Annotated in this window: 195 protein-coding genes, 2 pseudogenes and 2 riboswitches (2 of these 199 only partly in view); of the genes and pseudogenes, 122 read left to right on the top strand and 75 right to left on the bottom strand. The window is 67.4% G+C overall.

Translation table 11 applies throughout. The features are described 5' to 3' along the window. Positions 1-543, top strand: partial view of a YncE family protein gene (locus E5790_RS07515; protein ID WP_111206140.1) — the 3' portion only. 603 nt of this gene lie to the left of the window's left edge; only the last 543 of its 1146 coding nucleotides appear in the window; its start codon lies beyond the left edge, outside the window; the stop codon is at positions 541-543. A 143-nt stretch (positions 544-686) separates the two neighbouring features. Beyond that, a complete protein-coding gene (locus tag E5790_RS07510; RefSeq protein WP_049441469.1) occupies positions 687-1259 on the top strand; it encodes a hypothetical protein in 573 nt (190 codons plus the stop codon). A 41-nt stretch (positions 1260-1300) separates the two neighbouring features. Here the strand turns inward: E5790_RS07510 and E5790_RS07505 are convergent, their stop codons facing one another. Together E5790_RS07505 and E5790_RS07500 are read right to left on the bottom strand one after the other, a co-directional pair. Beyond that, complete coding sequence (locus tag E5790_RS07505; protein ID WP_049470202.1) at positions 1301-1717, bottom strand: XVIPCD domain-containing protein; 417 nt, start codon at positions 1715-1717, stop codon at positions 1301-1303. A gap of 75 nt (positions 1718-1792) precedes the next feature. After that, on the bottom strand, positions 1793-2272 hold the full coding sequence (locus tag E5790_RS07500; protein WP_014645749.1) for a nuclear transport factor 2 family protein: 480 nt from the start codon (positions 2270-2272) through the stop codon (positions 1793-1795). 221 nt (positions 2273-2493) lie between these two features. Here E5790_RS07500 and E5790_RS07495 point away from each other — a divergent pair, with 221 nt between their 5' ends. Both E5790_RS07495 and E5790_RS21905 read left to right on the top strand, forming a co-directional pair. Further along, positions 2494-3306, top strand: a complete 813-nt coding sequence (locus E5790_RS07495; protein ID WP_111206141.1) for an alpha/beta hydrolase — start codon at positions 2494-2496, stop codon at positions 3304-3306. 9 nt (positions 3307-3315) lie between these two features. Next, complete coding sequence (locus E5790_RS21905; RefSeq protein WP_005415066.1) at positions 3316-3489, top strand: hypothetical protein; 174 nt, start codon at positions 3316-3318, stop codon at positions 3487-3489. A gap of 110 nt (positions 3490-3599) precedes the next feature. Here the strand turns inward: E5790_RS21905 and E5790_RS07490 are convergent, their stop codons facing one another. Next, a complete protein-coding gene (locus E5790_RS07490) occupies positions 3600-4280 on the bottom strand; it encodes a hypothetical protein (RefSeq protein WP_111206144.1) in 681 nt (226 codons plus the stop codon). A 138-nt stretch (positions 4281-4418) separates the two neighbouring features. On the opposite strand from E5790_RS07490, the gene E5790_RS07485 reads away from it, so the two are divergent. After that, positions 4419-5063: a hypothetical protein gene (locus tag E5790_RS07485; RefSeq protein WP_014645753.1), complete on the top strand. Its 645-nt coding sequence runs from the start codon at positions 4419-4421 to the stop codon at positions 5061-5063. A gap of 64 nt (positions 5064-5127) precedes the next feature. Then, the gene (locus E5790_RS07480) at positions 5128-6096 is read left to right on the top strand and encodes a polysaccharide deacetylase family protein (protein ID WP_111206142.1); all 969 of its coding nucleotides are present in this window, start codon (positions 5128-5130) and stop codon (positions 6094-6096) included. Positions 6097-6099: 3 nt separating this feature from the next. Here E5790_RS07480 and E5790_RS07475 read toward each other — a convergent pair whose 3' ends face one another. Continuing rightward, entirely contained in the window at positions 6100-6942 is an 843-nt protein-coding gene (locus tag E5790_RS07475) for an MnmC family methyltransferase (RefSeq protein WP_111206143.1), read from the bottom strand. A gap of 143 nt (positions 6943-7085) precedes the next feature. Beyond that, positions 7086-7502 (bottom strand): hypothetical protein, encoded by a 417-nt coding sequence (locus tag E5790_RS07470; RefSeq protein WP_075076834.1) that lies wholly within the window; start codon positions 7500-7502, stop codon positions 7086-7088. A 90-nt stretch (positions 7503-7592) separates the two neighbouring features. On the opposite strand from E5790_RS07470, the gene E5790_RS07465 reads away from it, so the two are divergent. After that, positions 7593-7877, top strand: a complete 285-nt coding sequence (locus tag E5790_RS07465) for a hypothetical protein (RefSeq protein ID WP_032961769.1) — start codon at positions 7593-7595, stop codon at positions 7875-7877. 85 nt (positions 7878-7962) lie between these two features. Here the strand turns inward: E5790_RS07465 and dmeF are convergent, their stop codons facing one another. Continuing rightward, entirely contained in the window at positions 7963-8922 is a 960-nt protein-coding gene (gene dmeF, locus E5790_RS07460) for a CDF family Co(II)/Ni(II) efflux transporter DmeF (RefSeq protein WP_032961767.1), read from the bottom strand. Positions 8923-8970: 48 nt separating this feature from the next. Between dmeF and E5790_RS07455 the strand changes: the two genes are divergently transcribed. After that, on the top strand, positions 8971-9255 hold the full coding sequence (locus E5790_RS07455) for a metal-sensing transcriptional repressor (RefSeq protein WP_041863029.1): 285 nt from the start codon (positions 8971-8973) through the stop codon (positions 9253-9255). Between the two features lie 76 nt (positions 9256-9331). On the opposite strand, the gene E5790_RS07450 is transcribed toward E5790_RS07455, so the two are convergent. Beyond that, positions 9332-9703 (bottom strand): MerC domain-containing protein, encoded by a 372-nt coding sequence (locus E5790_RS07450; protein WP_014645760.1) that lies wholly within the window; start codon positions 9701-9703, stop codon positions 9332-9334. Between the two features lie 69 nt (positions 9704-9772). Between E5790_RS07450 and E5790_RS07445 the strand changes: the two genes are divergently transcribed. Next, on the top strand, positions 9773-11098 hold the full coding sequence (locus tag E5790_RS07445; protein WP_111207066.1) for a GTP-binding protein: 1326 nt from the start codon (positions 9773-9775) through the stop codon (positions 11096-11098). A 186-nt stretch (positions 11099-11284) separates the two neighbouring features. Here E5790_RS07445 and E5790_RS07440 read toward each other — a convergent pair whose 3' ends face one another. Further along, the gene (locus E5790_RS07440; protein ID WP_111207065.1) at positions 11285-12892 is read right to left on the bottom strand and encodes an ATP-binding cassette domain-containing protein; all 1608 of its coding nucleotides are present in this window, start codon (positions 12890-12892) and stop codon (positions 11285-11287) included. Between the two features lie 210 nt (positions 12893-13102). Next, positions 13103-14002: a LysR family transcriptional regulator gene (locus E5790_RS07435; RefSeq protein ID WP_014645763.1), complete on the bottom strand. Its 900-nt coding sequence runs from the start codon at positions 14000-14002 to the stop codon at positions 13103-13105. Positions 14003-14233: 231 nt separating this feature from the next. On the opposite strand from E5790_RS07435, the gene E5790_RS07430 reads away from it, so the two are divergent. After that, on the top strand, positions 14234-15412 hold the full coding sequence (locus tag E5790_RS07430; protein ID WP_111207064.1) for a serine hydrolase domain-containing protein: 1179 nt from the start codon (positions 14234-14236) through the stop codon (positions 15410-15412). After that, complete coding sequence (locus E5790_RS07425) at positions 15409-16593, top strand: MFS transporter (RefSeq protein ID WP_111207063.1); 1185 nt, start codon at positions 15409-15411, stop codon at positions 16591-16593. Before E5790_RS07430 ends, E5790_RS07425 begins: the two co-directional genes overlap by 4 nt. 217 nt (positions 16594-16810) lie before the next feature. On the opposite strand, the gene E5790_RS07420 is transcribed toward E5790_RS07425, so the two are convergent. Beyond that, complete coding sequence (locus E5790_RS07420) at positions 16811-18427, bottom strand: EAL domain-containing protein (RefSeq protein ID WP_049406911.1); 1617 nt, start codon at positions 18425-18427, stop codon at positions 16811-16813. Between the two features lie 230 nt (positions 18428-18657). Here E5790_RS07420 and cycA point away from each other — a divergent pair, with 230 nt between their 5' ends. Continuing rightward, positions 18658-20031 carry a D-serine/D-alanine/glycine transporter gene (gene cycA / locus E5790_RS07415; protein WP_032962245.1) on the top strand — a complete coding sequence of 458 codons (1374 nt, stop codon included), beginning with the start codon at positions 18658-18660 and terminating at the stop codon, positions 20029-20031. A gap of 203 nt (positions 20032-20234) precedes the next feature. Further along, complete coding sequence (locus E5790_RS07410; RefSeq protein WP_111206132.1) at positions 20235-21011, top strand: lytic transglycosylase domain-containing protein; 777 nt, start codon at positions 20235-20237, stop codon at positions 21009-21011. A 97-nt stretch (positions 21012-21108) separates the two neighbouring features. Here E5790_RS07410 and E5790_RS07405 read toward each other — a convergent pair whose 3' ends face one another. Further along, positions 21109-22629, bottom strand: a complete 1521-nt coding sequence (locus E5790_RS07405; protein ID WP_111206133.1) for a hypothetical protein — start codon at positions 22627-22629, stop codon at positions 21109-21111. 165 nt (positions 22630-22794) lie between these two features. Here E5790_RS07405 and E5790_RS07400 point away from each other — a divergent pair, with 165 nt between their 5' ends. Then, entirely contained in the window at positions 22795-24876 is a 2082-nt protein-coding gene (locus tag E5790_RS07400; protein ID WP_126411675.1) for an NHL repeat-containing protein, read from the top strand. On the opposite strand, the gene E5790_RS07395 is transcribed toward E5790_RS07400, so the two are convergent. Further along, the gene (locus E5790_RS07395; protein ID WP_012479004.1) at positions 24854-25261 is read right to left on the bottom strand and encodes a YciI family protein; all 408 of its coding nucleotides are present in this window, start codon (positions 25259-25261) and stop codon (positions 24854-24856) included. The two genes, E5790_RS07400 and E5790_RS07395, sit on opposite strands and share 23 nt — an antisense overlap. Before the next feature lie 737 nt (positions 25262-25998). Between E5790_RS07395 and E5790_RS07390 the strand changes: the two genes are divergently transcribed. The 13 genes from E5790_RS07390 (at position 25999) to E5790_RS07330 (ending at position 38347) form a co-directional block, all read left to right on the top strand. Continuing rightward, complete coding sequence (locus E5790_RS07390) at positions 25999-26412, top strand: YciI family protein (protein WP_014645771.1); 414 nt, start codon at positions 25999-26001, stop codon at positions 26410-26412. A 67-nt stretch (positions 26413-26479) separates the two neighbouring features. After that, complete coding sequence (locus tag E5790_RS07385; RefSeq protein ID WP_111205909.1) at positions 26480-26902, top strand: VOC family protein; 423 nt, start codon at positions 26480-26482, stop codon at positions 26900-26902. A 36-nt stretch (positions 26903-26938) separates the two neighbouring features. Next, positions 26939-27349 carry a VOC family protein gene (locus E5790_RS07380; protein WP_014645773.1) on the top strand — a complete coding sequence of 137 codons (411 nt, stop codon included), beginning with the start codon at positions 26939-26941 and terminating at the stop codon, positions 27347-27349. A gap of 23 nt (positions 27350-27372) precedes the next feature. Next, positions 27373-27729 carry a DUF1428 domain-containing protein gene (locus tag E5790_RS07375; RefSeq protein ID WP_111205908.1) on the top strand — a complete coding sequence of 119 codons (357 nt, stop codon included), beginning with the start codon at positions 27373-27375 and terminating at the stop codon, positions 27727-27729. Positions 27730-27774: 45 nt separating this feature from the next. After that, on the top strand, positions 27775-29037 hold the full coding sequence (locus tag E5790_RS07370; RefSeq protein WP_111205907.1) for a sigma-70 family RNA polymerase sigma factor: 1263 nt from the start codon (positions 27775-27777) through the stop codon (positions 29035-29037). Positions 29038-29143: 106 nt separating this feature from the next. Then, the gene (locus tag E5790_RS07365; protein ID WP_111205906.1) at positions 29144-30340 is read left to right on the top strand and encodes a hypothetical protein; all 1197 of its coding nucleotides are present in this window, start codon (positions 29144-29146) and stop codon (positions 30338-30340) included. Next, complete coding sequence (locus tag E5790_RS07360; RefSeq protein WP_014645777.1) at positions 30331-31431, top strand: hypothetical protein; 1101 nt, start codon at positions 30331-30333, stop codon at positions 31429-31431. Before E5790_RS07365 ends, E5790_RS07360 begins: the two co-directional genes overlap by 10 nt. A gap of 98 nt (positions 31432-31529) precedes the next feature. Continuing rightward, positions 31530-32216 (top strand): hypothetical protein, encoded by a 687-nt coding sequence (locus E5790_RS07355; protein ID WP_049408541.1) that lies wholly within the window; start codon positions 31530-31532, stop codon positions 32214-32216. Between the two features lie 16 nt (positions 32217-32232). Beyond that, positions 32233-33882 (top strand): CsgG/HfaB family protein, encoded by a 1650-nt coding sequence (locus tag E5790_RS07350; RefSeq protein WP_111205905.1) that lies wholly within the window; start codon positions 32233-32235, stop codon positions 33880-33882. Positions 33883-34125: 243 nt separating this feature from the next. Then, positions 34126-35775: a M28 family metallopeptidase gene (locus tag E5790_RS07345; RefSeq protein WP_049441368.1), complete on the top strand. Its 1650-nt coding sequence runs from the start codon at positions 34126-34128 to the stop codon at positions 35773-35775. A 174-nt stretch (positions 35776-35949) separates the two neighbouring features. After that, positions 35950-37209 carry a histidine kinase gene (locus tag E5790_RS07340; RefSeq protein WP_049441365.1) on the top strand — a complete coding sequence of 420 codons (1260 nt, stop codon included), beginning with the start codon at positions 35950-35952 and terminating at the stop codon, positions 37207-37209. After that, positions 37199-37969: a LytTR family DNA-binding domain-containing protein gene (locus tag E5790_RS07335; protein ID WP_049441363.1), complete on the top strand. Its 771-nt coding sequence runs from the start codon at positions 37199-37201 to the stop codon at positions 37967-37969. The genes E5790_RS07340 and E5790_RS07335 overlap by 11 nt, the downstream gene beginning before the upstream one ends. Positions 37970-38002: 33 nt before the next feature. Further along, complete coding sequence (locus E5790_RS07330; protein ID WP_111205904.1) at positions 38003-38347, top strand: hypothetical protein; 345 nt, start codon at positions 38003-38005, stop codon at positions 38345-38347. A gap of 39 nt (positions 38348-38386) precedes the next feature. Here the strand turns inward: E5790_RS07330 and E5790_RS07325 are convergent, their stop codons facing one another. Further along, complete coding sequence (locus E5790_RS07325) at positions 38387-39001, bottom strand: hypothetical protein (protein ID WP_014645784.1); 615 nt, start codon at positions 38999-39001, stop codon at positions 38387-38389. Positions 39002-39310: 309 nt separating this feature from the next. Between E5790_RS07325 and E5790_RS07320 the strand changes: the two genes are divergently transcribed. Then, a complete protein-coding gene (locus E5790_RS07320; protein WP_111205903.1) occupies positions 39311-40240 on the top strand; it encodes an oxygenase MpaB family protein in 930 nt (309 codons plus the stop codon). Positions 40241-40317: 77 nt separating this feature from the next. On the opposite strand, the gene E5790_RS07315 is transcribed toward E5790_RS07320, so the two are convergent. After that, a complete protein-coding gene (locus E5790_RS07315) occupies positions 40318-40905 on the bottom strand; it encodes a TetR family transcriptional regulator (RefSeq protein ID WP_111205902.1) in 588 nt (195 codons plus the stop codon). Positions 40906-41038: 133 nt separating this feature from the next. Between E5790_RS07315 and E5790_RS07310 the strand changes: the two genes are divergently transcribed. After that, a complete protein-coding gene (locus E5790_RS07310) occupies positions 41039-42253 on the top strand; it encodes an MFS transporter (RefSeq protein ID WP_111205911.1) in 1215 nt (404 codons plus the stop codon). Then, positions 42250-43422, top strand: coding sequence for an MFS transporter (locus E5790_RS07305; RefSeq protein ID WP_111205901.1), 1173 nt, complete (start codon positions 42250-42252; stop codon positions 43420-43422). The genes E5790_RS07310 and E5790_RS07305 overlap by 4 nt, the downstream gene beginning before the upstream one ends. Before the next feature lie 132 nt (positions 43423-43554). Here E5790_RS07305 and E5790_RS07300 read toward each other — a convergent pair whose 3' ends face one another. Continuing rightward, the gene (locus E5790_RS07300; RefSeq protein WP_032959257.1) at positions 43555-45666 is read right to left on the bottom strand and encodes a M13 family metallopeptidase; all 2112 of its coding nucleotides are present in this window, start codon (positions 45664-45666) and stop codon (positions 43555-43557) included. 176 nt (positions 45667-45842) lie between these two features. Here E5790_RS07300 and E5790_RS07295 point away from each other — a divergent pair, with 176 nt between their 5' ends. Then, positions 45843-48905: an EAL domain-containing protein gene (locus E5790_RS07295; RefSeq protein WP_046428611.1), complete on the top strand. Its 3063-nt coding sequence runs from the start codon at positions 45843-45845 to the stop codon at positions 48903-48905. A gap of 160 nt (positions 48906-49065) precedes the next feature. Here E5790_RS07295 and E5790_RS07290 read toward each other — a convergent pair whose 3' ends face one another. Beyond that, positions 49066-49947, bottom strand: a complete 882-nt coding sequence (locus E5790_RS07290) for a LysR family transcriptional regulator (protein WP_049408296.1) — start codon at positions 49945-49947, stop codon at positions 49066-49068. A 96-nt stretch (positions 49948-50043) separates the two neighbouring features. Here E5790_RS07290 and E5790_RS07285 point away from each other — a divergent pair, with 96 nt between their 5' ends. From E5790_RS07285 to E5790_RS07275, 3 genes are all read left to right on the top strand, one after another. After that, positions 50044-50454 carry a DoxX family protein gene (locus tag E5790_RS07285; RefSeq protein ID WP_046428617.1) on the top strand — a complete coding sequence of 137 codons (411 nt, stop codon included), beginning with the start codon at positions 50044-50046 and terminating at the stop codon, positions 50452-50454. Between the two features lie 31 nt (positions 50455-50485). Further along, on the top strand, positions 50486-51274 hold the full coding sequence (locus E5790_RS07280) for a class III extradiol ring-cleavage dioxygenase (RefSeq protein WP_111205900.1): 789 nt from the start codon (positions 50486-50488) through the stop codon (positions 51272-51274). A gap of 117 nt (positions 51275-51391) precedes the next feature. Continuing rightward, on the top strand, positions 51392-53041 hold the full coding sequence (locus E5790_RS07275; protein ID WP_014645794.1) for a Na+/H+ antiporter: 1650 nt from the start codon (positions 51392-51394) through the stop codon (positions 53039-53041). 148 nt (positions 53042-53189) lie between these two features. Here the strand turns inward: E5790_RS07275 and E5790_RS07270 are convergent, their stop codons facing one another. Then, on the bottom strand, positions 53190-53438 hold the full coding sequence (locus tag E5790_RS07270; protein WP_005415112.1) for a DUF3297 family protein: 249 nt from the start codon (positions 53436-53438) through the stop codon (positions 53190-53192). A gap of 90 nt (positions 53439-53528) precedes the next feature. On the opposite strand from E5790_RS07270, the gene E5790_RS07265 reads away from it, so the two are divergent. Beyond that, complete coding sequence (locus E5790_RS07265) at positions 53529-54071, top strand: hypothetical protein (protein ID WP_032959249.1); 543 nt, start codon at positions 53529-53531, stop codon at positions 54069-54071. A 55-nt stretch (positions 54072-54126) separates the two neighbouring features. On the opposite strand, the gene E5790_RS07260 is transcribed toward E5790_RS07265, so the two are convergent. The 5 genes from E5790_RS07260 to msrB (E5790_RS07240) form a co-directional block, all read right to left on the bottom strand. Further along, a complete protein-coding gene (locus E5790_RS07260) occupies positions 54127-54402 on the bottom strand; it encodes a DUF4031 domain-containing protein (RefSeq protein WP_046428626.1) in 276 nt (91 codons plus the stop codon). 13 nt (positions 54403-54415) lie between these two features. Then, complete coding sequence (locus E5790_RS07255) at positions 54416-54904, bottom strand: hypothetical protein (protein ID WP_111205898.1); 489 nt, start codon at positions 54902-54904, stop codon at positions 54416-54418. Between the two features lie 97 nt (positions 54905-55001). Then, positions 55002-55952: a flagellar motor protein MotB gene (gene motB, locus E5790_RS07250; RefSeq protein WP_046428632.1), complete on the bottom strand. Its 951-nt coding sequence runs from the start codon at positions 55950-55952 to the stop codon at positions 55002-55004. 3 nt (positions 55953-55955) lie between these two features. After that, on the bottom strand, positions 55956-56810 hold the full coding sequence (motA, locus tag E5790_RS07245) for a flagellar motor stator protein MotA (protein ID WP_014645799.1): 855 nt from the start codon (positions 56808-56810) through the stop codon (positions 55956-55958). A gap of 91 nt (positions 56811-56901) precedes the next feature. After that, the gene (msrB, locus tag E5790_RS07240; protein ID WP_005415117.1) at positions 56902-57369 is read right to left on the bottom strand and encodes a peptide-methionine (R)-S-oxide reductase MsrB; all 468 of its coding nucleotides are present in this window, start codon (positions 57367-57369) and stop codon (positions 56902-56904) included. A 140-nt stretch (positions 57370-57509) separates the two neighbouring features. Between msrB (E5790_RS07240) and E5790_RS07235 the strand changes: the two genes are divergently transcribed. Together E5790_RS07235 and E5790_RS07230 are read left to right on the top strand one after the other, a co-directional pair. After that, positions 57510-57884, top strand: a complete 375-nt coding sequence (locus E5790_RS07235) for a hypothetical protein (RefSeq protein ID WP_014645801.1) — start codon at positions 57510-57512, stop codon at positions 57882-57884. 144 nt (positions 57885-58028) lie between these two features. Then, positions 58029-58205: a hypothetical protein gene (locus E5790_RS07230; protein WP_049441350.1), complete on the top strand. Its 177-nt coding sequence runs from the start codon at positions 58029-58031 to the stop codon at positions 58203-58205. 110 nt (positions 58206-58315) lie between these two features. Here E5790_RS07230 and E5790_RS07225 read toward each other — a convergent pair whose 3' ends face one another. After that, the gene (locus tag E5790_RS07225; protein WP_004140558.1) at positions 58316-58795 is read right to left on the bottom strand and encodes an Lrp/AsnC ligand binding domain-containing protein; all 480 of its coding nucleotides are present in this window, start codon (positions 58793-58795) and stop codon (positions 58316-58318) included. A gap of 149 nt (positions 58796-58944) precedes the next feature. Between E5790_RS07225 and E5790_RS07220 the strand changes: the two genes are divergently transcribed. After that, positions 58945-60249, top strand: coding sequence for a D-amino acid dehydrogenase (locus E5790_RS07220; protein WP_014035841.1), 1305 nt, complete (start codon positions 58945-58947; stop codon positions 60247-60249). Continuing rightward, positions 60228-61295, top strand: a complete 1068-nt coding sequence (alr, locus tag E5790_RS07215) for an alanine racemase (protein ID WP_014645804.1) — start codon at positions 60228-60230, stop codon at positions 61293-61295. Before E5790_RS07220 ends, alr begins: the two co-directional genes overlap by 22 nt. A gap of 103 nt (positions 61296-61398) precedes the next feature. Here the strand turns inward: alr and E5790_RS07210 are convergent, their stop codons facing one another. Next, positions 61399-61965 (bottom strand): DUF3016 domain-containing protein, encoded by a 567-nt coding sequence (locus E5790_RS07210; RefSeq protein ID WP_111205897.1) that lies wholly within the window; start codon positions 61963-61965, stop codon positions 61399-61401. A gap of 244 nt (positions 61966-62209) precedes the next feature. Here E5790_RS07210 and E5790_RS07205 point away from each other — a divergent pair, with 244 nt between their 5' ends. Together E5790_RS07205 and E5790_RS07200 are read left to right on the top strand one after the other, a co-directional pair. Beyond that, positions 62210-64198, top strand: coding sequence for an ATP-binding protein (locus E5790_RS07205; protein WP_136191717.1), 1989 nt, complete (start codon positions 62210-62212; stop codon positions 64196-64198). A gap of 43 nt (positions 64199-64241) precedes the next feature. After that, entirely contained in the window at positions 64242-64535 is a 294-nt protein-coding gene (locus tag E5790_RS07200) for a DUF3247 family protein (protein ID WP_032959238.1), read from the top strand. A gap of 65 nt (positions 64536-64600) precedes the next feature. Here the strand turns inward: E5790_RS07200 and E5790_RS07195 are convergent, their stop codons facing one another. After that, positions 64601-64864 (bottom strand): hypothetical protein, encoded by a 264-nt coding sequence (locus tag E5790_RS07195; protein ID WP_005407925.1) that lies wholly within the window; start codon positions 64862-64864, stop codon positions 64601-64603. A gap of 157 nt (positions 64865-65021) precedes the next feature. On the opposite strand from E5790_RS07195, the gene E5790_RS07190 reads away from it, so the two are divergent. The 3 genes from E5790_RS07190 to E5790_RS07180 are packed head-to-tail and all read left to right on the top strand — an operon-like array spanning position 65022 to position 67464. Further along, positions 65022-66086, top strand: coding sequence for a class I SAM-dependent methyltransferase (locus E5790_RS07190; protein ID WP_111205896.1), 1065 nt, complete (start codon positions 65022-65024; stop codon positions 66084-66086). Continuing rightward, positions 66083-66784 (top strand): pseudouridine synthase, encoded by a 702-nt coding sequence (locus E5790_RS07185; protein ID WP_014645809.1) that lies wholly within the window; start codon positions 66083-66085, stop codon positions 66782-66784. Before E5790_RS07190 ends, E5790_RS07185 begins: the two co-directional genes overlap by 4 nt. Then, positions 66781-67464, top strand: coding sequence for an HAD family phosphatase (locus E5790_RS07180; RefSeq protein ID WP_046428651.1), 684 nt, complete (start codon positions 66781-66783; stop codon positions 67462-67464). Before E5790_RS07185 ends, E5790_RS07180 begins: the two co-directional genes overlap by 4 nt. 95 nt (positions 67465-67559) lie before the next feature. On the opposite strand, the gene fabB is transcribed toward E5790_RS07180, so the two are convergent. Together fabB and fabA are read right to left on the bottom strand one after the other, a co-directional pair. Then, on the bottom strand, positions 67560-68768 hold the full coding sequence (gene fabB / locus E5790_RS07175) for a beta-ketoacyl-ACP synthase I (RefSeq protein WP_014645811.1): 1209 nt from the start codon (positions 68766-68768) through the stop codon (positions 67560-67562). Continuing rightward, positions 68768-69283, bottom strand: a complete 516-nt coding sequence (fabA, locus tag E5790_RS07170; RefSeq protein ID WP_111205894.1) for a 3-hydroxyacyl-[acyl-carrier-protein] dehydratase FabA — start codon at positions 69281-69283, stop codon at positions 68768-68770. Before fabA ends, fabB begins: the two co-directional genes overlap by 1 nt. A 190-nt stretch (positions 69284-69473) precedes the next feature. On the opposite strand from fabA, the gene dinB reads away from it, so the two are divergent. Further along, positions 69474-70568, top strand: a complete 1095-nt coding sequence (gene dinB / locus E5790_RS07165; RefSeq protein ID WP_111205910.1) for a DNA polymerase IV — start codon at positions 69474-69476, stop codon at positions 70566-70568. Positions 70569-70813: 245 nt separating this feature from the next. Here the strand turns inward: dinB and E5790_RS07160 are convergent, their stop codons facing one another. Further along, positions 70814-71725, bottom strand: coding sequence for an MBL fold metallo-hydrolase (locus tag E5790_RS07160; RefSeq protein ID WP_111205893.1), 912 nt, complete (start codon positions 71723-71725; stop codon positions 70814-70816). Between the two features lie 91 nt (positions 71726-71816). Further along, positions 71817-72455 carry an NAD(P)H-binding protein gene (locus tag E5790_RS07155; protein ID WP_032959230.1) on the bottom strand — a complete coding sequence of 213 codons (639 nt, stop codon included), beginning with the start codon at positions 72453-72455 and terminating at the stop codon, positions 71817-71819. 108 nt (positions 72456-72563) lie between these two features. Here E5790_RS07155 and E5790_RS07150 point away from each other — a divergent pair, with 108 nt between their 5' ends. The 3 genes from E5790_RS07150 to gph all read left to right on the top strand — a co-directional run bounded on the left by E5790_RS07150 (position 72564) and on the right by gph (position 75014). Continuing rightward, positions 72564-73493: a LysR family transcriptional regulator gene (locus tag E5790_RS07150; protein WP_111205892.1), complete on the top strand. Its 930-nt coding sequence runs from the start codon at positions 72564-72566 to the stop codon at positions 73491-73493. Further along, a complete protein-coding gene (locus E5790_RS07145) occupies positions 73490-74281 on the top strand; it encodes a class I SAM-dependent methyltransferase (protein WP_014645816.1) in 792 nt (263 codons plus the stop codon). The genes E5790_RS07150 and E5790_RS07145 overlap by 4 nt, the downstream gene beginning before the upstream one ends. A gap of 64 nt (positions 74282-74345) precedes the next feature. Next, positions 74346-75014 carry a phosphoglycolate phosphatase gene (gph, locus tag E5790_RS07140; RefSeq protein ID WP_049441337.1) on the top strand — a complete coding sequence of 223 codons (669 nt, stop codon included), beginning with the start codon at positions 74346-74348 and terminating at the stop codon, positions 75012-75014. Between the two features lie 93 nt (positions 75015-75107). Here gph and btuB read toward each other — a convergent pair whose 3' ends face one another. Beyond that, on the bottom strand, positions 75108-76949 hold the full coding sequence (gene btuB, locus E5790_RS07135; protein WP_111205891.1) for a TonB-dependent vitamin B12 receptor: 1842 nt from the start codon (positions 76947-76949) through the stop codon (positions 75108-75110). A gap of 114 nt (positions 76950-77063) precedes the next feature. Then, a riboswitch (cobalamin riboswitch) is annotated at positions 77064-77287 on the bottom strand. A 142-nt stretch (positions 77288-77429) separates the two neighbouring features. Here btuB and E5790_RS07130 point away from each other — a divergent pair. After that, positions 77430-78008, top strand: a complete 579-nt coding sequence (locus E5790_RS07130; RefSeq protein ID WP_049408270.1) for a histidine phosphatase family protein — start codon at positions 77430-77432, stop codon at positions 78006-78008. 91 nt (positions 78009-78099) lie between these two features. On the opposite strand, the gene E5790_RS07125 is transcribed toward E5790_RS07130, so the two are convergent. Further along, positions 78100-78462: a TfoX/Sxy family protein gene (locus E5790_RS07125; protein ID WP_014645820.1), complete on the bottom strand. Its 363-nt coding sequence runs from the start codon at positions 78460-78462 to the stop codon at positions 78100-78102. Further along, complete coding sequence (locus E5790_RS07120; protein ID WP_014645821.1) at positions 78459-78941, bottom strand: GAF domain-containing protein; 483 nt, start codon at positions 78939-78941, stop codon at positions 78459-78461. The genes E5790_RS07125 and E5790_RS07120 overlap by 4 nt, the downstream gene beginning before the upstream one ends. Positions 78942-79009: 68 nt before the next feature. Here E5790_RS07120 and bioD point away from each other — a divergent pair, with 68 nt between their 5' ends. Next, on the top strand, positions 79010-79693 hold the full coding sequence (gene bioD, locus E5790_RS07115) for a dethiobiotin synthase (RefSeq protein ID WP_111205890.1): 684 nt from the start codon (positions 79010-79012) through the stop codon (positions 79691-79693). Between the two features lie 75 nt (positions 79694-79768). Here bioD and E5790_RS07110 read toward each other — a convergent pair whose 3' ends face one another. From E5790_RS07110 to msrB (E5790_RS07095), 4 genes are all read right to left on the bottom strand, one after another. After that, positions 79769-81217, bottom strand: coding sequence for a PLP-dependent aminotransferase family protein (locus E5790_RS07110; protein ID WP_014645822.1), 1449 nt, complete (start codon positions 81215-81217; stop codon positions 79769-79771). A gap of 241 nt (positions 81218-81458) precedes the next feature. After that, positions 81459-82196 carry a peptide-methionine (S)-S-oxide reductase MsrA gene (msrA, locus tag E5790_RS07105; protein WP_111205401.1) on the bottom strand — a complete coding sequence of 246 codons (738 nt, stop codon included), beginning with the start codon at positions 82194-82196 and terminating at the stop codon, positions 81459-81461. A gap of 14 nt (positions 82197-82210) precedes the next feature. After that, positions 82211-83977: a cytochrome c biogenesis protein CcdA gene (locus E5790_RS07100; protein ID WP_111205399.1), complete on the bottom strand. Its 1767-nt coding sequence runs from the start codon at positions 83975-83977 to the stop codon at positions 82211-82213. A gap of 2 nt (positions 83978-83979) precedes the next feature. After that, positions 83980-84552, bottom strand: coding sequence for a peptide-methionine (R)-S-oxide reductase MsrB (gene msrB, locus E5790_RS07095; protein WP_032959218.1), 573 nt, complete (start codon positions 84550-84552; stop codon positions 83980-83982). Between the two features lie 144 nt (positions 84553-84696). Here msrB (E5790_RS07095) and E5790_RS07090 point away from each other — a divergent pair, with 144 nt between their 5' ends. After that, positions 84697-85416 (top strand): response regulator transcription factor, encoded by a 720-nt coding sequence (locus E5790_RS07090; protein WP_014645826.1) that lies wholly within the window; start codon positions 84697-84699, stop codon positions 85414-85416. After that, positions 85413-86882, top strand: coding sequence for a HAMP domain-containing sensor histidine kinase (locus E5790_RS07085; RefSeq protein ID WP_032959213.1), 1470 nt, complete (start codon positions 85413-85415; stop codon positions 86880-86882). Before E5790_RS07090 ends, E5790_RS07085 begins: the two co-directional genes overlap by 4 nt. Here the strand turns inward: E5790_RS07085 and E5790_RS07080 are convergent. Beyond that, positions 86879-88225, bottom strand: a complete 1347-nt coding sequence (locus tag E5790_RS07080; protein WP_032959211.1) for an ATP-binding protein — start codon at positions 88223-88225, stop codon at positions 86879-86881. The genes E5790_RS07085 and E5790_RS07080 overlap by 4 nt on opposite strands. Next, entirely contained in the window at positions 88222-88911 is a 690-nt protein-coding gene (locus E5790_RS07075; protein WP_014645829.1) for a winged helix-turn-helix domain-containing protein, read from the bottom strand. The genes E5790_RS07080 and E5790_RS07075 overlap by 4 nt, the downstream gene beginning before the upstream one ends. A gap of 349 nt (positions 88912-89260) precedes the next feature. On the opposite strand from E5790_RS07075, the gene asnB reads away from it, so the two are divergent. Continuing rightward, positions 89261-91162 carry an asparagine synthase (glutamine-hydrolyzing) gene (gene asnB / locus E5790_RS07070; RefSeq protein ID WP_111205400.1) on the top strand — a complete coding sequence of 634 codons (1902 nt, stop codon included), beginning with the start codon at positions 89261-89263 and terminating at the stop codon, positions 91160-91162. A gap of 1016 nt (positions 91163-92178) precedes the next feature. On the opposite strand, the gene E5790_RS07065 is transcribed toward asnB, so the two are convergent. After that, the gene (locus E5790_RS07065) at positions 92179-92526 is read right to left on the bottom strand and encodes a phasin family protein (RefSeq protein WP_014035870.1); all 348 of its coding nucleotides are present in this window, start codon (positions 92524-92526) and stop codon (positions 92179-92181) included. A 118-nt stretch (positions 92527-92644) separates the two neighbouring features. Then, the gene (queD, locus tag E5790_RS07060; RefSeq protein ID WP_014645831.1) at positions 92645-93007 is read right to left on the bottom strand and encodes a 6-carboxytetrahydropterin synthase QueD; all 363 of its coding nucleotides are present in this window, start codon (positions 93005-93007) and stop codon (positions 92645-92647) included. A 192-nt stretch (positions 93008-93199) separates the two neighbouring features. On the opposite strand from queD, the gene E5790_RS07055 reads away from it, so the two are divergent. Both E5790_RS07055 and E5790_RS07050 read left to right on the top strand, forming a co-directional pair. Then, positions 93200-95839 (top strand): TonB-dependent receptor, encoded by a 2640-nt coding sequence (locus E5790_RS07055; RefSeq protein WP_111206778.1) that lies wholly within the window; start codon positions 93200-93202, stop codon positions 95837-95839. 74 nt (positions 95840-95913) lie between these two features. Continuing rightward, entirely contained in the window at positions 95914-98508 is a 2595-nt protein-coding gene (locus E5790_RS07050) for a M14 family zinc carboxypeptidase (protein WP_111206779.1), read from the top strand. Positions 98509-99056: 548 nt separating this feature from the next. On the opposite strand, the gene E5790_RS07045 is transcribed toward E5790_RS07050, so the two are convergent. After that, positions 99057-100472: a DEAD/DEAH box helicase gene (locus E5790_RS07045; RefSeq protein ID WP_111206780.1), complete on the bottom strand. Its 1416-nt coding sequence runs from the start codon at positions 100470-100472 to the stop codon at positions 99057-99059. 910 nt (positions 100473-101382) lie between these two features. Here E5790_RS07045 and E5790_RS07035 point away from each other — a divergent pair. Beyond that, positions 101383-102372 (top strand): fumarylacetoacetate hydrolase family protein, encoded by a 990-nt coding sequence (locus E5790_RS07035; protein WP_111205552.1) that lies wholly within the window; start codon positions 101383-101385, stop codon positions 102370-102372. 14 nt (positions 102373-102386) lie between these two features. Next, a complete protein-coding gene (maiA, locus tag E5790_RS07030) occupies positions 102387-103055 on the top strand; it encodes a maleylacetoacetate isomerase (protein WP_032957926.1) in 669 nt (222 codons plus the stop codon). Between the two features lie 44 nt (positions 103056-103099). On the opposite strand, the gene E5790_RS07025 is transcribed toward maiA, so the two are convergent. The 3 genes from E5790_RS07025 to E5790_RS07015 all read right to left on the bottom strand — a co-directional run bounded on the left by E5790_RS07025 (position 103100) and on the right by E5790_RS07015 (position 107083). Beyond that, positions 103100-104560, bottom strand: coding sequence for a UdgX family uracil-DNA binding protein (locus E5790_RS07025; protein WP_111205551.1), 1461 nt, complete (start codon positions 104558-104560; stop codon positions 103100-103102). After that, positions 104541-105824: a putative DNA modification/repair radical SAM protein gene (locus E5790_RS07020; protein ID WP_111205550.1), complete on the bottom strand. Its 1284-nt coding sequence runs from the start codon at positions 105822-105824 to the stop codon at positions 104541-104543. The genes E5790_RS07025 and E5790_RS07020 overlap by 20 nt, the downstream gene beginning before the upstream one ends. Before the next feature lie 131 nt (positions 105825-105955). Continuing rightward, entirely contained in the window at positions 105956-107083 is a 1128-nt protein-coding gene (locus E5790_RS07015) for a PilT/PilU family type 4a pilus ATPase (protein ID WP_014645840.1), read from the bottom strand. A 121-nt stretch (positions 107084-107204) separates the two neighbouring features. Here E5790_RS07015 and E5790_RS07010 point away from each other — a divergent pair, with 121 nt between their 5' ends. The 12 genes from E5790_RS07010 (at position 107205) to E5790_RS06955 (ending at position 122479) form a co-directional block, all read left to right on the top strand. Beyond that, positions 107205-107570, top strand: coding sequence for a DUF4398 domain-containing protein (locus tag E5790_RS07010; protein WP_005415160.1), 366 nt, complete (start codon positions 107205-107207; stop codon positions 107568-107570). Next, positions 107567-108451, top strand: coding sequence for an OmpA family protein (locus tag E5790_RS07005; protein WP_080281838.1), 885 nt, complete (start codon positions 107567-107569; stop codon positions 108449-108451). The genes E5790_RS07010 and E5790_RS07005 overlap by 4 nt, the downstream gene beginning before the upstream one ends. A 324-nt stretch (positions 108452-108775) precedes the next feature. Beyond that, a complete protein-coding gene (locus tag E5790_RS07000) occupies positions 108776-109012 on the top strand; it encodes a YdcH family protein (protein ID WP_005407964.1) in 237 nt (78 codons plus the stop codon). A 301-nt stretch (positions 109013-109313) separates the two neighbouring features. Beyond that, positions 109314-110684: a pyridoxal-phosphate dependent enzyme gene (locus tag E5790_RS06995; protein WP_014645842.1), complete on the top strand. Its 1371-nt coding sequence runs from the start codon at positions 109314-109316 to the stop codon at positions 110682-110684. A 123-nt stretch (positions 110685-110807) separates the two neighbouring features. Next, positions 110808-111980 carry a cystathionine gamma-synthase gene (locus E5790_RS06990; RefSeq protein ID WP_136191716.1) on the top strand — a complete coding sequence of 391 codons (1173 nt, stop codon included), beginning with the start codon at positions 110808-110810 and terminating at the stop codon, positions 111978-111980. 28 nt (positions 111981-112008) lie between these two features. Further along, complete coding sequence (locus tag E5790_RS06985; RefSeq protein WP_053494789.1) at positions 112009-112791, top strand: ABC transporter permease; 783 nt, start codon at positions 112009-112011, stop codon at positions 112789-112791. A gap of 15 nt (positions 112792-112806) precedes the next feature. Further along, positions 112807-113412, top strand: coding sequence for a DapH/DapD/GlmU-related protein (locus tag E5790_RS22180; protein WP_069118025.1), 606 nt, complete (start codon positions 112807-112809; stop codon positions 113410-113412). Beyond that, on the top strand, positions 113396-114643 hold the full coding sequence (locus tag E5790_RS06975; protein ID WP_053494791.1) for a glycosyltransferase: 1248 nt from the start codon (positions 113396-113398) through the stop codon (positions 114641-114643). The genes E5790_RS22180 and E5790_RS06975 overlap by 17 nt, the downstream gene beginning before the upstream one ends. Continuing rightward, positions 114643-115935 carry an ABC transporter ATP-binding protein gene (locus E5790_RS06970; protein WP_053494792.1) on the top strand — a complete coding sequence of 431 codons (1293 nt, stop codon included), beginning with the start codon at positions 114643-114645 and terminating at the stop codon, positions 115933-115935. The genes E5790_RS06975 and E5790_RS06970 overlap by 1 nt, the downstream gene beginning before the upstream one ends. Continuing rightward, positions 115932-119489, top strand: a complete 3558-nt coding sequence (locus E5790_RS06965) for a polysaccharide pyruvyl transferase family protein (RefSeq protein WP_111205549.1) — start codon at positions 115932-115934, stop codon at positions 119487-119489. Before E5790_RS06970 ends, E5790_RS06965 begins: the two co-directional genes overlap by 4 nt. Next, on the top strand, positions 119486-120751 hold the full coding sequence (locus E5790_RS06960; protein ID WP_136191715.1) for a glycosyltransferase: 1266 nt from the start codon (positions 119486-119488) through the stop codon (positions 120749-120751). The genes E5790_RS06965 and E5790_RS06960 overlap by 4 nt, the downstream gene beginning before the upstream one ends. A 366-nt stretch (positions 120752-121117) precedes the next feature. Further along, complete coding sequence (locus tag E5790_RS06955) at positions 121118-122479, top strand: glucosyltransferase domain-containing protein (RefSeq protein WP_136191714.1); 1362 nt, start codon at positions 121118-121120, stop codon at positions 122477-122479. 193 nt (positions 122480-122672) lie between these two features. Here the strand turns inward: E5790_RS06955 and E5790_RS06950 are convergent, their stop codons facing one another. The 6 genes from E5790_RS06950 to E5790_RS06925 all read right to left on the bottom strand — a co-directional run bounded on the left by E5790_RS06950 (position 122673) and on the right by E5790_RS06925 (position 130080). Beyond that, entirely contained in the window at positions 122673-123644 is a 972-nt protein-coding gene (locus tag E5790_RS06950; RefSeq protein WP_069118022.1) for an NAD(P)-dependent oxidoreductase, read from the bottom strand. Between the two features lie 3 nt (positions 123645-123647). Beyond that, complete coding sequence (locus E5790_RS06945) at positions 123648-124025, bottom strand: SMR family transporter (RefSeq protein WP_053494798.1); 378 nt, start codon at positions 124023-124025, stop codon at positions 123648-123650. Between the two features lie 29 nt (positions 124026-124054). Next, positions 124055-125461 (bottom strand): UbiA family prenyltransferase, encoded by a 1407-nt coding sequence (locus E5790_RS06940; protein ID WP_053494813.1) that lies wholly within the window; start codon positions 125459-125461, stop codon positions 124055-124057. Between the two features lie 106 nt (positions 125462-125567). Continuing rightward, positions 125568-128249, bottom strand: coding sequence for a sulfatase-like hydrolase/transferase (locus E5790_RS06935; protein ID WP_111205546.1), 2682 nt, complete (start codon positions 128247-128249; stop codon positions 125568-125570). 146 nt (positions 128250-128395) lie between these two features. Further along, the gene (locus tag E5790_RS06930; RefSeq protein ID WP_014645853.1) at positions 128396-129334 is read right to left on the bottom strand and encodes an electron transfer flavoprotein subunit alpha/FixB family protein; all 939 of its coding nucleotides are present in this window, start codon (positions 129332-129334) and stop codon (positions 128396-128398) included. After that, positions 129334-130080, bottom strand: coding sequence for an electron transfer flavoprotein subunit beta/FixA family protein (locus E5790_RS06925; RefSeq protein WP_014035896.1), 747 nt, complete (start codon positions 130078-130080; stop codon positions 129334-129336). The genes E5790_RS06930 and E5790_RS06925 overlap by 1 nt, the downstream gene beginning before the upstream one ends. Positions 130081-130327: 247 nt before the next feature. Here E5790_RS06925 and E5790_RS06920 point away from each other — a divergent pair, with 247 nt between their 5' ends. The 5 genes from E5790_RS06920 (at position 130328) to rfbD (ending at position 135015) form a co-directional block, all read left to right on the top strand. Further along, on the top strand, positions 130328-131545 hold the full coding sequence (locus tag E5790_RS06920) for a hypothetical protein (RefSeq protein WP_111205544.1): 1218 nt from the start codon (positions 130328-130330) through the stop codon (positions 131543-131545). A 68-nt stretch (positions 131546-131613) separates the two neighbouring features. Further along, entirely contained in the window at positions 131614-132669 is a 1056-nt protein-coding gene (rfbB, locus tag E5790_RS06915) for a dTDP-glucose 4,6-dehydratase (RefSeq protein ID WP_111205543.1), read from the top strand. Between the two features lie 14 nt (positions 132670-132683). Then, positions 132684-133571, top strand: a complete 888-nt coding sequence (gene rfbA, locus E5790_RS06910; RefSeq protein ID WP_053494803.1) for a glucose-1-phosphate thymidylyltransferase RfbA — start codon at positions 132684-132686, stop codon at positions 133569-133571. Then, positions 133568-134125: a dTDP-4-dehydrorhamnose 3,5-epimerase gene (rfbC, locus tag E5790_RS06905; RefSeq protein ID WP_053494804.1), complete on the top strand. Its 558-nt coding sequence runs from the start codon at positions 133568-133570 to the stop codon at positions 134123-134125. Before rfbA ends, rfbC begins: the two co-directional genes overlap by 4 nt. Then, positions 134122-135015 carry a dTDP-4-dehydrorhamnose reductase gene (rfbD, locus tag E5790_RS06900; protein ID WP_111205542.1) on the top strand — a complete coding sequence of 298 codons (894 nt, stop codon included), beginning with the start codon at positions 134122-134124 and terminating at the stop codon, positions 135013-135015. Before rfbC ends, rfbD begins: the two co-directional genes overlap by 4 nt. A gap of 103 nt (positions 135016-135118) precedes the next feature. On the opposite strand, the gene E5790_RS06895 is transcribed toward rfbD, so the two are convergent. Both E5790_RS06895 and E5790_RS06890 read right to left on the bottom strand, forming a co-directional pair. Further along, on the bottom strand, positions 135119-136522 hold the full coding sequence (locus tag E5790_RS06895; RefSeq protein ID WP_053494806.1) for a mannose-1-phosphate guanylyltransferase/mannose-6-phosphate isomerase: 1404 nt from the start codon (positions 136520-136522) through the stop codon (positions 135119-135121). Positions 136523-136535: 13 nt separating this feature from the next. Further along, a complete protein-coding gene (locus E5790_RS06890) occupies positions 136536-137882 on the bottom strand; it encodes a phosphomannomutase/phosphoglucomutase (protein ID WP_053494807.1) in 1347 nt (448 codons plus the stop codon). Between the two features lie 657 nt (positions 137883-138539). Between E5790_RS06890 and E5790_RS06885 the strand changes: the two genes are divergently transcribed. Continuing rightward, complete coding sequence (locus E5790_RS06885; RefSeq protein WP_053494809.1) at positions 138540-139271, top strand: CoA transferase subunit A; 732 nt, start codon at positions 138540-138542, stop codon at positions 139269-139271. A gap of 1 nt (position 139272) precedes the next feature. Then, a complete protein-coding gene (locus tag E5790_RS06880; protein WP_111205541.1) occupies positions 139273-139902 on the top strand; it encodes a CoA transferase subunit B in 630 nt (209 codons plus the stop codon). A 30-nt stretch (positions 139903-139932) separates the two neighbouring features. Here E5790_RS06880 and E5790_RS06875 read toward each other — a convergent pair whose 3' ends face one another. Next, a complete protein-coding gene (locus E5790_RS06875) occupies positions 139933-141825 on the bottom strand; it encodes a glycoside hydrolase family 99-like domain-containing protein (protein WP_111205540.1) in 1893 nt (630 codons plus the stop codon). A 118-nt stretch (positions 141826-141943) separates the two neighbouring features. Here E5790_RS06875 and E5790_RS06870 point away from each other — a divergent pair, with 118 nt between their 5' ends. Further along, complete coding sequence (locus E5790_RS06870) at positions 141944-142531, top strand: alpha-ketoglutarate-dependent dioxygenase AlkB (RefSeq protein WP_014645863.1); 588 nt, start codon at positions 141944-141946, stop codon at positions 142529-142531. Between the two features lie 75 nt (positions 142532-142606). Here E5790_RS06870 and E5790_RS06865 read toward each other — a convergent pair whose 3' ends face one another. Genes E5790_RS06865 through E5790_RS06850 form a run of 4 tightly spaced genes read right to left on the bottom strand, consistent with a single transcriptional unit; the run spans position 142607 to position 146125 of the window. Further along, positions 142607-143248, bottom strand: a complete 642-nt coding sequence (locus E5790_RS06865) for an ABC-type transport auxiliary lipoprotein family protein (protein ID WP_014645864.1) — start codon at positions 143246-143248, stop codon at positions 142607-142609. Next, complete coding sequence (locus tag E5790_RS06860) at positions 143245-144171, bottom strand: MlaD family protein (protein WP_014645865.1); 927 nt, start codon at positions 144169-144171, stop codon at positions 143245-143247. Before E5790_RS06860 ends, E5790_RS06865 begins: the two co-directional genes overlap by 4 nt. A 3-nt stretch (positions 144172-144174) precedes the next feature. Beyond that, positions 144175-145002 (bottom strand): ABC transporter ATP-binding protein, encoded by an 828-nt coding sequence (locus E5790_RS06855; protein ID WP_014645866.1) that lies wholly within the window; start codon positions 145000-145002, stop codon positions 144175-144177. A gap of 1 nt (position 145003) precedes the next feature. After that, positions 145004-146125: an ABC transporter permease gene (locus tag E5790_RS06850; protein ID WP_111205539.1), complete on the bottom strand. Its 1122-nt coding sequence runs from the start codon at positions 146123-146125 to the stop codon at positions 145004-145006. Between the two features lie 92 nt (positions 146126-146217). Between E5790_RS06850 and E5790_RS06845 the strand changes: the two genes are divergently transcribed. Next, positions 146218-147477, top strand: coding sequence for a threonine/serine exporter family protein (locus E5790_RS06845; protein ID WP_046428410.1), 1260 nt, complete (start codon positions 146218-146220; stop codon positions 147475-147477). A gap of 92 nt (positions 147478-147569) precedes the next feature. Here the strand turns inward: E5790_RS06845 and E5790_RS06840 are convergent, their stop codons facing one another. The 3 genes from E5790_RS06840 to E5790_RS06830 all read right to left on the bottom strand — a co-directional run bounded on the left by E5790_RS06840 (position 147570) and on the right by E5790_RS06830 (position 150726). Then, positions 147570-147953: an H-NS histone family protein gene (locus tag E5790_RS06840; protein WP_010480700.1), complete on the bottom strand. Its 384-nt coding sequence runs from the start codon at positions 147951-147953 to the stop codon at positions 147570-147572. A 220-nt stretch (positions 147954-148173) separates the two neighbouring features. Then, positions 148174-149877, bottom strand: a complete 1704-nt coding sequence (locus E5790_RS06835; RefSeq protein WP_136191713.1) for a proline--tRNA ligase — start codon at positions 149875-149877, stop codon at positions 148174-148176. Positions 149878-150348: 471 nt separating this feature from the next. Next, positions 150349-150726: a DUF4124 domain-containing protein gene (locus E5790_RS06830; protein ID WP_014645871.1), complete on the bottom strand. Its 378-nt coding sequence runs from the start codon at positions 150724-150726 to the stop codon at positions 150349-150351. A gap of 80 nt (positions 150727-150806) precedes the next feature. Here E5790_RS06830 and pssA point away from each other — a divergent pair, with 80 nt between their 5' ends. Genes pssA through rimI form a run of 3 tightly spaced genes read left to right on the top strand, consistent with a single transcriptional unit; the run spans position 150807 to position 152577 of the window. After that, entirely contained in the window at positions 150807-151583 is a 777-nt protein-coding gene (gene pssA / locus E5790_RS06825; RefSeq protein WP_005415206.1) for a CDP-diacylglycerol--serine O-phosphatidyltransferase, read from the top strand. Further along, positions 151580-152083 carry a hypothetical protein gene (locus E5790_RS06820; RefSeq protein ID WP_111206577.1) on the top strand — a complete coding sequence of 168 codons (504 nt, stop codon included), beginning with the start codon at positions 151580-151582 and terminating at the stop codon, positions 152081-152083. The genes pssA and E5790_RS06820 overlap by 4 nt, the downstream gene beginning before the upstream one ends. Beyond that, entirely contained in the window at positions 152080-152577 is a 498-nt protein-coding gene (gene rimI, locus E5790_RS06815; RefSeq protein WP_014645873.1) for a ribosomal protein S18-alanine N-acetyltransferase, read from the top strand. Before E5790_RS06820 ends, rimI begins: the two co-directional genes overlap by 4 nt. 45 nt (positions 152578-152622) lie before the next feature. Here rimI and E5790_RS06810 read toward each other — a convergent pair whose 3' ends face one another. The 5 genes from E5790_RS06810 to E5790_RS06790 form a co-directional block, all read right to left on the bottom strand. After that, the gene (locus tag E5790_RS06810) at positions 152623-153444 is read right to left on the bottom strand and encodes an EamA family transporter (protein WP_049442156.1); all 822 of its coding nucleotides are present in this window, start codon (positions 153442-153444) and stop codon (positions 152623-152625) included. Between the two features lie 182 nt (positions 153445-153626). Continuing rightward, positions 153627-156455: a valine--tRNA ligase gene (locus tag E5790_RS06805; protein ID WP_046428421.1), complete on the bottom strand. Its 2829-nt coding sequence runs from the start codon at positions 156453-156455 to the stop codon at positions 153627-153629. 33 nt (positions 156456-156488) lie between these two features. Continuing rightward, positions 156489-156680: a YqaE/Pmp3 family membrane protein gene (locus E5790_RS06800; protein ID WP_014035920.1), complete on the bottom strand. Its 192-nt coding sequence runs from the start codon at positions 156678-156680 to the stop codon at positions 156489-156491. A 19-nt stretch (positions 156681-156699) separates the two neighbouring features. Then, the gene (locus E5790_RS06795; protein ID WP_111206579.1) at positions 156700-157125 is read right to left on the bottom strand and encodes a DNA polymerase III subunit chi; all 426 of its coding nucleotides are present in this window, start codon (positions 157123-157125) and stop codon (positions 156700-156702) included. An 82-nt stretch (positions 157126-157207) separates the two neighbouring features. Beyond that, positions 157208-158686 carry a leucyl aminopeptidase gene (locus E5790_RS06790; RefSeq protein ID WP_075076732.1) on the bottom strand — a complete coding sequence of 493 codons (1479 nt, stop codon included), beginning with the start codon at positions 158684-158686 and terminating at the stop codon, positions 157208-157210. Between the two features lie 104 nt (positions 158687-158790). Between E5790_RS06790 and lptF the strand changes: the two genes are divergently transcribed. Together lptF and lptG are read left to right on the top strand one after the other, a co-directional pair. Then, complete coding sequence (gene lptF / locus E5790_RS06785) at positions 158791-159873, top strand: LPS export ABC transporter permease LptF (RefSeq protein WP_032962260.1); 1083 nt, start codon at positions 158791-158793, stop codon at positions 159871-159873. Then, complete coding sequence (gene lptG, locus E5790_RS06780; protein WP_032962258.1) at positions 159870-160976, top strand: LPS export ABC transporter permease LptG; 1107 nt, start codon at positions 159870-159872, stop codon at positions 160974-160976. Before lptF ends, lptG begins: the two co-directional genes overlap by 4 nt. A gap of 179 nt (positions 160977-161155) precedes the next feature. Here the strand turns inward: lptG and E5790_RS06775 are convergent, their stop codons facing one another. Beyond that, on the bottom strand, positions 161156-161647 hold the full coding sequence (locus tag E5790_RS06775) for an RDD family protein (protein ID WP_111206585.1): 492 nt from the start codon (positions 161645-161647) through the stop codon (positions 161156-161158). 56 nt (positions 161648-161703) lie between these two features. Here E5790_RS06775 and xerD point away from each other — a divergent pair, with 56 nt between their 5' ends. Both xerD and E5790_RS06765 read left to right on the top strand, forming a co-directional pair. Continuing rightward, the gene (gene xerD / locus E5790_RS06770; RefSeq protein ID WP_046428433.1) at positions 161704-162681 is read left to right on the top strand and encodes a site-specific tyrosine recombinase XerD; all 978 of its coding nucleotides are present in this window, start codon (positions 161704-161706) and stop codon (positions 162679-162681) included. 100 nt (positions 162682-162781) lie between these two features. Next, positions 162782-163567, top strand: coding sequence for a thioredoxin fold domain-containing protein (locus E5790_RS06765; RefSeq protein ID WP_111206581.1), 786 nt, complete (start codon positions 162782-162784; stop codon positions 163565-163567). 121 nt (positions 163568-163688) lie between these two features. Here the strand turns inward: E5790_RS06765 and E5790_RS06760 are convergent, their stop codons facing one another. Continuing rightward, positions 163689-165788 carry a glycosyl hydrolase family 18 protein gene (locus E5790_RS06760; RefSeq protein WP_014645883.1) on the bottom strand — a complete coding sequence of 700 codons (2100 nt, stop codon included), beginning with the start codon at positions 165786-165788 and terminating at the stop codon, positions 163689-163691. Between the two features lie 821 nt (positions 165789-166609). Between E5790_RS06760 and purL the strand changes: the two genes are divergently transcribed. From purL to pncB, 17 genes are all read left to right on the top strand, one after another. Further along, positions 166610-170494, top strand: coding sequence for a phosphoribosylformylglycinamidine synthase (gene purL, locus E5790_RS06755; RefSeq protein WP_111205448.1), 3885 nt, complete (start codon positions 166610-166612; stop codon positions 170492-170494). 439 nt (positions 170495-170933) lie between these two features. After that, positions 170934-178115, top strand: coding sequence for an ESPR-type extended signal peptide-containing protein (locus tag E5790_RS06745; RefSeq protein WP_111205447.1), 7182 nt, complete (start codon positions 170934-170936; stop codon positions 178113-178115). A 157-nt stretch (positions 178116-178272) separates the two neighbouring features. Beyond that, complete coding sequence (locus E5790_RS06740) at positions 178273-180126, top strand: S8 family peptidase (protein ID WP_014645887.1); 1854 nt, start codon at positions 178273-178275, stop codon at positions 180124-180126. Positions 180127-180262: 136 nt separating this feature from the next. Beyond that, positions 180263-181984, top strand: a complete 1722-nt coding sequence (gene gspE, locus E5790_RS06735; RefSeq protein ID WP_032956506.1) for a type II secretion system ATPase GspE — start codon at positions 180263-180265, stop codon at positions 181982-181984. 24 nt (positions 181985-182008) lie between these two features. Continuing rightward, the gene (locus E5790_RS06730) at positions 182009-183229 is read left to right on the top strand and encodes a type II secretion system F family protein (protein WP_032956504.1); all 1221 of its coding nucleotides are present in this window, start codon (positions 182009-182011) and stop codon (positions 183227-183229) included. 49 nt (positions 183230-183278) lie between these two features. Next, positions 183279-183722, top strand: a complete 444-nt coding sequence (gene gspG, locus E5790_RS06725) for a type II secretion system major pseudopilin GspG (RefSeq protein WP_014645890.1) — start codon at positions 183279-183281, stop codon at positions 183720-183722. Between the two features lie 6 nt (positions 183723-183728). Further along, entirely contained in the window at positions 183729-184223 is a 495-nt protein-coding gene (locus tag E5790_RS06720; RefSeq protein WP_111205446.1) for a GspH/FimT family pseudopilin, read from the top strand. Further along, on the top strand, positions 184220-184639 hold the full coding sequence (locus E5790_RS06715; protein ID WP_111205445.1) for a prepilin-type N-terminal cleavage/methylation domain-containing protein: 420 nt from the start codon (positions 184220-184222) through the stop codon (positions 184637-184639). The genes E5790_RS06720 and E5790_RS06715 overlap by 4 nt, the downstream gene beginning before the upstream one ends. Further along, positions 184636-185268, top strand: coding sequence for a type II secretion system protein J (locus tag E5790_RS06710; protein ID WP_111205444.1), 633 nt, complete (start codon positions 184636-184638; stop codon positions 185266-185268). Before E5790_RS06715 ends, E5790_RS06710 begins: the two co-directional genes overlap by 4 nt. Then, positions 185265-186128: a general secretion pathway protein GspK gene (locus E5790_RS06705; protein WP_046428741.1), complete on the top strand. Its 864-nt coding sequence runs from the start codon at positions 185265-185267 to the stop codon at positions 186126-186128. Before E5790_RS06710 ends, E5790_RS06705 begins: the two co-directional genes overlap by 4 nt. Next, positions 186125-187270 (top strand): PilN domain-containing protein, encoded by a 1146-nt coding sequence (locus E5790_RS06700; protein ID WP_111205443.1) that lies wholly within the window; start codon positions 186125-186127, stop codon positions 187268-187270. The genes E5790_RS06705 and E5790_RS06700 overlap by 4 nt, the downstream gene beginning before the upstream one ends. Continuing rightward, complete coding sequence (gene gspM, locus E5790_RS06695; protein ID WP_229653769.1) at positions 187251-187958, top strand: type II secretion system protein GspM; 708 nt, start codon at positions 187251-187253, stop codon at positions 187956-187958. The genes E5790_RS06700 and gspM overlap by 20 nt, the downstream gene beginning before the upstream one ends. Beyond that, on the top strand, positions 187948-188736 hold the full coding sequence (locus E5790_RS06690) for a hypothetical protein (RefSeq protein WP_014645897.1): 789 nt from the start codon (positions 187948-187950) through the stop codon (positions 188734-188736). Before gspM ends, E5790_RS06690 begins: the two co-directional genes overlap by 11 nt. 9 nt (positions 188737-188745) lie before the next feature. Beyond that, a complete protein-coding gene (gspD, locus tag E5790_RS06685) occupies positions 188746-190953 on the top strand; it encodes a type II secretion system secretin GspD (RefSeq protein WP_014645898.1) in 2208 nt (735 codons plus the stop codon). Positions 190954-191571: 618 nt separating this feature from the next. Beyond that, positions 191572-192423: a glycosyltransferase gene (locus tag E5790_RS06680; protein ID WP_111206803.1), complete on the top strand. Its 852-nt coding sequence runs from the start codon at positions 191572-191574 to the stop codon at positions 192421-192423. Beyond that, entirely contained in the window at positions 192420-193259 is an 840-nt protein-coding gene (locus tag E5790_RS06675; RefSeq protein ID WP_032962463.1) for a glycosyltransferase family 2 protein, read from the top strand. Before E5790_RS06680 ends, E5790_RS06675 begins: the two co-directional genes overlap by 4 nt. 101 nt (positions 193260-193360) lie before the next feature. Then, positions 193361-194542, top strand: a complete 1182-nt coding sequence (pncB, locus tag E5790_RS06670) for a nicotinate phosphoribosyltransferase (RefSeq protein ID WP_111206804.1) — start codon at positions 193361-193363, stop codon at positions 194540-194542. Between the two features lie 16 nt (positions 194543-194558). On the opposite strand, the gene E5790_RS06665 is transcribed toward pncB, so the two are convergent. Further along, complete coding sequence (locus E5790_RS06665) at positions 194559-194924, bottom strand: hypothetical protein (RefSeq protein WP_014645902.1); 366 nt, start codon at positions 194922-194924, stop codon at positions 194559-194561. A gap of 459 nt (positions 194925-195383) precedes the next feature. Here E5790_RS06665 and E5790_RS06660 point away from each other — a divergent pair, with 459 nt between their 5' ends. The 8 genes and pseudogenes from E5790_RS06660 (at position 195384) to E5790_RS06625 (ending at position 209056) form a co-directional block, all read left to right on the top strand. Beyond that, on the top strand, positions 195384-195923 hold the full coding sequence (locus E5790_RS06660; protein ID WP_014645903.1) for a fimbrial protein: 540 nt from the start codon (positions 195384-195386) through the stop codon (positions 195921-195923). A gap of 85 nt (positions 195924-196008) precedes the next feature. Next, complete coding sequence (locus E5790_RS06655; protein WP_014645904.1) at positions 196009-196737, top strand: molecular chaperone; 729 nt, start codon at positions 196009-196011, stop codon at positions 196735-196737. A 92-nt stretch (positions 196738-196829) separates the two neighbouring features. Then, positions 196830-199394 (top strand): fimbria/pilus outer membrane usher protein, encoded by a 2565-nt coding sequence (locus tag E5790_RS06650; protein ID WP_111206805.1) that lies wholly within the window; start codon positions 196830-196832, stop codon positions 199392-199394. Further along, the gene (locus tag E5790_RS06645; protein WP_049442171.1) at positions 199385-200422 is read left to right on the top strand and encodes a fimbrial protein; all 1038 of its coding nucleotides are present in this window, start codon (positions 199385-199387) and stop codon (positions 200420-200422) included. Before E5790_RS06650 ends, E5790_RS06645 begins: the two co-directional genes overlap by 10 nt. Positions 200423-200688: 266 nt before the next feature. Beyond that, positions 200689-201872: pseudogene (gene wecB, locus E5790_RS06640) on the top strand (UDP-N-acetylglucosamine 2-epimerase (non-hydrolyzing)). Then, entirely contained in the window at positions 201869-204070 is a 2202-nt protein-coding gene (locus tag E5790_RS06635; RefSeq protein ID WP_111206806.1) for a hypothetical protein, read from the top strand. The pseudogene wecB and the gene E5790_RS06635 overlap by 4 nt, the downstream one beginning before the upstream one ends. A gap of 6 nt (positions 204071-204076) precedes the next feature. Continuing rightward, a pseudogene (locus tag E5790_RS06630) lies at positions 204077-206215 on the top strand (glycosyl transferase family protein); the annotation flags it as partial. Between the two features lie 6 nt (positions 206216-206221). Continuing rightward, entirely contained in the window at positions 206222-209056 is a 2835-nt protein-coding gene (locus E5790_RS06625) for a hypothetical protein (protein ID WP_111206808.1), read from the top strand. On the opposite strand, the gene E5790_RS06620 is transcribed toward E5790_RS06625, so the two are convergent. The 3 genes from E5790_RS06620 to ettA form a co-directional block, all read right to left on the bottom strand. Continuing rightward, on the bottom strand, positions 209050-210054 hold the full coding sequence (locus E5790_RS06620) for a DUF4434 domain-containing protein (RefSeq protein ID WP_229653737.1): 1005 nt from the start codon (positions 210052-210054) through the stop codon (positions 209050-209052). The two genes, E5790_RS06625 and E5790_RS06620, sit on opposite strands and share 7 nt — an antisense overlap. A 139-nt stretch (positions 210055-210193) precedes the next feature. Beyond that, positions 210194-211510: an NCS2 family permease gene (locus E5790_RS06615; protein ID WP_032962452.1), complete on the bottom strand. Its 1317-nt coding sequence runs from the start codon at positions 211508-211510 to the stop codon at positions 210194-210196. Positions 211511-211602: 92 nt separating this feature from the next. Next, positions 211603-213267: an energy-dependent translational throttle protein EttA gene (ettA, locus tag E5790_RS06610; protein WP_005415249.1), complete on the bottom strand. Its 1665-nt coding sequence runs from the start codon at positions 213265-213267 to the stop codon at positions 211603-211605. Between the two features lie 254 nt (positions 213268-213521). Between ettA and E5790_RS06605 the strand changes: the two genes are divergently transcribed. The 7 genes from E5790_RS06605 to ribD all read left to right on the top strand — a co-directional run bounded on the left by E5790_RS06605 (position 213522) and on the right by ribD (position 218816). Next, positions 213522-213992 (top strand): RcnB family protein, encoded by a 471-nt coding sequence (locus E5790_RS06605; protein WP_049408719.1) that lies wholly within the window; start codon positions 213522-213524, stop codon positions 213990-213992. 188 nt (positions 213993-214180) lie between these two features. Next, positions 214181-215434 carry a serine hydroxymethyltransferase gene (glyA, locus tag E5790_RS06600; protein ID WP_014645914.1) on the top strand — a complete coding sequence of 418 codons (1254 nt, stop codon included), beginning with the start codon at positions 214181-214183 and terminating at the stop codon, positions 215432-215434. 125 nt (positions 215435-215559) lie between these two features. After that, positions 215560-216033, top strand: a complete 474-nt coding sequence (locus E5790_RS06595) for a hypothetical protein (RefSeq protein ID WP_049442180.1) — start codon at positions 215560-215562, stop codon at positions 216031-216033. 6 nt (positions 216034-216039) lie between these two features. Then, positions 216040-216459 (top strand): hypothetical protein, encoded by a 420-nt coding sequence (locus E5790_RS06590; RefSeq protein ID WP_049442181.1) that lies wholly within the window; start codon positions 216040-216042, stop codon positions 216457-216459. A 27-nt stretch (positions 216460-216486) separates the two neighbouring features. Continuing rightward, complete coding sequence (locus E5790_RS06585; protein WP_032962449.1) at positions 216487-216936, top strand: hypothetical protein; 450 nt, start codon at positions 216487-216489, stop codon at positions 216934-216936. Positions 216937-217088: 152 nt separating this feature from the next. Next, a complete protein-coding gene (gene nrdR / locus E5790_RS06580; RefSeq protein ID WP_010481984.1) occupies positions 217089-217610 on the top strand; it encodes a transcriptional regulator NrdR in 522 nt (173 codons plus the stop codon). Between the two features lie 120 nt (positions 217611-217730). After that, positions 217731-218816 carry a bifunctional diaminohydroxyphosphoribosylaminopyrimidine deaminase/5-amino-6-(5-phosphoribosylamino)uracil reductase RibD gene (ribD, locus tag E5790_RS06575; protein ID WP_049442182.1) on the top strand — a complete coding sequence of 362 codons (1086 nt, stop codon included), beginning with the start codon at positions 217731-217733 and terminating at the stop codon, positions 218814-218816. Positions 218817-218852: 36 nt separating this feature from the next. Here ribD and E5790_RS06570 read toward each other — a convergent pair whose 3' ends face one another. The 3 genes from E5790_RS06570 to E5790_RS06560 all read right to left on the bottom strand — a co-directional run bounded on the left by E5790_RS06570 (position 218853) and on the right by E5790_RS06560 (position 221035). Beyond that, on the bottom strand, positions 218853-219230 hold the full coding sequence (locus tag E5790_RS06570) for a hypothetical protein (protein WP_014645918.1): 378 nt from the start codon (positions 219228-219230) through the stop codon (positions 218853-218855). A gap of 146 nt (positions 219231-219376) precedes the next feature. Next, a complete protein-coding gene (locus tag E5790_RS06565) occupies positions 219377-220261 on the bottom strand; it encodes a hypothetical protein (protein ID WP_111206810.1) in 885 nt (294 codons plus the stop codon). A gap of 153 nt (positions 220262-220414) precedes the next feature. Then, positions 220415-221035, bottom strand: coding sequence for a hypothetical protein (locus E5790_RS06560; RefSeq protein WP_014645920.1), 621 nt, complete (start codon positions 221033-221035; stop codon positions 220415-220417). A 624-nt stretch (positions 221036-221659) separates the two neighbouring features. Continuing rightward, positions 221660-221805, top strand: a riboswitch (FMN riboswitch). Between the two features lie 77 nt (positions 221806-221882). Here E5790_RS06560 and E5790_RS06555 point away from each other — a divergent pair. The 5 genes from E5790_RS06555 to thiL all read left to right on the top strand — a co-directional run bounded on the left by E5790_RS06555 (position 221883) and on the right by thiL (position 225798). Then, positions 221883-222509, top strand: coding sequence for a riboflavin synthase (locus E5790_RS06555; RefSeq protein WP_014645921.1), 627 nt, complete (start codon positions 221883-221885; stop codon positions 222507-222509). Then, on the top strand, positions 222506-223606 hold the full coding sequence (ribB, locus tag E5790_RS06550) for a 3,4-dihydroxy-2-butanone-4-phosphate synthase (protein WP_111206811.1): 1101 nt from the start codon (positions 222506-222508) through the stop codon (positions 223604-223606). Before E5790_RS06555 ends, ribB begins: the two co-directional genes overlap by 4 nt. Before the next feature lie 160 nt (positions 223607-223766). Then, positions 223767-224234 (top strand): 6,7-dimethyl-8-ribityllumazine synthase, encoded by a 468-nt coding sequence (gene ribH / locus E5790_RS06545; RefSeq protein ID WP_005415267.1) that lies wholly within the window; start codon positions 223767-223769, stop codon positions 224232-224234. Next, positions 224231-224710: a transcription antitermination factor NusB gene (gene nusB / locus E5790_RS06540; RefSeq protein ID WP_005408062.1), complete on the top strand. Its 480-nt coding sequence runs from the start codon at positions 224231-224233 to the stop codon at positions 224708-224710. The genes ribH and nusB overlap by 4 nt, the downstream gene beginning before the upstream one ends. Positions 224711-224835: 125 nt before the next feature. After that, positions 224836-225798, top strand: coding sequence for a thiamine-phosphate kinase (gene thiL / locus E5790_RS06535; protein WP_049442185.1), 963 nt, complete (start codon positions 224836-224838; stop codon positions 225796-225798). Between the two features lie 748 nt (positions 225799-226546). Here thiL and E5790_RS06530 read toward each other — a convergent pair. Next, on the bottom strand, positions 226547-226809 hold the 3' portion of the coding sequence (locus E5790_RS06530) for a DUF805 domain-containing protein (protein WP_111205753.1). The gene runs 109 nt beyond the window's last position; 263 of the gene's 372 nt are visible here — the last part of the coding sequence; the start codon falls outside the window, past its right edge — the gene reads right to left on this strand; it ends in the stop codon at positions 226547-226549.

Here is a 226809-nt window from a genome sequence, read left to right as displayed (position 1 = left end):
CCGGGCCTGGCGCTGGATGCCGCCAACAAGCGCGTCTACACCAGCAACCTGTTGGCCGAGCTGGTGGTGGTGGGCACCGATTCGAACAAGGTGGTGGCGCAGCACAGGATCGCTGCCGAGCAGCCGATGAACATCGCGCTGGACCCGGCCGGCAAGCGCCTGTTCGTGACCGACCAGGGCTCGGAATTCCTGCGTGGCTACCAGGCCAAGAGCAGCGGCTTGGTCAGCAAGCATCCGGGCCAGCGCGTGCTGGTGCTGGACCGCAGTACCGGCAGGGAACTGGCCAGCATCCCGACCGATGCCGGCCCGCTGGGCATCCTGCTGGATGCACCGCGCAAGCGCCTGTACGTGACCAACCGCGAAGCCGGTACGGTTACCGCGTACAACAGTGACAGCTACCAGAAGGTGGCGACCTACAAGGTGCCGACCCACCCGAACAGCCTGGCGCTGGATGCGAAGAACAACGTGCTGTTCGTGAGCATCAAGAACGGCGAGAAGGATGACAAGGGCGCTGACGAGAGCGTGGCGCGCATCCAGCTGTAAGGCGCTGACGCAAGGCCCCGCGCCGTCGCGCGTCGCATGAGGAAGGCAGGGCGCAGGCTCTGCCTTCTTCTTTGCCCGGTTGCAGTGCAATAGGCTGCCCGCTAGGGTTGAAGCCCATGGCAGGGAGCCAAAGGATCTGAATCATGCTGGGTATCCACCGCTGGCTGCGCGCCGGCCTGATCTTCACGCTGGTGGGTGCACTCGGCGCCTGCAGCCGCATACCGGATGCACCGGAGCCGCTGGATCTGGTCAAGCCGATCAACCTTGCCGAGCCAGGCCAGACGGTGCGGTTCGAGTTCGAGACGAATCCCCGCAGTTTCTATCCGGGTCGACCCTACGTGCTGGATCTTGAGGTGCAGCGACATGGCCCCGGGCCTGACAGTGGGCCTGACATGGACAATGTTCATGTTCCCTTCCAGCTGTCCCTGCAGCGCTGGGTCGCAGGTGCCTGGCAGGACGTTGCAACGTCTGATGTCCATCAGGCAAGGGCGCGCAGTCTGGGTCAGCCGCTACCCGAATGGCATGAGTCGGCAGACTGGCGCTACGCGCATCAGGTATCGATGGACGCCAGCCGATACAGGTTGAGCATCGTCACCCTGCCGATGGAAACCGATGCCCGCTACCGCCTCGATGTGCGCACGGTGCAGCCCACCCTCTTGCTCCAGCATTACCCGGCACAGCTGCGGGTCCACGCGGACCCTCTGTCGGGAAAATGATCAGAGACTTGCGCCGCTCCGCCAACAACGCTGGAGGCGGCTCAGCCCAGACGGTGTGCCGGGTTCTGCTGCTGCTCCTGCTCACGGGCCTGCTGTTCGGGCACTAACCCCACGGCCGGCTGCTGCGGGGCCAACCCCAACTTCTGCATCGACTGCTCCACCGGCGTCTGCGCCGCTACGGCCGTCGGCATCATCGCGCGCAGGTGCGCCGGGTTGGCCGGGTCGCCCTGCACCACGAAGATGTTGTGCCCGGCCGGGTGCTGGGCCGTGGCGTTGCTGACCAGCACGTGGTCGACCTGCTGCAGGCCCTGCTCGCGGGCGAGTACGGTCAGGCTGGCGGTCAGGCGCTCGCTGGTCTGGTCGAACGCACGGCCATGCTGGGCATCCAGAGCGGACACGCCCTGGCGGACCTGCTGATGGAGGCCATAGTCGGGGTGGTTGGGGGTGAGTTCTGCCATGGCGATCGAACGGTAGCGGTGGGTCGGGGTGAACTGCGCCAGTATAGATCCGGCCGGTGAAGGACGCCGGAAAGGTCAGTCCGCCGGCCGGTGGTCATAGCTGATCACCCGTTCGGCCAGCCAGTGCCCGTCCACGCGGCGCCAGACCTGGATGAAACGGGCCTGGCCGACCCAGTGCTCCACGCCGTCCTTGCCGCGCTCGTGGAAGCGGTGGTCGCCGATTTCCAGCGCCCGCTCGTCGTGCAGCGGGAATACCTGCAGCGAGGAGTCCACCAGCTCGCGCCGCAGGCGCCAGCCGTCCTTGCGCGCGTTGTCGCACAGGTTGGCCACGCTGCGGCGGAAATCCTCGCGGTTGCTGGCCGACTTGCCGTCCTTGTCATGGAAGAACTCCATGTCTTCGGTGGTCATCGCGGCGGCCTTGTCGGCGTCGCAGGCCTCGAAGGCGACGGCGAACAACTGGCTGTCGGCCTGGCGGATCTGTTCGCGCAGGTCATCGACGGGCGACGGTGCGGCGGCGAGGCCGGCGGCCAGCAAGGGCAGGGTGAGCAGCAGCATGGCAAGACTCCCGGGGATGGTCTGCGCAGGCTGACATGCCGGTGACCACGGCGGTACGGCGCTGCGACGAAACCGCCTGGGCGCGGTGCGAAGGCCGGCCAGGCCGGTGCGGCTTCGCGTGGCGGCATGTGCAGGCGATGTCATGAGGGGGCGTGATTCCCTCACGGCTGCCACAGGGCGCGGCCGCTAGCCTGCACTCCTTCCCTTCCACAGGAGCGCCCATGCCTGCTTCCCGCATCCGCCTGCATGTTGAAGATACCGGTGGCGACGGCCGCCCGGTGATCCTGATCCACGGCTGGCCGTTGTCCGCCGATGCCTGGAAGACCCAGGTGGCGATCCTGCGCGATGCCCAGTATCGGGTCATCAGTTACGACCGGCGCGGCTTTGGCCGCTCCGACAAACCGGCCGAGGGCTATGACTACGACACCCTGGCGGCGGATCTGGCGGGGTTGATCGAGGAACGTGACCTGCGCGATGTCACCCTGGTCGGTTTCTCGATGGGCGGTGGCGAGGTGGCGCGCTACGTGGCCAACCACGGCCAGGATCGCCTGCACAGTGTGGTGTTCGCTGCGGCGGTGCCGCCGTTCCTGCTGCGCAGTGACGACAACCCGGAGGGGCCGCTGACCCAGGACAAGGCCGATGAAATGCGCAGCGGATTGGAGAAGGACCGCGAAGCCTTCTTCGATGGCTTCACCCGCGACTTCTTCAGCGCCAATGGCCAGCTGATGGTGACCGAAGAGACGCGCCAGGCGGCGATCGCGCTGTGCCATCAATCCGACCAGACGGCGGCACTGGGCTGCATGCACGCGTTTGCCACCACTGATTTCCGGGATGACCTGAAGAAGATCACGGTGCCGACGCTGATCCTGCACGGTGACAGCGATGCCATCGTGCCGTTCGAGGGCTCCGGCCAGCGTACCCACAAGGCCATCAAAGGCAGCGAGGTGGTGATCCTGGAAGGCGCGCCACATGGCTGCAACACCAGCCACGCCGACCGCTTCAATCTGGCCCTGCTGAACTTCCTGAAGCGCTAAGCTGCGGCCATGCGCCAGACCAGAACACCCCCGTGGAAGAAGCCCAACCCCAAGGGGCAGACGTCGCAACCGCTATCGGATGCGCAGAAGGCGGCGGCACGGCAACGTGCCGAGGAGAACGGGCGGCGCTATCCCAACCTGGTCGACAACATGTGGGCGGCGAAGCTGCCGCGTGGGTCGTGATTCAAAGGCTGGCTGTGGGCCTGGTGTAGCGCCGAGCCGATGCTCGGCTGGCGCGCGGGGCGCGTGCCAGCCGGAGAAGGGGCAAAGGGCAGCGGAGCATGGGCTCGGCGCTAAGGGCCGGGCAGTGGCTGCCAGCCCGACTCCCTCCATGGCGCAACCTCGCGTTGCTGTACGTCAATGGCCTCGATTGGCAACCCGGCCAGCCGTGCCAGTTCCGCACGCAGCATTTCGGTGTCCAACGGCAGCGCGATGGCCACCTGCAGGCGGTCGCCCTGCTGCCGGACCTGCACGGGCACGACCGCATGGGCTTCATGCTCACCGCCGGTGCGACCGATCGGGTAGCGCATCGCCGTGGGCCGCCCCAGCTGTGCGAGCGCGGGTTGCCATGCCTGCAGCACGACGGGCTGTGCGGCCACGGGAACCTGCGCCTCGACGACGGTTCCCGCATAACCGGTGAGATTGTCCACCATCACCTGGAAGCGTGCGCCATCGGGGATGACCAGCACGGTGGCGATCAGCGCCATCAGCGAGAGGATGGCCGCGGCGACGTGCCAGCTGCGGGGTGCGGTGGCGGCGCGGGTTGCCGTGCGCAGGCCCGGCTTGCGCCGCAGCTCGCGCGCGTAGATGCGTCGATCCTTCCTGCGGGGGCTGCTGCTGTGCTCCGGCAGGTTCAACGGGACGCGTGGCATCCGGGCGACGCGCGCATTGATCAGGCGCGAGAGCAGCCACCATGCGAGCACGAACGCCAGCAGTGGCAGCAGCGTTCGTACCACCAGATACAGCATCACCATCGGGAACATCCTGCTTGGCACACACGGATTCAATCAACCTCGTCATCGTAACGGCGCTGCGTGGTGCGTGTCGCATCCGCCAGCCGACACGTGCGAAGCGCTTGGTTAGGATGGCTCTTTGCTGTCATGGATGAACCGATGAGCGCCGCCACTTCCCGAATCCGCCGCATCTGTGGGCAGGGGCCGATCCTGTTGATGCTCCAGTGGGTCGCGCTGCTTTCTGTGGTGCTGGCTGCCGGCTTCTTCCATTACCGCGTGGAGCTGTTGCTGGAGCCGGTGACGGTGGCCTGTGGGGGCCCGGACGCGCAGGCGCGATTGCAGGTTGCCGAACAGGTGATGGCGCGTGCGGGCGCACTGGATGACTGGCAACCCCTGGGCTGGATTCCATGGGTAGGCCTGGTGCTGGCCTTGCTGGGGGCCATGGCGGTATGCGCAAGCCGTGCGCTGTGGCTGCGCGATCGGCTGCGCACGGCGAACGTGGCGCTTATGGTGCTGCACGGTGGCGCACTGGCTTTGGCCGGATGGGTACTGCACCTGTACGAGGATGCGTGGAGTAATGTGGCGCGGCTGTCACCCACGGCGTGCCTGGTGGAGCTGGTGTCGGAGGGCGATGTACCGCTGGAGCAGGCGCAGCGCGTGGTGTTCCACATCCTGACGCGGGTGAACGCGCCACTGCTGCGTAATCCGGATGATCTGGCGCTGGTGTTGACGGTGCTGTTGTTGGCCGCGATGGCCGGCGGCGTTGCCCTGTGGCGTGCGATCGCGCGGGCCCGGGCGGGCTGAGCACGCTCGGCGGCGCGCGGCAATCGCGCTACAGTCGACGCCTCGCCACTCCAGGGAAGACCCGATGCGCTTGTTGCTGCGTGCGTTGCCGTTGTTGCTGTTGTCGCTGGCGGTGCATGCCGCCGAGGTGGACCGCCGTATCGCGGTGACCATCGATGACCTGCCATGGGCACGGCTTGACCAGATCGTGCCGCCGGATCTGCAGGCGCGGCATGAAGCGTTGATGGCCCAGCTGCGCGAGGCTGGCGTGCCGGTGGTCGGCTTCGTCAACGAGAACAAGCTTGAGGTGGATGGACAGGTGCAGCCGGCGCGGGTGCAGATGCTGCGCGACTGGCGTGATGCGGGCTATGTGCTGGGCAACCACACCTACTCGCACATGGATCTGAATGCGAAGGGCCTGGCGGCGTTCCAGCAGGACTTCCTGCGCGGCGAGACGGTGCTGGGGCCGCTGCTGGCCGAGAAGGGGCAGGCGCCGCAGTGGATGCGCCACCCTTACCTGCGTGCCGGGCGCACCGCGGATGAGCGCGTGCAGATGGATGCGTTCTTCAAACAGCATGGCTACCGCGTGGCACCGGTGACGGTGGACAACGGTGAGTGGGTGTGGGCGTTCGCCTATGCCAACGTGATGAACGAGCAGGCGGACTCGCCCGCGCGCGCGGCGACGCTGGCGCAGCTGCGCAAGGGCTACGTGCCGTACATGCTGAACAAGCTGGACTATTACGAGAAACAATCGCAGGCGCTGCTGGGGTACGCGCTGCCGCAGGTGTGGCTGATGCACGCCAATGAGCTCAACGCGGCCACCTTCGCCGAACTGGTGGCGGCCACGAAGCGCCGCGGCTATCGCTTCATCTCGCTGGACGAGGCGATGCGTGACCCCGCGTATGCGCGGGGTGCTGAAGGCTACAACGGCCGCTATGGCCCTAGCTGGCTGCACCGCTGGGCGATGGCGGAGAACAAGCCGAAGGACTTCTACGCCGGCGAGCCCGAGGTGCCGGCGTGGGTGATGAAGCTGGCCAAGGTCGATTCGGAGTAAGGCTCAGCGCTTGACGGCCAGCACGCCGTCCAGCGCCAGTTCGGCCTTGAAACCAGCCTTTTCCAGGCGCTTGGCCACTTCACGCGGCACGTCGCGGCCGCTGGTCAGCTTGTTCGGCGCACCTGTGTAGTGGAACAGGCGGCCGCCCTTGCGGATCACGCGGGCGAGGTGGTCGTAGAACACCTGTGAGTACAGCTCGCCGGCGATGCCGAAGCGCGGCGGGTCGTGCAGGATCGCGTCGACACTGGTGCTGGCCACCTGTTCGATCTGCTGCGAGACGTCACCGTGGCTGAACTGCAGGCGGCCACCGGCGGCAGCCGAGTCCGGATCCGGCGACCACGGGTTGAGCGTGCGCAGCCACATCACATCGGTGTTCTTCTCGAACGAGCGGATCTGGCCGACACCGGCTTCCAGCGCACAGGCGGCGAAGTAGCCGAGGCCACCGCAGGTATCGAGGATGACCTTGCCGGCCGGGGCGACCAGCTCCACCTTGCGGCGTGCATCCTCGAACGGCGACAGCTTCGAGGTCGGCAGCATCTTGATGCCGTCGATCTCGAAGGTCGGTGCGCCCCATTCGGTCGGCACCAGCTTGATCAGCGAGCCGCTGTAGCGCGAGATCGGCGCGAAGTCCTCGCCATCCCAGTAGTACAGCGTGCGGTCCTTCAGCTTGCCCGGCCAGGGATAGGGCTGGCCCCGGAAGTGGAAGCCGTCCGCATCGAGCGCCACGCTGTCCTGGCTGCGCCCGAGGTCGAGCGAGCCCTGCCAGTCGGCGGCGCCTTTTTCATGGGCACGGCGCAGGGTATCGGCGCTGTCGCGGGTCAGCAGGGGGCCGGTGTAATGGGGCACGGCGGGTACCGGGGCGGTTCGGGGGAGGGCATGGTACCGCAGCTGTTGTAGAGCCGAGCCCGCCCTAGGCTCCACCATGCCTGCATCCACGCATGGCGTGGATCTACTGCAAACGTAGCCGAGCGTGGGCTCGGCTCTACAGTTCAATCGCACTTCACCGCATACACCGGCCCAGCCCCGATCAGCATCAGCGCCATGTAGTCGCTGTCGCTGGCCTTGCCCTTCAGCGTCGCGCCCTTGTTGAAGTGGAAGATGCCGAAGCCGCCGGACATGCGGATCAGGGCATTGTCGATCTGGTCGGCGTCGTCGCGGAAGTAGCGGCTGATCTCGCTGGACGTGGCCTTGTGCAGGGCGTTCGGTTCGCGCTGCCACTGCTCGCCACGGCTGAAGGAAACGAAGTACTGGCCGCCTTCCTTGTCGATGCGGAAGTCGGCGGGCTTGCGCGCGCCGGTGGCGAAGCAGCCCTGCAATGGGTCGGCGGAGAAGGGAAGCCGCGCATCGTCGCCGCAGGCAGTGAGCAGCAGGAGGGCACCGGGCAGCAGCAGGCGGAGCGTGCGCATGGGATGTCCCTACAGGGCAGGTGCGGCTAGTGTAGGCAGCACGCGGGCGTGGCCCGTACAGAAATTCGGCAAGGACACAGGGGTTTTCGGATGGCGCAGGGCAAGGCACCGTGGTGCGGCGTGGCCAGTTGGCTGGGGATTGCTGTGGGGTGGGGGGCAGGCACCGTGGCGGCGCAGGCGGCAGTCGCTGCCGGTGGCAATGGCATGGCCGCTGGGCTGGGCGTGGGCGTGCTGGGCGCGGCCTTGGTGGGCGGCGGCCTGGCAGTGGCCGCGCGCGTGCGTGGCGAGCGCTGGCCATGGATCGGCATCAGCGGTGCGGTGCTGAGCGCGCTGCCGCTGCTGATGTACCTGCTGCGGATGATGCTGAAGCTCTGACTGTAGAGCCGAGCCGTGCTCGGCTGATGGCCTGCGGCAGCCGAGCATGGCTCGGCTCTACAAGTGCGACGGCAGTCGGACAAAATCAGCTGCGGTGGATCTCCACCGTTACATGCACCAGTTCTTCGTGGATGGCCAGCGCGTTGCGCACGGTATCGGCATCCAGCGTGGCGTCACTGGTGACCACGCTGGCGCTGACCGCGTACTTGCCGCGACCCACCTGCCAGACGTGCAGGTCGGCCAGGCGTGCCGGCCACGGGCCCTGTTCGATCACCTCGCGTACTTCGGCCACCACCGGCGCGTCCATCTGCGCGTCGAGCAGGATGCGGCCGCTGTCGCGCAGCAGGCCGACCGCCCACACCGTGACCAGTACGGCGCCGACCAGGCCCATCACCGGGTCCAGCCAGGTGAGGCCGAGCAGCTTGCCGCCGAGCAGGGCGACGATGGCCAGCACCGAGGTGGCGGCGTCGGCCAGCACGTGCACGTAGGCCGAGCGCAGGTTGAGGTCGTGACCGTGCGCATGGCCGTGGTCGTGGTGTTCGTGGCCATGCCCGTGGTCATGGCCATGGTGATGATGCGCGTGGCCCGGGCTGTCGTGCAGCCACCAGGCACACAGCAGGTTCACGCCCAGCCCGACCGCCGCGATGGCGATGGCTTCGTTGTAGTGGATCGGTGCTGGTACCCACAGCCGCTCCAGCGACTGCACGGCCATCAGCGCGGCCACGCCGAGCAGGGCGATGGCGCTGGTATAGCCGGCCAGGATCTCGATCTTCCAGGTGCCGAAGGCGAAGCGCGGGTCGTGCGCGTAGCGGCGTGCGCAGCGGTACGCAAACACCGAGAGCCCGAGCGCCAGCGCATGCGAACTCATGTGCCAGCCGTCGGCGAGCACGGCCATGGAGTTGAACCACCAGCCGCCGACGATCTCCACGACCATCATGCTGACGGTGAGCCACAGGGCGCGGCGGGTATTGCGTTCGGCCAGCGGGTTGCCGTCGTCGAAGCGGTGTTCGTGGCGACGGGCGGCGGCAAGGGCGTCCAGGTGCATGGGGGCCAGCGGTGGAGTGGATACCCCCATAGGGTATATGATTCCGGCATGGCTCATGTACACAAGCATCGAAAGCAGTTGCTGACCCGGGTGCGCCGCATCGGCGGACAGGTGGCGGCGTTGGAGCAGGCGCTGGACAGGCCGGAGGGTGAGGCCGGCGACTGTGCGGACGTGCTGGTGCAGGTTGCCGCCGTGCGCGGTGCCGCCCACAGCCTGCTGATGGAGCTGCTGCACGAGCACCTGCAGGAACACGTGGTGGGCGCCGAAGACCCGCAGCAGCGGGCGGCCGAGGCCCAGGTGCTGGTCGAGCTGCTGCGCCGCTACGGCAAATGACCAGGTAGTGCCGGCCGCTGGCCGGCGACTGCAGGTTGTCTTCCCCGTTCATGAGGTTGCCGGCCAGCGGCCGGCACTACCCGTGGCGGTGTCGCGCGTTCCAGATATGCGTGGCGGCCAGCAGCAGGCTGCCGGTGACCGTCATCGGTGTTTCCCAGTCGTGCGAGGGCAGCGCCAACGCGCCGGCCAGCAGCAGGCCGAGCCCGGCGCCGGCGGTGGCCCAGGCCAGCACGGGCAGCGGGTGACGGCGTTCTGCCCGCCACAGCGCGTAGCCGGTCAGCGGCAAGGCGATGGCCACGAACAGCAGATGCACCCATTCCGCTTCGGCCCACGTGCCGAACAGCGGCAGCGCGGCGGCAAGCAGGGGCAGCGCCAGGCAGTGCAGCAGGCACAGGCTGGACAGGGCGACCGCGCCGGCATCAAGCAGGGCGGCAGAAGGCGACTTCATGGGGGGAGGTTCCTTGCGCAGTAATTGTTATACAGTAACATTTCCGTTCCGCAGCCAACCCGCTCCGACATGAACACTGTTTCCCGCGCCGACCGTCGCCTTCCGGTCACCGTGCTGTCCGGCTTCCTCGGGGCCGGCAAGACCACCCTGCTCAACCAGATCCTGCGCAACCGCGAGGGCTTGCGTGTGGCGGTCATCGTCAACGACATGAGCGAGGTCAACATCGATGCGCAGCTGGTACGCGAGGGCGGCGCCGAACTGCGCCGCACCGAAGAGACGCTGGTGGAGTTCAGCAATGGCTGCATCTGCTGCACGCTGCGCGATGACCTGCTGCAGGAAGTGCGGCGCCTGGCCGATGCGGGGCGCTATGACTATCTGCTGATCGAGTCGACGGGCATCGGTGAGCCGATGCCGGTGGCGGCCACCTTCGCGGTACGCGACGAGCAGGGCTTCAGCCTGAGTGACATTGCGCGCCTGGACACGATGGTGACGGTGGTGGATGGCAGCGCGTTCCTCGCCGACTTCGGCTCGACGCTGCGCCTGGCCGAGCGTGGCCAGCAGGCTGGGCCGGATGACGATCGCGGCGTGGTCGACCTGCTGTGCGAACAGGTCGAGTTCGCCGACGTGATCGTGGTCAGCAAGGTCGATCAGACCGATGACGAAGTGCTGCAGGACACGCTGGCCGTGCTGCGTGGCCTGAACCGCGACGCGAAGCTGCTGCTGTCCAGCTTCGGTGACGTGCCGCTGCCCGAGCTGCTGGACACCGGTCGCTTCGACTTCGAGCGTGCGCAACGTGCGCCGGGCTGGGTAAAGGAGCTGCGTGGCGAGCACACGCCGGAAACCGAGGAGTACGGCATCGCCAGTTTCGTCTACCGCTCGCGGCGACCGTTCCATCCCGCGCGTTTCGCCCGCGCGTTGCAGTCGGGCATGCCGGGCGTGATCCGCAGCAAGGGCTGGTTCTGGCTGGCCAACCGCATGGACTGGGTGGGCGAGCTGAACACCGTGGGTGCCGCGACGCGGACGCAGGCGGCGGGATTCTGGTACGCCGCACGCGATCGCGTGCGTGCTGGGCTGGAGGACACGCCGCCGTTGCTGCCGCCCACGCCGCTGCCGTACAGCGACCTGGGCTGGGCGCGGCAGCAGGCCGATTGCTGGAGCGCACCGTTGCCGGGGCCGGAAGACTTCCCGGATGCGTCCGCGCACTCGGCGATGCAACGCCTGTGGCACCCGTTGTGGGGGGATCGCCGCCAGGAGCTGGTGGTGATCGGCGTGCACATGGATGAGCGTGCGGTACGTGCGGAACTGGATGCCTGCCTGCTCAACGACCAGGAGCTGCGTGCGGGACCGCTGCTGTGGCATCAGTTGCCGCAGGCGTTCCCGGTGTGGAAGCGGTGACGGTGCACTGAGGATCGATGGGTTGCCGGCCAGCGGCCGGCACTACCCCTGGTCGATATGCCATGCGTGGATGGATGCATGGCGGAGTCGAGCATGGCTCGACTCTACAATGTGATCCGTCGCGGCCAATCCTGTAGAGCCGAGCCCATGCTCGGCTGCTGCAGTAGATCCAGGCATGGCGTGGATCTACAAGGCGTCACGCCACTGCCAACCCTCGGCGCTCACCTGCAACACCTGCGTCGGCTGCAACGCCTGCAGCAGGTGCCGGTCGTGGCTGACCATCACCAGCGCGCCCGGCCATGCCACCAGCAGTTCTTCCAACGCCTGCAGGGCACCCAGATCGAGCGCATTGCCGGGCTCGTCCAGCAGCAGCATCTGCGGTGCGGGATCGGCATACAGCACGCTGGCCAGCGCGCCTTTCACCCGTTCGCCATCGCTGAGGTGATGGGCTGCACGCTGGATGCGCTGCGCGTCCAGCCCGAGCAGGGCCAGCCGTGTGCGCAGTTCACCGGTATCGGCCGCCGGGTTGGCAGCCTGCACGGTGTCGAGAATGCTGCGCTCGCCGGAGAGCCCCAGCAACTGCTGGTCGAGCAGCGCCAGTGGTGCATGCCGTTGTACGTTGCCACTGCGTGCAGGCAACTGGCCGGCCAACACGCGCAACAGCGTGGACTTGCCACTGCCGTTGTCACCAACCACGGCGATGCGCTGGCCGCGGCGGATGTCCAGCTGCAACGGCGCGCGGCAGCCATGCGGCAGCACCAGCGACTCGGCCTGCAGCAGGCGTGCGCTGCCGCGTTCCCCCTCGCCGGCAAACAGTGCGAGCTCCGGTGTGGCGTGAACCGCCGAGGCTGCAGCGCGCAGCTGGTCTGCGCTGGCCTGCAGGCGCTCGGCCTGTACCTGCTGTGCGCGGCCGTGGCTGCCCTCTGCACGTTGTTTCTGTCGGCCGAGCAGGATCGGCGCCTGGTTGGCCTGCTTTGCATCGCGATTGCCACGTGCCTGGCGTTGCTGCTGGCGTTCGTGCTGTTCGCGCGCACTGCGCTGCTGCTGCCGGTGCTGGGCGCGGGCGTGGTCGAGCTGTGCCGCGGCCGCTTCGCGTTCGGCGGCACGCGCGTCGGCGTAGTGCTGCCACGGCCCGCCATAGCGATGCAGCCCGCGCGCGTCGAGCTCGACGATCTGCTGCATGTGCGCCAGCAGTTCGCGATCATGGCTGATCACCAGCAGGCCGCCGCGCCACTGCTGCAACCGTTCGTACAACTGCTGGCGATGGCGGGCATCGAGGTGGTTGCTGGGTTCGTCCAGGATCAGCCAATCAGCGCCGCTGGCCCAGGCGCCGGACAGCGCCACCTGCATGGCCTGGCCGCCACTGAGGCGCCCGGCGGGTTGGGCCGGATCGAGGTCGTCGGGCAGCCGTAGCGCCTGCCATTGCTGCTGCAGGCGCTCGCGCAGGTCCCAACGGTCGCCGACGCAGGCGAAGTCGGCCTCGTCCACGCTGCCGGCTTCGATGCGTTGCAGCGCGGCCAGTTCAGCGCCAACGCCGGCCAGTTCACCGACCGTGCCAGCGGGTGGATAGCCGGGCGTCGGCAACAGGAACACGCGGCCGCTGCCGCGTACCTGCCCGTTCTCTGGCTGCACCCGGCCGGCGAGCAGGCGTGCGAGCACGCTCTTGCCAGCGCCATTCGCACCGACCAGGCCGGTGGCGACCGGATCGAAGGAAAACGTCAGATCGGAAAACAGCGGGCGGCCGTCGGCCAGTCGATACGACACGCGATCGAGCGTGAGGGAATGCGGGGTCATGCGACCTCCATGGATGCCGGGTTCTCCCCTGCGCGCAGGGGCGGGAAGAGTCAGGCCGTCTGATGGGAAGACGGCGGCATCAATGGCGCATTGGTCGCGAGCCTCTTGGAGGAATGAGGGGCCAGTATAGCGGGACTGGCTGAATGGCTGCGTGCAGCGGTAGAGCCGAGCCATGCTCGGCTGACCTTAAGCACCACGCATGGCGTGGATCTACGGCACGGTACCCAGGCGGGCGCCGACGAAGTCGATGAACACCCGCAGCTTCGGCAGTACGTGTCGGCCCGAAGGCCACAACAAGTGGAAGGTGCCGCAGGAGTGCACATGATCCTCCAGCACGGTGACCAGGCGGCCGTCGGCCAGCGCATCGCGCACCGAGTGCACCGGCACGAAGGCCAGGCCGACATCACGCAGTGCCAGCGCCACCCGCGCTTCGATGGTGTTGGCCACCATGTGCACCGGAAGTTCCTGCGGTGCTTCGTCATCGGGCCAGTGGATCGGCCACGGCTCCAGCTTGCCGGTGCTGGGGAAGCGATAGTGCAGCAGCGTGTGCTGCATCAGTTCCGCCGGCGTGCGCGGAACCCCGCGGCGCTGCAGGTAGCCCGGCGAGGCGATTACACGGCGCGGGAACACCCCCAGCCGGCGTGCGTTCATCCGCGAGTCGCTGGGTTCACCGACGCGCAGCACCGCATCGAAGCCTTCCTCGATGACATCGACCAGGCGGTCGCTGAAATCCAGGTCGAGGCGGATGTCCGGATACGCCGCCATGAACTCGGCCATCAACGGCAGGGTGAGATCGCCGACCAGCGGCAGGCTGATGCGCAGCGTGCCGCTGGGCGTGGCGTGCGGTTGTGCCAGCTCGGTGCGTGCGGCATCGCGCTCGTCGAGGATGCGCCGGCAGCGCGCCAGGAACAGCTGGCCCTCGGCGGTGAGCGTGATGCTGCGCGTGCTGCGGTGGAACAGGCGCACGCCCAGTGCATGCTCCAGCCGGGCAACGCACTTGCCGGCGGCCGATGCGGAGATGCCCTGCAGGCGCCCGGTCTCGACGAAGCTGCGCGTGTCGGCGGCGTGCACGAAAGTCTGCAGGTTGGCGAGATTGTCCAGGACTGACATCGGCGTAGGGGCAATGAAAGCGGCAGGGTAGGGGCGGCGTGATCACGGCGGGCGGCGCCGCTACCGCAACACTGTGGTGCAGGGTGGGGGGCGCCTGCTGTTGCGGCCTTGCAGTTCCGGCCATCATGCCGATTGCGGACTCCACGGTCCATGATGCCCGGAGCCGCAACCGGCTTTTTGCACCGCGCCGTGCTGCCTAACGTGGCGGGCCTCTCCCCACGGATCACCGCGATGAATGCCGCTCTTTCCCTCGAACCTGCACCGATGCTGCCTTCGGTGCAGCGGCTGCTGCAGCAGGTCCACCCGACGCGCCTGGTCGGTGCGGTGGTGCTGGTGTGCGAGCACGGCGTGCTGCGCCATGCCAGCGCGACCGGGCAGGCCGATCGCGAGTCGGCCCTGCCGATGCAGCGCGACCAGCTGTTCCGGCTGGCATCGGTCAGCAAGCCGCTGTTGAGCACGGTGATCCTGCGCCTGGTGGCCGAGGGCGTGCTCGACCTCGATGCGCCGGTGCGGCGCTGGCTGCCGGACTTCCGGCCGGCGCTGGCCGATGGCCGCAGGCCGCCGATCAGCCTGCGCCAGTTGCTCAGCCACAGCAGCGGGCTGGGCTACCGTTTCCTGGAAGCCGATGCGCACGGACCGTACGCCCGGGCCGGCGTCAGCGATGGCATGGACGCCAACCCGGTGTCCCTGGCCGAGAACGTGCGCCGTATCGCACAGGCGCCGCTGTTGTTCGAACCGGGCAGCCAATGGCTGTACTCGTTGGGCGTGGACGTGGCCGGTGCAGTGGCCGAAGCGGCGACCGGTGAAACGCTGCAGGTGCTGTTCGAGCGTTTGCTGGCTGCCCCCCTGGGCCTGCGCGATACCGCGTTCGCCACACGCGATGCCGCACGGCTGGCCACGCCCTACGTGAGCGGCACGCCGCAGCCGCATCGCCTGCAGGAAGGGGAGGTGGTCGCGCCGTTCGAGGGAACGGTGGGCATCGAGTACAGCCTTGCGCGTGCCCTCGATGCCCGCCGTTTCGCTTCGGCCGGCGCCGGCCTGGTGGGTACTGCCGATGACGTGATGTCGGTGCTGGAGGCGCTGCGTGACGTGCAGCGCTCCGGCCTGCTGCCGCCCGCGCTGGCGGCAGAGATGGCCAGCCCGCAGGTGGGCGAGCAGGGGCCGCCGGAACCGGCCGGCTGGGGCTTCGGGCTGGGCTTTGCACTACTGCGCGAGGCCGCTGCCAGCGGCACGCCGCAGCGCGAAGGCACCTGGCGCTGGGGCGGCGCTTATGGGCACAGCTGGTTCGTTGATCCGGCGCGTGGGCTGAGCGTGGTGGCGCTGACCAACACCCTGTACGAAGGCATGGATGGCGCCTTTGTCGATGACCTGCGCGATGCGGTCTATGCAGACTTGGAGGCTGCGCGATGAGCGGCCACGCCATCGATGCGGCCAGCCCGGCCGGTGAGGCCACGCGCTTGCCGTGGGCGGGCCTGCTGGCGCTGGCAGGCGGCGGCTTCATCACCCTGTTGACCGAGACCCTGCCGGCCGGCGTGCTGCGACCGATGGGCGACAGCCTGGGCGTGAGTGATGCGGCGGTGGGCCAGCTGGTGAGCGTGTATGCGCTGGGCTCGGTGATGGCGGCACTGCCGATGACAGCGTTGACCCAGCGCCTGCCGCGGCGTCCGCTGTTGCTGGCGGCCATCGCCGGCTTCGTGGTGGTCAACACGTTGACGGCGCTGAGCAGCAGCTATGCGCTGATCCTTGCTGCGCGTTTCCTGGCAGGCGTGAGCGGTGGCCTGCTGTGGTCACTGGTGGCTGGCTATGCCGCACGCATGGTGGTGCCGTCGCTGCAGGGGCGCGCGATCGCGGTGGCGATGGTGGGGTCGCCGTTGGCGCTGTCACTGGGCGTGCCGGCCGGTACGTTGCTGGGCCAGCAGGTCGGCTGGCGCTGGGCGTTCGCGCTGATGAGCGTGCTGGGCGTGGGCCTGCTGGCGTACGCGCGCTGGGCACTGCCGGCGCTGCCTGCGGCCGGTGCCGGTCAACGTGCGTCGCTGGCCAAGGTCTGGCGCATGCCGGGCGTGCGCAGCGCGCTGCTGGTGATGGTGCTGTACGTGCTGGCGCACAACGTGCTCTACACCTACATCGAACCGTTGGCGGTGGAGGCGGGTGCCGGCCCGTGGCTGGACCGGCTGCTGCTCGCCTTCGGCGTGGCGGCGATTGCCGGCATCGGGATTGCTGGTTGGGGCGTGGATCGCCACCTGCGTGCGCTGGTGTGGGCGGCGGTGATCGGCTTCATCGTACCGGTGCTGGCCTTGTTGGCATGGCCCGGCGTGGCCAGCACGCTGCTGCTGGCGACGATCCTGTGGGGCGTGGCGTTCGGCGCGGTGCCGACCCTGTTCCAGACCGCCTTGGCACGACGCGCCGGGGCCGCTGCGGACCTGGCGCAGTCGATGCTGGTGACCGGCTGGAACCTGGCCATTGCGGCCGGCGGCGTGGCGGGCGGCGTGCTGCTGCAGGCCAGCGGCCCGAGCCAGCTGGGATGGTTGCCGCTGCTGTTGCTGGCGGTGACCGTCGCGTGGTTGCTGGCACGGCCGAAGGCGTGGGCGTAGGCGGCGCTCAACGATGATGCGGTGCCGGCCAGCGGCCGGCACTACCGTGGGCCGCGCCATCCTCGCATGGCGTGGATCTACCGAGCGCAGCGACTCGCGTTTGCTTCTTCTGTTGATTCCGTAGTGGGACCGCCGCCAGAACCTGTCAGAGACCGTCCCGGCCAACGCCGGGATAGCTGTACGCGACCCACCACCAGGGGCTCTGCCGTTGGCCGTCCTACTCGATCCCTTCACGCTCGATCGGCACGCTGCGCGGGTTCTGCATGTGCTCGCGTGCAGCGCCGTACTGCTGCTGCCGCTTGTGGTGGAAGGCGACGAACTCATCACGCGGCAGCGGCCGCGAGAACAGCCAGCCCTGGCCGAATTCCACATGCCGGCTGTGCAGGTAGGCCAGCTGCGCTTCGGTTTCCACGCCCTCGGCCACCACCCACAGGCCCAGCTCCTTGGCCATGTCGATGATGTGCGGCGTGACCGGGCTGGTGGCGCTTTCGGTGCCGATCGCATCGATGAACGACTTGTCGATCTTCAGCGCATCCAGTGGCAGCTGCTGCAGGTACTGCAGGCTGGAGAAGCCGACGCCGAAATCGTCGATCGCCACGCTGTGGCCGGCGCGGCGGGCGGCGGCAAGCATGGTGCGCGCGCGGTCCAGGTCGAGGAAGCCACGTTCGGTGGCCTCCATCCAGATCTGCTGCGGCAGGATGCCGCTGCCGGCCATGTGCCGGGAAATCATCTTCAGGGCGCGGCCGCTGCTGATGTCTTCGGCGGCGAGGTTGATCGCGATGTGCGCGCTGCGGTCGGCCACCAGCAGCTCGCGCATGTCGCGCACCACGTTCTCGATCACCAGGTCGGTGACGTCGGCGATCATGCCGGCCTCTTCGGCCAGCGGAATGAACAGGTCCGGCCGCACCTGGGTGCCATCCGGGCGTTGCCAGCGCACCAGCGCCTCGGCGCCGACGCAGATGCCGGTGTCCAGTTCGATGATCGGCTGGTAATGCAGGTACAGCTCGCGGCGGCGGATGGCGGTGGCCAGCTCACCGCGCAGCGACAGGCGGCGCCGCGACAGCCAGATCACCAGGCCGGCCCCGGCGGCGGCCAGCAGCAGGCCGACCGGCACGTACAGCCATGCCTGCTGGCGGAAGGCGGCGGCCAGCGCGGTGCGCGGCGTGGTGGCGATGGCCAGCCATTCCTCGTTGCGCGCGGTGGCGAACAGCGTGGCGTGATCCAGGCCTTCGCCGGGGTCGCGCAGCAGTGCCTCCAGCAGGTCCGGATCCAGGCCGGGCTGTTTGGCCAGCAGGCGTCCATCGGGGCTGGCCAGCGCCAGCCGCACGTTCGGGTCGGCAATGACATCGACGAAGCGGCGCGGGTCCACCAGTGCGTCGTAGGACCCATACAGGACCGCCAGCACCTGGCGGCGGCCGCTGATTTCCGGGCGCACATCCACTGCAATGCCTGCGCCATCGCTGGTGACGTGGTCCGGCGTGGGTTGATCCACATCGGACAGGAACGGACCCCACGAGGTGCAGCGCAGCTTGCCACCTTCGAAGTAGCCCATCTGGTCGATCGATGGGGTGGTCATCACCAGGGTCTGCATGCGCCGGATGTGTTCGGGGCTGCAGGGTACGTAGGCGCCGGCCTCGGCCGATTTCAGTGCCGCCAGCGCTTCCTGGTAGGACAGGTCGGAGCGGCGCAGGGTGCGATCGGCGATGTCGCGCAGGCGCTGCTGTTCGACGCTGATCGCGCGGTCCCAGGTGGCGTAGGCCATGACCGCGATCGGCAGCGCAGCGGCCAGCAGGGCCAGGGCGGTGCCGCCGATGATGACGCGCAGCCGGCTCATGGCCGGGGCTCCAGCGGGGCGGGCGGGGCAGGGCGCATGGTGGGCCGGTCCTTGGGCAGGTGCGGCTATCTGAGCATGGCGCCGGGCCGGGCGGAATGGGATCAATACGGTATTCGGTCACATTGTGGTGAAAGCGGCCCGCTTTGACGCAATGGGTCCGTCTGGCGCTGGCGCTCGGCGCCGCGGAGGACTACCGTCGAATGCTTCGCCCGCCCCTTTTGCCCGCGCCCATGACCGAGCCCGCAACGCCCCCCGAGCACCTGCGCCGCAGCCTGTCCAACCGCCACCTGCAACTGATCGCCATCGGCGGTGCCATCGGCACCGGCCTGTTCATGGGATCGGGCAAGACCATCAGCCTGGCCGGCCCCTCCATCGTCTTCGTCTACCTGATCATCGGCGCGATGCTGTTCTTCGTGATGCGCGCGATGGGCGAACTGCTGCTGTCCAACCTGCAGTACAAATCCTTCATCGATTTCTCCACCGACCTGCTCGGCCCGTGGGCCGGGTTCTTCTGTGGATGGACCTACTGGTTCTGCTGGATCGTCACCGCCATCGCCGATGTGATCGCCATTGCCGCCTACGCGCAGTTCTGGTTCCCCGGGCTTGAAGCCTGGAAACCGGCGCTGGCCTGCGTGATGCTGCTGCTGGCATTGAACCTGGTGACGGTGAAGCTGTTCGGCGAAATGGAATTCTGGTTCGCGCTGATCAAGATCGTGGCGATCTGCGCGCTGATCATCACTGGCGCCGGGCTGGTGGCATGGGGCTTCACCTCACCCAGCGGCCACACCGCGTCGCTGTCGAACCTGTGGAATGACGGTGGCATGTTCCCGATGGGGCTGGTCGGCTTCTTCGCCGGCTTCCAGATTGCGGTGTTCGCCTTCGTCGGCATCGAGCTGGTCGGCACCACCGCCGCCGAAACCGCCGACCCCGAGCGCAACCTGCCCAAGGCGATCAACTCGATCCCGGTGCGCATCATCATCTTCTACGTGCTGGCGCTGATCGCGATCATGGCGGTCACCCCGTGGCGCCAGGTGGTGCCGGACAAGAGCCCGTTCGTGCAGCTGTTCGTGCTGGCCGGCATTCCCGCCGCCGCCAGCCTGATCAACTTCGTGGTGCTGACTTCGGCCACGTCCTCGGCCAACAGCGGCATCTTCTCCACCAGCCGCATGCTGTACGGCCTGGCCGAAGAGGGCCACGCCCCGCGCGGGCTGTCGAAACTGTCGCGCGCCGCAGTGCCGGCCCGTGGCCTGCTGTTCTCGTGCCTGTGCCTGCTGGGCGGCACGCTGCTGATCTACCTGATTCCCAACCTGGTGACCGCCTTCACCCTGGTGACGACACTGGCGACGGTGCTGTTCATCTTCGTCTGGTCGCTGATCCTGGTGGCCTACATGGCCTATCGCCGTCGCTATCCGGAGCGCCATGCTGCATCGATCTTCAAGATGCCCGGCGGCGTCGCGATGTGCTGGGCCTGCCTGGTGTTCTTCGCCGCCGTGCTGGTGCTGCTGAGCCTGCAGGGCGACACCCGCCAGGCGCTGATCGCCAGCCCGGCGTGGTTCGTGCTGCTGGGCGTGGGCTATTGGGTGCGTCGGAGGACCGCGAAGTGATCCGAAGTGGGGTCAGGTCCCGTTGCTCAGCAACGGGATGTGACCCCGGCAGGTCGCGGGACCCACCCCGCCTCCTCGCGGGAAAACGGCTGTTGCTGTTGAGGTTGCCGGCCAGCGGCCGGCACTACCACGGGTGCAGGACGCCGCCCTGCCGGCCCCCATTCACCCAACATTAGCGGGCACGGCCGGATCATCCGGCCGCCATGTCCCCTCGCCCCCTCCTGCTCGCGCTGTTGCTGCTGCCCAGCCTGTGGCCCGGGCTGGCCGCCGCGCGCACCGTCTACCGCTGCGTGCAGGGCAACACCGTCAGCCTGGCCACCGCGCCGGAGCCGGGATCGCGGTGCACGCCGAAGGAGATCGACGACAACGCCGTCCAGACCCCGAACCTGTGGGGCAACATGGGCGTGTTCAGCGGCGTGCTGTACGAGCGCGAACAGGACGGGGCGCTGGTCTACTCCACGCGCAACCTGCCCGGCTCGCGGGTGTTCCTGAAGTTCACCGTGGCCACGCCGCCAGGCGAGCCGGCGCACGAGGGCCTGGGCAAGGTCGGCACGCCGCAGCTGGCGCAGCACGCCCGGCAGTTCAAGGCCGCGTCCAGGGCCACCGGCGTCGATGATGCCTGGCTGCGTGCCATCGCCCACGCCGAAAGCAATTTCGACGCGCTGGCGGTATCCAGCAAGGGCGCACAGGGCGTGATGCAGCTGATGCCCGAAACCGCGCAGGAATACGGGGTGAGCGATCCGTTCTCGCCGCAGCAGTCGATCGAGGGTGGCGCGCGCTACATGCGCGCGCTGCTGCGCCGCTACAACGGCGACCGCCCGTTGGCGGCGGCCGCCTACAACGCGGGCATCGGTGCGGTCACCCGCTACAAGGGCGTGCCGCCCTACGCCGAAACCCTGGCCTACGTGGACAAGGTGATGGCGCTGTACGCACGCTACCGCGAAGCGATGGGCATCCGCACCGAAGTGCCGGCGCGCTAGCGGACGGTGCCGCCTGCACGTGGCGTTGTAGAGCCGAGCCGATGCTCGGCTGCGCCAATTGCAGCCGAGCATCGGCTCGGCTCTACACAAAAGCCGCTCAGCGCGAGGTGGAGGTGCTGACCAGGTCGTAGCGCTCGATGCGGCCGACGCGTGCCACCTCGGCCTGCACGTCGGCACGCTGCTTGAGTGCACGCCACGCGGCATCGATGCGCACATCACCCGGCAATGACGGATACGTGCGCATGTCCTGCAGGCTGGCCAGGGTTTCACCGCGTTCGATGGGCGAGCGCAGCTGTTCGATCAGCACGGCGGCGGCACCGTCCAGGTTGCCTTCCTCCAGCAGCATTTCGCGATGGAACAGGCGGGCATCCTCGCGCTGGGCCAGGATCACCGCGCGTGCCGCTTCGCGCGCTTTGGCATCACCACGCTCGCGGGCGGCGGCGAACTGCAGCAGCGCCTGCGCGGCCTTGCCGTAGCCGGCGAGGCCCGGCATGTCATTCACTGCCTGCGCAGCGTCCTGCATGCGCCCCAGCGAACTGAAGACGAAGCCGACATTCATCTGGTGCTCGACACCATCCGGGCCGAGTGCGCCGATGCGTTGGGCCTGTTGCGCCGTGGCCAGTGCCTCATCGGTGCGGCCCAGCCGGCGCAGTGCGGTGAGCCGGCTGTTGAGCAGCCAGGCCACCCATTCCGCTTCGGCGGCGGCAGGTGATTCGCCGTTGCTCGCGGCACCGGCCATGCCTTCGGTCAACGACAGCACTTCCTCGTTGCGGTCCAGCATGAGCAGGGTGGTGCTGAACTCGGCCATGCGCGCGTCCAGTGCACGGTCGAGCAGGCCGGAGACGCGCAGTTCATCGAGGTGGCGCTGCGCCGCCTGCACCGGATCGAAACGCGCATCGCCGCGATCGACATAACGGTCGAAGCGCTTGTCGCTGCGCAGGCGGATGATCTCGGCCGGGCTGTCGATGCGGGCCAGCGTGGCTGGAATGCCGTCGCCACGGCCATTGTCGGCCTGCAGCGTGGCCAGCGTCAGCCACAGCCCGGTGGGTTCCAGGCCGGCACTTTTCCAGCCGTTGTCAAACAGCGCCTGCAGCAGGTCCATGCGCTTCATCGGCTGGTCACGCAGGCGGTACTGCAGGTAGTTGATGGCGTGGTGATCGACCGGCAGCGGCGCGTCGGCATGCTGCAGTGCCTTCACCAGGAAGGTGGTGGCTGCGGCCGGCTGGTTGTCCGACAGTTCCACCGACACCTGGGTAAGCAGGATCTGTGCATCCTCCGGCAGGGCCTCCTGCGCCCGCTGCAGGTAGCGGCGGGCCAGGGCCGGCTTCTTCTGCATCAGTGCGGTCCAGCCAGCGACCTGCGAGGCGCGGCCACGATGCTCGGCATCGAAGTCGTCCAGCAGGGGATCCTCCATCAGCCGTTCCATGCTGATCAGCGCGCCCAGCGTGTTGCCACTGCGTGACTGCTGGATGGCCTCATCCCAGCGCGTGGCATAGGCCTGGTGCATCGCATCGGCGGTGATTGACGGCTTCTGCGGCGCCACCGTGATCGAAGCAGTGGCGGATGTGCTGGCCAATGCGGCCAGCAGCAGGGCGGTGAGCGGGAGAACGCGGGGCATGGAGAATCTCCATCCGTGGGAACCGCATTGAACCTGCTGCAGCCAGCGAGGACAAGCACGACGAAGCGAATTCTGGCGTTCAGCCGCACAATCGGCCGTGGCGGATCGCACGCGCAGCGTCTATTGTCGGTGCCTCTTCAGACAGCAGGCAGGCAGCGCAGCACGATGGCACGGTGGCAATGGATGGCGGCAGGCGTAGCGTTGGCGACGGTAGTGGCATTGGCTGCGACCTGGTGGGAGACACCGCTGCATACGCTGGCTGAACCGGCGGGTCCGGCTCCGACGCCGTTGGCGTGGACCGCGCAGATTGAACCGCTGGCCGGCGATGGCCACCCGGGTGACCGTGATGGCGCGTCCGCGGAGGCACGCTTCGCCGATCCGTACGCGTTGCTGCGCAGTGCCGATGGCAGCGTCTATTTCACCGATGCCGGCGACAACAACCGGATCCGTCGCCGCCTTCCCGATGGCCGCGTTGAAACGGTGGCCGGGCAGGGCGAGGGACGTGTCGATGGCCCTGCACTGCAGGCCAGTTTCAACACGCCTTCGGGCATTGCCGCCGACGCGCAGGGCAACCTGTATGTGGCCGACACCGGCAACCATGCGATCCGCCGCATCAGCACCGATGGCCAGGTGACCACGCTGGCCGGTGGCGAACAGGGCCACGCCGACGGCCCTGCCGCGCAGGCCCGCTTCGATGCGCCGATGGGCATCGCCGTGGATGCGCAGGGCCAGGTTTACGTGGCCGATACGTTCAACGATCGCATCCGGGTGATCGGTACGGATGGCAGCGTGCGCACCCTGGCCGGTGGTGATCGGCCGGGCCTTGCCGATGGCGTGGGCGCCGCTGCGCGCTTCGATACGCCGGTGGCGCTGGCCTTCGACGCGCAGGGCGCGTTGCTGGTGGCCGACCTGTTCAACAACGCCGTGCGCCGGGTGGGTGCCGATGGTACGGTCAGCACCGTGGTCGCCGCCGGTGGCGTGATCAATGGGCCGCTGTCGTTGGCCACCACCCATGACGGCGTGCTGTACGTGGGTGATCTCGATGGCCGCATCGTGCAGGTGACGCCGCAGGGCCATCAGATCGCGCTGGTCGGCAATGGCCGCCTGCCGCGCCTGGCCCGCCCCAGCGGATTGGCGCTGGATGCCGATGGCAGCGTGCTGGTGGCCGACGCCGCCAGCTACCGCCTGCATCGCCTGCGCCCGCTGCCGGTGGGCGACCTGCCGGCACCGGCACTGGTCGGGCCGGCTGCCGATGCCGCGCTGCCGAAGACCGGGGGCCGTTGGCCGCTGGCACCGCAGGACGGCTGGCACGAAGTGGTCGGCACCCTGGGCGAGGTGCGCGGCAACTTCACCGGTGAGAGCCGCCACCACCTGCATGGCGGCTTCGACGTGCGCGGTGATGTGGGCCAGACCGTGCTGGCGATCGCCGAAGGCAAGATCAGCAGCCCGGTGGCCGCCTGGAACCTGGGTGAGCAGGCCGAGGGCCTGGTCGTGGATCGCCTCAAGTACATCCACATGCGGGTCGGCCGCACCCCGCGCGACGAACCCTACGATGCGCGCTGGCAGGCGCTGTACGACGAGCAGGGCAGGCTGGAGCGGATGCGCGTGCGCCGCGGCATGCGCATCCACGTCGGTGACCGCCTGGGTAGCATCAACAACCAGGCGCACGTGCACCTGGCGGTGGGTACCGGCGGCTTCGAGACCAACGCGGTGGCGCTGGGCTTCCAGGGCTACGCCGACCACTTCGCGCCGCGCATCACCGATGTGGCCCTGCTGGACGACAACGACCAGCCGATGGCCGCCGGCAGCGATGGCGTGGTGATGGTGGCGCGCCAGGGCCGCGGCGTGCAGATCGTGGTCGAGGCCTGGGACCAGGTCGACAACAACCTGCCGCGCCGCCGCCTGGGCATGTACCAGGTCGGTTACCAGATCCTCGATGCCGCTGGGCAGCCGCTGCAGGGTTACGAGCAGCCGCGCTGGAACATCGTGTTCAACCGCATGCCGCCGCAGAAGGAAGCGGTGCGCGTGGCCTACGCACCGGACAGCGGCATCACCGTGCATGGCAGCGCGGTCACCCGTTTCCGCTACCTGGCCACCAACACCGTGCGCGACGGCCTGATGGAAACCGGGCGCTGGCAGCCGGCGGCGCTGCCGCCGGGCGAGTACATCGTGCGCGCCAGCGTGCGCGACTACAGCGGCAACGAAGGCGTCGGCCCGCGCGAGATCAGGGTACGGCTGCTGCCATAGCCGCAGCCGGGGCGCCGCAACGTTCGCGCTCGGCGTCCATGTCTTCCAGCGGCCGCACTTCGATGCTGCCGAAGCGCGCCCACGGGAAGTCGCGGGCGATGCGCATGGCTTCGTCGCGGTCGCGGGCGACGATCAGGTTGAAGCCGGCCAGCAGTTCGCGGGTTTCGGCGAACGGGCCATCGAGAACACGGCTGTTGCCATCACGCACGCGCAGGGTCTGTGCAGTGTCGACCGGCTGCAGTTTCTGCGCGGCCAGCAGCGTGCCTTCGGCCTGCAGCTTGTCGGCGTGGGCCAGGCAGTCGCGCATCAGCGCGTTGAATTCTTCGATGGGCAGGGCCTGCAGCAGGGCAGGCTCGATATAGATCAGAAGCAGGTACTGCTGCATGGGACGGTCCTGGCGGGGGCGGGGTATCCATGATGGCGCAGGTTTGCCCGCCGGCATGCTGCAGCGCGAAAAGCCGCCTGCGGCGGGCGATCGGCGAACGGCGGAGCCCCTCCGTGGTGGGGTGGGTGGGTCGCTGAAAGCGGGTTTCCTGAGGGTGGGCCGGGCGGGCGGGATTGGCGGGGACGCCGTGAATCCGTCCCTGGAGGCTTAGCCGCGCCATCCACGGCGCGGATACCCCGCCAACCCCACCCGCCCGGCCCCAGACAGATTCCGGCGGCCGATCCACCACGGGAAATCAACAAGCAAGAGCAAAAGCGGGTCGCTTCGCTCGCAAAGCCGAGCCCGCCAGCCAACCGCCTTTGCTTTTGCTGTTGCTTTTGCTGTTGCTGTTGCCTTTTCTCTTGATCTTCCCGTGGTGGGTACCGGAGGCAGGAAACTGTCCAGGGCCGGGTGGGTAGGCGGGGCGGGGGTGTCCGCGGCATGGATGCCGCGGCCAAGCCCCCATGGATGGGTTTACGGCGTCCCCCGACCCGCCTACCCACCCGGCCAAACCCATGAACCCGCGCTTTCAGCGACCCACCCAACCCACCACGGAGGGGCTCCGCCGTTCGCCGACTCCCGCCGAAGGCGTGCCTTCCACGCAGAAAAAAAATTTCCGGAAACGTGTCGATTCCGATGACCCTGGTTCGTTGTACCCAATGAAGGGCACGCACCACGCGTCCCCACGGGAGACCGCAATGAAAGTGATGGTGATCGTGAAGGCCAACGCCGACTCCGAAGCCGGCCGCATGCCCAGCGAACAGGAACTGTCCGAAATGGGCGCCTTCAACGAACAACTGGTGGCCGCCGGCATCATGCTGGCCGGTGAAGGCCTGCACGCCACCCAGCGCGGCCGTCGCATTCACTTCGGCGGCGGGGCACCCCAGGTCGAGGCCGGTCCGTTCGGTCCTGCCAGTGAACAGATCGCCGGCTTCTGGCTGTGGGAGGTGCGGTCGCTGGACGAAGCGGTTGAATGGGCCAGCCGCGCGCCGTTCGGCAGTGGCGGCACGCTCGAACTGCGTCCCTTGATCTCCGCTGAAGACTTCGGTGAAGCCTTCACCCCCGAATTACAGCAGCAGGAACAGCGTCTGCGTGCACAGCTGGAAGGTTGACCCGATTCATCTCCACGCCGGGCACGACCCGGCGCTACCGCCCTGAACCACATCACGGAGTATTGCCATGAGACTGATTCCCTTCCTCGGCTTCAGCGGCCAGGCCCACGAGGCGATGGCGTTCTACGCCAAGGCACTGGGTGGCCAGGTCACTTCGGAAATGAAATACCGCGACATGCCGCCGTCCGATGGCATGCCCGGCTGCAATGAAATGCCGGCGCAGACGCTGGACCACGTCGCCCACAGCCAGCTGGAGATCGGCAACGCCATCGTGATGGCGGCCGACGGCCCCGGCGGCGGCGAGGGTGGCTCGACCACCATCAATGTTGATGTCGACAGCATCGAAGAAGCCGAACGCGTGTTTGCCGCGCTGGCCGAGGGGGGGCAGGTGCAGATGCCGATCGCCGAAACGTTCTGGGCGCACCGCTGGGGCATGCTGGTCGACCGCTATGGCAAGCCGTGGATGGTCAACTGCATGAAGCAGCCCTGATTCCTCTCTTTCTTTCATCCACAAGGAGCTTCACCGATGAGTGCACCGCAACCGCAGATGATCTTCGTCAACCTGCCCGTGCAGGATCTGAACGCGTCCAAGACCTTTTTCGCAGCGCTGGGCTACAGCTTCAACCCGACCTTCACCAATGACGATGCCGCCTGCATGGTGATCAGCGAGAGCATCTTCGTGATGCTGCTGACCCAGCCGTTCTTCAAGCAGTTCACCACCAAGCCGATCGCCGATGCACGCAGCCAGACCGAGGTGATCACCTGCCTGTCGGCGGACAGCCGCAAGGCGGTGGACGTGATGGTGGACAAGGCACTGGCGGCCGGCGCCAGCGAACCGCAGCCCGCGCGCGACTACGGTTTCATGTACCAGCGTGGCTTCCAGGACCTGGATGGCCATCTCTGGGAAATCGCACACATGGACGGCGAGCCGGGCTGACGGCCGCCGCAGGGAGAACCCGCATGGCTTACGTGGATGCTTACGTGCTGCCGTGCCCGCAGGACAAGGTGGCGGCCTACCGCCGCCTTGCCCGCAAGGCCGGCGCGGTGTGGAAGGACCATGGCGCGCTGCAGTACATGGAATGCGTGGCCGACGATGTGGAGCCGGGCAAGAGCACCTCGTTCCCGCGCGCTGTCAAGGCGAAACCGGGCGAGACGGTGATCGTCGCCTTCGTGGTGTTCCGCTCGCGCGCGGCACGCGACCGCATCAACGCAAAGGTGTTGGCCGACCCGCGGCTGGCGTCGCTGGGCCCGAAGGACATGCCGTTCGATACCCGGCGCATGTTCTGGGGTGGCTTCAAGCCGATTGTTGAAGCGTGAGCTGCGGCGCTTGTGCGGGCCGGGCGTGCGTGCTGTGATCGGCGCATGCTCGAGCACGCACTGACGCAGCGTCTGGAAACCCTCTGGCGGATGGAGTCGCCAGTGCTGATCGCGCGCCTGGCGCGGCTGCTCGGTGGCGATGTCGGCCGTGCCGAGGAGCTGGCCCAGGACACCTGGCTGGCCGCGCTGGAGCGTTGGCCGGAGCAGGGTATCCCGGACAACCCCGGAGCCTGGCTGATGACCACCGCGCGCAACCGTGCCATCGATGTGCTGCGCCAGCACCAGCGGGTGGCGCAGCAGCATGCGCAGTGGGGCGAGGAACTGCATCCGGCGGCACTGCCGGCGCCGGATGACAGCCAGGCCCTGGAGGACGACCTGGGCGATGACCTGCTGCGGCTGATGTTCGTGGCCTGCCATCCCGTGCTGCCGGCCGATGCGCGGGTGGCACTGACCCTGCGCCTGCTCGGTGGCCTGACCACCATCGAGATCGCGCGTGCGTTCCTGCAGCCGGAGCCGACCATCGCCCAGCGCATCGTGCGCGCCAAGCGCACCCTGGCGCAGAAGCAGGTGCCCTATGAAGTGCCGCGCGCGGAGGCGATGCCGGAGCGCCTGGCCTCGGTGCTGGAGGCGATCTATCTGGTGTTCAACGAAGGCTATGCGGCCAGTGCCGGTGATGACTGGATGCGCCCGGCGCTGTGCGAGGAAGCGCTGCGGCTGGCCCGCATCCTGGCGCATCGGTTGCCGGTGCCGCCGGTACTGGGCCTGCTGGCGCTGATGGAACTGCAGGCCTCGCGTGCAGCGGCACGGGTGGACGCGCAGGGGGTGCCGGTGCTGCTGGACCAGCAGAACCGCGCGCGCTGGGATTGGCTGCAGATCGAACGTGGGCAGCAGGTGCTGGCGCGCGCATTGGCCATCGGTGGCGACCAGGATCCCTACGTGCTGCAGGCGCGCATCGCGGCCTGCCATGCGGCTGCGCGGCATGCTGACGCCACTGATTGGCCGCGTATTGCTGCGCTTTATACACAGCTGCTGCAGGTGCAACCTTCGCCGGTGGTGGCATTGAACCGGGTGGTGGCGATCCTGCGCAGCGACGGTGCCTTCGCCGCGTGGGCACAACTGCAGCCACTGCTGGTCGATCCGCGCCTGCGCGACTACGCGCCGCTGCAGGTGGTGCGCGGCGAGCTGCTGCAGGCACTGGGGCGTGAGCAGGACGCACGTGACGCTTTTGGCCAGGCCGCTCGGCTCAGCCAGAACCAGGCCGAGCGCGGACTGCTGCGGCAACGCGCGGGCCTGCCCCCCACGGACTGAGCCGACAAAGGCAGCACTTGTCGCCGGCCGCCTGAGCGGCTATGTTTCGCGCCCAGCGGGCGCATCAGCGTCCGCGATCCGTGCGTATTGACCGAGGAGCGGTTGGATGTATTCAAGGACGAAGAGCGCATCGCGCGCTTTTGCGCGCCTGCTTGCCTGTGCCCTGTGCCTGGCCGTATGGCCGATGGCCGTGCAGGCTGCGGACAAATCACAGCAGGCCTATTGGGCCGGTTTTGCCTATACCGCTGACGCCGCCGCCGTGCAGGCGACCACCCCGCATGCGCACGCGGTGCTGGAACGGCGTGGGCTGGTCCCGCTGAACCAGACGCTGGCACAGTCGCTCAAGCGCCGCGCACCGGCCCACCTGGAGCTGATCGACCAGCCGGTGGCGATGCTCGACGGCACCACCAGTGCCACCGTGCTGGCCGCTGCGCTGGATCGCGAGCTGGTCTCGGTCGAACCGATCGGCGACCAGTACAAGGTGCTGGTGGAAGTGGCGCTGCAGGCGTTGTTCTTCGACTTCCGCGAGCGCCAGGTGATCGCCTCCTATCCGCTCACCCTGCAGCGCATCGACGTGCAGGACTACCGTCCGGACAACGACGATATCGACGCGATCGTCGCCGATCTGCTGTACGGCGGTGCCGATACCAGCCTGTCGCAGGTACTGGCGGCCAGCCTGGCGCAGGCCCGGTTGCCCGATGCCGCCGTGCGTCGCCTGCAGGTGGGCGGGGTGACCCTGTCCGACGCGGCACGCGCCAAGCTGCCCGATCCGAAGTGGGAAGCACCGCTGCGTGCCACGCTTGCGCACGAACTGTCCAAGACGCTGTCGTCCAACACTGGCGTTGGCCTGCTGCCGCCGGCCTCGGGCCAGGCGATCGGCGGTGCGATGGCCGCCCGCTTTGCCGACGGCAAGGTCTACCAGCTGAAGATTCCCGAACCCGACTACGTCATCCAGCTGCAGGTCGATGCACTGAAGAACGGCGTGATCGAGGAAACCCCGGCGATGAAGACGATGCTGTTCGGCGCCTTCTTCACCGCCAAGGTGAGCGAGCCGTTCTCGGGCAAGGTCTATTTCGAACAGCCGCTGCGCAAGGGGGCCACCAAGGTGGTGCCGGTCACGCAGTGGCAGGTCGACCAGTGGTCGGCCAGCTACGAAACCCTGCTGGCCGGCTTCGACGCCTTCGCCGGCGCCGCCGCCAAGCGTGCCGATTCGCGCGCCTGGCTGGACGAACAGAAGCCGGGCGGCCGCCCGTTGCAGCAGCAGACCCAAGCCCTCCAGGAGTTGATCAAGTCATGTCGTTGATGCGTACCATCCTGCTCATCCTCATCGCGCTGGCGGTGGCCTCGCCGGTCGCTGCGCAGACCGCGAGTTCGCGCGGTACCGGCTCGGCCAGCTACGGCCTGCGCCTGAGCGCCGATACCCGTGCCCAGGCCCTGAACAAGGCCAAGGTCAATGCCCTGGAGGCGTACATCGCCGAAACCGGTGCGGCCAAGCTGCGCCTGTTCGAGGCGCGCCGCGCCGAGTTCATCGGCGAGATCGACCGCTACGTGCTCAGCGCCGTGCAGCTGTCGGACACCGAAGACAAGAAGGCCAAGACCTACAGCGTCACCGTCCGCGCCGAGATCAACACCACCCTGCTGCAGACCAAGCTGGATGCGGGTTCGGCCGTGGCCGGCGCCACCGCTGCGCAGCGCTCGCTGCTGACGTTCCTGTTCATGGCGCGCTCGCAGGACACCGTGCAGTCGTTCCAGGACAAGGAATACCGCCGCGTCGACGCCAGCAGCAGCTACAGCGAGAACACCCGTGAAGGCGACAGCTTCCGCGGCAATTCGGTCAGCACCAACGGCAGCATCAACCAGAACGGTTCGGTGTCGGTCACCAGCGGCGGCAGCACCACCGCGCGCGCCGACAACATCACCTGGAAGGTGGCCAACGCCGCCGAAGTCAACACCGCGATGACCGGTGCCTTCAGCGCCGCCGGCTACGAGGTGGTTGAAGCCGAGTACGTGGAAGGCGAGTCGCGCGGCCTGCTCAGCATCGAGCGCATCCGCAAGGACTTCAGCACCGGCAACGACCTGGCCCCGGCCACCCTGCGCGACACCGCCAATGGCATCCGTGCGGCCAACATCCCGTACATCGCCGTCGGCACCCTCGACGTCGGCATGCGTGACCGCGATCCGGCCAGCGGCAACACCCGCGTGTTCGTCACTGTCACCGGCAAGGTGCTGGACGTGACCGGTCGTTTCCCGCGCACCGTGTCGTCGGTCGGCCCGGTGCAGTTCTCCGGCACCGGCCCGAATGAAACCGTGGCCCGTACCAATGCCCTGCAGCTGGCTGCCGAAAAGGCCGCCCAGCAGATGATCAACGAACTGAACGTCAAGGCGGTCCGCTGATCCGCCGCCCCGTTGGGTGCCGAGCTCGCTCGGCATCGCCCCTGGGTTACCGATTCCCCACGTGCCGCACGCGGCCGTTTCTTCCAAAGGACTCTCACATGATCCGCAATACCGCTCTTGCCCTGGCCATCGCGGCCGCCACCCTGTCGATGCCGGCCCATGCCGGCCTGGGCAAGCTGAAGGACCTGGCCGGTGGCTCCACCGGCTCCTCCAGCAGCACCTCCAGCGCTGCTGCCCCGGACGAAGCCGCGCAGGAAGCGCTGGTGCGTCGTTTCGTCAGCTCGCAGTCGCACTCGCTGCAGGCCCAGACCTCGTTCGCCCGTGCCTTCGGCCTGGCCGAGCAGGTGCAGCTGCTGGAAGCCGAGCGCCAGGCGCTGTCGTCGGGTTCGGTCAGCGTCGATGCGATGAAGAAGTCGGTGTCGGTCAGCGAAGCCGCCCAGGCCGCGATCGACGAGCGCCAGGCCGCGCAGCCGGAGCTGAACGCTGAATCCAAGCAGCACTACGCCGAAGGCCTGGTCTCGCTGCTGTCCTCGGCTGCCGAAGCGCAGAAGCTGGGTGGCGAAGCCAGCAACTTCACCGCCGGCATGAAGAACCTGGGCGCCACCCAGATGGCTACCGTCGGCCGCAAGCTGGCCGCTGGTGCATGGGTGGCCAAGGAATCGCCGGGCTTCATCCAGGGCCTGTACGGTTCGACCAAGTCGGCTGTGACCTTCGCCAAGAAGAGCAAGGTCAAGGTGCCGTCCAACGCCGACTCGATGCTGGGCCAGCTGGACAAGATGAACTGATCCGAGGCGAATCCCCATGCGTACGACCTCCCGTTTGATCGGCCTGGGCCTGGCTGCCGCGCTGCTTGCAGCCTGTGGCAAGCAGGACACCCCGGCCGAAGCGCCCGCACCTGCCAAGGACAAGGCAACCAGTGCACTGGCCAGCAATGCGCCAGTGGAAGCAGCGCCCCTGCGTGGCACGCCGGATTTCGGCGGCACCACCCAGGTCGCGCGCGAGGCCGACGGCATCGGCAGCACCCCGGAACTGGCGGTGCTGGCGGCGTTGCAGTCGGCGGTGGCGCAGGTCAACGGCGTACGCGTGGCCAGCCAGATGCAGAGCCTGCGTGCAGGCCTGCATGTGGATGTGGATGACGAACACGTCGGCGATATCCGCGCCGACGCGTTCACCCAGCAGATGATCGCCGGCTCGCAGGGCGCGGTGCTGGGCTATGAAATCCTGTCGCAGGACGAAGTGCGGCAGCTGGATGAAGAAACCATCGCGCGCGTGCGCGCCAGCGACGAAGGCTGGAGCTTCAAGGGTTCGGCCTCTGCCAGCGCGTCCGGCGAGGCCACGGCCAAGGGCGGCGGAGCCTCGGCCAGCGTCAAGGAGAGCTACGACGAGAAGGTCAGCGTCGATGCCAAGCGTGGCGCAAGCTCGTTCGATTCGGATGTGACCCACCGCAGCATGCGCAGCTACTGGAAGGTGCGCGTGCGTGCACAGATTGCCCAGTACCGCGCACCGGACGAGCAGGGCAAGCCGAAGATCGTGGTCGCGCTGCCGCGCACCAAGGCCGGCAGCTATGCCGTGGGCGATGGCCGCGTGAGTGCCGATGAAGTGGCCGACGCGATCCGCGCGCGCCTGTCCGACACGCTGACCCAGACCCAGCGCTTCATCGTGCTGGATCGCGAGTTCGGCGACGAACTGCAGGCCGAGATCGACCATATCAACAGCGGCAACGTACGCCTGCAGGACACCGCACGCGTCGGCCAGCAGCTGGCGACCGACCTGATCCTGATCCCGACCATCGAACGCTTCGAGTACCCGCGCAGCGTGCGCAACCTGCGCATGTCCGACCGCCAGGTGACCTCGTACTCCGGTGGCGGCCGCATCACCCTGCGCCTGATCAACGCCACCACCGGCCAGGTGGTGATGTCCGACAGCTTCGACCACCAGCTGGCCTCGACCGGCCCGAGCACCCTGCCCCGCGTGGTCAACGGCCGCAACATGGCCGCGGCGATGATGGAATCGCTGTCGGGCCAGATCGGTACCACCATCGTCACCACGCTGTTCCCGGTGTCGGTGGTTTCTGTGGACGGTGACCAGGTGGTGCTGAGCCAGGGTGGCGAAACCCTGCAGGCCGGCCAGCGCTGGCAGGCCGTGCGCCTGGGCGAGGAACTGAAGGACCCGCAGACCGGCCGCTCGCTGGGCCGCAGTGAACACCCGTGCTGCACCATCCGCATCGACCGCGTGGCCGCACAGACCTCGTACGGCACCATCGAAGACGGCGTCGACGCGATGCGCGGCGGTTTCCGCCCGGGCCAGATCGAACTGCGCCAGAAGCTGGGCAGCAAGCCGGCCGCCGCCGCAGGTGCGACTGTCTCGGCCGCTCCCGCCGCCGCCGCACGCCCGGCGGCCAAGCCGAAGCCCAAGCCCGCTGCCGCCCCGGCCGAAGACCCGAACTGGTAACACGCCCAAGCAACACACCGATGGGGTCAGAGCCCTTTTCCGGCGGGAAAAGGATCTGACCCCTTCGTGTTTCCGTGCGTGTCGACCAAGGTCGACACCCACCAACAGCAGTGGGACCCCGCCTACCCTCAGGAAACCAGCTTTTGCTGTTGCTTCGGCTGTTGCCGTTGTTTCGGCAGGTGCAGGGCGCAGCCCTGGCGAATCCCATTACACTCCAGAAGGATTTCCCTGCTGGAGAGAGCAATGAAACGAGTGGTACTGGGCGTGCTGGCCCTGTCGGTGTCGAGCGCACTGATGGCGGCCACCCCGAAATTCGATGGCGCGCGGATCTCCGCCGACGTCAAGGAACTGGCCTCCGACGCCTACGAAGGCCGCTCGCCGGCCACCGCCGGCGAAGAAAAGACCATCGCCTACCTCAGCAAGCAGTTTGCCGACGCCGGCCTGCAGCCGGGCGGCGACCTCAAGGACGGCAAGCGCCTGTGGACCCAGGCCGTGCCGCTGCGCAAGGGCGACATCGTCGGCGCACCGCAGCTGGCGCTGCACCAGGGCGGCAAGACCCTGCCGCTGGAGCAGGGCAAGCAGATCGCCGTGCGCGCCGCCATGAACGGCGCCAGCAGCGTCGACATCAGCAAGGCCCCGCTGGTGTTTCTCGGCTACGGCGTGAAGGCACCGGAGCGCAACTGGGACGACTTCAAGGGCGTGGACCTGAAGGGCAAGATCGCCGTGGTGCTGATCAACGACCCGGACTTCGAAACCGGCCAGGGTGATTTCGACGGCAAGGGCATGACCTATTACGGCCGTTGGACCTACAAGTACGAGGAAGGCGCCCGTCAGGGTGCGCTGGGCGTGCTGATCGTGCACGAGACCGCACCGGCGTCGTATGGCTGGGCCACCGTGGCCGGCTCCAACACCAACACCATGTTCGACGTGGTGCGTGACAACCCGGCAGAAAGCCACCCGCTGCTGGAAGGCTGGATCCAGCGCGACCTTGCCGTGGAGCTGTTCCGCTCGGCCGGGCAGGATTTCGAGGCACTGAAGAAGAAGGCGCAGCAGCGCGACTTCACCCCGGTGCCGCTGACCGGCGCCAGCCTGGACGCGAAGTACGCGGTGAAGACCGAAGTGATCACCTCTCACAACGTGGCCGCGCGCCTGGAAGGCAGCCGCCATCCGGACGAGACCATCATCTACAGCGCGCACTGGGACCACATCGGCGTGGGCGAGCCGGACGCGCGCGGTGACCGCATCTTCAACGGCGCGCTGGACAACGCCAGCGGCACCGCCTCGCTGGTCGAGCTGGCCCGTGGCTTCGCCAAGGAGAAGCGCCCGCAGCGCTCGCTGCTGTTCCTGGCGGTCACCGCCGAGGAAAAGGGCCTGCTGGGTTCTGAGTACTACGCCACCCATCCGCTGTATCCGCTGGAAAAGACCGTGGCCGTGATCAACATGGACGGCATGGCGCCGTTCGGCCCGTCGCGTGACTTCGGTATCTACGGTGCCGCGCGCTTCGAGCTGCTGGACCAGCTGAAGGACGTGGCCAAGGGCTGGGATATCCGCTACACGCCGGACCCGAAGCCGGAAGCGGGCCTGTTCTTCCGCTCCGACCACTTCCCGTTCGCCAAGCGTGGCGTGCCGGCGCTGTCCTGGTCGGCCGGCCAGGACTGGGTGGACGGTGGCGTGGCCGCAGGCAGGAAGGCCTCCGAGGACTACACCGCCAAGCGCTATCACCAGCAGGGCGACGAGTGGCAGCCGGACTGGGTGTTTGCCGGTGCCGCGCGCGACCTGGAAGTGCTGTACACGCTGGGCAACCAGCTGGCCAATTCCCGCGATTGGCCAAACTGGAGCAAGGACGAGGCGTTCCGCGCCGTGCGTGACGCCAGCGCCGACCAGCGCAAATAACGGCGTCCGGTAGTGCCGGCCGCTGGCCGGCATTGCCGCCCCCGGAAACGCCGGGCCGTGCCCGGCGTTTCCATAACGGCTTCCATCCCAACTTTCCCGGCCTTCGTCGCAGCCTGCTTGCTTGCCCGGCGGGCCGCCCTATGCTCGGCTCACCCCCTTCCTCAAGGCGCCGCCGTGTTCGCCAGCCTCTCTCTCCTGATCCGCCACCTGCTGGCCTGGGCTGCCGCGCTGGTTGTCGCCGGCATGGTCTGGAGCGGCATCTTCAGTGGCATGAACGATGGCCCGGGCTGGATCTTCGGGCTGCTGGCGATGTTCCTGATCATTTCCGCGCTGGGCAGTGCCATCACCCACATCCGCCGGGTCTGGCTGGTGGCCGGTCGCCTGGATGCCACCACCCTGTCCGGCCGCCAGCGCCGCCAGATCGAACTGCCGATGGACGCGGGCCACGCCTTCTCGGTGGTGGAGGCGGCGATTTCCGAACTACCGCGCGTCGAAGACGTGGAAAGCTCGGCCGGCAGCCTGCAGGTACGCGCCTATGTGCGCCGGGTCGACCTCTGGAACGGCCGCCAGCCCTCGCGCTGGAACCTGCCGGCGCGGCTGGCGATCAAGCGCAACAGCGTGCTGGCCACGGTCACGCCGGGGCAGGGCACCAGCACCGTCACCCTGCTGTTCGAACCCGATGCCGGCTGGTGGGCCGACCTGCTGGCGCTGGACGAAGGCAGCAACTACGAGAACGCCGAAGCAGTCACCCGTGCGATCAGCCGCCGCGTCGCCGACCAGCGCCGCGACGAACAGGCTGCGGCCGAACAGACCCAGGTGGAAAAGGAACTGTCGGTGGCACGCTTGAACCTGTTGCATGCGCAGGTGGAACCGCACTTCCTCTACAACACGCTGGCCAACGCGCAGGTACTGACCCGCACCGATCCGGCGCGTGCCGAACAGATGCTCGGCCACCTCATTCAATACCTGCGCAGCTCGTTGCCGCAGGTGGACGAATCGGTATCCACGCTGGGCGTGGAGCTGGACCGCACCCGCGCGTACCTGGAAATCCTGCGCATCCGCATGGGCGCACGGCTGGCGGTGGAAATGCAGGTACCGAACGAACTGCACGGCGTGCACCTGCCGGCGATGGCACTGCAGACGCTGGTGGAGAACGCGATCAAGCACGGCCTGGAACCCAAGCCCGGCGGTGGCACGATCTGGATACTGGCGCGCGGCTTCGATGACCACGTGACCGTGACCGTGGCCGACGATGGGCTTGGCTTCGGCCAGGGCACCAGCGGTACCGGCATCGGCCTGAAGAATCTGCGCGAGCGCCTGCGCCTGACCTGCGGCGAGCAGGCCGGCGTGGCGATCGTTGCCAACTTCCCCAGCGGCGTGGCCGCGACCATGACCCTGCCGCAGTCGCACAAGGAGCGCAGCCATGCCGCTTGAAGCCCTGATCGCCGAAGACGAAGAACTGCTGCGGCAGTCACTGGTGGAACAGCTGGGCCGGCTGTGGCCGGAGCTGAAGCTGGTGGCCGAGTGCGAGGACGGTGCCAGCGCGCTGGAGCAGCTGGCCGAGACGCGGCCGGACATCGCGTTCCTCGACATCCGCATGCCCGGCATCAGCGGCATCGAGGTCGCGCGCTCGCTGTCCGAGCTGAGCCCGCGCACCCAGGTGGTATTCGTCACCGCCTACGACCAGTACGCCATCGATGCGTTCGAGCAGGGCGCGATGGACTACCTGTTGAAGCCGGTCAGCGACGAGCGCCTGCTGGCCACCCGCGAGCGCATCCTGTCGCGGCTGCCATCAACGCGACAGGACGATGCCGTGCTGGAGCGCCTGCTGCAGCGGCTGGGCCCGTCGCAGGGCGCAGCGGAGCGCCCGCCACTGGCCTGGATCACCGCCAGCAACGGCCGCGAGACGCAGCTGATCATGCTGGAAGATGTGGCCTACTTCCGCGCCGACAACAAGTACACCACCGTGGTCACCGCTGCCGGCGAAAGCCTGCTGCGCACACCGTTACGTGAACTGCTTGAAGTGCTCGACCCGCAGCACTTCCGCCAGATCCACCGCTCCACCATCGTCAACATGAAGGCGGTGGCAGCGGTGAGCCGCGACGACACCGGGCGCGGCGTGCTGCGCCTGCGCGGGCGCACGGAGACGCTGGTGGTCAGCCAACCGTTCATGAGCCTGTTCCGCGGCATGTAGCCGCGCCGCAGTCTCCGCCGCCATGAGCATTGCATGCGTTTTTTCCTGCTTGTCGGCCTCGCCGCATTGGCGCTTGCCGGTTGCCGGAAGTCCACTGAAACCGCGATCACCCGCACCACTGCCAATAGCGTGGACACGCTGTACAGCAAGCGCACGGTAGTGGACGGCGTGGCGCGTTTCGAGTGCATGGCCAGCCGCAGCGGCCAGTGCCATTACCTGGTGCTGGACCCGGCCTGTCGTCCTGATGCCGCCTGTGCGAAAGCGCCGATACGGTCGTTCGCGTTGGCGGCCGGCACGACCCGGGAGTTCAGGGGCCTGCCGAAGGGCTTCGCCCAGTGCGTCAGCGAGGATCGGAAAGAACAATGCCACCGTGAGTGATCACGGTGGCATTGTGGCTCCCCCCGCTTCCCTGAAGGGTCAGTAGGCAGGCTGTAGTGTCAGGTCGTGGTGGTGCTCGTTCTCGCCCACGTGGTTGAGGCGGCCGACCAGTTCGGAGTGCTGCTTCATGCGCCCGATCTCGGTCATGATGCGGATGTCCTCGTGGCGCAGCTCGCGCTTGGCGGTGACCGCCTGCTTGTAATCGAGCACTTCCGGGTAATGCTCGGCCAGGTCCAGTGCCTCGGCCACGTGCTCGACGCTGTCGGCCTTGGAGCTGATGCGTGCGCGACTGTTGAACGCCTTCATCCAGCGCTCGAAACCGGCCTGCTGATCGAACATGTTGGCCATGAACCAGATCACGAACAGGATCGACACCCACGAGCCGAACACGACTACCACGCGGGTGAACGTGATATGGAAGTCGTCGCGCCAGAGGTAGTTGGCGATCAGGCCAAGAATCAGCAGCGAGGCTGCCTGCCAGCCGACGATCGAGGCGATCAGCCATTGGCACTTGGCCTGGGCCAGCACCGCGACTTCATCGCGGATCTGCTGCTCGCTGAGATTGCGCCAATGCGCGACCTGTTTATCGAACGGGCTGCTGTAGAGCTCGTTGTCGCGAAGCAGAATTCCCAAACCCTTGAACAAAGCAATCATGGCTGGCTCCTTGTGGAACGTGCGTCGATCAGCATTGGACGGTGTGGCGGTTCCAGTTCTAGCACTTCCAGCGAGCCGTGCAATGGGCGCAATGCCAAGCTGCGCAAGGGCTTTGCCTGAATCGGTGAATGTTGTTGCATCGCAGCATCGAGGGCGCTGCCTGCGACAGGATGTCGCAGGGTGAAATGTGCTGCGGCCGCACATGAAACCGTGGCTGAGTACGAAGACTCGCCGCCGCGGTCGTGATCGCCGAGAATCGGAGCCAACCGCGCAAGATGCGACTGTTCTTCCGTCTTTCTTGGACCTGTGATGCCGGCTCTGCTGCAGCGACTCTCCCGCCCCGTCACCGCGCCGATCCGGCGCTGGGTGCTGGAGGCCTTCCCCCGTGGCCAGAGCGGCATCGATTACGACCAGCCGCTGGGTGACCCGGGTTGGTTTGGACCCGACAGCGTGACCTGGCGCCTGCACGCCGAGTTCCCCTCGATGCTGGCCGGTGGCCTGTGCGCGCTGATGCTGCAGACCCTGCATCCGCGCGCGCTGGCCGGGGTCTACGATCACTCCAATTTCCGCCAGGACCTGGTGGGTCGCCTGCGTCGCACCACCGCGTTCGTTGCCGGTACCAGCTATGCGCCCACCGGCGAGGTGGAGGCGCTGGTGGCCAAGGTGCGCCGCATCCATGCACGGATCCGCGGCCAGACCGCACAGGGCGAACCCTACGCCGCCGACGATCCGCAACTGCTGACCTGGGTGCATGTGACCGAGGCGTTCGGGTTCCTTCAGGGCTTCCGCCGGTACGGACGGGAGGTGCCGGCACACATCGCCGACCGTTACTACGATGAGTACCGCGGCGTGGCCGAGGCACTGGGTGCGGTGGACGTGCCGCGCAGCGAAGCGGAAGTGGCGGCGTACTTCTGTGCGCGGCAGCCGGAGCTGCGCGTCGACGAGCGCTCGCGCGAGGTGCTGGAGGTGCTGTCCGACGTGCGCCTGCCGGTACCGGTGCCGGGGCTGTCGCGCGAAGTGTTCCTGGGTGCAGGCGCGGCACTGCTGCCGGACTGGGCCGAAGGCATGCTTGAACGCAGTGGCCGTCAGCGCGCGCAGGCCGCCGCGTCGGCGAAGCTGGTGCAGGGCATGGCGCCGCTGTTCCGCCGTGCGTTGCCCGATGGCCTGGCCAGCCGCGCCTGTGCGCGCATGGGCGTGCCGGTGTCGGTGCTGCGCGAGTGGCCCACCGTTCCCCGGTAGGTGCCAACCTTGGTTGGCACGCGTTGCGCGCGGTGCCGCAGGAGCCGCAGTAGATCCACACCATGCGTGGATGGGCCTTACCCCGCCGACTTCAACCCGCGCAACAGCATCTCCAGCGCCGCCGTCGCCTGCCGCAGGCGCACGTCGCCATCCTCGCCCTCGGCGATCCAGAACGCGGCCTCGGCCAGGCTGCCATAGATCAGCGACGCCAGCGCCTGCGCATTCACCGGCGCCACCACGCCCTGGGCAACCAGATGTTCGATCAGGTGCTGCATCGAATGCACGCAGTGGCGCTGCGATTCCGGTGAGGCGCCACCGAGCACCGCGCGCGCGTCGCGCAGCACGATGCGCTGGATCTCCGGTTCCAGCGCCATCTCCAGGTACGCGCGGCAACGCTGCGCGAAGCCCTCCCAGGCATCGTCGGCGGCATCACTGATCGCCTGCAGGCGCTGGTCGGTCTCGGCATCGAGCTGGGCGACGACAGCCGCCAGCAGACCCTTCTTGTCGCCGAAGTGGTGGTACAGCGCGCCGCGGGTCAGCCCGGCCTGGGCGGTCAGGTCGTCCATCGAGGTGGCGGCATAGCCATGCTCGCTGAACACCCGGCGGGCGGTGGCCAGGAGGGTGGCGCGGGTTTCTTCCATCTCGGCGCGGGTGCGGCGAACCATTCAGAGCTCCTTACATACGCAGTGCATGATTATTTACATACGACGCGTATGAATGTAGCCTCTTATTCATACGCCCTGTATGTATTGTCATGGCGCCCCGTGCGCCAGGCAAGTCGCTGCCTTGGAGAACCTGATGGCCACCCCCTATCGCGACCTGTTCGCGACCCCCGGCACCGCCGGCCTCGCCCTGGCCGGGCTGCTGGCACGCCTGCCGCTGCCGATGACCGGTATCGGCATCATCACCTTGCTGTCCCAGCTGCGCGGCAGCTATGCACTGGCCGGTGCGGTGTCGGCCACCTTCGTGCTGACCTATGCGTTGCTGTCGCCGCAGGTGTCGCGCTGGGTCGACCGGCGCGGGCAGGGCAGGGTACTGCCATGGGCCACTGCGGCCAGTGCGGCCGGTCTGCTGTTGCTGCTCGCGTGCACGCTGCTGGCCGCGCCGGACTGGACGCTGTTCGTTGCGGCGATGCTGGCCGGCTGCATGCCCAGCGTGTCGGCGATGGTGCGAGCGCGCTGGACCGCGACCCATCGCGGACGACCACAGCTGCAGACCGCGTATTCGCTGGAGACCGTGTTCGACGAGGTGACCTTCATCGCCGGGCCACCGTTGTCCGTCGGATTGTCGGTGGCGGTATGGCCACAGGCTGGCGTACTGGCGGCCGCCCTGCTGCTGGTGGCCGGCGTCGCCGCACTGGTGCTGCAGCAGGGCACCGAGCCGCCGATACAGCACTACGAAGGTGCAACATCCTCGCACTCGCTGCTGCGGCAACCGGAGATCCGCCTGCTGGCGTTGCTGATGCTGGCGATGGGCGTGATCGTCGGCACCGTCGACATCACCAGCGTGGCATTGGCCGAGCTGCGCGGACAGCCACTAGCTGCCAGCTGGGTGCTGTCGGCCTACGCGCTGGGCAGCTGCGCGGCGGGGCTGCTGTTTGGTGCCCTGAAGCTGCCGATGCCGCTGCCGCGCCTGTTGCTGGCCGGAGCAGCGGCCACCGCATTGACCACGTTGCCGCTGCTGTGGGTCGGCAGTCTGCCGGCACTGGCCGCTGCGGTACTGCTGGCCGGGGTGTTCTTCGCGCCGACGATGATCGTGGCGATGTCGCTGGTTGAACAACGCGTGCCCGAAGCACGCCTGACCGAAGGCATGACGTGGCTGCTGGCCGGCCTCAACATCGGCGTGGCGCTGGGCGCGGCGCTGTCCGGACAGAGCGTCGATGCGGCGGGCGTGCGCAGTGGTTTTGTGGTTGCGCTGGCGGCAGGCGGTGGCGTGCTGCTGTTCGCCTTGCTCGTGCAACGTGCGCTGCGCCCGTCTGCCGCGTCCACATCTCCTGAAGGAATCATTCCGTGAGCGCTTCATCGCCTGCGCATGCCGCGTCTGTGCCCCGCCATCCGTGGTGGGCGGTCTCCGCCGTCGGCCTCGCCACGTTCTCGGTGGTCACCACCGAAATGCTGCCGGTCGGCCTGCTGACTCCCATCGCCGAAGATCTCGGCGCGTCCACCGGCACCGCCGGTCTGATGATCTCACTGCCCGCCCTGCTGGCGGCAGTGTTCGCCCCGCTTGCGGTGATCGCAGCCGGTGGCATCGATCGTCGCCGCATCCTGTGTGTGCTGTTGGGCCTGCTGCTGGTCGCCAACCTTGCGTCGGCGCTGGCACCTGGCATCGGCTGGCTGTTGGCCGCGCGTGTGCTGGTGGGGTTCTGCATGGGCGGCATCTGGACCATTGCCGGTGGGCTGGCAGCGCGCCTGGTACCTGCGCAGCGCATCGGTCTGGCCACCTCGATCATCTTCGGAGGCGTGGCCGCAGCTTCGGTGCTCGGCGTTCCGTTGGGCGCGCTGATCGGGGATGCATTGGGCTGGCGCAGCGCGTTCGCGGCGATGACGTTGTTCAGTGCGGCGGTGATGCTGCTGCATCTGCGGGTGGTTCCCGCGTTGCCGGTCAGCACATCGGTGCGGCCGCGTCAGTTCGTGCAGCAGCTTGGCCAGCGCAACCTGCGGCGTGGCCTGTGGCTGACCGGGCTGCTGGTGTCCGGGCACTTCATCGCCTTCACGTACGTGCGGCCGCTGCTGACGTCCGTATCGGGCGTGGATGCGTCGTGGATAGGTGCACTGCTGTTTGGGTACGGCCTGGCTGGCATCGCCGGCAACTTCATCGCCGGGCCGCTGGCTGCGCGCCATCCACGGGGCATGCTGCTGGCGATAGCCTCGGGCCTGCTGCTGACGCCTCTGCTGTTCCTGTGGGTGGGAAATACGCCCTCCGCAGGTATTGCAGTGCTGCTGCTGTGGGGTCTGGCCTATGGCGGTGTATCGGTGGGCCTGATGAGCTGGATGATGAAGGCGGTGCCGCAGGCCGTGGAGATCGCCACCGCGTTGTATGTGGCGGTATTCAACATCGGCATCGCAATGGGTGCGTGGGGTGGTGGCCGCCTGCTGGATGGCGTGGGCCTGCATGCGAATCTGTGGGCTGCGGCGGTGTTGGCTGGGAGTGCCCTGCTGATGGCTGCCATCACCCGCAGGTAGATCCACGCCATGCGTGGATTCCTACCCCGTGCCGACCAGGGTCGGCACCCACCAGAGCGGAGTATGTGCCGACGAAGGTTGGCCGCTACCCGGAAATGAAACGGGCGCCTTGCGGCGCCCGTTCCGGTTACATCACCACACCTTGACCCGCTTGTCCGGGGCCAGGTACAGCTTCTGGCCTTCCTTCACTTCGAACGCCGGGTACCAGGCGTCGATGTTGCGCACGGTCAGCGCGCGGAACTGGCCCGGGGCATGCACATCGGTCAGCAGCGAATTGCGCAGCGCCTGCTCGCGGCTCTTGCTGCGCCACGCCTGGGCGAAGCCGAGGAAGAAGCGCTGGTCCGGGCTGAAGCCTTCCAGGGTCTGGCCCGGCTTGCCCTGCAGCGACAGCTGGTAGGCATCGTAGGCGGTACCCAGGCCAGCCACGTCGGCGATGTTCTCGCCCAGGGTCAGCTTGCCGTTCACGTGCACGCCGGGGAACGGCTCGTAGCTGCTGAACTGCGCGGCCAGCGCATCACCGGCGGCGTTGAACTGCTTCAGGTCCTCGGCGGTCCACCAGTTGTGCAGCTTGCCGGTCTCATCGAACAGCGCGCCGGCGTTGTCGAAGCCGTGGCTGATCTCGTGGCCGATCACCGCACCGATCGCACCGTAGTTCACCGCGTCATCGGCAGCGCCGTCGAAGAACGGCGGCTGCAGGATCGCGGCCGGGAACACCAGGCGGTTCTCCAGCGGCACGTTCATCGCATTGATGGTCTGCGGCAGCATCGCCCACTCGCTGTGGTCGACCGGCTTGCCCAGCTTGGCGATGTTGCGCTGGTACTCGAACAGCTCGGCGCGCTGTGCATTGCCCAGCGGGTCATCACGGCGGATCTCCAGGCCGGTGTAGTCGCGCCACTTCTCCGGATAGCCCATGCCCACGGTCAGGCCCGTGACCTTGGCCTTGGCATGCGCCTTGGTCTGCGGCGACATCCACGACAGCGCGTCGATGCGCTTGGCAAAAGCGGCGATGATGTTCTTCGCCATCTCGTCCGCACGCTCCTTGGTCCTGGCGTCGAAGTGCTTTTCGACGTAGCGCTTGCCGATCGCTTCGCCGACGGCATGGTTGGCATCGTCCACCGCGCGCTTCCAGCGGTCGCTCTGCTGCGGAGTGCCGCTCAGCGCGGTGCCATGGAAGGCGAAGCGGGCATCGGCGAACTTCTTCGGCAGGTAGGCGGCGGCACGGTCCAGCGCGTGGAACGCCAGGTAGTCCTTCCAGGCGTCCAGCGGCTCGGTGGCGACCAGCCTGGACAGGCCGGCCACGGCCTTGGGCTGCCACACGATGAAGTCCTGCTGGTTGCCCAGCGCGGCCGCATCGAGGAAGGCGTTCCAGTCCAGGCCCGGCGCCTTCGCATTGAAGTCGGCCTGGGTCCAGGGGTTGGCGCCCTTGGTCACGTCGTTGGTTTCTTCCTGGGTGGCATGCGCCTGCGCGATCTTCGTTTCCAGCGCGAGGATGCGCTGCGCCTTGCCGGCCGGGTCGGCGACGCCGGCCAGCTGCAGCATCTGTGCGATGTAGGCCTGGTACTGCTTGCGCAGTTCGGCCATGCGGCCATCGCCCAGGTAGAAATCGCGGTCGGGCATGCCCAGGCCGCCCTGCACCAGGTACGGCGCGGTGCGATCCGGCTGCAGCATGTCCACCGACACCCACAGGCCGAACAGGCGGTCGGTGTAGAAGTTGGTGGCGTTGAGCAGGTCGACGTCGGCGCGCAGGTCGCCGCCGAGTGCGCGGGCCAGCCCGGCCTTGTCGGCGATCGCATCGATGGCCTTCAGCTGCGGCTGCACCGGCGCCAGACCGTGCTGCTCGATGCCGGCTTCGTCCATGTAGGCGGCGTAGTAGTCGCCGATCAGCTTGTCGTCGCCGCTGGCCTGGGTGTTGCCGGCGGCCCCTTCCAGGATGGCGCGGGTGTCGGCCAGGGTCTTCTCGGCAATGACATTGAAGCTGCCGAAGCGCGAGCGGTCGGCCGGAATCTCGGTGTTCTTCACCCAGGTGCCGTTGGCGAAGCCGAAGAAGTCGTCGCCGGCGGCGATGCTGCGGTCCATGCCGCTGGCATCGAAGCCGAAACTGCCCAGCATCGGCTTGGCCGCAGCGGGGGCGGCATCGGCCGGCGCGGTGGCACCGACGGCCGGGTCGGCCGGGCGGTCACAGGCGGCCAGGGACAGGCTGGCAACAATGGCCAGCGCCAGGGTGGGACGGCGCAGCTTGGACATGGACTTCTCTTGCAGCGGAAAACCCCAAGTCTAATCCGCTCCGGCGCCACTGGCCGCCCCCCTGCGGGGCCCGCCCTGTGCAGGATCTGGCTGAACGTGCGGATGCGATCTTCACGCCGTCACCGGGGTGGTGCATGCTGGACCCTCGAGCCCTGCGCGGACACGGGGAGGTGGCCATGCAGGACGGGGTCAGGCGTCAAGAATGGCGTCCGCCGGCCGTTGAGGTCGGGGACGTGGAGGATTCGTTCGCGCATGAAGCCAGCCGACTGCACAAGGAACATCAACCGATGCCCGCGCTGAAACGGGCGTTGGCCCGGCCGCTGCGCGCCATCACCTGGGGCGGTGTGCTGCTGGGCGTACTGCTGGTGACCGGTCTGGCCCTCATGCTGGTCAACGACCACCACCGCCGCCTGGAAGCGGCGCAGCGGCAGAGCCGCGCGCTGGCGGTGGGCAGCGAGCGCCTGCTGGCGCTGGAGCTGCGCAACCTGGAGCGGGCCATGACCGGCATCGCCGCCGACGCCGCGGAACTGTTCCGCAGCGTGCCGGCACAGGCGCCGGCCTTGCTGGATGCCTCCATCGGCGGCGTGCTGGGCCGGCACGCCGAACTGCACAGCATCGTGGTGCTCGACAGCTATGGCCGCGCATTGACGGCCGGCAAGGGCGACCTGCAGTTGCCGTTGTGGACCGATCCGCAACGGCGCGGCTCGGGCAGCGCGCTGTACATCGGCCCGCCGCAGCGTGCCAGCGACGGGGGCTGGGTGGTCCCGCTGGCGCTGCCGATGGCCGATGGGCGCTGGCTGCTGGCACGGCTGCGCTGTGGCGAACTGCAGCGCATCGTCGGCGGCCTGGATGTCGGTCCCAACGGATTGGTCTCGATCAGCGATGCCCAGGGCTACATGCTGGCCCGCGTACCCGATCCGCATGGCACGGTGGGCCGCCGCTACGACCTGCCGCGCCGGGACCTGCTCGGCACGCAGGCAGTGGTCGAGCTGGGCAGCATGCCCGGCGTCGTCGACGGCGTGCCGCGCATCCTCACCATCAGCACGCTCGAACGCAGCCCGCTGGCGGTGCAGGTCGGCCTGGCCGACGAAGATGTACTCGCACCGTGGTGGCCGTACCTGAAGGCGTCGGTGGCGATCGTACTGGCCTACATCGCGGTGTTGCTGGTACTGCTGTACGCCGTGCGCCGCAGCACCCGCAGCCAGCAGGCGATGGCCGAGGAACTGAAGACGGGCCACGCCGAGCTGCGCCTGGCGCACCAGGTCGGGCGTGTCTGCACCTGGTACGTGGATGAGGACGCCGCGCTGCTGCGCTGGTCGCCGCTGGCCCGCGAGATCTTTGGGGTACAGACCGACGCCTTGCCGGTCGCGGATTTCTTCGCGCGCGTGCATCGCGATGATGCCGCGCGCCTGCAGCAGGCCTTTGACCAGGCCTTCGCCGGCAGCGCTGTGCTCGACCAGGTGTTCCGCCTGGTGCTGCCCGGGGGCGAGGTGCGCTGGGTCGGCGCGCGCGGGCAGCGGGTGGAAGTGGCCGACAGCGAACGGCGCATGATCGGTGCGCTGACCGACCTGAGCGAACGCTATCAGGCGCGCGAGCAGATGAGCGAAGTGGAACGCCGGTTCCGCCTGCTGTTCGACCGCAATCCTGCACCGTTCTGGGTGTTCGACCCGGATACGCTGCGCTTCATCGAGGTCAACGACGCTGCAGTGCGCCAGTATGGCTACAGCCGCGACGAGTTCCTGGCGATGAGCATCCTCGACATCCGCCCGCGCGAAGGCTGGGACGAAGTGCGTGGTGCCATCCAGCGGGCGCAGGTGGGCGATCCCCCCGACGCGACCGTGCGCCTGCACCGGCGCAAGGACGGCAGTGTGTTCGAGGTGCGCGCACACCTGTCCAAGCTCGACTTCGACGGACAGCCCGCGTGCCTGGTGCTGGCCGAGGATGTCAGCGAGCGGCTGGCCTACGAGCGCGACCTGGCCTACCAGGCACGGCACAACCCGGCCACCGGCCTGCTCAATGTGCGCGCCCTGACCGAACAGCTGGACGAGCAGGAGGAGGGCTACACCATCGCCTTCGTGCAGCTGCGCGGGCTGCAGCTGGTGGCCGATACGCTGGGCCGCGAGATCGGCGATGCGGTGCTGCAGTCGATGGCGACCCGGCTCGGGGGCCTGGGCGCACGCTGTGGCACGCTGGCGTTCCAGCCGGCCGAGGATTTCGTCTTCGCCATCGGTGCCGAGCACGATACCCAGCGCGTGCTGGACGACCTGCTGCAGATCGTGTCGGCGCCGATGCGCGGCAAGGACTCGCTGCACCAGTTCGAGCCGCGCATCGGCGTGGCCGTGCACATCGCTGGTGACGGGCACACGGCCGAGCAGGTGATCGGCATGGCCGCGCAGGCCGCGCATGCGGCGCGCGCCGAGGGCAACGTGGTGGTCTGGTTCGACGCGGCCGTGACCACGCGCCTGGCCGACCGCCTGCGCCTGGCCGGGCGCATCCATGCCGCCATCGACAACGAATTCCAGCTGTATTTCCAGCCGATCCGGCATGCCGGCGATGGCAGCCCGGCAGCGCTGGAGGCACTGCTGCGCTGGCCGCAGGCCGATGGCAGCTTCATCCCGCCCAACGAGTTCATCCAGCTGTGCGAGGACACCGGGTTGATCCTGGCACTGGGCCGCTGGGTGATCCGCGCGGCGGCGAAGGCGCAGCGCCGTCTGGTCGAGGCCGGGTGGGGTGAGTTGCCGATCGCGGTCAACGTGTCGGCGGTTCAGTTCTTCAACAGCGACCTGGTGGCCGAATTCACCCGTGCCCAGCAGGATTTCGGCCTGGCCCGTGGCGCGCTGCACGTGGAGCTGACCGAGAGCAGCCTGATGCGCAAGCCGGCACAGGCGATGCAGACCATGCAGCGCCTGCACGAGCAGGGCATCCGCGTGTCGCTGGATGATTTCGGCACCGGCTATTCCAGCATGTCCTACCTGCAGCACCTGCCGCTGGACATCCTGAAGATCGACCGCAGCTTCGTCGCCGACGTGGAAACCAATCCACGCAATGCCTCGATCTGCCGCGCGCTGCTGTCGCTGGGCCACAGCATGGGCCTGACCATCATCGCTGAAGGCGTGGAGACGCCGGGGCAGCTGGACTGGCTGGCTGCGCATGGCTGTGACCAGGTGCAGGGCTACCTGTTGGGGCGGCCGGCGCCGCTGGAACAGATCATCGACGCGCTGGATGAGGTTCCCGCCTGATCGGGTTTCGTATGTGCCGGCCAGCGGCCGGCACTACCCGACCGAAGCACGACGGGGTTTCGTATGTGCCGGCCAGCGGCCGGCACTACCCGACCGAAGCATGACGGGGTTTCGTATGTGCCGGCCGGCGGCCGGCACTACCGGCAAGCGCCAGACTCGGCTACACCCCGGTATCCACCAGATGGTCGATGAAACTGCGCACCTTCGGTGCCAGGTGGCTGCGGCTGGTATAGACCGCGAAGATGCCGATCGGCGAGGCCTCCCATTCCGGCAGTACGCGCACCAGGCGGCCATCGGCCAGCGCGTCTTCCAGCAGGAAGTCGGGCTGCAGGATGACGCCCATGCCGGCGATCGCCGCTTCACGCAGCACGTCGCCGTTGTTGGCGTGCAGCAGGCTGTTCACCGCTACTTTCACTTCGCCGCCCGGCCCCTGCAGCGGCCAGTGGTCACCGGCGGCCCAGTAGCTGTAGCCCAGGCACGCGTGCGCCTGCAGGTCCTGCGGGGTCTGCGGGGCGCCGCGTGCGGCCAGGTAGGCCGGCGCGGCGCACAGGCTCACCCGCGATTCGCCCAGGCGGCGGGCGATCAGGGTGGGGCCCGGCTCGCGGGTGATGCGGATGGCCACGTCGTAGCCTTCCTCGACCATGTCCACCAGGCGGTCGGACAGGGCCAGGTCCAGTTCCACCTGCGGAAAGCGTTCGCGGTAACTGGCCAGCAGTGGACCGAGGCGGGCGATGCCCCAACTGACCGGTGCATTGATGCGCAGCATGCCGGAGGGCTCCAGCGCCTGCGCGCCGATGCTGGCCTCCAGCGCGTCGAACTCGGCCAGCAGGCGCACGCATTGGGCGTAGTAGGCGGCGCCGGTGCTGGTGGGGCTGACCCGCCGCGTGGTGCGATGGAGCAGGCGGGTGGACAGGCGCTTTTCCAGTGCGGCGACCTGGCGGGTAACGCCGGCGGTGGACATGTCCAGGGCCTGGGCGGCGGCGCTGAAGCCGTTGCGCTCGACCACCGCCACGAACACGCGCATCGCCTCAAGGGTGTCCATTGTTGCGCCTTCTGAAATAAATACGGTCAATCGATCGTATTTATCGGCCTGTGAAGGCGCAATAACCTGAGCCCACTCCCTTCAAGGTGCTTTCCGATGCACGCCACGACCGCTCCTGTTTCGCCGCTGGCCCCGTATGGCGCCACCCTGCTGCGCCTGGCACTGGGCGTGCTGTTCCTGGTCCATGCGCTGACCAAGCTGCTGGTATTCACCCCGGCCGGCACGGCAGCATTCTTCGAGTCGCTGGGCCTGCCCGGCGTGCTCGGCTACCTCACCCTCGGCGTCGAGCTGGTGATCACTGTCGCGCTCCTGCTGGGCATCTATGCGCGCTGGGTGGGCCTGGTCGGCGTGCCGCTGCTGCTGGGCACCATCGTCACCGTGCACGGCGCCAACGGCTTCGGTTTCGCCAATGCCGGCGGCGGCTGGGAATACCCGGCGTTCTGGGCGCTGGCGCTGGTGGTGCTGTTCCTGGTCGGCGATGGCAAGTGGACCCTGCGTTCGCGCTGATCGCCGCCTGATCCTGCAACTGGAGAATTCCATGTCCCGCCTGCCTTCGCTGTACATCTCCCATGGTTCGCCGATGACCGCCCTGCATCCGGGCCAGGTCGGTGTGCGCCTGGCCGAGCTGGCGCGCGACCTGCCGCCGCCGCGCGCCATCGTGATGGCCTCGGCGCACTGGCTGGGCCGGCAGCCGCTGGTCGGCGCACATCCGCAGCCGCCGACGATCCACGACTTTGGTGGCTTCCCGCGCGCGCTGTTCGAACTGCAATACCCGGCGCCGGGTGATCCGGCACTGGCCGAAGAAGTGGCCGGCCGCATCGCCGCCGCAGGCCTGCCAGTGGCCATCGACCCGCAGCGTGGGCTCGACCACGGCGCGTGGGTACCGCTGCGGCTGTTGCGCCCGCAGGCCGACATCCCGGTCGTGCCGGTGTCGATCCAGCCGCTGCTCGGCCCCGAGCATCAGTTTGCGCTGGGCCGCGCGCTTGCACCACTGCGCGAACAAGGCGTGCTGCTGGTCGGCTCGGGCAGCATCACCCACAACCTGCACGACTGGGGCGACTACCAGGACGGCAAGGAAGCGCCATACGTGCGGCCCTTCATCGAGTGGGTGGAGCAGCGGCTGGCCGCTGATGACCGCCAGGCGCTGTTCGATTACCGCCGGCAGGCCCCGTTCGCCGAGCGTGCGCACCCGATCGACGAGCACCTGCTGCCGCTGTTCTTCGCGATGGGAGCGGCCGGCGAGGGCGGTTTCGGCGCACGCCGCATCGACGCCGGCATCGATGCCGGCTTCCTGGCCATGGATCTATACCGGTTCGACGGGGCATGAGCCGGGGCTGACGCGCGGCGGCCCCGGCCGTCGCGGTCAGGGCCGCATGTGGTAGTTTTTTCCGGGTTTCCGGCGCTGGCCCTCGTGCCTCCCCACGCGCCGCTTCCTGGAAGAAGCATGCATACCATTGAAGTCGTCCTGGCGATGCTGGTGGCCGTTGTCGCCAGCGGCTACCTGGTTCGCGTCCTCCCGTTCTCGCTGCCGTTGCCGCTGGTGCAGATCGGCCTGGGCGCGGTGATCGCCGGCGTGTTCAACCGCGGCCATGCGCTGGAGCCGGAAGTGTTCTTCCTGCTGTTCCTGCCGCCGCTGCTGTTCCTGGATGGCTGGCGCATTCCCAAGCAGGGCCTGTTCCGCGACAAGGGCGCGATCCTCGAACTGGCGTTCGGCCTGGTGGTGTTCACCGTGATCGGCGCCGGCCTGCTGATCCACTGGATGATTCCGGTGATGCCGCTGGCGGTGTGCTTCGCGCTGGCGGCCATCGTCTCGCCGACCGACCCGGTGGCGGTCGGGGCGATCGCCTCCAAGGCACCGATCCCGAAGCGCCTGATGCACATCCTGGAAGGCGAGTCGCTGCTCAACGATGCGTCCGGCCTGGTCTGCTTCCGTTTCGCGGTGGCCGCGGTGATGACCGGCTCCTTCTCGCTGGCCACGGCCTCGCTGACCTTCCTGTGGGTGGCGGTGGCCGGCCTTGCCGTGGGCGTGGCGGTCACCCTCGGCGTGTCCACCTTCCAGCGCTGGTTGTGGCGCCGCTTCGGCGAAGAGCCGGGTGCGGCGATGCTGGTCAACCTGCTGATTCCGTTCGCGGCCTACCTGCTCGCCGAAGAAATCCATGCCTCGGGCATCCTCGCTGCGGTCGCCGCCGGTATCGCGATGAGCTACGTCGAGCTGACCGGCCGTGTCTCCGGCAGCATGCGCGTGCAGCGCGCGGGCGTCTGGAACATGCTGCAGTTCAGCTTCAACGGCATCATGTTCGTGTTGCTGGGCGAGCAGCTGCCGGGCATCGTCGAGCGCGCCACCACCACCATGAACGAGTCCGGCCACCAGAGTGCATGGTGGCTGCTGGTATACGTGGTGGTGATCAACCTGGCGCTGATCCTGCTGCGCCTGCTGTGGGTATGGCTGTCGCTGCGCTGGAACCTGCTGCGCGCGCGCCGCCGTGGCCTGGAGCGGGGCGAGGCGCCGAACTGGCGCATCGTGGTGGCGACCTCGGTGGCTGGTGTGCGCGGCGCGATCACCCTGGCCGGTGTGTTGACCCTGCCGCTGTTCCTGCCCGATGGCAGTGCGTTCCCGGCGCGCGACCTGGTGATCTTTCTGGCCGCGGCGGTGATCCTGTTCTCGCTGATCGGCGCCAGCGTGGCGCTGCCGCAGCTGCTGAAGGGCCTGCAGCTGCCAGCCGATTCGGGCGAGCGCAAGGAAGAGGACCTGGCACGCAAGCTGTCCTCCAAGGCCGCGCTGGCCGGGGTCGAACGCATGCGCCAGCAGCTGGTGATGAACCAGAACACCGAGAACGTGCAGCTGTACAACGATGCTGCCTCGCGGGTGAGCCTGCTGTACCAGCGGCACTTGGAGAAAGACAACGACGGCCCCGACGTGGACCCGGAGAAGGTGCGGCGCATGGAGCTGGGCTACCGCCAGCTGCGCAGCGCGGGCCTCAATGCCGAGCGCGAGGAACTGTTCCGGTTGACCCGGCGCGGGGTGATCTCCGATGAGATCTCGCGGCGCCTGATCCGCAACCTGGACCTGCTGGAATCGCGCAAGCGCGAATGACGCCTGGGACCGGGCGTTGCTGACGCTGACGCCTATTCCGCCCTGCCATGTAGAGCCGAGCCCGTGCTCGGCTGCGCTTGCTTCAGGCGTCATGAACCCGGAACGAAAAGCAGCCGAGCACGGGCTCGGCTCTACATGCCGGTGCCGGTTATTCCGGCTTCTGGTCCAGGAAATACACCTCGACCTTGCCCTTGACCTTGATGGTCATCGGATTGCCGCGGCGGTCGCGGGCCTTGCCGGCCTGCACGCGGATCCAGCCTTCGCTGACCGAGTATTCCTCGACGTTGTCGCGCTCGACGTCGTTGAAACGCACGCCAACGCCGCGCTCCAGCGCCTGTGCATCATGGAAGGGGCTGGCCGGGTTGATCGCCAGGTGGTCGGGAGGGGTATCGCTCATCGCTTCATTCACAGTGACGGCCACCAAGGCCGGCTTCAGCGGCACAGGATAAACCGTAGAATGCGGGCCTGCCCCAGAGGACGTTCCGCCATGCCCGACAACAGCGACTATTTCGACTTCGAGGAAGACATCCACGACTTCGACGAGGAGGGCTTCGAGGCGCGGGTCTGGAACCTGCTGGTGCTGATCAACCCGGGCGACGAAGAGCTGGCCCTGCAGCAGTTCAACCGCTGGCGCGAGCACCTGTCCGAGGACGGGCAGCCGCTGGAAGCGGACAGCGACTGGCTGCCGGCCCTGTTCACGGCCATCGCCTGGCAGTCCGGTTTCGATGTGGAGCGCGATGACCTGGAATCGCTGCAGTCGGCGGTGAACGAGCTGTCGGCGCGCTTCAACCTGCAACTCGACTGGGGCGGCGACCTGGACGACGAGGACTTCGCCGAGGGCCTGGACGGCGTGCAGCTGATGTCCACCGCCTTCGACCGCCTGCGCGAGCACAACTACACGCTGTGGAGCGTGGATGCCGGCAGCGACGGCTTCACCGGCGTGATGGCGCTGACCCGCGACGACGACGCGATGCTGGCGCTGTGCTCGCTGCTGAACGTGGAAATCCGGCTGGGCAGCGACCCGTTCTGAGCGATGGGCCGATCCGCCGGGCACGACCCGGCGGGGACGATCTGCTGGGCGCGGCCTACGGCCGGTACTGCGCCCTGGCGTTGGCAATCACCGCTTTGACCAGCTCGCGGTCGGTGTGCCGGGAAATCGCCCGCGCACCGAGCGCTATTGCCTGTGCGCGCAGCTCGGCAGTGACGTCGTAGTGAGCACCGCTGGCCTTGTTCTGGAAGGCCCGCGGGGGAATGCCGAGCTGCGCCGCCATCGCGTGCAGCTCGGCCAGGGTGTCGGCCATCAGGTGCGCCCAGCGCTGTCCGCGCCAGGGATGCACCGCGTCATCGACGTAGACCGTCACCGCCGCGGCCGGTTCAGGCCTGCGGCTTGCTGTCGCTGTCAGCGGCCGGGGCGGCCTCGGCAGCGGCTTCTTCGGCCGCGTCGCCTTCGACGGCTTCGCCTTCTTCGCCCTCAGCGGCGTCGACGCCTTCGAATTCGGCAACCAGCTTGTCCAGGTATTCGTCAGCGGTCTGCTCGGATTCGGCAGCCAGGGTGTCCAGCAGCTTCTGCAGCAGTTCCGAGTACTTCAGGTTGACCTTGCGGCCTTCCTTTTCCTGCACGTTGGACAGGTGCTTGAGCATGGCCAGCATCGGCACCGGGTTTTCGGCGTTGCCCATGGTCTGGCCGCCGATGGCCAGCAGCCACTCACGGCCCTGCAGGCCGATGGCCGCTACCACCTGGCCGTCTTCGTTGGTCAGCACGGCATGGTTCTGCACCTGCTGCTGGGCATTCAGGCGGAGGAACGGGCGCTTGGCCTGCTGCTTCTTGCGCTTGTCGCGCTTGGCCTTGGAGTTCTGGGACATGGGGTGGGGTCACCTGGAAACGGAAAGACCGCCATTGTACCGGCCGCACACAGGCGGGGTCAGATCCCTTTCCATGGGAAAGGGATCTGACCCCGGTTCAATGTGCCACGGGCGCGGCCTCACCTTGCGCGGCCTGCACGTCCGGGTCGGCGGTCGGCGCCGACAGTCCCACCTGCGGGCCGGCACCGGCCAGGGCGGCCGCTTCGGCGGCCTGGGTCATCACCACGATGCTGATGCGGCGGTTGATCGGGTTCTGCGGGTCGGCCTTGTCGAACAGCACCGACGAAGACAGGCCGACCACGCGGGTGATCTTGCTGTCCTCCAGGCCACCGTCCACCAGCGCACGCCGTGCGGCGTTGGCACGATCGGCGCTCAGCTCCCAGTTGCCGTAGCCGCGCTCGGCCGAATAGGCGGTGATGTCGGTGTGGCCGGTCAGGCTGATCCGGTTCGGCACGTGGTTCAGGTAGTTGGCCAGCTCGTGCAGGATCTGCTGCGTATACGGCTTCAGCGTAGCGCTGCCGAGGTCGAACATCGGCCGGTTCTGCTTGTCCACGATCTGGATGCGCAGGCCTTCCGGGGTCAGGTCCAGCAGCAGCTGGTCCTTGAACGGCTCCAGTGCCTGGCTCCTGCTGATCGCTTCCTGCAGTTCCTTCATCAGCGCTTCCAGCTGCTGCTTGTCGCGCTGCTGCTGGTCCACCGGCTGCGGCACCGCTTCCTTCTGGTTCTGGAAGGGATCGTTGCTGCTGCCGCGCGAGATGTCGGTGGCACCACCCAGCTTGATCATCGAGGTGCTTGCGCCGCCCGGGCCGGCCATGCCGGGCGCCGGCGTGGCGTTCTGCCCGCTCAGCGGGCTGGGGTTGCGGAAGTACTCGGAAATGGCCGCACGGTCGTTCTTGTTGGTGGTGGCCATCAGCCACAGCACCAGGAAGAACGCCATCATCGCGGTCACGAAGTCAGCATAGGCCACCTTCCACGAACCGCCATGATGGGCGGCGTGGCCGGCCTTCTTGACCCGGCGGACGATGACAGTGGGCTTGGTCTCGGCCATGGTTTACTTGACCGTCTTCAGGTGCTGCTCGAAATCGGAGAAGGCCGGGCGCACGTTCGACGGCAGCGTCTTGCGGGCGAATTCCAGCGCGATCTTCGGGTTGTAGCCGCGCAGGCAGGCCAGCAGGGCGGTCTTGACCGATTCGTAGATGCGGCTGTCCTGCTCGGCGCGTGCCTCCATTGCTGCCGCCATCGGGCCGACGAAGCCGTAGCCCAGCAGGATGCCCAGGAAGGTACCGACCAGCGCGCCGGCCACGTGGCCACCGACCTCGACGATGTCACCGCCGATCGAGCCCATGGTGATGACGATGCCGAGCACCGCCGCGACGATGCCGAAACCGGGCAGTCCGTCGGCGACCTTGGTCAGCACCTGCGACGGCGCCATGGCCTCGGCGTGGTGCTTCTCCAGTTCCAGCTCCAGCAGCGGCTCCAGCTCATGCGGCTCGATGTTGCTGCCGATCATCAGGCGCAGGCAGTCGGTGATGAAGTCGATCAGGTGGTGGTCGGCCTGCACCTTGGGGTAGTTGGCGAACAGGGCGCTCTCGGCCGGCCGCTCGACATGGTCTTCCAGGGCCATGAAGCCTTCGCGGCGGGCCTTGTTGAGCAGTTCATAGAGCAGGCTGAGGACATCGATGTAGTCCTGCTGCTTGTAGCGCGGGCCCTTGAACACGCCGACCATGGCCTGCAGGGTCTGCTTGACCGTCTTGGCCGGGGTGCCGACCAGGAACGCACCCAGTGCGGCACCGCCGATGATGACCAGCTCGTAGGGCTGCCAGAGGGCACCCAGGCGGCCGTGGGCACCGAGGTAGCCCCCGATCACGCTGATGATGACGACCAGGAATCCAACGATGATGAGCATGGGGCGACGCAAGGAGAGGGGATATCTCCTTGTCGGCCCGTCACCCGGTTTTCTGAAGAGGGAATTCTGTGAAATCGGTCAGCGGGGTGTTTCAGCCCGCCACACCGCTTTCCGCGCCGCCACGCTGCAACGGGTCGGGCCAGGGCTCGCCATTGCCGGTGAACGAAAGTGAGACGGAGTTCAGGCAGTGGCGCTCGTAGGTGGGCGGCGGACCATCCGGGAACACGTGGCCGAGGTGGCTGCCGCAGCGCGCGCAGGTGATCTCGGTGCGCACCATGCCATGGCTGGTATCGCGGATCTCGCGCACGTGCGCCGGGTCGAACGGGGCGAAGAAGCTGGGCCAGCCGGTGCCGGAATCGAACTTGGTGCTGGAGCGGAACAGCGGCAGCGCGCACAGCCGGCAGCAGTAGACGCCCTCGCGCTTGTTGTCCAGGAACACGCCGCAGAACGGCGCTTCGGTACCGTGCTGCAGCAGCACGCGGCGCTCTTCGCTGCTGAGGCCGGCGATCAGCGCCTCGGTCTGGGTGGCAGTGGGGGGCGTCAGGTCGAAGGCAGTCATGCCGGCTCTCCGTGGGGTCGATGGCCTGGGGATGCCGGAAAACGTGGGGGTGCCGGCGCGCGCTTGCAAGTGTGACGGCCGTTCATGGGCGGCACACAGGCGCAGGCGCAAGGTAAATGCGATCCACGCCGGAGCGTGCCATGAAACCGACCCTTCCCCTGCTGCTGATGGCCCTGTTGCCCACGTTGGCGCTGGCCCAGGTGCCTGCTGCCGACCCGACGGTCACCCGCAGCGCGACCACCGTGGCTCCGGCGCCGGTGGTACCGCCGCCGCAGGCCGCACGCCCGCAGCCGCAGGTGCTGCCGTCGCCGCAGCCGGCGCAGCCGATCAGGTCCACGGGTCCTGCCCGGATTGCGCCCACCCCGGCGCCGAGGCCGGCCGACAAGGTCTATGACCGCAATGGCCGCATCGTGCCTGGCGTGCGCCCGGCTGGCCCGAACCGGGTGTTCGATTCGCGTACCGGCCGCTATTACGACAGCGTGCCGGCCGGCGATGGGCAGCAGATCAAGCGCTGACCTCGGATGCCAGGCAAGGGTGGCAGCTTCCACACACTGCACGGCCTGAACGCACGAAAACAACATCCTGCCGATCACTGCTTTTTCGCCTGCGATTAACCGTGCCGGGACCACCGTGGCCCTGCGCCGGCATTCCGCCGCCGCATGTCCTTTGTCCACTGGATCGCGATCATGAAAAACCAGCAGAACCGTCATCCCGGCAAGGAACCGCAGGGCCGCAACCCGCAGCAACAGCAGCAACAACAGATGGAACCGCAGCAGCCGCACAAGGGTGGCAAGCAGCAGGAACAGCGCTCGCAGAAGCATCCGCAGCAGCGCTGACTGGCGACATGACCGGGGTCAGAGCCCGCTGCGCGGGATCTGACCCCTTGCCTGACCCCGACCGGGGCCGGATCCCGCAACGCGGGCTCTGACCCCAACCTGCGACCGCCTCAATCCGGAATCGGCAGGCTCAGCGTTTCCTTCACTTCTTCCATCACGATGTAGCTTTTGGATTCACGCACATGCGGCAGTGTCAGCAAGGTGCTGCCGAGCAGCTTGCGGTAGGAGGCCATCTCACTGATCCGTGCCTTCAGCAGGTAATCGAAGTCGCCCGAGACCAGATGGCACTCGAGCACATTGGGCAGCTTCAGGGCGGCGCGCCGGAACTCTTCGAAGATGTCACCGGACTTGTAGGCCAGGCTGATCTCTACGAATACCAGCAGGCTGGCCTTCACCGCCGCCGGGTCCAGGTGGGCGTGGTAGCCGGTGATCACCGCTTCGCGCTCGAGCCGGCGCACGCGCTCGGTGCACGGGGTGGTCGACAGGCCGACCCGCTCACCCAGTTCGGTGAAGGAAATACGGCCCTCCGCCTGCAGGATGCGCAGGATCTTGCGGTCGATCTTGTCCAGTTCGCGGGTACGGGTGGCCATGGCCGTCAACCTTGGGGAATGAATTGCAGGAGAACATCCTGCCGATTGATTTCAAATCAGGCAAATCAACTGGGATTGGCTGTCTATACTTCCCCAATTATGGTCCCGGCACGCTCCAGTGCAGGGAATGATCGGGTTGGAGAAGTCCCATGCGAGTCCTAGTTCTCGGCAGCGGCGTGATCGGCACCACCAGTGCCTGGTACCTGCGACAGGCCGGGTTTGAAGTCACGGTCATCGACCGCCAACCCGGCCCGGCGCTGGAAACCAGCTTCGCCAATGCCGGCCAGCTGTCGTTCGGCTACACCTCGCCGTGGGCCGCCCCGGGCGTGCCGAAGAAGGCCATCGGCTGGCTGTTCGAGAAGCATGCGCCGCTGGCGATCAAGCCGGGCATGGACCTGGCCCAGTACCGCTGGCTGTGGCAGATGCTGCGCAACTGCACCCACGAGCGCTACGCGATCAACAAGGCGCGCATGGTGCGCATGTCCGAGTACAGCCGCGACTGCCTGAACGAGCTGCGCGCGCAGATCGGCATCGAGTTCGAAGGCCGCGACCTGGGCACCACGCAGCTGTTCCGCACCCAGCAGCAGCTGGATGCCTCTGCGCAGGACATCGAGATCCTGGCCCAGTACGGCGTGCCGTACGAGGTGCTGGACCGCGCCGGCATCATCCAGGCCGAACCGGCCCTGGCCCATGTCGACGGCCTGGTCGGCGCGCTGCGCCTGCCGCGTGACCAGACCGGCGACTGCCAGCTGTTCACCCGCCGCCTGGCGCAGATGTGCGTGGATGCCGGTGTCGAGTTCCGCTTCGACCAGGACATCACCGGCCTCGAGTTCGATGGCGACCGCATCACCGGCGTGCGCATCGACGGCAAGCTGGAAACCGCCGACCGCTTCGTGGTCGCGCTCGGCAGCTATTCGCCGGCGCTGGTCGCACCGCTGGGCATGCGCCTGCCGGTGTACCCGCTGAAGGGCTATTCGTTGACCCTGCCGATCACCGACCCGGCGATGGCGCCGACCTCGACCATCCTCGACGAGAGCTACAAGGTGGCGGTGACCCGCTTCGACGACCGCATCCGCGTCGGCGGCATGGCCGAAGTGGCCGGTTTCGACCTGTCGCTGTCGCAGCGTCGTCGCGAGACCCTGGAGCTGGTGGTCAGCGACCTCTACCCGAAGGGCGGCGACCTGTCGCGCGCACAGTTCTGGACAGGCCTGCGTCCGGCCACGCCGGACGGCACGCCGGTGATCGGCGCCACGCCGTTCCGCAACCTGTACCTCAACACCGGCCACGGCACCCTGGGCTGGACCATGGCCTGCGGCTCGGGCCGTTACCTGGCCGACCTGATGAGCGCGCGCCAGCCGCAGATCAGCACCGAAGGCCTGGATATTTTCCGCTACGGCCAGTACGGTCACGCCCCGCAACATGAGAACCGCACATGCGTCCTGCCCGCGCGCTGATCGATCTGGGCGCCCTGCGCAGCAATTACCGGCTTGCCCGTGAACTGGGCGGTGGCAAGGCCCTGGCGATCATCAAGGCCGATGCCTATGGCCATGGCGCGGTGCGCTGTGCACAGGCGCTGGAAGGCGAGGCTGATGGTTTCGGCGTGGCCACCATCGAAGAGGCGCTGGAACTGCGCCAGGCCGGGATCCGTGCGCCGATCCTGCTGCTGGAAGGCATCTTCGAACCCAGTGACATGGCGCTGGTGGCCGAGCACGATTTCTGGTTCGCGGTGGGCTCGCCGTGGCAGCTGGAAGCGCTGGTCGCATTCGACAGCCCGCGCCCGCTGACCGTGTGGCTGAAGCTGGACAGCGGCATGCATCGCCTCGGCCTGGACGTGGACAGCTTCCGCGCCGCGCATGCACGCCTGTCGGCGCTGCCGCAGGTCGAGCGCATCGTGCTGATGACCCACCTGGCGCGTGCCGACGAGCTGGACAGCGAACGCACCCATGAACAGGCGGCGACCTTCGCGCGCGCCATCGACGGCCTGGACGGCGAGACCAGCGTGTGCAATTCGCCGGCACTGCTGGGCTGGCCGGATGTACGCAGCGACTGGGTGCGCCCGGGCCTGATGCTGTACGGCGCCAATCCGCTGCCGGACAACACCGCGCTGACCGAGCGCCTGCGCCCGGTGATGACGATGCAGTCGAAGGTGATTGCCGAGCGCTGGATCGAGGCCGGTGAGCCGGTGGGCTATGGCGCACGCTTCGTGGCCAAGGCGCGCACCCGCGTGGGCGTGGTCGCGCTTGGCTATGCCGACGGTTATCCGCAGTTCGCCCCCAACGGCACGCCGGTACTGATCGATGGCCAGCCCGGCGTACTGATCGGGCGCGTGTCGATGGACATGCTGACGGTGGACCTGACCGCGCATGCGCAGGCCGGCATCGGCAGTGTGGTGGAACTGTGGGGTTCTGCGCCGACGCTGTCGGAACTGGCGCCGCGCTGCGGCGTGAGTGCCTACCAGCTGCCGTGCGCGGTCAAGCGCGTGGCGAAAGTCTACGTGTAGAGCCGAGCCCGCGCTCGGCTCTGGTAGCAGCCGACCTTGGTCGGCACCGTGCAATGCGTGTCGACCAAGGTCGACACCTGCCGGCAGGTAGAGCTGCCCGGAATCATCGTGCAGCAGTAGCCCGCGTGCTCAGCTCGCGCTTCACCCAGTCGTCGATCAGGCGCTTCTCGTAGCGCAGCGGATCGCTGTCGCTCTTCAGCCCCAGGTTGTGCAGGTAGCCGGTGTCGCTGAGCTTGGCTTCTCCCTCATCGACGATGCGACCACTGGCGTCCTTCAGCGTGTACTGCAGGGTGATCCGCGGCGGATAGATGTCGCGCATGATCCGGATGTCGCTGCCGCGCGGGCCGTGCCAGGGCTCGTAGTCGCCGGCGCGCTTGATGTCGACCAGGGTCACGTCCAGGGTCTGCCCGGGCTGCAGCGGCTTGGCCGCCGTGGTCTGCACGTAGCTGGCCAGCTGCTGCACCCAGTTGCCGCGTTCGGCCTCGAAGCGGTTGGTGCTCTGGCGGATTTCGGTGAATCCGGCTGGATCGTCCCACTTCACGCTGACCGGGCCATTGGCCTGCAGCGCGCGGGGCGCATCCGGATCGGTGACGGCGCGCGGCGCGGCGTTCGTGCTGCCCGCCATGAGGGCGCCTGCCAGCAGCAGGGCAGTGGCCAACGAGCGGTTCATGACGGTCTCCTGCGTCCCATCGACGGGGACGATGCGATTTATAGATCGAGTGTGATCCCGCTTTCCAGCCACCGCAACGGCCGATTGCGACACCGACAAGAGCGGTTGCCGCCAATTCATCGTCGTCAACCATGACTGACGGCGCTTGACGCTGTGAATACGCGCTTTGGAAGATGCTGTGCTTCCAATCCGGCCCGTCCAGACGCCCTTGTCCACACTGCCGCCCCTCGTGGAGCGCCCACCGATGATGGTGCAGGCGCCCGAACCCGACCTGCATCATGGCGTGCTTGAGCGCATCAACGCTGGTTTCTGCGTGATCCAGGTGCTGTTCGAGGGCGATCGTGCGGTCGACTATCGTTTCCTCGAGGTCAACGATGCCTTCGAGCGCCACACCGGGCTGAAGGATGCGCGTGGACAGCGCATGACCGAGCTGGAACCCAACCATGAGCAGGACTGGTTCCGTATCTACGGCGAGGTCGCACGCAGCGGCCGTCCCGCCCAGTTCGAGATGGAAGCGCGTGCGCTGGGTCGTTCGTTCGCGGTCGACGCGGTGCGCGTGGGCCGGCCAGGCGAGGACAAGGTCGGCATCCTGTTCTTCGACATCACCGCACGCAAGCAGATGGAAGTGGAGCTGGGCGAGAGCGAAGCGCGCTTCAGCGCGCTGGCCGACGGCCTGCCGATGCCGGTGTGGGTGCTCGATGAGCGCGGCCATGCCCGCTTCGTCAACAGCGCCTTCAGCGAGTTCTTCGGTGGCGACGAGACGCGTGTGCCGGAAGATGTCTGGCGCGGCCTGGTGCATCCGGACGATGCGTCGGTATTCGAATACGAACTGCAGGAAGCGCTGAAGGCGCAGCGTTCGATGCACGCGCTGGTGCGTGCGCGGCGCGCCGATGGCCAGTGGCGTTGGCTGGAGATGAACGCACGCCCGCGTTTCTCGCGGATGGGCCGCTTCATCGGCCTGGCCGGCAGCAGCCCGGACGTGACCGAACGCCGCGAGATCGAACTGGCCCGCGAGGAACTGCTGCAGTCCGAGCGCGCCGCGCGCAGCGCTGCGGAGAACATGGCGCGGCTGAAGGACGAGTTCCTGGCCACGCTGTCGCATGAACTGCGTACGCCGCTGACCACCATCCTCGGCTGGAGTGAGCTGCTGCTGCAGCGTGTGGACAACACCAGCCCTCTGTACAAGGGCCTGAACGTGATCGCCAACAGCGCCGGCGCGCAGAAGCGGCTGATCTCGGACATGCTGGACCTCAGCAGCATGCTGCTGGGCAAGGTGCAGCTGGAGGTGGAAGTGCTGGACCTGCGCACGGTGCTGGGCGAGGCCATCGGCGCGCAGGAACTGGTTGCCGAAGGCAAGGCACTGGACGTGCACCTGCAGCTGCCCGAACAGCCGAGCCTGGTGCTGGGCGATGCCACGCGCCTGCAGCAGGTGTTCTGGAACCTGCTCTCGAACGCGATCAAGTTCACCCCGGCTGAAGGCCGCATCGACCTGCAGCTGCGGGCCGACGGCAACTACTGGGAAATCACCGTGCGCGACACCGGTGATGGCATCGCACCCGAATTCCTCAATCACCTGTTCAGCCGCTTCCGCCAGGCCGATGGCACCACCACCCGGCGCCATGGTGGACTGGGACTGGGCCTGGCGATCGTGCAGCAGCTGGTCGAACTGCATGGCGGCACGGTCGCCGCGGCCAGCGAGGGGCACGGCCATGGCGCTACGTTCACCGTGCGCCTGCCGCAGCACCTTCCCGATGCCGAGCGGCGCCCGCTGCGCGAAGTGATCAGCGGGCCGATCCTGGAACCGGTGATCGTCGAGCCGTATCCGCTGCGCGGCATGCACGTGCTGGCGGTGGAAGACCAGCCGGAAGTGCTGGAGTACCTGCGGCGCATGCTGGAAGAGCAGGGCGCCAGCGTGTCGGCGGCCAGTTCGGCCGGTGAGGCGCTGGCGTTGCTGGCCGACACCGGCCATCTGCAGTACCACGTGATGCTGACCGACATCGGCATGCCGGGCATGGATGGTTATGGCCTGGTGCGCACGCTGCGCGAGGACATGGGCGTGGATGCCACGACCCTGCCCGCGGTCGCCGTCACCGCGCTGGCGCGTGCCGATGACCGCCGCCGTGCGCTGGCGTCGGGTTTCCAGGAACACGTGGCCAAGCCGTACTCGGTGGCGCAGCTGGTGGCTGCGGTACGCAAGGTGCAGGTACCCCGCGCCGACAGCGCGCTGCACTGAGCATTCACGGCCGATCGGCGACCCTGCATGCAGGAGGTCGCCGATGTCCCGCATAGCTCCCCGTATCCATACCGATCCGGCGCAGATCGCGCGCCTGGAAGCCCTGCTGCCGCAGCTGGAAGGCGAAACGCAGGTGGAACTGATTCTGCACGATGGCCGCCGCCTGCTCGGCACGGTGGCCGTGAGGCCAACCGTGCAGCAGTACCGCAACGTCGCTGGTGATGAAGGCAGCAACGGCCAGTTGCGCCTGGATGACTACGACACGCCGGTGCAGCAGCACCATGTGTGGCTGGACGAGATTGCCAGCATCAACCGCCTGCCACCCAAGGCGCCTTGATCCGATGTAGAGCCGGGCCCACGCTCGGCTGGCGCCCGAGCATCTGCTCGGGCGCTACGGATGTGTCAATGCTCGAACAAGGTCGGCGTCGCTTCGAACCGGCGCGCGTAGGCGCGTTCTTCCGCCACCCGGGCCACCTCGTCATCGGCCAGGTCCGGTGCGCCATATACCGCATAGGCCACGCTGCCATCGGCGCCATGGCCGACCTGGTGCAGCCGGTAACGCGAGTGCCCGCCGCCGGTGTCCTCGGGGTAGTGCACGGGCGGATGGCTGCCTTCCAGGTCCATTTCACTGTTGTCGACGACGCCACCGACGAACAAGGCTCGCATGCAGGTTCTCCTGGGTTTCCGGGGGAGCCTCTACCCTGAACGTTTCAATGTTTCTGGCAGATCAAGGCCCCGTTCGGGTTTCGCAAAGCGGCCTGCCGGGGCCGGCCCGGCCAAGCCGGTACAATGGACGGCCCTCACGCTTGAAGTACCCGCGCCGATGGCCTCCAGCGACGACGCCCCCCTGCAGACCCTGCTCCTGCCGTTCTCCCAAGGCGCCCTGCGCTGGCCGGAGGGCCCGGTGGCTTTCCTGCGTGCCCGCGATGGCTGGCCGCTGCGCGAAGCGGCCGGCAACCGCGAGCTGCACTGCGAACAGAGCTTTGCCCCGTTCGCGCAGCCGCTGCAGCAGGCCACCGGCTGGACCGTCAGCGGCCAGCTGGACGATGTGGCCGGCAAGGGCCGTTGCCCGCTGGTGCTGGTGCTGCCACCGCGCCAGCGTGAAGAAGCCCGTGCGCTGTTCGCCCGCGCGTTGGCGCTGGTCGCCGAGGGCGGCCGCATCGTTGCCTGCCAGGCCAACAACGAAGGCGCGCGCTCCGGTGAAGGCGACCTCAAGCAGCTGGCCGGTCTCGGCGGCTGCCTGACCAAGAACCACTGCCGCGTGTACTGGACCGCCCCGCTGCAGGGCCAGCACGACGCCGACCTGGCCAAGCGCTGGTCGGCGCTGGATGCGGTGCGCCCGATCATGGGCGGACGCTTCCTCAGCCGCCCGGGCGTGTTCGCCTGGGACCGCATCGATCCGGCATCGGCGCTGCTGGCCGAGCACCTGCCGGCCGACCTGGCCGGCCGCGCCGCCGACCTTGGCGCAGGCTACGGCTATCTCTCGCGCGAGCTGCTGGAACGCTGCCCGAAGATCACCGCGCTGGACCTGTACGAGGCCGAGCAGCGTGCGCTGGCCCTGGCCGAACTGAACCTGGCGCCGCCGCCGCGCGCGCTGCCGCTGCGCTTCCTGTGGCGCGACGTCACCGCCGGCATCGAGCCGGGCTACGACGTCATCATCAGCAACCCGCCGTTCCACACGCCGTCGCGTGCCGACCGCCCGGACATCGGCCAGCGCTTCATCGCCGTGGCCGCGCAGGCGCTGCGCCCGGGCGGGCGCCTGTACGTGGTGGCCAACCGCCATCTGCCGTACGAGCACACCCTCAACGACAGCTTCGGTGCGGTGCGCGTGGTCGCCGAGCGCGACGGTTTCAAGCTGGTTGAAGCAGTGAAGGGGAAGGGCAAGTGAAGCTGGTCAAGCTGATCGCCAACCTGGGCTATGGCAGCCGCAAGCAGGTGCAGTGGATGTTCCGCGAAGGCCGCGTCACCGACGCCGACGGTGAGGTGCTGTACGCCGATGACCAGGTGCCGCACGAGGCGATCCGCGTCGATGGCGAGCCGCTGGACCCGCCGGTGGGGCTGTCGATCGCGCTGCACAAGCCCGCCGGCTACACCTGTTCGACCAAGGACACCGGCCGCCTGATCTACGACCTGCTGCCGCCGCGCTTCCGCGACCGTGATCCGGTGCTGTCCACGGTGGGCCGCCTCGACCGCGAGACCAGTGGCCTGCTGCTGCTGACCGACGATGGCGGCCTGCTGCACCGGATCATCTCGCCGAAGTCGAAGCTGCCGAAGGTCTACGAAGTCGAGTTGAGCGAGGACCTGCGCGGCGACGAAGTGGCGTTGTTCGCCAGCGGCACGCTGATGCTGGAGTCCGAGAAGACGCCCCTGCTGCCGGCTGAACTCGAAGTGCTGGAGGCGCGTCGCGCACGCCTGGTGCTGCATGAAGGCCGCTACCATCAGGTACGCCGCATGTTCGCCGCCACCGGCAATCACGTGCAGGCCCTGCACCGCAGCCGCGTCGGCGGGCTGGACCTGCAGGGGCTGGACGAAGGGCAATGGCGGCAGCTCACTTCCACCGACCTGGATACGTTGTTCGCTCCATGACCCCCTTCGCTGCGCTGCCGTTCCTGCCCGACGCCGTCATCTTCGACATGGACGGTTTGATGATCGACAGCGAGCGGGTCTCGCTGGCCTGCTGGAGCGAGGCCGCCGACGAATTCGGGCTGGGCCTGGAGGAAGCGGTGTTCCTGCGCATGGTCGGCCTCGGCGACCACGATACGCATGCGTTGCTGCGCGCGCAGGGCATCGAGGACAGCCTGATCGACGCGGTGGCGGCACGTTGCCATGAGCTGTACGAAGCACGCACGCAGACCGGGCTGCCGCTGCGGCCGGGCATCCTGGAGCTGCTGGAGCTGCTGAAGGCGCACGCGGTACCGCGTGCGGTGGCGACCACCACGCGGCAGCCGCGCGCCAACCGCAAGTTGGCGGCCGCAGGCCTGCTGCCGTACTTCGATGCCGTGATCACCAGTGGTGATGTGGCGCGGCCGAAGCCGGCGCCGGATATCTACCTGCTGGCCGCGCAGCGGCTGGGCCAGGCGCCCGAACGTTGCCTGGCGCTGGAAGATTCACCGGCCGGCACGCGGGCCGCACTGGCCGCCGGCATGACCGTGATCCAGGTGCCGGACCTGGTGCATCCGGATGAAGAGCTGCGCGCACTGGGCCACCGCATCGTCGGCTCGCTGGTGGACGCGCACGCCCTGCTGCTGCCGCTGCTGCCGAAGTAGCGGTGGGTGCCGACCTTGGTTGGCACTGAGCCGGGCATGGGCTCGGCTCCACATCTTCTGGTGGGTGCCGACCGTTGGTCGGCACACCTGTTCAATCACACCCGCCCGAACACCAGCGCAGCGTTGGTGCCACCGAAGCCGAAGCTGTTGGACATCACCGTGTCCAGCTTCTGCTCGCGGCTTTCGCGCAGGATCGGGAAGCTCTCCACCTTCGGGTCCAGCTCGCCGATGTTGGCCGAACCGGCGACGAAGCCATCGCGCATCATCAGCAGGCAGTAGATCGCCTCGTGCACGCTGGCCGCGCCCAGTGAATGGCCGGACAGCGCCTTGGTCGAGGACAGCGGTGGTACCGCATCGCCGAACACTTCACGGATCGCGTTGAGCTCGGTGACATCGCCCAGCGGGGTCGAGGTGCCGTGGGTGTTGAGGTAGTCCAGCGGGCGATCGACGCCCTGCAGTGCCATCTTCATGCAGCGCACCGCGCCCTCGCCGGACGGCGCGACCATGTCGGCGCCATCGGAGGTCACGCCGTAGCCGATCAGCTCGGCATGGATGTGCGCGCCACGCGCAACGGCGTGGTCGTAGTCCTCCAGCACCAGCATGCCGCCGCCACCGGCGATGACGAAGCCGTCGCGGTCCTTGTCGTACGGACGCGAGGCGCTGGCCGGGGTCTCGTTGAAGCTGGTCGACAGCGCGCCCATCGCATCGAACATCACGCTCATCGACCAGTGCAGGTCTTCACCGCCACCGGCGAACATGATGTCCTGCGCACCGTGGCGGATCATGTCCGCGGCAGCGCCGATGCAGTGCGCCGAGGTCGCGCAGGCGGCCGACAGCGAGTAGCTGACGCCCTTGATCTGGTAGGCCGTGGCCAGGCAGGCCGAGACCGTCGAGCACATTGTGCGCGGCACCATGTACGGGCCGACCTTGCGCACGCCACGTTCGCGCAGCAGGTCGACCGCGCCGATCTGCCATTCGCTGGAGCCGCCGCCGGAACCGGCGATCAGGCCGGTGCGCAGGTTGCTGACCTGCTCGGGGCTGAGCCCGGCATCGGCGATGGCATCGCGCATGGACAGGTAAGCGAAGGCCGCCGCGTCGCTCATGAAGCGCTTCTGCTTGCGGTCGATCAGCGCCTCCAGATCGAGGTCGACGCGACCGCCGACCTGGCTGCGCAGGCCTGCTTCGGCATGGTCGGCCAAGGCGGTGATGCCCGAGCGCCCTTCGCGCAGCGCGGCCGAAACGGTATCCAGATCATTGCCGAGGCAGGACGTGATGCCCATGCCGGTGATGACGACGCGACGCATCAGAAGCTCCCGGTTTCAGTGAACAGGCCGACGCGCAGGTCGCGCGCGCTGTAGATTTCGCGGTCATCCACGTACATGCGGGCGTCCGACTGGGCCATCACCAGCTTGCGGTTGATGACACGGCTGATGTCGATCTCGTAGCGCACGAGCTTGGCGTCCGGCAGTACCTGGCCGGTGAACTTCACCTCGCCGCAGCCGAGTGCGCGGCCCTTGCCGGGGGCACCCAGCCAGGTCAGGAAGAAGCCGGTCAGCTGCCACATGGCGTCCAGGCCCAGGCAGCCGGGCATGACCGGGTCGCCGATGAAGTGGCAGCCGAAGAACCACAGGTCCGGGCAGATATCCAGCTCGGCGCGTACCATGCCCTTGCCGTGCGGTCCGCCGTCCTCGTGGATGTCGGTGATGCGGTCGAACATCAGCATCGGATCGTTGGGCAAACGGCCGGCGGCGGTGCCGAACAGTTCACCGCGTGCGCTGGCCAGCAGCTGTTCGCGGTTGAACGCGTGGAGACGGGTCATGAAGCACAATCCTGGAAGCGGGAAACAGGGAAACAAGCGTTCGAGGATGCCCGTGGAAACTGCGCCGATCAAACATTTCAACCGTACGCAACCGTAGTGTTTTCAATGGAATACGCGCATCCTGTTGATGTGCAACGACCATACTTCGGCGTGTGGCCCGTTCGGCACGCCCCCGCCCTTTCCGCCTGACATGACCCGACTGCGCAAGATCATCCACGTCGACATGGACGCGTTCTACGCGTCGGTGGAGCAGCGCGACGATCCGTCACTGCGGGGCAAGCCGGTGGTTGTGGCATGGCGCGGCGCGCGCTCGGTGGTGTGTGCGGCGTCCTACGAGGCACGCGTGTTCGGCGTGCGTTCGGCGATGCCGGCGCTGTGCGCCGAACGCCTGTGTCCGGACGCGATCTTCGTGCCGCCGGACTTTGCACGTTACAAGGCGGTATCACGCCAGGTACGCGAGATCTTCCTGCGCCACACCGACCTGGTCGAGCCGTTGTCGCTGGACGAGGCCTACCTGGACGTGACCGAGCCGAAGAGCGGCATCGAACTGGCCACCGACATCGCCCGCACCATCCGTGCGCAGATCCGCGAGGAGACGAACCTGACCGCTTCAGCCGGGATCGCGCCGAACAAGTTCCTGGCCAAGATCGCTTCGGACTGGCGCAAGCCCGATGGCCAGTTCGTGATTCCACCGCAGCGGGTGGACGCCTTCCTGCTGCCGCTGCCGGTGAACCGGGTGCCCGGCGTCGGCAAGGTGATGGAAGGCAAACTTGCCGCGCGTGGCATCGTCACCTGCGGCGACCTGCGGCAGTGGTCCCTGGTCGACCTGGAAGAGGCGTTCGGCAGTTTCGGCCGCAGCCTGTACAACCGTGCACGCGGCATCGACGAGCGGCCGGTGGAACCGGACCAGCAGGTGCAGTCGATCTCCTCGGAGGACACCTTTGCCGAGGACCTGTTGCTGGAAGACCTGGGCGAGGCGATCGTGCAGCTGGCGGAGAAGACCTGGAATGCCACGCGCAAGACCGAACGCGTCGGCCACACCGTGGTGCTGAAGCTGAAGACCGCGCAGTTCCGCATCCTCACCCGCAGCTTCACCCCGGAGCGCCCGCCGGAATCGATGGAAGAACTGCGCGACATCGCACTGGCCCTGCGCGCCCGCGTCGACCTGCCGGCGGAGACGCGTTACCGCCTGGTCGGCGTCGGGCTGGGTGGGTTCCGCGAAAAGGAGGCCGTGGTGCAGGGGGAATTGTTCGAGCACGGACCGAACGATTCCACATCCCTCTGATCGGCAAAGGCGGGGTCAGAGCCCGTTGCGCAGCAACGGGATCCGACCCCAGCAGATTGCCGAGATCTGTCGAAGGCGGGGTGGGCCCGATGGCAGGGGTGTGAGCGGCATGGATGCCGCGACCAAGCCCCCATGGACGGGTTCACGGCGTCCCCTGCCATCGGACCCACCCCGCCAACCCACAGATATCCAGCTGTTGCCGTTGCGCAGGTGCAGGGCGCAGCCCTGCAAAACAACCCTTTACCTTAAGGCCACTGCATCTCGCCCTTGGCCACCTTCGCGCTCAGCTCCAGCGATGCCACGCCATCCAGCTTCGGGTAGCGCGACTGCATTGCTTTCACCAGCGCCGCACTGTCCCTGGCCTTTGCCGTCTCGGCATCGAACGCGCGGATGTAGTCCGCGGTGAAGCGCAACGCACTGGCATCCAGCGCCGCACCCGGCGCGTAATGCCCCGGCACCACCACCTTCGGCTTCAGTGCCTGCAACCGCTGCAGGGTCTGCAGCCAGTCGGTGTGCGACTTCGGCGTCTGCGTGTCGGCCATCCACACGTGCTCGCCGGCTACCACCGGAATGCCACCGACGATCGCGCGCAGCGACGGCACCCACAGCACCGTGCGGTCCGGGGTCGGGCCATCCAGGCCGATCAGCGGCAGGCGCTGGCCTTCCAGCTGCAGGGCATCGCCATCCAGCACCTGCGGCAGCACGATGCGCGCGGGCACGTCGGCACCCATCTTCGGTCCCCAGTAGGCCAGCTTGCCGGCCTGGGTCTGCTGGATGTGGGCGACGGTCTGCGCGGTGGCGACGATGCGTGCCTGCGGGAAGGCGTCCTGCAGGGTGGCCAGGCCGAAGTAGTAGTCCGGATCGCCGTGGCTGATGTAGATCGTGGTCAGCTGCTTGCCGCTGGCGCGGATCAGCTCGACCAGCTTGCGCGCATCGCTGACACCAAACTGCGCATTGACCAGGATCGCGTCGTGGCGGCCTTCGATCAGCACCGAGGACACCGAGAACATTGCCTGCGGGCCGGGATGGAAGGTCTGCAGGTGCAGCTGGGATTTCGTCGCCGCCGCCGGCGCCGTGGTGGCCGGTGCGGCCAGCAGCGGCGCACTGGTGAAGCTGGCGGCCAGGGCAAGGGGAAGCAGCAGGGCAGCGGTACGCATGGGAATTCCTTGTGTAGAGCCGGGCCAATGCCCGGCTGCATGTTCGCGTAGAGCCGAGCGCGGGCTTGGCTCTACATGGGACGTGCGTGGATCAATACGCTGCGGTGATGATCTGCTTCGGATACGCGTGCGCTTCCAGTTCGGCGACGAACGCCGCGCCATAGTCGGCGTAGCTGATGCGGCTGTGGCCGCTGGTATCGGCCAGGAACGCCTTGGGCTGCACGCGGTACTGGCCGCGCTCTTCACCCGGGCCGATTTCGGCGGCCGGCGAGAAGAAGGTCCAGTCCAGGTCGTCCACTGCCTGCAGGCGGTTGAACGCCTCGCGGTGGGCCAGCGCGTACGGCTTGTAGGCCTCCGGGAAGGTGGGGGTGTCGACCAGCTGCACGCCGGGTGCGACTTCCAGGCTGCCGGCACCGCCAACCACCACCAGGCGCGGCACGCCGGCCTTGCGCGCGGCAGCCGCCAGCTGCGCGGCGACCTCGCCGACGCGGCCGATGTCATCGCCCGGGCGCGGGCCGTAGGCACTGGCGAGCACGTCGTGGCCGGCGATGGCGGCAACCAGCGCGTCCTGGTCATCCAGCGAGGCGATCACCGGATGGGCACCGGCCAGCTCGGCCGGGAGGTCCTGCGCGCTGCGCACGATGACGGTGAGTTCGTGGCCGCGGGCCAGCGCGTGGCGGGCGATCTGGCGGCCGATGTTGCCGGTGGAACCAACGAGGGCGATCTTCATGGCAGGACTCCGTGGGGCGCTGTGGGGTGGGAATGGCGCCACTCTAGGCCGCTGCAGTCGCTCGAAAAACAGCGTATAACGCGCTTGTTTGTTGCATGGATCGAGCATATGGACCGATTGACCGCCATGACCGTGTTCGTCGAGGTGGCCGAGCGCGGCAGCCTGACCGCGGCGGCAGAGGTGCTGGACATGTCGCGGGCGATGGTCAGCCGCTACCTGGCTGAGGTCGAGGGCTGGCTGGGCGCACGCCTGCTGCACCGGACCACGCGCCGGGTCAGCCTGACCGGCCCGGGCGAGGCGGCACTGGCGCGCTTCCGGCAGATGCTGGCGATCGGCGAGGAACTGCAGGGCGAGCTGGCCAGCGATGATCCCGAGCCGCATGGCACGCTGCGGGTGACTGCCAGCGTGTCGTTCGGGCAGAGCCACCTGGCGCGGGCGGTGGCCGGCTTTGTTGCGCGCCATCCGGCGGCACGCATCGAGCTGCTGCTGGTCGACCGCACGGTGAACCTGGTGGAGGAGCGGGTGGACCTGGCCGTGCGCATCGCGCGCCATATCGATCCCAGCCTGATCGCGCGGCGGCTGGCCACCTGCCGCTCGGTGCTGTGCGCGACGCCGTCCTACCTGCAGGCACGCGGCACGCCGACTGCTCCCGAGCATCTGGCCGCGCACAACTGCCTGACCCACCACTACGTCGGCAAGAGCCTGTGGCAGCTGCACCGAGACGGCCGTTCGCTGTCGGTGGCGGTGGGCGGCAACATCAGCGCCAACGAGGCCTCGCTGCTGCTGGAGGCGGTGCGGGCCGGTGCCGGTATCGCCATGCTGCCGACCTACCAGGTGGCGCCGCTGCTGCGTACCGGCGAGCTGATCGAACTGCTGCCCGAATTCAGCCTGGACGAACTCGGCATTCATGCCGTGTACGCGTCACGGCGACAGCAGCCCGCTATCATGCGGCGATTCCTGGACTACCTGGCCGAGTGTTTCGCCAGCCCGGCCTTCCAGGATCTGGATTGGCGCCCACCGGGCAAGGAGAACACATGAACCATGGACAGGCCTTGATCGACCACAACCGTGCTGCCTGGGACCGCCAGGCCAGCGAAGTGCGCGAATGGTCGCGCCCGGTGGAAAGTTCAACCATTGCCGCCGCGCGCGAAGGCCGCTGGCAGGTGCATCTGACCCCACGCGCGCTGCCATTGGACTGGCTGGGCGATGTGCGTGGCCGCCGCATCCTGTGCCTGGCCTCGGGCGGGGGCCAGCAGGCACCGGTGCTGGCCGCTGCGGGCGCCGACGTCACCGTGTTCGATCTCTCCGACGGGCAGCTGGAACAGGACCGCAGCGTGGCGGCGCGCGATGGCCTGCAGCTGCGCACGGTGCAGGGCGACATGCGCGACCTGCACGTATTCGCCAACGACAGCTTCGACGTGGTGTTCCATCCGATCTCCAACCTGTACGTACCCGACGTGCGCCCGGTGTGGACCGAATGCCGCCGCGTGCTGGCGCGCGATGGCATGTTGATGGCCAGCTTCTACAACCCGGTGCTGTTCGTCGGCGCGCGCGATCCGCAGCTCGATGCGCAGGGCCTGATCCGGCCGCAGTACGCCATTCCCTATTCGGACCTGGAAGACCTGCCCGCCGCAGAACGTGAGGCGAAACTCGGCCGCGGCGATGCGCTGACCTTTGGCCACAGCCTGACCGAACTGATCGGCGGGCAGCTGGATGCGGGGTTCGTCATCGATCGCTTCATGGAAGACTGGCAGCCGCAGCCGCGCTTCCTGATCGACCGCTACCTGCCCACGTTCCTGGCCACCCGCGCACGCCGGATCGGTTGAGGCGGATCGGCGCAGAAACCAGCGGCGTACAATGGGCGGCCCCACGTCGTGCAGGTGCCGTCCCTTGTCGTATCCCTATCCGCTGGTCGTGTTCGACCTTGATGGCACGCTGGTCGACAGCGCAGCTGATATCGCCGAAGCACTGAACCGCACGCTGGAAGACATCGGCATGGCACGCGTGCCGGAAGCCACGGTTCTGGGCTGGATCGGCGACGGTGTGCGCCGCCTGGTCGAGCAGGCCGTGCATGCCGCGGGTCGTGAGGTCGACCTGGCCGAAGTGATGCCGGTGTTCATGGTGCACTACCGTGAGTGCCTGCTGCGCAGCCCGCGCCTGTTCGATGGCGTGGCCGAAGCGCTGATGCAGCTGCGTGCACGCGGTGTTCCGCTGGCGATCTGCACCAACAAGCCCGAAGCGCTGGTGCCGCCACTGCTGCAACACCTGGGCATTGGTGATGCGTTCGCGCTGGTACTGGGCGGCGATTCGCTGCCGCAGCGCAAGCCCAGCGGTGAGCCGCTGCGGCACATCGCTGCGCACTTCGGGCTGGCGGTGGATGCCTGCCTGATGGTGGGTGATTCGTTGACCGACTACCGCGCCGCCGAAGAGGCAGGCATGCCGATCGCACTGGTGCGTTACGGTTATCCGCGTGGCCTGGACCTGGCCACCGCACAGGCGGTGGCGGTGATTGACGACCTGCGTGAGTTGCCGGGGTTGGCCGCGGGCGTTCGGGTGTAGAGCCGAGCCCACGCTCGGCTGCTTCATTGCGTGAGCCGAGCATGGGCTCGGCTCTACAGTAGATCGGCGCCGGGCGATGCCCGGCGCGCGCCTTCATTTCGGCTGGTAACGCACGCTCAGCTGGTACTCGCGGCCGGGCTGGTTGAACCACGCCACCGTCTCGTAGCGGCGGTCGAACACGTTGGCGGCACGTGCCAGCAGCGACCACGCCGGCGTCAGCGCGTACTCGGCGCGCAGGTCCAGCGTGCCGTAGCCACCGACCTTCACCGCGTTGGCGGCATCGTCATAGCGCTTGCCTGCACCCTGCACGGTCAGGCCGGCGCGGAAATCGCCGAAGCGGCGGTCGACGTCCAGGCGCGCGGTCTGCTGTGCACGGCGCGGCAGCCAGTTGTCGAACTGGGTGCTGCCATGGGTGCGGTTGCGCGGGTCGGTGTAGCTCAGCTGCGCGTTGAGGTCGAAGCCGGCCAGCAGCACGCCACCGGTCAGTTCGGCGCCACGGATGCGCGCCTTCTCCACCTGCTGCATTTTCATCGTGGACGCATCGTAGGTGATCAGGTCATCGATGCGGGTCTCGTACACGTCCAGGCCCCAATGCCAGCCCTGGCCCTGCTGCGAAACACCGAGGTTGGCGCTCTTGGACTTCTCCGGCTTCAACGTCGGCACGCCGCTCCACGGGTCGTACAGGTCGCTGAAGGTCGGTGCCTTGAAGGCGGTGCCGTAGCTGGCATTGACGCGCAGGCCGTGGTCCAGCTGCATTGCCCAGCCGAGACTGCCGGTGGCGTGGTTGCCGAACTGCTGGTTGTCGTCGTTGCGTGCGCTGGCCTGCAGCTGATGGCGGCCGAAGCGGCCCTGGTACTGCACGAACACGCCGGTGTTGCGACGGCTGTCGACGAGGTAGCCCGCGCTGCTGCCGTCCAGGTTGTCTTCGCTCCAGTCCACGCCGGTGCTCAGCAGCTGGCTTCCGGTCAAGGTGAAGTCACCCTGCAGCGAGGCGCTGTCGCGGTGGGTCTGCGCGCTGCCGCGTGCGCCGAAGTCGCCGAAGTTGTCCGATTCGTTGTCGCTGCGGCCGACGTTGGCGGTGAACGCCAGGCGCCCGGACGGGGTGTAGCGCACCTTGCCGGCCAGCACCTGCTGGCGGGTTTCCGAGTAGTTGTAATAGCCGTCGTAGTGGTTCCTGCCGTCGGCGCGCAGCGCACTGCCTTCCACATTCCACTGGTCGTTGAAGGTGTAGCCGCCACGCAGGCTCTTGGACAGGTTGCGGTAGCCGTCGCGGTCGGGTTCGTCAGCGAAGCAGCCGGTGAACAGCGTCGCCGAGCCACGGCAGGCATCGACGCCATCGGAATGCTGGTAGGCGATGTCGGCGCCGAACCAGCCGCGTTCGGTGCCACCACCGATGCCGCCGCTGGCTTCGCGCAGGCCGTTGCTGCCACCACCGAGCTGGAAGTGCGGAGCGAAATCGCCCTGGTTGCGGCGGGTGAAGATCTGGATCACGCCACCGATGGCGTCGGCGCCGTACAGGCTGGACTGCGGGCCGCGCACGATTTCCACGCGTTCGATCTGCGCCAGCGGCAGGTCCTGGTACATGGCCAGGCCGAGGTCGGCACTGTTGATGCGCACGCCATCGACCAGCACCACGGTATGGCCCGAGTTGGTGCCGCGCAGGAACAGCGAGCTCTGCTTGCCGAGCCCGCCGGCATTGGTCAGGTTGATGCCGGCGCGGCCGCGCAGCAGTTCCTGCAACGAGGTGGCCTGGCTGGATTCGATCTGCGCGCGGTCGATCACCTGGGCTGGTGCGATGCTGTCCTGCAGGGCGATCGGGGTGCGGGTGGCGGTGACCAGGATCTGGTCGAGCGCGGTGGTGTCATCGGCGGCCTGGGCCAGCGCGGGCAGGGCGGCCAGCACGGCCAGGGACAGCATTCGGGACTGCAGCTTCATGGGGGACTCCAGGTGCCACGCACGCCCGCGTGGCGAAGGGGAGGAGCCGCGAAGGCAGGCATGCGCCGACGCCGCAGCGCAGGCTGCGGTCATCCAGCGCCATGCCCACCGCACCGCGACCTGAGGCTTCCGGGCCGGTCTCCGGGCTTGCCGCCGGGTGGCGCGAGGCCACCGTCCAGGCGCCTTCCCATGCCTGCGGCACAGTGGCGTTGTTGCCTGGAACTGACGTGCTTACCGTTGCGGGGGCAGCGCCGGCCTGGCGTGGATTCACGCGTCACCGGCTTCCCGTTTCAACCTGCCGGCCGTGGCCGCAGGTCACCTGGAAGTGCGCGCAGTCTACGGCATCGCAGGCGGCCCGTAGCGTCGAGCGTACCCGACTGCCTTTGCTGTGCCCTTAGAATGGTCCCTCGATCCCGTGGTGCCGTTGCCGATGTCCGCCCGTTTTCCGCTGTTCCCGCGTTGCCTGTACAGGACGCACGCATGATCCTCGACCTGGTCCGCCATGCCGGCAACGGTCGCGATGAGTTCCTCGATGGCCGCAGCGATCCACCGCAGCTGGCCCGCCTGCCGCAGGAACTGGTCGACGCCTACGCTGCGCAGCCCTGGGAACGGGTGATCAGTTCGCCGCGGCTGCGCTCGCTGCACACGGCGATGGCCCTGGCCACCCCGCGCGGGCTGGACGTGGAAGCGGAGGAGGAATGGGAAGAGCTGGATTTCGGCGATTGGGACGGGCAGTCGCTGTTCGACCTGCCGGAGGATGCACTGGCGGCCTTCCATGCCGATCCGCATGCATTCCCACCGCCCAACGGTGAAAGCTGGGGCCACTTCGAGCGGCGTATCGCGCGCGCGCTGGATCGACTGCTCGATGATGACGACCCGGTGCCAACGCTGGTGGTCAGCCATGGCGGCCCGCTGCGCATGGTGCTGTCGCAGGTCTGCGGCCTGCCGATGTCGCTGTGCTGGGCACTGCGCATCGACCACGGCACGCGCCTGCGGGTACGGCTGGAACGTGGCGAAGCCGGGCTGGCAGGCGAGCTGCTGGAACTGCAGCAGCCGTAACCCATCGGTAGTGCCGGCCGCTGGCCGGCAGTCTCAGGAATGTTGAAAAGACCACGCAGTTGCCGGCCAGCGGCCGGCACTACCGGTGCGGTCAATCCTCGTCCGCATCCTCGGTCACGCTGTCTTCCGCGTCATCGTCGGCATCGAAGCGCTGCTCATGCACCGGACCCGACGCCGGGCCGGCCGCCTTCAGCGGATGCGCGGCGATGCGTGCTTCGTAATCCTGCACCAGCGCCTCACGCTGCGGCTCGCTCAGTTCCTGCCAGTGGCAGTCCAGCAGCGCGCCTTCCAGCGAGTACAGCAGGTTCAGGCTGGGCTTGAAGCCGGCGCGCTTGACCTTGACGAAGGCGCCGACTGCGCCGGTCGCAACCAGGTCCTCGCGGCTGCGCAGGCCGACCTGGCGCAGCCACGCTGCACTCTTGGGGCCGATGTTGCGCAGCTTCGGTGCGCTCATCCCAGCGCCTCGACGAACACGCGGGCGATGGCTTCCAGGCCGGCCTGGTCATCGGCATCGAAGCGGCCGATCTTCGGGCTGTCGATGTCGAACACGCCGATCAGTTCATCGCCGCGCAGCAGCGGCACCACCAGTTCCGAACGCGAGGCCGAATCGCAGGCGATATGGCCGGGGAAGGCATCGACGTCGTCCACGCGCTGGGTCACGCGCTGGCTGGCGGCGGCACCGCACACGCCCTTGTCCAGCGGGATGCGCACGCAGGCCGGCAGGCCCTGGAACGGGCCGACCACCAGCTCCGTGCCGTCGTACAGGTAGAAACCCACCCAGTTCAGGTCGGGCAGGGCGTGGTAGACCAGTGCGGAGAGGTTGGCCGCGTTGGCGATGCGGTCGGACTCGGCGTAGACCAGGCCACGGGCCTGTTCCAGCAGCTGGGCGTATTGTTCCGGCTTGCTGCCGGTAAGCGAGGCATTGGCGAACATGCCCGCAGTCTAGCAAGCGCGCCGGGCCGGCGATAATGCACGCTCTGTTGCCCTGTTGGAGCCCATCGATGCCGTTGCCCGCTACGCTGCCGCCCGCCCTGTTCATTACCGGCACCGATACGGAGATCGGCAAGACCGCGGCCAGCACCGCGCTGCTGCATGCGCTGCGCCGGCGCGGCCTGCGCGCGGTGGGCATGAAACCGGTGGCCAGCGGCAGCGAAGACCTGGGGCAGGGCCTGCGCAACGCAGACGCGCTGGCGCTGCAGGCGGCCAGCTGGCCGGTGCCGGACTATGCCGATCTGAACCCGTATGCGCTGCGGCAGCCGCTGGCACCGGAGCTGGCCGCTGCCGAGGACGGCGTGCAGGTGGAACTGGCGCCGATCGTGGCTGCGTTCGCGCGACTGCGCGCGCAGGCCGACATCGTGGTGGTGGAAGGCGTCGGTGGGTGGCTGGCGCCGGTCTCGGCCACGCTGGACCAGCTGGACCTGGTGCGAGCACTGCAGTTGCCGGTGCTGCTGGTGGTGGGCATGCGGCTGGGCTGCGTCAACCATGCGCGGCTGACTGCGCAGTCGCTGCAGGCCAGCGGCGTGCAGTGCCTGGGCTGGATCGGCAACCACATCGACCCGGCGATGCAGCGCCAGGATGAGAACATCGCCACGTTGCAGCAGCGCCTGCCGATGCCGTGCTGGGGACGGCTGCCGCATCTGCCGGGTGCGGATGGCGAAGCGCTGAGTGCGCACCTGCTCGAGTGATCCTAGGTAGTGCCGGCCGCTGGCCGGCAACCGCATCCACCCGGTGATCCCGATGTTGCCGGCCAGCGGCCGGCACTACCGTGCTGCGGCCGCCAGCTCCCGCGCGATCGCGCCCAGTCGTTCCACCGCGCCAATGAAGCGCGCATCCAGGGTCTGGCAGCACGACAGCCGCAGGCAGTGGCGGTATCGCGCGCCACGTGAATAGACCTGGCCGGGCATGAACACGATGTCCTCCTGCAGCGCTCGCTCGAACAGCTCGCGCGTATCCACGCCCGGCAGTTCCAGCCACAGCAGGAATCCGCCCTGCGGTTCGGTGGCGCGGGTGCCGGCCGGGAAGTGCTCGGCCACCAGCTGGCGCAGCCGTCCCACCTGTTCGCGGTACAGCCGGCGCATGCGATGCAGGTGGTGCTCGTAGCTGCCCGCTTCCAGATACGCCGCGACCGCGTCACCGAGCAGCTGCGGCTCGCCGCCGGTGGACTGGAATTTCAGCAGCGCGATGCGCTCGGCGAAGCGGCCGCCATCCAGCCAGCCGATGCGGTAATCCGGCGCCAGTGTCTTGGAGAAACCTCCGACCACCATCACCCAGCCGTCGCGATCGAAGGCCTTCAGCAGGGGCGCCGGCGGTTCGCAGAACTGCAGCTCGGCGTACACCGCGTCCTCGATCAGCGGCAGCTGCCGTGCGTTGACCAGCTCGGCCAGGCGCTGCTTGGCGGCGGTCGGCATGGTGCAGCCGAGCGGGTTGTGCACGGTCGGCATCACCACCAGTGCGGCCAGCGGTGTGTGCTGCAGCAGCGCGTCCAGCGCATCCACATCCAGTCCGTGCTGCGGATGGGTGGGCAGCTCGATGGCCTGCAGGCCGAGGTTGGCCAGCAACGGATACAGGTTGAAGTAGGACGGTGCCTCGATGCCGACCGCATCACCGGGCTGGGTGACCGCGCGCAGCGCCAGCTGCAGGCCCTCCATCGCACCATGGGTCAGCAGCAGGCGTTCGCTGTGGGTGTGCAGCCCCATGCGCGGGCCACGCCGCACGATCTGCGCCAGCAGCCGTGGCGAGCCGTTGGGGCGCGCGTAGGTCTCCACCGTCTGCTGGCCGTGGCGCAGCACCTGTGCGGTATGCCGGGCCAGCTGCGCGCCCGGATAGAACTGGCGCCCGCGCGGACCGGCAAAGGCCAGGTCGATCACACCGGGGCGGCGCTGTGCTTCCAGCACGCGGGCCATCAGCACCTGCTGCAGTGGTGCGGTGGGTGCGGACGGGGTATCACGCAGCGAACGCTCTGGCACCGACAAGCGCGGCGCCACCTCGAAGCCGGCTTTGGGCCGCGGAATGACCAGGCCGGCGTCCTCCAGCTGGCGATAGGCGGCAATCACCGTGTTCAGGCTGAGCCTGCGCTGCAGGGCCATCTGCCGCAGCGAAGGCAGGCGGCTGCCAACCGGAAGGCGTCCGCCGTGGATGGCCTCGGCCAGCTCGTCGGACAGCCGTTGGTAGCGGGGTGGGATCATCGCGCTCTGGTCATCTGTATCCATCGAATTTCCCACCATCTGGTGCTGTACCCATGATGATGGCGAGCCTAGCATGTCGTTGTCGGCCGGGCCTGATCGGGGCACGGCCGATACTTCCCAAACGCACGGCTGGATGGCCGTGCGTCTTTTCTGTGTGTAGAGCCGAGCCCATGCTCGGCTGCACTTCCGCCAACAGCAGCCGAGCGTGGGCTCGGCTCTACAGAGAGCACCGCCGAGCGTCGGTCAGCCCAAGGGGGAATGCCGGCTACCGCATCGGCACCAGCACCGCCTCGCGCCGGTACAGCGCCGGGAACTGCCTGCCCAGCGCGGCCAGCTTCGGTGCGTCGTAGTAGCGGATGTAGGCCGCCTGCGGGTAGTTGGTCATGTAGTTCTGGTGGTAGCTCTCGGCCGGGTAGAAGCGCTGGCCGCTGACCAGCTGGGTGACGATCGGCGCGCGGTAGCTGCCGGCCTGGCCGAGCTGGGCGATGTAGGCGCGGCTGGCAGCCTGCTGGCGTGCGTCGTCACTGAAGATCGCCGAGCGGTATTGGCTGCCGTGGTCCGGCCCCTGCCGATTGAGCTGGGTCGGGTCGTGCACCACCGAGAAGAACACCTGCATCAGCTGCCCGTAGCTGACCTGGCGCGGGTCGTAGTCGATCTTCACTGCTTCGGCATGCCCGGTCTGGCCACCGCTGACGCGCTCATAACGCGCATTGGCCGCACTGCCACCGATGTAGCCGGACACGGCATTGCTCACGCCCTTGACGTGCTGGAACACGCCCTGCACGCCCCAGAAGCAACCACCGGCGAACACCACGCTGGCGTGGGGGGCGTCATCGCGGAACGCCGCATCGCCGGTGGGGGCCGGCAGTGCCTGGATCTGCGCGCTGGCTTCGATCGGCGCCGCAATCGCGCCGTGGTCAACCAGCAGCACACCGGCAATCAAGGCCGTGGCCACCAGGCCGGCCACACCGGCGGCGATGCCCTGTTCAAAGGAGAGTTTCATCATGTCCTCCCGGTTCAACCGAAGGTGAAGGCATAGGCCTGCACGCCCGCATCGAGGAACTCGATCTCGAAGCGATGCGGGCCGACTGCGCCGCGCTGGCGGATCAGCTGGTACAGGCGGTGCTCGTCGACCACGCCACTGCCATCGGCACCAACATCACTGCCGGCATCGGTGGCGGGCAGCGCTTTGCCGTCCAGCCAGACGCGGAAGCGCACCGGCCTGCCGTCCTCGCTCGGTGCCAGCACCAGGTGCAGGTCGCGCGCATGGAACTGGAAGGCGATGCGGCCGCCGGCCTGCTGCAGCTGTGCGGCCTCATCGGTGACGGTCCAGCGCCCGGACAGCCCCCACTGGTTCAACGCCAGGGTGGCCGGCAGCGTGTAGTCGAACGCGGCGTCGCTGTGCTGCCCGCCGGGCGAGGCGAACTGCTCGGCGCGGGCGTGGCCCAGGTAGGTTTCCGGCGAACGCAGGTTGCCCATGTCGGCCTGCACGGCCACGCCCTTCAGGCCGGCGGCAGCGGGATCGGCCGGTGGCGGCAGATTGGTCTGCCCGGCTTCGGTCAGCAGGCGACGGATCATCTGTTCCGAGCGCGCATAGTTGCCCTCGCCGAACTGGTGGCCGCGGATGTTGCCCTGCGCGTCGACGAAGTACTGCGCCGGCCAGTAGCGGTTGTTGAAGGCGCGCCAGATCGTGTACTGGTTGTCGAGCGCCACCGGGTACTCGACCTTCAGCTGCTGCACCGCTTTCATCACGTTGCGTGGGTCACGCTCGAAGGCGAATTCCGGCGTGTGCACGCCGACCACCACCAGGCCGTGGTCGCGGTAGCGTCGCTCCCATTCGTGCACGAACGGCATCGCGCGCAGGCAGTTGATGCAGGAATAGGTCCAGAAATCGACCAGAACCACCTTGCCGCGCAGCTGCTGTGCACTCAGCGGCGGGCTGTTGAGCCAGCCAGTGGCACCGTCCAGCGCGGGCAGCGTGCCCTCCACCGGCAGCGCTGCATCGGCACCGGCATTGGCGCCGGCCATCATCATCGGCGGTGCCGCCGGCTGCGCGCCGGGCACTGCATCCAGCAGGCGTTGCTCGATACGCGCGGTGCTGACCGTGGACAAGCGGGTCAGCAGGCCGGTATCCCAGCCGAGGCCGATCGCCACGACGGCCAGCAGCGCGGCCACACCCAGCACCTTGCGAAGTACATCGCCGAGGCCGAGCCGCGCCTGCATCGCGCGGAACACCCGGCCGCCGATCCACACCGCCAGCGCCAATGCGGTGATCGCACCCAGTGCGTAGGCCAGCAGCAGCGCAGTGGTACCGACGCTGGCGCCATGCAGGGCGGCGCCGGTCAGCACCAGGCCGAGGATCGGCCCGGCACACGGTGCCCACAGCAGGCCAGTGGCGATGCCGATCAGCAGCGAGGTCCACGCGCCGCCGTGCCCCGCGGCATCCGCCGCATCGGCGCGCGCACTCAGGCGGGCACCCACGCGCTGGAACGGCGCCAGCAGGTGGTCGGCCAGTCGTGGCCAGAGCAGGGCGACCGCGAACAACGCCATCAGCAGCAGGGCGACCCAGCGTCCGACCTGGTTGGCCTGCGCCACCCATTGGCTGCCCACCGCGGCCAGGCTGGCGACCACGGTGAAGGTGAGCGCCATGCCCAGCAGCAGCGGCAGCGTGCTGCGCAGGAACGGGCGATCGGCACGCGCGAACACGAACGGCAGCACCGGCAGGATGCAGGGACTGAGCAGGGTCAGCGCGCCCCCCAGATAGGCAAGCAGCAACAGCAGCATCGTCAGGCTCCGGAAGCAGGGGAAGAACCGACCGGCACCCGCCAGCCGTCGGCAGTGCCATCCGTGGCGCCGGGAGCGAACACCATCGCCGCACCGTTCATGCAGTAGCGCAGCCCGGTGGGGCGTGGCCCATCGTTGAACACATGGCCGAGATGGCCGCCGCAGCGGCGGCAATGCACCTCCACCCGCAGCATCCCGAAGGTGACGTCGCGGTCTTCGCCGATGGCGTTGTGCAGCGGCGCCCAGAAGCTGGGCCAGCCGGTACCGCTCTCGAACTTGGTGGACGAGGAGAACAGCGGCAGTGCGCACCCGGCGCAGGCGAAGGTGCCCTGCCGGTGTTCCTTGTTGAGCGGGCTGCTCCAGGGGCGCTCGGTGGCCTGCTGGCGCAGCACCGCGTACTGCGCCGGCGTCAGTCGCTGGCGCCACTCGGCATCGCTGTGCATGACCTCGAACTGTCGCGACGGGCGCGCTTCGGCGGCGGCCGGGGCGGCGCGGCTGCAGGCCCCCAGGCCGAACAGGCCGGCGGCGGTGGCGACACCGCCCAGGCCCAGCAGATGGCGGCGGGAGAGGGACATGGCGGACTCCGGGAAGGGGCGACGGGGCCATGCTGCGCCCGCCCGGGTCAACGAATCCTCACGCAGGATTCAATTTTTCGTGAGGTATCGGCGGCCGTCCCGCGCCACAATGCAGCCAGCCTCCCCACTGGCCCCGAGCTGCCGATGTCGACCAAACGCGTGCTGATCGTTGAAGACGATGCCCACATCGCCGACCTGCTGCGCATGCACCTGGGCGATGAGGGCTACGACGTCGCCCATGCCGCCAGCGGCGATGCCGGCCTGCGCCTGCTCGAGCAGGACGGCCCGTGGGATGCGCTGGTGCTGGACGTGATGCTGCCCGGCGTGGACGGGCTGCAGGTGTGCCAGCGCGCGCGCGCGATGGCGCGGTATGTCCCGATCATCATCATCAGCGCGCGCGGCAGTGAAACGCAGCGCATCGTCGGCCTGGAACTGGGCGCGGACGATTACCTGGCAAAACCCTTTTCGATGCCGGAACTGGTGGCACGGGTACGTGCGCTGCTGCGCCGCGCCGAGGCGATGGCGCAGAGCGCGCGCATCGATGCCGGCGCGATCGAGCTGGGTGGGCTGCAGCTCGATCCGGTCGCGCGCACCGCTTCGGTGGATGGCAACACGCTGGAACTGACCCCGCGCGAGTTCGACCTGCTGCTGTTCTTCGCCCGTCATCCGGACCAGGTGTTCGCACGCATGGAACTGCTCAACCAGGTCTGGGGCTACCAGCACGATGGCTATGAGCACACGGTCAACACCCACATCAACCGCCTGCGCAGCAAGATCGAACCCGACCCGGCCAACCCACGGCGGTTGCTGACGGTGTGGGGCCGCGGCTACAAGCTGGTCGACCCGGCCGGGGCGGCGGCATGATCAAGCCGAACCTGTGGCAGAAGCTGGCGGTGGTGACCGCCGCGCTGATGCTGATGTGCTGCATGGCGCTGCTGGCACTGCAGATGCGTGCCAACACCCGCCACGAGCAGGAAGTCGTGCAGCGGCTGTCGCTGGGCCTGGCCGAACATATCGCCCAGCGCAGCGAGCTGATGGACACCAGCGGCATGCGCGATGCCGCGGTGCGCGCGCTGTTCGGCCAGCTGATGGCGGTCAACCCCAGCGTCGAGGTCTACCTGCTGGACGACCAGGGCCGCATCCTCGGTCACGATGCACCCAGTGGACATCTGGTGCGCAACCGGGTGGATGTGGCGCCGTTGCGTCGCCTGCTGGCCGGTGCACCGTTGCCGATCCTCGGCGATGACCCGCGCAGCGCCGATGGCCGCAAGGTGTTCAGCGCTGCACCATTGATCGTGCAGGGCCGGCCGGCCGGCTATGTGTACGTGGTGCTGGTCGGCGAGCATCGGCAGATGCTCGCCGACGATCTTGCCGCCGGCAGCCAGTGGAACACCACGCTGTGGTCGGTGGTGCTGGTCGGCAGCCTCGGCCTGTTGGCCGGGCTGGTCGCGTTCTACTGGGTGACGCGTCCGTTGCGGCGGCTGACCCGGCGGATCCAGGCCTTTGACATCGATGCGCCGACGCCGCTGCCGCCGCCGGAGCCGCTGCGCGCTGGTGAGCGCGACGAACTGGTGATCCTGGAACATGCGCACGCGCAGATGGCGCAGCGGCTGGGCGAGCAGTGGCAGCAGCTGCGCCAGCAGGATCTGCAGCGCCGTGAACTGGTCGCCAACATCTCGCACGACCTGCGCACGCCGTTGTCGTCGCTGCACGGCTACCTGGAAACGCTGGCGTTGAAGGACGCCACGCTGTCACCGGATGAGCGCCGCCGCTATCTCGGCATTGCGCTGGCACAGAGCGCCAAGGTCGGCCGGCTGGCGCGCGCGCTGTTCGAACTGGCGCGGCTGGAGCACGGCGAAGTGCGGCTGGAGTGGGAAGTGTTCGCGCTGCCGGAGCTGCTGCAGGACGTGCTGCAGAAGTTCGAACTGGCGGCACAGGCGCGTGGCCAGCAGCTGCACGCGGCGTTTCCGCCCGGCCTGCCGCTGGTCCGTGCGGACCTGGGCCTGGTCGAGCGGGTGCTGACCAACCTGCTCGACAACGCGCTGCGCCATGCACCCGAGGGTGGCCAGATCGAGGTGCGCCTGCGCGCGACCGCCGACAGCGTGGAGGTCTGCGTCGCCGATGATGGCCCCGGGGTAGCCCCGGCGCTGCGTACCCAGCTGTTCCAGGCACCGGCCGCGCTCGGCGCGCGGCGTGGCGACAACGGCGGATTGGGCCTGTTGATCGTGCAGCGCATCGTGCAGTTGCATGGCCGCCGCATCGAACTGCGCGACAGCGAACGGGGCGCGCTGTTCGTGTTTGCCTTGCCGCGCGCGGAAACGGCGGTCTAGCAGGCTGCCTCGGCCTCCACGACACCGCCGGTTTCCAGCGGCAGGTGCAGGCGGATGCAGGCGCCGCCCAGCGCCGAATCGGTCACCTCGACCTGGCCGCCATGCTTGTCGGCCACCACCTGCACCAGCGCCAGCCCGAGGCCGAAGCCGGGGCTGCCCGGGTCCAGCCGCACATAGGGTTGCAGCACCTGGCCGCGCAGTTCCGGTGCGATGCCGGGGCCGTCGTCCTCCACCTGCAGGCACAGCCAGCCGTCATTGACCGTGCTGGCGATGCGGATCTGCCGACGCGCGTAACGCAGCGCATTGCCGAGCAGGTTGCGCAGCGCCAGTTCCAGCATGTGCCGGTTGACGTTGACCAGGCCCACCGGCGACAACGCCTGCTGCACCGGCATCGGCAACGGTGCGAACTGGGCCACCACGCCGCGCACCAGCGCCGCCAGCTGCAGGCGCTGGCGGGTCAGCTGATGGCAGCGGCCCAGTGCGGCGTATTCGACGCCGGCATCGGTGAGGTGCTGCAGCCGATCGACGTCGGTGCGCAGCCCGCCCAGCGCATCGCGCTGCACATCGTCGAGCGCAGTGTCTTCCAGGTCGGCCAGGCCGAAACGCATCCGTGCCAACGGCGTGCGCACCTCGTGCGCGACCGCCTGGGCCAGCACGCGCTGGCTTTCCAGCAGCTGCTGCAGCTGCTCGGCCATGTGGTTGAAGGCGTTGGCCAGCGGCCGCACCAGCGCGGTGCCGGCGCGCGGCGCACGCGTGTCCAGCTGGCCGTCGCGCATGCGGCGGGCCGCCTGGGCCAACTGCGAGACGTCGCGCCACAGCCGGTACACCATCACGTACATCGGCAGTGCCACCGCCACCATCAGGATCAGCAGCAGGATCGCCACACCGGATACTTCGCTGTCCTGCCAGCCTTCGTCCGGCAGCGCCTCGTCCAACGGGCCCAGCATCACGGCGTAGTCGCTGTCGCCGATCCGCTGCAGGCTGCGCATGTGCTCCAGATCGATCTGTACGCGGCCGTTGTTGAACGGCGGGCGCTGGCTGGCCGGCAGCGCCTTCACCGCCTCGGCCAGCGGCACCATGCGCAGCGCGTAGGCGAAATCGGCGTCGAGTTCGCGCGCCAGTGCCGGCCACTGCTCGCGCGGGGTTTCGGCGAAGCGATGCTGCAGCAGCGCGTGCGTGCCGCGCATCTCGGCCTGCAGGCCGGCTTCGGTGCGGTCTTCCAGCAGGGCGTCCCAGGCCCACAGGCCCAGCACGATCAACAACAGGTGGGCGACCAGGAAACCGATGCCGTAGCGCAGGAAATGGAAGGCGTGGCCGCGCATCGCCGACGGTGTGCGTTTCATCCCCATGCCGAGCGGCTGAACAGGTAGCCGCGGCCACGGACGGTCTTGATCCGTTCCGGCTGCTCCGGGTTGTCGCCCAGCTTGCGGCGCAGGCGCGAGATGCGGGCATCGATTGAGCGGTCCAGGCCATCGAAGGCGATGCCACGCAGGCCGCGCAGCAGCGCGTCGCGGTCCAGGATCTGGCCGGCATTGCTGGCCAGCAGGAACAGCAGGTCGAACTCGGCGGTGGTCAGCTCCAGCAGGCTGCCCTGCAGGTGCACGTTGCGGGTGGACGGGTCGATGCTCAGCTCGCCGAAGCGCAGGCTGCCGTCACGCGGTTCGACCCGGCGGTGGCGGCGCAGGTGGGCGCGCAGGCGGGCCAGCAGCACCCGCGGTTCGATGGGTTTGCCGATGTAATCGTCGGCCCCCAGTTCCAGGCCCAGCACCTGGTCGATGTTGTCGGTACGGGCGGTCAGCACGCAGATGATGCCGTCATAGTGGGGCCGGATCTGCCGACACACTTCGAAACCATCCTGGTCGGGCAGGCCCACATCGAGCAGCACCAGGGCCGGCTTCTCCGCCAGGATCCGGGCCACGGCGCGCTCGCCGCTGCGCTCGTGGGCCACCTGGTAGCCATGCCGTTGCAGGTAGTCGCTGACCATCGTTCCCAGGCGGGCATCGTCTTCGACCAGTACGATATCCAGCATTTCCAAGGCCTCCGTGGGCGCAAACGTACCGCCACGGCACGAGCGCGGCGATGCTATCCCAGCCTTCGGGCCGCCCGGGTCCCGGGGGCGGGCGCCATTCAGCCGGGGTTGCTGGCGCGCGGGCCGGGTCTCAGTCCCGGCAACAACTTGGCGGCCAGCATAGCCTGTTGCTGTTACAAAACGTTACCTTCGTGATACGGCTGGTGATGATCGCTGACAGCAAAGCGACTGACGCCGCGCGCCCCCGCGCCGAGCATGGAGTCTCCTCCGCTCCGCGTGCCGTCCCCATGTCGCCCGCCGCCCCCTGCCTGCCGAACCTGTCCCGCCGCTGCCAGTGCGGAGGCTTCCGATGAGCGGCGTGGTCGGGGCCTGGCTGCCGCCCGCCGAGGATGAGCAGCTGCTGCAGCAGCTGGCCCCGATGCTGCGCGCGCTGCAGCAGCGTGGGCGTGGCCGCATCGGCTACTGGACCGACGCCGAGGCCGGCCTCGCGCTGGGCCATTGCCGGGCGCCGACCGATACGCCGTTGCAGCCGCTGAGCTCGGACTGCGGTCGCTACGTGCTGTGCCTGGACGGCCGCCTGTACAACCGCGGCGACCTGCAGGCGCAGCTGCGCGATCTGCCCCGCAGTTGCAGCGATGCGCGGCTGCTGCTGCAGGCGATCGTCGAATGGGGCGTGCAGCGGGCGCTGTCGCGCATCGAAGGCGCCTTCGGTTTCAGCGTCTGGGACCGGGAGTCGCGCGTGCTGTGGCTGGCCCGTGATCCGGTGGGCGAGCGGCCGCTGTATTACGGCTGGTACCAGGGCCAGTTCCTGTTCGCCTCGGAGTTGAAGGCGCTGCAGGCCTTCGCCGGCTTCGCGCCGAGCATCGACCAGGATGCCCTGAGCCTGCTGCTGCGCCACGACTATGTGCCGGCGCCGCACACCATCTACCGTGGCATCCACAAACTGGTGGCGGGCGCGATGCTGCGTATCGATCTCAGCGACCATGCCGCGGGTTGCTCCAGCCAGGCCGCGCAGGGCGGCGCGCGTTACTGGTGCGCACGCGACGCGATGCAGAGTGCACTGCAGGAGCCGCTGCAGCCGGCGCCGAGCCTGGAACAGGCCACCGACCAGCTTGAAGCGGTACTGCAGAAGGCCATCGCCTCACGCATGCACTCGCCCCTGGCGTGCGGCGCGTTCCTGTCCGGCGGTACCGACTCCTCGCTGGTGACGGCGATGATGCAGGCACAATCGACCCTGCCGATCGAAGCGTGGACGGTCGGCTTCGACGATCCGGGGCATGACGAGAGCGACTGGGCGTCGCAGGTCGCGCGCCATCTGGGCGTGCAACACCACCTGCATCGCATGGACGCGCGCCAGGGCCTGGACCTGCTGCAGCGCCTGCCGCAGGTCTGGTGCGAGCCCTTCGCCGACGCCTCGCAGCTGCCGACGCTGCTGGCCAGTGAACTGCTGGGGGCGCGCAAGCCGGTGGCACTGACCGGTGACGGTGGCGATGAACTGTTCTTCGGGCATCCCAGCTATGGCCGCGCGCTGCGCAATGCGCGCCTGTGTGGTGGCCTGCCGGACTGGGTACGCGACCTGGCGCGGCGCAGCGGCAACCGCATGAACGTCGAGCGCGGCCGCCTCGGTGGTTGGCGCGCCCTGGTGGCCGAGGTGGCTGCCAATGATGTGGAAGGTCACTACCTGCAGCGCGTGACCCGCTGGCGGCAGCCGGCGCAGGTGGTGCTGGGTGCGCGTGAGCCGGTGACGATCTTCCAGCAGCAGGACACGGCGCTGCCGGCCGAGGCGCGCATCCAGCTGCTGGATTTCCGCATGGACCTGGCCGAGGGCATCCTGGCCAAGGTTGATCGTGCGGGCATGGCGGCGGGCGTTGAAACCCGTGCGCCGCTGCTGGACATGGAGGTGGTGCGCCTGGCCTGGCGGCTGCCGCAGCACCTGAAGTACCACGATGGCGAGCACAAGCTGATCCTCAAGCACCTGCTGGCGCGCTACCTGCCGGATCCGCTGGTGTATCGCCCCAAGCGCGGCTTCGGCCCGCCGATGGCGCGCTGGCTGGCCGGTCCGTTGCGCGACTGGGCGGAGGCGCTGCTGGATCCGCAGCTGCTGCGCAACCAGGGCTGCTTCGATGTGGCACGCGTGCGTGGTATCTGGGAGGCGTTCCTGCGGGGCGAGCGCAAGTGGCACACGCACCTGTGGAACGTGCTGATGTTCCAGGCGTGGCACCAGCACTGGCATGGTGGTCGCGGGCGCTGAGCCCTTCCTGCATCGCGTGCGGCGGGTTCATTCTGCGTGGCGCCGGGCCGATGCCCCTGCGTACGAATGTCCTCCGGCGCCGGCCGTTGGCCGTCACCTCCCCCTTTACTTCGTACGCAAGGGCATCCGCCCTGCGTTCGGAGTTCGTCGGCGCCTCATTGAAGGCAGATTGTTCGCAGCCTTACCCACCGCAAGCCGAGCCTCGTCGGGGCGGGCAGGGGGTTGGGCAAAGTAAAGGAGGAGGGGACGGCCAACGGCCGGCGCCGGGGGACATTTGCCCAGGCCCCTGCCTGTCTCGGCGGGGCCCGTCAGTTCGCGGGGAATCGGGACGAAGACATGCGTGCGGCGGGTTCATTCTGCGTGGCGCCGGGCGGAGGCCCTTGCGTACGAATGTCCTCCGGCGCCGGCCGTTGGCCGTGACCTCCCCCTTTACTTCGTACGCAAGGGCCTCCGCCCGGCGTTCGGAGTTCGCCGGCGCCTCCTTGAAAGGCGGCCGCGAGCGCTGTGATCTCCTCGCCGGAAGCCGAGCCTCGTCGGGGCGGGCAGGGCCCATCGGTTCGCGGCGGATCAGGACGAAGACATGTGTGTGGCGGATGCATTCTGCGCGGCGCAGGGCGGAGACCCTTGCGTACGAATGTCCCCCGGCGCCGGCCGTTGGCCGTCACCTCCTCCTTTACTTCGTACGCAAGGGCATCCGCCCTGCGTTGGGAGTTCGTCGGCGCTTCCTTGAAAGGCGGCCGCGCGTGCTGCGCTCTCCTCACCGCACGCCGAGCCTCGTCGGGGCGGGCAGGGGTCTGGGCAAAGTAAAGGAGGAGGTGACGGCCAACGGCCGGCGCCGGGGGACATTTGCCCAGACCCCTGCCCGCCCCGGCGGGGCCCTTCAGCCTGCAGAGACGTCGCACGAAGACGCGCTTCGGTATCGAAACGACAAGCAAAAAAAGACCCGGCAGAGGGAGGGATCTGCCGGGTCCGGATTGCGTGGGGGGAGGGACCCACGCAATGAGTGTTGCGTCGCGTCAGTGGTTGTTCGCGTCCGCCGTTGATTCGTTGTAGCCCTGCACCAGCTCGGACCAAGCCTTGCTGGCCTGCAGGCCGAGACCGACCACGTCCTGCTGGGCCTGGCCCAGCCGCTGCAGGTTGTCCTGCCAGAGCTGCGCGCCCTTGGAGAGCGTCCCGGCCGCATCCTCGCCGCGGGCCAGTTCACCCAGCCAGCCGCCGGTCGCAGTCAGGTTGCGCTCCATCACCTTCAGCTGCACGCCGAACATGCTTTCCGCGTTCTCCAACGCCAACCGGTTCGCACGCGTTGCCGCGGCGGCGAGCTGGCGGGTGGCATCACTGAAGCGATCGCTGAAGGCGGCGGCCATGGGGGGCGTCAGGGAGTGGCTTGATGCATTGCAGCATACGCCCTTGATGCGGCAATGCAACAAAAATAACAAAGGCGCTCGGGGCGCCTTTGAAACACCTTTCAGATCAATGGGTTGATCAGGCAGTGGGGCCGCGGTAACGGCACCCCGACGTGCAGGTTTCGTGCACGGTGATCTCGCTCAGCGCCGGCAGGCCGGGCTTGAGCTCGTTCCAGATCCACACCGCCAGGTTCTCGCTGGTCGGGTTCTCCAGACCGGGGATGTCGTTGAGGTAGTGATGGTCCAGGCGATCGTAGATCGGCTGGAAGGCCGCCTTCACGTCACCGAAATCCATGATCCAGCCGGTCTGCGCACCCGGCTCGCCCTCGACCTTCAGTTCCACCCGGAACGAGTGGCCGTGCAGGCGCGCGCACTTGTGCCCCGGCGGTACGTTGGGGAGGCGGTGCGCCGCCTCGAGCATGAAGACTTTGAAGATTTCCATGGCGCAATTGTACGCCGCAGGTGGCCGGCCATCCTGAGCGGATGCCGGGCTTTCGTGAAGTAACTCTTTCCATCCGGATGAAGAGATGATAGTTTCTCTTATATCCGTATGAAGAGATGTTATTGGCCGGACCCGGGCCAGGCATGGACTACTGCGGAACTTCATCGCCCTTACCACCTCCCCCACATCGTCATGCCCAAGCACACCCTGCTCGTGGCGGCCCTGGCCGTCGCTCTGGCCGCGCCTTTGTCTGCCGCCGCCGAAACCTCCGCCGACGCCAGTGGCGAAGCCAGCACCCTGGCCGCTGTGCGTGTCACCGGTTCCAACATCAAGCGCACCGATACCGAGGCCTCCAACCCGGTGCAGGTGATCGGCCGCCAGCAGCTGGAACAGACCGGCAAGGCCACCGTGGCCGATGTGCTGCGTTCGATCTCGGCCAACACCGGCAACGCCAGCAACGAAACCACCAACAACGGCTGGGCCTCCGGCTCGGCCGGCATCGGCCTGCGCGGCCTGTCGCAGAAGAACACGCTGGTGCTGCTCAACGGCCGCCGCCTGGCCAACTATGGTTTCCCGGCCGGTGGCCTGTCTGACACCTTCGTCGATCTCAACGCGCTGCCGCTGGTCGCGGTCGAGCGCATCGAAGTGCTCAAGGACGGCGCCTCGGCGGTGTACGGTTCCGACGCCGTGGCCGGCGTGGTCAACATCATCACCCGGCAAAACTTCGAAGGCGCCGAGATCGGCGGCAGCTTCGGCGGTGCCGACCAGGGCGGCCTGCACGAGCAGAACCTGAAGTTCGTCGGCGGCCTTGGTGATCTCGACACCGATGGCTACAACATCCTCTTCAGCCTGCAGGGTTACAACCGCGAACGTCTGGACCAGGACGAACGCAACCTGACCAGGAGCGGCATCTACACCGACAAGCCCGGTGGCCGCTGGAACGGCTGGTCGGCCAAGGGCGCGCGCTACTTGGTCAACGGCGTGTCGGTGCCGATGCTCGACGCCAACGGCAACTGCCCGGTCGGTACCACCCGCGTCGCCAGCGCGCCGATCGACGGCCTGGCCGGCGACACCTGCGGCTTCAACCAGGCCCCGTTCACCACGCTGATCCCCTCGACCAAGCGCTACCAGGCCTATGCCAACGGTACCTTCCGCCTGAACGACAACGTCGAAGCCTTCGGCGAAGTGCTGTACAGCCAGATCAAGAGTGCCGCATGGTTCGGCAGCAGCCCGTTCTTCACCCTGGAGAGCGGCCGCTTCGCATTGAACGCCAACAGTGGCCTGGCCGAACCGGTGTCGTCGCTGCTGCCGGCCAACAATCCGTACAACCCGTACGGCCGTGCGATCCCGATCGAATACACCTTCTTCGACCTCGGCGGCACGATCAAGACCAACCGTTCCACCGCCTATCGCGGCGTGTTCGGCTTGCGTGGCACCACTGCGAACTGGGACTGGGAAGTGGCTGCATTCGGCGCACGCAGCAGCGAGCGTGAGAGCGTGTCCGGCGGCTTCGCCAATCGCTGGGCGCTGGCCGATGCGCTGGCCACCGGCAGCTACAACCTGCTGAATCCGGCGGCCACGCCGCAGTCGGTACGTGATTCGATCAACATCGCCACGCTGCGTCCGGCCGAGTCCAAGCTGCAGGGCGTCGACGCCAAGATTTCCGGCAGCCTGGGCCACACCTGGGCTGGCGAGATCGGCTTCGCCGCCGGTGCCGAGTGGCGCCGCGAGAAGCTCGATTCCAACAACCCGTGGCAGATCGATGCCGGCCTGCAGGTGCGCCCGGCCATCGCCGAAGTACATGGCCAGCGCCAGGTCAGTGCCGCCTACGCCGAAGTGAACGTGCCGCTGGCCTCGACCCTGGAACTGTCCGCCGCCGCGCGTGCCGATCACTACGATGATTTCGGCGATGCGTTCTCGCCGAAGATCGGCCTGCGCTGGCAGCCGCTCGATTTCCTGCTGGTGCGTGCCTCGGCGTCGAAGGGCTTCCGTGCACCGTCGCTGTCGGAGAACTCCAACAGCACCAGCATCGCCTACGGCAGCGTGGCCGACCCGCGTGATCCGGACGTGCCGGGCTCGCGCCAGAATCCGACCTTCTTCACCGTTGGCAACAACGCACTGAAGCCCGAGCGCACCAAGAGCGTGAACTTCGGCGTGGTGCTGTCGCCATGGGCCAACACCAACCTCAGCGTGGACTACTACCGCATCCAGCTGGACAACCTGGTCGGCACCAACAACACCCAGACCCTGGTCAACGACAACGTGGCCGGCGCCGTGCAGCGCGACGAGCGCGGCAAGCTGCAGGCCGTCTACAACCGCTACCAGAACCTGAGCGAGCTGAAGACCTCGGGCATCGACGTCGAGCTGCGCCAGCGCATCCCGACCGCTGCGCTCGGCGACTTCACCGTGTCCTCCGCCTACACCCACGTGCGCGACTACCGTCGCCCGACCGTGGTCGGCGGCCCGCTGGTCGACTACGCCGGCAGCAACCTCGGCGCGACCCTGCCCAAGGACAAGGCCACCACCACCCTGGACTGGAAATACGGCGACTTCAACGCCGCGGTGACCTGGTACTACACCAGCAGCTACCGCCAGGAGGCCAGCACCGCCGCCAAGGCCGTGCAGCAGCGCGTCGGCAGCTACAGCCAGTACGACCTGTACCTGGGCTACACCGGCATCGACAAGCTGACGGTGTACGCCAAGGTGCAGAACCTGGCCGACAAGACGCCGCCGTACGATGCCTCGTTCCCGGGCATCCGCGCGCCGTACGACTTCAGCCAGTACGACCTGCGCGGCCGCTACTTCACGCTGGGCTTCGACTACCGCTTCTGATCCACCCGCTGCGACCGGTCTCCCCAAGGGACCGGTCGCGCGACCGCCTGCCGTTGTGTTCCAGGGGAGTCACTGTGTCCTTGCATCGTCGTGCCGTTCTTCCGTTGCTGCTTGCCGCCGCCACCGCACTGTTCCAGCCGCAGCCGGTACAGGCACAGAGCACCTACTTCTTTCCGCAGGCTGCCGATGCAGCGGCGTTCGATACCGCCGTGCCCACGCCGGAGCAGTTCCTCGGCTATCCGATCGGCAGCCGTTACACCCGGCACGACCAGCTGGTGGCGTACTTCCAGGAACTGGCCCGGCGCTCGGACAGGATCAGCGTGCGCGAGATCGGCCGCAGCTATGAGGGCCGCCCGCTGTTGATCGCCACTGTCACTGCCGCAGGCAACCACGCGCGGTTGGAACAGATCCGCCAGCAGCACGCGACCCTGGCCGATCCGGCGCAGCCGCGCAGTGCGGCGGGCGACAGCCCGGTGGTGGTGTGGCTGGGATACAGCGTGCATGGCAACGAGACCTCCAGTGCCGAGGCGGCGATGCTGACGGCTTACTACCTGGTTGCCAACCGCAGCGCCGAAACCCAGCAGTGGCTGCAGCAGGCGGTGGTGCTGTTCGACCCGGCGCAGAATCCGGACGGTCGCGATCGTGCCGCCAACTGGCACAACGCGTGGGCCTCCGATCCGGCCTCGGCCGACCCGGCCGACAAGGAGCACGTCGAACCGTTCCCGCAAGGGCGCACCAACCACTACTTCACCGATCTCAACCGCGACTGGCTGGCCCTGACCCAGCAGGACTCGCGGCCGAAGGTGGAGGTGTTCCACCAGTGGTACCCGAACGTGCAGATCGACTTCCACGAAATGGGCAAGGACAGCACCTACTACTTCGAGCCCTCGCCGAAGAGCATGCACAGTCCGCTGATTCCCGCGGCGTCGTACGAATTCAACAAGACCCTGGCCAGGTACCACGCGCAGGCGCTGGATGCACTGGGCTCGCTGTACTACACCGGCGAGAACTTCGACAACTTCTCGCCGGTATACGGCTCGACCTACCCGGACTTCCATGGTGCCGTCGGCGTGACCGTCGAACAGGCCAGCTCACGCGGCCGCGTGCAGGAATCGGTGAATGGCCTGCTGACGTTCCCGTTCACCATCCGCAACCAGGTCGCCACCGGGCTGGGCACCGTGCGCGGCGCAGTGACCGAGCGCAGCGGCCTGTTCGACCTGCAGAAGCAGTTCTTCCAGAGCGCGCTGAAGCAGGCCGCACAGCAGCCGGTGAAGAGCTTCGTGTTCGGTGATGCGCATGACCCGGCACTGACCCGCCGCCTGCTGGAACTGTTGCTGCTGCATCGCGTCGAGGTGCGCGCGCTGGATCGTGCCGTCACTGTCGATGGCCAGCGCTTCGATGCCGGCAGCGCCTACGTTGTGCCGGTCCAACAGGCGCAGTTCCGCCTGGTGCATTCGATCTTTGCCGAGACGCCGCCGATCAAGGGTGATGTGTTCTACGGCAGCACCAGCTATGCAATCGCACCGGCCTACGGCGTGGCCTTCGCCGGTAGCCGCAGCCGTATCGAAGGCGGTGCACGCGTGACCGCGCTGCCGGCGGCGCAGGGTGCGGTGCTGGGCAGCCAGGCCGGATTTGCCTACGCGATCGACTGGCGCGACTACAACGCCGGGCGCGCGCTGGCTGCACTGCAGGGCAAGGGCGTGAGCGCACGTGCGGCATTCCAGCCGTTCACCACCGCGACCGCGCAGGGCGAGGTCAGCTTCGCCGCCGGCAGCCTGGTGATTCCGGTGGCCGGGCAATCGCTGCAGGGCGCAGCGCTGCTTGAGGCAGTGACGTCGGCCGCGCGCGAGGCGGGTGTGCAGGTGCACGCATTGCCCAGCGGCCGCAGCCGCGAAGGCATCGACCTCGGCAGTGACGGCGTCAAGGCGCTGCGCAAGCCCACGGTCGCGCTGGTGATGGGCGAGGGCGTGGCCGCCACCGAGATCGGTTCGGCGTGGTTCCTGCTCGACCAGCAGCTGCACCTGCCTGCCAGCAAGCTGGACCCGCAGCAGCTGGGCAAGGTGCCGCTGGACCGCTACACCACGATCGTGCTGTCCGGCGGCACCTACACCGGCATCGATGCCACGGCGGTGGCCGCACTGAAGCGCTGGGTGCAGGCCGGAGGTTCACTGGTGACCTACGGCAGCGCCTCGAAGTGGGCGATCGAACAGAAGCTGGCCGACGGCGAGAAGCTCGGTAAGGAAGAAGAGACTGCCGACGAGAGCCGCCGTGCGTTCGGCGACCAGCGCGACATCGCTGCGATCGAGCGGGTCAGCGGCAACATCCTCAGTGCCGACGTGGATACCAGCCATCCGTTGGCGTTCGGCGTGCCGCGCCGGCAACTGGCGATCAACAAGGAAAACACGGTGACGCTGCAGCCGAGTGCGAACCCGTTCTCGACGGTGGTACGCATCGACGCGCCGCCGCGGGTGAACGGTTACTTGTCCGAGCGCAACCGCACGCGGGTGGCGGGCAGCGCGTGGCTGCTGGTGTCGGCGCAGGGGCAGGGTAACGTGGTGCTGTTCGCCGATGATCCGGCGCATCGCAAGTACTGGCATGGCACGGACCGGCTGCTGATCAACGCGATCTTCTTCGGGAATCTGGTAAATCCGGCGAAAGCGCGGGGTTGAGGTGTTTGGCGCCGAGTTTCTGTTGTGCTTGGGAGGCAGGGGGCCTCAGCCAGGACACGCCGTAAACCCATCCATGGGGGCTCGATGGCGCCATCCTTGGCGCCAACGGTCCTGGCTGAGGCCCCCTGCCTCCCATGACAGTTTCCTGCGGGCGCGGACGCAGACCCCAAGGCGGGAGCAAGGGCAAATACAAAAGCAAAAGCAAAGCCAGGAATTGCGACTTCGGCTTTTGCCTTTGAATTTGAATTTGAACTTGAATTTGATCTTTCTTCTCCCGGCTACCCGGCGGGACAAGAAGGCGCAGGCAATGCTTGAAGCGGATGGGCATGGGGGCAGCGCAGAACCGTTGGCGCCATGGATGGCGCCATCGAGCTTACATGGACGTATTTACAGCGTGTTCTGCGCTGCCCCCATGTCCATCCGCCCTCGGTACTGCCACCGCGTGCTTTGTCACCCGGTAGCCAGCAACAAAAAAGGACGGCGCGTCAGCGCCGTCCCTCGGTAAGAAGCCCCCGCGCAGCGGGAAGCACCCTCCCTGTCAGCTGGGATCAGCCGGCGCGACCGCCGCCGTTGCCACCCTGGCCGCGACCACGGCCGCCACCATTGCCGCCACCGCCACGGCGCTGGCCCTGACCCGCGCCCGCACGCTGCTGGCCGTTGCCGCCGCCCTCGCGACGGCCACCACCGGCCTTCTTCGGGCCGGCATGCGCATGGCGCGGCGCATCGCCGTGCGGACGGCGTGCGTGGCTCTTGCGCGGCGCGCGCTCACCGGTATCGTGCTCCGCCTTGCCCGGCGCACTGTTGCCCCAGCGGATCGGCGTCTGCAGCTCGAAGCCCGGCACATCGCGGATGTCCATGTCGCGGCCCAGCAGGCGCACGATCGCGCGCAGCAGCTTCACTTCATCCTGCGCCACCAGCGAAATCGCCTGGCCGGTCGCGCCGTTGCGGCCGGTGCGGCCGATGCGGTGCACGTAGTCCTCGGCCACCATCGGCAGGTCGAAGTTGATCACCTTCGGCAGCTCGTTGATGTCGATGCCGCGCGCGGCGATGTCGGTGGCCACCAGCACGGTCACGCGGCCGGCCTTGAAGTCACCCAGCGCACGCAGGCGCTGGCCCTGGCTCTTGTTGCCGTGGATCGCCGCGGTCTTGATGCCCGACTTTTCCAGGAAGGTGGCCAGCTTGTCGCTGCCATGCTTGGTGCGGGCGAACACCAGGGTCTGCTCGCGGCTGTCCTGCGCCAGCAGGTGCAGCAGCAGGTCGCGCTTGCGGCCGGCGTCGACCGGATGCACGCGGTGGGTGATGGTTTCGGCCACGGTGTTCTTCGGCGTCACCTGGATCTGTTCCGGGTTGCGCATGAACTCCAGCGCCAACTGGCGGATGTTGTCCTCGAAGGTGGCCGAGAACAGCAGGGTCTGGCGGTTCTGCTTCGGCAGCTTGGCCAGGATGCGCTTGATCGACGGCAGGAAGCCCATGTCGAGCATGCGGTCGGCTTCGTCCAGGATCAGCACTTCAATGCCGGACAGGTCGACGCTGCGACGCTCAACGTGGTCGATCAGGCGGCCCGGGCAGGCCACCAGCAGGTCCACGCCACGGCGCAGGATGTCCAGCTGGTTGCCCATGCCGACGCCGCCGTAGATGCAGGCGCTGGGGATGCGCAGGTACTTGCTGTAGCCACGCAGGCTGTCATGCACCTGGGTGGCCAGCTCGCGGGTCGGGGCCAGGATCAGCGCGCGCGGCTTGCGCGGGCCGGCACGTACCTCCTGCGAGGCGGTGCCCAGGTGCTGCAGCAGCGGCAGGCCGAACGCGGCGGTCTTGCCGGTGCCGGTCTGTGCGCCGGCCAGCAGGTCGCGACCGGCCAGCGCCAGCGGGATCGCCTGCTGCTGGATCGGGGTCGGGTTTTCGTAGCCCTGCTCGGCGAGCGCGCGCAGCAGGAAGGGCGCCAGGCCCAGCGATTCAAAAGACATTGAGTTTGCTCCAAGTACAAGAAACGCCTGTCCGAGCGGACAGACGGGGGCAGATCAAACTGATCGGCTGACTCGGAGCGTTCCCGTGAACCGCGCTGCGAGAATTGGGTGCAGCCGGCACGAAGCGCAGGCTGGAATGCGTGACGAACGGCGTCGGAGTGGGGGCGGGCGAAGAGGGCGGACCCTGGTCGCCGGCGATCCCGGAGGGAAACGGACGGCCGCTGCAGACCCTGCAAGTCTAAACGATGTTCGAGACTTCGCGCAAAAAGGCCTGTTCAGGTAGGGGGTGTCTGCAGGGCTTGCAGCCCTGCACCCGCGGAGGCCAGAGCCACGTCAACGTCAAAAGCTGGCTTCCTGAGGGTTGGCGGGGTGGGTCCGGTTGAGGGGGGCGCCGTAAACCCATCCATGGGGGCTTGGTCGCGGCATCCATGCCGCTCACACCCCCTCAACCGGACCCACCCCGCCTTCGACAGTTTGCTGCGGTCTGTCGGAAATGCTCTTGGGGCCAGATCCGTTTTCCGGAGGAAAACGGATCTGGCCCCGGAATTTCATTCGATATCTGACAGATGTGCCGACCAACGGTCGGCACCCACCAACAGCCGCCGCGGGGATCTGTCGGGGGTAGGGCGGTGTGGGTGGGCAGGACCGTTGGCGCCATGGATGGCGCCATCGAGCCCCCATGGACGGGTTTACGGCGTGTCCTGCCGGCCCACACCGCCCCGCCCAACCAGCAGAAAGCCAGAGCCGCTTTTGACGTTGCCGTTGCTGTTGCATTGAGCAGGTGCAGGGCTGCAAGCCCTGCCGAACCCCCCACTACGGTAGGGTGGGCCGATGCCGCGCTGCAGCTTGGCGTCGCCGCAGATTTGATTACACTTGAAACTTGTTTGCCCACGACCCCGGACACCCACCCATGAAGCTTGGTTCTTTGAAGGAAGGCGGCCGCGACGGCACCCTGATCGTCGTCTCGCGTGACCTGCGCCGCGGCGTGCGCGCCACCGGCATTGCCGCCACCCTGCAGCAGGCCCTGGAGGACTGGAGCCACATGGCACCGCGCCTGAACGCCCTGTACGAATCGCTCAATGCCGGCGATGCCGATGGCGTGTTCGACCTCGACCCGCAGGCACTGGCCGCGCCGATGCCGCGCGCCTATGAGTTCGTCGATGGCAGCGCCTACCTGCCGCACGTCGAGCGCGTGCGCCGTGCCCGTGGCGCCGAGGTGCCGGAGAGCTTCTACACCGATCCACTGATGTACCAGGCCACCAGCGCCGGCTTCTACGGCCCGCGCGATGCGGTCAAGGTGGTCAGCGAGGACTACGGCATCGACCTGGAAGCGGAGATCGTGGTGATCACCGACGACGTGCCGATGGCGGCGACCCCGGAACAGGCAGCCGGTCATATCCAGTTGGTCGGCCTGGTCAACGATGTCTCGCTGCGCAACCTGATCCCGGGCGAGCTGGCCAAGGGTTTCGGCTTCCTGCAGTCCAAGCCGCGCTCGGCGCTGTCGCCGGTGTTCGTCACCCCTGACGAGCTGGGTGCCGCGTGGCAGGACAGCAAGGTGCACCTGCCGCTGCTGACCCACATCAACGGCCAGTGGTTCGGTGCGCCGGAAGCGGGCGTGGACATGCAGTTCAATTTCGCCCAGCTGGTTTCGCATGCGGCCAAGACCCGTCCGCTGGTCGCCGGCACCATCGTCGGCTCGGGCACCATCGCCAATGAAGACACCAGCAAGGGTGCGTCGTGCTTCGCCGAGCAGCGCGTGGTCGAAACCCTGCGCGATGGCAAGCCGAGCACGCCGTTCATGTCGTTCGGCGACGTGGTCCGCATCGAGATGCTCGATGCCGCCGGTAACAGCATCTTCGGTGCGATCGAGCAGCGCATCGAACAGGCGGCCAGGCCCTGAGCATGGAGGCGGCCATGGAGATCCCGGTCGACGACGGCATCGTGCTGTACACCTACTGGCGATCCAGCGCCGCCTACCGCGTGCGCATCGGTCTGGAGCTGAAGGGCCTGGCCTGGGAGGCCCGGCCGGTGCATCTGGTGCGCGACGGTGGCGAGCAGCACCGGGATGCCTATCGGGCGCTCAACCCGCAGCAGCAGGTGCCGACCCTGCTGCATGAGGGGCATGTGCTGACCCAGTCGCTGGCGATCCTCGAATACCTGGACGAGCGCTTTCCGCAGGTACCGCTGCTGCCGGCCGACGCCGCCGGCCGCGCGCGGGTGCGGGCGCTGGCCCAGCTGGTGGCCTGCGACATCCACCCGATCAACAACCTGCGGGTGATGCAGTACCTGGAGCGCGATCTGCAGGTGCCGGCCGATGCGCGCACGCAGTGGACCCTGCACTGGATCGCCGAGGGCTTCGCGGCGATGGAAGCCCTGCTGGTCAACAGTCGTGACACCGGCGCCTTCTGCCATGGTGACCGTCCCGGCCTGGCCGATATCTGCCTGCTGCCGCAGCTGTACAACGCCCACCGCTTCGGCCTGGACCTGGCACCGTACCCGACCCTGCGCCGCATCGAAGCGGCCTGCCAGGCAGTGGATGCCTTCGACCGCGCACGCCCGGAAAACCAGCCCGACGCCGCCTGAAAAAAAGGGGACGGAGGGGATTAAGTCGTATATGCACTTACGACTTAATCCCCTCCGTCCCCTTTCTGCCGCAAACGGGCCAGGTCATCGCGGAACACCCGGTAGGCTTCCTCGCGGCGCGCATCGTCGGTCTGCCGCAACACCCATGCCGGGTGCACCGTGGCGTAGCCGCGCGTGCCGTCCTCGAGGGTGTGCCAGCGTCCGCGGTCGCGTGCGAGGTCGAAACCACGACCGAATACCGAGGCTGCGGCTGTCGCGCCGAGGCATACGATCACCTGGGGCCGCACGCGTGCGATCTCACCCATCAGCCAGGGGCGGCAGGCCTGGATGTGGCGGCTTTCCGGCCGCTTGTGCAGCCGCACCTTGCCGCGCCGCTCATGGTGGAAGTGCTTCACCGCGTTGGTGAGGTACAGCTGGGCGCGATCGATTCCCAGTTCCGCCAGTGCGCGGTCCAGCACCTGGCCGGCAGGTCCTGCGAACGGCTGCCCGCGCAGATCCTCGGTATCACCGGGCTGCTCGCCGATCACCATCACCCGCGCATCGGCAGGCCCCTGCCCGAACACGGTCTGCGTGGCCTGCTCCCATAGCGGGCACTGGCGGCAGGCAATGGCCTGTCCGCGCAGATTGTCCAGGCTGCTGGCATCGGCTGCCGGCGCCGCAGCGTTCGCACGCGGGGGAATCCTGCGTTGCGGTGCCTGTGCCGGCCGGTCATGCATTTCCTGCACGCGGTCGGCCGCGTCGCGCACCAGGCGTGGCAGCAACTGTGCTTCAGGCAGGTGGCGCCAGTACTTGGCCGGCATCTCCTGCATCATCATCCGTGTGTTGAGTCGCGCCGGATTGAAGATGCTGGCGTAGTAGGTCTGCCACAGCGACTCCCGTGCATCCTCCGCCGGGGCATCTTCGCGCCGTGCACCGGGGCCGAAGGCAAGCGCCTGCCCATCCCAGGCGACGCTGCGCGAAGGGGTCAGGATCGCCCAGCGCATGCCGGTGAAGCGGCGCGCGAAGAACGGCGCGACCCGGTCGACGATGTGGTGTTGCGGCTCGAACCAGGCGATGAACGCATCGGGCTGGCCAGGTACCTCGCGGAAGCGCACGAATGCCTTCATCTTGTGCGTGTCACGGCGGACGGCCTGGGCGAGGGCTGTCGCGCGCAGGACATCGGCGTCGGCGGGGTTGCCCAGCACTGATCGCTCGCCATGGGCGATGCGCCACAGCAGGCGATACAGCACGGCCAGGCGCTGGGGATCGCGATGGCACAGGCAGGTGGCCGCCAGCTCCAGGAAGTCACGTGGAACGTTGGGTGCACCGGCATCGGCAAGCATCGGCGCCTGCTGCACGGCCGGCGCATCCAGCAGCGACGTGTCACTCCCTTCCAGCCAGTCCAGCTGCGGCGGGGCAACGCCGCGCAGCAACGCTTCGCGCGCAGCATCGCGCCAGGCCTGCAGCGACCATGGCGGATCCACCCGCAGCGACCACCGCTGCGCGTCAGGACGCAGACGGGGCATCGAAAAGCGAACCCTGGCGCGGCGGCGGGGCCAGCTGCGCGCGCAGCGCCGCCGGATCATCCAGTGCTTTGCGCGGGTGATGGTCGGCCAGCAGCACGAACGGCAGCAGCTTGCTCATCGGTGCCTTCAGGCGCGCGATGTCGGCCACGCGCAGCCGCCCGTGGCGGCGTGCCATCAGCACGCGCTTGACGTTGCGCACGCCAAGGCCGGGCACGCGCAGCAGCATTTCCTTCGGTGCCCGGTTCAGATCGACCGGAAAGCGCTCGGGATGGCGGATCGCCCAGGCCATCTTGGGGTCGATATCCAGGTCGAGCATGCCGTCCTGGGTGGTGTCGGTAATCTCCTCCACACCGTAACCGTAGAAGCGCAGCAGCCAGTCTGCCTGGTAAAGGCGATGTTCGCGCTGCAGCGGTGGCGGCTGCAGTGGCAGCTGCCGGCTGGCGTCCGGAATCGGGCTGAATGCGGAGTAGTAGACCCGGCGCATGCGGTAGTTGCCGTACAGACTGTCGGCGCTGGCCAGGATCTGCTGGTCGTTTGCCCCGTCCGCGCCGACGATCATCTGGGTGCTCTGCCCGGCCGGTGCGAAACGGGGAGGGCGCGGGCGAGCGCTGCGGCTGGCCGTCGGCGCCACCGCTGCGGGGGCCTTGCGAGCTTCCTTGGCTTCCTCGATGCGCCAGCGCAGTTCGCCCATCGCGCCACGGATCGAATGCACCGTCTTCTCCGGTGCCAAGGCGCTCAGGCCGGCTTCGGTCGGCAGTTCCACGTTGATGGACAGGCGGTCCGCATAGCGCCCGGCACTGGCCAGCAGTTCCGGCGAGGCCTCGGGAATGGTCTTGAGGTGGATGTAGCCGGCGTAGCGGTGTTCTTCGCGCAGCTGCCGGGCCACTTCCACCATCTGCTCCATGGTGTAGTCCGCATTGCGGATGATGCCGCTGGACAGGAACAGGCCCTCGATGTAGTTGCGCTTGTAGAAGTCCAGGGTGAGCGTGACCACCTCGTCCACGCTGAAACGCGCGCGGGCCACGTTGCTGGAGACCCGGTTCACGCAATAGGCGCAGTCGTAAATGCAGAAGTTGGTCAGCAGGATCTTCAGCAATGAAACGCAGCGGCCGTCGGGCGTGTAGCTGTGGCAGATGCCCATGCCCTCGGTACTGCCGATACCGCCACTGGCGCGCGAATCGCGTTTGCCCGAGCCGCTGGAGGCGCAGGACGCGTCGTATTTGGCGGCGTCGGCCAGAATGGCCAGCTTGCGGATGGTTTCCATTGGGGAAACCTACGGATGAGGGGTCTCATTGGATGAGACCGCCCATGAACGCTTCAGAAAAAAGGGGACGGAGGGGATTAAGTCGCAAATGCACTTACGACTTAATCCCCTCCGTCCCCTTTTTCGTGGGGTCAGAAGCCGTGGGTGATGCTGGGTGCGCCGGCCGAGAAATCGGCGTACGGGTCGTGCTCGCCGCTGCTGCCTTCGGACAAACGGAACTTCAGGGCCAGGCCATCGCGCGAGTCGGCCGCGCGCAGCGCTTCCTCCTGCTCGATGATGCCCGCCTTGGCCAGCCGGAACAGGCACTGGTCGAAGCTCTCCATGCCTTCTTCCAGCGAGCCTTCCATCGCCGCCTTGATCTCGTGCACCTGGCCGCGACGCAACAGGTCGCGGATCATCGGCGTATTGATCAGCACCTCGGTGGCCGGCAGGCGACGGCCCTCCTTGTTCTTCACCAGGCGCTGGCTGATCACCGCACGCAGGTTCAGCGCCAGGTTCATCAGCACGTTCTTGTGCGCGCTTTCCGGGAAGAAGTTGAGGATGCGCTCGATGGTCTGGTCGGCGTTGTTGGAGTGCAGGGTGGCCAGGCACAGGTGCCCGGTCTCGGCGAAGGCGATCGCCGCCTCCATCGTTTCCGCATCCAGGATTTCGCCGATCAGGATCACGTCCGGCGCTTCACGCATCGCGTTCTTCAGCGCGTTGTGGAAGGCGTGGGTGTCCAGGCCGACCTCGCGCTGGTTGACGATCGACATCTTGTGCTTGTGCAGGTACTCGATCGGATCCTCGATGGTGAGGATGTGACCGGTGGTGGTGCTGTTGCGGTGGTCGATCATCGACGCCAGCGAGGTGGACTTGCCGGAACCGGTGGACCCCACCACCAGCACCAGCCCGCGCGGGGTCATGATGACGTCCTTCAGCACCTGCGGCAGGTTCAGCTCCTCGATGCTAGGGATGCGGCTGCGGATGGCGCGGATGACCATCCCGACCTCGCCCCGCTGCTTGAACACGTTGACGCGGAAGCGCCCGGCGTCGGGCAGGGCGATGGCCATGTTGAGCTCGAGCTCGCGCTCGAACTGCGGCACCTGGCCTTCGTCCATCAGCGAGTAGGCGATTTTCTTGACCATGCCCGGCGGCAGGCCGGTGTTGCCCAGCGGATAGAGCTTCCCCTCGATCTTGATGTAGACCGGTGCCCCGGTGGTCAGAAACATGTCCGAAGCGTTCTTTTCGGTCATCAGCTTCAGGAAGTAGCCGATATCCATTGCGAATTTTCCCCAACGAAACGGCCGACGCCCGTTGCCAGCACGGTGTCGGCTTGACGACAATGGCCGTGAACCGACAACCGGTACGGCCTCCCCAATGAAACGACTTAGCTTCGCACGAATGCGCCATGGCCTGTATGTGATGGCGTTTGCATTCGCACTGTCTGCCCCCGCCTGGGCGCAGGACGCCGCCTTGGAACTGGCGCAGGCCCGGCAGGCGGTCGACAAGGCCACCCAGGCCGACGCCGACCAGTACGCCCCGGACCTGATCGGTCTGGCCCGGCAGGGGCTGGAGCAGGCCCAGCGCGCCGCCGGCGACCGCCGCGAACGGAAGAACGCCCCGGCGATGGCCCTGCGCGCCGCCGCCGATGCCGACCTGGCACGCGTCCGCAGCGAGGAAGCCACCGTCACCGCGCAGCTGCAGCTGCGCCGCAACGAGGTCAACCAGCTGCAACGCCAGCTGTCGACCGGGGAGGACCGCCGGTGAAGCCGATGACCGCCGCAACCCTGGCCGCGCTGCTGGCGCTGCCGACCCTGGCCGTGGCCGCCGACAACCCGATGGTGGCGCAGCTGAGCCAGCGCCTGATGGCCATCCAGGCCAACCCGGATACCGCTGAGCTGGGCGCCTTCGAGCGCATGCAGGCCCAGCAGGCCATCGCGACCCTGGACAAGGCCAAGCGCCGTGACCAGGAGCTGGCCACCTACTTGGCCGAGCGCCGGGTGGAGATTGCCGAGACCGCGGTGCGCACGGCGATGGCCGCGCGCGAGGTCGACCGCCTGGAGCGCACCCGCAGCGACCTGCTGATCGAGGCCAGCCGCCGCGACGCTGCCCGCGCCCGTCAGGAAGCCGAGCAGCTGCGCATGCAGGCGCAGATGCAGGCCGAGGAGGCCGAACGCCTGCGCCAGGCCGCCGAGGCCGAAACCCTGGCCCGCCAGGACGCCGAAAACGCCCTGACCAGCGTGGCCGGCAAGCAGCAGCAGCGGCTCAGCGCTGCCCAGCAGAACGCCGCCAAGCTGGCCCGTGAGGAGGCCGAGCTGGTCTCCGGGCAGAAACTGCCGGGTTCGAAGTTCGATGGGCGAGGCGAAGTCTTCACCTTCAATGGCGACGCGTTCGCTGCAGGTGCCTCCAGCCTGTCCGGTGGGGCCCGCAACCAGGCCAAGGCGCTGGCCGAGTACCTGAACATCGGCAAGAAGGGCCGCCTGCGCATCGAGGCCTACGACAATGCCAACGGCGTGGGTCAGAAGCGGGCCGAAGCGCTGCGCGACGCCCTGGTCGCGGCTGGTGTCGCCAGCAACCGGATCCAGGTCAGCGGCAAGAAGGCAGCCTCCACCCGGGCCCGTTCGGCCGAGGTCATCATCGCGCCGTAATGCATTGATATTGTTTGTTTTTCGTTGCAATGAGCATTCAGCCTGAACCCCGCCCCGGCGGGGTTCGGTCTTTTTGTCGCAGGGGTCTTGTACCCCGCCCTGAGCAGGCGTAGGGTCAATTGTCCGGGACGCAATGCCGCGGACCGGACGATGGGAGGGCCGGGCCGATGCAAGCAGGGCGCGAACCGCAGCAGATCGACGTGCGCAGGCCAGTGCCGCAGGTCGTTGCAGGCGTCCAGGTGGCCATCGGGCGGCGCTCCTCCATGAACAACGCCCCGTGCCTTGTGGCCGGGGCGTTCGTGTATCTGTCGAAGGAGGTCCATCATGTTTGAAGATCAGCCCCAGAGCGAGATCGACGCCCGTCGCGCGCGTGATCCGGAGTTCAGGGCACTCCATGACCAGCACCGCAAGTTGAACAAGAAGTGCATGGACGCGGAGTTGGGTGTACTCCCGATCGATGATGTCACCCTGGGTCGCATGAAGCGTGAGAAGCTGCTGGCCAAGCAACGCCTTCTGCGAATGTACGAAACACCGCTCCCAACGACGTCCCCCACGCTTTGACGCACCCCGTCGCGCCCGGAACGGCGTGACCCGGCCATCGATGGCCCCGCCGGGCGACCCCGCCCCGGCATCGCGGCACCGCCGATGAGGCGGCCGCGCCAAGGCACCACAGGCGGTGGTGCCTTGGTCTCCAGGCACCACTCACCGATGCGGGCGGTACCGGTCTCCTCGTCGATCCGGGGCCGCCCGCATCCCTTCATGGGGCATGCGGGCGGCATGCCTGCACCGACCTGACATTCAGCGCCATCCGTCGGATAATCATCGGTCCGGCCCTGCGTGGCGCGAATCGAAAGTCCTCCGAATGCCCATCCATTCTTCCGTCCTCGAACTCATCGGCCAGACCCCGATCGTCAAGGCCCAGCGCCTGGACACCGGCGTCTGCGAGCTCTACCTGAAGCTGGAGAGCGCCAACCCGGGCGGATCGATCAAGGATCGCATCGGCCTGTCGATGATCGAGGCGGCGGAGCAGCGGGGTGACCTGAAGCCGGGCGCGACCCTGGTTGAAGGTACCGCCGGCAACACCGGCCTGGGCCTGGCGCTGGTGGCACAGCAGAAGGGCTACAAGCTGATCCTCGTCGTTCCCGACAAGATGAGCCGCGAGAAGATCTTCAACCTGAAGGCGATGGGCGCTGAAGTGCGCCTGACCCGTTCAGACGTCGCCAAGGGCCATCCCGAGTACTACCAGGACCTGGCCAAGACCATCGCCGAGCAGACCCCGGGCGCCTACTTCATCAACCAGTTCGGCAACCCGGACAACCCGGCCGCGCATGAGTTCGGCACCGGCCCGGAAATCCTCGAGCAGATGGGCGGTGACCTCGACGCCATCGTGTTCGGCTGCGGCAGCTCCGGCACCATGACCGGCCTGTCGCGCGCGTTCGCCAAGCTGTCGCCGAAGACCGAGCTGGTGCTGGCCGATCCGGTCGGCTCGATCCTGGCCGAATACATCAACGACGGCGTGCTCAACGACAAGTCGGGCAGCTGGCTGGTGGAAGGCATCGGCGAGGACTTCCTGCCCTCGATCTCCGACTTCAGCCGCGTCAAGAAGGCTTATGCGATCAGCGATGCCGAGAGCTTCCACACCGCGCGCGAGCTGCTGGGCAAGGAAGGCATCCTGGGCGGTTCGTCCACCGGCACCCTGCTGGCGGCGGCGCTGAAGTACTGCAAGGAGCAGACCACGCCGAAGAGGGTGCTGGTGCTGGTCTGCGATACCGGCAACAAGTACCTGTCGAAGATGTACAACGACTACTGGATGCTGGACAACGGCTTCCTGCAGCGCCCGCAGCACGGCGACCTGCGCGACCTGATCCTGCGCCCGTACGGCCAGCGCGACACCGTGGTGATCGGCCCGAACGACCTGCTGACCACCGCCTACCAGCGCATGAAGCTGTACGACGTCTCGCAGTTGCCGGTGATGGACGGCGAGAAGCTGGTCGGCATCGTCGACGAAAGCGACGTGCTGCTGCATGTCTATGGCGACGAGGCGCGCTTCCGCGACACCGTGGCCACCGCGATGGTCAGCAAGCTGGACCGGCTGGACGTGAAGTCGCCGATCGAGGCCCTGCTGCCGGTGTTCGACCGCGGCCAGGTGGCGATCGTGATGGACGGCGACGCCTTCCTCGGCCTGATCACCCGCATCGACCTGCTGAATTATCTGCGTCGGCGCGTTCAGTAAGGCGTTTATCGCCGCAGATCGCTGCTGAATCCCGGTTTATCCGCGTCAAAGCTCGTTAAGGCCGCGCTGATAGACTCCCGCTCCTTCGACGGCGCCGGTCATCGGCGCCAATCAGGAAACGACATGTCCAACGCTTCTTCCCCGGACCGCGCGCTGGCCCTGGCCACGCTGGCCATCCACGGCGGCCAGTCGCCCGACCCCAGCACCGGCGCGGTGATGCCACCGATCTACGCCACTTCGACCTATGCCCAGTCCAGCCCGGGCGAGCATCAGGGCTTCGAGTACTCGCGTACCCACAACCCGACCCGGTTCACCTATGAGCGCTGCGTGGCCTCGCTGGAAGGCGGTACCCGCGGCTTTGCCTTCGCTTCGGGCATGGCGGCCAGCTCGACCGTGATCGAGCTGCTCGACGCTGGCAGCCACGTGGTGGCGATGGACGACATCTACGGCGGCAGCTTCCGTCTGTTCGAGCGCGTGCGTCGCCGCACCGCCGGGCTGGACTTCAGCTTCGTCGACCTCACCGATCTGGCGGCATTCGAAGCCTCCATCACGTCGAAGACGAAGATGGTCTGGATCGAGACCCCGACCAACCCGATGCTGAAGATCGTCGACATCGCCGCGGTCGCCGCCATCGCCAAGCGCCATGGCCTGATCGTAGTGGTCGACAACACCTTCGCCTCGCCGATGCTGCAGCGTCCGCTGGAACTGGGTGCGGACCTGGTCCTGCATTCGGCCACCAAGTATCTCAATGGCCACTCGGACATGGTCGGTGGCATGGTCGTGGTCGGCGACAACGCCGAACTGGCCGAGCAGATGGCCTTCCTGCAGAACTCGGTGGGGGGCGTGCAGGGCCCCTTCGACAGCTTCCTGGCCCTGCGCGGCCTGAAGACCCTGCCGCTGCGCATGAAGGCACACTGCGCCAACGCGCTGGCGCTGGCCCAATGGCTGGAAAAGCACCCGGCGGTGGAGAAGGTGATCTACCCGGGCCTGGCCTCGCACCCGCAGCATGAACTGGCCGGCAAGCAGATGGCCGGCTACGGCGGCATCGTCTCGATCGTGCTCAAGGGCGGGTTCGAGGCGGCCAAGCGCTTCTGCGAGAAGACCGAACTGTTCACCCTGGCCGAGTCGCTGGGCGGTGTTGAAAGCCTGGTCAACCATCCGGCGGTGATGACCCATGCCTCGATTCCGGTCGCGCGCCGCGAACAGCTGGGCATCAGCGATGCGCTGGTGCGGCTGAGCGTGGGCGTGGAGGAGCTGGGGGATCTGCAGGTGGATCTGGAGAGGGCACTTCAGTGACCGTCGGATTGTCCATGGTGTCTGACGCATGAGTGCCTCGAATCTGGCTGGTCTCATCTTCCAGCTCACCCGGCGTGAAGTCAGTGGCCGCTACAAGGGCTCAGTGCTCGGCTTGTTCTGGTCCTTCGTCAATCCGCTGTTGATGCTCAGCGTATACACGTTGTTCTTCTCGGTGATCCTGAAAGTTCGCTGGGGCGATCAGCCACAGCGTCAGGCGGATTTTGCGATCCTGTTGTTCGTCGGCCTGATCCTCCATGGATTCATCGCCGAATGCATCAACCGCGCGCCGGGATTGATCACGGGAAACGTCAACTACGTCAAGAAGGTCGTGTTCCCGATCGGCATTCTGCCGATCGTTTCCTGTTCATCGGCGCTGTTCCATTGGTTCATCAGTCTGAGCGTTCTGGCGCTTGCACTGGTGTTCGTCGGGAACGGTGTTCCGGTCACTTTTCCGTTGATTCTGGTAGTGATGGTCCCCCTGGTGCTGTATGCGCTGGGCATCAGCTGGATACTGGCGTCTGTGGGCGTTTACCTGAGGGACGTCAACCAAGTGGTGGGTGTTTTCTCGCAGATCCTGCTGTTCATTTCGCCAGTGTTCTTCCCGGTCACCAAGATTCCCGAGTACATCCGCCCGCTCTTCCTGGCCAATCCGCTTACGACGATCATCGAGCAGGCCCGTGCCGTCGCGGTGTTCGGTCAGCTGCCGGACTGGTGGCAGCTTGCGGGGCAGTTTGCTGCCGCGTCTGTGGTCTGCCTGCTGGGAATGGTCTGGTTCCGTCGCACCAAGTGTGGATTCGCTGATGTCCTTTAAGAAGGAGCTTGCACGATGAGTCGCCTGAAGCAATGGCTTCTTCGCCAGCGTTTCTTCTATGTGCTTATGGGGCTGAAGTACTACCTCGGCAACAATGTCGTTGCCCGCTTTCCGATCGAATGTGTTCGCCGGTTCTATCTGACCCGCGTGCTCAAGGTGGCGATCGGCAAGGACACGCACGTCAGCATGCGCTGGTTCGTCACTGGTTATCCGGTGCGCGCGCACGTCAGCATCGGTGACAACTGCGTGATCAACCGGGAGGTGTATCTGGATGGCCGGGTAGGCGTGGTTGTTGGAAACAACGTCAATGTTTCCTTCCAGACCTGCATCCTCAGCCTGCACCATGACCACAACGCACCGACCTTTCCCGCGATTGGCGGCGTGGTCACCATCCAGGACCATGCCTGGATCGGTGCCCGCGCCACCTTGTTGCCGGGCGTGACCATCGGCGAAGGTGCCGTGGTTGCGGCGGGTGCGGTCGTGGCACGCGACGTGGCACCGTATGAGGTGGTGGGTGGCGTACCCGCCCGAAAGATCGGTGAACGCAACCGGGATATCCAGTACCTCACCAGGTTCTCACCGTATTTTGATTCGGATATCTTCGATGAAACCGCAGGTTAAGAAACAAGTCCTCGTGTTCATGCTGGCGCCTTCGCTGCCGGCGGTGACGGGGGGCGACATCTATGCGGTGAACGCAGTTCTGCCGTTCGCCGAGGAGATCGACTACCACCTGTTCTGCTACGTCGGCGGCGACGCCGACCGACGCAAAGTCGAGCAGCATCGCGCGCTCTACGACAAAGTGTTCCGGTCGGTCCATCTCGAGCCTCGTCCGAAGATGCCGTTCGAGCTGCCCAAGGTGCAGCGAGCCCTGTCGATGGCGCGGCAGGCACTGCAGGGTCTGCCTTTCATCGATGCCAGCTACTACAGCCGCAGTGCCGTTGCGGCTGCACGTCGCATCGTCCGGGAACAGGGCATCGATGCGATCGAGGTCAACTCGACCCATCTGGCGTTCTTCCGTCGATTCTTGCCACAGGTGCCGGGCATCCTGCTGAGCCACAACATCGAAGCTGACATTTTTCCGTTCTGGATGCCGGCAGGCCTGACCGGATGGAAGCTGCGTTTCATGGAATGGGTTGCCAGCCGAAGCCGGCGAGCCGCGAAGGCTGTCGAGATCGACAATGCCTTCGGGTTCTCGGCGATGACCTTCATCTCTCGCCATGACATGTCGCGGGTTACCGACAAGGTCCCGCGCTACCTCATGCCGCTGCACTTTCCGTTGGGTACCACGCGTTTTGAAGACAAGCCGGATGATGTCTTCCACGTACTGTGGATGGGAGGCTTTGGCTGGTACCCGAATGCGGAGGCGGTGACCTGGTTTGCCGAGAAGATCCATCCGCTGCTGGCAGGCCAGTTGCAGGAGCGGAAGATTGTTCTGCACTTCTGCGGCGGCAATCCTCCGGAGGCGCTGCAGGCATTGCATGACGGCCGCAACGTTCTCGTGCATGGCTTCGTCGACGACCTGCAATCGCTGCTGGACAAAGCGCATCTGCTGATGGTGCCACTGCTGTCCGGCGGCGGCATCCGCGTCAAGATCGTCGAGGCGATGTCTGCCGGCATCCCGGTACTCAGCACCAGCAAGGGGTGCGAGGGCATCGGCGCGACCGACGGCGTGGACATCCTGGTGCGTGATGACGCAGAAGGGTTTGCCCGTACATTGCTGGAATGCGCGCAGGACCGAGCGCGACTGGCAGCTCTGTCGGCGGCAGGGCAGGATCTCATGGCGCGCGAGTATTCACAGCAGGCAAGCCTGGACGCCAAGCGAGCCGCCTATCGGCATGCGGGGGTGATGTGATGCAGGCAGCAGATACGCCGTTGACGGCTGCGCCGGTGGTTTCGGTACGTGGTGTCGGCAAGGTCTTCCGCATTTTCGACCGTCCGGCGCAGCGCCTGTTGCAGCCGGCAGCAAACCGGCTCCGGCGCCTGGTGGGCATGCAGCCGCAGCCGGCGCGCGTGTTCCATGCGTTGGACGACATCAACTTCGACATCGCGCCGGGCGAAACTGTTGGAATCATCGGCCGCAATGGCAGCGGCAAGTCGACGCTGCTGCAGATCCTGGTCGGTACGTTGCAGGCCAATACCGGCAGCGTGACCGTCAACGGGCGGGTATCGGCGCTGCTGGAACTGGGCGCTGGTTTCAACCCGGAATTCAGCGGGCGCGACAACGTCTACCTGGCAGGTGCCATCATCGGCCTGGGTTCGGCGGACATGACCCGCCTCATGCCTGAAATTGAAAAATTCGCCGATATCGGTGAATTCATCGACCAGCCTGTCAAGACCTACTCTTCGGGCATGTTCGTACGGCTCGCGTTCGCCGTGGCGATCCACGTGTCACCCGATATCCTGGTTGTGGATGAAGCGTTGGCAGTGGGCGACACCGCCTTCCAGACCAAGTGCCTTACCCGCATTCGCAAGATGCAGTCTGAAGGCGTCAGCATCATCCTGGTTACCCACTCCACCAATACCCTGCTGGAATACTGCGACCGGGGCATCTACCTGCGTCGCGGACGGGTCGTGCTGGACGGACCGTGCCGCGAGGTTGTCAAGAAGTATGCCGACGACCTGGTGGACGAAGAAGGCGGAGCCGTGATCTATGCGGACGAGGCCCTTGCCAGCTTGCAGGACGATGGCCTGCCTGCAGACGCTGCGGCATTGCCGGCAAGCGAAATCACCGGCGTGGAGATTCTCGACCTGCAGGGGCAGCCAAGGACGACGTTCGGCCATGGCGAACAAGTACTGGTGAAGGTCGCCATCCATGTACGCCGGCGTATCGAGCAGCCCTGCTATGGAATTCAGTTGAAGAGCGTGGATGACATCGCCCTGTGGGCTGGCACCACCCAGAACATGAGCCTTTCGCCGCTGCCGACGGAACCGGGCGATTATGTTTTCGACTGGCAGTTGACGTTGAATGTCACCGGCAACCGCTATGTGCTGGCACTGGGCATCGGTGACCTCGACACGGGCGAGTACCACCGTCACTCACGCGTGCCCTACGCGGGCCATGTGGATGTACTGCCTCAGCCCCATTCCGGTCATGGCTGGCTTGCTCCCGCCCCTCGCTTCACCGCACCAGTGAGAACTGCATGATGACGCACTCCAAGCCAGTATTCAGGGCCCTGGTCGTGGGTTTCTATGGGGCACCCAACGTGGGCGACGAGGTGCTGCTGGACCTGCTGGTCCGTCGCATCCGCGAACTGGGCGGCGAGCCGGTGGTTGCCAGCATCGATCCCTCGTTGACCCGTCGCATGCATGGTGTGGATGCCGTGCAGTTTGCCAATGTCGGGGACATCGCTCGTGCATTGATGCATTGCGACGTACTGGTGATGGGGGGCGGCGGCATCTTCCAGGACCATCATCCCTTCAACCTCGATGCGGTGTACCTCCCTTATGCGAACGACATTTCCGGCTATGCACGGCCGATGCTGCTCGCGCGGCAACTGGGAGTGCCGACAATCGTATGGGGGCAGGGGGTTGGGCCGCTGAGTTCAGAGGGCGCACGCACCCTGGTGCGCGAGTTGTTCCAGCATGCGGCCGCCGTATCCGTGCGGGATGAATCATCCAAGGCACTGCTGCGCCAGATCGGCGTGGATCGGGATATCCTCGTTGCCGCCGATCCGGGATGGTTGTTCCGCCGCTATCACCCATTGCCGGCGCAACAGGCCGCGCACGATGCAGGCCAGCCGCAGAACAAGGTACTGGCGGTGGTGGTGCGTGAATGGGACAAGGGGCAGTGGAAAACGTCCCTGGTGGAGGCGTTGCGCACTGCAGTTCCTGCAGGATGGCAGATCCAATGGGTGGCGTTCCAGGCCCATACCGAAGGCAGTGGTGCGACGTCCGACCTGCCCTTGATCGAATCGCTGCGCCAGCAGCTACCCGGGCGCAGCAATGATGAACTGATCGCACCGGCAACAACGGATGCGACCTGGCAGACAATCGCCAGCGCTGACGCGGTGCTGTCCATGCGCCTGCATGCCAGTATCCTTGCCCTGCTGGCGGGGAAGCCCACCGCAGGCCTTGAGTACGACGACAAGCTGTCGCATGCCCATGCGATGGCTGGAATGCCGTCGATTCTGAGGCTGTCGACCGACGATGGCCCGGAGCGCTTCGTGCAGGCGATCGAATCGCTGGTCACCGAAGCCTGGCGGCCGGATCCGCAGGTGGTGGACAGCCTGGAAGTGTCCGCCAGCGCGCACCTGCAGCTGCTCGACGGCTGCTCCTCCCTGCCGCCTGTGCCCCTTCGCTTCGACGCAACCTCCACAGACTGGTTGTCACTGTGGTTGCAACAGGCACTGGTCGAGCTTGAACAGACCCGGCAGCAGAGCCAACGCGCCCACGATCTACTGCTGTTCCGGGACCATCAGCTTGCCGAGCAGACGACGCAGAACACAAACCTGACGCAGCAACTTGTCGAGAAGCAAAAGAAGATGAATGAAGACATGGTCCGCCTGGATGCGGCTCAAGGCCAGCTGCAGGAGAATGCGCAGGCATTGCAGCAGATCAGGCAGGAAAGTGCGCAGGCACTGGAGCAGATCAAGGAGGAAAGTGCGCAGGCACTGCAGCAGGTCAAGGAGGAAAGTGCGCAGATGCTGCAGCAGATCCAGCAGCAGTTGGCAGGCAAGCAGGCCTATATTGATGACAAGGAGGTCTACATTGCGATCCTGCTGCAGCAAATCGAACAGGTGCAGGCCGAGCTGGCGCGCAGCCGTCAGGAGACCGCAGATGCGCTGAATCTCTGGCGTCGCCTGCGTAGGTTCCTGCAGTTGCTTCGCCGCGACCTGGTGCGCCTGCTGGCCGCCCCCTTCAAGTTGGCTTCGGTCTGGAGGCGGCACGGGTTGAAGGTCGCACTGCAACAGATCCCGCGACGCATGAAGACGCTGGGTGTTCCTCAGACCGCTGCCACGCAACAGATGGCGGAACCGCCACCGCCGATGGTGCGACCGGTTCGCCGCGAACGCCTGCTGGTGATCGCCAACACGTTGACCACCGACGGCTGGCCCAACCGGGCGATGCACTTCGCGAAGGCGGGCGATCGTGCCGGCTTCTTCGTGCGCATCACCGCGGTGGATGGAAGTGCCTGGCCGGACGACGGCAGCGGCCTGCCGGCGCGTCTCGCTGTCGATGCGCACGCCTGGCTGCAGGAAGTGCGTGCCGAGGGTACTCGCGTTCTGCTTGCCGATGCATCGCCGGAGGCGCTGGGCCTGGCCCGGTCGGCACGTGAACGCGGTGCCGAAGTGATCGTCGACCTCGCTGCACTCGGTGCGGATTCTCTCTCCGCGGAACTGCGCGTCCTTACTGATCGCGTTGTCACCGGAACCCCGGAGCAGAAGGTCGATGGCCTGCCGTCGCGCTTCCTGGGCGCGGCTGGAGACAATGAAATCTTCGACTCCTACCGCAGTCATGGGCTGCCGCAGGCATATGAGGACGGGCGACAACATGTCCTGTTCGTTGTCCTCGGCGGAGACGGCGACGCCTGGCTTGATGCCGCGCTGAAGGCGTCCCCCGATCTCGTTTTCCATGTCACGGGAATGAACGTGGATGGCCGCGACAGCCGCCAGGTACGTCCCCTCGATTGGTCGTGGCAGCCGCAGCAGATGGCTCCGCTGATCGCCGGCGCGCATGCGGTTGTCATCGTCGGCGGGGCCGGGGACCGCACGCGCCTTGCCGACCTGTCAATGGCGGCGCTGCTGCTGGAGAAGCCGGTGTTTGTCGATGCGCTGCCGTCATTCGCACCGTCGCCCAACCTGCATCGGGTGGATGCCGCGCAGCTGTCCGCACAGCTGGCCGGCGCCACTGCATCGGAAGACTACGCATTCATCGCCCGCCACGCCTGGCTGGGCCATGTCGAGCAGTTGATGCAACCGGAGTATCCGCTGTCGGTAAGCGTAGTTGTGCTGATCCACAACAACCGCCGCATCATTGAGCGCTGCGTGAGCACGTTGCTGGAGCACGCCGGGGAATGGCTGCAGGAAATCGTGGTTGTCGATAACCAGTCCAGCGATGGCGGCGCCGAACTGGTTGAATCGCTGTACGCAGGGCATGCCAAGGTGAAGCTTGTGCGCAACAGTGAGAATGGATGCTCCTCGGGTCGCAACCTGGGCGTCAAGCATTCCACCGGCCGTTATATTGCGTTCTTCGACTCCGACCAGTGGTTGACCTCTCCGTCCTGCTTCAGTGAAGCCGTGAACATCCTGGCGGCCAACCCCGGTGTCGGCACCATCGGCTGGAATGCAGGATGGTTCGACGCCACGCGTGATGACCTGGGTGGACCCATCTCCGATTACCTTCCCAATCGCGGCATGAACAACGAGGCCCGCATCAAGGGATACCGCGATGACGTGGGTTTCCTGGGGACCAGCTGCATGTTCATTGCCCGTGACCTGTTCGAGCGTCTGGAAGGCTTCGATGTGTTCTACGACCCTACGTGCTTCGAAGACACGGACATCTGCTTCCAGGTGAAGAAGGCTGGTTATTCGGTGGCGTTCCGTGACCTGGCCGGTGTCCGTCACCAGCCGCACCAGACTACCGGCGCCAGCGAGGGCAGCGAGCGCTACAAGCAGCTGTTCAACCGCAACGCAGCCTACTTCCGCGACAAGTGGAAGGGGTATCCGGAGTTCTTCGTGGACCTCAAGTCCTGGCATTGAGCGAGGCACAGACGGCAATGGGGTGGGGCAAGGTCAAGCGACGGCTGCTGGAAGCCATGCTGATGTTCGGCCCTGGGTTGTACAGTCGCTGGTCGATGCAACGGTCCACAGGAACACCCGCGGAGGTTCCGTCGACGGAACGCCCGCGTGTGCTCCTCGTGGACCATGATTTTCCCGAGATTGACCGTGACGCGGGATCGCGCGCGATCTCATGCTTCGCTGACCTGTTGGTCGATGCCGGCATGGAGGTCGTCTTCTGGTCGGCAACGATTGAGCCCTCCGCAGCTGGGAGAGCTGCCCTTGAAGGGAGAGGCATCACCCCATTGAGTCGACGGGAAACGGGGGCACTGGACGGATGGTTGGCGACGTTCGGAGGAAGTTTCATCGGGTCGGTGTCAAGCCGCCCACTGATCGCGGCTATGTATCTACCGGTCCTGCGCGCGGCGATTGCCGGTACTCATCTCTATTACGGGCACGACATCCACTATGTGCGGTTGCAGTTGATGCGTGCTACGTCCAAGGCCACCCTTGCCGATCATTGGCAGTGTCTGTTGATGAGAGTGGTGGAACAGCGAGCGTGGAGAAATGCCGACGTAGTTCTGTATCCCTCTAAAGATGAGGCTGAAACAGTGAACCGTTACCTTGCTGATCGCGGCTTGGCTGGGAACGGCGAGATGTTTCCGCTGTGGACCGTGGATGCAGGATCCATGCAGCACACGCCCGGCCCGGGCAAAAGATCGGGATTGCTGTTCGTTGGCAGCATGGCGCATGCACCAAACGCAGATGGTCTGGACTGGTTTCTGCACAAGGTGCTGCCCTTGCTTCAGCGGGGGGGACAGGCGCCGGTCCTCACCGTGGTGGGCTCCGGTATGGAGAACTACCGTGTGCCCCAGCATGCCTCTGACACGGTGCGTATTCTCGGTCGCATCGATGATGCTGCATTGGAGCGCTGTTACGCGTCTACGCGCCTGGTCATCGCGCCGTTGCGTTTCGGCGGCGGGGTCAAGGGGAAGGTGATCGAGGCAATAGGGCAGGGTGTTCCAATCATCTTGACCGGTGCGGCCGCGCAGGGCCTGGCTGGAGTCGAGGATATACTGCCGACTACCGATGACCCGTCGAAGTTTGCTGCTGCCATCCAGGCGCTGGATCAAGACGACCAGGCTTGGTCAGCCGCGTCTACCAAGGCGCGCCTGTTCCTGGCGGAACACTATGACCATCGTCAATTCGTGCAAAGGCTCAGGCACCTGCTGCTGCATTCCTGATCGGGAGTGAAGTCCTGTGATGCACGAGACTGTCCATGGGGCAATGTTCCCTATCGCTCGCTGGATCGGCTGCAGGTAGCCGCGCGGGCCTGCCCAACCATGCCGTTGGCTCACAAAGGATTGGCTTGGCCATCATCCAGTCGAGTAGCATTCCGCACGGGATACGACGTCTTCAGGGCAGTCAAAGAGCCGATTGGGCCCGTTCACGGCCATCGGTACCTCGGCCTGGATGATGCTAGGCCGGTCAAATTCAGTTGGGCGAATCTGGAGTTAGGGGAAGATATGGATTGGAGTAACTTGGCTGGGCGGGCGCGGTCGCAGCTGCACTCGATGTGCACTGATGCCCCGAGCCATGGCGGATTCAAGATGGTGGCTGCGCTTCTGTCCATGCTGCTCGTGGCATCCGCTTATAGCCAACTATCGAATCTGCATGTGTTCGGTCACGATGAAGTTCACTATAACCACTATTTCCAGCTGAAGCTGTTGCAGGATGGCCGGTGGCTGAACTACATCTTCAAGGATGTGCTTGTCAGTATTGACGCGTCGGCTTGGTTCGCCGCGTATATCGCCGCACATCTTTTGCTGGTCTATCGCATTGCGCGCCGCGCAGGCCTGTCGGTTGCACTGGCACTGATCATTTCGGCCGTCGTTTCGATCTCTCCGCCAGTCGTGGAACAAAGCATGTGGCCGGCCACTGCGTTCTCGGCAGTTGCAGTCCTGATCCTGGCCGAGGTGGTCACGCGGCGAGTGGCGATAGCACCGGTTGCGGTCTATGCGGCGCTCGGGATCCTTCTGTTCGGGACGATGCAGAGCTACTACTTCCTGGTCCCGCTCCTGTTCATCGGCGAATTCGCGTCCGAACAGCGGAGTGCTCGGGATCGATGGAGGTTGTGGTTGCAACACACGCTCAGCTGGGTGGGAGGGGCGGTACTCGGCGCTTTGGTCATGTCGATGATGCTGCTGCTGCTGGCAGGGCATTTCGGTCCGCAGGTGGATGACTGGCGATCGCCACATCCGGCCAAGGATCTTCCCTCTTTATGGCAGAACATAAGCTACGTCATTGGATCATTCGGGAAGTGTGTAGCTTCCATTGGCAAGGCCTCGAACCTGGATGGTTGGTTGCTGTTGGCAACCGTGCTGCTGCTCGTTCCATTCGCCGTTCGCCGGAAGGGTTCAGTCCAGATCCTGTTGACGCTCGCAATGGTCGCTGCGGCGTTCCACGCATTCTCTATTCCGTTGGCACCAGTAATTACCACGCGCAGCCTGATCGCGCTGGTACTTGGACTGGCGCTGTTTTTCGGCCTTCTTGGAGGCGGGAATCGTATCTCACGGGCGGTCGTATTCCTCCTCCTGCTGGCGGGCGGTATTGGATTCCAGGCACAGGCCCGTACGTTCCTCCAGACCCAGGTGGAAACGACCTCCTTCCTGTTTGAGAAGATCCACACGCTATTGCCATTGCCGGCAGACCGGTATTCAGTACTGGCGGTTTCCGGCCGCATGCCGGGTGGCAAAGAGCCAGCTGCCACTTTCAACAACGAATACTTGATGAATTCGGTGGTGGTGGCTACCGGGGCCAGGAGTTTTGTTGATTGCCGGACGCACGAGGCAGAAGTGTGCGCGATGGCGGTGGAAGGTGACGCCGTGAATGAAACCGGGCTGGGTGAAGGGCGACTGAGGCTCTTCCAGGATGCAAAGGGTGGCGCGGTCATCGTCTATAGCGATGACTGATCAGGCGCCGCCAGTGCGTCCGGCCCGACGTAGATCGCAGCGGCTCCCGTGCAAGGAGGTCATCGCCATTTCCTTGCTGTGGCAGCATCGTGGTGGTTTGCCGCGCTGATCTCTATCCCGCCTCGCCGGACTTTTCTCCGGCGAGGCCAGTGATACGGAGGCGACCCCATCCAGGTCCCTCCATGCAGATCATTCAGATCTGCTTCCGGTAATGTGCGTACGCTGCAACGAGCATGTCCTCGTCATTGCGTGTGGGATGCCAATCCAGAACTTCCTGCGTAGGTGCAATGTCGACCACGTAGTTGATGTCGGCGATCTGATACTGCTCCCGATGCAGCAGCGGTTTGCCCAGCTTTTCCAGAAGCGACAGGGTCATCTTCAACGGCTTGGCGGGTACCGGCACTACAATCGAGCGCGAGCCGATGCGCTTGATCGTATTGCGCAGCAACTGGCGAACTGGTGGTGCATCGCCCGATCCCAAGCTCAGTGCGACGGCGGGGAATCCCTTCTCGACCGCAGCAAGAATTGCGCTGACGACATCCTCCACGGCGATCATCTGGTAGCGGTTCCGACCGCTGCCGATGGTTGGCACGGGAAGGCCAAGGTCCATCAGCCGGAACAGCTTGATCAGGATGCCAAAGCGTCCGGGGCCCACAATCATGCGTGGACGCAGGACGGTAATCAGGTAGCCCTCGGTTCGTGCTTGTTCGCACAGCTGTTCCGACGCCGCCTTGCTGCGTCCATACGGACCCAGCGGGTTGCGTCGGTGCGTTGGAGGTACAGGCAGCGATTCCGGCAGCCCGTACACCATGTCCGTGCTGGTATAGATCAAGCGTGGCTGGCGCAGTTTACGCATCCACTTCAGTACATTGGCTGTACCGGTAACGTTGACCTCGGCGAACCAGGCGTCCTGCTCTTTTGCCGGCACGGCGTTATGGAATTGCCTTGCCGCAAGATGGTGGACGACATCACCTTCATCCAATGGCACGCGCGACAGCGCCGCAGTATCCAGAATATCCAGCTGGTGATGGACGACCCTGCCGGAGAATTCTGCAGGCAGAGGCAGCAGGTCAACGGTCTGAACCTGCTGGCCCTGTGCAAGGAGGGTCCGGACGAGATGCGATCCGGTGAAACCTGAGCCACCAATGACAATATGCTTGGTCACGGCTCAGCCCCCACGCGCGACGAGAACGACGCCAGCACAGATCAGCGCGATTCCAGCCAGCTTCATTACGCTGACCGGTTCACGGAAGAACAGATATGCAGCACCAACGACAATCACGTATCCCACGCTCAGGAAGGGATAAGCGAAACTCACCTGGACCTTGGAGAGGACGTACATCCAAAGCACGATGCTGATCGCATAGCACGACAGTCCGCTGAAGACCCACGGATTGAGGACAACGCGGATGGCGCCCTGTGCGAGCTCAAGCACGCCCTGGTTGGTCACCAGCGAAACATTCGGCATGCCTTTGCGAAGGAAAAGCTGCGCACTCGCATTGAGGGCTACGGAGAACAGAATGAGTGGGATGAATTTGAGATACATGCGATCAACTTTGGAATGATGAGGAGGCATTACCAGTGGCGTGTCGCCGCCATTACGATGATCAGCCCGGCGAGGCCGACGCCCTGGCTGACGCGGTCGCGCGCTGCGAACACGATGGGGTCATCATGCATGTCGCCCCGGTGGGCGACAAACCAGGCACGGCTGATCCAGTACAGCAGCACAGGACAGAGCAGCCAGAGCACTTGGGGCGTGGCGTACAGTCTGAGGCTGTCAGGGCTGTTGATGTAGAGGGCGAAGACCAGAACGCCGATATAGCCCGCAGCTGTCCCGAATGACTGCACCAGCGGCAGATCGGCCACGGAGTATCCGCGACCGGAGGCTTTCTGCTTTCCCTGCGTTGCAGCCGCGGTTAGTTCGGTATAGCGCTTGAGAAGGGCAAGGCTGAGGAAAATGAACATCGAGAACGCGAGCAGCCAGAATGACCGTGGCGAATCGATTGCAAAAGCGCCGCCGATGATCCGCACGGTGTAAAGCGCCGCCAACACCACGACATCGATCATCACGATGCGCTTGAGCGTGAACGAATAGGCCAGGGTCGTGATGAAGTAGATCAGCAGGACCAGTGCAAACGCAGGACTTGTCCACAGCGCCAGTGCGAAACCGGCCAGTGTCAACAAGGGGGTGGCGACCAGGCCATGAAACAGGGGCAAGGTCCCGGCCGCGAATGGTCGCTTCCGCTTCCGTGGATGCTGCCGGTCTGGCGCCAGATCCAGCAGGTCGTTCAGCAGGTAAACGCCGGATGCGCACAGGCCGAAGGCAAGGAAGGCGAGCGCCGCGTTTACTACGGCTTCTGGTTCGAACAGGCGGTGCGCGGTAAGCAGTGGAACCAGTACCAGAAGGTTCTTCAGCCACTGGTACAGCCGCAGGGCCTTGATCCAGGTGCGGAGCCCTCCGGGCTGTCCAGGCAGGTGGTCGATCAACCGGGTTTGCGCGCGGGCCTGGTTTGCCAGCGATCCGGTGGCGTTGACGACGACAGCACCTGCGGCGTGCTTCCAGACCGGCAGGTCAACGCGATGGTTGCCAAGATAGTCGAACCCCCGTTCCCCATAGCGCTCGACAAGGGCTTCAGCCTTGGCGTGCCCGGCCAGATTGCGGGCCCCATCGCTGGCGATGACCTCGTCAAAAACGCCGAGATGATCGGCGATCGGCTGGACCAACAGCCGGTCCGAGGCGGTGCACAGGACACGCGGACGCTGCGGTGTCGCGCGCAGCATGGCCACGACACGCTCATCGTATGGCAGGGTTTCAACCTGCAAGGCCACCCGGGAAGCGAGCTGGCGCTTAACATAGGCCTTGCCGCGCAGCAGCCAGAACGGTACCAGCAAAGCAAACAGCGGGTTGCGCGCCAGCAGGGCCAGCAGTGATTCGTACAGCAGGTCGCTACGCAGCAGCGTCCCGTCCAGATCGACGCACAGGGCTGCTCCCGGCGTCAACTCACCGGATCCAGCCGGTACATCATTGTGATGCGACATATGCCGCAGTTCCCCTCATCCAATAGTGCGGGGAGTATACGAGGGGGAGTTACATTGCGACAGATTCAGGTACCAGCGCGGGGGCGTGAAGGCAGCGCATCCCGGGACAGGCTGGAGCAGCCGGTTGAGCCGTCGCAGCCGGGGCCAAGTGCAGACGGTGCAGGGTAATCAGCTCGCAGTCCTCCGTAGCGCAGGTCGTTTGTCCAGGCACCAGCGTCAAGGTGAGCTGCCCGCCGGCGGCGCTGGACAGGCCTGCCAGGTCGATGGGGTATTCACGCGTCCCTGCTTCGATCTGAAGCAAGCCGAGCGGGGCGTCGTTGGCCAGCACCGTGAGCTCGCGAGGTGACTGCGCCGACAGTGAAAGGACTGCCTCCAGCCGGGCGGGCTCGGATGGCAGGCGCAGTCGTAGCGAGGCGGCCGCGCCACGAACGCTGCGCCCTTGGGGAGAGGGACCGTGCCAGCCACAGGAAATGAAACGATTGCTGGCATCGGCGCTGAAATCCACCGACGATCCCACAGGCAGTGCCTCGTAGGCAGGCAGCAGGGTATAGCCATCCAGTCGCACCGCAGCGTCTGGCGATACGCCGACACGGACTTCAGCCAGGGGCAGGTCTTCAGGGAATACATACCTGGCTTCCAGCATCGTCCCGTCACGTCCATCGGCCGTGTCCAGCAGCGCATGGCGGTCGTAGGTCTGTGCCCCGTAACTGGCAACGACGTCGGCCCAGGCACCGTTGGCGGGGTGGGCCACGCCCTGCAGGCTGAGGGTGTAGTTGCCTGCGCACAGATCCTGGTAGGCGCCATAGACCAAGGTCCCTTCCGCACCCTGCGAGAACAGCTTTCCATCCATCGCTTCACCGACGATCGTATGGCTCGCATCGAAGTGGGTGCGGATGATGAAATCGTTGCGCAGCTGGGATGCCGGGGGCGCTTCGCGTGCAGCCTGCAGCAGTTCCGGCACCAACGCGCCGGCCTTGAGCGATTGTTGTGACACCACGCGAGCCGTTCCGTCAGCGCTCCCCCACAGGCACCACTCATCGGCGGGCTGCCGTTCGTCGAACGCAAAGCAACGATCAATGTAGAGGACCTGCTGGGAATCACCGCCGGCCAGAAGGTGGCCAGAGCGGATGCCGTTCGTGCCAAGCTGGGCAATTCGGCCGCGGTCATCGGCAGCGATGGCCAAGGGCGGAGTCAGCGTCTGCTTACCCAACTGGATGACGCCATCCACCAACTGCAGGTGATCGTCGATCCGGCCCAGCTCCCATAGCGTGCTGGAATAGGCCATGAAACCTGGCAGGTGGTCCTCGCTGGCATCTGGTTCCCGACCGGGTCGGACACTCAATGAAGTACCTGCGCCCTTCACGGAAAGCTGTGAGCGGCCAAAGCCGAGTGCCACTCCCCCTTGCAGGGCATCAAGCAGTGAGGCGCCCGTATCGAGGGTGGTCGCGGGTCGATCAACCTGCCTCGCGCGCAGGTCGCTGCCGAACATGAGAAGAAGGTTGCTGCGATCAGCATCTCGCAGCAGGTCGGCAATGTCGTTGGGCAGGGCCAGATGGTCCGATGCAACAACAATGATTGTATTGCGAGCGTAGGGACTGGCGCGGATGCGGCGTACGAAATCAGCAACCAGTCGGTCCGAGCAATGGATTGCGTCGAGCATCGGCCTGCGCTGGCCAAGCCCCTCATAGGCGACATCGAGGCAGGCATGGGGGATGTGTCCGCTTGGATGATGTGTATCCAGAGTCAGGCCGACGAGGGCGAAAGGCGTGGTCTGCTGCGAGAGCGCAGCGAAGCGGTCCCAGAGCGCATCCAACAGGACATCATCGTGGACGCCCCATGGCGAGAAACGGTTGTCGCCCAGCTTCAGGCTCTTGAAATAGGAGCGATCGCGTACCGTGCCGAAGCCGTGGCTGGCGAGGAACTGTCCCTTTCCAGCGAAATCAGAAGCGGCGCCTCCGATGAACTCGACGTCGTATCCGCGCTCGCGCAGGTGATCGGTCAGGCAGTACGCGCCAGGCAGGAAGCGGCCGATGCTTGCATAGCCATTGGCGTCCTGGCTGAGGGAAAGGGGGACGCCGCACAGGGAACTGACCATGCCGGCGATCGTCCACGTGCCGCCTTCGCGCGAGTCCACGTGCCGGAAATCCACGGCCTCGCTGCGCAGCTTGTTCAACTCTGGCGCAAGGCCAGGGAATCGCGACTCATCGAGATAGGTGCGCTCGAAGCTTTCGGCGTAGAGAATCACCACGTTGCGGTGATTCCCGAGCGGGGCGTCGGGACGTACGTACTGGTCCCCTTGTGCCGGTGCAAGACGTGCCTGCCGATCCTGGCGTACCAGTGTCGCGACGTCGTAGACGATCGGATTGAAAACCAGCGTCGCCAGCAGAGAAGCCGCGAACAGGGGACCGGCGGGTGCCCACCTCCGTGCCGAATGCAGGCGGGGCATGAAAGCGAGGGCCAGGCATGCCACCAGTGCTGCCGAAAGCAGGCCGATGGGCAAGCTGAAATCAGCGGCGCCTGCGCCGCGCATGCCTGCGCGCAGATGATAGATCACGGCGTAATCGATGCCGTTGCCACTGAGTGCATCAATGAAAAGCCAGATCGCCAGCAGTGCTCCGCAGAGCGCAGTGACCAGCAGCTTCCATCGCTGTCCATGTGTGCAATGTCGCGCAAGCAACGCGAGCATTCCGATCCATGCCGCAAAAAACAGGCATTTCATCGCCATCTGCATTCTCTCCCTCCGGTTGGAGCGATGGGAGGGGAAATGCTACAGAATCAAGACAGCGCAAAAGGCGTGTTGCAATATGCCGACATGTTTTGACGAGTGGCAGGGTGGGCAATGTCTGCCCACCCTGCGAGTTGCTACGCAGGTTTCGACTACAGCGCCTTTTCCAGCTCCGGCAGGATTGCAAACAGATCGCCCACCAGGCCGATATCGGCAATCTCGAAGATCGGCGAATCCGGATCCTTGTTGATCGCGACGATCGTGCCGGCATCCTTGATACCGGTCAGGTGCTGGATGGCGCCACTGATGCCGACGGCCACGTAAAGTTCCGGGGCGATGATCTTGCCGGTCTGGCCGACCTGCAGGTCGCTGGGCACGTAGCCGGCATCAACCGCAGCGCGCGAGGCACCGACGGCGGCACCGAGCTTGTCGGCCAGCTGGAAGATGACCTTGAAGTTCTCTTCCGAACCGACACCACGGCCACCGGAGACCACGCGCTTGGCGCTCTGCAGGTCCGGGCGGTCGCTGGCACCAGCGGCGAGGCCGACGAAGCGGGTGTGGGTCGGCAGGGCAGCATCGACGCTGGCCGCCTCGATGGTCGCGCTGCCGCCCTGGGCGGCTTCCGGCCACGAGGCGGCACGCACGGTGGCGACCACGATCTGGTCGGCCGGGGCTTCCACGGTGATGATCGCGTTGCCGGCGTAGATCGGGCGCTTGAAGGTGTGGCTGCCTTCAACGCTCATCAGGTCGGAAACCTGGTTGACGCCCAGCAGGGCGGCCACGCACGGCATCAGGTCCTTGCCGAAGGTGGTCGACGGGCCGAACACGTGGGTGTAACCCTTGGCCAGCTGCGCGATCTGCGGTGCCAGCACCTGGGCGATGGCCTGCGCGTTGGCAGCGTTGGCCACGGTCAGGACCTTGGCGACGCCAGCGATCTTCGCGGCCTCGGCAGCCACGGCAGCCGGATCGGCGGCCAGCACCAGCACGTCGATGCTGGCGCCGCTGATGGCGGCAGCAGCGCTGACGGTCTTGGCGGTGGCGGCGTTGAGCTTGCCGTCGTGGTGCTCGGCGATGACGAGAATCCTGCTCATTACAGCAACCCCTTCTGCTTGAGTGCGGCAACCAGTTCGGCCGCGTCCTTGACCATCACACCCTTGCTGCGCTTGGACGGCGCGGCGTACTGGGTGGTCTTGAAGGTGTCGGCGGCTTCAACGCCGAGGTCGGCCAGCTGCAGGGTCTCCAGCGGCTTGGCCTTGGCCTTCATGATGTCCGGCAGCTTGATGAAGCGCGGCTCGTTCAGGCGCAGGTCGGTGGTGACCACGGCCGGCAGATCGACTTCCAGCGTTTCCAGGCCGGCGTCGACTTCGCGGGTCACCGTGGCCTTGCCGTCGGCAATGTCCAGCTTGCTGGCGAAGGTCGCCTGCGGGCGCCCCCACAGCGTGGCCAGCATCTGGCCGGTCTGGTTGGCGTCGTCGTCGATCGCCTGCTTGCCCAGGATCACCAGGTCCGGCTGTTCCTTCTCGATCAGCTTGAGCAGGGTGCGCGCGGCGGTCAGCGGCTGGATGGCCTGGTCGGTGACCACATGGACGGCGCGGTTGGCGCCCATGGCCAGGCCGTTGCGCAGGTGCGCCTGGGCATCGGCCGGGGCGATGGTGGCGACCACGACTTCGCTGGCGATGCCCTTGTCGCGCAGGCGCAGGGCCTCTTCCAGGGCGATTTCATCGAAGGGGTTGGGGGACAGCTTGACGCCGTCGGTGACCACGCCGGAACCGTCCGGCTTGACCTGAATGCGGACGTTGTAGTCCACCACGCGCTTGTACGCGACGAGGATTTTCATCTGGTACGGGGTCCTTCAATAACGGAGAGAACGTCCGGTCCTCGCACAGCAACCGGTTCGGGGGTGGGACCCCGATTCTAACTGGCCTTTGTCGACCATGCGAATGCGTATGGTGAAACGGCGTCCTGTATCCACGTCGCCTGAATGGCTACTCTAGCGGCCGGTTCCGCTGCCCCGCCACATGCCTTCATTGACCTCGCCCCCTCCATACCGCCTGCTGCTGGCGATTGCCGTTGCTGGTGTGGCCATGCGCCTGCTGTTCGTGCAATGGATCCCCTTGCAGCCCGTTGCCGATTTCGGCCGCTATCTGGAGGTTGCCAGCAGCGTTGCCAGCGGTGGCGGCTTCCGGATTTCAGGCATTCCCTATGTGTCCCAGCCTCCGTTGTACCCCGGAGTGCTCGGCGCCTGGTTCATGCTCACCGGCGTGAACGTGGGCGCGGGCAAGATTCTCAATGTCCTGCTCTGGGCCGGCACGCTGGTTTCGTGGGTCGGTCTGGGGGTGCGCCTCCAGCTGCGCCCGGCCTGGCAGGTTGCCTCTCTGGCAGTGCTGGCATTCCATCCGGCGCTGGTCGCCTACAGCAATGTACTGGGTACCGAATCGCTGTCACTGTTCCTTGCCGTGTTCGGCATGCTTGTGGCGGTCGTGCGTTTTCCGGGCCGATGGCTGCTGCTGGGAGCCGTGCTGGCACTTACCGCGTTGAACCGGCCACAGATGCTGCCGTTGCCGGGAGCCGTGGCACTGGCGTTGCTCCTGCGTGATGGGATGCGCATCGCCACCTGGCGGCGGATCAGCATGGTGGTGCTGGGTTTTCTGCTGGTACTGGGGCCGTGGACCCTGCGCAACGCAGTTCTTTTCGGCCAGTTTGTGCCCGTCAGTGCAAACAGCGGGTATGTGCTGATGGTCAACAACAACGATGCCAATGCGCATGGCGGGTGGATGCCCTTGAAGGATGTCCCCCTCCAGGCTGACGACAAGGCCCGGTTCGCCGATGCTGGATTTCCCCAAGGGTTCTTCAGCGGAGAAAGCGAGGACTGGAAGCTCCGCCACTGGACGCCTGCGGCCGACGTGATTGGCTCAGCAATTGGCCGCCGTTGGATTTCCGAACACCCCGGCCGCTTCCTGGAGTTGGCGCTGCTGCGCGTGCGCGGATCGTTCGATGTCGGCAGCCTCCTGCATTGGCCGTTCCTGGAGAGAGGCGGTGCTCCGGTGTGGCTGGGTAGGTTGACGCTGGCACTCAACATTGCGTTGACGGCCTGGACGATGGTTGCGCTGCTGCGCATCTGCCTCCACCTGCGCCGCTGGCAGCCCGTTCATTGGCTTGCCGTGGCCACACTTGGCCTGGGAATGGTGTCGATCCTGCTGTTCGAGGGGCAGGGACGCTACCTCCTGCCACTGGTCCCAGGGGCGCTGTTCATCATTGCCGCCGCGGGCAGGCTACGCTTGCCCAGCCGGATCAACGCTTGATATCCCGTGGTCCTCCGAACCCTTCGCTGCAGACACGTCCCAACCCGTACCAATCAGGAGAACAGGTAGTGCCCACATGGCTCGTCACCGGCGGTGCCGGATTCATTGGCGGTAACTTCGTTCTCGAGGCCGTCGCACGCGGCGTCAAGGTCATCAACCTCGATGCACTGACTTACGCCGGCAACCTGAAGACCCTGGCCAGCCTGGACGGCAACCCGCAGCATGTGTTCGTGCAGGGCGATATCGGCGACAGCGCGCTGGTCGCCCGCCTGCTGACCGAGCACCAGCCCGATGCAGTGCTGAACTTCGCCGCCGAAAGCCACGTGGACCGTTCCATCGACGGCCCAGGCGCCTTCATCCAGACCAATGTGGTGGGCACCCTGGGTTTGCTTGAAGCGGTACGCGACTACTGGAAGGCGCTGCCGGCCGAACAAGGGGCGGCCTTCCGCTTCCTGCATGTGTCCACCGATGAGGTGTATGGCACCCTGGGCGAGACCGGCAGGTTCAGCGAAACCACCCCGTACGCCCCGAATTCGCCGTACTCGGCGTCGAAGGCCGCTTCGGACCACCTGGTGCGTGCGTTCCACCACACCTACGGGCTGCCGGTGCTGACCACCAACTGCTCCAACAACTACGGCCCGTATCACTTCCCCGAGAAGCTGATCCCGCTGGTGATCGCCAAGGCGCTGGCTGGCGAACCGCTGCCGGTGTACGGCGATGGCAAGCAGGTGCGCGACTGGCTGTTCGTGTCCGACCACTGCGAAGCGATCCGCACCGTGCTGGCCAAGGGCCAGGTCGGCGAGACCTACAACGTCGGCGGCAACTCGGAAAGGCAGAACATCGAAGTGGTGCAGGCGATCTGCGCACTGCTGGACCAGCGCCGTCCGCGCGAGGACGGCAAGCCGCGCAGCAGCCAGATCACCTATGTCACCGACCGTCCTGGCCATGACCGCCGCTATGCGATCGATGCTTCCAAGCTGAAGAACGAGCTGGGCTGGGAACCGGCCTACACCTTCGAGCAGGGCATCACCTTCACCGTCGACTGGTACCTGGACAACCAGGACTGGGTCAACGGCGTGCTCGACGGCAGCTACCGCCTGCAGCGCATCGGCACCACGGACTGAACCCAGGAGACACCATGACCCAGCGCAAGGGCATCATCCTCGCCGGTGGCTCCGGCACCCGCCTATATCCAATCACCAAGGGTGTCAGCAAGCAGCTGCTGCCGGTGTACGACAAGCCGATGATCTACTACCCGCTCAGCGTACTGATGCTGGCGGGCATCCGCGAAGTGCTGATCATCAACACCCCGCACGAGCAGGCGCTGTTCCAGCAGTTGCTGGGCGACGGTTCGCAGTGGGGAATGGACATCCAGTACGCGGTGCAGCCGAGTCCGGATGGCCTGGCCCAGGCCTACCTGATCGGCCGCGACTTCGTGGCTGGCAAGCCGAGCTGCCTGGTGCTTGGCGACAACATCTTCCACGGCCACGGCCTGCGCGAGGTGCTCAAGCGTGCTGACGAGCGCGTGCACGGCTCGACCGTGTTCGGGTATTGGGTCAATGACCCGGAACGGTATGGCGTGGCCGAGTTCGACCAGGGCGGCAAGGTGATCGATCTGGTGGAGAAGCCGGAAAAGCCGCGCTCCAACTATGCGGTGACCGGCCTGTACTTCTATGACGGCAAGGCCTGCGATTACGCGGCCGAATTGAAGCCGTCACCGCGTGGCGAACTGGAGATCACCGATCTCAACAAGCGTTACCTGGCCGAAGGCGACCTGCACCTGGAGGCGCTCGGCCGTGGCTATGCGTGGCTGGATACCGGTACCCACCAGTCGCTGCTGGAAGCATCCAACTTCATCGAGACGATCCAGACCCGTCAGGGCCTGCAGGTCTGCTGTCCCGAGGAAATCGCGTTCGGCAAGGGCTGGATCAACGCTGGACAATTGGAAGCGCTGGCCGCGCCGTTGATCAAGAACAGCTACGGTGAATACCTGCATAAGCTCGCCGTGCGTGGAGTCGTTCCATGAAAGTGATTGAAACCCGGTTGCCCGGCTGCGTGGTGATCGAGCCGGCGGTGTTCGGCGATGCCCGCGGTTATTTCTTCGAAACCTGGAACGCCGAGCGCTTCGCCGCGCTGGGCCTGCCGGACCGTTTCGTGCAGAGCAACGTGTCGACCTCTGCGCAGGGCGTGCTGCGCGGCCTGCATTACCAATGGCCGCGGCCGCAGGGCAAGCTGGTCAGCGTGCTGGAAGGCGAGGTCTACGACGTGGCCGTGGATATCCGCCGCGGTTCGCCGACCTTCGGCCAGTGGGAAGCGGTGGTGCTGAGCGCGGAGAACAAGAAGCAGTTCTGGATTCCAGAGGGCTTCGCGCACGGTTTCGCCGTGCTGTCCGAGCGTGCGGTGTTCAGCTACCTGTGCACCGAGGTCTACCTCAAGGACTTCGATGCCGGCGTGCGCTGGAATGACGCCGGCATTGCCGTGGACTGGCCGGTCAGCGCACCGACCCTGTCAGCCAAGGACGAGAACGCACCGTTCCTGAAGGACATTGCTGAAGATCGCCTGCCGGTCTACGTGCCATGACCGTGCTGGTGTTCGGTGGCAACGGGCAGGTGGGCCAGGAGTTGCTGCGCGCGCTGGCGCCGCTGGGGAAGGTGATTGCAACCACGCGCAGCGGCCAACTGCCCGACGGAAGTACCTGTGAAACGGCCGATTTCGGCCAGCCCGACAGCCTGCCGGCATTGCTGGACCGCGTGCAGCCGTCGCTGGTGGTCAATGCGGCCGCCTATACCGCAGTTGATCGTGCGGAGCAGGAGGTCGATGCGGCCTTCGCTGCCAATGCGCAGGCGCCGGGCGTGATCGCGCGCTGGTGTGCGGCGCATGGCGTGCCGTTCGTGCATTACTCCACCGACTACGTGTTCGACGGCCAGGGCAGCGCGCCCTACCGCGAGGACCAGCCGACAGCACCGCTGGGCATGTATGGCACCAGCAAGCGCGATGGCGAGGACGCGGTGCGTGCGGCCGGTGGCCGCCATCTGATTTTCCGCACGGCGTGGGTGTATGCATCGCACGGCGCCAACTTCCTGCGCACGATGTTGCGTGTGGGTGCAGAGCGTGACGTATTGCGTGTGGTGGCTGACCAGATCGGTACGCCGACGCCGGCGGCGCTGATCGCCGATGTCACCGCGCAGGCACTGCAGCATCCGGGCCAGCTGTCGGGTATCTGGCACCTGACCGCCAGCGGCCGGACCAGCTGGCATGGCTTTGCCGAGGCCATATTTGCCGAGGCGTTGGCCAGCGGCGTGTTGGCCAAGGTGCCGACGGTCGAGGCGATTCCCAGTTCCGAGTATCCGACCCCGGCCAGGCGCCCGGCCTGGTCGGTGCTGGACAACCGCAAGCTGCAGCAGGATTTCGGCGTCGTGCTGCCGAGCTGGCAGGATGGCCTGAAGCGGGTGATGGCGGAGCTGGCCTGACGGCCGTAGCGCCGGGCCAAGCCCGGCGACGCAGCGCTGCCGGGCCGATCAGGAACGGGTCAGAGCCCGTTGCGCAGCAACGGGATCCGACCCCGGGCAAACCTCAGCTGCGCCCGTAGGTATCCTCGAACCGCACGATGTCATCCTCGCCCAGGTAGCTGCCGGACTGCACTTCGATCAGTTCCAGCGGCAGCTTGCCCGGGTTGCGCAGGCGGTGGGTCACGCCCAGCGGAATATAGGTGCTCTGGTTCTCGCTGAGCAGGATCACCTCGTCACCACGGGTCACTTCAGCGGTGCCGCTGACCACGATCCAGTGTTCGGCGCGATGGTGATGCATCTGCAGGCTCAGCGTGCCGCCGGGCTTGACCGTGATCCGCTTGACCTGGAAACGCTCGCCGTTGTCGATCGAATCGTAGGCACCCCACGGGCGATAGACCTTGCGGTGCCAGGTGGCCTCGCTGCGGCCTTCGGCCTTCAGCTGCGCCACTACGGTCTTGACCTCCTGCATGCGATCGGCCTTGCCGACCAGCACCGCGTCGTCGGTTTCCACCACTACCACGTCATCCAGCCCGACCAGCGCCACCAGGCGCTGTGCGTAGGCATAGGTGTTGCGGCAGTCGATGGCAATCACGTCGCCCTGGTGGGCGTTGCCATCGCCGTCCTGCTGCGAGACATCGCGCAGCGCGGTCCACGAGCCGACATCGTTCCAGCCGGCATCCAGTGGAATCACCACGGCATCGGCGGTCTTCTCCATCACCGCATAGTCGATCGAATCGGACGGAACGGCAGTGAAGGCCTCCTTGTCCAGGCGGGTGAAATCGGCATCGCGACGCGCCTGCTGCCAGGCCTGGCGGCTGCCGGCGAGCATGGCGGGCTGGAAGCGTTCCAGCTCCTGCAGGTAGCGCGAGGCCTTGAACAGGAACATGCCGCTGTTCCAGTAGTACTGGCCGCTGCTGACGTAGCGGGTGGCGGTACCCAGGTCGGGCTTCTCGACGAAGCGCTCGACCGCGCGCAGGCCCTGGCCATCGGCGGCCTTGATATAGCCGTAGCCGGTTTCCGGGCCGGTCGGCACGATGCCGAAGGTCACCAGCTTTCCGGCTTCGGCGGCAGCGGCGGCAGCCTGGACGGCGCTGCGGAATGCAGTCTCGTTGTTGATCACATGATCGGAGGGCAGCACCAGCAGCAGCGCGTCGCCGCCGTCGCGGGTGGCTTCCAGCGCGGCCACCGCGATCGCCGGTGCCGTGTTGCGGCCGACCGGCTCAAGGATGATCGCGGCTGGCTCGGCGCCAACCTGCTGCAGCTGCTCGGCGGCAACAAAGCGGTGTTCCTCGTTGGCAATCACCAACGGGCCGCGCGCGGCAATCGGCGCCACCCGCTGCCAGGTGGCCTGCAGCATCGTCTGTTCGCTGGCCAGCGGAAGGAACTGCTTGGGATAGGCTTCGCGCGAAAGCGGCCACAGACGGGTACCGGAGCCACCGGACAGGATGACAGGCTGGATAGTGCTCATGGCCTTCCTTTGATTATTTCTGCAGCAGGGAGGAAATCTCGTCGGTACGCGCCTGCATCAATGCAGCGTCTCCCCGCGATTCCACATTCAGGCGCAGCAGCGGTTCAGTGTTGGAGCTGCGCAGGTTGAAGCGCCAGTCGCCGAAATCGGCGCTGACGCCATCGGTGTAGTCCAGCGCGGGCGACTGCGCGGCGAAGTGTTCCATCACGCGTGTGACCGCAGCCTTGGCATCGGCAACCTTGAAGTTGATCTCACCGCTGCAAGGGTAGGCGGCCATGCGGTCTTCAACCCAGTCGGCCAGCGAGCGGCCGCTTTCGGAGACCAGCTGGGCGATCAGCAGCCACGGAATCATGCCCGAGTCGGCATACGCGAACTCGCGGAAGTAGTGGTGGGCGCTCATCTCGCCGCCGTACACGGCATCCTCCGCGCGCATCTTTTCCTTGATGAAGGCGTGGCCACTCTTGCACAGCACTGGCACGCCACCGGCCTGTTCGACCATCTCCACGGTGTTCCAGACCAGGCGGGGGTCATGCACGACCTTGCCACCCGGATGGTGGGCGAGGATTGCCTTGGCCAGCAGGCCGACCAGGTAGTAGCCCTCGATGAAGCGGCCGTTGTGGTCGAAGAAGAAACAGCGGTCGAAATCGCCATCCCACGCAATGCCGAAGTCCGCGCCATGTTCGCGCACGGCGTCGGCGGTGGCGGCGCGGTTTTCCGGCAACAGTGGATTGGGAATGCCGTTGGGGAAGCTGCCGTCCGGTTCGTGGCAGATGCGGATGAACTCGAACGGCAGGTGCGGTGCCAGCAGGTCGACGATGGCACCGGCGCCGCCGTTGCCGGCGTTGACAACGATCTGCAGTGGCTTGAGCTTGCTGGTGTCAACGTAGCTCAGCAGGTGCTGGATGTAGGCGCTCTTGTCATGCTGGGCGATCTGGCCGGCGCAAGGCGGCTGTGCCGCGGATGAATCGGCGGCGACCGCATCGGAGATCGCGAACAGGCCGGTATCGGAGCTGATCGGCCGGGCGTTCTCCTTGACCAGCTTCATGCCGTTGTAATCCATTGGATTGTGGCTGGCAGTGACCATCACCCCGCCGGCAGCCCCCAGGTGATCGGTCTGGAAATAGACCTCCTCGGTGCCACACAGGCCGATGTCGATGACTTCGCGGCCGGCACCGCGCAGGCCGGCCGCCAGCGCGTCCTGCAGCGCGGGGCTGGTCAGGCGGACGTCGTGGCCCAGCACCACCGGGCCCGGAGCGAGCTGTGCATTCAGGGCCGTGCCGATCCGGCGTGCCAGGTCTTCGTTCAGTTCTTCCGGCACGCGGCCGCGGATGTCATAGGCCTTGAAGGCGGGCAGGGGCATCGGTCAGATCCAATGTGAGCTTAGCCACTGATTGTAGCCTTTGTCCTGTATGGGAATCGTTTCCATTCCGCAACTCCCGGTGATTGGCTGAGGGTATCGGGTACGCGGGGGCGCCCGTACCGCTTGGCAAGCGGGTAAACGGCCGCTGGCTGGGCGATCACGGCCAGGCCAGCCTGCGTCAAGTGGCCGGGAGCCAGCAGCAGCCCCAGGAGTTCCTGCCACTGGCAGCCAAACGCGATCACGCCGTTGCTGGCGTACTTGACGTGGCGGAGCAGGACCGGCGGGCGATGGCCGGACGCGGACAGTTGCAGGGATGACGCAGGCTTGTGGCGCGGTTGCTTCCCCCCGCCAGGAATTTCTGGCCGAGCATTTCACCCTGGCGACGCGCCTGTCGCCGCATGGCTGCGTGCCGCGACATCTGACAGGCAGCGTTCACCCTTTTCCAGCGGCCACGCGTCCGTCCCGCGAAGCAGGCCCTCTTCGTTGCAGGTCCGGGCCATCAGTGCGGGCGAGCCGGGCGCCGCGCCCACCACCGGCAGGAGAAACCCCCATGCAACGCAGCCCTTGGCGATGCCTCGGCAATGCTGCGGCGCATCCAGCTCTTTCGTTGCCTCCGGCTAGAATGCGGTCATCCTCAACGTGCAGGGCAGTAGAGCAATGCAGCAATCGACTTCCGGCGGAAAGCGCGGCAAGCGCTTCGCCAGTGCGACGGAGGCCCTGCAGGGGGTGGTCGCCGATGGACAGACCCTGGCCGTGGGCGGCTTTGGCCTGTGTGGCATTCCCGAGGCGCTGATCGCTGCGCTGCGCGACAGTGGCGTCAAGGGCCTGACCGTGATCTCCAACAATGCCGGCGTCGATGGCTTCGGACTGGGCCAGCTGCTGGAAACCCGGCAGATCAAGAAAATGATTTCGTCCTACGTGGGCGAGAACAAGGAATTCGAACGGCAGTTTCTGGCTGGTGAGCTGGAGCTGGAGTTCAACCCGCAGGGCACACTGGCCGAGCGCCTGCGTGCCGGTGGTGCGGGTATTCCGGCGTTCTTCACTGCCACCGGCTATGGCACGGTGGTTGCCGAGGGCAAGGAAACCCGCGAGTTCGACGGCAAGCACTACGTGATGGAGACGGCGCTGCGCGCCGATGTGGCACTGGTCAAGGCCTGGAAGGCCGACGAGGCCGGCAACCTGGTGTTCCGCAAGACCGCACGCAACTTCAACCCGGCCTGTGCGATGGCCGGCAAGGTCTGCATCGTGGAAGTGGAGGAGGTGGTGCCGGTCGGTGCCATCGACCCGGACCAGGTGCACCTGCCAGGCATCTATGTGCACCGCATCGTGCACAACGCGCATCCTGAGAAGCGAATCGAACAGCGCACCATCCGCGCGGAGGGCAACTGACATGGCGTGGACCCGTGACGAGATGGCGGCACGCGCCGCCCAGGAGCTGATCGATGGCGCCTACGTGAACCTGGGCATCGGCCTGCCGACGCTGGTTGCCAATCACATTCCCGAAGGCGTGGATGTGTGGCTGCAGTCGGAGAACGGCCTGCTCGGCATCGGCCCGTTCCCGACCGACGCTGAAGTCGACGCGGACCTGATCAATGCCGGCAAGCAGACGGTTACGGCGCGTGCCGGCGCCAGCTACTTCGGCAGCCACGACAGCTTCGCGATGATTCGCGGTGGCCATGTGAACCTGGCCATCCTTGGCGCCATGCAGGTCACCGACAAGGGTGACCTGGCCAACTGGATGGTGCCCGGCAAGATGGTCAAGGGCATGGGCGGGGCAATGGACCTGGTCGCCGGCGTGCAGCGCGTTGTGGTGCTGATGGAGCACACTGCCAAGAACGGCGAGCACAAGATCCTGGCCGAATGCACGCTGCCGTTGACCGGCGTGGGCGTGGTCGACCGCATCATCACCGATCTGGCGGTGTTCGACGTGACTGACAAGGGCCTGTTGCTGGTGGAGGCCGCGCCGGGTGTCAGCGATGAAGAGCTGAAGGAAAAGACCGGCGTCGCGTTCCGGCGTTGAGGACAATGATGTTGCCGCGCAGCGCCAGCCTCAGGGTTGGCGTTGTGCGCCTCCGACGACGTAGCCGGCGTTGGCAACAAGGTCCGGCAGCAACTGCATGACCGGATCAAGTGCATTGTCGTTGTCCAGCTCACTGGGATAGCAGTGCGCATCCAGCAGTGACCGCAACGCCGACGCCCGCAGCCACATCGTGCCTGCTGTCTGCGGCGTAGGGGCGTCGGCCATCCCCATCCGCGCCGCCCAGCGGAGATGACGGCGTGAAACGGCGATGGCCTCCGGAGTGGATGCCGCGAACATGCCCAGCGCAGGTTGCTCATCGAACTGTTGAAGCACAGCGTCGAGATCGGCCGTTCCTGGTAGCTGAGGTCTTGTCTCGCTGCTTCCGCGGAGGTCCAGCCAGCAGGCCAGCAACGATGGATCCGGACCAAAAGCCTCCAGGACCTGCACGATGCTGGACAGGGCATTGCCCGCATGGCCGATGATATCGACCGCAGCGTCATGAGGGCGCTGCGCCATTGGAATGAAAACACGGTAGCTCACGCCCAGGCCGCTGGCGGCCTCGCAAGCTGTAGCGATCAGCCCGGGATCATCAATGAGAATCAGCAGGCAGGCCCGCAGGGGGCCGGCGGGCGAAGCCGGGGACAGCGCTTGGCGCGTCGCGTCAAGCCAGGCATGCCCAAGCCGGGCATCCGGTTCCAGCACCGCGCCTTCGGCCCATTCGTTCCAGGCATTGATGAAGACCATGCGTTGGCGCGCAGGCGCCAGGGCCAGGCGTTCATGGATCGTGGTGCGCAACCAGTCGCGGTAGCCACGGGGTGAGGCGTGCAGGTACACGCGGCCGCGGCCGGAACGACGCGCCTCGTTGTCCCAGCCCGGGTTCACGCCGGGATAGAGCGGATAATCCGGAAGCGGCCGCGCTGCGATTTCTGCAGCCAGTTCGCGCCAGTCGCGTACATCGCCATTGAAGGCAGGATTGAGCAGCCACTGCTGTGCCGACAACGAGCGCGGGTTACTCATGTTCGGCGGGAATTCGACGGCGGCATCAAAGCCGATATCGCGCGGATCCGGTCGCTCGAAGCCTTGGACGTAGGCCAGGTGGATCTCGCCCACGCCGTTGTCGCGGCACCAGCGGCGCCAGCGCTCGGCAGTCGCCCGGGCGTCGGGCAGCAGGTTCGGGCGATAGACCAGCAGCATCGGCCGACCCTCGACCTTCAATGCACGGCGGTCGCGCAGGTAGGGCGCGACATGTGCGATGAAGGCCAGATCGTCCTCTGCGCTGTGCTGCTGGCCGATCAGGATGTCGTCGTCGCGGCCGTCCCAGCGTCGTGCCCAGTTCTCGTTGGCCCAGCACAGGCAGAACGGCAGGTCGATGCTGTCATCGGCCAGCCATTGACGCAGCGGGTCCTCCATCAGGGTGCGGCCGCTGAACCAATAGTAGTAGAAGCAGAATGCGCCGATGCCGTACTCCGCAGCCAAGCGTGCCTGGTCACGCATCACCTGCGGGTTGCGCAGGTCATAAAAGCCGAGGTCGGCCGGCAGGCGGGGTTGGATGTGACCTTCGAACTGCGGCAGGGCGCGGGTGACGTTGCGCCACTCGGTAAAGCCCTTGCCCCACCAGGCGTCGTTCTCCGGGAAGGTATGGAACTGCGGCAGGTAGAAAGCGACCAGCGTCGCCGGCATGGGTGACGGCAATGCTCCCTCACGCCATGGCACGTGGCCGATCGCCGGTTCATCGGCACGCCAGCGCAGCTGGGCATTGGCGCGCGCGCCCCCCTCATCCTGCTGCCCCTTGGGGGGCGGCGGCACCCAGTCGCCATGCCGTGCCAACAGCCGGGTGCGCAACCGGTCGCGCTGCGCCTGCGGCAACGGCAAGGCCCGGAACACGGCGCGCAGCAACGGGAACAGCGACTGGCGCAGGCTCATCGGGCGAGGCCTCGCGACAGCGGGCGGTAGGACGGAATCAGCATCTGGGCAACGGTCATGGCGCCATTTTCGGTGCTGGCGGCCATGACGGCAAACGGCGGCGTGCTAGCGTGTGACCATGCTGTTCCCCCACGACCTGCCCGATGCCGATGTCCTGCACCTGCCGGGATGGCTGGCTGCGGCCGAGGCCGACCAGCTCCTGTATTCGCTGCAGGCCGAAGTGCCCTGGGAAACCCATCGCATCCGCATGTTCGGCAACTGGGTGGACTCGCCGCGGCTGAGCTGCTGGATCGGCGACCCGCAGGCCCGCTATCGCTATTCCGGTGCCGAGTTCGTGCCGCGCCCCTGGCCGCCGGTGTTGCAGGCCATGCGCGGGCGCCTGGAAGCCGAAGGCCACGGCCGCTTCAACAGCGTGCTGCTGAACCGCTACCGCGGTGGCGGTGACTACATGGGCTGGCACAGCGATGACGAGCCGGAGCTGGGTCCGGCCCCGGTGATCGCTTCGCTGAGCCTGGGCGCGGCGCGCCGATTCCTGCTGCGACGCCGCGACGACCCGGCACGCAAGGCTGAATTCGTGCTGGGCCACGGCGACCTGCTGCTGATGGCCGGACAGACCCAGCGCTTCTACCAGCACGCGCTGCCGAAGATGGCGCGGGTGCACGGCGAGCGGATCAACCTGACCTTCCGTTGGATTTCGCCGCGTTGACGAAGAAGGGGTCAGGTCCCTTTCCGGCCGGAAAGGGACCTGACCCCGTAACCACATGCCCGGCGAATGCTGCGATCAGCGCGCAACGGTCGGCTGGTCGGCCTGCCCGCTCTGCAGCGTCCAGCCCACCACGTCCTGCGCCAGCTGCTGCAGGCCACGCTCGAACGCGGCGGTCACCGCCGGTACGTCGGTGCTGCCGACCGGCTGCGCCTGGCGGAAGGTGCGGTCAGCGACCACACGCTGGTCGGCGACATGGATCAGCTTGGCGTTGACCTCGATCACCACGGTGGGCGTGGCCTGGCCCTGGTAATCCGATTCGAAGCGGCGCACATCGGTGGACAGCTTGTAGTCGGCGCGGATGCCGGCGGTGCTGCGGGCCACGCCGCGGATGCGGCCGGAATCCTCGAAGCCACGGAGCAGGGTGTCCTCGATCATGTCGGTGGCCGGCTGCGCCCAGCTGGCGCCCTTGTAGATCTCAAGCTGCGACGGTGTCGGCCGCACATTGATGCGCGGGCTGTCGACCATGCGCGCGGCGCTGGGCTTGGCCAGTACCAGCTGCCAGCTGGCCTGCGGCCACGCCGGGTCCGCCTTGACCTGCACGGACGGCGAGTACAGCGTCACCGCGGTTTTCTCGCTGCTGCCGAGGATGGAGCAGCCCCCCAGCAGGGTGACCATCGAAGCGGCCAGCAGCAGGCGCGGAAGGGTGGTCGGGCTCATTTGGGTTCGAACTCCTTCGGTGCGTCGCGGCCCAGCAGGTAGCGCGCGGGGTTGTTCTCGAGGCGGTCGCTGACCCGGCGCAGGTCGCGGATCAGGCCGCGCAGTTCGGTCAGCGTCGGGCCCAGCTGGCCGAGGCCATCGTTGGCGAAGCTGTTGATCGCGGCGCGGTTCTCGCCAAGGATCGAATCGGCGTTGCCGGCGGCCGAGTCGAGCTTGGCCAGGGTCGCGTCGAGCTTGTCGATGATGCCGGGCAGCTGCTGCACCAGGTTCCTGTCCAGGCGCTCGATGGTGCCGTTGGTGGTCTTCAGCGTGGTGTCCAGGCTGCGGGCGGCATCGCGCGCGCTGAGCAGCAGCGCCTGCGTGCCCTGGTCACGGTCGGCCAGGCCGCCGCTGATCGTCTCCAGGTTGGCCAGCGTCGCGTTGATCGAGGCCACGTTGCGGTCGCTGAGGATCTGGTCCATGCGCTCGACGATGCGGTTGGCGACGTCGGTGATGTTCTGCAGCGCAGAGGGCGTGGTCGGGATGATCGGTGCCGGGTCCTTGTTGACCGTGGTCAGCGCCGGCGACTGCGGCGTGCCGCCACTGAGCTGGATGATCGACGGGCCGGTCAGGCTGGTGATCGCCAGCTTGGCGCGGGTATCGGTCTTGACCGGCGTGTTGGAGTTCAGGCGGATGCGCGCGACTACCTGGCGCGGGTCGTCCGGCACCAGGTTCAGTTCGGTGATCGAGCCCACCGCGATGCCGTTGTACTGCACCGGGCTGCCCACCGACAGGCCGGTCACCGCTTCGCGGAACACCACGCGGTACTCCTGCCAGGTACGGTCGGAGGAGTATTTGGCGGCCCACAGGCCGAAGGCCAGCAGGGCCAGGCCGGTGATCAGGGTGAACGCGCCGATCAGCACGTAGTTGGCTTTGGTTTCCATGGCTCAGGCACTCTCGATCTGTTCGCCACGCGCGGCGCGCGCGCGGGGTCCGTGGAAGTATTCCTGGATCCACGGATGATCCAGTTTCTCGATGTCAGGCAAGGGTGCGTTGGCCACCACCTTGCGGTCGGCGATCACCGCGACCCGGTCGCAGATCGCGTACAGCGTGTCCAGGTCGTGGGTGATCAGGAACACGGTCAGCCCCAGCGCTTCCTGCAGGGTCTTGATCAGGCGGTCGAACGCGGCCGCGCCGATCGGGTCGAGGCCGGCGGTGGGTTCGTCCAGGAACAGCAATGGCGGATCCAGCGCCAGTGCCCGGGCCAGGCCGGCGCGCTTGCGCATGCCGCCGGACAGCTGCGAGGGCAGCTTGTTGATCGCATCGGCGGGCAGGCCGGCCAGCTTCACTTTCAGCAGCGCCAGTTCGTAGTGCCAGCGCTCGGGCAGCTCGCGGTGGTGTTCCTTCAGCGGCACCTGCACGTTCTCGCCCACGGTCAGCGAGGAGAACAGGGCGCCGTCCTGGAACAACACGCCGGTGTTGCGCTCGATGTGCAGGCGGCTCTCGGCGTCGTCGGCCCGCGCGTCGCGGCCGAGTACTTCGATCTGCCCGGCATCGGGCACGCGCAGGCCCAGGATCGAGCGCATCAGCACCGATTTGCCGGTACCGGAGCCGCCGACCACGCCCAGGATTTCGCCGCGGCGCACATCCAGGTCCAGGTCTTCGTGCACGGTCTGGCTGCCGAAGCGGTTGACCAGGCCACGCACGCGGATGGCCAGTTCGTGGCCCTGGTCGTCGCGCATGTCGATGGAGTCGGGGAGGGCGGATGTGCTCATGTCACCAGTCCATGTGCATGAACCACAACGCCGCGAAGGCGTCGATGATGATCACCAGCGAGATCGTCTGCACCACGCTGGAGGTGGTGCGCTCGCCGACCGACTGCGCGGTGCCCTCGACCTTCAGTCCTTCCAGGCAGCCGATCAGGCCGATCACCAGCGCGAACACGGGTGCCTTGGACAGGCCGACCAGCAGGTGCCGCACTTCCATCGTCTCGTGCATGCGCGCGATGTACATCTGCGGCGGGATGTCGAGGTCGAACGCGCCGACGGTGATGCCGCCGGCCAGGCCCGCGATCATCGCGATGAAGGTCAGCAAGGGCAGGGTGACCAGCAGCGCCAGCAGTCGCGGCAGCACCAGCAGGTCGACCGGGTCCAGGCCCAGCGTGCGCATTGCATCGATCTCCTCGCGTGCCTTCATCGCACCAATCTGCGCGGTGAACGCACTGGCGGTGCGGCCGGCCAGCACGATCGCGGTCAGCAGTACCGCGAACTCGCGCAGGAAGGCGATGTTGACCAGCTCGACCACGTAGATCTCGGCGCCGAAGTCGCGCAGGATGGTCGAGCCGAGGAATGCGATCACCGCACCCACCAGGTAGGACAGCAGCGCCACCAGCGGTACCGCATCCAGCCCCACCTGCTCCATCTGGTGCACGGTGGCGGTCAGCCGGAAGCGGCGGGGTTCCTTGACCAGCCGGGCCGCCTTGACCAGGTTCTCGCCGAGGAAACTGCACAGCGCCTTGATGTTGTGGCCAGTGGCGTGGACGCTGACACCCAGCCGTTCCAGCGCGGCCAGCACGCCGAAATCCCGCTTGGGCTTGGGGCGGTCGTCGGCCACTTCCTCGATGGTGCACACCAGCGCCTGGTGGTCCGCGCGGAACTGCAGTGCGTCTTCGTGCAGATCGGCACGGTGGGCCACGCGCAGCACCTGCAGCACGCCGGCCGAATCCAGCTGCTCGATGCCGGTGGCATCGATGCCGGTCAGCTTCTCGGGAACGCCGTGCAGGACCTCGGCCGCGGCCAGCGCGGTCTTCAAGGTCCAGGTGCCGGACAGGTGGATCAGGCCCGGGTCATGGGCATCCTGTTCGAGCTGGGGGGCGAGGTTCGGGGTGACGTGGGCCATTCGGGTCGCAGCATAACCGTTCTGTATCGGGCTTCGCGTCGAACTCGGATGAATTTCTCCGGTGGGCCCCAGCGTAGGTAATACTACGGCGCATGTCCGCAGACGCTCACACGATCCCCACGCCCCAGGCCACCTACGCACAGCGCGTGGCCTTTGTTTCCGAGATCGCCGGACGCCTGCACAGCTATGGCACCACGGCCCAGCGCCTGGAAACGGCGGTGGTGGCACTGGCCCGCCAGCTCGATCTGGATTGTGAACCGTGGTCGAATCCCACCGGTATCATCCTCAGCTTCAGCGATCCGGCGCAGGCGATCGGCTCCAGCGACATCACCCGCGTGATCCGCCTGGCGCCCGGTGAGAACGACCTGCACAAGCTCAGCGTCGCCGACCATATCGCCGAAGAAGTGTCCAACGGGCGGATGAGCATCGCCCAGGGCCATACCGCGCTGCGCCAGCTGGACAAGGATCCGGGCCGGCGCGGCAAGCTGCGCACCATCCTGTCATTCACCCTCGGCGCGGCCGGCGTGGCCGGCATGTGGAAGCTGCCGTGGCTGGACATCGCCACCGCCGGTGTCATCGGCCTGATGATCGGCCTGCTCGGCATGGTCACCGACCGCCGCCCGGCCACCCGCGAAGCGGCCGAGGCGCTGGCGGCGCTGCTGGCCGGCATGGTCGCCACCCTGGTGGCGTCCTTCATTGGCGCGCTCAACCTCAATACGGTGATCATCGCCTCGCTGGTGGTGCTGCTGCCCGGCATGTCGCTGACCAATGCGGTCAATGAGCTGGCCAGCCAGCACTGGGTGTCGGGCACCGCGCGCTTTGCCGGCGCGCTGACCACCATCATGAAGCTCAGCGTCGGCGCGATGATCGCGGTGACCCTGGCCGACGTGCTCGGGCTGGATCCGGTGATCCGCGCCGCGCGGCCGCAGGGGCCGTGGGTGGAGTGGGGTTCGCTGCTGACCGCGGCCTTTGCGTTCGCGATGCTGTTCAAGGCCAACCGGCGCGATTACCCGTGGGTGATCGCCGCCTCGGTGGCCGGTTATGCGATCTCCAAGTTCGGCGGCCATGCCTGGGGCGCGCCGGCCGGCATCTTCCTGTCGGCGATGCTGCTGACCGCGGGCGGCAATCTGTTCGGTCGCCTGGTCGGGCGTCCGGGCGCGATCATCCGCCTGCCCGGCATCATCATGATGGTGCCCGGCAGCACCAGCCTGCGCGGCGTGCTGACCCTGGTCCAGCAACAGGATGTCGGCGCCGGCCAGAGCGTGTTCCTCACCGTGCTCAACGTGGTGATGGCGCTGGTCGCCGGCCTGCTGTTCGGCAACCTGCTGATGCCCGCTCGCAAGACCCTGTGATGATGTCGGTGGGTGTGGACCCCGGTCCACACACCGGAGAATGAAAAACGCCGGCGTCCGCCGGCGTCTTTCATTCCAACCTGATCCCGGCCTCAGGCCTTCTTGATCAGGAAATCTTCCGGCTTCTTGTTGCCCTTGGCGGTCAGTTCAGCCATCCAGCGCGGCTGCTTGCCACGGCCGGTCCAGGTTTCCTTCGGATTGGCCGGGTTGCGGTACTTCGGTGCAACCTTGCCCAGCTTGCGGCCGGCGGTCTTCGACGGGGCCTTGGCGGCCGGGGCGGCCTTGCGGGCACGCGTGGCCGGGGCGCTGCCGAACAGTTCTTCGATGGTGTAACCCTCGGTCTTGGCCAGCTTGGTCAGCTGGGCCCGGACCTTGGTGATCGGCCGGCGCTTGGCGACGATGGTCTGCTGCTTCTTGGCGGTACGGATCAGGGCGCCCAGCTCGCGTGCTGACAGGCCGGTCAGGTCAATGCTCATTTACGGTTACTCCGGAAACTAATGTGTGGACGGGACAAGCCAGTCCATGGCGTCGGCGGACAGAATAGAGATGAATTAATCACAGCACAAATGCAGGCGGGTCATGGCGTGGCGGCATGCAGACGCCGTCGCGGTGATTTTGACCGGATTATGTCCGCTGCAATATCGGGGAAGGGCGCGGGCAAAAAAAAGACCGGGGCAGGCCCCGGTCTTTTCCTGATCAGCCCTGCAGACGCTGCAGCAGGGAGGCCTTGTCCAGGTTCTCCGCGTCGCTGGCGCGGCGCGAGCGGTACTCGTAGGTGCCAGCGGCCAGGCCGCGTTCGCTGACCACCACGCGATGCGGAATACCGATCAGCTCCATGTCGGCGAACATCGCACCCGGGCGCAGGCCGCGGTCGTCGAGTGCAGCGTCCAGGCCCGCCTCGCGCAGCTCCTGCAGCAGGTTGGCAGCGGCGTCGGCCACGGCCGCATCGCCCTTCGGGTTGATCACGCACACCACCACCTGCCACGGCGCCATCGCGTCCGGCCAGATGATGCCGGCATCGTCATGGTTCTGTTCGATCGCGGCAGCCACCACACGCGAGATGCCGATGCCGTAGCACCCCATCGCCATCACTGCGGCCTTGCCGTTCTCGTCCAGCACGGTGGCATCCAGCGCTTCGGCGTACTTGCGGCCGAGCTGGAACACATGGCCGACTTCGATGCCACGTGCGATCTTCAGTTCACCGCCGTCCACGGCACGGTCGCCGGCCCGCACGTTGCGGATGTCGGCCACTTCCGGTTCCGGCAGGTCGCGGCCCCAGTTGACGCCGGCCAGGTGGAAACCGGCTTCGTTGGCGCCGACGACGAAATCGGCCATCGCCGCCACTTCGCGATCGGCGACCACGCGGATGGCCTTGGCCGGGGCGACCGGGCCAAGGAAGCCCGGCACGCTGCCCAGATGCTCGGCGATTTCCGCCTCGCTGGCGAAGCGATGCTCGTCCAGGCCGGCGACCTTGGCCAGCTTGATCTCGTTGACCTCATGGTCGCCACGCACCAGCGCCAGCACGAACTGCTGTGCCTTGCCTTCGCCGGCGATCAGCGCCACCGACTTCACCGTGCGCTGCAGGTCGATGCCGAGCAGCGCCGCGACGTCCTCGCAGGTCTTCTGGGTGGGGGTATCCACCTTGCGCATCGTTTCGGTGGCGGCCGCACGCGGCGCCGGGTCGGCGGCAATCGCCGCTTCCATGTTGGCTGCGTAGTCCGAGCCGGTGGAGAACACCAGCGCGTCCTCGCCGGAATCGGCGATGACGTGGAATTCCTGCGACGCATCACCGCCGATGGCACCGGAGTCCGCCTGCACCATGCGGAAATCCAGGCCGAGGCGGGTGAAGATGCGGCTGTAGGCCGACTTCATGTTCTCGTATTCGCGCACCAGGCACTCATCGTGCAGGTGGAACGAATAGGCGTCCTTCATCAGGAACTCGCGCGAGCGCATCACGCCGAAGCGCGGGCGGATCTCGTCGCGGAACTTGGTCTGCACCTGGTAGAAGTTCACCGGCAGCTGCTTGTAGCTGGACAGCTCGCTGCGCGCGAAGTCGCAGGCGGCTTCTTCGGCGGTCGGGCTGTAGCAGAACACCTGGTCCTTGCGGTCCTTGATCTTCAGCAGCTGCGGGCCGAACTTCTGCCAGCGGCCGGTCTGCTCCCACAGTTCCTTCGGCTGGATGGTCGGGATCTGGAATTCCACGGCACCGGCCCGGTCCATTTCCTCACGCACGATGCGCTCGACCTTGCGCAGCACGCGCAGGCCCAGCGGCGACCAGGTATACAGGCCCGATGCCAGCTTGCGGATCATGCCCGCGCGCAGCATCAGCCGATGGCTGGTCAGCTCGGCGTCGCTGGGGGTTTCCTTGGTGGTGTGCAGGTGGAACTGGGAGAGGCGCATCGTCGGCTTCGGATAACGGCAGAGACCTCTATTCTGCCAGCCCGGCCGGGGGGAGGGGTATCGGCAGGGCTGCGCCCTGCACCTGCGGGTAGTGCCGGCCGCTGGCCGGCAACAGCAACAGCAAAAACGGGTTTCCTGGGAGATGGCGGGGTGGGTCCGGTTACAGGGGACGCCGTAAACCCATCCATGGGGGCTTGGTCGCGGCATCCATGCCGCTCACACCCCTGCCGCCGGACCCACCCCGCCTTCGACAGTTTCCTGCGAGCTGTCGGAATGGCTCCTGGGGTCAGATCCGTTTTCCGCAGGAAAACGGATCTGACCCCGAATTCAATTCGAGATCTGACAGATTTCATCCACGCATGGCGTGGATCTACCACCGACACCGCCCCGCCCAACCCACAGATAGCCCAGAGCCGGCTGTTGCCCTTGCTGTTGCCTCTGCAGGTGCAGGGCGCAGCCCTGCCGATACCCTTAACCGGCCGGTGGGCAGTACGCCTTGATGGCGGCCTGCGCCAATCCCCTCTGCGCGGTGTGCTGCTCCGGGGTCAACGGGGTATCGGCCTTGCCATCACCATCGGTGTCCTGCATCACCTGGCCACCACCGTCCAGCAGGGCCAGGTTGGCCCGGGCCGTGCTGCACTGCCCGGGGACCGGCGCGGCCGGGGTCTCGGTGCTGGCTGCGGCCTGCGGGGTGCGGGCCTGCTCGCGGGTCTCGAACTTCTTGCCCGCCGGCGGGGTCTCCGAATACTGGGTTACGCCATGGGCGTCCTTCCATTTGTAGACGGGGCCGGCCACGGCGTTGGCACTGGCCAACAGCAGCAGGCATCCAAGGCAGGACAGGGCACGCATGGCAGACTCCACGGAATGGGCGCAGAACGCCGATTGCAGCATTGGCGCCGACCGCTGGCAAGTCGATTAAACTGGATTCCATGGACCCGATCACACCGCCGCCGCGCTCGCGCACGATTTACCTGCTGCCCAACCTGTTCACCACCGCCGGCCTGTTCGCCGGTTTCTACGCGATCATCGCCGCGGCCAACGGGGATTTCGTCAATGCCAGCATCGCCGTGTTCGTGGCGGCGGTGATGGATGGACTGGACGGGCGCGTGGCGCGCCTGACCGGTACCAGCAGCGAATTCGGCGTGCAGTACGACTCGCTGGCCGACCTGGTCAGCTTCGGCATGGCTCCGGCGCTGGTGATGTACCACTGGTCGCTGTCGTGGCTGAAGTTCGACGATCCGCTGCTCGGCCGCGTCGGCTGGGCCGTGGCCTTCCTGTATGCGGCCTGCGCGGCGCTGCGCCTGGCCCGCTTCAATACCCAGGTAGCGGTGGTCGACAAGCGCTGGTTCGTCGGCCTGGCCAGCCCGGCCGCAGCGGGCCTGATGATGTCCTTCGTCTGGGCGTTCGCCGATGGCAACCTGGGCTGGGATGGCAACCAGCTGCGGTACGTGGCGCTGGCGGTGACGATCATCGCTGCGCTGCTGATGGTCAGCCGCATCCGCTTCTGGAGCTTCAAGGGTGGCGCTGCCAAGGGCACCCGTTCGGACCGCGTGCCGTTCCTGGTGCTGGCACTGGTGCCGGTGGCGATCGCGATTGCGGTCATCGACCTGCCGCGCGTGCTGTTCGCGGTCGGCATCCTGTACGCCCTGTCCGGCCCGGTGATGTGGGCCGTGCAGCGCCTGCGCAAGAAGCCCGAGGCCGCGTGAGCCAGGACCTGCCCGTGCTGTGGTCACCGGCCCAGCAGGCCTGGCTGCAGGCCATGGGCTACACCGTCTATCACGATGGCCAGCTGGCTGCCGAGCTGGATGCCGCGCTGCAGTTGAGCGTGGCCGAAGCCGAGGCCAGCGTCGCCCCGCCGGAACCGGTGCGGGCCCCCGTGCCGTCGCGCGAACAGCATGCCGGGGTGGCGCCCGTAGCCCGCCCGGAACGGCCGGCACCGCCGCGCCGCGAAACGCCGGTCAGTGCCCCGGATACCGTGCCGGCGGCTGAGCGCCCGATGCCCAGCGGCAACGCGCGCCAGCCGGTGGTCCGCCTGCCGGATCGCCTGCAGATCGCGCTGCTGCGTGCGTCCGGCTGCAACCCGAACGACCCGGCTACGCAGCGGTTGATGGACAGCTGGCCGCTGGACCAGCTGCGCCACGACCCGGCCGCCAAGCGTGCGCTGTGGCCGCAGCTGCGTGCCCTGCGCAAGCGGGGCACGCCATGAGCGCGGTCACCCGGCCCGGCCCGGTCAGCCTGCGTGCGTTGCGCGAGAGCGACCTCAATGCGGTAATGGCGATCGAACTGCGCGGCTACCCTTTTCCCTGGACCCGCGGCATCTTCATCGACTGCCTGCGTGCCGGCTATCCCGGCCTGGCGATGGAGCGCGATGGCCTGCTGGTCGGCTATGGCGTGCTCAGCATCGCCGCCGATGAAGCGCACGTGCTGAACATCTGCATCGATCCGCTGGCACAGTCGCGCGGGCTGGGCCGCCAGCTGCTGCGCGCGCTGGTGCAGCTGGCCGCCGACCGTGGCGCACAGCGCGTCTTCCTGGAAGTGCGTCCGTCCAATACGCCGGCGCTGGCGCTGTATCACAGCGAAGGATTCAACGAGATCGGCCGCCGCCCGCGCTACTACCCGGCTGCACAGGGCCGCGAGGATGCGGTCGTGATGGCGATCGAGCTGGTCGACGGCGATCTGCAGGAAATGCCGCCGCTGTAACGCAGACGGGTTGCCGGCCAGCGGCCGGCACTACCGATGCGTCGCTCACGCCAGCCGCAACGCCAGCACGCCGCCCACGATGAGCGACGCTCCCAGCCAGCGCGTGCGCGGCACCCGCTCGCGCAGCAGGAACACCGAGATCAGCAGTGCGAACAGGATCGAGGATTCGCGCAGCGCCGAGATCATTGCCACCGGCGCCTGGGTCATGGCCCACAACGCCATCGCATAGGAGGCGGTGGTGCCGACGCCACCGGCCAGTCCCAGCGGCCAATGCTGCCGCGCATAGTCCAGTACCGCGCCGCCGCGCGTATACAACGCCCACAGCGGCAGCGGGATGCCCGACAGCAGGAACAACCACAACGTGTAGCTGAGCGCGCTGCCGGACTGGCGCGCACCCTGCGCATCGACCAGCGTGTAGGTGGCGATCATCGCTGCGGTCAGCAGCGGCAGGCGCAGCTGGCCGCCACGCGCACCCAGTGCCATGCACAGGATGCCGGTGCTCACCAGCACCACGCCCAGCCACGCTGCGGCGGGCAATGGCTCACCGAGCAGGGTGCCGGCCAGTGCGACCAGGATCGGCGCGCTGCCACGCATCAGCGGGTAGGCCAGGCTCATGTCGACCTGCTGGTAACAACGCGCGACCAGCCCGTAGTAGGTCACCTGCAGCAGCACCGACGCAGCCAGCCAGGGCCAGCTGTGCGCGGCCGGGAAGGGCAGGAAGGGCAGGGCGGCGGCCGACAGCAACGCGGCACTGCCGGTCACCAGCACGGTACCGAGGAACTTGTCCGGGCCGCGCTTGACGATCGCATTCCAGCTGGCATGCAGCGCCGCGGCAGCGAGGACGAGCAGGAAAATGGAAAGCGGCATCCGACGATGATGCCATGCGGGGCAAATGGAAACGCCGGGCATCGCCCGGCGTTTCCGGTTCCGCTTCGGTGGGTGCCAACCTCTCCCGCCGTGGTAGGTGCCAACCTCTCCCGCCGTGGCAGGTGCCAATCCTCCCCTGCCGTGGTAGGTGCCAACCTTGGTTGGCACGCACCAGAGCGGCGTTACAGCTTCGCGCGCTGCTCGCGCAGGCCGGCCAGCTGGGTGTTCCAGTCGACCAGGCGCACGCGCTCCTGGTCGACCACCGCCGGTGGCACCTTGTCGGTGAACCTGGCCAGCTTGGTTTCGCTCTTTTCCTGCTCGCCTTCCACGCGCTTGATCTCCTTGTCCAGGCGCGCGCGCTCGGCATCGAGATCGACCAGGCCTTCCAGCGGCACCAGCAGCTTCAGCTCACCCACGATCGCGGCGGCCGCCGGCGGTGCGCTTTCGCCCTCGGCCAGCCACTGGATGCTGTCCAGCTTCAGCAGGAACGACAGCGAGGCGCTGAAGCGTTCGATGCGCACGCGGTCCTGCTCCAGGCCGGCCTGCAGGCGCAGCGGCACCTGCCTGGACGGCGCGACGTTCAATTCGCTGCGCACGCGACGCACCGCACTGATCACCGCCTTCAGCCATTCCACGTCGGCCTCGGCCTGGGCGAAATCACCGGCGAATTCGGCGGCGGTCGGGTAAGGGCGCAGCGACAGCGTGGTTTCGGCCAGGCCCAGGCGCGGGGCCAGCTGCTGCCACAGCTGTTCGGTGATGAACGGGGTGAGCGGGTGCAGCAGGCGCAGCAGCGCTTCCAGCACGTACAGCAGGGTGTGGCGGGTGCTTTCGGCATCAGCCGCGTCGGCACCGTTCAGTGCCGGCTTGCTCAGCTCCAGGAACCAGTCGCAGAACGCGTTCCAGGCGAACTCGTACAGGCACTGCGCCAGCAGGTCGAAGCGGTACGCGGCGAAATGGCCCTGCGCTTCGGCGGTGGTGGCGGCCAGGCGCGAAAGGATCCAGCGCTCGGCATCGGTGCGCGGGGTCGGCACGCCGGTGAACGCCGCACCTTCGGTGTTCATCAGCGCGAAGCGGCTGGCGTTCCACAGCTTGTTGCAGAAGTTCTTGTAGCCCTCGGCGCGGTTCATGTCGAACTTGATGTCGCGGCCGTGGGTAGCCAGCGCGGCGATGGTGAAGCGCAGCGCATCGGCACCGTGGGCAGCAATGCCGTCCGGGAATTCCTTGCGGGTGGCCTTCTCGATCTTCTCCACCATCTTCGGCTGCATCAGGCCGCCGGTGCGCTTGGCGACCAGGTCGTCGATGGTGATGCCGTCGATGATGTCCAGCGGGTCGAGCACGTTGCCCTTGCTCTTGGACATCTTCTGGCCCTGGCCGTCGCGGATCAGGCCGGTGAAGTACACGTCCTTGAACGGGATCTTCCCGACCAGGTTGTCGGTGGCCATGATCATGCGCGCCACCCAGAAGAAGATGATGTCGAAGCCGGTGATCAGCACCGACGACGGCAGGTAACGATCGAAGCCGCGCTCGGCCATGGCCTGTTCGTTCGGCCAGCCCAGGGTGGAGAACGGCCACAGCTGCGAGGAGAACCAGGTCTCCAGCACGTCGCTTTCCTGGTTCAGCACCACCTCGCTGCCCAGGTTGTGCTTGGCCCGCACTTCCTCTTCGCTGCGACCGACGTAGCAGCTGCCGGTGGCGGCATCGAACCACGCCGGGATGCGGTGGCCCCACCACAGCTGGCGGCTGATGCACCAGTCCTGGATGTTGTTCATCCAGTGGCGGTAGGTGTTGATCCAGTTCGGCGGCACGAAGGCAATGCTTCCGTCCTCGACCAGTTCCAGGCCACGCTTGGCCAGGTCGTCCATCTTCACGAACCACTGGTCGGTCAGGTACGGCTCGATCACCTGGCCGGTTCGGTCGCCACGCGGCACCTGCAGCTTGTGCGCCTTGGTCTCGACCAGGATGCCCAAGTCTTCCAGCTCGGCCAGCACGGCCTTGCGTGCTTCATAGCGGTCCAGGCCCCGGAAGCGTTCCGGCGCGTTCTCGTTCAGCGCCGCCACCGGGGTGAACAGGTTGATCATCGGCAGGCTGTGGCGCACGCCCACTTCATAGTCGTTGAAATCATGTGCAGGGGTGACCTTGACCACGCCGGTGCCGAACGCGCGGTCCACGTAGTCGTCGGCGATCACCGGCACGCGGCGCCCGGTCAGCGGCAGCACTACGTTCCTGCCGATCAGGTGCGCGTAACGCTCGTCTTCCGGGTGCACCATCACCGCGGTATCGCCCAGCAGGGTTTCCGGGCGGGTGGTGGCAACGACCAGGTAGTCGCGGGTTTCGCGCAGGGTTTCCACGCCGTCGGCATCGCGCTCGACGTGTTCGTAGCTCAGGCCGTCATCCAGCGTGTAGGCGATCGACCACAGGAAGCCGTCCTCCTCGGCGCTCTCCACTTCCAGGTCGGAAATGGCGGTCTTCAGCACCGGGTCCCAGTTGACCAGGCGCTGGCCGCGGTAGATCAGGCCCTGCTCGTACCAGCGCACGAAGGCCTCGTTGACCGCCGCCGATGGCTGCGGGTCCATGGTGAAAGTGCTGCGCGACCAGTCGGCGGAGGTGCCGAGGCGGCGCATCTGGCGTTCGATGGTGTCGCCGGACTGCTGCTTCCACTCCCAGACCTTGCCGATGAAGCCTTCGCGGCCCAGCGAATCGCGGGTCTCGCCCTTGCCTTCCAGCGCCAGGTTGCGGCTGACCACCATTTCGGTGGCGATGCCGGCATGGTCGGTACCGACCTGCCACAGCGTGTCGTAGCCGCGCATGCGGTGGTAGCGCACCAGCGCATCCATCAGGGTCTGCTGGAAGGCATGGCCCATGTGCAGGGTGCCGGTCACGTTCGGCGGTGGCAGCAGGATGGTGTACGGCTCGCCCGTGCCGGACGGCTTGAAGTGGCCGGCCTTCTCCCAGGCCTCGTAGAGGTCGGTCTCGAAGGACGTCGGGTCGTAGCTGGAGGCGAGTTGGGTCATGCGGGGGAACCGGTAATCAAGGCGGAAGGGAGATCAGCGCGACCCGAGGGCGCGGCGGATCTTCTGGTCGGTGTGGTACTGGCTGACCGCGTAGGCGGCCCAGATGGCGGCGGGCAGCCAGCCGATCAGGGTGATCTGCAGGATCAGGCAGACGATCCCGGCCAGCGGCCGGCCGATGGTGAAGAAGGACAGCCAGGGAAGAATCAGGGCGATCAGCAGGCGCATCAAGGGGTCCTCGCCGGGCTCACATGTCGTGCTTGTTGAGGTCGTAACCGGCGGCCTTGTACTGGCGCCAGCGCTCGCGCAGCGGTTCGCGCGCTTCCGGATCGGCCGGCACCACTTCCAGCACACGCTCGCACTGGCCCAGCCAGGGCTCATCGCGCAGGTTGATCACCAGCGGGCGTGCCGGCGCGTCGGTGCCGGGTGCGGCGATCAGCACCAGGGCCTCTTCCTCGTCCATGTCTTCGCCGGCAATCTGGTGCGGGATGTAGGCATCGTTGTCGAACGCCCACAGCAGCTCGTCCAGTTCCTCGGCCTGGGCCTGGTCACGGGCCAGCACCAGGGTGAACAGCCCGGCGTCGTTGGCCTTGCGCGCCAGTTCGCAGACCAGGCGCAACGGCTCGGTCAGGAAGCGGGGCTTGGCGATCAGGTAGAAGTCGGCGCGGGGCATGGCAGGGTCCGGGTCAGGCAAGGGCCCGGCAGTGCCGGGCGAGGCCCCGGCCGGCGTCTGCCGGCCAGGGTCGGGTACGGCATCAGGCGCGGGCGACCTGGTCCAGCAGCCACTGGCTCAGCAGGCCGACCGGGCGGCCGGTGGCCATGCCACGCTTGCCTTCATCGCTGGCGACGCCTGCGATGTCCAGGTGGGCCCAGCGCTGGCCTTCGGTGAAGCGCGACAGGAAGCAGCCGGCGGTGATCGCGCCGGCCCAGCGGCCGCCGATGTTGTAGACGTCGGCGAAGGTCGAATCCAGCATCGGCTGGTACTCGTCCCACAGCGGCAGGCGCCAGGCGCGGTCGAACACGTGCTCGCCGGCGGCCAGCAGCTCGTTGGCCAGGTCGTCGTGCTTGCTCATCAGGCCGGCGGTCTGGTGGCCCAGGGCGACCATGCAGGCACCGGTCAGGGTGGCGACGTCGACCAGCGCGGCCGGCTCGAAGCGCTGTGCGTAGGTCAGCGCGTCGCACAGGATCAGGCGGCCTTCGGCGTCGGTGTTGCCGACTTCGATGGTCTTGCCCGACATCGAGGTGATCACGTCGGAAGGACGGTAGGCGTTGCCGTCGATGGCGTTTTCCACCGCCGGCACCACCACCACCAGGTTCAGCGGCAGCTTGGCCTTGACCGCCGCGACGAAGGTGCCGATGACGTTGGCGCCGCCGCACATGTCGTACTTCATCTCTTCGATGCCGCCCTGGGTCTTCAGGTTGACGCCACCGGTATCGAAGGTGATGCCCTTGCCGACCAGCACGTAGGGCTTGGCGTCGCCGCCATTGTTCCACTTCAGCACGACCAGGCGCGGGCGGTTGGCCGAACCGCGGGCCACGGCCAGCAGCGAGCCCATGCCCAGCGCTTCCATCTGGTGCTCGTCGAGGATCTCGGCTTCGGCACCCTCGTGCTCGCCGGCGAACTTCACGCCCACGTCGGCCAGATAGGCCGGGGTGCAATAGTTCGGCGGCAGATTGCCCAGCTCGCGGGCGAACTCGACACCGGCGGCGATGGCCTGGCCCTGGGCCAGGGCCTGGGCGTCGTCACCGGCCACGGCCAGCTGGGCCAGGCCGGCATCGTCGGCCTTCTTCTTGCCCAGGGTGGCGGTGTAGCGGTAGGCGGCGTGATCGGCGGCGATCACTGCCTGGCGGATCGCCCAGGCCGCGTCGCGGTCCTTGATGGCCACTTCGGACAGGGTGAACAGCGCGCTGCGGACGGCGCCGGCCTTCAGCGCGCGCACCGCGTCGCCCACGGCCTTCAGGTACTGCGGCACGCCGAAGCGGGCGGCGTCGCCGAGGCCGACCACCAGCACGCGCGGCGCGGTCACGCCCGGCAGGTCGTGCAGCAGGGTGGTCGCGCCGGTCTTGCCGGACAGGTCGCCACGCTGGGCCAGGGCGGCCAGGCGGCCACCGCTGGCGGCGTCCAGGGCCTGCGCGGCCGGGGTCAGGGTATGGTCGGCATACGCGCCGACCACCAGGCAATCAACGGTGGCGGCGGCCGGAGCAACGTGGTTCAGGGTGAATTCGAGGGCCATTGAGCAGATTCCATTGGCGAGTCCGTACAATCGCAGGCCGTTTACGCCCAGACAGTAGACTGGGCGGCACCGCGAACGAACCCCAGAGTTTAAACCACCGCCCCATGCTGAAGCTCGACCGATACCTGCTGGGCGATTTCGTCCAGAGTTTCCTGGCTACCCTGATCGTCCTGCTGGTGGTCAGCGTGGGCGGCGTGCTGGTGGACATCCTCGGCAACATCGCCGACGGACGCCTGCCGGCCAAGCTGCTGTTCTCCCAGCTGGGCCTGCAGTTCATCGCCTACCTGCCGCTGATCCTGCCGCTGGCGCTGATGCTGGGCCTGCTGCTGGCCGTGGCCCGGCTCTACCGCGACTCGGAGATGGCGGTCATCACCGCCATTGGCGTGGGGCCCAAGCGGCTGCTGCGGCCACTGCTGATGCTGGTGGTGCCGGTGGTGCTGCTGGTCGGCGCCTGCTCGCTGTGGCTGGGCCCGTGGGCCGGCCGGATGGCCGAGCAGATGATCATCGAGGCCAACCGCAGCGTGCTGATGGCCGGCCTGGAGCCGGGCCGCTTCACCCCGCTGCCCAATGGCGGCGTGGTGTACCTGTCCTCGATCTCGCCCGATGGCACCCAGCTGGGCAAGGTGTTCCTGCAGCGCCAGAAGGATGACCGCCTGGAAGTGGTGTCCGCCAATGGTGGCCGCATGTTCTTCGAGGGCACCCGCCAGCGCTTCCTGGAGCTGGATGATGGCCACCAGGTGGAAGGCCCGGTGGCCGGCGCGCTGGATTACCGGCTGGCGACCTTTGCCCGCAACGACGTGGCCCTGCCCGACGGTGCACAGACCCGCACCGAGGACGACCCGGAACTGATGCCGACCCTGCAGCTGATCGGCGATGAGCGCCCCCAGGCGCAGGCGCAGCTGCACCGCCGCCTGGCACCGCCGCTGATCGCGCTGGCCTTCGCCCTGCTGACCGTGCCGCTGGGCCGCAGCTCGCCGCGCCAGCAGCGCTACGGCCGCATGATGCTGGCCCTGATGGCCTACATGGTGGGCACCAACCTGATGTTCATCGGCAGTGGCTGGATCGCCAACGGCAAGATTCCGGCCGCGCTCGGCCTGTGGTGGTTGACCGTGCCGCTGCTGGCGCTGGCGATCTGGATGTATGCACGTGATGGCCGCCTGGGCCGCTCGAAGGGAGCCCGCGCATGAGGCTGCGCCCGATGCGTTTCGATCTGTACCTGGGCCAGTCGGTGTTCACCACGGTGCTGCTGACCTGGGCGGTGCTGGTCGGCCTGGACGTGGTGATGGCGTTCTCCGGCGAGTTCAAGGACATCGGCAAGAACGGCTACACCCTGGGCCATGCCGCCGCCTGGGTGCTGTACACGGTGCCGCGCCGCGCCTACACGATGTTCCCGACCGCCGCGGTGATCGGCGCGCTGATGGGCCTGGGCCAGCTGGCCGCGACCTCGGAGCTGACCGCACTGCGTGCGCTGGGCCTGTCGCGCAAGCGCCTGAGCGTGTCGGTGGCGATCGCGCTGTCGCTGCTGACCGCAGTGATGGTGCTCAGCGCCGAGACGCTGGGCCCGTGGGGACAGGACCGTGCCGATGCATTGAAGGCCAGTGCCAAGTGGGGGCGGGACATCTCCACCACCCGCTACTCCGGCCTATGGGCACGCGAAGGCGACACCTTCCTCAACGCCCAGAGCGGCGAGGAACAGCTGGTGGGCGACAAGGGCACGCGGCTGATCCTGCGTGACGTGCGCCTGTACCGGATCGCCGAAGACGGCAATATCGCCTCGTTGACCCATGCCGCCACCGCCGAGCACGACAAGGACGGTTGGGTGCTGACCGGGGTGCGTCGCGACACCTTCGGCGAGCGCTCGGCCACCCGCCAGGAAGTGGCGCGTGAGCCGTGGAACTCGAAGCTGGATCCGGCGGCGCTGGCCACCGGCATCGCCAAGCCGCGAAACCTCAGCGTGGCCGAGCTGAGTACCAGCATTGCCTATCGCCAGCGCAACGGGCTGGATGCGCGCGATTTCGAGGATGTTTACTGGAGCCGCTGGTTCTACCCGGTGAACGTGCTGGCGCTGTGCCTGGCCGCGGTGCCGTTCGCGTTCGGGTCGCTGCGTAGCGGCGGCATGGGCAAGCGCCTGTTCCTGGGCATCCTGTTTGCACTGGGCTTCTGGCTGCTGCAGCTGTTCTTCGGCCGCATGGCCGGTGCGCTGAAGTTCGATTACCGCATTGCCTATGCGCTGCCGCCGATCGTCATGCTGGCCGTGTCCGGACTGTTGTTCCGGCGCAAGTCGGGCTGATTCTGGTAGCGCGGGGCCATGCCCGGCGCTACCGGGGCAATCCACCGCTTCGGCATCCGTGCCACGACCACCAGCATCCCGGCCCAGCGTGCTGGATTCTGTAGAGCCGAGCCCATGCTCGGCTGCTTTTTGCGCACCGCCTGCCAGCCGAGCATGGGCTCGGCTCTACAGATCGTGCATCACCGCTTGGGCATGCGCACCAGGCGGGTGCCGCTGGCGCGGTCGTGCCAGGTCAGGCGTTGGCGGTCGACCCAGGCCCACCAGAATCCCAGGCCGCCCAGCAGCAGCGACAGCGTCCCCACCGCGAAGCGCAGCCACAGCTGGCCGCGCCGCAACGGCGTGCCATCGCGCGACTGCAGTTTCAGCCGCCACGGCCGCATGCCCAGTGTCTGCCCGCCACGGCGCCAGCTGGCCGTGGCATACCACCCCGTGATCGCCCAGCACACCGCCCACAGCAGCCACTGCCAGATACTGAACGGTGCGATGTTCTCGCGCTGCGCGTGGCCGCTGAAGGTGTAGGCGAGGGTGAACAGCGTGCCGGCCAGCATCCACAGCGCCAGCACCGGCAGCGCGTCGTAGACCATCGCCAGCATGCGCCAGGGCAGCAGCGCGCGCGGACGGAGCGTTTCGGTAGCGGCTGCAGGGGCCGTGTCGGTGGCAGGGCGGGACATGCGCCGAGCATACGCAAAGCTGGCCGTGCCCGCAGTGGCCCTCGTATCCTGCATGCATGGCCCTTGTTTCCACCCCCGCCGAACGCCGCCAGCTGGTCCAGCAACTGCCCGAGCTGCGCGCCGACGACAGTGTGCGCATCCAGCGCTTCCTCGATGCGATCTGGGCCGAGAACGGCCTGGCCCGCGCCACCCTGGACAGCTACCGGCGCGACCTGGAAGGGCTGGCGCGCTGGATGGATGGACGCGACGGTGGCCTGGCCGGCATCGAACGTCCCGGGCTGTTCGACTACCTGGCCTGGCGCACCCGCCACGGCTGGTCGCCGCGCAGCAACGCGCGCCTGCTGTCGGCGCTGCGGGCGTTCTTCGCCGATGGCGTGCGCCGTGGCGAACGCAGCGAAGACCCCAGTGCGCTGCTCGACCCCCCGAAGCTGCCGCGGCTGTTGCCCAAGGCGCTGGCCGAGAGCCAGATCGATGCGCTGCTGGCGGCACCGGACATCGACAGCCCGCTGGGCCTGCGCGACCGCGCCATGCTGGAACTGATGTATGCCGCCGGCCTGCGCGTGAGCGAGCTGGTGCTGCTGCCGGCCACGGCGGTCAACCTGCGCCAGGGCGTGTTGCGGGTCACCGGCAAGGGCAGCAAGGAGCGGCTGGTGCCGCTGGGCGAGGAATCGCAGCACTGGCTGGAGCGTTACCTGCAGCAGTCGCGCCCGCTGCTGGTCGGCAAGGGCAAGGTGCATGCCCTGGCGGATGGTCAGACCCCGTTGTTCATCGAGCCGACGTTGCATGCGCTGACCCGGCAGGCGTTCTGGCACCTGGTCAAGCGCCACGCGCAGGTGGCCGGCATCGACCCGGCGCGGATCAGCCCGCATGGCCTGCGCCACAGCTTCGCCACCCATCTGCTCAACCGCGGTGCCGACCTGCGCGCGCTGCAGATGCTGCTCGGCCACAGTTCCTTGTCGACCACCCAGATCTACACCCTGGTAGCGCGCGAGCATCTGCAGAAGCTGCACGCCCGCCACCATCCGCGCGGCTGAGCGCCGGGCTGAATCGCTGCCCGGGGCCGTGCCGGGCGGCGCGGCCCGGTACCGGCGGCTGTGTCAGAATCCGGAGTCTTCTTCTGTTGCGGATCGCTCCATGCTCCGATTTGCCATCGCCGCCGTGTTCGGTGCGCTCAGCCTGACCGCCTGCGCCCAGCCGGCTCCGCCGGCCGCCAAGGCGCCTGTTGCCACTGCGGCCAAGGCCAGCCCGGCCGCCAACGCGCCGGCCGACCAGGCGGTACGTGCCGCGTTGACCGCGCTCAATCCGGGTTTCCAGGTCGATTACATCGGTGCCGCGCCGTTCCCCGGCTTCCGCGAGGTCGTCGTTTCCGGCCAGCTGCTGTACGTGTCCGATGACGGGCGCTACCTGTTCCAGTCGCAGCCTTACGACACCCGCGCCAAGGGCCCGGCCAACAGCGAGGGCCTGCTTGGTTACCGCCGCGGCCTGCTGGCCAAGGCCAACCACGGCGATCGCATCGTGTTTGCCGCGCCGAACGCCAAGTACACCATCAGCGTGTTCACCGACATCGAGTGTGGTTACTGCCGCAAGCTGCACCAGGACATCGCCGAACTCAACCGCAACGGCATCACCGTCGAGTACCTGGCGTTTCCGCGCATGGGCCTGGGCAGCAAGGACTACACCGACATGATCTCGGTCTGGTGTGCAGCGGATCGTCGCCAGGCGCTGACCAACGCCAAGCGCGGTGGCAGCGTGCCGGCCAGGAACTGCACCAACCCGGTGGCGATGCAGTACGCGCTGGGCCAGCAGCTGGGCGTGAATGGAACGCCGGCGATCTTCGCGCCGGATGGCACCCAGCTGGGCGGCTACCTGCCGCCGGCGCAGCTGCGTGCCGCGCTGGAGAAGCTGTCGGCCAAGCGCTGATCGTCGCTGGTCTTTTTCTGTAGAGCCGAGCCCATGCTCGGCTGCGGAAACAGCAGCCGAGCATGGGCTCGGCTCTACAGGCAGGAAGCCGGGGATGCGTGTCGCATCCCCGGCCTTTTGCTTACTTCAGGCCATCACTGACCGCCTTGGTCAGCGTGCCCTGCGCATCGTCACCGCTGAACTCCCAGACGAACGCGCCGCCCAGGCCCTGGGTCTTCACGTAACCCATCTTGCGGGTGATGTTGGCCGGGGTGTCGAAGCTCCACAGCGTGCTGCCGTTGTAGATCCAGGTGGCACCGGCGGTGTTGTCGGTGTAGCCCGGCCACGCCAGGTTCTTCAGCACCTTCCAGTCCTCGATGCCGGCTTCATACGTACCCGGGGCGGCGCCGGTCGCGGTCTGGTACAGGCCGTTGTTGGCGTTGGCCACACCCGTCCAGCCACGCCCGTAGTAGCCAATGCCCAGGTTGAGCTTGGCGGCGGGCACGCCACGGCTGATGAAGGCCTCGATGGCGTCGTTGCTGTTGTACAGCTTCTGGTCGCCGGTGGACGGATCATTCGGCGAATCGAACAGCGCCGACTGGTGATTGGTCTTCGCATCCCACGCGCCGTGGAAGTCGTAGGTCATCACGTTGATGTAGTCCAGGTACGGGTGGTAGGCGGCCGGATCGGTGACACGGATCTTGTCGATGCCGGCACCCACCGCCACCGTCAGCAACAGGCCCGGCCGCACCGCATCGAGCTGGCGGCGGAACTCGGCCATCAGCGCGGTGAAGTTGGCGTTGTCTTCCGGCTTGCCGCATTCGATGCCACAGGCCACCGGGTATTCCCAGTCGATGTCGATGCCGTCGAACACGCCCAGCGCGGCACCGGCACCGCCGGCACCGTCGGTCACCGGCAGGTTGCCCTTGATGTAGGCGTCGATGCACGAGGCGACGAAGGCCTGGCGGTTTTCCGGGCGCGCTGCGCTGGAGAAGCCGCGCGACCAGGTCCAGCCACCCAGCGAGATCAGCACCTTCATGCCCGGGTATTTGGCCTTGAGCTGCTTGAGCTGGTTCCAGTTGCCGCGCAGCGGCTGGTCCCAGGTATCGGCACTGCCGCTGACGCTCTCGGCGGCACTGAAGGCCTTGGTGTAGTCGGCGAAGGCATCGCCACCGGCACCGCTGTTCGGATCCGACGGCTGGGTGATGCCGACTTCGCATCGGTTGTTGCGCACGTTGCCGAACGCGTAGTTGATGTGGGTCAGGCGTGCGGCCGAGCCGCTGCTGTCGATGTTCTTGACCCGGTAGTTGCGGCCGTAGATGCCCCACTGGGTGAAGTAACCGATGACGCGCTTGCCGGTGGTGCCGCCGTCACCGGCCAGCGTGGTGGCGCTGATTTCGGTGCCCTGCGCCGACGCGTTGCCGGCGTTGTCGCGCGCCCGCACGCGGTAACGGTAGGTGGTCGATGCGGTCAGCCCGCCATCCACATAGCTGGCGCTGGACGGCGAACCGACCAGGCTGCCGTTGCGGTACACGTCATAGCCAGCCAGGCCACTGCCACCGGTGTTGTCGGTGGACGGGCTCCAGCTGAGCGCGATGCTGTTGGCGGTACGGGTGCCGACCGCCAGCCCGCCCGGCACGCTCGGTGCGGTGGTGTCGCCACCGGCGGCGTTGACGGTGATGGTGATGGTCGGGGTGCTGGTGGTGGCGTTGTTGTTGTCGGTCGCGACCGCACGCAGGGTGTGGCTGCCGGCGCTGGCATTGGCCCAGCTGGCCGCATACGGCGCACCGGTGGCCACGCCCAGCGAGCTGCCGTCGCGGAAGAACTCGACCTTGGCGACGCTGCCGTCCGGGTCACTGGCGGTAGCGGTCACGTTGACCGTGCTGCCGGCGCTGAAGGTGGCGCCGTTGGCCGGCGAGGTCAGGCTGACCACCGGCGGCTGGTTGCTGCCGCTGCCATCGCAGGCACCAAGGTTGGTGTAGTAGGGCGCACCGGCCGGATGGTCCGGCGGCGCGTTCCAGATGTCCTGGTTCGCCCGATAGAGGACGCCTCCTTTCTGCAGGGTATCGCCGGCCCGGTAGATCCTGGCCTGGTCCCACTGGGCCACGCCGGCACAGCTGGCAGCCTGCGCCAGGCCGGGCAGGGCGGCGGTACCGGCGGCCAGGGCAAGCAGCCAGGCCAGGTGGCGGGGACGACAGCTTCGGGTCGAACGTTCGGCACTGCGCACAATCGGGTCGTACATGGGTAAGTCTCCGATCAAAGGGCGCGCGGGCCCCGATGGCGCCGCGCGTGACGCAGGTCCGGGCGTCGCCCGGGAAGGCGACGGAGGGGGCGGACGGGGTACCTGGGGGGCCGGGGAGAGAGTCCGGCGCCAGGTGGGGACAACGTTGTCATCAATCGCGTGGTCAATCCGTGAGCAAGCGCATGGTTCCGGGATTCGGGCGGAGAGCGGCGCTGCGCGCGGTCGGCGGCCATCGGCGGAGCCCCATCGTGGCTGGGGGCTTTCCGCGAAAAGCAGATTTCTGGGGTTGGCCGGGTGGGTGGGCTGCGCAGGGGACGCCGTGAATACGTCCCTGTAGGCTCGGGCGCGCCATCCATGGCGCTTACGCCCCTGCGCAACCCACCCGCCCGGCCACGGACAGGTTCCTGCGCGGCCAGCCACGAAAGACAGAACAAAAAATCAAAAGCAAAAGCCGGTCGCTTCGCTCTTCAATGCCCGACTTCTGAGATTTCCCTGGTTGCCGGCCAGCGGCCGGCACTACCGCAGAGCATGCACGCATGGCGTGGATTTACCGCAGATCGCGGAAATCTGTCGAAGGCGGGGTGGGTCCGGTGGCGGGGGTGTCCGCGGCATGGATGCCGCGGCCAAGCCCCCAGGGACGGGTTTACGGCGTCCCCCGCCACCGGACCCACCCCGCCACCCCACGGGAACCCCGCTTTTGCTTTGGCCGTTGCTGTTGCCGTTGCCCTGGCCTCGGCGGGTGCCGGGCGCCGCCCGGCCAGAGCCCTTCCCCCGCTTCCGGTACAATGTCGGGCCCGTTTCCCAACTACGGTTCCCCGGACATGATGGTCCTCGAGGGCGCGCCCGCCCTGTCGCCGTTCCGCCGCGAACGTCTTGAATCCCGCCTGCAGTCCATCGCTCCCTCCCTGCGCATCAGCGGTGCCTGGCACGTCTATTTCGTGCAGCCCGAAGGCAGCGCCGCCCCAGACCTGACCACCCTGTGCCGCATCCTCGAAGCGGCGCCGCAGGCCGAAGCCGTGGCCGACGGCGCGGTCAGCCGCATCGTGGTGCCGCGCCTGGGCACGCTGTCGCCGTGGTCGAGCAAGGCCACCGAACTGGTCCGCGGTGCCGGCCAGCCGGTCAGCCGGGTCGAACGTGGCCTGCGCATCGACGTGCAGGGCTGGCCGGCCGATGCCGCCGCCCAGCAGGCGCTGGTCAAGGCGCTGCACGACCCGATGACGCAGTCGGTGCTGGAGACCGTGGAACAGGGCCAGGCGCTGTTCTCGGCACCGGCCCGGGGTGAACTGGAGCGCGTGCCGGTGGACCAGCTGGAGGCCGCCAACCAGCGCCTCGGCCTGGCCATGGCCCAGGACGAGATCGACTACCTGCGCGAGCGTTTCACTGCGCTGGGCCGGTCGCCGTCGGACGTGGAACTGATGATGTTCGCGCAGGCCAATTCCGAGCACTGCCGCCACAAGATCTTCAACGCCAGCTGGACCATCGACGGCCAGGAGCAGGACCGCTCGCTGTTCCGGATGATCAAGAACACCCACCAGCAGACTCCGCAGCACACGCTCAGCGCGTACAGCGACAATGCCGCGGTGATCGAAGGCCATCCGGCCTCGCGCTATCGCCCCGATCCGGCCAGTGGCGAATACCGCCGCGAGCCGCAGGTGCCCAGCGCGTTCCAGATCAAGGTGGAAACGCACAACCATCCGACCGCGATCGCGCCGTTCCCGGGTGCCTCGACCGGTGCCGGTGGCGAGATCCGCGATGAGGGCGCGACCGGCCGTGGCGGCAAGCCGAAGGCGGGCCTGACCGGCTTCTCGGTCTCGCACCTGCGCATCCCCGAGCTGCCGCAGCCGTGGGAAGCGCCGCGCGCGCTGAACCCGCGCATGGCGCCGGCGCTGGAAATCATGACCGACGGCCCGCTCGGCGGCGCCGCGTTCAACAACGAATTCGGCCGACCGAACCTGCTCGGCTACTTCCGCAGCTTCGAGCTGCCGGAAGGCGCCGATCTGGTGCGTGCGTACGACAAGCCGATCATGCTGGCCGGCGGCCTCGGCGCGATTGATCGCGTGCAGGTCGACAAGATCCCGCTGCAGGCCGGTGATGCGGTCATCGTGCTCGGCGGGCCGGCGATGCTGATCGGCCTGGGCGGTGGCGCCGCCAGTTCGGTGGCCTCCGGCGAGAGCGCCGAGGACCTGGACTTTGCCAGCGTGCAGCGCGACAACCCGGAAATGGAGCGCCGCTGCCAGGAGGTCATCGACCGCTGCGTGGCGATGGGCGCCAACAACCCGATCAAGTTCTTCCACGACGTCGGTGCCGGTGGCCTGTCCAATGCCATCCCCGAACTGCTGCACGACTCCAAGGTCGGCGGTGTCATCGACCTGGGCAAGGTGCCCACCGATGATCCGTCGCTGTCGCCGATGCAGCTGTGGTGCAACGAGTCGCAGGAGCGCTACGTGCTGGGCGTGGCCCAGGAGCGCCTGGCCGAGTTCGCCGCGCTGTGCGCCCGCGAGCGCTGCCCGTTCGCTGCCGTTGGCGTGGCCACCGCCGAGGAGCACCTGGTGGTGGCCTACGGTGCCGTGCCGGGCCACACCCCGGCCGATGCGCCGATCGACCTGCCGATGGACGTGCTGTTCGGCAAGCCGCCGAAGATGCACCGCGACACCGCGCACCCGCCGGCACCGCGCTGGCCGGTGCTGAAGACCGGCGGCCTGGACCTGCAGGAAGCCGGCCTGCGCGTACTCGCGCACCCGACCGTCGCCTCGAAGAACTTCCTGGTCACCATCGGTGACCGCAGCGTCGGTGGCCTGACCGCGCGTGAGCAGATGGTCGGCCCGTGGCAGCTGCCGGTGGCCGACGTGGCGATCACCCTGGCCGACTTCGATGGCGTGGCCGGCGAAGCGATGTCGATCGGCGAGCGCACCCCGCTGGCCCTGCTCGACGCCGCTGCGTCGGCACGCATGGCGGTGGGCGAAGCGCTGACCAACCTGTGTGCGGCCCCGGTCGATGCGCTGGATGAAATCAAGCTGTCGGCGAACTGGATGGCCGCGGCCGGCCATCCGGGCGAAGACGCACTGCTGTACGACGCGGTGAAGGCGGTGGGCATGGAACTGTGCCCGCAGCTGGACATCAGCATCCCGGTGGGCAAGGACTCGCTGTCGATGCAGGCGCAGTGGCACGACCAGGGCGAAGCGCACAAGAGCGTGTCGCCGGTGTCGCTGGTGATCTCGGCGTTCGCGCCGGTCGCCGACGTGCGCAAGCAGCTGACCCCGCTGCTCGACCGCGACGTGGACAGCGAGCTGTGGCTGATCGGCCTGGGTGCCGGCAAGCAGCGCCTGGGCGGTTCGATCCTGGCCCAGGTGCACGCCGACCATGGCGACCTGCCGGCCTTCGCCGGTGCCGCTCCGGACCTGGACGATCCGCAGCGCCTGCGTGGCTTCTTCGAGCTGATCCGCGATGCGCGCCAGTCCGGCCTGCTGCTGGCCTACCACGACCGCAGCGACGGTGGTGCCTTCGCCGCGCTGTGCGAAATGGCCTTCACTTCGCGTCTTGGCCTGGACATCACGCTCGATGCCTGGGGCGATGATCCGTTCCGCAGCCTGTTCAACGAAGAACTGGGTGCGGTGGTGCAGATCGCGCGCGAAGACCGCGCTGCGTTCGCCGACCTGGTCGAACGCCACGCACTGACCGAATGCGCACAGCGCATCGCCAAGCCGACCACCGCGCCGGTGGTGCGCGTGTCGCTGGGTGGCGAGAACCTGGCCGAATGGCGTTGGGACGCACTGTTCGACGCCTGGTGGTCGGTCACCCACGCGATGCAGAAGCGCCGCGACAACCCGGCCAACGCCGATGCCGAGCGCGAGGTCGCCCGTGCCTTCAACGCACCGGGCCTGAAGCCCAAGCTCAGCTTCGACCTGAACGAGGATGTGGCGGCACCGTTCATCAGCACCGGTGCGCGTCCGCGCGTGGCGGTGCTGCGCGAGCAGGGCGTCAACGGCCAGATCGAAATGGCCAACGCCTTCGAACGTGCCGGCTTCCGCGCCTTCGACGTGCACATGAGCGACCTGATCGAAGGCCGCGTGGCGCTGCAGGATTTCACCGGCCTGGTCGCCTGCGGCGGCTTCAGCTACGGCGATGTGCTCGGTGCCGGCCGTGGCTGGGCCACCTCGATCCTGGAGCGCAGTGCGCTGCGTGATGCCTTCGCCGCGTTCTTCGCGCGCGAAGACAGCTTCGCGCTGGGCGTGTGCAACGGCTGCCAGATGATGAGCCAGCTCAAGAACATCATCCCGGGTGCCGGACACTGGCCGCAGTTCCGCCGCAATGCCAGCGAGCAGTTCGAAGCCCGCACCGCGCTGCTGGAAGTGGTGGAATCGCCGTCGATCCTGCTGCGTGGCATGGCCGGCTCGCGCCTGCCGGTAGCGGTGGCGCACGGCGAAGGCCAGGCCGTGTTCGACAACGCCGTCGACCAGGCTGCCGCCCGCGTCTCGCTGCGCTACATCGATGGCCATGGCAACGTCGCCAGCCAGTACCCGCTGAACCCGAACGGTTCGCCGGACGGCATCACCGGCCTGACCAGCACCGACGGCCGCGTCACCATCATGATGCCGCACCCGGAGCGCACCCCGCGCGCGCTCAACCTGAGCTGGGCACCGGCTGAATGGCAGGGTGATTCGCCGTGGATGCGCATGTTCCGCAACGCGCGGGTGTGGTGCGGCTGATCGCAGCGTTCCGCGCAGGCCGCAATGCCACCGCGTATGGAAAAACCCGCCGCTTTGTCGGCGGGTTTTTCTTTGTGTGCGTGAAATTGCTGATCTGGCCGCTAGTTACATCCGTTTTCATGCGCCAGCAGTTCGTCACGTATGTCTAACAAAATGCCTTTATAAACACGTGAAATAGTGAACTGCTTCACGGCAATAGGATTTGTCGTGTCAAAGTCTTGACGATCTGCAAAGTTGCCGTTAACACTTGAACCCCGTTTCAGAATCATTCATTTCGCAGTAACCGGTTGGCGCACGCGCTCGGTTTTCTGTCGCTGCGCGCCGTTCGGCAATACCCCGCAGTAAATCACGCGAATAAACGCCCCCAGGGGACGTTGGGCCGGAAAGCCCAGCGGTGGCGTTGCTTTGCCCAAAACCAGTCCAATCAGGAGCCGTACCGATGAATCGGATTTATCGCAAGGTCTGGAACAAAGCACTGGGTCAGTTGGTGGTGGCCTCGGAACTGGCCTCCTCCGACAGCAGCAGTGGCGGGGTCGTCGACCAGCGCCGCGATGCGACACAGGCCACGCCCGCACTGCTGGCGGTGGCACTGGGCCTGGTATTGGGGTTGGGCATGAGCGGCAGCGCGACGGCACAGTCGGTGCAGATCGGCGGCAGCGCCACCTGCGTTGCATTCAGCGGCAAGCTGCTGGAAAAGTGCCTGATCGAAGGCTCGGCCACGGCCAAGGGCAGCAACGCGGTGGCGATCGGCAGCAACAGCAATGCCAGCGCCGCCAACAGCGTGGCGCTGGGCGCTGGCTCCAAGGCCACGCGGGCCAATACCGTGTCCATCGGCGATGCCGGCAAGGAGCGGCAGATCACCAACGTGGCTGCTGGCACGCAGGGCACCGATGCGGTGAACAAGGCGCAGCTGGACGCGCAGGCGCGCGCCACGCAGGCCGCGCTGGCTGATGTAGCCGCCGATGGAAACCGCTATTTCAAGGCCGACGGCGCAGGCGATGACAGCGACGCGGCGAAGATCGAGGGGCAGGGCGCAGTCGCGGCCGGCGCCGGTGCACAGGCGCTGGCCAACGCCACCACCGCCATCGGAACCCAGGCCATTGCCGCCGGTCTCGGCGCCAGTGCCTTCGGCCAGGGCGCCCTGGCCATCGGCGATGCCAGCGTGGTGGTCGGGCAGAGCGCGGCCGCGTTCGGGCTTGGCGATACAGCCGTCGGCGCCAGCGCGTACGCAGCCAGCGAGAACGGCGCGGCCACCGCACTCGGTGCGTTGTCCGAAGCCACTGCCGATGGCGCGACGGCCGTCGGCGGTGGTGCCGTGGCGATGGGCCCGGGCAGCACCGCACTGGGCCGCGGCGCCACTGCCGCCAATGAAGCATCGATCGCGGTGGGGGCGTTCAGCACTGCCGTGGGTGAGTACAGCACCGCGCTGGGGTCCAACTCGGCGGCGGTCGCCACCGGCAGCGTGGCGCTGGGCGCCGGCTCGCTGGCCGACCGTGTCGACACCGTGTCGGTCGGCGCCGCCGAATACGGCCTGACCCGGCAGATCACCAGCGTCGCGGCGGGCACCGAAGACACCGACGCGGTCAACGTCGGCCAGTTGAAGGGCGTCGCCGCCGTGGCCGATGCCACCGCCAAGCGTTTCCAGGCCACGGGCAGCAGCAACAGTGATGCGGGTGCATTGGCCGAGGGCGACGAGGCGCTGGCGGCTGGCGAGGCCGCCAATGCGATCGGCAAGGGTGCGACGGCCGTGGGCGCCGGTGCAACCGCCGTCGCGCAGAACGCCACCGCCGTTGGCAACAACGCACTGGCCTCAGGTCAGAACAGCGCCGCGTTCGGCAACAATGCACAGGCCAACGGCCCAGGCAGTGTCGCCGTCGGTGGTGCTGCGGTGGATGCCGATGGCAATCCGCTGATCACCAGTGGCGGCGTGCCGGTGGAAACCGGCGCCACCAGTGCCGGTGTCGGGGGTACTGCGGTGGGTGCGAGTGCCGAGGCCGGTGGTTTCGCCGCGTCGTCCTATGGCGTTGGCGCATATGCCGCCGGCGCGCAGTCGTCCGCGTTCGGTGCGGTTGCCAATGCCATCGGTGATTACTCCACCGCGCTGGGTACGCAGAGCAATGCCACCGGCACCAGCAGCGTGGCCATCGGCGGCCCGGCCGATCTGATTCCAGGCCTGGGCTTCTTCGTGCAGACCCAGGCCAGCGGCGAAGCGTCGACCGCCGTCGGCGCCGGTGCCATCGCCAGCGGTGATCGCGCGGTGGCCAACGGCAGCCTGACCGAAGCGTCCGGCGCCGAAGCGACTGCGGTCGGCTACTTCGCCTACGCACCGGGCGAGAACGCCAGCGCGCTCGGCGCGCAGACCTGGGCCAGCGGCGCGCAGAGCACCGCCGTGGGCTACTACGCCACCGCACGCGGTGCCAACAGCGTTGCGCTCGGCGCCAACTCCGAAGCGGTGCGTGCCAACAGCGTGGCCGTGGGCAGTGCCGGCAACGAACGGCAGATCACCAGCGTCGCCGCGGGCAGTGAAGCCACCGATGCAGTGAACAAGGCGCAGCTCGACGCGGTGGCCAGCACCGCCGACAGCACAGCGCGCTTCTTCCAGGCCCAGCCGGAAGCAGGCAGCGATGCGGGTGCATTGGCCGAGGGCGAAGGTGCGGTTGCGGCGGGTTCGTCGAGCAATGCGATCGGCGCCGGCGCGGTTGCACAGGGCGCAGCAGCCTCGGCCATCGGTGACGACGCCGTGGCGGTGGGTCGCAACAGCAACGCCACCGGCAATGGCGGTGTTGCCATCGGTGGCCTCGGCCAGGCCTACGACGAGTACAACCAGCCGATCATCGGTGCCGACGGTACGGCACAGCAGGTCGGCACCACTGCCGTCGCCGACGCCACAGCGGTCGGCAGTGGTGCGCAGGCGACCGGTGCTGCCAGCAGTGCGTTCGGCAACGCCGCCAGGGCCAGCGGAGACAACAGCTTCGCGGCCGGCGGCAAGTCGCGTGCGACCGGCAGCTACGCGGTTGCGGTTGGCGACAGCGCCTTCGCCAGCAGTGACGACAGCACCGCCGTCGGTGGCTACAGCTGGGCTACCGCAAGCGGGGCGAGTGCGTTCGGCTCCGGCGCCTGGGCAACGGCCACCAATGCCTCGGCATTTGGCAACGCGGCCTGGGCCAGTGGCAGTGGTGCGACCTCCATCGGTTACAACAGCTGGGCCAACGGCACCAGCTCCACCGCCGTCGGTCGCGGCGCATTCGGTTATGGCGACAACAGCGTGGCGCTCGGCTTCCAGGCGCTGGGCAACAGCCTCAACAGCATCGCCATCGGCACCAACACGGTGGCCGGTGGTGAAAGCGCGATCGCGCTCGGTGCCGGCAGCAACGCCAGCGCCAGCAACGCCGTCGCACTGGGCGCCGGCTCGGTCGCCAACCGCGCCCGCAGCGTTTCGGTCGGCAGCACCGGCAACGAACGCCAGGTGACCAACGTCGCCGCCGGTACCCAGGCCACCGACGCGGTGAACAAGGCGCAGCTGGATGCCGTGGCGGGCGCGGCAGCCACCACCAGCCGCTTCTTCCAGGCCAGCGGCAACGGCGGTGATGTGGCCGGTGCACTGGTGGACGGTGACAACGCGCTGGCCGCCGGTGATGCGGCCAACGCCATCGGCAACGGGGCCACCGCACTCGGCAGTGGCGCCAACGCGCTGGCCAGCAATGCGCAGGCACTGGGCGTCAACGCCCTGGCCAGCGCCGCCAACGCCAGCGCGGTCGGTGCAAATGCGCAGGCGACCGCTGAATACGCAACCGCGCAGGGTGCGGAAAGCGAGGCCAGTGGCGAGCAGAGTGCGGCGTTCGGTGCGGCCAGCATCGCCAGCGGTGCTGGCAGCACCGCGACCGGCGTGCTGTCCGAAGCCTCCGGCGAGGAGGCGGTGGCAGTGGGGTACTTCAGCAATGCCAGTGGCAGCGGCGCCACCGCGGTCGGCAGCGAGAGTGTCGCCAGTGGCACCGCGTCGGCAGCGTTCGGCATCGGTGCCGAGGCGACCGGCGGCTACAGCACCGCCATCGGTGGCTATGCACAGGCCTCGGCCTTCAATGCCACAGCCTTCGGCAACTTCGCCAATGCCTCCGGCTCCAACAGCGTGGCGCTGGGCGGTGATTCGGAAGCCTCCGGTGCCTACAGCACCGCCACTGGCCAGGGCAGCCTGGCCACCGGCACCAACAGCGTCGCCGTCGGCGGATCGCTGTTCGGCGTGCTGGCCACCGAAGCATCGGGCAACTACTCCACCGCCGTCGGTGGCGGCGCCTGGTCCGGTGGCATCAACAGCACCGCGCTGGGCAACGCCGCCGAATCGCGCGCTGCCAACAGCGTGGCGCTGGGTGCCGATTCGATCGCCGACCGCGACAACACCGTGTCGGTCGGCGGCGGTGGCAACACCCGCCAGATCACCAACGTGGCTGATGGCACGCAGGGCAATGATGCGGTCAACAAGAACCAGCTCGACGCCGTAGCCGCCGCAGCGGAAAAGACCAGCAGGCAGTTCCAGGCCAGCGGCAACGCCGATGGCGAAACAGGGGCACTGGTCGAGGGCGACAACGCGCTGGCGGCCGGCGATGCGGCCAACGCCGTCGGCAACGGGGCCACCGCGCTGGGCAGCGGTGCCAACGCGCTGGCGGCCAACGCCACGGCCGTGGGCATCGATGCATTGGCCACCGGCAACAATGCGGCGGCGCTGGGCAGCACAGCGCAGGCCAGCGGTGAAGACAGCCTTGCGCTCGGCACCGGTGCCAGCGCCAGCGAGCTCGGCGCCAGCGCGGTCGGTGCGCGTGCACAGGCCAGCGGTGCGTACAGCACGGCAACCGGCACCGAATCCAACGCCAGCGGCACGCAGGCCCTGGCCAGCGGCTTCCGTAGTGCCGCCTCTGCCGATGGCACCACTGCCGTCGGTGGCTATGCCGAGGCCAGTGGACGCCTCGGCACCGCATTGGGCTACGGCTCGGCGGCCAGTGGTGCCAACACGACCGCCGTCGGCTTCGGTGCTGCTGCAGCCGGTACCGGTGCCGTGGCGGTGGGTCAGTCCAGCGAGGCCAGCGGCGAGGAGAGCGTGGCCATCGGTGGCAGCACCTTCTTCGGCCTGATCCCGTCGCGTGCCAGTGGCACCGGTGCGGCGGCGTTCGGTGCCGGCGCATGGGCGACCGAAGACTACGCCACGGCAATCGGCTGGAACTCGTGGGCCGCCGGCAGCAATGCCACGGCCCTGGGCGCCAACGCCACCGCCAACGGCAGCAACAGTGTCGCCCTCGGTGCCGGCTCCAAGGCCGACCGTGACAACACCGTGGCCGTCGGCAAGGCCGGTGGCGAACGCCAGGTGACCCATGTGGCAGCCGGTACCGAAGCCACCGACGCGGTGAACAAGGGCCAGCTGGATGCCGTTGCCAGCGTCGCCGACAGGACCAGCCGCCAGTTCCAGGCCAGCGGCAATGCCGATGGCGAGGCCGGTGCCCTGGTGGACGGTGACAACGCCTTGGCCGCCGGCAACGCGTCCAACGCCATCGGCAACGGTGCCACCGCGCTGGGCAGTGGCGCCAACGCGATGGCCGCCAACGCCACGGCGGTAGGCGCCGACGCCCTGGCGACCGGCAGCAACGCGGCGGCACTGGGTACCAACGCACAGGCCAGTGGTGTCGACAGCGTGGCCGTGGGCAGCGCTGCCAGCGCCAGTGAACTCGGCGCCAGCGCTACCGGCGCCGGCGCCCAGGCCAAGGGCGCCTACAGCACCGCCAGCGGCGCGCAGGCCACGGCCAGCGGCACGCAGTCGCAGGCCAGCGGTTTCCGCGCCACTGCCTCGGCCGATGGCGCCTCGGCGCTGGGCAGCTACGCCGAAGCCAGTGGTCGACTGGGTACTGCGGTGGGCTACGGCAGCAAGGCCACCGGTGCGAACGCCACCGCGGTGGGTGTCAGTGCCAACGCTTCGGCGGCCGGCAGCATCGCACTGGGCGCAGGCTCGGTGGCTGATCGTGCCAACACCGTGTCGGTCGGCAGTGCCAGCAGTGATCGACAGATCACCCGTGTCGCCGCCGGTACCGAGCGCACCGATGCAGTCAATCGTGGCCAGCTCGATGCGGTCGCGGCGACCGCCGATGGCACCGCACGCTACGTCAAGGCCAGCGGCGCGGGTACCGCCAGTGCCAGCGGCAGCGATGCCGCAGCGATCGGTTCGGCCGCCAGTGCCAGCGGCGCACGCAGCAATGCGCTGGGTGCCAATGCGATGGCCATCGGCAACGGTGCGCTTGCACTGGGCAACAGTGCCGGCGCGTCCGGTGCGAACTCGGTGGCACTGGGTGCGGGCTCGCGTGCGCTCGATGCCAACGTGGTGTCGGTCGGTGGTGGCAACGGCACCGATGGCCCGGCCGCGCGCCGCATCGTCAATGTGGCCGACGGCCGCATCGCCGCCGGCAGCAGCGACGCGGTCACCGGCTCGCAGCTCAACATCACCAACCAGCGCGTAGGCGCAGTGGAAACCCGTGTCGGTGATTTCGACTCGCGCATCGCCACGGTCGAGACCACGGCGGCCAGCGCCGTCGGCTATGACGACGCCAGCCGTGACCGCCTGACCCTGTCCGGCTTCCAGGGCACCACCATCGACAACGTCGGCGCGGGCAACATCGCCGCCGGCAGCCGCCAGGCGATCAATGGCGGGCAGCTGTTCCAGTCGCTCAGTGATGCCGCCAGCTTCCTCGGCGGTGGTGCCAGCGTCGGCATGCAGGGTGTGTTCGTGGCGCCGAACTACGTGATCCAGGGCGCCACCTACAGCAATGTCGGCGATGCGCTGGGCGCGCTGGACCGCAAGGTCAGTGAGATTGACCGTCGCACTGCCGGTGGCACGCGTGCAGGCGCGTCCAGCCTGCGCGCAATGAGTGCTTCGCTGGATGAAAGCCCGCAGGCCAGCGTGGCCGACGCACCGGCAACGGCCGATGCCGCGCCGGCCAGTACCGCACGCGTGCAGGGCACGCCGACGGTGGCCGCGGCGGGGGCGGGCATTCCGGTCGGCACCCCGGCCACCGGCTTCAACGCCGTGGCCATGGGCGATGGCGCGGTAGCCAGCGGCGCTTCGTCCACGGCCATCGGCCAGGGCGCCAGTGCCACGGCGGCAAATGCCGTGGCGCTGGGCCAGGGCTCGGTTGCCGATCGTGCCAACACGGTCTCGGTGGGCAGCGAAGGCAACGAACGCCAGGTCACCAACGTCGCCGCCGGCACCACCGCCACCGACGCCGTCAACAAGGGCCAGCTGGATCGTGGCATGGCGACGGCGAACAGCTACACCGACAGTCGCGTCCAGGCCGTTGCCGACAGCTTCGATGTGTTCAAGGGCGAGATCGACGGACGCCTGCGCCACATGGACCGCCGCATCGACCGCCAGGGCGCGATGAGCGCAGCGATGCTCAACATGGCTACCAGTGCCGCCGGTATCCGCACCCAGAACCGTGTCGGCGTCGGCATCGGTTTCCAGGGTGGCGAGTCGGCGTTGTCGCTGGGTTACCAGCGTGCGATCAGCGATCGCGCCACGGTCACCTTCGGCGGCGCCTTCAGCAGTGACGACAGTTCGGTCGGCGTCGGTGCCGGCTTCGGCTGGTAAGCCACTCCATCGCGCCGGCGGCCACCCACGCCGGCGCCGTACCTGCAGTGAGGGCCTGGGGGGAGGTCACGGCAATCCCGGCTGGGCCGGCCGGGAGTCGTCAAGGAATGATGGCCGCAGTGTTGGTTCGATCCATGACCCAGAAGAGGAATTCGACGTGATCAAGAAGCAGAACCTTCGCATCAATGTGCTTGCCGCCGCCGTGCTGTCGATGACGGCGGTCGGTGCCGTCCACGCCGCCGGGTTGCCGACCCGTGAACCGGTGCGCCAGGCCAGCACCGCCCAGCCGGGTACCGAGCGCATCATCGTCAAGTACCGGGCCGGCGCTGCTGCCGCGACCGACCGCTCGGCGAAGCTGTCCACCGTGCAGTCCGCACTGACCCGTGCCAGTCTCTCCGGCGGCACGTCACGCGCCAGCACGCTCGGCCCGCAGGTGGTCCGCAAGCTGTCTACCGGTGCGGACCTCATCCGTGTGCAGGGCCGCCTGGCACCGGCCGAACTGCAGCGCGTGCTGAAGGAACTGAAGGCCGATCCGTCGGTGCAGTACGCCGAAGCCGACGTGAAACTGCGCCGCAGCGAACTGCGTGCCGGCAACGTGCAGCCGGCGCTGGTGCCGAACGATCCCTTCTACCAGCAGAACCAGTGGCATCTGCACAATGCGGTCGGCGGCATCAACGCACCGGCGGCGTGGGATGTCTCGCAGGGCGAGGGCATCGTGGTGGCAGTGATCGACACCGGCGTCCTGCCGCAGCATCCGGACCTGGTCGGAAACCTGCTGGAAGGCTACGACTTCATCAGCGATGCGGAGACCTCGCGGCGCCCGACCAACGATCGCGTGCCGGGTGCGCAGGACTACGGTGATTGGGTCGAGAACGACAACGAGTGCTATGACGGCTCGCTGGCCGACGACAGTTCCTGGCACGGCACCCACGTCGCCGGCACCGTGGCCGAGCAGACCAACAACGGCGTCGGCATGGCCGGTGTCGCCTACAAGGCCAAGGTGCTGCCGGTCCGCGTGCTGGGCAAGTGCGGCGGCTACCTGTCCGACATCGCTGATGCGGTGACCTGGGCCTCCGGTGGTACCGTGACCGGCATCCCGGCCAACACCAATCCGGCCGAGATCATCAACATGAGCCTGGGGGGCGGTGGTTCCTGCGCCAGCACCTACCAGGACGCGATCAACGGCGCGATCTCGCGCGGTACCACGGTGGTGGTGGCTGCCGGCAATGAAGCCGACAACGCGTCCAAGTACCAGCCGGCCAGCTGCGAAGGCGTGGTGACCGTGGGTGCCACCCGCATCACCGGTGGCATCACCTACTACTCCAACTATGGAGCCCGCGTGGACCTGTCCGGTCCGGGCGGTGGCGGCAGTGTCGACGGCAACCCGGGCGGCTACATCTGGCAGACCGGCTCCAATGCGGCCACCACGCCGGAATCGGGCACGCCGGGCTACATGGGCATGGGCGGTACCTCGATGGCCTCGCCGCATGTGGCCGCCGTTGCGGCACTGGTGCAGAGCGCACTGATCGCCAAGGGCAAGGATCCGTTGACCCCGGCCGCGATGCGTACCCTGCTGAAGGAAACGGCGCGTCCGTTCCCGGTCGCCATCCCGGCGGCGACCCCGATCGGTACCGGCATCCTCGATGCCAAGGCCGCGCTGGCCAAGGCACTGGAAGAACCGTGCACCGAAAACTGCGGGCCGGTGGCCACGCCGCTGACCAACAAGGCCGCAGTCGGCGGCCTGAACGGTGCTGCCGGCAGCAGCAAGCTGTACAGCTTCGAAGCCGTCGCCGGAAAGCAGCTCAGCGTGATCACCTACGGTGGCACCGGCAACGTCTCGGTCTACATTGCCCAGGGGCGTGAGCCGAGCGCCAGCGACAACGACGGCAAGTCGACCCGTCCCGGCACGTCCGAAACGGTGCGGGTGAACAAGCCGGTGGCGGGCACCTATTACATCAAGGTGGTGGGCGAAGCGGCATACAACGGCGTGAGCATTCTCGCCACGCAGTAATCACCTCGTGTCGTAGTTGAACGGCCGACGCCCGTCACCCTGTGTGACGGGCTTCGTCTTTTTACGAAAGGTGGCCGCAGGGCGGCGGAAATCACGGCTTAACTGCTAAAGTCGGGCCGATTGACAGGAGAGTCACGTGAACGCGCTCGCTGCAACCGTTACCGACGACGCCGAAGGCCGCATCCTGGATGCGTTGCTGGCGCGCGGTCGGCTCAAGGAAGGAGACCTGGCACGCGCGCGGCCATTGCATGCCGAGGCCGGCGGCAGTCTGCTGGGCCTGCTGGTGCGCCTGGGCCTGGTGTCTGAACGCGACCAGGCACAGGCCAGCGCTGAGGTGCTGGGCCTGCCGCTGCTGGAGGGCAAGCAGGTGCCGGAGGCCCCGCCGCAGGCGCTGGCCGAGGGCCTTCCGCTGTCGCTGCGCTTCCTGAAGCAGTTCCATGTGTGCCCGCTGGAGTTGGATGAACACGGGGTGCGGCTGTGGCTGGCCGATGCCCACGACGCCTATCCACAGCAGGCCGTGCAGTTGGCCCTTGGGGTTCCGGTGATACCGGTGCTGGGCATGCGCGCGGAGATCGATGACCTGGTCGAGCGCTGGTTCGGCCAGGGCCGCAGCGCGATGGGCGCGATCGTGGAAACCGCGGATGGCGAGGGCGGTGCGGTCGACGACATCGAGCACCTGCGCGACCTTGCGTCGGAAGCACCGGTGATCCGCCTGGTCAACCTGGTGATCCAGCGTGCGGTGGAGCTGCGCGCTTCGGATATCCATGTCGAACCGTTCGAGAGCCGGTTGAAGGTCCGCTACCGCGTCGATGGCGTGCTGGTGGAGGGCGAAAGCCCGCCGGCCAACCTCACCGCTGCGGTGATCAGCCGCATCAAGATCATGGCCCGGCTCAACATCGCCGAGCGCCGCCTGCCGCAGGACGGCCGCATCATGCTGCGCGTGCAGGGCAAGGAGCTGGACCTGCGCGTGAGCACGGTACCGACCGCGCATGGCGAAAGCGTGGTGATGCGCCTGCTGGACCGCGAAACGGTGGTGTTCGATTTCCACCGGCTCGGCTTCACCGATGCCTTCCTGCCGCAGTTCCGCAAGGTGCTGGAACAGCCGCATGGCATCCTGCTGGTCACCGGCCCGACCGGCTCGGGCAAGACCACCACGCTGTACACCGCGCTGAGCCAGCTCAACACCGCCGACGTCAAGATCATCACGGTCGAAGACCCGGTGGAATACCAGATCGAAGGCATCAACCAGATCCAGGCCAAGCCGCAGATCGGCCTCGACTTCGCCAATGCCCTGCGCAGCATCGTGCGCCAGGATCCGGACATCATCATGATCGGTGAAATGCGCGACCTGGAAACCGCGCGCATCGCCATCCAGTCGGCGCTGACCGGCCACCTGGTGCTGTCCACCCTGCATACCAACAACGCCGCCGGTGGCATCACCCGCCTGCTCGACATGGGCGTGGAGGACTACCTGCTCACGTCCACCATCAACGGCATCCTGGCCCAGCGCCTGGTACGCCGGCTGGAGCCGACCCACGCCGAGCGCTACGAAGCCTCGCCGGAAGAGATCGAGCGGTTCGAACTGCGCCGCCTGCAGCCGGAAGGGCCGATCCACCTGTACCGCCCGAAGCCGTCTGCGCTGGCACCGACCGGCTACCTGGGGCGTACCACCATCATGGAATTCCTGGTGATGAACGATGCGCTGCGCCGTGCGGTGATGCGCCGCGATGGCATGGGCGAGATCGAGCGCATCGCCCGCGAGGCCGGCATGCGCACCATGTACGAGGATGGCCTGTCCAAGGCGTTGAGCGGGCAGACCACCATCGAGGAAGTGCTGCGCGTGACCGAGGAAAGCTGATGCGTGCAGGACGCCGGGGCTGACATGCCGAACTATCGCTACAAGGCGCTCAATCCGCATGGCGAGGTCTTCGATGGGCAGATGGAAGCGGCCAGCGAGGCCGAGCTGATCGCGCGCCTGCAGGACCAGGGCCACCTGCCGATGGAGACGCAGCTGGCCGACGCCGGCGCGATCGGCGGCAGCAGCTGGCGCAACCTGCTGCAGCAGCGCCCGCTGCAGGGGGCCGCGCTGCTGCAGTTCACCCAGCAGTTGGCGACCCTGCTCGGTGCTGGCCAGCCGCTGGACCGCGCGCTGTCCATCCTGCTGGGGTTGCCCGAGGACGAACGATCGCGCCGCGCGATCACCGACATCCGCGACGTGGTGCGCGGTGGCGCACCGCTGTCCACCGCGCTGGAGCGCCAGCATGGGCTGTTCTCGCGCCTGTACGTGAACATGGTGCGCGCCGGCGAAGCCGGTGGCAGCCTGCATGAAACCCTGCAACGCCTGGCCGACTACCTCGAGCGCAGCCGCGCGCTGCAGGGCAAGGTCATCAACGCGCTGGTCTACCCGGCGATCCTGCTGGTGGTGGTCGGTGGCGCGCTGTTGTTCCTGCTCGGCTACGTGGTGCCGCAGTTCGCGCAGATGTACGAAAGCCTGGACGTGGCGCTGCCGTGGTTCACCAACGCGGTACTGCAGCTGGGCCTGTTCGTGCGTGACTGGTGGGTGCTGCTGCTGGTGGTGCCCGGCGTGTTGGTACTGTTCTTCGAGCGCAAGGCGCGGCAACCGGCGTTCCGGTTGGCGCTGGATGGCTGGCTGCTGCAGCGGCGTGGCATCGGTCGCCTCATCGGCGAGCTGGAAACCGCCCGGCTGGCGCGCACGCTGGGCACACTGCTGCGCAACGGCGTCCCCTTGCTGGGGGCACTGGGCATCGCGCGCAACGTGCTGGGCAACCGCGCCCTGGCCGCTGACGTCGAAACGGCCGCCGATGAAGTGAAGAACGGCGCCGGCCTGTCGCTGGCCCTGTCGCGCGGCAAGCGGTTCCCGCGCCTGGCGCTGCAGATGATCCAGGTCGGCGAGGAATCCGGCGCACTCGATACCATGCTGCTCAAGGCCGCCGACACCTTCGAACAGGACAGCGCCCGGCGCATCGACCGCATGCTGGCGGCGATGGTGCCGGCGATCACCCTGGTGCTGGCCTCGGTGGTCGGCGCGGTGATCGTGGCCGTGCTGGTGCCGCTGTATGACCTGACCAATGCCATCGGTTGACGATGGCACTCCCTGCAACCCCGATACTCCGCAACTGAAAGGACCGTCCATGATTGCCCGTCGCCGACCGATCCGCCTTTCCTTCACCGCCGCGCGCAACCAGTCGGGCATGAGCCTGCTGGAAATCATCATCGTCATCGTGCTGATCGGCGCGGTGCTCACCCTGGTCGCCAGCCGCGTGCTGGGCGGCGCCGACCGTGGCAAGGCCAACATCGCCAAGGCGCAGGTGCAGACCGTCGCCTCCAAGATCGACAACTACCAGATCGACACCGGCAAGCTGCCGGCCACGCTCAACGACCTGGTGACGGCGCCGGCCGGTGTCGGCGGCTGGCTCGGCCCGTACGCCAAGCCCGCCGACCTGAATGACCCGTGGGGCCACGCACTGGAGTACCGGGCGCCGGGCGAAGGCCAGCCGTATGAGCTGGTCAGCCTGGGCAAGGATGGCAAGGCTGGCGGCAGCAGCGTCGACGCTGACATCCGCTACCAGCCGTAACCGCGCATGACGCACTTCCTGCCGCGCCGGTTGCCACGCCCGCGCCTGCACGGCAGGCGCGCGGCTGGACTGTCGTTGCTGGAAATGCTGCTGGTGATCGCATTGATCGCGGCGATCGGCCTGATCACCGCCGCCGGCCTGTCGCGCGGGTTCGCCGGCATGCAGCTGCGCAGCGCCGGCAAGGACATCGCCAGCCAGCTGCGCATGGTGCGCGCGCAAGCGATCGCCCGCGGCGAACCGCAGCGCTTCGTGATCGAACCGGCACGGCGCCGCTGGGAGGGGGCCAACCAGCGCCACGGTGAGCTGCCGGCACAGCTGCAGGTGCAGTTCGAAGGCGCCGCACAGCTGGCCACCGCGGCGGGGCAGGGCGTGATCGAGTTCCATCCCGATGGTGGCTCCAGCGGCGGCCGTATCCGGTTGCAGCGCGACGGTGCCGAATGGCGCGTCGACGTCGGCTGGCTGACCGGCGAGGTCCGCTCCGGCCCCTGGCGGGCGCAATGAAGCGGCGCGCGCGTGGCTTCACCCTGCTGGAAGTGATCATCGCTTTCGCCCTGCTGGGCCTGGCGTTGACCCTGCTGCTGGGCAGCCTGTCCGGTGGCGCGAAGCAGGTACGTGACGCCGAGCTGCGCACGCGTGCGGTGCTGCATGCACAGTCGTTGCTGGCCCAGGCCGGTGTCGACGCGCCGCTGCAGGTGGGCAGCCAGCAGGGTGACTGGGAACAGGGGCGCTATCACTGGGAGCTGCAGGTCCAGCCGTGGGTCGAGCCACGCGCCGGCAACGTCGTGCAGGCCACGTCAGCGGGCACCCCATGGCTGGCCGAGCTGCAGCTGCGGGTGCGCTGGGGCGACAGCGAGCGCGAACAACTGCACTGGCGCAGCCTGCGCCTGTTGCCGCCCGACCTGGAGAGCGCGCGATGAAGCGGCGCGCCGCGGGCTTCACCCTGGTCGAAGTGATGCTGGCCACCGTGCTGCTGGCCGGCGGCCTGGCACTGGCCCTTGCCAGCGTGCGCTCGGCGATGGCGGTCAGCCAGCGCGGCGAGCAGATCGCCGCTGAAAGCGAACGCATGCGCGCGGTCGAGTCGTTGCTGCGCAGGCAGCTGGCGGGTGCACTGCGCACCCCGCTGGAGGCCCCGGACCCCACCCGCGAACCCATCTTCTTCCAGGGCGAGGAGCAACGCATGCTGTTCGCCGCCGACCTGCCCGGTTACCTCGGCCGTGGCGGCCCCTACCTGCACGCGCTGCAGGTGGACGGACGCGGTGGCCAACAGCGCCTGCTGCTGGACCTCGTGCTGCTGCAGGAAGGCGAGCGCATCGCCGAGAATCCGCCGCGCCCGCCAGAGGTGCTGGTGGACAACCTGAAGTCGGTGCAACTGCGCTATCGCGGCATCGATGCCGGCACCGGGCAGGTGACCGACTGGCTGCCGCGCTGGGATGACACCCGCCGCCTGCCGATGCTGGTGGAAATCCAGATCGTGCCATCCCGGGGCGCGCCGTGGCCGCCACTGGTGGTGGCGCTGCGTGCCGGTGGCAGTGGAGGCACGCGATGAGCCGTCAGCGCGGGGCGGCATTGGTGCTGGTGCTGTGGCTGATCGCATTGATGACGGCGCTGGTCGGTGCGTTCGCGCTGAGCGCACGGGTCGAGCACCTGCAGCAGCGCGTGCTGGATGACGATGCACGCGGGCAGGAACGTGCGCGCGCCGGCCTCGAATATGCCCTCCTGCGCCTGTCAGCCGATCCGCAACGGGCGCCCTGGCGTGCCGATGGCCGTACCTACCGCTGGCAGTTCGACGACGCCAGCATCGAGATCAAGGTGCTGGACGAGAACGGCAAGATCAACCTGAACCTGGCCGACGCCGCACTGCTGACCGCCTTCCTCAAGGCGCTGGGCGAAGACGATGCACAGGCCCGGCAGTTGGCCGGCGCCATCATCGACTGGCGCGACGAGGACAGCCTGCTGCAACCGGGCGGTGGCGCCGAAGCGCCGGACTACGCCGCAGCCGGATTGCCCTACGGCCCACGCAACAAGCGCTTCGAGACCCTGGGCGAGCTGCAGCGGGTCCTGGGCATGCGCGGACCCCTGTACCGGGCGATGCTGCCGCACCTGACCCTCTACAGCCGCCAGGCACGGCCGGATCCGCAGTTCGCCAGCGCGCCGGTGCTGACCGCGCTGGGCCTGGATGCGGACAGTGTGATGGCGCAGCGCGCACAGCAGGAGCGTGATGCAGATTCCGCTGGCGGCACGACAACGCTTGCCAGCAGCAGCGGCACCTATAGTATCGAGTCCGGTGCCATCGACGGCAGTGGACGCAGGTCGGTGTTGCAGGCAGTGGTACGCAGTGGCTCGGGCGGGGTTCCCGGGCGGACTTACACAGTGCTTCGCTGGGAGCAGGGAATGACAGCAAGATGACGGCGTGGCAGGACAGTCTGCGGCAGGTGCAGGGCCGGATCGGCCCGGGCGCCGGCCGTTTCCTGCGCTGGTGGCGGCAGTCGCTGCTGGCCTGGGTGCCGGTGCGCTGGCAATGGGCATTGGGCTGGGGCCAGGCACGCCTGCTGCTGCTGCACGAGGGCGACCAGCTGCAGGTCTGGCGTGAAGCCGGCGAACGCCGCGAAGCGGTGGCGCGCCTGCCGTGGCCGCTGTCGCCGGTGGAGCTGGACCGCGTGCTGGAGCCTCGCCTGCGTACTCTGCCGCGGGTGTGGCTGCTGCCGGCGACGGACGTCCTGCGGCGTAGCCTGCGCCTGCCTGCCGCAGCGGCCGACCGCCTGCGCGCCGTGGTCGGTTTCGAGATCGACCGGCAGACCCCGTTCGAATCATCCCAGGTCAGTTATGACGTGCGTGAGCTCGGCGCGGGCGGCGAGGGCCAGCTGCAGGTCGAACTGGTGGCGTGGCCATTGCGGCAGCTGGACGCATGGCGCACCAGTGTGGGCCCATGGGCCGATGCGCTGGCGGGCGTCGATGCCATCGATGCGCAGGGCAACGTGCTGCAGGTGAACCTGCTGCCTCCCGCGCAGCGCCAACTGCGGCCAGACCCGATGCGACGCTGGAACCTGCTGCTGGCAGTGGCTGCCGTCGTGATGCTGGTACTGGCCGCGGTGCAGCTGCTCGACAACCGCCAGGCCGCCGCCGATGAGCTGCGTGCACAGGTCGAGCGCAGCGCGCGCAGTGCGCGAGGTGTGGCCAGCGAACGCGCGCAGCTGCAGGCGCTGATCGATGGCGCCGCATTCCTGGAGAAGCAGCGCAGCCAGCGCGCCGGCACCGTTGAAATCTGGAACGAACTGACCCGGCGCCTGCCGGAAGGTACCTACCTGGAGAAGCTGGCGATCGAGAACAACAACCTGCAGCTGATCGGCCTGAGCCGCGAGGCGTCGCAGCTGGTGCAGCTGCTGCAGGACGCACCGCAGTGGCGCAAGGTCAACCTGACCGGGGTGCTGCAGGCCGATGGCGCGGCCAGTGGCCGCGACCGCTTCACCATGACCGCCGAACTGCAGCCGTTGCCGGCCGCCGCACCAACCCCGGAGGCGGCCGATGCCGATGCCAAGCGCACGCCGTGACCGCTGGCTGGCGCTGGCACTGCTGCTGGCAGTGCTGGGCCTGGCCTATCTGCTGCTGGTGCACCCCTGGTTCACCCAGCCGCTGCGTGCGATCGATGCCGATGTCGCCGCCCTGCGCGAACGCGAGTCGCGCGTGCAGGCGCAGCTGCAGCAGCAGCCGCAGATCGAACAGCGCCTTCGCGCTACCCGCGAGGCACTGCAGCAGCGGCCAGGCTTCCTGCGCGAAGCCACTGCAGAAGCTGCCGCCGCTGCATTGGGCGCCCGGCTGCAGGATGCGGTGGCGATGGCCAGCCCGGGCAACCGCAGCTGCACCATCAGCAACCGCACGCCGCTGACCGACAACCGGCGCGACGCCGAGTTCGTGCGCGTCGCCATGCAGGTGCGCCTGCGCTGCGGGGTGGCCGAACTGGCCACCGTGCTGCACAGCCTGGAAACCGGCAGCCCACGCCTGTTCGTCGACAACCTCAACCTGATCGCGCAGCGCTTCCAGCAATCACCGAACGAATCGGGGCTGGGCCTGGACGTGTCCTTCGAGCTGGCCGGCTATCTGCTGCCGGGCGCTGCCGCCGATGGCACGGTTCCGGCGCCTGCTGCGACACCGGCACCGTCCGCGTCGCCGGCCGAGGCCGCACCTGCGCCGCAGCCGGCGCCCCCGTCCGAAGGACAGGAGGTGGCCGATGAAGCTTGAGCAGATCAGCCTGCGTACCGGCTTCCTGCTGGCGCTGGCCGGTTGGGCGGCCGCCGTCTGGCTGGCGACCGGCTTCGGGCTGGGCAGCCAGCTGCCGGGTGCCGGCGGTGATGCCGACGCCGCGCCATCGCTGCCATCGCTGCCGCCGCTGGCGGCCGAGCGCATGGCCAGCGCCGACAGCTACAGCGCGATCGGTGAGCGCCCGTTGTTCGCCGAAGACCGCAGGCCGCGGCCTTATCTGCTGGGTGGCAGCGAACCGGCGGCCAGCGCCGCGTTGCGCCTCACCGGTGTGCTGCTGACCGGCGATTTCGGCATGGCCACGTTCACCACCGAACAGAACCGCTCGCTGCGCCTGCGCCTCAACGGCGAAGCCGTGGATGGCTGGCAGCTGGTGGCGCTGCAGCCGCGCCAGGCGACGGTGATCGGCCCCGGTGGCAACCAGGTCCTGGAACTGGCGGTGTTCAACGGCCAGGGCGGTGAGCCGCCGACGGTGCTGCGCGGTGCCAACGGCGCACCGCCTGCAGGTGCGATCGTGGTGCCGCCCTCGGCGGGCGCTCCGCCGGCGCCGCCACCGCCCGCGGCAATCCCATCGCCGTCGCCCGCTGGCAATGCACCAGCGCCTGCGGCGGCCGCTGCAACAACCCCACCGGCCAACAACAACGGTCCCAGTGAAGCGCAGATGCAGGCCATCCGCGAGCGCATCCAGGCCCGCCGCCGCCAGCTGCAGCAACAGCAGCAACAACCGTCGCCGCCCCCGGGCGATGGCACCAACCGATAGAGTGAATGCATGAACCTGCGTTTTCTTCCCTGGTCCTTTGCCCTCGCGCTGCTGGTCGGCTGCAGTACGGTGTCCGCGCCGCACGTGCAGCGCAACGGCAATCTGTCGCCCAGCGCCGACGCCGGCCAGGCGGCCGATGTCGCTGCCGATGCCGCCCGTGAAAGCCAGGGGGCACCGCAGGCGGTGATCCGCCGCGGCACCGGCACCATGATCAACCGCGAGGCCGCGCGTGCGCCGGCACCGGCGCTGCACGGTGCCAGTACCGGCGAGGCGACCTTCAACTTCGAAGGCGAATCGCTGCATGCGGTGGTCAAGGCCATCCTTGGTGACATGCTTGGCCAGAACTACGTGATCGCGCCAGGCGTGCAGGGCACGGTCACCCTGGCCACGCCCAAGCCGGTATCGCCGGCGCAGGCACTGAACCTGCTGGAGATGGTGCTGGGCTGGAACAACGCGCGGATGGTCTACAGCGGTGGGCGCTACAACATCGTCGCCGCCGACCAGGCGCTGGCCGGCACGGTCGCGCCAAGCACGGCACCCGCGGCCAGCGCGCGCGGCTTCGAAGTCCGTGTGGTCCCGCTGCAGTTCATCTCCGCCACCGAAATGAAGAAGGTGCTGGAGCCGTACGCGCGCCCCAACGCCATCGTCAACGTGGACAGTGGCCGCAACGTGATCACCCTGGGGGGTACCCGCGCGGAACTGGAAAACTACCTGCGCACCGTCGAGATCTTCGACGTCGACTGGTTGTCGGGCATGTCGGTGGGCGTGTTCCCGATCCAGTCGGGCAAGGCCGAGCAGGTCGCGGCCGACCTGGAAAAGGTGTTCGGCGAAGAGAGCAAGACGCCCAGCGCCGGCATGTTCCGTTTCCTGCCGCTGGAGAATGCCAACGCGGTGTTGGTGATCACGCCGCAGGTGCGCTACCTGGACCAGATCCAGCAGTGGCTGGATCGCATCGACACCGCTGGTGGCAGCGCCCGCCTGTTCTCCTACGAGCTGCGCTACATCAAGGCGCGCGACCTGGCCGAGCGCCTCAGCGAGGCCTTCGCCAGCAGTGGCAACCGCGGCGGCTCCAGCCCGGCCTCGCTGGCACCGGGCGCCATTCCGTCGCAGCTGGGCGGCGACGGCGACCGTGGCATGGACAACAGCAGCAGCAACTTGGGTTCGACGCTGGGCGGAACCAGTGGTAGTGGCAGTGGCAGCAGCAATGGCAGCCTGAACCTGCCGCAGCGCCAGCCCGGCAACGTCAGTGTCAGCCTGGAAGTGGAGGGCGACCGCGTCGGCGTGTCGGCGGTGGAGGAAACCAACACCCTGCTGGTGCGCTCGACGCCGCAGGCGTGGCGCTCGATCCGCGAGGTGATCGAGAAACTGGACGTGATGCCGCTGCAGGTGCACATCGAGGCACAGGTGGCCGAAGTCGCGCTGACCGGTGACCTGAAGTACGGCGTGAACTGGTTCTTCGACAATGCCGTGGCTGGTCGCGCGCTCACCGGAGCCCTGGCGGGCCTGACCCTGCCGCCGGCTGCAGGTGGTTCGTGGAACACCTTCGCCGGCGGCGTCACCGGCAATGACGGTGTGGGCTGGGCCTTCACCGGCCACAACGCGGCCGCGGTGGTCAGTGCACTGGACAAGGTGACCGACCTGCGCCTGCTGCAGACGCCGTCGGTGTTCGTCCGCAACAACGCCGAGGCCACGCTCAACGTCGGCGACAAGGTGCCGATCAACACCACCACGGTGAACACCGGCGTGGGCACCAGCACCTACAGCTCGGTGCAGTACATCGACACCGGCGTGATCCTCAAGGTGCGCCCGCGCGTGACCCGCGACGGCACCGTGTTCCTGGACATCGTGCAGGAAGTCAGCAGCGCCTCGGACGTGCCGGAGGCCTGCAACCCGACCGAGCGCAACTGCAACCCGCGCATCTCGACCAAGAAGCTGTCCACCGAAGCGGCGGTGCAGAGCGGTGACACCATCATGCTGGCGGGCCTGATCACCGATTCGGCCACCGACGGCAGCAGCGGCATCCCGGGGTTGAGCAGGATTCCGGTGGTCGGTGCGTTGTTCGGGCAGAAGACCCGCACCAGCCGTCGTTCGGAAGTGATCGTGCTGCTGACCCCGACCATCGTCCGCAACAGCCAGGAATCGCGCAACCTGACCGACGAGTACAGCAAGCGCTTCCGCGCGATGGAGCCGCTGAACCAGCCGCGCGCGAAGAAGTAAGGGGTTACGGCCGGGCGGCGCCCGGCACCCGCCGAGGCCGGAGCAACGGCAACGGCCAAAGCGAAAGCAACAGCAACAGCAACAGCGGGTTTACTGAGGGAGGGTGGGTCGGCGTGGGGTGGCAGGACACGCCGTAAACCCGTCCCTGGGGGCTCGATGGCGCCATCCATGGCGCCAACGGTCCTGCCACCCCACGCCGACCCACCTCTGACAGACTCCCGCGGCTGTTGGTAGGTGTCGACCTTGGTCGACACGATCCACGCCATGCGTGGATGACTGTCTGTCAGATTTCGAAATCAGAAAATGGGGTCAGATCCGTTTTCCTCTGGAAAACGGATCTGACCCCAGGCTTTGCCGACAGATCGCAGAAATCTGTCGAAGGCGGGGTGGGTCTGGTTGCGGGGGCGTGAGCCGCATGGATGCGGCGACCGAGCTTACATGGACGTACTTGCAGCGTCCCCCGCAACCGGACCCATCCCGCCATCCCACGGATAGCCGGCTTCTGCTTCGGCTGTTGCTGTTGCCGGCCAGCGGCCGGCACTACCGCGGGTGCCGGGTGCAACCCGGCCGATACCCTCCCGGTGCTACGCTGTGGCCACCGACAACCACGGAGGCGGGATGGGGGCGATCGTGTTGTTGCCGCTGTGCGTGGACGATGCCGCACTCGACCGCTGCCTGGCCGCGCTGGATGCCGGCACGGCGCCAGGGACCGCGGTCTGGTTGGCCGATGACGCACAGACCGGGCCACGCGCGCAGGCGGTGGTGGAACACTGGCTGGCGCATACGCCGCTGCAGGCCGAGTACACCCGGCGCGCGCGGCCACTGGGCGAAGTCGCCCATCTGGACGAGATGCTGCGCGCCTGCGATGGCCTGGACGTGGCCGTGCTGGCGCCGGACAGCGTGCCATCACCCGGCTGGTTGCAGCAGTTGCAGGATGCCTTCGCCCGCGATGCCGCGATCGCCACCGCAACCCCCTGGTGCAATGCCGGCGAGACCGCCGCGTGGCCACGGCTGGGCGACATCAATCCCGAGCCGCAGGACCCGGTCCTGCTGGCGCACACCTGCGCGACGCTGCCGACGCTGCACCCGGAGCTGCCATCGGCGGTCACCCACGCGGTGCTGGTGCGCGGCAACGCGCGCCGTCGCGCCGGCGGCCTGGACGTGGACAGCTACGCTGGCTGGAACGCGGCACTGGTCGACCTCAGCCTGCGCATGGCCGGCCTTGGCTGGCGCAACGTGTTGTGCGAGACCGCCTTCGTCAGCCGGGCAGGGGAGGCGGTCAGCCGCGATGGCGATCTGGAGGCCCTGGCCGCGCGCTGGCCGGCCTGGGTACCGCGGCTGGCCGATTTCCTGATGCACGACCCGCTGCACGGGCTGCGCGCCGACCTGCAGCAGCGCATGCGGCAGGCGATAATGCCGAAGGAACAGGGCGACCTGTTCGTCCCGTCAGTGCCGGAGCCACCCGTTTGAATGTTGCCATCGCCGCCATCGTCGTCACTTACCAGAGTGGGAGCACCATCGATGCCTGCCTCTCGCGCCTGCGCCAGGCGCAGGATGTGGCCGAGATCCGGGTGATCGACAATGGTTCGCTGGATGGCACCCTGGACATCGTGCAGCGGCATGCCAGCCACGATCCACGCGTGCGCTTCGTCGGCAACCCGGACAATCCCGGCTTCGCCGCCGCCAACAACCAGGGCGTGGCCGACTCGCACAGCCCGTGGCTGGCCTTCATCAACCCGGACCTGATGGTCGAGCCGGACACGCTGGCCGAACTGCGCTCCCGCGCCGAAGCGCTGGGCGACTGCCTGCTGGGCGTTGAACAGGTGGACGAGCATGGCCATGCCGACGAGGCGGTGCGCCGCCGCGACCCGGATTTCCTGAGGATGCTGCGTTCGCCCGGCAAGGGCTCGAAGCTGGCGGTTCCGCGTGAGCCGCACCAGGCACTGCAGCGGGTGCCGGCACTGTCCGGCGCACTGCTGATGATGCCGCGCGCGCTGTTCGACCGTATCGGTGGCTGGGACGCGGGCTATCGCCTGCACGCCGAGGACCTGGACCTGTGCCGGCGCGCGCGCGAAGCCGGCGCGGTGGTAGCGATCGCCAACGACCTGCAGGTTACCCATGTGCGCGGTGTCTCCAGCCGCTCGCGGCCGTTCTTCGTGGAATGGCACAAGCACAGGGGACTGTGGCGCTACTTCCAGAAGTTCGAGGCCAGGCAGCGTTCGCTGCCGGTGCGCGCGGCGGTATGGGCTGCGATCTGGGTGCATGCGCTGATGCTGGTGCCGCGCCTGCTGCGCAGGTCGTTGTAGAGCCGAGCCCACGCTCGGCTGCATGGAAAGGGTCATCCACGCATGGTGTGGCTCCACTCGCCGCGCCCACGGTTCACTCCGCCGGGCGCATAATCCGCCCCATGCCTATCATCCAGTCCCTGCTCGACACCGACCTGTACAAGTTCACCATGATGCAGGCGGTGCTCCACCAGCACCCCGGCGCCCAGGTGCAGTACCGGTTCAAGTGCCGCACCCCCGGCATCGACCTGGCAAGCTACATCGCCCAGATCGATGAGGAAATCGACCACCTGTGCAGCCTGCGTTTCATCGACGCGGAACTGGACTACATGCGTGGCCTGCGCTTCGTGAAGCCGGACTTCGCCGATTTCCTCGGCCTGTTCCATCTGGACCGCAAGTACATCCAGCTGCGTGCGTCGACGGCCGTGCCCGGCGAGATCGAGCTGGACATCACCGGCCCGTGGCTGCACACCATCCTATTCGAAGTGCCGCTGCTGGCGATCATCAACGAAGTCTGGTTCCGCAACACCACCACGGCCGACTTCGCCGAAGGCGAGCGCCGCCTGCAGGCCAAGGCCGCGCTGCTGCGCGATACCCCCGGTTTCGAGCACTGCCGCATCGCCGACTACGGCAGCCGCCGCCGCTACTCGCGTGACTGGCATGCCCGCCTGCTGCCGCTGCTGCGCGACGCGCTCGGCCCGCAGCTGGTCGGTACCAGCAACGTCCACTTCGCGCGCCTGTATGGCATGACCCCGCACGGCACCATGGCCCACGAGTACCTGCAGGCGTTCCAGGCGCTCGGCCCGCGCCTGCGTGATTCGCAGGTGGCAGCACTGGAATCGTGGGCGCGCGAGTACCGCGGCGATCTTGGCATCGCGCTGTCCGACGTGGTCGGCCTGGACGCGTTCCTGCGCGACTTCGACATGTATTTCTGCAAGCTGTTCGACGGTGTGCGCCATGACTCCGGCGATCCGTTCGACTGGGGCGACCGCATGCTGGCGCATTTCCAGCAGCGCCGGGTCGATCCGCGCAGCAAGGTGCTGGTGTTCAGCGATGGGCTCGACATCGCCAAGGTGATGCGGCTGTACGACTACTTCCGCGGTCGCTGCCAGGTCGCGTTCGGCGTTGGCACCCACCTGACCAATGACCTCGGCCCGACGCCGCTCAACATCGTCATCAAGATGGTCCGCTGCAACGGCCAGCCGGTGGCCAAGCTCAGCGATTCGCCGGGCAAGAGCATGTGCGACGACCCGGGTTACCTGGCCTACCTGCGCCAGGTGTTCGAATTGCCGCAGCCGGAGTAATACCGGCCTGCAGGGCTTACAGGTAGTCGACGACCACCAGGTAGGCGCCCTGCAGCGGCTGCTGCTTCGAAGCCTGCACGCTGTAGCGCTCGGAGAAGGCGATATCGCCGGCGCGCATCGCGCTGGCCGACACCGACAGCTTCTGGCCCTGGCGCTTGCCGTCACGCAGCGTCGCCGCCTGGCCATCGGCCAGTGCCGTCACGGCCACCGTCGAACCCTTGGCCGACGGCGGGCAGGCCGCCAGGCTCAGCTCACCCTGGGACAGGTTCGTCGTGCAGCCCGGCTCGGCGATACGGCCGCTGAAACGGATGCTGCCGCTGCTGGCCTGGGCCAGCGCACTGACGGACATCAGGGCCACGCACAGCAGAATGGAGTTCCTCATGACACGTTCTCTGGTTCGGTGTGTCCTAGTTAGCGACAGGATCGATCAACCTTTAATAGGACGATTCCGAATCTGCTAGGGCCATCACCAAGAAAGAGTGATGCGCATCAAAGAAGCCAAATTCCCCCTGAAAAATGCCTGTTTCCGCGCGTGCCGAACGCGTCGCGCAATGCGACATCCCCAGTCGTTTGTAGCGTGACCGGGCCCCGCGTCAAATCCCCCGCACCCCGAGGCTGTGATTTCGCCTAACACGTCACATTTAAGTCGTCAATGAATTGGCGTTCAGAAAAATAATGAGACTTTCATCACAGTTGTGCCTATACTTGCGTCACGGATTCAGGGAGAGGTATGTCCGAGTCCGGCCACAGGTGAGACGCAAGGATGGGTCTTGTTAGCCCGGCAGTGCTCCTTGCTTCCTCCTCTACTTCTCATCTCTTCAGTAGGGTTAGGTAAAAGCGAATGCACAAGATGAACCTCATTGCCGCTCTGATGCTGGCCGCCGCTCCGCTGGCCGCCAACGCCGCCGACGGCACCATCACCTTCAATGGCAAGGTGACCGACAAGACCTGCACCATCTCGACCCCGGGCGGCAAGGACTTCGCCGTGACCCTGCCGACCGTGTCCAAGAACACCCTGGCCACCGCCGGTGCCGTTGCGGGCCGTACCCCGTTCGCCATCAACCTGACCAAGTGCAGCGCCGGCAACGTCGCCACCTACTTCGAGCCGGGTTCGACCGTCGACTTCAACAGCGGCCGCCTGGTCAACCAGGCCTCGGCCAACGCTGCCACCAACGTGCAGCTGCAGCTGCTGGGCTCGAACAACCAGTTCCTGCCGATCAAGGCTGCCGGCGCTGGCCTGGCGCAGACCAACTCGCAGTGGGTCACCGTCGGCACCGACGGCTCGGCCGATCTGAACTACTACGCTGAGTACTACGCCACTGCCGCCGCCACCCCGGGCGACGTCACCAGCAGCGTCAAGTACACGATCATCTACAACTGATCGTCGTCGTACCCGCACTGGCCGGCGTACGCGCCGGCCAGTGCTTCGCGGCCCCTGGCCACACCCCTCGAGCGTAGTACTTCCGATGAAAGCAATCTTTCCCCGGGCGCTGCTGCTGGCAGCGTTCACGCTGCCCTTCTGCCAGAACGCTCTGGCCGGCGTGGTGGTCAACGGCACGCGAGTGATCTATCCGGCGCAGGCGCGCGAAGTGACCGTGCAGGTCGACAACGTGGGCGATTCGCCGGCGCTGGTCCAGGCCTGGATCGACAGCGGCGACGCCAACCAGACCGCCGACAACAGCGACGCCCCGTTTGTACTGACGCCGCCGATCGCGCGTGTCGAGCCGGGCCGCAGCCAGGCGCTGCGCGTGATCTTCTCCGGTGCGCAGCTGCCGACCGACCGTGAGTCGGTGTTCTGGCTCAACGTGCTGGATGTGCCGCCGTCGCCCGACAACGCCGACAGCGGCGACCAGAATTACCTGCAGGTCGCGTTCCGTTCGCGCCTGAAACTGTTCTACCGGCCGCAGGGCCTGAAGGGCGTCGCCAACGACGCGCCGGCAGCGTTGCGCTGGACCCGCACGGGCGATCGCCTGCGGGTGGAAAACCCCAGCCCCTTCCACGTCACGCTGGCCGAAGTGCATGCCGTGACCGGCAGCAGCGAGAAGACCGTCGAGGACAAGGGCGCCATGGTCGCGCCGAAGCAGAGCCTGGAGTTCACCGCACCGGCGGGCTCCGACCAGGTGCGCTTCATCACCATCAACGATTACGGCGGTCGGGTGGAGCACACGGTCCGCCTCGGCAGTACCGGGGGCTGAACGCGCCGCGCCGGCCATGGGCCTGCGCATCCCGCCACCGCCGCCGTGCGGCGAATTGAAGGAATGTCAGTGTGATCGGAAACAGATTGACATTGTCGATCCACCAGGCGATCTGCCTGCTGGTTGCTGGCGTGGCCTGCCCAGGATGGGCGCTGGCTGCGCCGGCCAATCTCGGCGAACAGGCGCTGATGGCGCAGAGCGGTGCGGCCAATGCGCGTGCACCCGAGTCGGCCCAGTTCAACTCCAGCTTCCTCTCCGGCCAGGCCAAGCAGGTCGACCTGGCCTCCTTCACCAATGGCAACCCGATGGTGGCTGGCACCTACCGTGTCGACGTCTACGTCAACGGTGGCTGGCAGGGCCGTCGCGATCTGCAGTTCAAGGCCGATGAGCAGGGCCGCGTCGACGCCTGCCTGCCGCTGCCGATGCTGGAAGAAATGGGTGTGGACAGCGAGGCCGTGCTGCTGCAGCAGGACCCGACGCTGCCGACCGACACGACCAGCTGCGTGCCGGTACAGCGGCGCATGGCCAATGCCTATGGCATCTATGACAGCGGCAACCTGCGCTACGACCTCAGCATCCCGCAGGTGTTCCTGCGCCGCGAGGCGCGCGGCTACGTCAATCCGTCGCTGTGGGACCGCGGCATCAACGCTGGCTTCGTCGGCTACAGCTTCAACGCCATCGACAGCGACAGCCGTGTTGAAGGGGGGCAGCGCAATCGCAGCGCCTACCTCGGCCTCAACGCCGGCCTGAACCTGGGAGGCTGGCAGTTCCGCCACGATTCCAACCTGACCTGGTCCGAAGGCAACGGCCGCCACTGGCAGAGCATTGCCACCTATGCGCAGCGCGGCATCCCGCAGGTGCGCGGCATGCTCACCATTGGTGAGGCCTACACCACGGGCGAGCTGTTCGATTCGATCGGCTACCGGGGTGCCAGCCTGGCCAGCGACGACCGCATGCTGCCCGATTCGCTGCGCGGTTACGCGCCGGTCGTGCGCGGCATTGCCGAAACCAACGCGCGCATCGAAGTGCGCCAGAACCAGCAGCTGATCTACTCCTCCACCGTATCGCCGGGCAGCTTCGTCATCGACGACCTGTACCCGACCGGCTACGGCGGCGACCTGGAAGTGAGCGTGATCGAGGCCGACGGCCGCCGCCGCGAATTCAAGGTGCCGTTCGGTTCTGTGCCGCAGATGCTGCGCGAAGGCGTGTCGCGCTACTCGCTGACCGCCGGCCAGGTGCGCAACAAGCTGCTGGCCGATGAGCCGTGGCTGGCGCAGGGTACCTACCAGCGTGGCATCGGCAACCAGTTGACCCTGTACGGCGGCAGCGCGCTGAGCGAAGGCTACCTGTCGCTGCTGTACGGTGTCGGCCTGTCCACGCGCGTCGGTGCCTTCGCTGCCGACGTCACCCATGCACGGACCTCGTTCGACCACTACGGCACCCATACCGGCGCCAGTGTGCGGCTGAGCTACAGCAACATGATCGGCGAGACCGGGACCAACCTGACCCTGGCCGCCTACCGCTACTCCACTGAAGGCTTCTACAGCCTGCAGGACGCGCTGTATGGCCGTGATTCGGACAAGCGCGGCATCGACCCGACCACCCGTGGCCGTCAGCGCAGCCAGTTCCAGGTAACGCTGAACCAGCCGCTGGGCCGACGTGGCGGTGCGCTGTACGTGACCGGCTCGGTGCGTGACTTCTACGACCGTTCCGGCACCTCCAAGCAGTACCAGGTGGGCTACAACAACGCCTGGCGCTCGGTGAACTACGGCTTCTCGGCGCTGCGCACCGAAGAAGGCGTGCTCGGCCGTTCCGATACCCAGTACCTGCTGTCGATGAGCGTGCCGCTGGGCCGGGGCACCCACCCGGTGTCGTTCAGCGCCGACCTTGGCGCGCGCGACCGCGGTGGCTACGACAACAGCCGCGTCGGCATCACCGGTTCGGCCGGCGTCGACAACAACTTCAGCTACGGCGTGGCCCTGTCCGATTCCCGCGAGGGTGGCACCACTGCGGTCGGCAATGCCGAGTACCGCAGCCGCTACTCGGCGTTGAACGCCACCTACAGCCACTCGCGTGATTTCCGCCAGGCGTCGGTCGGTGCCAACGGCAGCGTGGTCGTGCATCCGGGCGGCTTCACCTTCACCCCGCAGCGCGGCGACACCATGGTGCTGGTCGAAGCGCCGGGCGCGCGCGATGCGATCGTCAGCAACGCGCCGGGCCTGCGCGTCGATGGCCGCGGCTACGCCGTGGTGCCGTACGTGTCGCCGTACCGCCTCAACACCGTCACCCTCGATCCGCAGGGCATGGCCCACGACGTCGAACTGGAAAGCACCAGCCAGTCCATCGCGCCGTTCGCCGGTGCCATCAGCTACCTGCGCTTCGACACCCGCAAGGGCAACGCGCTGCTGATCCAGGTGCGCAACGCCGATGGCCGCAGCATGCCGTTCGGTGCGCAGGTCAAGGACGAACAGGGCCAGCCGGTCGGCATGGTCAGCCAGGGCGGCCGCCTGTACGTGCGCAGCGAGAAGAACCAGGGCCAGTTGCAGGTCGAGTGGGGCGCCGGTGCCGACCAGCGCTGCACCATTGATTACCAGGTACCGGCGGGCGCCGATGCGTCCAAGACCGGCTTCATCCCGCTGGAGGCAGCATGCCGATGATTTCTTCCCGTGGCCGCAAGGCGCTGGCCGCGCTGGCCGTACTGGGCGGCGTGCTGCTGGCGCAGCAGGCCAGCGCCGCCTGCCGCATCCAGAACAGCTGGTTCATCGCCCAGGACGTGACCATGGACATGGGCCAGATCGTGATCCTGCCCAGCACCCCGGTCGGCGGTGTGATCAAGGAAATCAGTGAACCGATCACCCAGCAGAACAGCGTTGCCCGCTGCGATTCCTGGACCGGCGGTCGTTCGATCGGTGAGTACGTCAACGCAGCGCAGAAGCGCCCCGTGGCCGGCTTCTCGAACGTCTATGAAACCGATGTGGCAGGCGTCGGCATCCGCCTGTACCGCGATTCGGGTGCGATCCAGACCTACTACCCGCACTCGATCAACTTCGGTGGCGGTTCCGTGGTCAGCCTCATCGGTGGCCAGTTCCGCATCCAGCTGATCAAGACCGCTGCGCAGACCGGTTCGGGCGTGATCGCGCCGAACGGCCGCTTCACCAACTACTACTTCGACGGCGATGGCCCCGGGCGCCCGGTACTGACCTCGACGTTCAAGGGCTCGGGCACCACCGTGGTCAGCCCGACCTGTGAAGTGCAGGCCGGCAGCCGCAACATTGCCGTCGATTTCGGCAGTGTGCCCAACACCACCTTCACTGGTGTCGGCTCCAAGGCCGTTGATCGCGACTTCGAAATCCGCCTGAACTGCCAGGGCAGCAACGTTGCCGCCTACCAGAGCAAGATCGGCATCCGCCTCGATGCCGACCAGGACAGCTCGAACATGCCGGGCGTGCTGAAGCTGAGCGCGGCCAGCAACAGTGCCACCCGCATCGGCATCCAGATGGTCCAGCGCGATGGCAGCACCGAGCGTGAAGTGCGCTTCGGCCAGACCATCAGCGTTGGCACCACCGCGCCGGGTACCAGCGTCATGGCGCTGCCGCTGCGCGCGCGCTACGTGCAGACCCAGGCCGGTACGGTGGGCGCGGGTGTCGCAAACGGCCAGGCCACGTTCACCATCCAGTACGAGTAAGGCCGCCCCGGCGGCTGCCCCTGCTGCGTTCCGCCGCAACGTCGCCCGGCTCACGGGCGGCGTTGACTGCGTCTTGATCCTGCAACGATGAAGATCGATGCCACGACGCGCATACAGACGCCTTAGTGTGATGTATGTCGCGAATTTGGAGTTTCCTCATGAGGTGACCGTCTCCTGCCTGCGGGTGCTGGACGGCAACGCCGAAAGGATCCAGACGTGGCTACTGCTGCTTGCCCCCTTCCGCGCCGGCTTTCGGGAGCGCTCCGGTGAAGGTCCTGTCGGTGTTCGGCACGCGACCGGAAGCCATCAAGATGGGGCCGCTGGTGCGCGCCCTGGCACACGCTGCGGATATCGAATCGGTGGTCTGCATCACCGGGCAGCACCGGGCGATGCTCGACCAGGTGATGGCGCTGTTCGAGATCACCGCCGACCATGACCTCGATGTCATGGTGCCCAACCAGACCCTCAATGGCCTGTGTTCCAGGCTGTTCGAACGGCTTGACGCGCTCTACACGCAGGTCCGCCCCGACTACGTGCTGGTGCATGGCGATACCACCACGGCGATGACCGCGGCCCTGGCCGCGTTCCATCACCGCATCCCGATCGGCCATGTCGAGGCCGGCCTGCGCACCGGCGACATCCACCGGCCGTGGCCGGAGGAGATGAACCGGCGGGTGATCGATGTGGTCGGCCATCAGTTGTATGCACCCACTCCCGGCTCGCGCGCCAACCTGGCCCGTGAGCACCTGGGCGGGCAGATCCTGGTCACCGGCAACACCGTCATCGATGCGCTGCAGCAGACCGTGCAGCGGCTGGATGCCGATCCGGCACTGCGTGCGCAGGCCGACGAACCCTTCCATATGCTCGACCCCGGCCGCCGGCTGCTGCTGGTCACCGGCCATCGCCGCGAGAGTTTCGGCCAGGGCTTCGAGGACATCTGCCGTGCGCTGGCCGAGCTGGCACGGCGGCCGGACCTGCAGGTGCTGTACCCGGTGCACCTCAACCCGAACGTGCAGGGCCCGGTCAATGCCCACCTCGGCAACCTCGACAACGTGCACCTGGTGCCGCCGCAGGATTACCTGCGCTTCGTGCGCCTGATGCAGCGCGCCGACGTCATCCTCACCGACTCCGGTGGCGTGCAGGAAGAAGCCCCGGCGCTGGCCAAACCGGTGCTGGTGATGCGCGATGTCACCGAACGGCCGGAGGCGGTCGAAGCCGGTGTGGTCACGCTGGTCGGCACCACGCCCTCGCGCATCGTCGATGCGGTCAACGCGGTGTTGGCACGCCCCCCCCAGCCGGCCCGCTTCGACCCCGATGCCAGCCCGTACGGGGATGGCCGCGCCAGCGCCCGCATCGTCGCCGCCCTGCGCGGTGCGCCCCTTCCCGAATTCTCGCCCGGCGTCCGCAGCAGCGGCGCCGTCCACCCCATCCACGCGAAGTGACGCCATGACCCAGACCGGCCGCTCTTCCCTGTTTGCATCCGCCGCTGCGTTCGTCCTGTCGGGCGTGGTTGGCAGTGCCCATGCCGCCGACAGCGTCGCCGGCCAGTTCACCGAATGGAGCAGCGACAGCACGGTGAACCGGCAGATGACCCTGCGCGAACTCGGTTTCCGCCAGCCACTGGTGCTGAGCGGGCAGGAGAGCCAGCGCGAGGTCTACCTGCCGGTGCCGGCCGGTGTGGCCACCCGCGACGCGCAGCTGCAGCTGGATGGGCGCTATGTGCGCGGCCACGCCGGGCGCACCTCGGGCCTGTGGTCGGTCGATGGCGACCCGATCGCGGCGCGTTCGATCACCGATGCCCAGGGCGATGCCAGCCAGCTGCTGGCCATCGATGGCGAACCCCGCCAGAGCGGCTTCGTACGGGTCGGCGTCGGCTGGTGGTCGATCGTGTCCGATTACCAGTGCGCCGACCAGAGCGCGCCGGCCAATGTGCTGCGGCTGTCGCCGGACTCGCGTTTCAGCTACCGCTTCGACGGCCGCGCCGTGGATACCGTTGCCAAGGCGTGGGGGGCGCTGCCACCGCGGGTGCGCCTGCTGGTGGATGGCAAGGCGCTGCAGGCAACGGCCTACGATGCGGCCTGGCGCATCGGTACCGCGTTGCAGGCCGGGGGCAAACAGGTGCAGGTGGTGGCCCTGCCCAAGGTCGGTGACAGCGTTGACCTGGCCGGTATCAGCATCCCGGCCAGCCTGCAGGGCGTGCCGGCCTACGCCGCGCTGGCCACGGGTGAGCGCGCGCATGCGATCAGGGATCTGGCCGAAGTCGGCGCGCTGCTGTCATTGCGCGACAGCGGGCCGTTGGCCGCCGATGTGATGATCGGCAGCGATGCACTGCGCGCCGGCGTGCGTGCGGCGCTGGATGCGCTGGCCGTACAGGTCGGCGCGGCAGGGGCCGATGCGGGCACCGCGTTCGCCGCGTGGCGCGGTACCGACATGGGCGGCCTGGAAAAGCCCGCCGCCAACGCGTCGGTCAGCGTGGTGGCCGTGGCCGGGCGTCCGACGCTGGTGGTCGACCCGGCGGCGGCGGGTAAGGTCGCCGGGCTGCTCGCCGAGCAGTGGCGCAGCTATGCACTGGGCCGCAGCCTGCAGGTCAGCGCAGCGGGCACGCCCAGACTGGATGGTGACCAGGTACTGCTGAGCCGGCTCGGCAACATCGCCGGCACCATGGATGTGGTGACCCGCGCCGACCGCAGCGCCAGCTTCGACCTCGGCGCACTGTCGGCCGATGGCCGCCTGCCCGAGCAGGTGGTGATCGATGTCTCGGCGGCCCCCAACGCGGCCGGGCAGGGCGCGGTCGCCACGATCTACCTCAACGATTACCTGTTGGGTGGCAAGGTGCTGTCGGCCAACGGCCAGCCGCAACGGCTGGTGGCCAAGGTGCCGGCCTACGCGCTGTCGGCACGCAACGAGATCCGTGTCAGCTTCCTGCGCCAGCCGGCGCGTCCCTACTGCCACGATCCGGCCACGGGCTATCCGGTCTCGATCCTGCCCAGCAGCCACCTGACCCTGGCCAAGCGTTCGCTGGGCAGTGACTTCGTGGGTGCCAGCAGCCAGCTGTCGCGCGGCAACCAGGTGTTCGTGCCCGGCACCTGGTTGCAGGATGCGCCGGCCTCGCTGGGCAAGGTCATCGCGGTGACCAGCGCAGTGGGCGCATCGCCGGAGGCATCGGAACTGAAGGTGGTCGAAGCCGGTGCCGTGGTCAGCCCGGGCGCGCCGTGGCTGGCGTTCGGCGTGGCGCCATCCGGTGTCGATATGGCCGGCCTTAAGGATGGCCACCTGCTGATCGGCGGCAAGCCGCAACCGCTGTTGGATGTGAGCGGGCTGGATCGTGCCGCGGTGGTGCAGGTGGGGTCGTCCGGTGGCCAGCTGGGCGTTGTTTACAGCGACCTCGGTGCGCAGTCACCGCCGTTCGGCGCCCCATTCCGTTTGCTGCGGGGCGATCTCGCCGTGCTCGACGGCAGTGATGCCGTGCGCGAATTCGACCGCCAGGATCCCTACGGCACGCGTATCGCGCAGGACGGCAACCCGCAATCGAAGTGGGAACGGCACATGGTCTGGCTGCTGCTGCTGGTCGGCGTGATCGTGTTCGCGCTGCTGGCCGCCCGCGTCACCCAGGTGCGTCGCCGCAAGTCCGCCAACACAGGGCACTGATCCACCGTGGACGGTCTGTTCTGGAACATCCAGCTGGCCAACTACTACGCCGCCCTGGAAACCACGGCGGCGGCGGTGGCCGTGCTGATCCTGATCTCCAGCCTCGATGACCTGTTCATCGATGTCTGGTACTGGGTACGCGAGAGCTGGCGCGCGCTCACGATCAAGCGCCGCGATGCCTACCGGCCGCTGACCCAGGACGACCTGCTGCAGCGCCCGCAGCAGCCGCTGGCGATCATGGTGCCGGCGTGGATGGAGTACGACGTCATCGCGCAGATGGTGGAGAACATGATCAACGTGCTCGATTACCGCGAGTACGTCGTGTTCGTCGGCACCTATCCCAACGACCAGCAGACCATCGATGAGGTCGAGCGCATGCGTCGCCGCTACAAGCGCCTGCGCCGCGTGGAAGTGCCGCACGACGGGCCGACCAGCAAGGCCGACTGCCTGAACTGGCTGATCCTGGCGATCTTCGACTACGAGAAGCGCCACGACATCGAGTTCGCCGGGGTGATCCTGCACGATAGCGAGGACGTGCTGCATCCGATGGAACTGCGCTTCTACAACTACCTGCTGCCGCGCAAGGACATGATCCAGCTGCCGGTCACCTCGCTGGACCGCGAGTGGTATGAGCTGGTTGCCGGTGTCTACATGGACGAATTCGCCGAATGGCACGCCAAGGATCTGGTCGTGCGTGAAAGTGTTTCCGGCATGGTGCCATCGGCGGGCGTCGGTACCTGCTTCTCGCGGCGCGCGCTGCTGGCGCTGAGCGCGCAGACCGGCAACCAGCCCTTCAACACCGACAGCCTCACCGAGGACTATGACGTCGGTGCGCGGTTGGCGGCGATGGGCATGCAGTCGATCTTCGCCCGCTTCCCGGTGCAGTTCCGCGTGCGTCGCCCGTCCTGGTTCGGCTGGGGGCCGGTGCGCGAGCGCAACCAGCAGATGGCGCTGTGCGTGCGCGAGTACTTCCCCGACAACTTCCGTGCCTCGTACCGGCAGAAGGCGCGCTGGGTGCTGGGCATCGGCCTGCAGAGCTGGGAGTCGCTGGGCTGGCGTGGCTCGCTGGCCACCAAGTACCTGCTGGCGCGCGACCGCAAGGGCATCATCACCTCGTTCGTCAGCATCATTGCCTACCTCATCTTCCTGCAGCTGCTGCTGTTCTGGCTGCTGAAGATGTCCGGGGTGTGGACGATGCAGTTCCCCAGCGTGTTCCAAGCCGGTACCTGGCAGATGAACGTCGCGCTGCTGACCACCGCAGCGCTGGCCACCCGCGTCGTGCAGCGCTTCTATTTCGTCAACCGGCTGTACGGCTGGGAGCATGCCTTGATGTCGATCCCGCGGATGGTGGTCGGCAACATGATCAACTTCATGGCCACCGCCCGCGCGTGGAAGGTGTTCCTGGCCTACCTGCTGTTCGGCAAGCGCATGGTCTGGGACAAGACCATGCACGACTTCCCGGACGCGGCGCAGCTGGTGCAGACGCGCAAGCAGCTCGGCGAACTGTTGACCACCTGGCAGGCGGTGGAGCCGGAGCGCCTGCAGCAGGCACTGGAGCAGCAGCAGGACGGCCGGCAGCAGCCGCTGGGGCGCATCCTGCTCACCCAGGGGTGGCTGGATGATGAGACCCTGGCCGAGGCGATTGCCTTCCAGGGCGACCTGCCACGTGCGGTGATCGACGTGGATTACCTGCGGGCCGGCCCGTTCCCGGTCAGCGCCGACGCCTGCGTGCAATGGCGCATGCTGCCATTGCCGCCGCGGCAGCCGGGGACCCTGCGTCTGGCCGTGGCCAGCCCGCTGCCCGAGGAGGCACTGGCGCTGCTCAAGCAGGAAACCCGCAGCGACCACATCGAACAGAGCATCGCCCGCGAGAGCGAGATCAACGCGGGGCTGCGCCTGATCGGCAGTGACCGGGACTGGCAGCTGGACAACGTGCCGCTGCTGGGCGACCTGCTGGTGGAGATGCGCCTGATCGACCACGCGCGCTTCGAGATCGCATTGGACGCGTACAAGCCGCAGCGCGACGGCCGCATCGGCGATTACCTGGTCAAGCAGGGCATCACCACCGAAGACGCCGTGGCCCAGGCCATGCAGGAACAGCGCCGGCGTGCGGCCGCGCTGCAGTCGCCGCCTCCCGGGAGCCTTGCCGGCATGAAGACCACGCTGCTGTCCTCCGTCATTGCCGTGGCACTGGCCACGGCGGCCGCGCCGGTGCTGGCCCAGGCCGATGCAGCACTGCCGTTGTCCGGTGCGGCCTACCGCGTCGCCGAGCAGGCGTTTGCCGCCTATGAGCGCGGTGACTACCCGGCGGCTTACCAGCAGTCCACCGAAGCGATCCGGCTGCGCCCGGACGTGGTGCGGCTGCGCCTGTTGCAGATCTATGCGCTGCAGAAACTGGGGCGGGGTGCCGAGGCCCAGCAGCAGGCACGTCGTGCACTGGATGCGGGGTTGAAGGATCCGGCGTTGCCGGCGCTGGCCGCTGCCACCGCTGCGCGCAGCACGCCTCCGGATGCCAGGAGCGGGCGCGCACCCTCCCCACCGCGCGTGGCTGGCAGCGGCGCAGACCGCGCCAGGCAGCAGGCCTACGCGCTGGCCACCGAGGCCTACGCCGCTTATGACGCCGGGCGGATGGGAGAGGCAGCCAGCAAGGCCGAGCAGGCCTTCCGGCAGCAGCCAACGCAGGGCGCCTGGGCGATGCTGTGGGTGGCCGCGCTGGAAGCACAGCAGCAGCCCGAACAGGCCGACGCCGCCATTGCCACCGCGCTGCAGCTGGGCGCGCCGAATGTCGAGGCATTGCGCGCACGGCGCGTGGCGCTGGATCGACAGCGCGCGCTGCTGCAGGCCCAGCAGGCGTACCGGTCGCTGTCCACGCAGGATGATGCCGCGGCCGTTGCGCAGGCACGTGCCGCTGTCGAGCTGGCACCGGAGGTGGCGACGTACCGGTTGCTGCTGATTACCGCGCAGCTGCAGCAGGGGCAGCTGGCCGACGCCGAGCGCAGTGCCGACCAGGCGTTGCAGGCCGACGGCCAGGATCTCAATGCGCGGGTGATGCGCGGCTACCTGCGCCAGCGCCAGGGCAACAGCCTGCTGGCCAATGAAGACTTCGACGCCGCACTCGCCGCGCCGGGGTCAACCATGCAGCAGCGCAACGTGCGCCTGCTGGCCGTGGATGCGGCCCTGGCCGCTGGGGACCGCACACGTGCGGGTGCACTGCTGGCGCCGCTGCGCGCGGCATTGCCAGCAGATGCCAGCGATGCACGCGCGCAGCAGCTGCTGCAGCAGGGCATCGAGCAGCGCGCCAAGGCGGTCCGTTCCAGTCGCGAGCGTCCGCGTTTGAGCGCGCAGACCTATCCGGCGCCGTTCCAGCACTGCCAGTCTGGCGACAGCGGCAACCGTTGCGAGTTGATGCCGGCCGACCTGCAGGGCGACGGTGGTGCCGCACAGCGTGCCTACGCGGCCTACGCGCGCCGGGACTATGCCGAGGCCATCGGTGAGGCGCGGCAGGCCGTGCAGCTCGCACCGGACGACGCGAGCCTGCACGGCCTGCTGACCACCACGCTGGCGGCAGGCAATCGCAGCCAGCAGGACGAAGCACGGCAGCGCCTGGATGCGGCGCTGGCACAGCGCCCTGACGATGCGGAGGCGCTGATGCAGCGCGGCTACCTCAACCAGAAGGCGCACGAGCCGGCGCGCGCACTGGCCGACTTCCGTGCCGCCGAGGCCACTGGCAGGGCACCAAAGGGCGTGGTGCTTGACCAGGCCTACGCCAGCGCGGCCAACGGCGATCACCCGCAGGCGGTGACCCTGCTGCGGACGGCCATTGATCGTGCCGATGCCGGCGAGCTGCCACTGGATGCGCACCAGCGCTACAACGTGCGCAATGCCATCGCCAACTATTCGCGCGAGTGGGGCGTGATCGCCTCGGCCGGCTTCCGTGGCGCGCGCCAGGCGGCGACCAATGTCGGCGGCGCGGCGATCAGTACGCCGGGTGATTCGGTGTTCAGCACGCTTGAAGCGTTCTGGCGCCCGCCGGCTTTCAATGACCAGCACGGCACGCTGGAGCTTTACGCGCGGCTGCTCAACACCCTGTACGACGAGGGTGGCACCTACGAGTCGATCCGCGCCGTGGACCCGTGCACCGGCGAATCGACGCCCGATGCACGCGCGCGCGCCGAACGGCTCAGCCGCTCGCGTTCCACCACCGGCTGGCCGTCCACCATCGCCTCGTTCGGCCTGCGCTACGCCTTCGGCCAGACCGGCCTGAGCGCCGGCATCGAGCGTCGCCAGTTCCTCGGCAGCGCCACCCGCACGGGCGATGTCTACCCCGCTTCGGCGGCCGTGCAATGCAGCCTGCAGCTGGCCCGCAACCCGCCACTGGAAGCCAGCACACTGGCCCGCTACCGCCTGGCCAGCGGTTCCGGTGGCTGGATGTCCTACCTGACCTACGGCTATTACCACGGCACCGACCTGCGCACCGACGTGAATCAGTGGTGGATGGTCAGTGGCTACGCGCAGGGCGGTTACACGTGGGATGACAACAGCGCGCATTTCACCCTCGAGGCACTCGATGCCAATGGCACGCCGGTGCGCCGGGTGGGCGATGCCAACGGGCGCCTGCATCGCGAACAGTGGTTCGCTGCCGGTGAACTGCGTGCCGGCCGCAGCTTCCGCTTTGGTGCCGGGCAGACCCACTGGGTGGTCACGCCGTATGTGGTGGTGGGGGCGGACTGGCTGGACCAGCGCTCGCGCGTGCGCGACATCCGCTACCCGCTGTTCCCGGCGCAGTCGTTCGCACTCAACGATACGCAGCGCAGCTGGTCACTCGGCGCAGGGCCGGGCGTGGGCGTGCGCTACTGGTTCCGCGAAGACCACTACAACACGCCGCGTTCCTACCTGGACCTGACCGTGCAGTACCGCTTCGCGATCGGCGGCGGTGATACGCAGCGCGCCAAGGGCCTGTTCGCCACCGCCATCCTCTCCTACTGAGGCAGGCCCCAACGTCGTCGCAGCGCCGCGGCCTGCGGCGTGTCCTGGGTCAGCCACGGCTCCAGTGCATAGACCAGCACGTGCTGCGCACCGCTGTCGTGCGCCCACGCCAGCTGCCGCTGGATGCGCGCGGCATCTGCGGTTTCGCCCTTGAACGCGCTGCCGTCGGCGGGGCTGCCGGGCAGTTCGCGGAACAGTTCGACGATCGCATCGAACCCGATGCCCTGTGCCCGGAAATGGCCGAGCAGCGGTTGCAGCTGCTGCACGTTGCCGGCGCCGGCCACCCCCACGCCGTCCTGCACCATCGGCCGCAGCGCGGCCCGTGCCAGCACCGCCTGCCACAGCGCGACCAGGTCGCCGTCGGTCTGCAGGCGGCTGAAGTAGCAGGAGATCGCACAGTCACCGCCGCGCGCGCTGGCGGCCTGCGCCAGCCCGTGCAGCCACTGCGCCAGCCATTGCTGGCGGGCCGGATCGGCCCAGTGGAACTGCTCCAGTTCGTAGGGCAGGTACCAGCCGCCGAAGGCGGGCTGCTGCGCCCACGGCGCCTGTGCCAACCAGCTGCGCGCGTGCGCCAGGCTGTCGGCCAGGAACGCCTGCAGCGTGGCGTCGTCGGCGCCGATGGCCTGCCACCAGCGTTGCTGGAAGGGCAGGCCAACGCGGATGCGGATGTCGTTCTCGCTGGCCGCGGTGAACAGCTGCTGCAGGCTGCTGTCCGGCAGCGACCAGTCGCCATCGCTGCCACCGACGATGCCGGTCCACTGCAGCACCAGCTGCCGGCAGCCCAGCGCATGGGCAAGCTTCAAGGAACGTTGCCAGTCGGCTGGCCCCCACTGCAGATGGCTGCGCCAGGGCTGCAGGAAGGTGCCATCCACCTGCACCGGCAGCGAACAGCCGGGCAGGGTGGCGAGCGTAGCGGCCAACGGCGCCAGCACTGCCGCGCGCAGCAACCGGCGGCGCAACGGCGAAGACGGATCCGTGGGAAGGTCGGGCCGAACCATGCCCGCATCATCCCAGAGCACCGTGGGTGGGAGGTGAACCCCGCGCCGGGTGGTGCCGGCCGCTGGCCGGCATCGCGCCCCGGGTGGCAGATGAATCACCACCCGGTAGTGCCGGCCGCTGGCCGGCATCGCGCCCCGATTATTCCAAGGCGTAGCGCAGCGCGAACAGCACCGCCACCAGCCACACCGCCGGATGCACTTCGCGCCAGCGGCCGGTGCCGGCCTTCAGCGCCGCATACGCGATGAAGCCAAACGCCAGGCCATTCGCGATGGAGTAGGTGAACGGCATCGCCAGGGCACACAGTGCGGCCGGCACCGATTCGGTCAGGTCGCTCCAGTCCACGTCCACCAGTTCGCGCAGCATCAGGCCGGCCACGAACAGCAGCGCCGGTGCGGTGGCATAGCCGGGCACCATCGCCGCCAGCGGCGAGAACAGCAGTGCGGCCAGGAACAGTGCCGACACCACCAGTGCAGTCAGGCCGGTGCGGCCGCCCACCTGCACGCCCGAGGCGCTTTCAGCGAACGCGGTAGTGCTGCTGGTGCCCAGCAGCGAACCGGCCACGATCGCCGTGCTGTCGGCCAGCAGCGCGCGGCCGAAACGCTTCTGCGCGCCCGGCAGTTTCAGCAGTCCGGCGCGACCGACCACGCCATACAGGGTGCCGGTGGCATCGAACACTTCCACCAGCACGAACACCAGCACCACCTGCAGCAACACGGCGATCGGCGCGCCACCGTTGTGGTGCAGCAGGCCCGGCAGGTCGAGCTGCAGGAAGGTCGGCGCCAGGCTCGGCGGCAGCGAGACCAGGCCCTGGTATTGCACGTCGCCCAATGCCCAGCCCGCGCCGGTCACCGCCAGGATCCCGATCAGGATCGCGCCACGGATACGGCGCGCTTCCAGCACCGCGATCAGCAGGAAGCCGGCCAGTGCCAGCAGCGGCGGCGCCGTATTCAACGGGCCCAGCGCTACCAGCGTGTCTTCATTGCCGACGATCACGCCGGACTTCTGCAGCGCGATGATCGCCAGGAACAGGCCGATGCCGGCCACGATCGCCGAGCGCAGCGACGAAGGAATGCCCGACACCAGCCACGCCCGCACACCGGTCAGCGACAGCACCAGGAACACCAGGCCGGAGATGAATACCGCGCCCAGTGCCTGCTGCCACGGCAGGCCGGCGGCGCCGACCACGGTGAAGGCGAAGAACGCGTTCAGGCCCATGCCCGGTGCCATCCCGACCGGGAAGTTGGCCGCCAGTGCCATCACCGCCGAACCCAGCGCCGCGGCCAGGCAGGTGGCCACGAACACCGCACCCGCATCCATGCCGGTGGTGCCGAGGATTTCCGGGTTGACGAAGACGATGTAGGACATCGTCAGGAAGGTGGTGACACCGGCCAGCAGCTCGGTGCGCACGGTGGTGCCGTGCTGCTGCAGCTGGAACAGGCGTTCGAACAGGGACATGGGGCGTCTCGCAACAATAAGGTGTCACGACCAACGGTCGTGACCTACCCGAATGCAGAACGGCCGCGCAGAGCGCGGCCGTTCTTCCTTTCTTACTTCAGCGCCTTGAAGCGCAGGCGCTTCGGCGCGGCATCGTCGCCCATGCGACGCTTCTTGTCTTCCTCGTACTCGCGGTAGTTGCCCTGGAAGAACTCCACGTGCGAGTCGCCTTCGAAAGCGATGATGTGCGTGGCGATGCGGTCCAGGAACCAGCGGTCGTGCGAGATCACGAAGGTGTTGCCCGGGAACTCCAGCAGCGCGTCTTCCAGCGCACGCAGCGTTTCGATGTCCAGGTCGTTGGACGGTTCGTCGAGCAGCAGCACGTTGCCGCCCTGCAGCAGGGTCTTGGCCATGTGCAGGCGGCCACGCTCACCACCGGACAGCGAGCCGACCATCTTCTGCTGGTCCTGGCCCTTGAAGTTGAAGCGGCCGATGTAGGCGCGCGACTGGATCTCGATGCCGTTGATGTTGAGGATGTCCAGGCCACCGGCGATTTCCTGGAAGACGTTGTGGTTGCCTTCCAGCTTGTCGCGGCTCTGGTCCACGTAGGACAGCTGCACGGTCGGGCCGATCACGATCTCGCCCGAATCCGGCTTCTCCTGGCCGGTGATCATCTTGAACAGCGTCGACTTGCCGGCGCCGTTCGGGCCGATGATGCCGACGATCGCGCCCGGCGGAATCAGCATCGACAGGTTGTCGATCAGCAGGCGGTCGCCGAACTTCTTGGAGACGTTCTTGAACTCCATCACCATGTTGCCCAGGCGCTCGCCCGGCGGGATGAAGATTTCGTTGGTCTCGTTGCGCTTCTGGTAATCCTGCGACTGCAGCTCTTCCAGGCGGGCCAGACGGGCCTTGCCCTTGGAGCGGCCGCCCTTGGCGTTCTGGCGCGACCACTCCAGTTCCTTCTGGATCGCCTTCTGGCGGGCCTTTTCCTGGTTCTCTTCCTGCTTCAGGCGCTCATCCTTCTGCACCAGCCATTCGGTGTAGTTGCCCTTCCACGGAATGCCGCGGCCGCGGTCCAGTTCCAGGATCCACTCGGCGGCGTTGTCCAGGAAGTAGCGATCGTGGGTGACGGCCACCACGGTGCCGGTATAGCGCGCCAGGAACTGTTCCAGCCATTCCACCGACTCGGCGTCGAGGTGGTTGGTCGGTTCGTCGAGCAGCAGCATGTCCGGCTTCTGCAGCAGCAGGCGGCACAGTGCGACGCGGCGCTTTTCACCGCCGGACAGGTTGGCGATCTTGGCATCCCACGGCGGCAGGCGCAGCGCATCGGCAGCCACGTCCAGCTGGTTTTCCAGGGTGTGCGCGTCGCCGGCGGCCAGGATCGCCTCGAGGCGCTCCTGTTCCTTGGCCAGCGCGTCGAAGTCGGCGCCTTCCTCGGCGTAGGCGGCGTACACCGCCTCCAGCGCGGCCTGGGCCTGCAGCACTTCGCCCACGCCTTCCTCGACCGACTCGCGCACGGTCTTGTTCGGGTCCAGTTCCGGTTCCTGCGCCAGGTAACCGACCTTGATGCCGGGCTGCGGGCGGGCTTCACCCTCGAAATCGGTGTCCACGCCGGCCATGATCTTCAGCACGGTGGACTTGCCGGCGCCGTTCAGGCCCAGCAGGCCGATCTTCGCGCCCGGGAAGAAGGACAGGGAAATGTCCTTGATGATCTGCCGCTTGGGCGGGACCACCTTGGACACGCGGTTCATGGTGTAGATGTATTGCGAGGACATGCGGTCTCCGTAGGCGCGGCCCTGCGCCCGACCCGTCACGGGAACATCCCGTTGCGGCAGCGGGCACAGACTGGAATGGAATACCGCCAATTATAGCCGGAACCGGTTCCGGCCCGCGCCCGGCCGGAGCCGCGCAGGCTGGCCGTGGCCTGAATACTCCGTCACAGTCCTGCAGCGGGAAGCGTTTCCAGCCGGAAACGGTTCAGATCGGTTGCGCAATATGGGCTCACCACCCACCCAAGCAGAGGTCTGACATGCGCATCAATCGAGTAATGGCCGGCGCCGTGGCCTCTGTGCTGGCGCTGGGCGCCGTGACCCCGGCCTTCGCCGACAACGACCATCGCCGCGACCACGACCGCCGCGAGTGGCGCGAGGATCGCCGTGAGTGGCGCCAGGACCGCCGCGACTGGGAGCGCGACCGCCGCGAGGCCCGGCGCGACTGGGAACGCGACCGCCGCGACTGGCACCGTGACCATGATCGCTACTACCGCCCGGCACCGCCGCGCGTGGTCTATCGCCCGGCCTATGGCCCGGGCTATGGCTGGAAGGTCGGCCACCGCTACCGCGACTACTACCGCGGCCCGGTCTACGTGGTGAACGACTACCCGCGCTACAACCTGCGCCGCCCGCCGTACGGCCATCAGTGGATCCGGGATGATCGCGGCAACATGCTGCTGGTGGCCATCGCCACCGGTGTGATCGCCCAGTACGTGCTCAGTCGCTGAGGATCGCGGCCGGGGTCGGATCCCTTTCCAACGGAAAGGGCTCTGACCCCACAACTATCGATCGAAACCATACGGGGCCGGATTCCTTCGGGGATGCCGGCCCCGTCCGTTTCGGCCCCAGCGGGCCAGTGCGGAGCTACAATCGAGGGCTGAGCCGTACCCCTTTTCCCTGCCTGCTGGAGTACCCGATGTTCCCGCGTGACGTCCGCATCGAATCCTACGATCCCGAACTGGCCAAGGCCATCGCCGCTGAGACCCAGCGCCAGGAAGACCACGTCGAGCTGATCGCCAGCGAGAACTACACCAGCCCGGCGGTGATGGAAGCCCAGGGCAGCCAGCTGACCAACAAGTACGCCGAAGGCTACCCGGGCAAGCGCTACTACGGTGGCTGCGAATACGTGGACATCGCCGAGCAGCTGGCGATCGACCGCCTGAAGCAGCTGTTCGATGCGGACTATGCCAACGTGCAGCCGCACAGCGGTTCGCAGGCCAACCAGGCCGTGTACTTCGCCCTGCTGCAGCCGGGTGACACCATCCTCGGCATGAGCCTGGCCCACGGCGGCCACCTCACCCACGGCGCCAAGGTCAATGCCTCGGGCAAGCTGTTCAACGCCGTGCAGTACGGCGTCAACGACCAGGGCCTGATCGACTATGACGAAGTCGAGCGCCTGGCCCTGGAGCACAAGCCGAAGATGGTCGTGGCCGGCTTCTCGGCCTACTCGCAGGTGATCGACTGGGCGCGCTTCCGCGCCATCGCCGACAAGGTCGGCGCCTACCTGTTCGTCGACATGGCCCACGTCGCCGGCCTGGTCGCCGCAGGCGTCTACCCGAGCCCGCTGGAACACGCCCACGTGGTCACCTCGACCACCCACAAGACCCTGCGCGGCCCGCGCGGCGGCATCATCATCGCCAAGGGCGCCGACGAAGACCTGGTCAAGAAGCTGCAGTCGATCGTGTTCCCGGGCATCCAGGGCGGTCCGCTGATGCACGTCATCGCCGGCAAGGCCGTGGCCTTCAAGGAAGCGCTGGAGCCGGGCTTCAAGGCCTACCAGCAGCAGGTGGTGAAGAACGCCCAGGCGATGGCCAATACGCTGATCGCGCGTGGCTACAAGATCGTCTCCGGCGGCACCCAGAACCACCTGATGCTGGTGGACATGATCGGCAAGGACGTGTCCGGCAAGGACGCGGAAGCCGCGCTGGGCAAGGCCCACATCACCGTCAACAAGAACTCGGTGCCGAACGACCCGCGTTCGCCGTTCGTGACCTCGGGCCTGCGCCTGGGTACGCCGGCGGTGACCACCCGTGGCTACGTCGAACAGGACTGCGTGGATCTGGCCAACTGGATCGCCGACGTGCTCGACGCACCGAACGATGACGCGGTCATCGCCCGCGTGCGCGACGCCGTCAGCGCGCAGTGCCGCAAGTACCCGGTCTACGGCTGATCGGAGAGTGGGGGCAGAGCCCTTTCCTGGCGGAAAGGGATCGGACCCCGCCTTCCGGATCGACGCAGGGGTCGGATCCCTTCCCGCAGGGAAGGGCTCTGACCCCGTCATCAGGAATCCCGCGCATGGATGAGCGCCGCCTCAAGTACCTGTACATCGCACTGGCGGTGCTGTTCGGCCTGCCCAGCCTGTTCTTCGGCGGTGCCGGCGCCTGCATCGCCGTGGTCATGGGGGTGATCGGGCTGGTCTCGCTGGACGCGGACAACCTGTGGTTTGCCGCCGGCATGCTCGCGTGGGGATCGTGCGGGATCGCCGGCCTCGTGGCCTGGGTCGCACTCAGCATCGTCTGGCTGCGCGATGGTTCACGCGGGCTGCACATGGCATCACGCCGCTGGTGGCTGCTGTTGGGCCTGGGCGTGCTGGCAGGCCTGCCCCTGCTGGCGATGGCGCTGTATTACTTCGCCGAGCTGGGTTCGTCCGTGCTCAGCGGGCTGTTCGCCGGGCCGTCCCTGTTGGTGCCCACCGGTACGTTGATCCTCCTGCGGCTGCGTGCTGACGCCCTGGGCGAGCCATCCGGCCCGGCGCGATCAGAGGAGTAGGCCCGCGTGGATGAGCGCCACCTCAAGTACCTGTACACCGCGCTGGCGGTGCTGTTTGGCCTGCCCAGCCTGGTGATGGGCGGCGCGGCGGCGACGATGCTGCTGCTGATGGGGCTGGGCCAGTTCGGTCATGGCACGCTGGCCTCGGTGACGGTGATGCCGCTGTGGGGCCTGGCCGGCATTGCCGGTTGCCTGGCCTGGTTGTGGCTCAGCGCGGGTTTTCTGCTGCAGGGGCGTGCCGGGCTGCACGTGCACCGCCTCTGGTGGTGGATGCTGCTGGCGGGCGGTCTCGCCGCCTTGCTCCCGCTGGGGCTGGCGCTGTGGTGGGGCATCGCCGTGCATGCCGAAGGCATCGGCTTGTTGCTGCTGGGCCCGTCGATGCTGGTGCCGGCTGCGATGCTGGTGTGGATCAAACGCCGCGCATGACGTGGCCCATGGAAGGAAATCGAACGCATGGATGAGCGTCTGCACAAACGCTGGATGGCGATCGCCGGCCTGCTGGTGGGCCTGCCCACCGTGGCGGCAGGCGGCACGGGTGCCGTGCTGGGGCTGATGGTCGTATGGGACGGCAAGTACCTGACGGGCGACGAGCACACGTGGTTGCTGCTGTGGTCGTCGGCTGGAATCATCGGCCTGCTGTCGTGGTTGTGGCTGAGCGGCCTGTTCCTGTGGCGCGGTGTTGCCGGCCTGCGCCAATCACCGGTTGTCGCCTGGGTCGGCCTTGCGCTGGGGGTGCTGGCCGCGTTGGCCGTGGTCGCCGCCGCGTTGTACTTCACCTTCAAGCATGGGGAAATCTCGACCCTGGCCTTCCTTGGGTTCGGCCCGCCGCTGCTGGTGATGGCCGGGCACCTGGCGTGGCTGCGCTGGGCACGCGCGGCCCCGGTGCCGTCGGCACCTGGTTGAACGTCTGGTCCTGCTGACCTCACTGGACGCTCTGGTTGGCCGAAATGCAGGTACTTCCGCGCAGACAGCATTTGCCGCTGCGCCCTTTCTCAGGTACCTTTGCGACGCTGCCATGACCGTGGCAATAGGTACTTTCCTGAGCCAGGCGTTCCATGCACTGCCCCTTCTGCCAACATGCCGATACCCGGGTCATCGACTCGCGCGTCTCTGAAGACGGCGCGACGATCCGTCGTCGGCGTGAATGTGAAGCCTGCGGCGAGCGCTTCAGCACCCTGGAAACGGTCGAACTGAAGCTGCCGGCCATCGTCAAGAGCGATGGCACGCGCGAGGCGTTCGACCAGCGCAAGGTCCGCGCTGGCTTCGACCGCGCGCTGCAGAAGCGTGCGGTGGCCGAAGACAAGATCGAAGCAGCGGTGCGTGCGGTGGTTCACCAGCTGCGCATCAGCGGCGAGCGCGAAGTGCCCTCGATCAAGGTCGGCGAGTTCGTGATGAACGAACTGCGCAAGCTCGATCATGTCGGCTACGTGCGCTTCGCTTCGGTCTACCGCAGCTTCGAGGACGTGGCCGATTTCCGCGAGGAGATCGAGAAGCTCGAGCGCGACCTGCCGTCCAGTACCGAACAGCTGCAGCTGCTGGGCGATGTGATCGCCCTGACCAAGAAGAAGAAGGGCTGACTGCCTCTGCCTTGGGGGTGCCAACCTTGGTGGGCACCGGTGGCCGCATTCACTGGTGGGTGCCAACCGTTGGTTGGCACTGACGGCATGGATCAACACCGGCGGCGTTACCATGGCTGCATGACCACTTCGTTCTCCGTCCTCGACCACCTGCACATGGCCAACGCGCTGCGCCTGGCCGAGCGTGCCGCCTATACCACCCGCCCCAATCCGATGGTCGGCTGCGTGATCGCCCACGGCGAACGCGTGGTCGGGCAGGGCTGGCACCAGCGCGCCGGTGGCCCGCATGCGGAAGTGTTCGCCCTGCGCGAGGCCGGCGGCGAAGCACGCGGTGCCACCGCCTACGTCACCCTGGAACCCTGCGCCCACTACGGGCGCACGCCACCGTGTGCGCTGGCCTTGATCGAAGCTGGCGTGTCGCGCGTGGTCGCGGCGATGCGTGATCCATTCCCGAAGGTCGATGGCGGTGGGTTCGATCTGCTGCGCAATGCCGGCATCGACGTCGCCGAAGGGCTGATGGCGGTGCAGGCGCGCGAGCTCAACAAGGGCTTCCTGTCGCGCGTGGAGCGCAATCGGCCGTGGTTGCGGGTGAAGCTGGCCGCCAGCCTGGATGGCCGTACCGCGATGGCCGATGGCAGTTCCAAGTGGATCACCGGGCCGGCCGCGCGCGAGGACGTGCAGCACTGGCGCGCGCGCGCCGGTGCGATCCTGACCGGCGCCGACACGGTGCTGGCCGACGACCCGATGCTGACCGTGCGCCTGGCCGATACCGAAGTGATGGCACCACTGCGTGTGGTGCTGGATTCGCGCCTGCGCTCGCTCGAATGCAGCCGCGTGCGCGAGGGCGGGGCACCGACGCTGTACCTGCACGCTGCGGCGGTGAGCGCACCGGACGCGGCCGACGCCGAATTCGCCAGCGTGCCCAGCGCAGAGGGGCGGTTGGACCTGGGCGCGGTGCTGGCGCTGCTGGCCGAGCGCGGCATCAACGAAGTGCACACCGAAGCCGGCGCGACGCTGTCCGGTGCGCTGCTGCGCGCTGGCTGGGTCGATGAGCTTCTGCTCTATCAGGCGCCCACGCTGCTGGGCGACAACGGCCGCCCGCTGCTGGCTGGCCTCGGCATCGATGCCATGGACCAGCAGCGTCGCCTGCGCGTGGTTGACCAGCGCCAGGTCGGCGAGGACAACAGGCTGCTGCTGCGCCCATGAAGGAATGACGCAGGGCAGGGGGCTACGCCCATGGCGTCAGGCCGCTTCGTCGTCTTCTTCGCCAACGGGGCATTGGCCTTTCCATTGCTGCTTCCACAGCACATGCAGGTCGCGGCAGTACGCGCCGAGCGCCTCGCCCGGCAGTTGCCTCGCCTTGAACCGCAACTGGCGACGCGTAAAACCGTCGTCGTACTCATCCGGCAGTACCAGCACGGCACACTGGTCGTGGTACATCAGGAAGTCGCGGCAGTGATCATCCTCACTCATCCACGCATCCAGGTGCCTGTCGCTCAGCTGCGTTGACTCGAAGGCGACCGAGGGTTGGACGACGATGATCTTCGTGGCTTTGAACCTGGACGCCTCGGCCTGCCAGCACACCATCAGCGCCAGCAACATGAGCGCGGTCGACGTCATACGGTGTTTCATGCGGTTGCCCTGGTGGAAGAGGGCAACAGCATTGACCATGCAGGCCGCGCAGGGCCATGCAAGGGTTCTGAAAATGCAGTTGCCCTTGCCGTCGGCAACGCTGGGCAGCGCGTAGGCTCGGCGTTACATCGCACTTACGCGCATTCGTCGGTCCACATCATCTCGGCGATCGGGCGCAGTGCCTTGCATTCCTGCGTCATGTCTTCGGCTGACTTCACCTTGGCCTTGGCCTTCAGTTCCTCGGTCATGGCATCCACGCCACTGATCTGGTCCGGCGCGATCTTCGCCACGCAGGCGCGGTGCTGCTGCAACAGCAGGTCACAGCCGGGTACGCCGGTCACCTTCGGTGCGCTGGCCGCCTGCGCGTCCTGCATCCAGTCCTCGAACGGTGCCAGCGCGCCGGTCACGGTACCCACCAGATCGTCGAAGTTGCCGCTGTACCAGTAGCCGTTGTCCTTGGCCGGGTACAGGGTGAAGGTGCCGCTGACCGGCACGCGCGCACCGCTCTGCAGCGCCTGGGTGTAGGCGTCGGTGAACTGCCTGCGCGCGGCCGGGCTGGCGTCGGCTGCAAGGCTGGCGGCGAACAGCGGGCGCACCTTGCCGAGGTCGGGCACCTGGCAGCTGAAAGTGATGCGCGCCAGCTTCTGGTCTTCCACGTACTCGTTGTCTTCAATCACGCTCTTGCTGGCGCGGCACTTCGAATCACGCAGGGCCTTGGCATACAGCGCTTCGCTGGCGGCCGCGTCGGCCTTTGCGCCGGTGCTGGCAAGCACGACCTGCCACGGATCGGCCAGCGCCTTGGCCAGCGCACCCGGGTTCGGGGTCACCGCGTCCTGGCCTTCGAACGCCGGCTTCAGCGCATCGTTGAGCGCGCGGGTCGCCGCGGCGTCATCTTCCAGCAGCACGCGTGCGTACAGGTCGAAAGCCTGTTCGGGCGTCAGTGTGGCCGGGGCGGCGCCGGCCAGCAGCGGGGCCGCCAGCAGGGCGCTGGCCAGCAGGGTACGCAAGGGAGTCTTCATGACGGTGTTTCCTGTTCCAGAGGCGCGCAAGCGTAGCGCATCTTTGCGCAGGCCCGATGGTGCCCTGTGGCCGCCTGCCGGCGCGCGCGGGCCCAAAAAAAACGGGCCCCTTGCGGGGCCCGTTCGATCGCACGACGAGGAGCGATCGGTAAATCAGAAGCTGGCGCGGACGCCGACCGAGTACTGGGTGACGTCGCGGTAGCCGGCGATCTCGCCCACTACACCCCAGGTCTTGGTGAAGTTGACCTGGCCGCCAACGGTGCCGACCCAGGTGCCCTTGTAGTTGTTGCCGCCATCCATGTAGCCGGCCTTGGCCCAGGCTTCGGTCATGCGCGACGGCTTGCCGCGGATACCCATGGTGACGCGGCCCAGGTTGGTGTGGTCCTTGCCGTGGTAACGCACGCCGTCGTAGCGCAGGGTCGATTCGGCGTTCTGGCGCACCCAGGCGGCATCGGCGGTGAAGTCCAGGCGGTCGGTCCACGGCATGTGGTAGCCGATACCCAGCTCCGGCTGGTTCAGTTCCAGCTTCAGCGAGTCTTCGCCGTAGTGGCGGGTCTTGCTGGTGCGCGACCAGCCACCGAACACGTAGACCTGCTCGGCCAGCGCGACCGAGCCGCGCAGGTAGCCACCGTCGACCTTCGGGTCGTCCAGCACGTTGTCGTCAACCTGGACCTGGGTCCAGCCACCTTCCACGTAGGTGTAGCTCAGGGCGTCGGCCGAAGCCGAGAACGGAGCAGCGGCCAGCAGGGCGGCCACGATCAGGATCTTGCGCATGGGAATTCCTGTGAATTTCAGTCCATTGGCGGGCCTGCCCTCGCGGCTGCCCGTGGCGACCTCATGTCGTCCGCTGCGGATTTTAATGAAAGTTTTACAAAATGCGAGAGACGGCCGTCACAAGCTGGTCTGGCTTGGCCGGGGTCAGAGCCCTTTTCTGCGGAAAGGGATCCGACCCCGGCCATCAGAGTGCGAGCCGGCCTGCATCGGGGTCGGATCCGTTTTCCGTCGGAAAACGGCTCTGACCCCTCGCGATTTCGAGGGACCCGGGGTCAGAGCCCTTTCCTGCGGAAAGGGATCCGACCCCGGTCATCAGAATGCGAGCGGGCCTGCATCGGGGTCGGATCCGTTTTCCGTCGGAAAACGGCTCTGACCCCTCCGCGATTTCGAGGGACCCGGGGTCAGAGCCCTTTCCTGCGGAAAGGGATCCGACCCCGGTCATCAGAGTGCGAGCGGGCCTGGATCGGGGTCAGATCCGTTTTCCGTCGGAAAACGGCTCTGACCCGTAGCGATTTCGAGAGGGCCGGGGCCAGAGCCCTTGCCTGCGGAAAGGGATCCGACCCCGGGCATCCCACCCCGTTCAGCACGGGCTGGTACACTAGCCGCGCCGGTTCGCCGGTACACAAACGTCTTCAGGGCGGGGTGCAATTCCCCACCGGCGGTAGGTGCGCAAGCACGAGCCCGCGAGCGCCCCGGCCCACGGCCGGGGGTCAGCAGATCCGGTCCAATGCCGGAGCCGACGGTCATAGTCCGGATGAAAGAAGACGGTGCCACAGGGCCTTCGCGGCCCTGCGCCCGCCTGTTTGCCTTGCGGCGTTTTTCGCTCACTTTTCGCGGAGAACGTTACTTGTTTACTGGAATCATCGAAGGCGTCGGCCGTCTGGCCGCACGCGAATCCATCGGCGGCGATGTCCGCTTCACCTTCCACGTCGGGAATCTGCCGTTCGACCACGTGCAGATGGGCGAGAGCATCGCCATCAACGGCGTCTGCCTCACCGTCATCGCGTTCGACGCCAGCAGCTTCCAGGCCGATGCCTCCACCGAGACCCTGGGCCTGACCACGCTGGGCCAGTTGGGCGAAGGGGCGGTCATCAACCTGGAGCGCGCCATGCGCCCGACCGACCGCCTGGGCGGCCATCTGGTCAGCGGCCACGTCGACGGCCTCGGCCAGGTGCTGTCCATCCATGACGACGCGCGGGCCCAGCGCTGGCGTTTCGCCGCGCCGGCCTCGCTGCGCCGCTATATCGCCAAGAAGGGCTCGATCTGCGTTGACGGCGTCAGCCTCACCGTCAACGAAGTGGACGACGACGGTTTTGAAGTCGCCCTGATCCCGCACACCGTGGCGAACACCGCCTTCTCCGCCACCGGCGTGGGCAGCGCGGTCAATCTGGAAATCGATCTGGTGGCCCGTTACGTCGAGCGATTGATGGGTGTGCCGAGCAACGGTCAGCACCCACAGGGAGACGCAGCATGAACTTCGCCCCGATTCCGGAAATCCTGGAAGACATCCGCCTGGGCCGCATGGTGGTCATCGTCGATGACGAAGACCGCGAGAACGAAGGCGACCTGATCATGGCCGCCGAGCTGGTCAAGCCGTCGGACATCAACTTCATGGTCACCCACGGCCGCGGCCTGGTGTGCCTGCCGCTGACCCGCAGCCGCGCCGCCGACCTCGGCCTGGCGCCGATGGTGCAGGCCAATACCGCCCAGTTCCAGACCAACTTCACGGTCAGCATTGAGGCCGCCGAGGGCGTCACCACCGGCATTTCGGCGCATGACCGCGCGCATACCATCCGCACCGCGGTAAAGCCCAATGCCAAGCCGTCGGACCTGCACCAGCCGGGCCACATCTTCCCGCTGATCGCCCAGCCGGGCGGCGTGCTGACCCGCGCCGGCCACACCGAAGCCGGCGTCGACCTGGCCATGCTCGCCGGGCTGGAACCGGCCGGCGTGCTGGTGGAGATCCTGAACCCGGATGGCAGCATGGCGCGCCGCCCGGAGCTGGAAGTGTTCGCCCGCGAGCACGGCCTGAAGATGGGCTCCATCGCCGATCTGATCGCCTACCGCCTGGCCACCGAAAAGACCGTCGAGCGCGTGGACGAGCGCGAGATCGACACCGAATTCGGTCCGTTCAAGCTGGTGACCTACCGCGACCGCATCGCCCACGACCTGCACTTCGCGCTGGTTCGTGGCACGCCGGATGCGGACACCCCGACCCTGGTGCGCGTGCAGGTGGAAAACCCGCTGGCCGACCTGCTGCACTGGCGCCGCGACGACTTCGGCGTGGCGGCCACCGATGCCCTGCGCGCGATCGATGCCGAGGGCGCCGGCGTGATGGTGGTGCTGTCGGCCCCGCGCGACGGTGAAGCCCTGCTGGCCCGCCTGCGCCAGCAGCCGGCGCCGGTGGTGCCGGGCAAGGACAAGGATGTGGGCCAGTGGCGCCGCAACGGTGCCGGCGCACAGATCCTGTCTGACCTGGGCCTGGGCAAGCTGCGGGTGCTGGGCACCCCGCGCCGCCAGGTTGGCCTGGCCGGTTACGGCCTGGAAGTGGTGCAGACGGTCACCCTGTAATGGGGGATTGCCGGCCAGCGGCCGGCACTACCGGTGGGTGCCGGCCCCATGCCACCGGTGGGTGCCGACCGTTGGTCGGCACACCCTGCGGGCCCCCGCCAGCCACGGCCGGGGCCCATCCACGCTAGAATTACCCCCTTATCGAGTCCCCAAGCCGCATATGAGCCACTACGAAGGCGATCTTCGCACTCCCGAGTCGGCGCGCTTCGCCATCCTGGCCAGCCGCTGGAACGCCCGCATCACCGACGCGCTGGTCGCAGGCGCGCGCCTGAGCCTGGCCGGCAACGGCATCACCGAAGCCAACATCGACGTGATCCGCGTGCCGGGTGCCTGGGAACTGCCGCTGGTGGCCGCGCGCCTGGCCGCCGCCCATGAACACGCCGCCATCCTCACCCTGGGCTGCGTGATCCGTGGCGACACCCGCCACTACGAACACGTGGCCGACCGCTGCGCCGAAGGCCTGATGCGCGTGCAGCTGGATTTCGGCGTGCCGGTGCTGAACGGCGTGCTGGCGGTGGAACGCGTTGAAGACGCCGAGGCGCGCGCAGGCGGCAGCCACGGCAACAAGGGCGAGGAAGTCGCACTCGCCGCACTGGAAATGGTCAATCTGCTGGAGCAACTGCCATGAACAAGAACACCCAGGGCAAGCCCTCCGGTAAACCCGTCCGCCGCGATGGCGTCGATCCGGTGCTGCGCTCGCGCGCCCGCCGTCGTGCCGTGCAGGCCATCTACGCCTGGCAGATCTCCGGCGGCAACGCACAGTCGCTGATCGCCCAGTTCGCCCACGAGCAGGCCCGTGAAATCGCCGACCTGGCGTACTTCGAAGCGCTGCTGCACGGCGTGCTCGACAACCGCCGCGACATCGACGAAGCGCTCGGCCCGTACCTGGACCGTGGCATCGAGGAAGTGGACGCGATCGAACGCGCGGTGCTGCGCCTGGCCGCCTACGAGCTGCGCTACCGCCTGGACGTGCCGTACCGCGTGGTGATCAACGAAGCGATCGAATCGGCCAAGCGCTTCGGTTCCGAACACGGCCACACCTACGTCAACGGCGTGCTGGATCGTGCCGCCGTGGAATGGCGCAAGGTCGAATCGGGTCACTGACCCGATTTCTGTAGAGCCGAGCCATGCTCGGCTCACCGTGCAGCGCACGGTTGCGTTCGGCAATGCGGCGCGTGATCGAACTGCAGCCGAGCATGGCTCGGCTCTACAAAAAAGCAGAACGCCCCATGTCCCTGGCCGAATTCGCCCTCATCGACCGCATCCGCGCCCGCACCCTCGAGCGCGACGACATCCTGCTCGGCATCGGTGACGACGCCGCGCTGCTGCAGCCGCGTGCCAACGAGCAACTGGTGGTCACCGCCGATACGCTCAACAGCGGCGTGCACTTCCCGGTTGAGACGCCTGCCTTCGACATCGGCTGGAAGACCCTGGCGGTCAACCTGTCGGACCTGGCCGCGATGGGCGCGCGCCCGGCGTGGTGCACGCTGGCACTGTCCCTGCCGGAAGCGTCTGAAGATTGGATCGAGGCCTTTGCCGATGGCTTCTTCGCCCTGGCCGACCAGCACGACATCGCGCTGATCGGTGGCGACACCACGCGTGGTCCGCTGTCGCTGTCGGTGACCGCGATGGGCCAGGTCGGGCGTGGCCAGGCCCTGCGGCGCGACCGCGCGCAGGTGGGTGATGATGTCTGGGTGAGTGGCACGCTGGGCGATGCCGCCGGCGCGCTGCGCCTGTGGCAACAAGGTGCGTTGAGCATCGCCACCGCCACGCTGCTGGCCGACTACGAAAGCCTGCGCCTGCGCCTGCTGCGGCCGACGCCGCGCGTGACCCTGGGCCTGCGCCTGCGGGCCTTCGCGCACGCGGCGGTGGATGTGTCCGACGGCCTGCTGGCCGACCTCGGTCATATCGCCACGCGTAGCAACGTGGCCGCGCATGTGGATGCCGATTCGCTGCCGATCTCGCACGCGCTGCGTGAGCTGCTCGGCCGCGACACTGCGCGCGACTGCGCACTGCGCGGGGGCGACGACTACGAACTGTGCTTCACCGCCGCCGCCGACCAGCGCGACGCACTGCACTACCTCGCCGAATCGCTGGACGTGCCGCTCACCCGCATCGGTCGGATTGCCGAAGGGCAGGGCGTGCATGTGGATGGCGAAGCCGCCGACGGCGGTTACCAGCACTTCGCGTAGCCGCAGCGGTACTGCACTGCTGGGTGCCAAGCTTCCGGTGTGGGGTCAGATCGATGTTGCTCTGGTAGGTGCCAACCCTGGTTGGCACGAATGTGTCAGCCGCGCGTGGCAACAGCGTGTCGACCAAGGTCGACACCTACCCAGGCGGGAATACCTCGGTGTTGCTCTGGCAGGTGCCGACCTTGGTTGGCACGGATGTGTAAGACGCCCGTGCCAACAGCGTGTCGACCAAGGTCGACACCTACCCAGGCGGGAATACCTCGGTGTTGCTCTGGTAGGTGCCAACCCTGGTTGGCACGAATGTGTCAGCCGCGCGTGGCAACTCCGTGTCGACCAAGGTCGACACCTACCAAAGCGGAGGCGCATTGGTGCGCTCTGGTAGGTGCCAACCAGCGTGTCGACCAAGGTCGACACCTACCCAGGCGGGAACACCTCGATGTTGCTCTGGTAGGTGCCAACCTTGGTTGGCACGAATGCGTCAGACGCGCCGTGCCAACCAGCGCGTCGACCAAGGTCGACACCTACCCAGGCGGGAATACCTCGGTGTTGCTCTGGTAGGTGCCAACCTTGGTTGGCACGAACGCGTCAGCCGCCCCTGCCAACACCATGTAGACCAAGGTCGACACCTACCCAGGCGGGAACACCTCGGTGTTGCTCTGGTAGGTGCCAACCTTGGTTGGCACGAATGCGTCAGCCGCCCGTGCCAACAGCGTGTCGACCAAGGTCGACACCCACCAACGCGGGCGGGTTACACGTGCGGAACCGCTGCATCGAAGCGGTTGTTGCCCGGCGTGCCGGGTAGCAGCAGGAACACCAGCACCACCAGGCCCACAATCGGCACCAGCATCAGCAGGTACCACCAGCCTGAACGGTCGGTGTCATGCAGGCGGCGCACGATAACTGCAATCATCGGCACGATGATCGCCAGCCACACCAACGCGCCCACGCCCGTCGATATCAGTGCCAGCGTGCTTGAACCGGTGTAGCCAGCAATGAAGCCCAGCACATTCG

It is taken from the genome of Stenotrophomonas sp. PAMC25021 (assembly GCF_004795795.1).
Taxonomy (GTDB): domain Bacteria; phylum Pseudomonadota; class Gammaproteobacteria; order Xanthomonadales; family Xanthomonadaceae; genus Stenotrophomonas; species Stenotrophomonas muris.
Note: the sequence above shows the minus strand (reverse complement) of the source record. Positions and strands in the feature narration are given on the sequence as shown.

What these genes read in the sequence shown, in the direction of transcription:
- E5790_RS07510 (WP_049441469.1), top strand. Translation starts at nt 687, where the DNA reads ATGCTGGGTATCCACCGCTGGCTGCGCGCCGGCCTGATCTTCACGCTG.
- E5790_RS07505 (WP_049470202.1), bottom strand. Translation starts at nt 1,717, where the DNA reads ATGGCAGAACTCACCCCCAACCACCCCGACTATGGCCTCCATCAGCAG.
- E5790_RS07500 (WP_014645749.1), bottom strand. Translation starts at nt 2,272, where the DNA reads ATGCTGCTGCTCACCCTGCCCTTGCTGGCCGCCGGCCTCGCCGCCGCA.
- E5790_RS07495 (WP_111206141.1), top strand. Translation starts at nt 2,494, where the DNA reads ATGCCTGCTTCCCGCATCCGCCTGCATGTTGAAGATACCGGTGGCGAC.
- E5790_RS21905 (WP_005415066.1), top strand. Translation starts at nt 3,316, where the DNA reads ATGCGCCAGACCAGAACACCCCCGTGGAAGAAGCCCAACCCCAAGGGG.
- E5790_RS07490 (WP_111206144.1), bottom strand. Translation starts at nt 4,280, where the DNA reads ATGGTGATGCTGTATCTGGTGGTACGAACGCTGCTGCCACTGCTGGCG.
- E5790_RS07485 (WP_014645753.1), top strand. Translation starts at nt 4,419, where the DNA reads ATGAGCGCCGCCACTTCCCGAATCCGCCGCATCTGTGGGCAGGGGCCG.
- E5790_RS07480 (WP_111206142.1), top strand. Translation starts at nt 5,128, where the DNA reads ATGCGCTTGTTGCTGCGTGCGTTGCCGTTGTTGCTGTTGTCGCTGGCG.
- E5790_RS07470 (WP_075076834.1), bottom strand. Translation starts at nt 7,502, where the DNA reads ATGCGCACGCTCCGCCTGCTGCTGCCCGGTGCCCTCCTGCTGCTCACT.
- E5790_RS07465 (WP_032961769.1), top strand. Translation starts at nt 7,593, where the DNA reads ATGGCGCAGGGCAAGGCACCGTGGTGCGGCGTGGCCAGTTGGCTGGGG.
- dmeF (WP_032961767.1), bottom strand. Translation starts at nt 8,922, where the DNA reads ATGCACCTGGACGCCCTTGCCGCCGCCCGTCGCCACGAACACCGCTTC.
- E5790_RS07455 (WP_041863029.1), top strand. Translation starts at nt 8,971, where the DNA reads ATGGCTCATGTACACAAGCATCGAAAGCAGTTGCTGACCCGGGTGCGC.
- E5790_RS07450 (WP_014645760.1), bottom strand. Translation starts at nt 9,703, where the DNA reads ATGAAGTCGCCTTCTGCCGCCCTGCTTGATGCCGGCGCGGTCGCCCTG.
- E5790_RS07445 (WP_111207066.1), top strand. Translation starts at nt 9,773, where the DNA reads ATGAACACTGTTTCCCGCGCCGACCGTCGCCTTCCGGTCACCGTGCTG.
- E5790_RS07440 (WP_111207065.1), bottom strand. Translation starts at nt 12,892, where the DNA reads ATGACCCCGCATTCCCTCACGCTCGATCGCGTGTCGTATCGACTGGCC.
- E5790_RS07435 (WP_014645763.1), bottom strand. Translation starts at nt 14,002, where the DNA reads ATGTCAGTCCTGGACAATCTCGCCAACCTGCAGACTTTCGTGCACGCC.
- E5790_RS07430 (WP_111207064.1), top strand. Translation starts at nt 14,234, where the DNA reads ATGAATGCCGCTCTTTCCCTCGAACCTGCACCGATGCTGCCTTCGGTG.
- E5790_RS07425 (WP_111207063.1), top strand. Translation starts at nt 15,409, where the DNA reads ATGAGCGGCCACGCCATCGATGCGGCCAGCCCGGCCGGTGAGGCCACG.
- E5790_RS07420 (WP_049406911.1), bottom strand. Translation starts at nt 18,427, where the DNA reads ATGAGCCGGCTGCGCGTCATCATCGGCGGCACCGCCCTGGCCCTGCTG.
- cycA (WP_032962245.1), top strand. Translation starts at nt 18,658, where the DNA reads ATGACCGAGCCCGCAACGCCCCCCGAGCACCTGCGCCGCAGCCTGTCC.
- E5790_RS07410 (WP_111206132.1), top strand. Translation starts at nt 20,235, where the DNA reads ATGTCCCCTCGCCCCCTCCTGCTCGCGCTGTTGCTGCTGCCCAGCCTG.
- E5790_RS07405 (WP_111206133.1), bottom strand. Translation starts at nt 22,629, where the DNA reads ATGCCCCGCGTTCTCCCGCTCACCGCCCTGCTGCTGGCCGCATTGGCC.
- E5790_RS07400 (WP_126411675.1), top strand. Translation starts at nt 22,795, where the DNA reads ATGGCACGGTGGCAATGGATGGCGGCAGGCGTAGCGTTGGCGACGGTA.
- E5790_RS07395 (WP_012479004.1), bottom strand. Translation starts at nt 25,261, where the DNA reads ATGCAGCAGTACCTGCTTCTGATCTATATCGAGCCTGCCCTGCTGCAG.
- E5790_RS07390 (WP_014645771.1), top strand. Translation starts at nt 25,999, where the DNA reads ATGAAAGTGATGGTGATCGTGAAGGCCAACGCCGACTCCGAAGCCGGC.
- E5790_RS07385 (WP_111205909.1), top strand. Translation starts at nt 26,480, where the DNA reads ATGAGACTGATTCCCTTCCTCGGCTTCAGCGGCCAGGCCCACGAGGCG.
- E5790_RS07380 (WP_014645773.1), top strand. Translation starts at nt 26,939, where the DNA reads ATGAGTGCACCGCAACCGCAGATGATCTTCGTCAACCTGCCCGTGCAG.
- E5790_RS07375 (WP_111205908.1), top strand. Translation starts at nt 27,373, where the DNA reads ATGGCTTACGTGGATGCTTACGTGCTGCCGTGCCCGCAGGACAAGGTG.
- E5790_RS07370 (WP_111205907.1), top strand. Translation starts at nt 27,775, where the DNA reads ATGCTCGAGCACGCACTGACGCAGCGTCTGGAAACCCTCTGGCGGATG.
- E5790_RS07365 (WP_111205906.1), top strand. Translation starts at nt 29,144, where the DNA reads ATGTATTCAAGGACGAAGAGCGCATCGCGCGCTTTTGCGCGCCTGCTT.
- E5790_RS07360 (WP_014645777.1), top strand. Translation starts at nt 30,331, where the DNA reads ATGTCGTTGATGCGTACCATCCTGCTCATCCTCATCGCGCTGGCGGTG.
- E5790_RS07355 (WP_049408541.1), top strand. Translation starts at nt 31,530, where the DNA reads ATGATCCGCAATACCGCTCTTGCCCTGGCCATCGCGGCCGCCACCCTG.
- E5790_RS07350 (WP_111205905.1), top strand. Translation starts at nt 32,233, where the DNA reads ATGCGTACGACCTCCCGTTTGATCGGCCTGGGCCTGGCTGCCGCGCTG.
- E5790_RS07345 (WP_049441368.1), top strand. Translation starts at nt 34,126, where the DNA reads ATGAAACGAGTGGTACTGGGCGTGCTGGCCCTGTCGGTGTCGAGCGCA.
- E5790_RS07335 (WP_049441363.1), top strand. Translation starts at nt 37,199, where the DNA reads ATGCCGCTTGAAGCCCTGATCGCCGAAGACGAAGAACTGCTGCGGCAG.
- E5790_RS07330 (WP_111205904.1), top strand. Translation starts at nt 38,003, where the DNA reads ATGCGTTTTTTCCTGCTTGTCGGCCTCGCCGCATTGGCGCTTGCCGGT.
- E5790_RS07325 (WP_014645784.1), bottom strand. Translation starts at nt 39,001, where the DNA reads ATGATTGCTTTGTTCAAGGGTTTGGGAATTCTGCTTCGCGACAACGAG.
- E5790_RS07320 (WP_111205903.1), top strand. Translation starts at nt 39,311, where the DNA reads ATGCCGGCTCTGCTGCAGCGACTCTCCCGCCCCGTCACCGCGCCGATC.
- E5790_RS07315 (WP_111205902.1), bottom strand. Translation starts at nt 40,905, where the DNA reads ATGGTTCGCCGCACCCGCGCCGAGATGGAAGAAACCCGCGCCACCCTC.
- E5790_RS07310 (WP_111205911.1), top strand. Translation starts at nt 41,039, where the DNA reads ATGGCCACCCCCTATCGCGACCTGTTCGCGACCCCCGGCACCGCCGGC.
- E5790_RS07300 (WP_032959257.1), bottom strand. Translation starts at nt 45,666, where the DNA reads ATGTCCAAGCTGCGCCGTCCCACCCTGGCGCTGGCCATTGTTGCCAGC.
- E5790_RS07295 (WP_046428611.1), top strand. Translation starts at nt 45,843, where the DNA reads ATGCAGGACGGGGTCAGGCGTCAAGAATGGCGTCCGCCGGCCGTTGAG.
- E5790_RS07290 (WP_049408296.1), bottom strand. Translation starts at nt 49,947, where the DNA reads ATGGACACCCTTGAGGCGATGCGCGTGTTCGTGGCGGTGGTCGAGCGC.
- E5790_RS07285 (WP_046428617.1), top strand. Translation starts at nt 50,044, where the DNA reads ATGCACGCCACGACCGCTCCTGTTTCGCCGCTGGCCCCGTATGGCGCC.
- E5790_RS07280 (WP_111205900.1), top strand. Translation starts at nt 50,486, where the DNA reads ATGTCCCGCCTGCCTTCGCTGTACATCTCCCATGGTTCGCCGATGACC.
- E5790_RS07275 (WP_014645794.1), top strand. Translation starts at nt 51,392, where the DNA reads ATGCATACCATTGAAGTCGTCCTGGCGATGCTGGTGGCCGTTGTCGCC.
- E5790_RS07270 (WP_005415112.1), bottom strand. Translation starts at nt 53,438, where the DNA reads ATGAGCGATACCCCTCCCGACCACCTGGCGATCAACCCGGCCAGCCCC.
- E5790_RS07265 (WP_032959249.1), top strand. Translation starts at nt 53,529, where the DNA reads ATGCCCGACAACAGCGACTATTTCGACTTCGAGGAAGACATCCACGAC.
- E5790_RS07255 (WP_111205898.1), bottom strand. Translation starts at nt 54,904, where the DNA reads ATGTCCCAGAACTCCAAGGCCAAGCGCGACAAGCGCAAGAAGCAGCAG.
- motB (WP_046428632.1), bottom strand. Translation starts at nt 55,952, where the DNA reads ATGGCCGAGACCAAGCCCACTGTCATCGTCCGCCGGGTCAAGAAGGCC.
- motA (WP_014645799.1), bottom strand. Translation starts at nt 56,810, where the DNA reads ATGCTCATCATCGTTGGATTCCTGGTCGTCATCATCAGCGTGATCGGG.
- msrB (WP_005415117.1), bottom strand. Translation starts at nt 57,369, where the DNA reads ATGACTGCCTTCGACCTGACGCCCCCCACTGCCACCCAGACCGAGGCG.
- E5790_RS07235 (WP_014645801.1), top strand. Translation starts at nt 57,510, where the DNA reads ATGAAACCGACCCTTCCCCTGCTGCTGATGGCCCTGTTGCCCACGTTG.
- E5790_RS07230 (WP_049441350.1), top strand. Translation starts at nt 58,029, where the DNA reads ATGTCCTTTGTCCACTGGATCGCGATCATGAAAAACCAGCAGAACCGT.
- E5790_RS07225 (WP_004140558.1), bottom strand. Translation starts at nt 58,795, where the DNA reads ATGGCCACCCGTACCCGCGAACTGGACAAGATCGACCGCAAGATCCTG.
- E5790_RS07220 (WP_014035841.1), top strand. Translation starts at nt 58,945, where the DNA reads ATGCGAGTCCTAGTTCTCGGCAGCGGCGTGATCGGCACCACCAGTGCC.
- alr (WP_014645804.1), top strand. Translation starts at nt 60,228, where the DNA reads ATGCGTCCTGCCCGCGCGCTGATCGATCTGGGCGCCCTGCGCAGCAAT.
- E5790_RS07210 (WP_111205897.1), bottom strand. Translation starts at nt 61,965, where the DNA reads ATGAACCGCTCGTTGGCCACTGCCCTGCTGCTGGCAGGCGCCCTCATG.
- E5790_RS07205 (WP_136191717.1), top strand. Translation starts at nt 62,210, where the DNA reads ATGATGGTGCAGGCGCCCGAACCCGACCTGCATCATGGCGTGCTTGAG.
- E5790_RS07200 (WP_032959238.1), top strand. Translation starts at nt 64,242, where the DNA reads ATGTCCCGCATAGCTCCCCGTATCCATACCGATCCGGCGCAGATCGCG.
- E5790_RS07195 (WP_005407925.1), bottom strand. Translation starts at nt 64,864, where the DNA reads ATGCGAGCCTTGTTCGTCGGTGGCGTCGTCGACAACAGTGAAATGGAC.
- E5790_RS07190 (WP_111205896.1), top strand. Translation starts at nt 65,022, where the DNA reads ATGGCCTCCAGCGACGACGCCCCCCTGCAGACCCTGCTCCTGCCGTTC.
- E5790_RS07180 (WP_046428651.1), top strand. Translation starts at nt 66,781, where the DNA reads ATGACCCCCTTCGCTGCGCTGCCGTTCCTGCCCGACGCCGTCATCTTC.
- fabB (WP_014645811.1), bottom strand. Translation starts at nt 68,768, where the DNA reads ATGCGTCGCGTCGTCATCACCGGCATGGGCATCACGTCCTGCCTCGGC.
- fabA (WP_111205894.1), bottom strand. Translation starts at nt 69,283, where the DNA reads ATGACCCGTCTCCACGCGTTCAACCGCGAACAGCTGCTGGCCAGCGCA.
- dinB (WP_111205910.1), top strand. Translation starts at nt 69,474, where the DNA reads ATGACCCGACTGCGCAAGATCATCCACGTCGACATGGACGCGTTCTAC.
- E5790_RS07160 (WP_111205893.1), bottom strand. Translation starts at nt 71,725, where the DNA reads ATGCGTACCGCTGCCCTGCTGCTTCCCCTTGCCCTGGCCGCCAGCTTC.
- E5790_RS07155 (WP_032959230.1), bottom strand. Translation starts at nt 72,455, where the DNA reads ATGAAGATCGCCCTCGTTGGTTCCACCGGCAACATCGGCCGCCAGATC.
- E5790_RS07150 (WP_111205892.1), top strand. Translation starts at nt 72,564, where the DNA reads ATGGACCGATTGACCGCCATGACCGTGTTCGTCGAGGTGGCCGAGCGC.
- E5790_RS07145 (WP_014645816.1), top strand. Translation starts at nt 73,490, where the DNA reads ATGAACCATGGACAGGCCTTGATCGACCACAACCGTGCTGCCTGGGAC.
- btuB (WP_111205891.1), bottom strand. Translation starts at nt 76,949, where the DNA reads ATGAAGCTGCAGTCCCGAATGCTGTCCCTGGCCGTGCTGGCCGCCCTG.
- E5790_RS07130 (WP_049408270.1), top strand. Translation starts at nt 77,430, where the DNA reads ATGATCCTCGACCTGGTCCGCCATGCCGGCAACGGTCGCGATGAGTTC.
- E5790_RS07125 (WP_014645820.1), bottom strand. Translation starts at nt 78,462, where the DNA reads ATGAGCGCACCGAAGCTGCGCAACATCGGCCCCAAGAGTGCAGCGTGG.
- E5790_RS07120 (WP_014645821.1), bottom strand. Translation starts at nt 78,941, where the DNA reads ATGTTCGCCAATGCCTCGCTTACCGGCAGCAAGCCGGAACAATACGCC.
- bioD (WP_111205890.1), top strand. Translation starts at nt 79,010, where the DNA reads ATGCCGTTGCCCGCTACGCTGCCGCCCGCCCTGTTCATTACCGGCACC.
- E5790_RS07110 (WP_014645822.1), bottom strand. Translation starts at nt 81,217, where the DNA reads ATGGATACAGATGACCAGAGCGCGATGATCCCACCCCGCTACCAACGG.
- msrA (WP_111205401.1), bottom strand. Translation starts at nt 82,196, where the DNA reads ATGAAACTCTCCTTTGAACAGGGCATCGCCGCCGGTGTGGCCGGCCTG.
- E5790_RS07100 (WP_111205399.1), bottom strand. Translation starts at nt 83,977, where the DNA reads ATGCTGCTGTTGCTGCTTGCCTATCTGGGGGGCGCGCTGACCCTGCTC.
- msrB (WP_032959218.1), bottom strand. Translation starts at nt 84,552, where the DNA reads ATGTCCCTCTCCCGCCGCCATCTGCTGGGCCTGGGCGGTGTCGCCACC.
- E5790_RS07090 (WP_014645826.1), top strand. Translation starts at nt 84,697, where the DNA reads ATGTCGACCAAACGCGTGCTGATCGTTGAAGACGATGCCCACATCGCC.
- E5790_RS07085 (WP_032959213.1), top strand. Translation starts at nt 85,413, where the DNA reads ATGATCAAGCCGAACCTGTGGCAGAAGCTGGCGGTGGTGACCGCCGCG.
- E5790_RS07080 (WP_032959211.1), bottom strand. Translation starts at nt 88,225, where the DNA reads ATGAAACGCACACCGTCGGCGATGCGCGGCCACGCCTTCCATTTCCTG.
- E5790_RS07075 (WP_014645829.1), bottom strand. Translation starts at nt 88,911, where the DNA reads ATGCTGGATATCGTACTGGTCGAAGACGATGCCCGCCTGGGAACGATG.
- asnB (WP_111205400.1), top strand. Translation starts at nt 89,261, where the DNA reads ATGAGCGGCGTGGTCGGGGCCTGGCTGCCGCCCGCCGAGGATGAGCAG.
- E5790_RS07065 (WP_014035870.1), bottom strand. Translation starts at nt 92,526, where the DNA reads ATGGCCGCCGCCTTCAGCGATCGCTTCAGTGATGCCACCCGCCAGCTC.
- queD (WP_014645831.1), bottom strand. Translation starts at nt 93,007, where the DNA reads ATGGAAATCTTCAAAGTCTTCATGCTCGAGGCGGCGCACCGCCTCCCC.
- E5790_RS07055 (WP_111206778.1), top strand. Translation starts at nt 93,200, where the DNA reads ATGCCCAAGCACACCCTGCTCGTGGCGGCCCTGGCCGTCGCTCTGGCC.
- E5790_RS07045 (WP_111206780.1), bottom strand. Translation starts at nt 100,472, where the DNA reads ATGTCTTTTGAATCGCTGGGCCTGGCGCCCTTCCTGCTGCGCGCGCTC.
- E5790_RS07035 (WP_111205552.1), top strand. Translation starts at nt 101,383, where the DNA reads ATGAAGCTTGGTTCTTTGAAGGAAGGCGGCCGCGACGGCACCCTGATC.
- maiA (WP_032957926.1), top strand. Translation starts at nt 102,387, where the DNA reads ATGGAGATCCCGGTCGACGACGGCATCGTGCTGTACACCTACTGGCGA.
- E5790_RS07025 (WP_111205551.1), bottom strand. Translation starts at nt 104,560, where the DNA reads ATGCCCCGTCTGCGTCCTGACGCGCAGCGGTGGTCGCTGCGGGTGGAT.
- E5790_RS07020 (WP_111205550.1), bottom strand. Translation starts at nt 105,824, where the DNA reads ATGGAAACCATCCGCAAGCTGGCCATTCTGGCCGACGCCGCCAAATAC.
- E5790_RS07015 (WP_014645840.1), bottom strand. Translation starts at nt 107,083, where the DNA reads ATGGATATCGGCTACTTCCTGAAGCTGATGACCGAAAAGAACGCTTCG.
- E5790_RS07010 (WP_005415160.1), top strand. Translation starts at nt 107,205, where the DNA reads ATGCGCCATGGCCTGTATGTGATGGCGTTTGCATTCGCACTGTCTGCC.
- E5790_RS07000 (WP_005407964.1), top strand. Translation starts at nt 108,776, where the DNA reads ATGTTTGAAGATCAGCCCCAGAGCGAGATCGACGCCCGTCGCGCGCGT.
- E5790_RS06995 (WP_014645842.1), top strand. Translation starts at nt 109,314, where the DNA reads ATGCCCATCCATTCTTCCGTCCTCGAACTCATCGGCCAGACCCCGATC.
- E5790_RS06990 (WP_136191716.1), top strand. Translation starts at nt 110,808, where the DNA reads ATGTCCAACGCTTCTTCCCCGGACCGCGCGCTGGCCCTGGCCACGCTG.
- E5790_RS06985 (WP_053494789.1), top strand. Translation starts at nt 112,009, where the DNA reads ATGAGTGCCTCGAATCTGGCTGGTCTCATCTTCCAGCTCACCCGGCGT.
- E5790_RS22180 (WP_069118025.1), top strand. Translation starts at nt 112,807, where the DNA reads ATGAGTCGCCTGAAGCAATGGCTTCTTCGCCAGCGTTTCTTCTATGTG.
- E5790_RS06975 (WP_053494791.1), top strand. Translation starts at nt 113,396, where the DNA reads ATGAAACCGCAGGTTAAGAAACAAGTCCTCGTGTTCATGCTGGCGCCT.
- E5790_RS06970 (WP_053494792.1), top strand. Translation starts at nt 114,643, where the DNA reads ATGCAGGCAGCAGATACGCCGTTGACGGCTGCGCCGGTGGTTTCGGTA.
- E5790_RS06965 (WP_111205549.1), top strand. Translation starts at nt 115,932, where the DNA reads ATGATGACGCACTCCAAGCCAGTATTCAGGGCCCTGGTCGTGGGTTTC.
- E5790_RS06955 (WP_136191714.1), top strand. Translation starts at nt 121,118, where the DNA reads ATGGTGGCTGCGCTTCTGTCCATGCTGCTCGTGGCATCCGCTTATAGC.
- E5790_RS06945 (WP_053494798.1), bottom strand. Translation starts at nt 124,025, where the DNA reads ATGTATCTCAAATTCATCCCACTCATTCTGTTCTCCGTAGCCCTCAAT.
- E5790_RS06935 (WP_111205546.1), bottom strand. Translation starts at nt 128,249, where the DNA reads ATGCAGATGGCGATGAAATGCCTGTTTTTTGCGGCATGGATCGGAATG.
- E5790_RS06930 (WP_014645853.1), bottom strand. Translation starts at nt 129,334, where the DNA reads ATGAGCAGGATTCTCGTCATCGCCGAGCACCACGACGGCAAGCTCAAC.
- E5790_RS06925 (WP_014035896.1), bottom strand. Translation starts at nt 130,080, where the DNA reads ATGAAAATCCTCGTCGCGTACAAGCGCGTGGTGGACTACAACGTCCGC.
- E5790_RS06920 (WP_111205544.1), top strand. Translation starts at nt 130,328, where the DNA reads ATGCGCCTGCTGTTCGTGCAATGGATCCCCTTGCAGCCCGTTGCCGAT.
- rfbA (WP_053494803.1), top strand. Translation starts at nt 132,684, where the DNA reads ATGACCCAGCGCAAGGGCATCATCCTCGCCGGTGGCTCCGGCACCCGC.
- rfbC (WP_053494804.1), top strand. Translation starts at nt 133,568, where the DNA reads ATGAAAGTGATTGAAACCCGGTTGCCCGGCTGCGTGGTGATCGAGCCG.
- rfbD (WP_111205542.1), top strand. Translation starts at nt 134,122, where the DNA reads ATGACCGTGCTGGTGTTCGGTGGCAACGGGCAGGTGGGCCAGGAGTTG.
- E5790_RS06895 (WP_053494806.1), bottom strand. Translation starts at nt 136,522, where the DNA reads ATGAGCACTATCCAGCCTGTCATCCTGTCCGGTGGCTCCGGTACCCGT.
- E5790_RS06890 (WP_053494807.1), bottom strand. Translation starts at nt 137,882, where the DNA reads ATGCCCCTGCCCGCCTTCAAGGCCTATGACATCCGCGGCCGCGTGCCG.
- E5790_RS06885 (WP_053494809.1), top strand. Translation starts at nt 138,540, where the DNA reads ATGCAGCAATCGACTTCCGGCGGAAAGCGCGGCAAGCGCTTCGCCAGT.
- E5790_RS06880 (WP_111205541.1), top strand. Translation starts at nt 139,273, where the DNA reads ATGGCGTGGACCCGTGACGAGATGGCGGCACGCGCCGCCCAGGAGCTG.
- E5790_RS06875 (WP_111205540.1), bottom strand. Translation starts at nt 141,825, where the DNA reads ATGAGCCTGCGCCAGTCGCTGTTCCCGTTGCTGCGCGCCGTGTTCCGG.
- E5790_RS06870 (WP_014645863.1), top strand. Translation starts at nt 141,944, where the DNA reads ATGCTGTTCCCCCACGACCTGCCCGATGCCGATGTCCTGCACCTGCCG.
- E5790_RS06865 (WP_014645864.1), bottom strand. Translation starts at nt 143,248, where the DNA reads ATGAGCCCGACCACCCTTCCGCGCCTGCTGCTGGCCGCTTCGATGGTC.
- E5790_RS06860 (WP_014645865.1), bottom strand. Translation starts at nt 144,171, where the DNA reads ATGGAAACCAAAGCCAACTACGTGCTGATCGGCGCGTTCACCCTGATC.
- E5790_RS06855 (WP_014645866.1), bottom strand. Translation starts at nt 145,002, where the DNA reads ATGAGCACATCCGCCCTCCCCGACTCCATCGACATGCGCGACGACCAG.
- E5790_RS06850 (WP_111205539.1), bottom strand. Translation starts at nt 146,125, where the DNA reads ATGGCCCACGTCACCCCGAACCTCGCCCCCCAGCTCGAACAGGATGCC.
- E5790_RS06845 (WP_046428410.1), top strand. Translation starts at nt 146,218, where the DNA reads ATGTCCGCAGACGCTCACACGATCCCCACGCCCCAGGCCACCTACGCA.
- E5790_RS06840 (WP_010480700.1), bottom strand. Translation starts at nt 147,953, where the DNA reads ATGAGCATTGACCTGACCGGCCTGTCAGCACGCGAGCTGGGCGCCCTG.
- E5790_RS06835 (WP_136191713.1), bottom strand. Translation starts at nt 149,877, where the DNA reads ATGCGCCTCTCCCAGTTCCACCTGCACACCACCAAGGAAACCCCCAGC.
- E5790_RS06830 (WP_014645871.1), bottom strand. Translation starts at nt 150,726, where the DNA reads ATGCGTGCCCTGTCCTGCCTTGGATGCCTGCTGCTGTTGGCCAGTGCC.
- pssA (WP_005415206.1), top strand. Translation starts at nt 150,807, where the DNA reads ATGGACCCGATCACACCGCCGCCGCGCTCGCGCACGATTTACCTGCTG.
- rimI (WP_014645873.1), top strand. Translation starts at nt 152,080, where the DNA reads ATGAGCGCGGTCACCCGGCCCGGCCCGGTCAGCCTGCGTGCGTTGCGC.
- E5790_RS06810 (WP_049442156.1), bottom strand. Translation starts at nt 153,444, where the DNA reads ATGCCGCTTTCCATTTTCCTGCTCGTCCTCGCTGCCGCGGCGCTGCAT.
- E5790_RS06805 (WP_046428421.1), bottom strand. Translation starts at nt 156,455, where the DNA reads ATGACCCAACTCGCCTCCAGCTACGACCCGACGTCCTTCGAGACCGAC.
- E5790_RS06800 (WP_014035920.1), bottom strand. Translation starts at nt 156,680, where the DNA reads ATGCGCCTGCTGATCGCCCTGATTCTTCCCTGGCTGTCCTTCTTCACC.
- E5790_RS06795 (WP_111206579.1), bottom strand. Translation starts at nt 157,125, where the DNA reads ATGCCCCGCGCCGACTTCTACCTGATCGCCAAGCCCCGCTTCCTGACC.
- E5790_RS06790 (WP_075076732.1), bottom strand. Translation starts at nt 158,686, where the DNA reads ATGGCCCTCGAATTCACCCTGAACCACGTTGCTCCGGCCGCCGCCACC.
- lptF (WP_032962260.1), top strand. Translation starts at nt 158,791, where the DNA reads ATGCTGAAGCTCGACCGATACCTGCTGGGCGATTTCGTCCAGAGTTTC.
- lptG (WP_032962258.1), top strand. Translation starts at nt 159,870, where the DNA reads ATGAGGCTGCGCCCGATGCGTTTCGATCTGTACCTGGGCCAGTCGGTG.
- E5790_RS06775 (WP_111206585.1), bottom strand. Translation starts at nt 161,647, where the DNA reads ATGTCCCGCCCTGCCACCGACACGGCCCCTGCAGCCGCTACCGAAACG.
- xerD (WP_046428433.1), top strand. Translation starts at nt 161,704, where the DNA reads ATGGCCCTTGTTTCCACCCCCGCCGAACGCCGCCAGCTGGTCCAGCAA.
- E5790_RS06765 (WP_111206581.1), top strand. Translation starts at nt 162,782, where the DNA reads ATGCTCCGATTTGCCATCGCCGCCGTGTTCGGTGCGCTCAGCCTGACC.
- E5790_RS06760 (WP_014645883.1), bottom strand. Translation starts at nt 165,788, where the DNA reads ATGTACGACCCGATTGTGCGCAGTGCCGAACGTTCGACCCGAAGCTGT.
- purL (WP_111205448.1), top strand. Translation starts at nt 166,610, where the DNA reads ATGATGGTCCTCGAGGGCGCGCCCGCCCTGTCGCCGTTCCGCCGCGAA.
- E5790_RS06745 (WP_111205447.1), top strand. Translation starts at nt 170,934, where the DNA reads ATGAATCGGATTTATCGCAAGGTCTGGAACAAAGCACTGGGTCAGTTG.
- E5790_RS06730 (WP_032956504.1), top strand. Translation starts at nt 182,009, where the DNA reads ATGCCGAACTATCGCTACAAGGCGCTCAATCCGCATGGCGAGGTCTTC.
- gspG (WP_014645890.1), top strand. Translation starts at nt 183,279, where the DNA reads ATGATTGCCCGTCGCCGACCGATCCGCCTTTCCTTCACCGCCGCGCGC.
- E5790_RS06720 (WP_111205446.1), top strand. Translation starts at nt 183,729, where the DNA reads ATGACGCACTTCCTGCCGCGCCGGTTGCCACGCCCGCGCCTGCACGGC.
- E5790_RS06715 (WP_111205445.1), top strand. Translation starts at nt 184,220, where the DNA reads ATGAAGCGGCGCGCGCGTGGCTTCACCCTGCTGGAAGTGATCATCGCT.
- E5790_RS06710 (WP_111205444.1), top strand. Translation starts at nt 184,636, where the DNA reads ATGAAGCGGCGCGCCGCGGGCTTCACCCTGGTCGAAGTGATGCTGGCC.
- E5790_RS06705 (WP_046428741.1), top strand. Translation starts at nt 185,265, where the DNA reads ATGAGCCGTCAGCGCGGGGCGGCATTGGTGCTGGTGCTGTGGCTGATC.
- E5790_RS06700 (WP_111205443.1), top strand. Translation starts at nt 186,125, where the DNA reads ATGACGGCGTGGCAGGACAGTCTGCGGCAGGTGCAGGGCCGGATCGGC.
- gspM (WP_229653769.1), top strand. Translation starts at nt 187,251, where the DNA reads ATGCCAAGCGCACGCCGTGACCGCTGGCTGGCGCTGGCACTGCTGCTG.
- E5790_RS06690 (WP_014645897.1), top strand. Translation starts at nt 187,948, where the DNA reads ATGAAGCTTGAGCAGATCAGCCTGCGTACCGGCTTCCTGCTGGCGCTG.
- gspD (WP_014645898.1), top strand. Translation starts at nt 188,746, where the DNA reads ATGAACCTGCGTTTTCTTCCCTGGTCCTTTGCCCTCGCGCTGCTGGTC.
- E5790_RS06680 (WP_111206803.1), top strand. Translation starts at nt 191,572, where the DNA reads ATGGGGGCGATCGTGTTGTTGCCGCTGTGCGTGGACGATGCCGCACTC.
- pncB (WP_111206804.1), top strand. Translation starts at nt 193,361, where the DNA reads ATGCCTATCATCCAGTCCCTGCTCGACACCGACCTGTACAAGTTCACC.
- E5790_RS06665 (WP_014645902.1), bottom strand. Translation starts at nt 194,924, where the DNA reads ATGAGGAACTCCATTCTGCTGTGCGTGGCCCTGATGTCCGTCAGTGCG.
- E5790_RS06660 (WP_014645903.1), top strand. Translation starts at nt 195,384, where the DNA reads ATGCACAAGATGAACCTCATTGCCGCTCTGATGCTGGCCGCCGCTCCG.
- E5790_RS06655 (WP_014645904.1), top strand. Translation starts at nt 196,009, where the DNA reads ATGAAAGCAATCTTTCCCCGGGCGCTGCTGCTGGCAGCGTTCACGCTG.
- E5790_RS06645 (WP_049442171.1), top strand. Translation starts at nt 199,385, where the DNA reads ATGCCGATGATTTCTTCCCGTGGCCGCAAGGCGCTGGCCGCGCTGGCC.
- E5790_RS06635 (WP_111206806.1), top strand. Translation starts at nt 201,869, where the DNA reads ATGACCCAGACCGGCCGCTCTTCCCTGTTTGCATCCGCCGCTGCGTTC.
- E5790_RS06625 (WP_111206808.1), top strand. Translation starts at nt 206,222, where the DNA reads ATGAAGACCACGCTGCTGTCCTCCGTCATTGCCGTGGCACTGGCCACG.
- E5790_RS06620 (WP_229653737.1), bottom strand. Translation starts at nt 210,054, where the DNA reads ATGGTTCGGCCCGACCTTCCCACGGATCCGTCTTCGCCGTTGCGCCGC.
- E5790_RS06615 (WP_032962452.1), bottom strand. Translation starts at nt 211,510, where the DNA reads ATGTCCCTGTTCGAACGCCTGTTCCAGCTGCAGCAGCACGGCACCACC.
- ettA (WP_005415249.1), bottom strand. Translation starts at nt 213,267, where the DNA reads ATGTCCTCGCAATACATCTACACCATGAACCGCGTGTCCAAGGTGGTC.
- E5790_RS06605 (WP_049408719.1), top strand. Translation starts at nt 213,522, where the DNA reads ATGCGCATCAATCGAGTAATGGCCGGCGCCGTGGCCTCTGTGCTGGCG.
- glyA (WP_014645914.1), top strand. Translation starts at nt 214,181, where the DNA reads ATGTTCCCGCGTGACGTCCGCATCGAATCCTACGATCCCGAACTGGCC.
- E5790_RS06595 (WP_049442180.1), top strand. Translation starts at nt 215,560, where the DNA reads ATGGATGAGCGCCGCCTCAAGTACCTGTACATCGCACTGGCGGTGCTG.
- E5790_RS06585 (WP_032962449.1), top strand. Translation starts at nt 216,487, where the DNA reads ATGGATGAGCGTCTGCACAAACGCTGGATGGCGATCGCCGGCCTGCTG.
- nrdR (WP_010481984.1), top strand. Translation starts at nt 217,089, where the DNA reads ATGCACTGCCCCTTCTGCCAACATGCCGATACCCGGGTCATCGACTCG.
- ribD (WP_049442182.1), top strand. Translation starts at nt 217,731, where the DNA reads ATGACCACTTCGTTCTCCGTCCTCGACCACCTGCACATGGCCAACGCG.
- E5790_RS06570 (WP_014645918.1), bottom strand. Translation starts at nt 219,230, where the DNA reads ATGACGTCGACCGCGCTCATGTTGCTGGCGCTGATGGTGTGCTGGCAG.
- E5790_RS06565 (WP_111206810.1), bottom strand. Translation starts at nt 220,261, where the DNA reads ATGAAGACTCCCTTGCGTACCCTGCTGGCCAGCGCCCTGCTGGCGGCC.
- E5790_RS06560 (WP_014645920.1), bottom strand. Translation starts at nt 221,035, where the DNA reads ATGCGCAAGATCCTGATCGTGGCCGCCCTGCTGGCCGCTGCTCCGTTC.
- ribB (WP_111206811.1), top strand. Translation starts at nt 222,506, where the DNA reads ATGAACTTCGCCCCGATTCCGGAAATCCTGGAAGACATCCGCCTGGGC.
- ribH (WP_005415267.1), top strand. Translation starts at nt 223,767, where the DNA reads ATGAGCCACTACGAAGGCGATCTTCGCACTCCCGAGTCGGCGCGCTTC.
- nusB (WP_005408062.1), top strand. Translation starts at nt 224,231, where the DNA reads ATGAACAAGAACACCCAGGGCAAGCCCTCCGGTAAACCCGTCCGCCGC.
- thiL (WP_049442185.1), top strand. Translation starts at nt 224,836, where the DNA reads ATGTCCCTGGCCGAATTCGCCCTCATCGACCGCATCCGCGCCCGCACC.